Annotated in this window: 137 protein-coding genes, 2 pseudogenes and 2 riboswitches (1 of these 141 cut by a window edge); of the genes and pseudogenes, 56 read left to right on the forward strand and 83 right to left on the reverse strand. The window is 69.8% G+C overall.

What is annotated here, in order from left to right; all coding sequences use genetic code 11:
* Both ACWIHT_RS20305 and ACWIHT_RS20310 read left to right on the forward strand, forming a co-directional pair.
* Positions 1 to 17 carry the 3' portion of an NAD(P)/FAD-dependent oxidoreductase gene (locus ACWIHT_RS20305; protein ID WP_456169504.1) on the forward strand. Its footprint begins 1,177 nt before the window's first position, so 17 of the gene's 1,194 nt are visible here — the last part of the coding sequence; its start codon lies off the left edge, out of view; it ends in the stop codon at positions 15 to 17.
* Complete coding sequence (locus ACWIHT_RS20310; protein WP_456169506.1) at positions 14 to 931, forward strand: RNA polymerase sigma-70 factor; 918 nt, start codon at positions 14 to 16, stop codon at positions 929 to 931. Before ACWIHT_RS20305 ends, ACWIHT_RS20310 begins: the two co-directional genes overlap by 4 nt.
* A gap of 247 nt (positions 932 to 1,178) precedes the next feature.
* Here ACWIHT_RS20310 and ACWIHT_RS20315 read toward each other — a convergent pair whose 3' ends face one another.
* From ACWIHT_RS20315 to ACWIHT_RS20330, 4 genes are all read right to left on the reverse strand, one after another.
* Positions 1,179 to 1,373: a DUF6355 family natural product biosynthesis protein gene (locus ACWIHT_RS20315; RefSeq protein ID WP_456169507.1), complete on the reverse strand. Its 195-nt coding sequence runs from the start codon at positions 1,371 to 1,373 to the stop codon at positions 1,179 to 1,181.
* A 21-nt stretch (positions 1,374 to 1,394) separates the two neighbouring features.
* Positions 1,395 to 1,997, reverse strand: a complete 603-nt coding sequence (locus ACWIHT_RS20320) for a DUF4240 domain-containing protein (protein ID WP_456169508.1) — start codon at positions 1,995 to 1,997, stop codon at positions 1,395 to 1,397.
* Positions 1,998 to 2,098: 101 nt separating this feature from the next.
* Positions 2,099 to 2,308: a DUF397 domain-containing protein gene (locus tag ACWIHT_RS20325; RefSeq protein WP_456169509.1), complete on the reverse strand. Its 210-nt coding sequence runs from the start codon at positions 2,306 to 2,308 to the stop codon at positions 2,099 to 2,101.
* Positions 2,305 to 3,132 carry a helix-turn-helix domain-containing protein gene (locus ACWIHT_RS20330; protein WP_456169510.1) on the reverse strand — a complete coding sequence of 276 codons (828 nt, stop codon included), beginning with the start codon at positions 3,130 to 3,132 and terminating at the stop codon, positions 2,305 to 2,307. The genes ACWIHT_RS20325 and ACWIHT_RS20330 overlap by 4 nt, the downstream gene beginning before the upstream one ends.
* Positions 3,133 to 3,238: 106 nt before the next feature.
* Between ACWIHT_RS20330 and ACWIHT_RS20335 the strand changes: the two genes are divergently transcribed.
* The 3 genes from ACWIHT_RS20335 (at position 3,239) to ACWIHT_RS20345 (ending at position 5,175) form a co-directional block, all read left to right on the forward strand.
* Entirely contained in the window at positions 3,239 to 3,511 is a 273-nt protein-coding gene (locus ACWIHT_RS20335) for a hypothetical protein (RefSeq protein ID WP_456169512.1), read from the forward strand.
* Positions 3,508 to 3,783, forward strand: a complete 276-nt coding sequence (locus ACWIHT_RS20340) for a DUF7848 domain-containing protein (RefSeq protein ID WP_456169514.1) — start codon at positions 3,508 to 3,510, stop codon at positions 3,781 to 3,783. Before ACWIHT_RS20335 ends, ACWIHT_RS20340 begins: the two co-directional genes overlap by 4 nt.
* Positions 3,784 to 3,936: 153 nt before the next feature.
* Positions 3,937 to 5,175: an MFS transporter gene (locus ACWIHT_RS20345; protein WP_456169515.1), complete on the forward strand. Its 1,239-nt coding sequence runs from the start codon at positions 3,937 to 3,939 to the stop codon at positions 5,173 to 5,175.
* Positions 5,176 to 5,196: 21 nt separating this feature from the next.
* Here ACWIHT_RS20345 and ACWIHT_RS20350 read toward each other — a convergent pair whose 3' ends face one another.
* From ACWIHT_RS20350 to ACWIHT_RS20360, 3 genes are all read right to left on the reverse strand, one after another.
* Complete coding sequence (locus tag ACWIHT_RS20350) at positions 5,197 to 5,730, reverse strand: FAD-dependent monooxygenase (RefSeq protein ID WP_456169516.1); 534 nt, start codon at positions 5,728 to 5,730, stop codon at positions 5,197 to 5,199.
* Positions 5,682 to 5,864 (reverse strand): hypothetical protein, encoded by a 183-nt coding sequence (locus ACWIHT_RS20355; protein ID WP_456169517.1) that lies wholly within the window; start codon positions 5,862 to 5,864, stop codon positions 5,682 to 5,684. Before ACWIHT_RS20355 ends, ACWIHT_RS20350 begins: the two co-directional genes overlap by 49 nt.
* Before the next feature lie 670 nt (positions 5,865 to 6,534).
* Positions 6,535 to 7,110: a TetR/AcrR family transcriptional regulator gene (locus ACWIHT_RS20360; protein ID WP_456169518.1), complete on the reverse strand. Its 576-nt coding sequence runs from the start codon at positions 7,108 to 7,110 to the stop codon at positions 6,535 to 6,537.
* Positions 7,111 to 7,207: 97 nt separating this feature from the next.
* Here ACWIHT_RS20360 and ACWIHT_RS20365 point away from each other — a divergent pair, with 97 nt between their 5' ends.
* Positions 7,208 to 8,770 (forward strand): MFS transporter, encoded by a 1,563-nt coding sequence (locus tag ACWIHT_RS20365; protein WP_456169520.1) that lies wholly within the window; start codon positions 7,208 to 7,210, stop codon positions 8,768 to 8,770.
* 83 nt (positions 8,771 to 8,853) lie between these two features.
* Here the strand turns inward: ACWIHT_RS20365 and serA are convergent, their stop codons facing one another.
* The 6 genes from serA to ACWIHT_RS20395 form a co-directional block, all read right to left on the reverse strand.
* On the reverse strand, positions 8,854 to 10,443 hold the full coding sequence (gene serA, locus ACWIHT_RS20370; protein ID WP_456169521.1) for a phosphoglycerate dehydrogenase: 1,590 nt from the start codon (positions 10,441 to 10,443) through the stop codon (positions 8,854 to 8,856).
* 243 nt (positions 10,444 to 10,686) lie between these two features.
* Positions 10,687 to 11,685: a ketol-acid reductoisomerase gene (ilvC, locus tag ACWIHT_RS20375; protein ID WP_043680264.1), complete on the reverse strand. Its 999-nt coding sequence runs from the start codon at positions 11,683 to 11,685 to the stop codon at positions 10,687 to 10,689.
* Between the two features lie 111 nt (positions 11,686 to 11,796).
* Entirely contained in the window at positions 11,797 to 12,324 is a 528-nt protein-coding gene (gene ilvN / locus ACWIHT_RS20380; RefSeq protein ID WP_019068659.1) for an acetolactate synthase small subunit, read from the reverse strand.
* 20 nt (positions 12,325 to 12,344) lie between these two features.
* Positions 12,345 to 14,198, reverse strand: coding sequence for an acetolactate synthase large subunit (locus ACWIHT_RS20385; protein WP_456169522.1), 1,854 nt, complete (start codon positions 14,196 to 14,198; stop codon positions 12,345 to 12,347).
* Positions 14,199 to 14,435: 237 nt separating this feature from the next.
* A complete protein-coding gene (locus ACWIHT_RS20390; protein WP_456169523.1) occupies positions 14,436 to 17,414 on the reverse strand; it encodes a putative bifunctional diguanylate cyclase/phosphodiesterase in 2,979 nt (992 codons plus the stop codon).
* A 445-nt stretch (positions 17,415 to 17,859) separates the two neighbouring features.
* Positions 17,860 to 18,819, reverse strand: coding sequence for a 2-hydroxyacid dehydrogenase (locus ACWIHT_RS20395; RefSeq protein ID WP_456169524.1), 960 nt, complete (start codon positions 18,817 to 18,819; stop codon positions 17,860 to 17,862).
* Positions 18,820 to 18,895: 76 nt separating this feature from the next.
* Between ACWIHT_RS20395 and ACWIHT_RS20400 the strand changes: the two genes are divergently transcribed.
* Positions 18,896 to 19,894 carry an aldo/keto reductase gene (locus ACWIHT_RS20400; protein ID WP_456169654.1) on the forward strand — a complete coding sequence of 333 codons (999 nt, stop codon included), beginning with the start codon at positions 18,896 to 18,898 and terminating at the stop codon, positions 19,892 to 19,894.
* Between the two features lie 126 nt (positions 19,895 to 20,020).
* A complete protein-coding gene (locus ACWIHT_RS20405) occupies positions 20,021 to 21,175 on the forward strand; it encodes a PQQ-dependent sugar dehydrogenase (RefSeq protein ID WP_456169655.1) in 1,155 nt (384 codons plus the stop codon).
* Here the strand turns inward: ACWIHT_RS20405 and ACWIHT_RS20410 are convergent.
* From ACWIHT_RS20410 to ACWIHT_RS20490, 17 genes are all read right to left on the reverse strand, one after another.
* Positions 21,132 to 21,362 carry a DUF6191 domain-containing protein gene (locus ACWIHT_RS20410; protein ID WP_456169525.1) on the reverse strand — a complete coding sequence of 77 codons (231 nt, stop codon included), beginning with the start codon at positions 21,360 to 21,362 and terminating at the stop codon, positions 21,132 to 21,134. The two genes, ACWIHT_RS20405 and ACWIHT_RS20410, sit on opposite strands and share 44 nt — an antisense overlap.
* A 36-nt stretch (positions 21,363 to 21,398) precedes the next feature.
* Entirely contained in the window at positions 21,399 to 24,530 is a 3,132-nt protein-coding gene (locus ACWIHT_RS20415) for a helix-turn-helix transcriptional regulator (protein WP_456169656.1), read from the reverse strand.
* 113 nt (positions 24,531 to 24,643) lie between these two features.
* Positions 24,644 to 24,829: a hypothetical protein gene (locus ACWIHT_RS20420; protein WP_456169526.1), complete on the reverse strand. Its 186-nt coding sequence runs from the start codon at positions 24,827 to 24,829 to the stop codon at positions 24,644 to 24,646.
* 197 nt (positions 24,830 to 25,026) lie between these two features.
* The gene (locus ACWIHT_RS20425) at positions 25,027 to 25,677 is read right to left on the reverse strand and encodes a hypothetical protein (protein WP_456169527.1); all 651 of its coding nucleotides are present in this window, start codon (positions 25,675 to 25,677) and stop codon (positions 25,027 to 25,029) included.
* 35 nt (positions 25,678 to 25,712) lie between these two features.
* The gene (locus ACWIHT_RS20430; RefSeq protein WP_456169529.1) at positions 25,713 to 26,288 is read right to left on the reverse strand and encodes a GNAT family N-acetyltransferase; all 576 of its coding nucleotides are present in this window, start codon (positions 26,286 to 26,288) and stop codon (positions 25,713 to 25,715) included.
* On the reverse strand, positions 26,266 to 28,509 hold the full coding sequence (locus ACWIHT_RS20435; RefSeq protein ID WP_456169530.1) for an MMPL family transporter: 2,244 nt from the start codon (positions 28,507 to 28,509) through the stop codon (positions 26,266 to 26,268). Before ACWIHT_RS20435 ends, ACWIHT_RS20430 begins: the two co-directional genes overlap by 23 nt.
* 206 nt (positions 28,510 to 28,715) lie before the next feature.
* Positions 28,716 to 29,009, reverse strand: a complete 294-nt coding sequence (locus ACWIHT_RS20440) for a hypothetical protein (protein ID WP_456169531.1) — start codon at positions 29,007 to 29,009, stop codon at positions 28,716 to 28,718.
* 198 nt (positions 29,010 to 29,207) lie between these two features.
* The gene (gene gatB / locus ACWIHT_RS20445) at positions 29,208 to 30,722 is read right to left on the reverse strand and encodes an Asp-tRNA(Asn)/Glu-tRNA(Gln) amidotransferase subunit GatB (RefSeq protein ID WP_456169533.1); all 1,515 of its coding nucleotides are present in this window, start codon (positions 30,720 to 30,722) and stop codon (positions 29,208 to 29,210) included.
* Between the two features lie 15 nt (positions 30,723 to 30,737).
* Positions 30,738 to 30,980, reverse strand: a complete 243-nt coding sequence (locus ACWIHT_RS20450; RefSeq protein WP_262059030.1) for a hypothetical protein — start codon at positions 30,978 to 30,980, stop codon at positions 30,738 to 30,740.
* Positions 30,977 to 32,479, reverse strand: coding sequence for an Asp-tRNA(Asn)/Glu-tRNA(Gln) amidotransferase subunit GatA (gene gatA / locus ACWIHT_RS20455; protein ID WP_456169534.1), 1,503 nt, complete (start codon positions 32,477 to 32,479; stop codon positions 30,977 to 30,979). The genes ACWIHT_RS20450 and gatA overlap by 4 nt, the downstream gene beginning before the upstream one ends.
* 5 nt (positions 32,480 to 32,484) lie before the next feature.
* Positions 32,485 to 32,781: an Asp-tRNA(Asn)/Glu-tRNA(Gln) amidotransferase subunit GatC gene (gene gatC / locus ACWIHT_RS20460; protein WP_007384860.1), complete on the reverse strand. Its 297-nt coding sequence runs from the start codon at positions 32,779 to 32,781 to the stop codon at positions 32,485 to 32,487.
* A 196-nt stretch (positions 32,782 to 32,977) separates the two neighbouring features.
* Complete coding sequence (locus ACWIHT_RS20465; protein WP_456169535.1) at positions 32,978 to 35,239, reverse strand: putative bifunctional diguanylate cyclase/phosphodiesterase; 2,262 nt, start codon at positions 35,237 to 35,239, stop codon at positions 32,978 to 32,980.
* 270 nt (positions 35,240 to 35,509) lie between these two features.
* A complete protein-coding gene (ligA, locus tag ACWIHT_RS20470) occupies positions 35,510 to 37,702 on the reverse strand; it encodes an NAD-dependent DNA ligase LigA (protein ID WP_456169536.1) in 2,193 nt (730 codons plus the stop codon).
* 15 nt (positions 37,703 to 37,717) lie between these two features.
* Positions 37,718 to 38,725, reverse strand: a complete 1,008-nt coding sequence (locus tag ACWIHT_RS20475; RefSeq protein WP_456169537.1) for a methionine synthase — start codon at positions 38,723 to 38,725, stop codon at positions 37,718 to 37,720.
* Positions 38,726 to 38,790: 65 nt separating this feature from the next.
* Positions 38,791 to 39,204 carry a hypothetical protein gene (locus ACWIHT_RS20480; protein WP_456169538.1) on the reverse strand — a complete coding sequence of 138 codons (414 nt, stop codon included), beginning with the start codon at positions 39,202 to 39,204 and terminating at the stop codon, positions 38,791 to 38,793.
* Positions 39,201 to 39,899, reverse strand: coding sequence for an SDR family oxidoreductase (locus ACWIHT_RS20485; RefSeq protein ID WP_456169539.1), 699 nt, complete (start codon positions 39,897 to 39,899; stop codon positions 39,201 to 39,203). Before ACWIHT_RS20485 ends, ACWIHT_RS20480 begins: the two co-directional genes overlap by 4 nt.
* Before the next feature lie 7 nt (positions 39,900 to 39,906).
* Positions 39,907 to 40,446: an LOG family protein gene (locus ACWIHT_RS20490; protein ID WP_456169540.1), complete on the reverse strand. Its 540-nt coding sequence runs from the start codon at positions 40,444 to 40,446 to the stop codon at positions 39,907 to 39,909.
* Between the two features lie 51 nt (positions 40,447 to 40,497).
* On the opposite strand from ACWIHT_RS20490, the gene ACWIHT_RS20495 reads away from it, so the two are divergent.
* Both ACWIHT_RS20495 and ACWIHT_RS20500 read left to right on the forward strand, forming a co-directional pair.
* Positions 40,498 to 40,821, forward strand: coding sequence for a DUF427 domain-containing protein (locus tag ACWIHT_RS20495; RefSeq protein ID WP_456169541.1), 324 nt, complete (start codon positions 40,498 to 40,500; stop codon positions 40,819 to 40,821).
* A gap of 37 nt (positions 40,822 to 40,858) precedes the next feature.
* Positions 40,859 to 41,638, forward strand: coding sequence for an alpha/beta fold hydrolase (locus ACWIHT_RS20500; RefSeq protein ID WP_456169542.1), 780 nt, complete (start codon positions 40,859 to 40,861; stop codon positions 41,636 to 41,638).
* Between the two features lie 24 nt (positions 41,639 to 41,662).
* On the opposite strand, the gene mnmA is transcribed toward ACWIHT_RS20500, so the two are convergent.
* A complete protein-coding gene (mnmA, locus tag ACWIHT_RS20505; RefSeq protein ID WP_456169544.1) occupies positions 41,663 to 42,793 on the reverse strand; it encodes a tRNA 2-thiouridine(34) synthase MnmA in 1,131 nt (376 codons plus the stop codon).
* A gap of 60 nt (positions 42,794 to 42,853) precedes the next feature.
* Between mnmA and ACWIHT_RS20510 the strand changes: the two genes are divergently transcribed.
* Both ACWIHT_RS20510 and ACWIHT_RS20515 read left to right on the forward strand, forming a co-directional pair.
* Entirely contained in the window at positions 42,854 to 43,525 is a 672-nt protein-coding gene (locus tag ACWIHT_RS20510) for an N-acetylmuramoyl-L-alanine amidase (protein ID WP_456169545.1), read from the forward strand.
* Positions 43,526 to 43,739: 214 nt separating this feature from the next.
* Complete coding sequence (locus ACWIHT_RS20515; RefSeq protein WP_456169546.1) at positions 43,740 to 45,446, forward strand: multicopper oxidase family protein; 1,707 nt, start codon at positions 43,740 to 43,742, stop codon at positions 45,444 to 45,446.
* A 96-nt stretch (positions 45,447 to 45,542) separates the two neighbouring features.
* Here the strand turns inward: ACWIHT_RS20515 and ACWIHT_RS20520 are convergent, their stop codons facing one another.
* Genes ACWIHT_RS20520 through ACWIHT_RS20530 form a run of 3 tightly spaced genes read right to left on the reverse strand, consistent with a single transcriptional unit; the run spans position 45,543 to position 47,263 of the window.
* Positions 45,543 to 46,706 carry a cysteine desulfurase family protein gene (locus ACWIHT_RS20520; RefSeq protein WP_456169548.1) on the reverse strand — a complete coding sequence of 388 codons (1,164 nt, stop codon included), beginning with the start codon at positions 46,704 to 46,706 and terminating at the stop codon, positions 45,543 to 45,545.
* Between the two features lie 52 nt (positions 46,707 to 46,758).
* Positions 46,759 to 47,043, reverse strand: coding sequence for a DUF4190 domain-containing protein (locus ACWIHT_RS20525; protein ID WP_456169549.1), 285 nt, complete (start codon positions 47,041 to 47,043; stop codon positions 46,759 to 46,761).
* A 52-nt stretch (positions 47,044 to 47,095) separates the two neighbouring features.
* Positions 47,096 to 47,263, reverse strand: coding sequence for a hypothetical protein (locus ACWIHT_RS20530; protein ID WP_456169550.1), 168 nt, complete (start codon positions 47,261 to 47,263; stop codon positions 47,096 to 47,098).
* Positions 47,264 to 47,405: 142 nt separating this feature from the next.
* Between ACWIHT_RS20530 and ACWIHT_RS20535 the strand changes: the two genes are divergently transcribed.
* Complete coding sequence (locus tag ACWIHT_RS20535; protein WP_456169551.1) at positions 47,406 to 48,038, forward strand: TetR family transcriptional regulator; 633 nt, start codon at positions 47,406 to 47,408, stop codon at positions 48,036 to 48,038.
* An 87-nt stretch (positions 48,039 to 48,125) separates the two neighbouring features.
* Here the strand turns inward: ACWIHT_RS20535 and ACWIHT_RS20540 are convergent, their stop codons facing one another.
* Positions 48,126 to 48,497 (reverse strand): hypothetical protein, encoded by a 372-nt coding sequence (locus tag ACWIHT_RS20540; RefSeq protein ID WP_456169552.1) that lies wholly within the window; start codon positions 48,495 to 48,497, stop codon positions 48,126 to 48,128.
* 140 nt (positions 48,498 to 48,637) lie between these two features.
* Positions 48,638 to 49,615 (reverse strand): helix-turn-helix transcriptional regulator, encoded by a 978-nt coding sequence (locus ACWIHT_RS20545; protein WP_456169553.1) that lies wholly within the window; start codon positions 49,613 to 49,615, stop codon positions 48,638 to 48,640.
* 78 nt (positions 49,616 to 49,693) lie between these two features.
* Here ACWIHT_RS20545 and ACWIHT_RS20550 point away from each other — a divergent pair, with 78 nt between their 5' ends.
* Positions 49,694 to 50,281, forward strand: coding sequence for a TIGR03086 family metal-binding protein (locus ACWIHT_RS20550; protein ID WP_456169554.1), 588 nt, complete (start codon positions 49,694 to 49,696; stop codon positions 50,279 to 50,281).
* Positions 50,282 to 51,076: 795 nt separating this feature from the next.
* Here the strand turns inward: ACWIHT_RS20550 and ACWIHT_RS20555 are convergent.
* The gene (locus ACWIHT_RS20555) at positions 51,077 to 51,940 is read right to left on the reverse strand and encodes a thioesterase family protein (protein ID WP_456169555.1); all 864 of its coding nucleotides are present in this window, start codon (positions 51,938 to 51,940) and stop codon (positions 51,077 to 51,079) included.
* Between the two features lie 152 nt (positions 51,941 to 52,092).
* On the opposite strand from ACWIHT_RS20555, the gene ACWIHT_RS20560 reads away from it, so the two are divergent.
* Positions 52,093 to 53,331 (forward strand): alpha/beta hydrolase, encoded by a 1,239-nt coding sequence (locus tag ACWIHT_RS20560; RefSeq protein ID WP_456169657.1) that lies wholly within the window; start codon positions 52,093 to 52,095, stop codon positions 53,329 to 53,331.
* Here the strand turns inward: ACWIHT_RS20560 and ACWIHT_RS20565 are convergent.
* Positions 53,240 to 53,896, reverse strand: coding sequence for a trimeric intracellular cation channel family protein (locus ACWIHT_RS20565; RefSeq protein WP_200677955.1), 657 nt, complete (start codon positions 53,894 to 53,896; stop codon positions 53,240 to 53,242). The two genes, ACWIHT_RS20560 and ACWIHT_RS20565, sit on opposite strands and share 92 nt — an antisense overlap.
* A gap of 23 nt (positions 53,897 to 53,919) precedes the next feature.
* Positions 53,920 to 55,311, reverse strand: a complete 1,392-nt coding sequence (locus ACWIHT_RS20570) for a M1 family metallopeptidase (protein WP_456169557.1) — start codon at positions 55,309 to 55,311, stop codon at positions 53,920 to 53,922.
* Between the two features lie 353 nt (positions 55,312 to 55,664).
* Here ACWIHT_RS20570 and ACWIHT_RS20575 point away from each other — a divergent pair, with 353 nt between their 5' ends.
* Complete coding sequence (locus ACWIHT_RS20575; RefSeq protein ID WP_456169558.1) at positions 55,665 to 56,225, forward strand: hypothetical protein; 561 nt, start codon at positions 55,665 to 55,667, stop codon at positions 56,223 to 56,225.
* Between the two features lie 115 nt (positions 56,226 to 56,340).
* Here ACWIHT_RS20575 and ACWIHT_RS20580 read toward each other — a convergent pair whose 3' ends face one another.
* From ACWIHT_RS20580 to ACWIHT_RS20615, 8 genes are all read right to left on the reverse strand, one after another.
* Positions 56,341 to 57,627: an ABC transporter ATP-binding protein gene (locus ACWIHT_RS20580; RefSeq protein ID WP_456169559.1), complete on the reverse strand. Its 1,287-nt coding sequence runs from the start codon at positions 57,625 to 57,627 to the stop codon at positions 56,341 to 56,343.
* On the reverse strand, positions 57,624 to 58,721 hold the full coding sequence (locus tag ACWIHT_RS20585) for an ABC transporter ATP-binding protein (RefSeq protein WP_456169560.1): 1,098 nt from the start codon (positions 58,719 to 58,721) through the stop codon (positions 57,624 to 57,626). The genes ACWIHT_RS20580 and ACWIHT_RS20585 overlap by 4 nt, the downstream gene beginning before the upstream one ends.
* On the reverse strand, positions 58,718 to 59,716 hold the full coding sequence (locus ACWIHT_RS20590) for an ABC transporter permease (protein ID WP_456169561.1): 999 nt from the start codon (positions 59,714 to 59,716) through the stop codon (positions 58,718 to 58,720). Before ACWIHT_RS20590 ends, ACWIHT_RS20585 begins: the two co-directional genes overlap by 4 nt.
* A 111-nt stretch (positions 59,717 to 59,827) precedes the next feature.
* Positions 59,828 to 61,627 (reverse strand): ABC transporter substrate-binding protein, encoded by a 1,800-nt coding sequence (locus ACWIHT_RS20595; RefSeq protein WP_456169562.1) that lies wholly within the window; start codon positions 61,625 to 61,627, stop codon positions 59,828 to 59,830.
* Positions 61,628 to 61,696: 69 nt separating this feature from the next.
* Positions 61,697 to 62,704 carry an ABC transporter permease gene (locus ACWIHT_RS20600; protein ID WP_456169563.1) on the reverse strand — a complete coding sequence of 336 codons (1,008 nt, stop codon included), beginning with the start codon at positions 62,702 to 62,704 and terminating at the stop codon, positions 61,697 to 61,699.
* Between the two features lie 337 nt (positions 62,705 to 63,041).
* On the reverse strand, positions 63,042 to 63,830 hold the full coding sequence (locus ACWIHT_RS20605) for an enhanced serine sensitivity protein SseB C-terminal domain-containing protein (RefSeq protein WP_456169564.1): 789 nt from the start codon (positions 63,828 to 63,830) through the stop codon (positions 63,042 to 63,044).
* Positions 63,831 to 63,945: 115 nt separating this feature from the next.
* Positions 63,946 to 64,731 carry an enhanced serine sensitivity protein SseB gene (locus tag ACWIHT_RS20610; RefSeq protein ID WP_456169565.1) on the reverse strand — a complete coding sequence of 262 codons (786 nt, stop codon included), beginning with the start codon at positions 64,729 to 64,731 and terminating at the stop codon, positions 63,946 to 63,948.
* 64 nt (positions 64,732 to 64,795) lie between these two features.
* Positions 64,796 to 65,485: an AAA family ATPase gene (locus ACWIHT_RS20615; protein WP_456169659.1), complete on the reverse strand. Its 690-nt coding sequence runs from the start codon at positions 65,483 to 65,485 to the stop codon at positions 64,796 to 64,798.
* A gap of 149 nt (positions 65,486 to 65,634) precedes the next feature.
* A riboswitch (glycine riboswitch) is annotated at positions 65,635 to 65,733 on the forward strand.
* A riboswitch (glycine riboswitch) is annotated at positions 65,734 to 65,852 on the forward strand. It begins immediately after the preceding riboswitch.
* A gap of 34 nt (positions 65,853 to 65,886) precedes the next feature.
* Here ACWIHT_RS20615 and gcvT point away from each other — a divergent pair.
* The 6 genes from gcvT to ACWIHT_RS20645 all read left to right on the forward strand — a co-directional run bounded on the left by gcvT (position 65,887) and on the right by ACWIHT_RS20645 (position 72,037).
* Positions 65,887 to 67,008, forward strand: coding sequence for a glycine cleavage system aminomethyltransferase GcvT (gene gcvT / locus ACWIHT_RS20620; protein ID WP_456169566.1), 1,122 nt, complete (start codon positions 65,887 to 65,889; stop codon positions 67,006 to 67,008).
* 110 nt (positions 67,009 to 67,118) lie between these two features.
* Positions 67,119 to 67,505 carry a glycine cleavage system protein GcvH gene (gcvH, locus tag ACWIHT_RS20625; protein WP_456169568.1) on the forward strand — a complete coding sequence of 129 codons (387 nt, stop codon included), beginning with the start codon at positions 67,119 to 67,121 and terminating at the stop codon, positions 67,503 to 67,505.
* Between the two features lie 14 nt (positions 67,506 to 67,519).
* The gene (gene glyA / locus ACWIHT_RS20630) at positions 67,520 to 68,779 is read left to right on the forward strand and encodes a serine hydroxymethyltransferase (protein WP_456169569.1); all 1,260 of its coding nucleotides are present in this window, start codon (positions 67,520 to 67,522) and stop codon (positions 68,777 to 68,779) included.
* A gap of 115 nt (positions 68,780 to 68,894) precedes the next feature.
* Positions 68,895 to 70,262 carry an L-serine ammonia-lyase gene (locus ACWIHT_RS20635; protein ID WP_456169570.1) on the forward strand — a complete coding sequence of 456 codons (1,368 nt, stop codon included), beginning with the start codon at positions 68,895 to 68,897 and terminating at the stop codon, positions 70,260 to 70,262.
* A 261-nt stretch (positions 70,263 to 70,523) separates the two neighbouring features.
* Positions 70,524 to 71,138 carry a type IV toxin-antitoxin system AbiEi family antitoxin domain-containing protein gene (locus ACWIHT_RS20640; protein ID WP_456169571.1) on the forward strand — a complete coding sequence of 205 codons (615 nt, stop codon included), beginning with the start codon at positions 70,524 to 70,526 and terminating at the stop codon, positions 71,136 to 71,138.
* Positions 71,138 to 72,037 (forward strand): nucleotidyl transferase AbiEii/AbiGii toxin family protein, encoded by a 900-nt coding sequence (locus ACWIHT_RS20645; protein WP_456169572.1) that lies wholly within the window; start codon positions 71,138 to 71,140, stop codon positions 72,035 to 72,037. Before ACWIHT_RS20640 ends, ACWIHT_RS20645 begins: the two co-directional genes overlap by 1 nt.
* A gap of 1,359 nt (positions 72,038 to 73,396) precedes the next feature.
* Here ACWIHT_RS20645 and ACWIHT_RS20650 read toward each other — a convergent pair.
* Together ACWIHT_RS20650 and ACWIHT_RS20655 are read right to left on the reverse strand one after the other, a co-directional pair.
* Positions 73,397 to 74,089: a response regulator gene (locus ACWIHT_RS20650; RefSeq protein ID WP_456169573.1), complete on the reverse strand. Its 693-nt coding sequence runs from the start codon at positions 74,087 to 74,089 to the stop codon at positions 73,397 to 73,399.
* Positions 74,074 to 75,396 carry a sensor histidine kinase gene (locus tag ACWIHT_RS20655; RefSeq protein WP_456169574.1) on the reverse strand — a complete coding sequence of 441 codons (1,323 nt, stop codon included), beginning with the start codon at positions 75,394 to 75,396 and terminating at the stop codon, positions 74,074 to 74,076. The genes ACWIHT_RS20650 and ACWIHT_RS20655 overlap by 16 nt, the downstream gene beginning before the upstream one ends.
* Positions 75,397 to 75,653: 257 nt before the next feature.
* Here ACWIHT_RS20655 and ACWIHT_RS20660 point away from each other — a divergent pair, with 257 nt between their 5' ends.
* Entirely contained in the window at positions 75,654 to 76,346 is a 693-nt protein-coding gene (locus tag ACWIHT_RS20660; RefSeq protein WP_456169575.1) for an ABC transporter ATP-binding protein, read from the forward strand.
* Positions 76,343 to 78,733, forward strand: a complete 2,391-nt coding sequence (locus ACWIHT_RS20665; protein WP_456169576.1) for an FtsX-like permease family protein — start codon at positions 76,343 to 76,345, stop codon at positions 78,731 to 78,733. Before ACWIHT_RS20660 ends, ACWIHT_RS20665 begins: the two co-directional genes overlap by 4 nt.
* 67 nt (positions 78,734 to 78,800) lie before the next feature.
* On the opposite strand, the gene ACWIHT_RS20670 is transcribed toward ACWIHT_RS20665, so the two are convergent.
* From ACWIHT_RS20670 to ACWIHT_RS20700, 7 genes are all read right to left on the reverse strand, one after another.
* Positions 78,801 to 79,001, reverse strand: a complete 201-nt coding sequence (locus ACWIHT_RS20670) for an acyl-CoA carboxylase epsilon subunit (protein WP_456169577.1) — start codon at positions 78,999 to 79,001, stop codon at positions 78,801 to 78,803.
* A gap of 198 nt (positions 79,002 to 79,199) precedes the next feature.
* Entirely contained in the window at positions 79,200 to 79,754 is a 555-nt protein-coding gene (locus ACWIHT_RS20675) for an NAD(P)H-dependent oxidoreductase (protein ID WP_456169579.1), read from the reverse strand.
* A gap of 239 nt (positions 79,755 to 79,993) precedes the next feature.
* Positions 79,994 to 80,320: a hypothetical protein gene (locus tag ACWIHT_RS20680; protein ID WP_456169581.1), complete on the reverse strand. Its 327-nt coding sequence runs from the start codon at positions 80,318 to 80,320 to the stop codon at positions 79,994 to 79,996.
* Between the two features lie 128 nt (positions 80,321 to 80,448).
* On the reverse strand, positions 80,449 to 80,778 hold the full coding sequence (locus tag ACWIHT_RS20685) for an OB-fold protein (RefSeq protein ID WP_456169582.1): 330 nt from the start codon (positions 80,776 to 80,778) through the stop codon (positions 80,449 to 80,451).
* Positions 80,779 to 80,840: 62 nt separating this feature from the next.
* The gene (locus tag ACWIHT_RS20690; RefSeq protein WP_456169583.1) at positions 80,841 to 81,704 is read right to left on the reverse strand and encodes an oxidoreductase; all 864 of its coding nucleotides are present in this window, start codon (positions 81,702 to 81,704) and stop codon (positions 80,841 to 80,843) included.
* A gap of 192 nt (positions 81,705 to 81,896) precedes the next feature.
* Positions 81,897 to 83,006 carry a hypothetical protein gene (locus ACWIHT_RS20695; protein WP_456169585.1) on the reverse strand — a complete coding sequence of 370 codons (1,110 nt, stop codon included), beginning with the start codon at positions 83,004 to 83,006 and terminating at the stop codon, positions 81,897 to 81,899.
* A 13-nt stretch (positions 83,007 to 83,019) separates the two neighbouring features.
* Positions 83,020 to 84,378: an FAD-dependent oxidoreductase gene (locus tag ACWIHT_RS20700; RefSeq protein ID WP_456169586.1), complete on the reverse strand. Its 1,359-nt coding sequence runs from the start codon at positions 84,376 to 84,378 to the stop codon at positions 83,020 to 83,022.
* A 677-nt stretch (positions 84,379 to 85,055) separates the two neighbouring features.
* On the opposite strand from ACWIHT_RS20700, the gene ACWIHT_RS20705 reads away from it, so the two are divergent.
* From ACWIHT_RS20705 to ACWIHT_RS20750, 10 genes are all read left to right on the forward strand, one after another.
* Positions 85,056 to 85,658 (forward strand): PhzA/PhzB family protein, encoded by a 603-nt coding sequence (locus tag ACWIHT_RS20705; RefSeq protein WP_456169587.1) that lies wholly within the window; start codon positions 85,056 to 85,058, stop codon positions 85,656 to 85,658.
* 46 nt (positions 85,659 to 85,704) lie between these two features.
* Complete coding sequence (locus tag ACWIHT_RS20710; RefSeq protein WP_456169588.1) at positions 85,705 to 86,871, forward strand: 3-deoxy-7-phosphoheptulonate synthase; 1,167 nt, start codon at positions 85,705 to 85,707, stop codon at positions 86,869 to 86,871.
* A 23-nt stretch (positions 86,872 to 86,894) separates the two neighbouring features.
* Positions 86,895 to 87,518, forward strand: coding sequence for an isochorismatase family protein (locus ACWIHT_RS20715; protein WP_456169589.1), 624 nt, complete (start codon positions 86,895 to 86,897; stop codon positions 87,516 to 87,518).
* Positions 87,515 to 89,380: an anthranilate synthase family protein gene (locus tag ACWIHT_RS20720; protein WP_456169590.1), complete on the forward strand. Its 1,866-nt coding sequence runs from the start codon at positions 87,515 to 87,517 to the stop codon at positions 89,378 to 89,380. The genes ACWIHT_RS20715 and ACWIHT_RS20720 overlap by 4 nt, the downstream gene beginning before the upstream one ends.
* The gene (locus ACWIHT_RS20725; protein ID WP_456169591.1) at positions 89,377 to 89,730 is read left to right on the forward strand and encodes a hypothetical protein; all 354 of its coding nucleotides are present in this window, start codon (positions 89,377 to 89,379) and stop codon (positions 89,728 to 89,730) included. Before ACWIHT_RS20720 ends, ACWIHT_RS20725 begins: the two co-directional genes overlap by 4 nt.
* Positions 89,727 to 90,563: a PhzF family phenazine biosynthesis protein gene (locus ACWIHT_RS20730; protein WP_456169593.1), complete on the forward strand. Its 837-nt coding sequence runs from the start codon at positions 89,727 to 89,729 to the stop codon at positions 90,561 to 90,563. The genes ACWIHT_RS20725 and ACWIHT_RS20730 overlap by 4 nt, the downstream gene beginning before the upstream one ends.
* A gap of 14 nt (positions 90,564 to 90,577) precedes the next feature.
* Complete coding sequence (gene phzG, locus ACWIHT_RS20735; RefSeq protein ID WP_456169594.1) at positions 90,578 to 91,225, forward strand: phenazine biosynthesis FMN-dependent oxidase PhzG; 648 nt, start codon at positions 90,578 to 90,580, stop codon at positions 91,223 to 91,225.
* Between the two features lie 63 nt (positions 91,226 to 91,288).
* A complete protein-coding gene (locus ACWIHT_RS20740) occupies positions 91,289 to 92,389 on the forward strand; it encodes a phenazine antibiotic biosynthesis protein (protein WP_456169595.1) in 1,101 nt (366 codons plus the stop codon).
* Entirely contained in the window at positions 92,389 to 93,816 is a 1,428-nt protein-coding gene (locus ACWIHT_RS20745; RefSeq protein WP_456169597.1) for an aldehyde dehydrogenase family protein, read from the forward strand. The genes ACWIHT_RS20740 and ACWIHT_RS20745 overlap by 1 nt, the downstream gene beginning before the upstream one ends.
* A complete protein-coding gene (locus ACWIHT_RS20750; RefSeq protein ID WP_456169598.1) occupies positions 93,801 to 95,315 on the forward strand; it encodes a GMC family oxidoreductase in 1,515 nt (504 codons plus the stop codon). The genes ACWIHT_RS20745 and ACWIHT_RS20750 overlap by 16 nt, the downstream gene beginning before the upstream one ends.
* Positions 95,316 to 95,402: 87 nt before the next feature.
* On the opposite strand, the gene ACWIHT_RS20755 is transcribed toward ACWIHT_RS20750, so the two are convergent.
* Entirely contained in the window at positions 95,403 to 96,383 is a 981-nt protein-coding gene (locus ACWIHT_RS20755; protein WP_456169599.1) for an Lrp/AsnC family transcriptional regulator, read from the reverse strand.
* A gap of 628 nt (positions 96,384 to 97,011) precedes the next feature.
* Positions 97,012 to 97,914 (reverse strand): alpha/beta fold hydrolase, encoded by a 903-nt coding sequence (locus ACWIHT_RS20760; protein WP_456169660.1) that lies wholly within the window; start codon positions 97,912 to 97,914, stop codon positions 97,012 to 97,014.
* Positions 97,915 to 98,044: 130 nt separating this feature from the next.
* Here ACWIHT_RS20760 and ACWIHT_RS20765 point away from each other — a divergent pair, with 130 nt between their 5' ends.
* Both ACWIHT_RS20765 and ACWIHT_RS20770 read left to right on the forward strand, forming a co-directional pair.
* Positions 98,045 to 98,944, forward strand: coding sequence for a LysR family transcriptional regulator (locus tag ACWIHT_RS20765; protein WP_456169600.1), 900 nt, complete (start codon positions 98,045 to 98,047; stop codon positions 98,942 to 98,944).
* Positions 98,945 to 99,023: 79 nt separating this feature from the next.
* Positions 99,024 to 100,079 (forward strand): tartrate dehydrogenase, encoded by a 1,056-nt coding sequence (locus ACWIHT_RS20770; protein ID WP_456169661.1) that lies wholly within the window; start codon positions 99,024 to 99,026, stop codon positions 100,077 to 100,079.
* 217 nt (positions 100,080 to 100,296) lie between these two features.
* Here ACWIHT_RS20770 and ACWIHT_RS20775 read toward each other — a convergent pair whose 3' ends face one another.
* Positions 100,297 to 100,620 carry a hypothetical protein gene (locus ACWIHT_RS20775; RefSeq protein WP_456169601.1) on the reverse strand — a complete coding sequence of 108 codons (324 nt, stop codon included), beginning with the start codon at positions 100,618 to 100,620 and terminating at the stop codon, positions 100,297 to 100,299.
* A 145-nt stretch (positions 100,621 to 100,765) separates the two neighbouring features.
* Positions 100,766 to 100,903, reverse strand: a pseudogene (locus tag ACWIHT_RS20780) (beta-ketoacyl-ACP reductase); the annotation flags it as partial.
* A 262-nt stretch (positions 100,904 to 101,165) separates the two neighbouring features.
* Here ACWIHT_RS20780 and ACWIHT_RS20785 point away from each other — a divergent pair.
* On the forward strand, positions 101,166 to 102,344 hold the full coding sequence (locus tag ACWIHT_RS20785) for a cytochrome P450 family protein (RefSeq protein ID WP_456169602.1): 1,179 nt from the start codon (positions 101,166 to 101,168) through the stop codon (positions 102,342 to 102,344).
* A 15-nt stretch (positions 102,345 to 102,359) separates the two neighbouring features.
* Here the strand turns inward: ACWIHT_RS20785 and ACWIHT_RS20790 are convergent, their stop codons facing one another.
* A complete protein-coding gene (locus tag ACWIHT_RS20790) occupies positions 102,360 to 103,007 on the reverse strand; it encodes a LysE family translocator (RefSeq protein WP_456169603.1) in 648 nt (215 codons plus the stop codon).
* Positions 103,008 to 103,148: 141 nt separating this feature from the next.
* On the opposite strand from ACWIHT_RS20790, the gene ACWIHT_RS20795 reads away from it, so the two are divergent.
* The 4 genes from ACWIHT_RS20795 (at position 103,149) to ACWIHT_RS20810 (ending at position 109,150) form a co-directional block, all read left to right on the forward strand.
* Entirely contained in the window at positions 103,149 to 104,498 is a 1,350-nt protein-coding gene (locus ACWIHT_RS20795) for an aminotransferase-like domain-containing protein (protein ID WP_456169604.1), read from the forward strand.
* A 29-nt stretch (positions 104,499 to 104,527) separates the two neighbouring features.
* Entirely contained in the window at positions 104,528 to 105,466 is a 939-nt protein-coding gene (locus tag ACWIHT_RS20800; protein ID WP_456169605.1) for a LysR family transcriptional regulator, read from the forward strand.
* Positions 105,467 to 105,825: 359 nt separating this feature from the next.
* The gene (locus ACWIHT_RS20805; RefSeq protein ID WP_456169606.1) at positions 105,826 to 107,874 is read left to right on the forward strand and encodes an eCIS core domain-containing protein; all 2,049 of its coding nucleotides are present in this window, start codon (positions 105,826 to 105,828) and stop codon (positions 107,872 to 107,874) included.
* Between the two features lie 133 nt (positions 107,875 to 108,007).
* On the forward strand, positions 108,008 to 109,150 hold the full coding sequence (locus ACWIHT_RS20810) for a N(5)-(carboxyethyl)ornithine synthase (RefSeq protein ID WP_456169607.1): 1,143 nt from the start codon (positions 108,008 to 108,010) through the stop codon (positions 109,148 to 109,150).
* Here ACWIHT_RS20810 and ACWIHT_RS20815 read toward each other — a convergent pair.
* Both ACWIHT_RS20815 and ACWIHT_RS20820 read right to left on the reverse strand, forming a co-directional pair.
* The gene (locus ACWIHT_RS20815) at positions 109,147 to 109,434 is read right to left on the reverse strand and encodes a hypothetical protein (protein WP_456169608.1); all 288 of its coding nucleotides are present in this window, start codon (positions 109,432 to 109,434) and stop codon (positions 109,147 to 109,149) included. The two genes, ACWIHT_RS20810 and ACWIHT_RS20815, sit on opposite strands and share 4 nt — an antisense overlap.
* 53 nt (positions 109,435 to 109,487) lie before the next feature.
* Complete coding sequence (locus tag ACWIHT_RS20820) at positions 109,488 to 109,844, reverse strand: PRC-barrel domain-containing protein (RefSeq protein WP_456169609.1); 357 nt, start codon at positions 109,842 to 109,844, stop codon at positions 109,488 to 109,490.
* 132 nt (positions 109,845 to 109,976) lie between these two features.
* On the opposite strand from ACWIHT_RS20820, the gene ACWIHT_RS20825 reads away from it, so the two are divergent.
* Complete coding sequence (locus ACWIHT_RS20825; RefSeq protein WP_456169610.1) at positions 109,977 to 110,858, forward strand: aminoglycoside phosphotransferase family protein; 882 nt, start codon at positions 109,977 to 109,979, stop codon at positions 110,856 to 110,858.
* Between the two features lie 3 nt (positions 110,859 to 110,861).
* On the opposite strand, the gene ACWIHT_RS20830 is transcribed toward ACWIHT_RS20825, so the two are convergent.
* Positions 110,862 to 111,848 carry an LLM class flavin-dependent oxidoreductase gene (locus ACWIHT_RS20830; RefSeq protein ID WP_456169611.1) on the reverse strand — a complete coding sequence of 329 codons (987 nt, stop codon included), beginning with the start codon at positions 111,846 to 111,848 and terminating at the stop codon, positions 110,862 to 110,864.
* 176 nt (positions 111,849 to 112,024) lie between these two features.
* Here ACWIHT_RS20830 and ACWIHT_RS20835 point away from each other — a divergent pair, with 176 nt between their 5' ends.
* Positions 112,025 to 113,065, forward strand: coding sequence for a phosphatidylinositol-specific phospholipase C domain-containing protein (locus ACWIHT_RS20835; protein ID WP_456169612.1), 1,041 nt, complete (start codon positions 112,025 to 112,027; stop codon positions 113,063 to 113,065).
* Positions 113,066 to 113,101: 36 nt separating this feature from the next.
* On the forward strand, positions 113,102 to 113,659 hold the full coding sequence (locus tag ACWIHT_RS20840) for a GH25 family lysozyme (RefSeq protein ID WP_456169613.1): 558 nt from the start codon (positions 113,102 to 113,104) through the stop codon (positions 113,657 to 113,659).
* A gap of 35 nt (positions 113,660 to 113,694) precedes the next feature.
* Here the strand turns inward: ACWIHT_RS20840 and ACWIHT_RS20845 are convergent, their stop codons facing one another.
* A complete protein-coding gene (locus ACWIHT_RS20845; RefSeq protein ID WP_456169614.1) occupies positions 113,695 to 114,354 on the reverse strand; it encodes an NADPH-dependent F420 reductase in 660 nt (219 codons plus the stop codon).
* A gap of 234 nt (positions 114,355 to 114,588) precedes the next feature.
* On the opposite strand from ACWIHT_RS20845, the gene ACWIHT_RS20850 reads away from it, so the two are divergent.
* Complete coding sequence (locus ACWIHT_RS20850) at positions 114,589 to 115,149, forward strand: hypothetical protein (protein ID WP_456169616.1); 561 nt, start codon at positions 114,589 to 114,591, stop codon at positions 115,147 to 115,149.
* On the opposite strand, the gene ACWIHT_RS20855 is transcribed toward ACWIHT_RS20850, so the two are convergent.
* The 3 genes and pseudogenes from ACWIHT_RS20855 to ACWIHT_RS20865 all read right to left on the reverse strand — a co-directional run bounded on the left by ACWIHT_RS20855 (position 115,133) and on the right by ACWIHT_RS20865 (position 117,721).
* Positions 115,133 to 116,209 (reverse strand): acyltransferase family protein, encoded by a 1,077-nt coding sequence (locus ACWIHT_RS20855; protein ID WP_456169617.1) that lies wholly within the window; start codon positions 116,207 to 116,209, stop codon positions 115,133 to 115,135. The genes ACWIHT_RS20850 and ACWIHT_RS20855 overlap by 17 nt on opposite strands.
* A gap of 304 nt (positions 116,210 to 116,513) precedes the next feature.
* Positions 116,514 to 116,726 (reverse strand): EF-hand domain-containing protein, encoded by a 213-nt coding sequence (locus ACWIHT_RS20860; protein ID WP_019074489.1) that lies wholly within the window; start codon positions 116,724 to 116,726, stop codon positions 116,514 to 116,516.
* A gap of 48 nt (positions 116,727 to 116,774) precedes the next feature.
* Positions 116,775 to 117,721 (reverse strand): annotated as a pseudogene (locus ACWIHT_RS20865) (MerR family transcriptional regulator).
* Positions 117,722 to 117,779: 58 nt separating this feature from the next.
* Between ACWIHT_RS20865 and ACWIHT_RS20870 the strand changes: the two are divergent.
* Complete coding sequence (locus tag ACWIHT_RS20870) at positions 117,780 to 118,415, forward strand: GNAT family N-acetyltransferase (RefSeq protein ID WP_456169618.1); 636 nt, start codon at positions 117,780 to 117,782, stop codon at positions 118,413 to 118,415.
* A 3-nt stretch (positions 118,416 to 118,418) separates the two neighbouring features.
* Here the strand turns inward: ACWIHT_RS20870 and ACWIHT_RS20875 are convergent, their stop codons facing one another.
* The 7 genes from ACWIHT_RS20875 to ACWIHT_RS20905 form a co-directional block, all read right to left on the reverse strand.
* Positions 118,419 to 119,027 (reverse strand): ADP-ribosyltransferase, encoded by a 609-nt coding sequence (locus ACWIHT_RS20875; RefSeq protein WP_456169619.1) that lies wholly within the window; start codon positions 119,025 to 119,027, stop codon positions 118,419 to 118,421.
* Between the two features lie 88 nt (positions 119,028 to 119,115).
* On the reverse strand, positions 119,116 to 120,303 hold the full coding sequence (locus tag ACWIHT_RS20880; protein ID WP_456169620.1) for a YVTN family beta-propeller repeat protein: 1,188 nt from the start codon (positions 120,301 to 120,303) through the stop codon (positions 119,116 to 119,118).
* Positions 120,303 to 121,094 (reverse strand): polysaccharide deacetylase family protein, encoded by a 792-nt coding sequence (locus ACWIHT_RS20885; RefSeq protein WP_456169621.1) that lies wholly within the window; start codon positions 121,092 to 121,094, stop codon positions 120,303 to 120,305. Before ACWIHT_RS20885 ends, ACWIHT_RS20880 begins: the two co-directional genes overlap by 1 nt.
* 89 nt (positions 121,095 to 121,183) lie before the next feature.
* Positions 121,184 to 121,687, reverse strand: coding sequence for an ATP-binding protein (locus tag ACWIHT_RS20890; RefSeq protein WP_019074483.1), 504 nt, complete (start codon positions 121,685 to 121,687; stop codon positions 121,184 to 121,186).
* A 308-nt stretch (positions 121,688 to 121,995) separates the two neighbouring features.
* Positions 121,996 to 122,763, reverse strand: a complete 768-nt coding sequence (locus tag ACWIHT_RS20895; RefSeq protein ID WP_456169622.1) for an enoyl-CoA hydratase/isomerase family protein — start codon at positions 122,761 to 122,763, stop codon at positions 121,996 to 121,998.
* 106 nt (positions 122,764 to 122,869) lie between these two features.
* Positions 122,870 to 124,123 (reverse strand): L,D-transpeptidase, encoded by a 1,254-nt coding sequence (locus ACWIHT_RS20900; RefSeq protein ID WP_456169623.1) that lies wholly within the window; start codon positions 124,121 to 124,123, stop codon positions 122,870 to 122,872.
* A 167-nt stretch (positions 124,124 to 124,290) separates the two neighbouring features.
* Positions 124,291 to 125,523, reverse strand: coding sequence for an Ig-like domain-containing protein (locus ACWIHT_RS20905; protein ID WP_456169624.1), 1,233 nt, complete (start codon positions 125,521 to 125,523; stop codon positions 124,291 to 124,293).
* Between the two features lie 152 nt (positions 125,524 to 125,675).
* On the opposite strand from ACWIHT_RS20905, the gene glgX reads away from it, so the two are divergent.
* Entirely contained in the window at positions 125,676 to 127,967 is a 2,292-nt protein-coding gene (gene glgX, locus ACWIHT_RS20910; RefSeq protein WP_456169626.1) for a glycogen debranching protein GlgX, read from the forward strand.
* 9 nt (positions 127,968 to 127,976) lie between these two features.
* Here the strand turns inward: glgX and ACWIHT_RS20915 are convergent, their stop codons facing one another.
* From ACWIHT_RS20915 to ACWIHT_RS20930, 4 genes are read right to left on the reverse strand one after another with little or no spacing between them, the layout of a single operon-like run.
* A complete protein-coding gene (locus ACWIHT_RS20915) occupies positions 127,977 to 128,621 on the reverse strand; it encodes a response regulator (protein WP_262063796.1) in 645 nt (214 codons plus the stop codon).
* Positions 128,614 to 129,882 carry a sensor histidine kinase gene (locus ACWIHT_RS20920; protein WP_456169627.1) on the reverse strand — a complete coding sequence of 423 codons (1,269 nt, stop codon included), beginning with the start codon at positions 129,880 to 129,882 and terminating at the stop codon, positions 128,614 to 128,616. The genes ACWIHT_RS20915 and ACWIHT_RS20920 overlap by 8 nt, the downstream gene beginning before the upstream one ends.
* Positions 129,883 to 129,908: 26 nt before the next feature.
* Entirely contained in the window at positions 129,909 to 130,643 is a 735-nt protein-coding gene (locus ACWIHT_RS20925; protein WP_456169628.1) for an ABC transporter permease, read from the reverse strand.
* Positions 130,640 to 131,551 (reverse strand): ABC transporter ATP-binding protein, encoded by a 912-nt coding sequence (locus tag ACWIHT_RS20930; RefSeq protein WP_201055212.1) that lies wholly within the window; start codon positions 131,549 to 131,551, stop codon positions 130,640 to 130,642. Before ACWIHT_RS20930 ends, ACWIHT_RS20925 begins: the two co-directional genes overlap by 4 nt.
* A gap of 161 nt (positions 131,552 to 131,712) precedes the next feature.
* Here ACWIHT_RS20930 and ACWIHT_RS20935 point away from each other — a divergent pair, with 161 nt between their 5' ends.
* The 7 genes from ACWIHT_RS20935 to ACWIHT_RS20965 all read left to right on the forward strand — a co-directional run bounded on the left by ACWIHT_RS20935 (position 131,713) and on the right by ACWIHT_RS20965 (position 143,991).
* Positions 131,713 to 133,557, forward strand: a complete 1,845-nt coding sequence (locus ACWIHT_RS20935; RefSeq protein ID WP_456169630.1) for an ABC transporter ATP-binding protein — start codon at positions 131,713 to 131,715, stop codon at positions 133,555 to 133,557.
* Positions 133,554 to 135,413, forward strand: coding sequence for an ABC transporter ATP-binding protein (locus ACWIHT_RS20940; RefSeq protein WP_456169631.1), 1,860 nt, complete (start codon positions 133,554 to 133,556; stop codon positions 135,411 to 135,413). Before ACWIHT_RS20935 ends, ACWIHT_RS20940 begins: the two co-directional genes overlap by 4 nt.
* 25 nt (positions 135,414 to 135,438) lie before the next feature.
* Positions 135,439 to 137,163 carry an ABC transporter ATP-binding protein gene (locus ACWIHT_RS20945; protein ID WP_456169632.1) on the forward strand — a complete coding sequence of 575 codons (1,725 nt, stop codon included), beginning with the start codon at positions 135,439 to 135,441 and terminating at the stop codon, positions 137,161 to 137,163.
* The gene (locus ACWIHT_RS20950) at positions 137,160 to 138,932 is read left to right on the forward strand and encodes an ABC transporter ATP-binding protein (protein WP_456169633.1); all 1,773 of its coding nucleotides are present in this window, start codon (positions 137,160 to 137,162) and stop codon (positions 138,930 to 138,932) included. The genes ACWIHT_RS20945 and ACWIHT_RS20950 overlap by 4 nt, the downstream gene beginning before the upstream one ends.
* Positions 138,933 to 139,459: 527 nt before the next feature.
* A complete protein-coding gene (locus ACWIHT_RS20955; RefSeq protein WP_456169634.1) occupies positions 139,460 to 141,487 on the forward strand; it encodes a M4 family metallopeptidase in 2,028 nt (675 codons plus the stop codon).
* 256 nt (positions 141,488 to 141,743) lie between these two features.
* On the forward strand, positions 141,744 to 143,399 hold the full coding sequence (locus tag ACWIHT_RS20960; protein ID WP_456169635.1) for a M4 family metallopeptidase: 1,656 nt from the start codon (positions 141,744 to 141,746) through the stop codon (positions 143,397 to 143,399).
* Between the two features lie 82 nt (positions 143,400 to 143,481).
* On the forward strand, positions 143,482 to 143,991 hold the full coding sequence (locus ACWIHT_RS20965; protein ID WP_456169636.1) for a DUF1990 family protein: 510 nt from the start codon (positions 143,482 to 143,484) through the stop codon (positions 143,989 to 143,991).
* An 18-nt stretch (positions 143,992 to 144,009) separates the two neighbouring features.
* Here ACWIHT_RS20965 and ACWIHT_RS20970 read toward each other — a convergent pair whose 3' ends face one another.
* The 4 genes from ACWIHT_RS20970 to ACWIHT_RS20985 all read right to left on the reverse strand — a co-directional run bounded on the left by ACWIHT_RS20970 (position 144,010) and on the right by ACWIHT_RS20985 (position 157,894).
* Positions 144,010 to 144,807: a barstar family protein gene (locus ACWIHT_RS20970; protein ID WP_456169637.1), complete on the reverse strand. Its 798-nt coding sequence runs from the start codon at positions 144,805 to 144,807 to the stop codon at positions 144,010 to 144,012.
* A gap of 3 nt (positions 144,808 to 144,810) precedes the next feature.
* Complete coding sequence (locus ACWIHT_RS20975; protein ID WP_456169638.1) at positions 144,811 to 151,338, reverse strand: RHS repeat-associated core domain-containing protein; 6,528 nt, start codon at positions 151,336 to 151,338, stop codon at positions 144,811 to 144,813.
* A gap of 55 nt (positions 151,339 to 151,393) precedes the next feature.
* Entirely contained in the window at positions 151,394 to 155,047 is a 3,654-nt protein-coding gene (locus ACWIHT_RS20980) for a LamG-like jellyroll fold domain-containing protein (protein ID WP_456169639.1), read from the reverse strand.
* Between the two features lie 228 nt (positions 155,048 to 155,275).
* Entirely contained in the window at positions 155,276 to 157,894 is a 2,619-nt protein-coding gene (locus tag ACWIHT_RS20985) for a glycosyltransferase family 1 protein (protein ID WP_456169640.1), read from the reverse strand.
* A 234-nt stretch (positions 157,895 to 158,128) separates the two neighbouring features.
* On the opposite strand from ACWIHT_RS20985, the gene ACWIHT_RS20990 reads away from it, so the two are divergent.
* Together ACWIHT_RS20990 and ACWIHT_RS20995 are read left to right on the forward strand one after the other, a co-directional pair.
* Positions 158,129 to 159,340, forward strand: a complete 1,212-nt coding sequence (locus ACWIHT_RS20990) for a S8 family peptidase (RefSeq protein WP_456169641.1) — start codon at positions 158,129 to 158,131, stop codon at positions 159,338 to 159,340.
* Between the two features lie 218 nt (positions 159,341 to 159,558).
* The gene (locus ACWIHT_RS20995; protein WP_456169642.1) at positions 159,559 to 161,658 is read left to right on the forward strand and encodes an alpha-1,4-glucan--maltose-1-phosphate maltosyltransferase; all 2,100 of its coding nucleotides are present in this window, start codon (positions 159,559 to 159,561) and stop codon (positions 161,656 to 161,658) included.
* Positions 161,659 to 161,773 lie beyond the last annotated feature (115 nt).

A 161,773-nucleotide genomic window follows, 5' to 3' on the forward strand; every position in this document is an offset into this window, starting at 1 on the left:
TTCGGAGCGCCAAGTGACCCAGCCGCAGGAGACTGGCCGCGACCAGCTCGCCTTCCAGCAGTACCGCACCCTGCTCTTCTCCGTCGCCTACCGCATCCTCGGCTCGGCCGCCGACGCCGAGGACGTGGTCCAGGACGCCTGGCTCAAGTGGTCGGCGGCCGACCGTTCCCAGGTCGCCGACCCCAAGGCCTACCTGACCCGGATCGTCTCCAACCTGGCGATGGAGCGGCTGCGTTCGACCCGCCACCAGCGCGAGACCTACGTCGGGCCCTGGCTCCCCGAGCCGATCCTCACCGGCCCGGACACCGCCGACGGCGTCGCCACGGCGGACTCGGTCTCCATGGCCCTGCTGGTCGTCCTGGAGACGCTGAGCCCCCTGGAACGCGCGGTCTTCGTGTTGAAGGAGGTCTTCGCCTTCAGCTACGTGGAGATCGCGGACGCGGTGGAACGCTCGGAGCCGGCGGTCCGGCAGGCCGCGCACCGCGCCCGCGAACACGTGCAGGCCCGCCGGCCCCGTTTCACCGCGGACCGCGCCCGCCAACGCGACGTCACCGAGCGTTTCTTCGCGGCGGCGACGGGCGGCGACATCAACACCCTCATGGAGTTGCTCTCCCCGGACGTGACGCTGTGGACCGATGGCGGCGGCAAGGTCCGCCAAGCCCTCAAGCCGGTCATCGGCCTGGAGACCGTGGCCCGTTGGTTCGCCGCGCTCGGCACCGTGACCTACCAGGGCGTCGAGCCCGGGCAGATGCGGGCGGAGCTCACCTCGATCAACGGCGGCCCGGGCGTGGTCTTCCGCGGCCCGGACCGCGTGATCGCCACGCTGACCTTCGACTTCGACCCGGAGGGCCGCATCTCGACCATCCACAACGTGGCCAACCCCGACAAACTCCACGCCGTCGCCGACGGCACTCGGCACGAACTCCCCTGAGCCGCCCGATCGTTATCGACGCCCGCCGCAATCCCCGTGAGCGCACGGGCCCGCTGCCCCGGCACGGGCCCGGCCCAGGGGGAAGCGGATGCGGCGGGCTGTGTCCGTTCGCGATCGACTTCTACTGATCGGCTTGCCTGCCTTGCCCGTTGCCAGCCCGTTGCCACCGCACGCCCGACAGTCCTGACCGCCGCCGAGCGGCATCGGTTGAAGAAGGCGGCCTGGGGCCACAAGACCGAGCACCGGGTCAGCAGACGCGCCCGACGTAGTAGGCGCCCTGGATCTTGCGGGCGGAGCCCAGCCAGGTCGTGCCGGGCCTGACGCATGCCTCGTGGTCGCGTGCCCGGGCGACGCGGACCTTGAGCCCCACGATCGCCGCGCCGGCCGATGCGGTTGCTCGAACTCCGCGCCCTTCACCCGGGGAATCGATTTGTCGTTCCATCCATCGGGTGATCCTCATCCGTCACCGGTGTCCCGGGCTCGGGCTCCGGGCCCCGGACCCCGGGAACAGCCCGCTGAGCCGGGGAAGACGCCGCTTCGCCTGCTCGTCGTCGCTCGCGTCCCACCGCTCACCGGCCGGGTCCACCGACTCGGGATCCTCGCCGCCCAGCGCCTCGAAAACCGCGTAGAAATCTTCCTCGGTCCTCCCCGTCACCTGGACGAACGCCTGCCCGGCGACATAGTCGAGCTCCTCCCAGTCGAGCCACTCCTCCTCGTCCCAGTCCTCCTCGTCCCGGCCCACGAGCCGCCGTACGTCCGGCAGTTCGGCCAGGGAATCCGGGTCGCGAACCACTCGCTCGAACGACTCCCGGCCCAATCCGACCAGCCAGAGCCGGAAGTAGAAGAAGCTGTCGTCGGAGCACCAGCCCATGATCCGGTCCGCCGCGGCCCACAGGTCCCACGTCCCCGAAGGAAGCAACACGCGGTCCAGACATGTCTGGAACCCCAGGATCTCCGGTTCGGGCCCGCCCGCCACTCGCTCGCACAACCACGCCGCCCGCTCGTCCGGGTCCGGCGTCCGCTGCCGACAGTTCTCGATCAGGGTCCAGAAGGTGTCATCGTCCATGGCCCCACTGTGGCAGGCGACACTGACATCGCCCTCCGGGTGGGCAGGGGCGTAGAAGTGTGACACTCGGCGGCCCGAGTGTCACATTTCCACGGAGAGGGTCATGAGTGGGAGGCGTCCGCGGCCTTCACGTTCGCCACGAAGGAGGAGAAGGCCCCGGCCGGGAGAGCAAGAACCGGACCGCCAGGGTTCTTCGAGTCGCGGACGGGGACCACACCACGCGACGGGACGAGGTTCGTGGCGACCTCGACGCAGGCGCCGCCGTTGTCGCTGTAGGAGGACGTGAACCACTGCGGGGCTTCGGTCGTCACGGGGTGCCCTTTCTCAACTGACTGATCATGGCCACGGATTCGGCCTGCGAGCAGGCCTGGGCCTGTAGTTGATGGTAGGCCGTGAGGATGGGCAGTACGAACGCGCTTTCCCGTTCCAGATGACCCCGATGCGCGGACTCGGCGTACGACACGAGTGAACGGTCCGGCAGCGTCAGCACATAGACCGGCAGGTTGAACGGCCGCCGCTCCCCCATCGCGAACGGCGCGACCTGAAGCACGGTGTTCGGCAGCTCGGCGAACTCAAGCAGGCGCTCCAACTGGCCGTTCATGACGGCGGGTTCACCGACGGGCCGCCGCAGACAGCTCTCGTCCAGCACGACGAAGACCAACGGCGCGGGTGTCCTGACGAGCGTGGCCTGCCGTTCGGCGACGAGCGTGACGCGTTCCTCGGCCTGGTCGTCGTTGATGGCTCCGCGTTTGACGGCGCCCTGTGCGAGTACAGCCGCGTAGTCCGGGGTCTGGAGCAGACCGGGGACGACACCGACCTCGTACAGCCGGATCTCCGCCGCCTGCGCCTCGTGGTCGATGAACTGCGGGAATCCTTCGAGGAGTCCGGCGTGCCGCACCTTGCGCCAGGCGCGTTCGAACATGTCTCCGGTGCCCAGCACCGCGTCGGCGCTGCGCGCGAGACGCGAGGTAGGAAGTTTGCGCCCGACTTCGACCGACGAGATGTGCGTACTGGAGTACCCCATCTCCTCGGCCAACTTCTCCTGCGTCCAGCCGCGTTCCTCCCGTGCCCTGCGCAAACGTGCGCCGAACGCTGCCTGAGGTGAGCTGTCGGGATCCAATTCCCTTCGGTTCAAGGGACTTTCACCAACCTTTCGTTCCCGTCCGACAAGTTGAATGGTTCCCCGCCGACGGCCACGCTGAACTCCCTTAGTAGTGGAAGCACTACGGAGAGGAGCGACCGTGCCCGACGAGAACGTAACCGTGAGATCCGAGCCCCCTCCACCGTCTCCACCGATTCCCCCCATTCCGGCGGTCGGCACGCTGGTCGTGGACGCGCAGGGCCGGATCGGGGAGTTCCGCGGCGAGTGGTGCGGCGCGTGGTCCCTGCGTCGCGTCACCGGCGGGACGGAGTGGACCGTGGCCCCCGAGGACGTACGACCGCCCACCCCCGAACAACGCCTGCGCGCCGAGACCGCCCGCGCGAACGCCCGAAGCCGGGGTGAGGTCCTGTGACCGTCCCGATCCGCCGCACCTTCCGCTTCGTCCACTGGACGCTGCGACCCGACCACGACGCCGATGCCGATGCCCCACCACTGGCATACGCGTTCCGGTGCCTCGCGCTCAAGGACGACGACACGGAGTGCGCCGCGCGATCCTCCCCGAGCAACGACCCGACAGAACCCCAGACTTGGGCCTTCGCCCACCTCCGCGAACACCCCGGGCACACCAGCTACGCCGAGGTGATCGAACGCCCGTGGGTGATGTGGGAGGAGGGTCCAACATGACGCCGACTCCGGTGTCAGGAACGCGAGCATCCTGGCGGCGATGGTGTCGAGGTCGCGTCCGAGGGGAACTGGAGGCTGTTCGACGGAATGACCGGTCCAGTGCCCCGGAAATGGAGCTGACCGGCGCTCCGGCGAGACTCTAGTGTCGGTGTCATGACCACCGGCCCCGCCCCCGACTGCCCAACCCCCGCCACCCCCAACTCCCCTGCCCCCGAGGCCACTTCGGGCACGCACCCCCCGCTCCTCACCCGCCCCCTTCTCCTCCGCTTCGTCAGCGTGGTCGGGGCCAGTCTCAGTTTCTTCCTGTTGCTGTCGGTCGTGCCGGCGTACGCGGCCGAGCGGGGCGGCGGGGGCGCGGCGGGGCTCGCAACCGGTTCGTTGATGCTCGCGACGGTGCTCGGGGAGCTGGTCACGCCCCGGCTGGTCGCGCGCTTCGGGTATCGGCTGACCCTGATCGCCGGGCTGTTCCTGCTCGGGGCACCGGCGTTGGTGCTGACCGTCTCCGGGCAGACCGCGTGGATCGTCGCGGTGTGCTTCGTACGAGGGCTCGGTTTCGCGCTGACGATCGTCGCGGGCGGAGCCCTCACCGCGTCGCTGATCCCGGATCAACGCCGGGGCGAGGGGCTCGCGTTGGTGGGTGTGGTGTCCGGGGTGCCATCGCTGGTCGGGCTGCCGCTGGGGCTGTGGCTGGCCGACCGCGTGGGCTACGGTCCGGTCGCCGTCACCGGCGGCCTCGCCGCGCTGGCCGCGATCGTCTTCGTCCTCGGGCTGCCGGACCGGGTGGAGCGCGAAGAGCAACCACTCGGTGTCGTACGGGGGTTGCGCACGGGCGCGCTGCTCCGGCCGGTCCTGGTCTTCGCGGCCACCGCCACCGCCGCCGGCATCCTGGTGACCTTCCTGCCGCTGGCCGTGCCGTCGGCGTCGGCCGGAGTCGTCGCGGCGGCCCTGTTCGTGCAGACCGCGACCTCCACCCTGACGCGCTGGCTCGCGGGCCGCCACGGCGACCGGCACGGCAGCGCGCGGCTCGTCCTCCCGGGCCTGCTCCTGTCGGCGGCGGGCGTCCTGGTCATCGCCCCAACTGCCGATCCGGTGGCCGTCATTGCGGGCACCGCCGTGTTCGGCGCGGGCTTCGGCATCACCCAGAACGCCACGCTGGCCCTGATGTACACCCGCGTCTCCGCCGCCTCGTACGGCACGGTCAGCGCCCTGTGGAACCTGGCCTACGACGGCGGAATGGGCGTAGGCGCGGCGGGCTTCGGCATCGCGGCGGGCCTGACGGGCTACCCGTGGGCCTTCGCGCTGACCGCGCTGCTCATGCTGGGGGCGATGGCACCGGCGTTGCGGGACCGGCGGCGCGAGGACGGGGTCACGGCGCGGCGGTCGGCCCCGTGACCGACTTGCCGTAGAGCGGGATCAGGGCCTGCGCAGCAGTACGGCACACCCCGCGAAGGTCGCCGCCGTGCAGATGAAGCAGCCCCACAGGCCCGTGCCCGGGGACGCGGACTCCAGGGCGGTGACCTCGGCCACGCCCAGGGCGCCGCCGTGGCCGCGGGCCAGGTCCTCGGCGGCGTACCGGTCGCGCTCGGCGACGGGTCTGCCGCAGTCGATCAGTACGGTGGACACGCCGGTCCCGGACAGCCGGTGCGCGGCGGCGAGCCCGGCAGGTCCCGCGCCGATGACGGCGGCGTCCCGGACGCCGTCGTGGCCGCGCAACGCGGTCTCGACCTCGCCGAGTTCGATGCGGTAGCCGCGCAGCTTGATCTGCTGGTCGTCGCGGCCCAGGTAGGCGAAGGAGCCGTCGGGCAGCGGCTTCAGGTCCTGGTCGTGGATCTCCAGCCGCAGGTGCGGCAGGCCCGCGCCGATCGGCGAGCGCACCGTGCCGTCGAAGTCGGCGTCGGTCAGGACGCGGTGGGTGGCGTAGACGGTGGTCTCGGTCGGGCCGTACATGTTGACGGCGGTGGGCGCGCGTTGCCCGGGTACGACTTGAGGAAGGCGGCGACCACGTCCAGGTCGATGCTCTCGCCCGCGAACACCAGGTGGCGCAGGGCGAGTTCGGGCCGCCCGGTCTCCTCGTAGGCCATCGCGAGGGAGCGTGGAGGAACTCCGGCGCCTGAGCGACGAGTTGGCGCGCCCGGCGCTGAAGGTGCACGCCCTGATCCGGCTCGCCCGCTCCGCGCGCAACCTGGGCGAGCCCGAGACCGCGCGCCGCCTCGTCGGGGAGGCGCTGCGGCTGAGCGAACAGCACCGGCTGCACGTGCCCTCCGCCGACGTGTCCCGCAGCAAGCCGCTGCTCGCCTCCACCGAGGCCGAGTTGGGCAACCTCGCGGAGGCCGCCCGGCCGGCCGGAGAGGTGTGCCACACGCCGCCCCGGACCGAGGGCACACTCGCCGCGGAGTCCTTCTGGGTCGCCGCCACCATCCACACCCGGCTGGGCCGGTTGCAGACCACACCGCCACGCATCGACGAGGCCGCCTCATGGCTCGACGCGGTGCGGTCGGCCCTCGATCTGGTCGGCTCCCCGCCGCACCGCCACGAGTTCCATTTCCCGCACGCCCAACTCCATTACTACAGGGGCGACTTGACCGGGTCCGCCCGGATTCCCTGCGCGGTCTCCTCGACACCCGCGCGGGTACCCCGGGCGCCCTGGACCGGCTGCGGAAGCCGGCCGAAACGGTGCGGGAGGCCGGCATGCCGGACCTGGCCGTCGCGATCTGGCGGGCGGTGGCGGAGCCGTCGGCGCAGACCGGCGGGTCACGGCGCCTTCCGGGCGCCCTCCAGCAGTTGGCGGAGACCCTCGGTGAGCCGGTCGGCGTCGGGGGCGGTCTTCGGGTCGAAGGTCCACTGCATGATGAGCCCGGACATCACGACCATGTAGAACGAGCCGAGCGTGTCGGCGGTCTCGTCCGACACCTCCTCCTCCGGTACTCCCATGAGCAGCGAGACCAGTCCCCGGCCGCCCTCGCGCTGCGCGAGCGCCAACTGGTCGCGGGCCTCGGGCAGTTGGTCGCCCATCGCCATGATCTCCCCGCTGAGCCGCCACATCGAACCGGGCTGACGGAGGGAGGCGACGACGTTCGACCACACCTCCCTGAACCGCTCCAGCGAGCCCGGCGCCCCTTCGAGCCGGTCGCCCCACTCGAAGGACGTGTCCTCCACCAGCGAGACGTACGCCTGCGCGAGCAGCGCGTCCTTCGAGCCGTAGTGGTAGCCGATGGACGCGAGGTTCGTCCCCGACTCCTTCACGATGTCGCGCGCCGTCGTGCGCGCGAACCCCTTCTCCAGCAGGCAGCGCTTCGCGCCTTCGAGCAGATCCTCACGGTGTCCCATGCCCGCCACCCTATCGCCGATCCATACAACCGTCCCATACAGACGACTTACACACCCGTTCTAGACAAGCGTTTAAGACGCGCGTACATTCACTGCCATGACGAACTCACCGAGCTCGACGAACCCCTCCGGCACCCCCAACTCCCTTGCCGGGCGCCGCGAATGGACCGCCCTCGGCGTCCTGATGCTCCCGCTGCTCCTCGTCTCCATGGACGTCTCCGTCCTCTACTTCGCCATCCCGGCGATCAGCGCGGACCTGGAGCCCAGCGGCACCCAGCAACTGTGGATCTTCGACATCTACGCCTTCGTCCTGGCGGGCCTGCTGATGACGATGGGCTCGATCGGCGACCGCATCGGCCGCCGCAGGCTCCTCCTGATCGGCGCCGCCGCCTTCGGCACCGCGTCCGTCATCGCCGCCTACGCGAACAGCGCCGAGACCCTCATCGCCGCCCGCGCGGTCCTCGGCATCGGCGGCGCGACCCTGATGCCCTCGACGATGGCGTTGCTGCGCACGATGTTCACCGACCCAGGCCAGCGTGCGAAGGCGATCGGCCTGTGGTCGGGCGTGATGACCGCAGGTGTCGCGCTCGGCTCGGTCCTGAGCGGTGTGCTCGTCCAGTACTTCTGGTGGGGCTCGGTCTTCCTGATCAACCTGCCCGCGATGGCGCTCCTGCTGGTGATCGGCCCGTTCCTGCTCCCCGAGTCCAAGAACCCCGCCCCCGGCCGCTTCGACTGGCCGAGCGTCCCCCTGTCGATGGCCGGCGTCCTGCCCGTGATCTACGGCCTCAAGGAGATCCCGTCCGAGGGCTGGCACGTCCAGTACGTCGTCTCGATCACGGTAGGCCTGCTCTTCGCGGCCCTGTTCGTCCACCGCCAGCGCACGACCGCCTCCCCGATGATCGACCCCACCCTGTTCCGGGCCCGAGGCTTCGCCCCCTCGGTCGTCCTCAACCTCCTCTCCGCCTTCGGGATGATGGGCTCGGCTTTCTTCACCACGCAGTACCTCCAGTCGGTACTCGGCAAGAGCCCGATGGAGGCGGCCCTGTGGGCGCTGCTCCCCTCGGTGCCGATCGGCGCGGCGGCCCCGCTCGCAACGACCCTCGTACAGAAGGGAGTTGACCGCGCCTACGTCGTCGCGGCCGGCTTCGCCCTCGCCGCCTGCGGCTACGGCATGCTCGCCGTCACCGGCACCGACGCCCTCTGGCCGGCCCTGGCCGCCGCCGGTGTCCTCGCCTCCGGGATCGTCATGGTGATGTCCCAGATCATGGATCTCGCGATGGGCAGCGCACCGGTGGAGAAGGCGGGCGTCGCGTCCTCGCTGATGGAGACGGGCGCGGAGTTCGGCGGCGCGCTCGGCATGGCGGTCCTCGGCTCCATCGGTACGGCGATCTACCGCCACGGCATCCCGGCCTCGGCCCCCGCCCCGGCCCACGAGACCCTCGGCGGCGCGCTGGCCGTCGCCCGGCAGCTACCGGGGCACGCGGGAGATGCCCTGGCCGCGACCGCCCGGGAGGCCTTCACCGACGGCATGCACGGCGCGGCGATCGCGGGGGCGGTACTGCTCCTGGGCGCGGCCTTCGCGGCGACGCGGACCCTGCGGGGGCTGCGGGTACCGGCCCAGGAAACCCCGGCGGAGGACGCGGCGAAGACCCCGGCATGATCCCCAACTACACAGAAACGCCGGTCGGGTTGAGGATTCCCTCCTCAACCCGCCCGGCGTTCACATGTGACGCGGGTTGGGCCTCAGGCCAGGTTCACCGAGCGAGCCGACGTCGCGCCGATCTCCTCGGCGACCTCCGCCAGCACATTCGCCGCCACCGTGTCGTCGACCGTCAGGACCGCCAGCGCCTCGCCGCCCGCGACCGACCGGGACACCTGCATACCGGCGATGTTGATGCCCGCCTCGCCGAAGACACGACCCACCGTGCCGACGACACCGGGACGGTCCTCGTACCGCAGCACCACCATGTGGTCGGCGAGCGCGAGGTCGACGTCGTAGTCGCCGACCGCGACGATCTTCTGGAGGTTCTTGGGACCGGCCAGCGTGCCGGAGACCGCGACCTCCTCGCCGTTGCTCAGCGTGCCGCGCACGGTGACGACGTTGCGGTGGTCGGCGGACTCGGAGCTGGTCGTCAGCCGTACCTCGACGCCGCGCTCCTGCGCGAACAGCGGGGCGTTGACGTACGACACGGTCTCGTCGACGACGTCCTCGAACACGCCCTTGAGCGCGGAGAGTTCGAGCACCTTGACGTCGTGCTGGGTGATCTCGCCGTAGACCTCGACGTCGAGGCGGACCGCGACCTCGCCCGCGAGCGCGGTGAAGATGCGGCCGAGCTTCTCGGCGAGCGGGAGGCCGGGCTTGACGTCCTCGGCGATGACTCCGCCCTGGACGTTGACCGCGTCGGGGACGAGTTCACCGGCGAGCGCGAGGCGCACCGACTTGGCGACCGAGACACCGGCCTTCTCCTGCGCCTCGTCCGTGGAGGCGCCGAGGTGCGGGGTGGAAACGACCTGGTCGAACTCGAAGAGCGGGGAGTCCGTGCAGGGCTCCTTCGCGTACACGTCGAGGCCGGCGCCGGCGACGCGGCCCTCCTTGAGCGCGGAGTACAGCGCCTCCTCGTCGACGATCCCGCCACGCGCGGCGTTGACGATCCGCACGGTCGGCTTGACCTTGCGCAGCGCCTCGTCGCCGATCAGACCGACCGTCTCGGGGGTCTTGGGCAGGTGCACGGTGATGAAGTCGGAGACTTCGAGCAGCTCGTCCAACGACAGGATCTTGACGCCCATTTGGGCAGCGCGCGCGGGCTGGATGTAGGGGTCGTAGGCGACGACCTTCATCCCGAACGCGGACATGCGCTGCGCGACGAGCGCGCCGATGCGGCCGAGGCCGACGACGCCGAGGGTCTTCTCGGCCAGCTCGACGCCCGTGTACTTGCTGCGCTTCCACTCGCCGTTCTTCAGCGCGGCGTTGGCCTGCGGGATGTGGCGTGCGGTCGCCAGCAGCAGACCGCAGGCCAGCTCGGCGGCGGTGACGATGTTCGAGGTGGGGGCGTTGACGACCATCACGCCGGCCTTGGTGGCGGCGGAGACGTCGACGTTGTCCAGGCCGACGCCGGCTCGTGCGACGACCTTCAACTTCCGTGCGGCGGCGACCGCTTCGGCGTCGACCTTGGTGGCCGAACGGATCAGGATCGCGTCCACGTCGGCGATCGCGGGGAGCAGCTCGCCCCGGTCCGCGCCGTTGCAGTGCCGGATCTCGAAGTCCGGGCCAAGGGCGTCCACCGTCGCGGGCGACAGCTCTTCAGCGATGAGTACGACAGGTTTCGAGCTCACGTGAGTCCTCACAAGTCCATTGCGTGCGGACGGCCGTCCCGACGGCCGCAGGCGGTGGAGGTACGGGCCGCGTGGAGACGCACGACGCTGTGGGCCTGACGCGTATGTAGTACGGCAGTGTAGTGGCGCCCTGACAGTCGTCCTGCGCCTCTGCGGAAGGATCACCCGTCCGAGGCTGGACGGGTTGGACAATTGGGCAAAGGGGCCGGAGCAAGCGCTCCGGCCCCTCGGCCTCAGGCGGCCTTACGCCTCTTCGTCGACCCAGCTCATCAGCTTGCGGAGCTGCTTGCCGGTGGTCTCCAGCAGGGACTCGGCGTCCTTCTGCTTGTACTCGTTGTACTTCTTCAGGCCACCGTGGTACTCGGCCATCCACTCACGCGCGAACGTGCCGTCCTGGATCTCGGCGAGGACCTGCTTCATCGTGGCCTTGGTCTCGTCCGTGATGATCCGCGGGCCAGTGACGTAGTCGCCCCACTCGGCGGTCTCGGAGATCGACCAGCGCATCTTCTCCAGGCCGCCCTCGTACATGAGGTCGACGATGAGCTTCAGCTCGTGCAGGCACTCGAAGTACGCGATCTCGGGCTGGTAACCGGCCTCGGTCAGCGTCTCGAAACCGGCCTTGACCAGCGCGGCCGTACCACCGCAGAGAACGGCCTGCTCACCGAACAGGTCGGTCTCGGTCTCCTCGGTGAAGGTGGTCTTGATGACGCCGGCGCGGGTGCCGCCGATGCCCTTCGCGTACGACAGGGCGAGCGCGAAGCCGTTGCCGGTCGCGTCCTGCTCGACGGCCGCGATACACGGAACGCCGCGGCCCTCCTCGTACTGGCGGCGGACGAGGTGGCCCGGGCCCTTGGGGGCGACCATGCAGACGTCGACGCCGGCCGGGGGCTTGATGAAGTCGAAGCGGATGTTCAGGCCGTGGCCGAAGAACAGCGCGTCGCCGTCGTTGAGGTTGTCCTTGATGGACTCCTCGTAGACCTGGGCCTGGATCGGGTCCGGCACCAGGATCATGATGACGTCGGCCTCGGCGGCGGCCTCGGACGGCGTCACCACGCGCAGGCCCTGCTCCTCGGCCTTCGCCTTGGACTTGGAGCCCTCGTGCAGACCGACGCGCACGTCGACGCCGGAGTCACGGAGCGACAGCGCGTGGGCGTGGCCCTGGCTGCCGTAGCCGATGACCGCGACCTTGCGGCCCTGGATGATGGACAGGTCGGCGTCGGCGTCGTAGAACAGCTCGGCCACTTTGGGTTCTCTCCTTGGTGTGCAGGTGTTGCGTCCCACCGTATGACGGCGGGCGGAATCGAAGGTCGGGGGTCTCGGAATGCGGGCGGCCGGGGCCGCCCGCAGACGGGTCTACGCGGAGCGGTCGAGCGCGCGCAGCGAGCGGTCGGTGATGGAGCGGGCGCCGCGTCCGATGGCGATCGTGCCGGACTGGACCAGTTCCTTGATGCCGTACGGTTCCAGCATCTTGAGCATGGCGGTCAGCTTGTCGCTGGAGCCGGTGGCCTCGATGGTGACGGCCTCCGGGGAGACGTCGACGGTCTTGGCGCGGAACAGCTGGACGATCTCGACGATCTGGGAGCGCGTCTCGTTGTCGGCGCGCACCTTCACCAGAACGAGTTCGCGCTGAACCGCGGAACCCGGCTCCAGTTCGACGATCTTCAGCACGTTGACGAGCTTGTTGAGCTGCTTGGTGACCTGTTCGAGCGGGAGTGCCTCGATCACGTTCACCACGATCGTGATGCGGGAGATGTCGGGGTGCTCGGTGACGCCGACGGCGAGGGAGTCGATGTTGAAGCCGCGCCGGGAGAACAGGGCGGTGATCCGGGCGAGGACACCTGGCTTGTTCTCGACCAGGACGGAGAGCGTGTGCTTGGACATTTCTCTGTGGTCTCTCTCGCTCAGTCGTCTTCGTTGTCGCCGAAGTCGGGGCGGACGTCCCGGGCGAACATGACCTCGTCGTTGGAGGTGCCGGCGGCGACCATCGGCCACACCATGGCGTCCTCGTGGACGATGAAGTCGATCACGACGGGGCGGTCGTTGATCGAGTTCGCCTCCTCGATGACCTTGTCGAGGTCGTCGGGGGACTCGCAGCGGATCGCGTAACAGCCCATCGCCTCCGACAACTTGACGAAGTCGGGGATGCGCGTGCCGGCGCTCGGCTGCTTGCCGTCGGCCTCCGGGCCGCTGTGCAGCACGGTGTTGGAGTAGCGCTGGTTGTAGAACAGGGTCTGCCACTGGCGGACCATGCCGAGGGCGCCGTTGTTGATGATGGCGACCTTGATCGGGATGTTGTTCAGGGCGCAGGTGGTGAGTTCCTGGTTGGTCATCTGGAAGCAGCCGTCGCCGTCGACCGCCCAGACCGTACGGTCCGGGGCGCCGGCCTTGGCACCCATCGCGGCCGGGACCGCGTAGCCCATCGTCCCGGCGCCACCCGAGTTGAGCCAGGTCGCCGGCTTCTCGTACTGGATGTAGTGCGCGGCCCACATCTGGTGCTGGCCGACGCCCGCCGCGAAGATCGTTCCCTCCGGGGCGAGTTGGCCGATGCGCTCGATGACCTGCTGCGGGGAGAGCGAGCCGTTGTCGGGCTGCTCGTAGCCGAGCGGGTAGGTCTCGCGCCAGCGGTTGAGGTCCTTCCACCATGCGCTGTAGTCGCCGGTGTGGCCCTCGCTGTGCTCCTTCTGCACGGCCTGCACCAGATCGGCGATGACCTCGCGGGCGTCCCCGACGATCGGCACGTCGGCCGCGCGGTTCTTGCCGATCTCCGCGGGGTCGATGTCGGCGTGGACGATCTTCGCGAAGGGCGCGAAGCTGTCCAGCTTGCCGGTGACGCGGTCGTCGAAGCGGGCTCCGAGGGCGACGATCAGGTCGGCCTTCTGAAGCGCGGTGACGGCGGTGACCGCACCGTGCATGCCCGGCATTCCCACGTGCAGCTCGTGACTGTCGGGGAATGCGCCGAGCGCCATCAGGGTGGTGGTGACGGGCGCTCCGGTGAGTTCTGCGAGGACCTTCAGCTCGGCGGTGGCGTGGGCCTTGAGGACGCCGCCGCCGACGTAGAGGACGGGCCGCTTCGCGGCGGTGATCAGCTTGGCGGCCTCGCGGATCTGCTTGGCGTGCGGCTTGGTCACCGGGCGGTAGCCGGGCAGGTCCATGACCGGCGGCCAGGAGAAGGTGGTCTTCGCCTGGAGGGCGTCCTTCGCGATGTCGACCAGCACCGGGCCCGGGCGGCCGGTGGAGGCGATGTGGAAGGCCTGCGCGATGACGCGCGGGATGTCCTCGGCCTTGGTGACCAGGAAGTTGTGCTTGGTGACCGGCATCGTGATGCCGACGATGTCCGCCTCCTGGAAGGCGTCCGTACCGATCGCCTTGGACGCGACCTGCCCGGTGATCGCCACGAGCGCCACCGAGTCCATGTGCGCGTCGGCGATCGGGGTCACGAGGTTGGTGGCGCCGGGGCCCGAGGTCGCCATGCAGACGCCGACCTTGCCGGTGGCCTGTGCGTAGCCGGTGGCCGCGTGGCCCGCGCCCTGCTCGTGCCGGACCAGGACGTGACGCACCCGCGTCGAGTCCATCAGCGGGTCGTACGCCGGAAGGATCGCACCGCCGGGGATGCCGAACACCGTGTCGGCCCCGACTTCCTCAAGAGAGCGGATGAGGGACTGCGCGCCCGTGACGTGCTCGGGGGCGGACTGCTGTCCTCCGGATCGGGGCCGCGGCTGCGGATGGGCCCCGGTGGCCTGCTCGGTCATCGTCATTCTCTTCTCGATGCTGAGGGTTTTTGCGAGGTTTGTGCGGGGTTCTACTGCTGCACGACTGGATCCTGTGCAACAAAAAACCCCTCGTGCCGTGAGGCAAGCGAGGGGAGCGCGCCGGGTGCGGTCGCTGGGAGTTCCGGGTCCGTCCGGACGTCACCAGCTTCAGCCGACGCGCTTTCCAAGTACGAGAATTCGGGTGCGCATGGGACTGACCCTCCCCCCGGCACGCACCGACTGTCAAGTGGGTGGGACGGGAGTCTCATTATGTGAGCGGAGGGCCGTTCCGCCACCGAAAACCACCGGCACGTTACTGGTGTACACCCCCGCGCTGCCGCCCGCGAACGCGGGCTCCGCGGGCCCGTGCGGCACCGGATAGTGGCCGCAGGACAGGGCCCGGCGCAGCCGGTACTCGTCCAGCGGCCCGGAGAAGGCCATGCCCTGCCCGTGCGTACAGCCCATCGCGCGCAGGGCGACCACCTGTTCCGGCAGGTCGACGCCGTCGGCCACGGACTGGAGCCCGAGGTCCCCGGCGATCCGCAGCAGCCCGCTGGTGATCTTGTGCAGCCGCGCGGACTCCACGACTCCCTCGACCAGACTGCGGTCCAGTTTCAGTACGTCGACGGGGAGCCGCCGTAGCGTCGTGATGGTCGCGTAGCCGCTGCCGAAGCCGTCCAGGGCGATCCGGACGCCCAGCCGCCGCAGGGCGGTCAGCCGGCGCTCCAGCTCGTCCAGGGACACCCGGGGGTCGGTGTCGGACAGCTCGACCACCAGGGAGCCCGACGGCAGCCCGTGCCGGGTCAGCAGGGCCTCGATCGAGCCGAGCGGCATCGACTTGTCCAGCAGCCGCCGGGCGCTCATCCGTACGGCCACGGACACGGCGGGCCCGGCCGCGAGGCGCTCGGCGGCCTGCTCCACGGCCTCCTCCAGCATCCAGCGCCCCAGCTCGGCGGTCCGGTCGCTGTCCTCGGCCACCCGCAGGAACTCGGCCGGCGTGAACAGCACCCCCTGCGACGACCGCCAGCGCGCCTGCGTGGAGACCGAGGTGATCCGGCCGTCCGTCAGCGACACCACGGGCTGGTGCAGCAGCGCGAACTCGCCGTCGTGCAGCGCGGCCCGCAGCCGCGTCGCCAACTCCGCCTTCCGTACGACGTCCTGCTGCATCTGCGGGGCGTACAGCTCGACCCGGCCCTTGCCCGCCCCCTTCGCGCGGTACATCGCGAGGTCGGCGTTGCGCAGCAACTCCCCCGCGCCCAGGCCCGGTTCGGCGAAGGCGACGCCGATGGAGGCGGCGACACGGACATCGTTGCCGTCGATCACGTACGGCTGGGACAGGGTGATTCTCAGGCGGTCGGCGAGTTCCATGATGTGCCGCTCGCGGGCGGCCCGGTCCCGAGTGCCGTCGCCGACGATCAGGGCCGCGAACTCGTCGCCGCCGAGCCGGGAGGCGGTGTCGCCGTGCCGGACCGCCGCGTGCAGCCTGCGGGCGGCCTGCACGAGGAGTTCGTCACCGGCCTGGTGGCCGATGGTGTCGTTGACGGCCTTGAAGCCGTCGAGGTCGATGAAGAGGACGGCCGTGCCGCGGTCGGTGGAGCGGCGGCCGGACAGGGCCTGCTGGACGCGCTGGGTGAACAGGGCGCGGTTGGGCAGGTCGGTGAGCGGGTCGTGCTCGGCGTTGTGCTGCAACTGCGCCTGGAGGCGCACCCGTTCGGTCACGTCCCGGCTGTTGAAGATGAGGCCGCCGTGATGGCGGTTGACGGTCGACTCGACGTTGAGCCAGCCGCCGTCGCCGGAGCGGAAGCGGCACTCGATACGGGTGTTGGACTCCTCGAAGGGGCTGGCGGCGAGGAAGCGGCGCACCTCGTGGACCACACAGCCGAGGTCCTCGGGGTGGATGAGCGAGGCGAGTTCGTTGCCGACGAGTTCCTCCGCGGCCTTGCCGTAGACACCGGCGGCGGCCGGGGAGACGTAGCGCAGGATGCCGTTCGGGGCGGCGATCATGATGACGTCGCTGGAGCCCTGCACCAGGGAGCGGAAGTGGTTCTCCTTCTGGGCCAACTCCTGGGTGAGGGTGATGTTGTCGAGCAGCATGATGCCCTGGCGGACCACGAGGGCGAGCACCACGCAGCCCGCGGTGATCAGCACCACGCGGTCGGGGCTGCGGCCGTTGAGGACGTTGTAGAGGATCCCCAACGTGCAGACGGCGGCGGCGAGATACGGGGTGAGCGCGGCCAGCGAACCGGAGATGGGGCGGGTGGCCGGATACCGCCCGTGGTCGGCGCCCGGCGCGGCGGGCTGCGGCTGGACACCGGTGCGCTGTCCGGGCCGGTGTTCGTGCACCACGCGCGTGTGCCCGTCGTCCTCGGGCTGGGTGTGCCGGGGTGCGGCCCAGGGGGCGTAGGCGAGGAGCAGTGAGCCGGCGAACCAGCCCGCGTCGAGCAACTGGCCCGAGTGGTAGTTGTTGTGGAGCAGCGGCGAGGTGAACAGGGCGTCGCACATCACAGTCAGGGCCAGCGCGCCGATCGCGGTGTTCACGGCGGTCCGGTTGACCGAGGAACGCCGGAAGTGCAGTGCGAGCACCATGCTGACCAGGGCGATGTCGAGCAGCGGGTACGCCAGGGAGAGCGCGGTGTGGGCCACGCTCGGCCCGTCGAACTTGGCGGCCTGGGCGAGCGCGAGGCTCCACGACAGCGTGAGCAGCGAGCCGCCGATCAGCCAGGCGTCGAGCGCCAGACAGACCCAACCGGCTTTGGTGACGGGCCGTTTGGCCAGCACCAGGAGGCCGACGATGGCGGGCGGCGCGAAGCACAGGAAGAACAGGTCGGCGAAGCTGGGGCTGGGCACGGGCCGCTCCAGGACGACCTCGTACCACCCCCAGACCCCGTTGCCCAGTGCCGCCATCGCCGAGGAGAGCGAGAACAGCAGCCAGGCGGGTCGAAAGCGGATACGGCGGCTTCGCGCGTAGAGGAAGCAGGAGACGGCGGCGGTACCGGCCGCCGCGCTGAGCCCGAAGTCGCCCATGATCAGGGCGACTTGGGCGGAACCCCAGTCGAGCGCGGAACCGACGGCGTATCCCGCGCACACCAGGGCCAGGACGAGTTGCTGGACCAGGCTCCAGCCACCGCCGGAACCCGGCGGGCGTGGCTGCCGCGCTCCCGGTGAAGTCCGGTCCCGGAGCGCCCCGTTGAGGGTGGTCGTCGGAGACGGTGGCGAACTCACCGGGCCCTCCCGGTCCGCGTCGCTCCCGGGTCCCGCAGGCCCCGGTGTGCCGAATGGGCGTGCCTGCGGCGGCTGTTGTGCCTGCGGTGGTGATGGCTGGAGTGGCTGTGCTGTCCGCCCTGACCGCCGCGGCTGCCGTGACCGCTGTGATTGCCGTGGTGGCCGCGTCTGCGCGCGGTGGTACGCCAGGGTCGCCGTCGGCGGCCCCGCCGCGTCGGATCGCTCGTCCATAGGCCGTGCATCGCCCGTCGCCCCCCTCACAGTCTGAAATGTCCGTCCCGGCGCCGAACGGTGCGCGGCGCAGCCCCTGCGGGGACGATACACCAGTCTCGTCACTCAGGGACATAGTTCCTCTACGCTCCGTGACGACCAGCAGAGATGTGCGCACGCCCCGCTTCCGGAAGGTTGCGGAGGGTACCGGAAGCGGACCGCACGCCTGCTGCGACTACTCAGTTGGTCCTGTCGTAAGGATCACGTTGCGCAGCGGCTCATGGTTCACGAACCGTCCCAACTGGTCCACAACCAGACGCTTCGCACGCGGCAGGAACGCCGACGTGGGCCCGCCGACGTGCGGACTGATCAGCACGCCCGGCGCCTGCCACAACGGGTGCCCCTGGGGCAGCGGTTCGGGGTCGGTGACGTCCAACGCGGCGGTGATACGGCCGCTTTCCAGCTCCGCGAGCAGCGCCTTCGTGTCCACGACGGGACCGCGGGCCACGTTCACCAGCAGCGCCCCGTCCTTCATCCGGGCCAGGAACTCGGCGTCGACCAGGTGCCGGGTGGTCTCGGTGAGGGGCGTGGACAGGATGACGACGTCCGCTTCCGGGAGCAGGGCGGGCAGTTCGGTGAGCGGATGCACCGGCCCGCGCGCGGTGGTACGAGCGGAGCGCGCCACCCGCGCCACCCGCGCGAGCTCGAAGGGAGTGAGCCGGTCCTCGATGGCGGAACCGATGGAGCCGTAGCCGACGATGAGGACTGAACGGTCGGCGAGCGCCGGGTGGAAGTCGCCCTGCCAGTGCTCCTGTTGCTGCGCCCGCACGAACTGCGGGATACCGCGCAGCGAGGCGAGGGTCAGCGCGAGCGCGAGTTCGGCGGTGCTCGCCTCGTGCACCCCGCGGGCGTTGCACAGCCGCACCCCCGGGACGATCAGGGAGAGGTTCGCGGTCATGTCGTCGATCCCGGCCGTCAGCGTCTGAATGACCTGAAGATTCCGCATGTGTTCGAGCGGCCGCGTCTTCACGGGATGACGCTTCATGTACGGCACGACGTACAGAACGCAGTCCGCCGGGTCGCCGGGGAACTCCTGATCGCCCTCCTCACCTCCGTCCCAGAACAGGTAGTTGGGCCCCACGGGGAGCCCTTCGATCTCCTCCGGCGGGATGGGCAGCCACACGTCGACAGTCATGGTCAGGAGGCTATGGCAAGGCCACGCGCGCGTAGAGGTTAGGTTGGTGGGTCTGGAGAGGGAGGGTCACGAGCAGGTGGAGCGCAGGACGATCGGCGCGGGGGCGCTCTCGATGGGGGCCGTCGGGCTCGGCTGCATGCCGATGAACTGGGCCTACAGCGGGTCGCGGCAGCGGGGCGACGAGTCGGTCAGGGCCGTGCACCGGGCGCTCGACCTGGGCATGACGCTGCTGGACACCGCCGACATGTACGGCCCGTTCACCAACGAGCTTTTGTTGGGGCGGGTGTTGAAGGAACGGCGGCGGGACGCGTTCGTGTCGACCAAGGTCGGTCTGCTGGTCGGCGAGCAGCACATCGTGGCCAACGGCCGCCCCGGCTATGTGAGACGCGCCTGCGACGCCTCGCTGCGCCGCCTCCAGACCGAGGTGATCGACCTCTACCAACTGCACCGCGCCGACCCCGAGGTCCCGGTCGAGGAGACCTGGGGTGCGATGGCGGATCTCGTACGGGCCGGAAAAGTAAGGGCGTTGGGGGTGTGCGCGGTCGGGGCCCGCGCCGCACGCCGGCCCGGGGCGCGGCTGCATGACGGAACGATCCGCCAACTCCAGCGCGTGCAGCAGGTGTTCCCGGTGACGGCGGTGCAGGCCGAGCTGTCGGTGTGGTCGGCGGAGGCGTTGGACGCGCTGCTGCCGTGGTGCGCGGCGCGCGGGGTCGGATTCTTGGCCGCGATGCCGCTCGGCAACGGCTTCCTGACCGGCACCCTGACCCCGGGCGAGGGCTTCGAACCGGACGACGTGCGCGCCCGGCACCCCCGCTTCACCGCCGAGATGACCGCCGCGAACCAGCCGATCGTGGCAGGCCTGCGCCGCGTGGCCCGCCGGCACGGCCCGGAGGTCACCCCGGCGCAGGTGGCCCTGGCCTGGGCACTGGCGCAGGGCCCGCACGTGGTGCCTGTGCCGGGCACCAAGCAGGAGCGCTGGGTGACGGAGAACGCGGGGGCGGCGGAACTCCGCCTCACCCCGGAGGACCTCACGGAGGTGGCGGAACTTCCGGCCGCACTGGGCTCCTGGGACTGACCGCCGTAGGCACGACAGGGCTCGATCCCGCGTCGGTCGTCGGTGATCGGGAACCTGTGCGGCGCGAGCGGTGTATGACAAGGAGAACCCGCCCGTCGAAGGGACCTGATCGTGCAACGTCGAGTCGTGTCGGCCGCCCTGGCCGTGACCGCGCTCCTGCTGACGGCCGGCTGCTCCTCCGGAGACAGCACCCTGCCGGGCACCCGCACCACCGCGCCGTCCGGCGGCGCCGGTACGGCCACGGGGTCGTCGTCCTCCGGACAGCCCGCCGCGCAGCTCCCGCCCGCCAAGGGCACGGTGAAGGTACTGCGCACGGTCACCGAGGGCCTCAAGACCCCCTGGGGCCTGGCCCCGCTGCCCGACGGAAACCTGCTCGTCTCCTCCCGCGACGACGGCACGATCACCCGGATCACCGAGAAGACCGGCCGGAAGACCGAGCTGGGCAGTGTCTCCGGGGTCTCCGCGGCGGGCGAGGGCGGCCTCCTCGGCATCGCGCTCTCCCCGGACTACGCCTCGGACCACATGATCTACGCCTACTTCACCTCCGCCTCGGACAACCGCATCGTCCGCATGCTGTACGACGAGAAGAAGCCCGCCGGTGAGCAGCTGGGCGCACCGGACACGATCTTCAAGGGCATCCCCAAGGGCTATATCCACAACGGCGGCCGGATCGCCTTCGGCCCGGACGGCATGCTGTACGCGGGCACGGGCGAGACCGGTCAGCGGGGTCTCGCGCAGGACAAGAAGTTCCTGGGCGGCAAGATCCTGCGGCTGACGCCGGAGGGCGACCCGGCGCCGGGCAACCCGTTCGCGAACTCGCCGGTGTACACCTACGGCCACCGCAATGTGCAGGGTCTGGCCTGGGACTCCAAGCAGCGGCTGTTCGCCTCGGAGTTCGGCCAGGACACCTGGGACGAGCTGAACGCGATCACTCCGGGCGACGACTACGGCTGGCCGAACGCTGAGGGCAAGGGCAGCGACCCCAAGTACCACAACCCGATCGCCCAGTGGCACACCGACGACGCCTCCCCCAGCGGCATCGCCTATGCCGAGGGCTCCATATGGATGGCGGGCCTGAAGGGGCAGCGGCTGTGGCGCATCCCGCTGGACGGCACGAAGGCCTCGGCCGCCCCGCAGGCCTTCCTCACCGGCGAGTACGGCCGCCTGCGCACGGTGGTGTCGGCCGGCGACGACAAGCTGTGGCTGGTCACCAGCAACACGGACGGCCGGGGCACGCCTAAGTCGGGGGACGACCGGATTCTGGAGCTTCAGGTGTCGTAGCGGAGGCGTCGGTCTCCTCGCCGGAGGGGTCCGGCGCGCGGACGACGACCTTGCCGGACTCCAGGTCTATCGGGCCGCGTCCGGGGTCGCCGTCGGCGACGTCGACCCTGGTCAGCTCCAGCCGGTTGGCCTCGTCCTGGGTGTGCTTGCGGCCCGGTGAGAACAGTTCCTCGAACATGTTGAACACGGGGCCTCCCCTGGCCGGTCTCCTACAGCGTACGACTCATCCGGCCGAACGCACGGTGAGCGGGTCGGGCGGGAACAGCCCCAGCCGGTGGGCCACCGCCGCCGCCTCGCCCCGGCCGGAGACGCCCAGCTTGCCGAGGATGTTCGAGACGTGGACGCTCGCGGTCTTCGGGGAGATGAAGAGTTCCTCGGCGATCTGGCGGTTGGTGCGGCCGGCGGAGACCAGGCGCAGGACGTCGCGCTCCCGGCTGGTGAGGCCGAGCGCCTTCGAGGGGTCGGCGGGGACGGCTCTCGGCGCCGGGACCCTGGTGAGCGTCAGCCGGGCCCGCTGGGCGAGCAGGGCGACGGAGTCGGCGAGGGGGCGGGCGCCCAGGTGCTCGGCGACGGCGCCGGACAGCCGGAGGAGTTCGGTGGCGCGGTCGCGCCGGTCGTCACCGCTGCCGCCGTCGGTACCTGTGGCGCCGTCGGTCCCTGTGCCGCCGTCGGTGCCGGTGCCGGTGTCGTCCCCGCCGGTCTCGGACAGGAGCGCTTCGGCCAGGCGGTGGCGGACGCGGGCGAGGTCGTAGGGGCGGTCGAGGCGTTCGAAGATGGCGACCGCCTCGGACCAGTCGTCCGGGGTGCAGCGGCCCTCGGCGCGCAGCAGTTCGGCGCGGAGCCAGCGTTCGTGCGCCTGCCAGACGGGCACGTGGGTGGCGGCCCGCTTGGCGGTCTCCCTGATGCGTTCGACGGCCTCGGGGCGGCCGGGGTCGGCGCCGGGCAGGCCGACGGCCTGGCTCTCCGCGATGGCCGCGGTGAGCAGCAGGGGCCAGACGTCGAACTGCTCTCCGGGCCGGAAGCCGGAGTCCAGCGCCCGTCCGAGTGCGGCCCGGGCGTCCAGGGGGTGGCCTTCGGCGGCGGCGATCTGGATCGCGATCCGCTCCAGGGGCTGGTGGTGCTGGGGTACGAGGTCGAGGGTGCCGAAGTGTTCGCGGGCCGCGGCCAGTTGGCGGCGGGCCTCGGCCACATCGCCCTGGGCGAGGGCGAGTTCGGCGCGGACCGTGGCGTGGAAGCCGCGCGGTTTGGACCGCCGGCTCACGCGCTCCGCCTTGGTCACGGCCGCGGTGGCCTCGTCCCAACGGCCCAGGGTGAACAGGGATTCGGCGAGGTTTCCCCAGATCCACGCCTCTTTGTCGAACTGGCCGAACTCCTTGAGGTAGGCGAGCCCCGCCTCCAGGATCGGCACGGCCTCGCGGGAGCGGCCGACCGTTTCGAGGAAGGACGGGAGGTTGACGAAGCTACGGCCGGCGACGGTGGTGATGCCCTCGGCGACCGTCCGTTCGTTGACCTCGGTCAGTTCGGCGAGGCCCGCCTCGACGTCGCCGGACGCGACCATGAGGCCGGCCAGGGTGAGGCGGGCGTCCATCTCGATCTCGCGGGCGCCCACCATCCGCGCGTACTCGACCGCGCGCTCGGCGGCCACGTAGGCGTCCGGTCCCGGCACATGGACCATGGACCAGCCGGCGACCTGGGCCAGAACCTCCGCGTGCACCTCGGAGGGCGGCAGGCCGCGGACGAGTTCCTGGGCGGCGGCCAGTTCGGGCCAGCCGTCGCCGCGGTCCTGGTGCCGGACCAGGATGGAGCGCTGCACCCAGAACCAGGCGGCCCGCAGCGGGTCCTTCTCGTCCTCCAGGAGGTGCAGGGCCCGCTTGGTGATCTTCAGGGCGCGCTCGCGCTCCCCGCTGAGCCGCCCGGCGACGGCGGCCTCCGCCATCAGGTCGAGGTAGCGCAGGGGTGTGGTCTCCGGCTCGCAGCCGCAGGGAGGATAGACCTCGGTGTAGTCGACGGGGCGCAGGTCCGCGCGCACGGCGTCGGGGACGGTGTCCCACAGCTCCATCGCCCGCTCCAGGAGCCGCAGTTGCTCGGAGTGGGCGTGCCGGCCGCGGGCCGCGACGGAGGCGTCCAGGACGGCGGGGAGCGCCTTGGCGGGGTCGTGGGCGTGGTACCAGTAGCTCGCCAGCCGCATGACGCGCTGGTCGGCGGGGACCAGCGTCGGGTCGGCCTCCAGGGCTTCGGCGTAGCGGCGGTTGAGGCGGGAGCGCTCGCCGGGCAGCAGGTCGTCGCCGACCGCCTCGCGGACCAGGGAGTGCCGGAAGCGGTAGCCGTCGCCGCCGGGCGCGGCCTGGAGGATGTTGGCGCCGACGGCCGCCCGCAGGGCCTCGATGAGGTCGTCCTCGGCGAGCCGGGCGACGGCGGCGAGCAGTCGGTACTCGACGGTGGAGCCGCCCTCGGCGACGATCCGGGCGACCCGCTGGGCGCTCTCGGGCAGTGACTCGACGCGGACGAGGAGCAGGTCGCGCAGGGAGTCGGTGAGGCCGGTGCGGCAGCCGTCCTGGGCGGCGACGGCGAGTTCCTCGACGAAGAAGGCGTTGCCGTCGGAGCGTTCGAAGATCTCGTCGACCTGGACGGGGTCGGGTTCGGCGGCGCGGATGCCGGCGATCTGGCGGCCCACTTCCTGCCGGTTGAAGCGGCCGAGTTCGATCCGGCGGACCGTGCGGAGCCGGTCGAGTTCGGCGAGGAGGGGGCGCAGCGGGTGACGGCGGTGGATGTCGTCCGCGCGGTAGGTGGCGAGGACGAGGAGGCGGCCGGTGCGCAGGGTGCGGAAGAGGTAGGCGAGGAGGTGGCGGGTGGAGGCGTCGGCCCAGTGCAGGTCCTCCAGGGCGACGACGACCGTGCGGTCGGCGGCGACGCGCTCCAGGAGGCGCGCGGTGAGTTCGAAGAGGCGGGCCATGCCCTCCTCGTCGCTGCGGCGGGCCCGGTGCGCGGTGGGGGTCTCCGCCAACTCGGGGAGCAGCCGGGCGAGTTCCTCCTCCTGGCCGGCGGCGGCCGTGGCCAGTTCGGCGGGGAGTTCGCGGCGCAGGGCGCGCAGGGCGGTGGAGAACGGGGCGAAGGGCAGGCCGTCCGCGCCGATCTCGACGCAGCCGCCGAGCGCGACGACGGCGCCCCGGCGGCAGGCGGTGGTGGCGAACTCCTCGACGAGCCGGGTCTTGCCGACGCCGGCCTCGCCGCCCAGCAGCAACGCCTGCGGCTCGCCCGCGGCAGCGCGGGCGAGCGCGTCGTTCAGCGTGTCCAGTTCGTCGGCCCGGCCGACGAAGACCGGACTGACGGACCTGGTCTCCACGGTCCCGAGGATGTCACGCGGGTCTGACAACGCGGCACCCGTTTTCGGGAGGGCGAGCGCCGGCAGGAGCGTCCCGCCGGTCCCCCGGGCGGGCGCGGTACGGCCGCCCTCCCGCGCCCGGCCGGTCACGAGGCGCGGGCGAACAGGTGCCTGCGCGGGCGTTCGGTATGCACCTCGCTCTCGGCGGCCTGCCGGGCCTGCTCGCGGCGGGCGGCGCGGGCGCTGCGGACGGCCTCGCGGGCCAGCCGCTCGTTGGCGGCCTGTCGGCGGAGTTCGGCGGAACGGAGCTGGTGGATCTCGTACTCGTACATCTCAAGTCCCTTGGTGGAGGCGGTTTTCGGGCTTCGCTTTCCGCGATGCCTCAACCTTCGTCTCCAAGGGGGGTCCGCCACATCGGGAGAGTTCCGCATCTTGCGGGGCCGGGCGGGCCTTAGACGTGCGTAAGGGGCCTCAGGTCCTCCGTAAGGTGCTTACGGAGGACCTAAGACCCCTGATGAACTGCGGTGACTCAGGTCGCGGACGGCATGGCGAGCAGGGCGTCGGTGTACTTGAGGACGGCCAGGAGCAGGCCTACGACGCCGAGCACGACGCCCGCCCAGGCGACCGACTTGATCCAGGTGGCCTGCGGCTTGCCCGGGGTGCCGAAGGCGGGCCGGACGAGCGCGCCGACACCCACGAGGGCGGCCACGAGCGCGAAGAGCCCGGCCCACATCGCGGTGGCGTGCCAGGAGGTGCCGTAGACCTCCTTGATCTGGGTGGCCACGCTCGCGGTGGACGCGGTGTGGAGCTGGCCGTTGAGCTGCGCGCGGGCGCCGGCGAGGGTGCCGATCCAGCCGCCGGAGAGCGAGATGAAGCCGAGCGCGGCGGAGACCACGGCGGCGGCACCCTGGCCGACGCCGGAGGAGCTTTCCGGCTCCTCAAGCCCGAGCTTCGCGAGCTCGGCCGCGTACTCCTCCTCGGTGAGGTCGTCCTCGTCCTCGGAGGCCTCGGCCTCGGCCTCGGTGGCCTCCGCGCTCGCGGATTCCTGCTCGGTGACTTCCTCGTCGGTCTTGGTGACATCGGTCTTCGTCACATCGGTCTTGGTGACGTCGACGGTTTCCGCGTCGCTCTTCACCTCGGTGGCCTCGTTCGCGGCCTCGTCAACAGTCTTGGTACCCATGGTGCGCACGGTAGGGGTGGTTTCTGAGAAGTTCCTTAAAGATCGGCGTGCGCGGCACGCGCGCGTGCCTCGCGCCACTCGGGGGCGAGCACGGACCACACCTCGATGTCGTGCCGAACGCCCCCGTAGGGGTGTGACTCGCGCAGGACACCGTCCCTGGTCATGCCCATGCGGCGGGCAACATTCAGGCTCTTCTCATTGCCCGCGGCGGCATGCCACTCGACCCGGTGGACACCGCGCTGTTCGACGGCGAAGTCGATGAGAATCCGTATCGCGCGCGTGATCAGCCCGCGCCCGGCCGCGGCGGGTTCCAGCCAGCAGCCGACCTCACAGTTGCCCTGGTCGGCGTGGAAGTTGAGGAAGAGGACACCGCCGACGAGCTTGCCGTCCAGCCAGATGCCGTGCAGGGACGCGCTGTCGGCGGCGCGCAGGTCGGCGTAGCGCTGGAGTTCCCCCCGCGCCGACTCGACGTCCGTCGCCTTGGACCCGAACGAGATGTACTGGCCGATGAACTCCCGGCCGCGCTCCAGGTGGGCGAGGAACTCCTCGGCGTGCCACGGCTCCAGGGGACGCAGTTCGGCCCCGTCGTCACCCAGGGATATCGCGTACATCCTGCTCCCGCTCCTTCGCCAGTACGTCCGCCACCTCGGCGTCCGTCGCAGCGGCCAGCCTCTCATGGGCGGCGCGGCACTCGGGGGGCTCGATGCTGATGCGGGGCAGGACGCGGTCGAGGCGGCGGGGCAGCCACCAGTTGGCGCCGCCGAGCAGGTGCATGAGGGCGGGCACCAGCAGCGTACGGAGCACGAAGGCGTCCAGGGCGACGGCGGAGGCGAGCGCGATGCCGAACATGGCGATCACGCGGTCGCCGCTGAGCACGAAGGCGAGGAAGACCGAGATCATGATGACGGCGGCCGAGTTGATGACCCGGCTGGTCTCGGCGAGTCCGACGCGGACGGCCCGCCGGTTGTCGCCGGTTTCCAGCCATTCCTCGTACATCCGGCTGACCAGGAAGACCTGGTAGTCCATCGAGAGCCCGAAGAGGACGGACACCATGATCACGGGGAGGAAGGGTTCTATCGGTCCGGCGCGTCCCAGGCCGAGGTACTCACTCCCCCAGCCCCATTGGAAGATCGCGACGACGACTCCGAAGGCGGCGGCCACGGCGGCGACGTTCATCGCGGCGGCCTTGAGCGGGATGCCGACGGACCGGAACGCGAGCAGGAGCAGCACACACCCGAGCGAGATGACGACCCCGACGAACAGCGGGAGCTTGCCGACGATGACGTCCGCGAAGTCGTCGTAGCTCGCCGTCACCCCGCCGACGTGGATGTCCAGCGAGGTGCCCGTCTCGGCCCGGGGCAGTACCTCGGTGCGCAGCCGGTCGACGAGGTCGCTGGTCTTCTGGGACTGCGGGGCCGAGTCCGGTACGACGCTGAAGTACCCGGTGGAACCGCCGCTGTCGTAGGTCACCGGCGTCACGGAGGCGATGCCCTCGGTGGTGCGCAGGGTGGCGTCGAGGTTGTCGAGGATGAGCTTGTCCTCGGCGCCGTCGATCTTCGTGACGAGGGTGAGGGGACCGTTGACGCCAGGCCCGAAACCGTCCGCCAGGAGGTCGTAGGCCTGCCGACTGGTCGACGTCTTCGGGTCGTTGCCCTGGTCGGAGGTGCCGAGGTGGAGCGCGAGCGTCGGCAGGGCGAGGACGGTGATGACGACCAGGGCGAGGGCGCCGAGGAGTTTGGGGTGGCGCTCGACGAACGCGGACCAGCGGGCGGCGAGGCCGGTGGGCAGCTCCGGCTGGGGCCCGTGCTCGGCGAGCCGGCGCCGTTCGCGGCGGCTGAGGGCGCGGGGTCCGATGAAGGACAGCAGGGCCGGGAGGAGCGTGACGGAGGCGGCGACGGTGAGCATCACGGTCAACGAGGCGGCGATCGCGACCCCGTTGAGGAAGCCGAGGCGCAGGATCAGCATCCCCAGGAGGGCTATGCACACCGTGGCGCCCGCGAAGACGACCGCGCGCCCGGTGGTGACGACCGCGTTGGTGACCGCCTCGGTGACGGACAGTCCGCGTTTCAGTCCGCGCCGGTGCCGGGTCACGATGAACAGGGCGTAGTCGATGCCCACGCCGAGCCCGACCAGCATGCCGAGCATGGGCGCGAAGTCGGCGACGGTCATCGCGTGCCCGAGGAGCACGATCGCCGCGTACGCGGTACCGACGCTCAACAGGGCGGTGCCAATGGGCAGTAGGGAGGCCGCGAGGGACCCGAAGGCGAGGAACAGGACGAGGGCGGCGACGGCGACCCCGACGATCTCGGCGGTGTGCCCGCTCGACGACTCGGTGAGCGCGATGGCGCTGCCGCCCAGCTCGACCTGGAGCCCGTCGGTCTCGGCGGCCTTCGCGGCGCGGACGACCGCCTGGGCCTGGGACTTGTCGATGTCCTCGGCCTGGTGCGCGAAGGTGACGGTGGCGTAGGCGGTCCGCCCGTCAGCGCTGATCCGGCCGGTGCCCTGCCCGTCGTACGGGCTGACCACGGAGGCGACTCCGGGCAGACCGGAGATCTTGTCCAGGGCGTCGGTCATGGTCTGTTCGACGTCGGCGGCGCGGACGGAACCGGGCGAGGTGCGCCAGACGACGGTGTCGCTGTCGCCGCCGAGGCCCGGAAACGCCTCCTTGAGAAGCTGCGTCGCACGGCCCGACTCGGTGCCGGGGGCCTCGTAGTCGTTCGAGTACGCCGAGCCGGTGACGGCGGCGGCAGCGGTGACCCCGCCGAACGCGAGGAGCCACAGCAGGACGGCGGCGAGGCGGTGCCGAACACACCAGCGGGCAAGGGCTGCCACGAACGTGCTCCCGGGGATGGCGAATTGTGGATCTTTGACCGGGAAACATCGCCCGAAGGATGAACAGCCCGCAAAGAACGCATGAGCAATACGCGGCCCACTCTCGCAGCCGAAAGTGATCGTTCATGACGTTCGAGGGCTTCATCACCGGAGTGGGAGCCAGATCACAGGACAGTAACGGCGACTCTGTCACCCCAGCGGGTGCCTCAGTCGAACTGGTCCCCCAGTGCCATCACCATCGCGCCGACGACCAGCAGCCACAACGCCCGTCTGGTACGGCCCCGGGAGCCGAGCACCGACGCGAGCGCGCACAGCGCCGCGCCCACGGCATAGGCGGCCGGGACGAGCACCGGTTCGGAACCGGTGGCTCTCAGCGCCGCCGCGGCCACCCCGGCGAGGGCCAGCACGGCGCCGGTCAGGAGCGCCGTCCAGCGGGCCCGCCGCGCGTCCAGTGCGGGATCGTCGAAGTCCGGTGTCTCGGATTCTCCGCGTCCGTCCATGGCGGGCGAGAGTAGCGCGTCCTCCTGAGAGACCTCGTGCACGGCCAACCGACGTCCTCCACAATCTCGTTGCTCTCCCACAGAAAGCTACGCAGAACCGGAGGGGCCCGTTCACCGAACATCCCCGGGGGACGCATCTCACTCGATGCGTCCCCCGGGGATGTCGATTTCCTACGGCGGCTCAGCCCTCGCGGGGTCTCAGCCCTCGCTGACGCCCAGCTGCTCCAGGATCAGTTCCTTGACGCGGGCCGCGTCGGCCTGGCCTCGGGTCGCCTTCATGACCGCGCCGACCAGGGCACCGGCCGCGGCCACCTTGCCGCCGCGGATCTTGTCGGCGATGCCCGGGTTGCCGGCGATGGCCTCCTGGACGGCGGTGGTGAGAGCGCCGTCGTCGGAGACGACCTTCAGACCGCGCTTCTCGACGACCTCGTCCGGGGTGCCCTCGCCGGCGAGAACGCCCTCGATGACCTGGCGGGCCAGCTTGTCGTTCAGCTCACCGGCGGTCACCAGGGCGGTGACCCGGGCGACCTGCTCCGGCGTGATGGCCAGCTCGTCGATCGAGGTGCCCGACTCGTTGGCGCTGCGCGCCAGTTCGCCCATCCACCACTTGCGCGCGGAGGCCGAGTCGGCACCGGCGTCGATCGTGGCGACGATGGAGTCGATGGCACCGGCGTTGAGGATCGACTGCATGTCGAACGCGCTGATCCCCCACTCCTCGCGCAGCCGGTTGCGGCGGGCCAGCGGCTGCTCGGGCAGTCCGGTACGGATCTCCTCGACCCACTCGCGCGAGGGGGCCACCGGCACCAGGTCCGGCTCCGGGAAGTACCGGTAGTCCTCCGCCTCCTCCTTCACGCGGCCCGAGGTCGTCGACCCGGTGTCCTCGTGGAAGTGGCGGGTCTCCTGGATGATCGTGCCGCCGGAGTTCAGCACCGCGGCGTGGCGCTGGATCTCGTAACGGGCGGCACGCTCCACGGAGCGCAGCGAGTTGACGTTCTTGGTCTCGCTCCGCGTGCCGAACTTCTCGCGGCCGTGCGGGCGCAGCGACAGGTTGACGTCGCAGCGCATCTGCCCCTGCTCCATGCGCGCCTCGGACACACCGAGCGCGCGGATCAGCTCGCGCAGCTCCGCGACGTAGGCCTTGGCGACCTCGGGAGCGCGCTCACCCGCGCCTTCGATCGGCTTGGTGACGATCTCGATGAGGGGGATGCCGGCGCGGTTGTAGTCGAGCAGCGAGTGCGAGGCGCCGTGGATACGGCCCGTCGCGCCGCCGACGTGCAGCGACTTGCCGGTGTCCTCCTCCATGTGGGCGCGCTCGATCTGCACCCGGAAGGTCTCGCCGTCCTCCAACTGGACGTCCAGATAGCCGTTGAAGGCGATCGGCTCGTCGTACTGGGAGGTCTGGAAGTTCTTCGGCATGTCCGGATAGAAGTAGTTCTTCCGGGCGAAGCGGCACCACTCGGCGATCTCGCAGTTCAGCGCGAGGCCGATCTTGATCGCGGACTCGACGCCGATCGCGTTGACGACCGGGAGCGCGCCGGGCATGCCGAGGCAGGTCGGGCAGGTCTGTGAGTTGGGCTCGGCGCCCAGTTCGGTCGAACAGCCGCAGAACATCTTGGTCCTGGTGCCGAGTTCGACATGGACCTCAAGGCCCATGACGGGGTCGTACGACGCGAGAGCGTCCTCGTACGACTCCAGGTCGGTCGTGGTGGTCACGGTGAACTTTCCCTCTCAGCCCAGCAGGACGTCGTCGTCGCCCAGCCGCTTCAACTCGCGGTACAGGATGGCGAAGCCGGTGACGAGCGCGACGGCGGAGACCGAGGCGTCGATCAGACGGAGCGTGTCGTGCTCGGTGCGCGCCTTCTTGATCTGCTTGGCGACACTCAGCGCGCCGAACGCGGTGGTGACCATGGACACATACGTGCCGGACTTGGACTTCTTGAAGCCCTTGGCCTTCGACAGTGCGTTGCTCACAGCGACGGTGCCTCCTCAAGCAGCGGGTGCCCCCACTTTTCCACGAAGGCGGCCTCGACGGCGGCGCCGACCTTGTAAAGACGGTCGTCCTTCAGCGCCGGGGCAATGATCTGGAGCCCGACCGGCAGGCCGTCCTCCGGCGCGAGACCGCAGGGCAGAGACATGGCCGAGTTGCCCGCCAGGTTGGTCGGGATGGTGCACAGGTCCGCGAGGTACATCGCCATCGGGTCGTCGGCACGCTCGCCGATCGGGAAGGCGGTGGTCGGGGTCGTCGGCGACACGATCACGTCGACGCTCTCGAACGACTTCTCGAAGTCGCGGGTGATGAGCGTACGGACCTTCTGGGCGCTGCCGTAGTACGCGTCGTAGTAGCCACTCGACAGGGCGTACGTCCCGAGCATGATGCGACGCTTCACCTCGGGGCCGAAGCCCGCCTCACGGGTGATCGAGGTGACCTCTTCGGCCGAGTGGGTGCCGTCGTCGCCGGTACGGAGGCCGTAGCGCAGGCCGTCGAAACGGGCGAGGTTCGACGAACACTCGGAGGGCGCGATCAGGTAGTACGCCGACAGGGCCAGGTCGAAGGACGGGCAGTCCAACTCGACGATCTCCGCGCCCAGTTCCTTGAGCACCTCTACGGCCTCGTCGAAGCGCTGGATGACACCGGCCTGGTAGCCCTCGCCGCGGAACTGCTTGACGACGCCGACACGCATGCCGACGACGCTGCCGTTCCGGGCGGCCTCGACGACCGGCGGGACAGGCGCGTCGATCGAGGTCGAGTCCAGCGGGTCGTGCCCGGCGATGACCTCGTGCAGCAGCGCCGCGTCCAGGACCGTACGGGCGCACGGGCCACCCTGGTCGAGGGAGGACGAGAACGCGACCATGCCGTACCGCGAGACGGCCCCGTACGTCGGCTTGACGCCGACCGTGCCGGTGACGGCGGCCGGCTGGCGGATGGAGCCGCCGGTGTCGGTGCCGATGGCGAGGGGCGCCTGGAAGGAGGCGAGCGCGGCGGAGGAACCGCCACCGGAGCCGCCGGGGATCTTGGTCAGATCCCACGGGTTGCCGGTAGGCCCGTACGCACTGTTCTCCGTGCTCGACCCCATGGCGAACTCGTCCATGTTGGTCTTGCCGAGGATGACGACGTCGGCGGCCTTGAGCCGCTTGGTGACGGTCGCGTCGTACGGCGGGATCCAGCCTTCGAGGATCTTCGAACCGACGGTCGTCGGAATGCCCTCGGTGGTGAAGATGTCCTTGAGCGCGAGCGGAACGCCGGCGAGGGGCCCCAACTCCTCGCCCCTGGCCCGCTTCGCGTCGACGGCGCGGGCCTGCGCGAGGGCACCCTCGCGGTCGACGTGCAGGAAGGCGTGCACCTTCGCGTCGACCTCCTCGATCCGGGCGAGGTGGGCCTCGGTGACCTCGACGGCCGTGAGGACGCCGGACGCGATGTTCGCGGCGGTCTCGGCGGCGGTGAGCCGGATGATGCTGCTGTGGTCCGTCATGGTGATTAGTCCTCCCCCAGGATCTGCGGCACCTTGAAACGCTGCTGCTCCTGGGCCGGGGCGCCGGAGAGCGCCTGCTCGGGGGTGAGCGAGGGACGGACCTCGTCCGCGCGCATGACGTTCGTCAGCGGCAGCGGGTGGGAGGTCGGCGGTACGTCTTGGTCGGCGACCTCGCTGACGCGGGCGACCGCGCCGATGATGTCGTCCAGCTGTCCCGCGAAGTGTTCGAGCTCTTCGGGCTTCAGCTCCAGACGCGCCAGCCGGGCGAGGTGGGCGACCTCCTCGCGCGTGATGCCAGGCATGCGGCGTTCCTCTGGGGTGAGTGTGTGTGGTTTGGGACCAATCCTATGGGGCGGGGGGCCGTAGCCGTTAAACGGTTTCGATCGCCGACTTCTCAGCAGGCGGTTCCCGTAAGGGGCGCGGGGAACTGCGCGCCCAGCCACAACGGCCCCGCAGCCGCGAACGGACCGAAGCCCCCACCCCCGTAGGCGCAGCCTTTCAGCCGAGCCGCCCCGGATCATCCGCAGCGGCCGCAGGCAACGCGGCCCGAGGCCGCTGCCACCCCCGAGAACCCCGCGCCAGCAGCCACGCCGTCATGTCCTCCGGAGGCATCGCCGCGGCGACCAGCCACCCCTGTACGGCGTCGCAGCCCAGGTCCCGCAACCGCTCCCACGTCTCGTCGTCCTCGACGCCCTCCGCGACGACGAGAAGCCCGAGCGAGTGCGCGAGATCGACCGTGCACCGCACGATCTCCGCGTCCTCCGTGTCCACCGCCAGCCGCGCCACGAACGAGCGGTCGATCTTCAACTCGCTGACGGGGAGCCGCCGTAGATGCACCAGGGACGAGTACCCCGTGCCGAAGTCGTCGAGGGACATCTTCACGCCGTGGCCGGTCAGGCCGTTGAGGGTGTCGGCGGCGCGCTGCGGGTCCTCCAGGAGCACGTGTTCCGTGATCTCCAGCTGGAGCGACCCCGCAGGGACCCCGTGCCGGGCGAGGCGCGCGGCGACCGAGCCCGCGAAGCCGGGGGTGTGCACATCGCGTGGGGAGACGTTCACCGCGACCGGCACGAACAGGCCCTGGGCCCGCCACCTGGCGACCTGGGCGAGGGCCGTGTCGAGGACGTATTCCGTCAGATGGGGCATCAGTCCTGACGACTCGGCGATCGCTATGAACTCGTCCGGCGGCACCTTCCCGCGCTCCGGATGCACCCACCGCACCAGCGCCTCAAGGCCGGCGACCTGGCCGTCGAAGCGGACCTTGGGCTGGTAGTGGACCTGCACCTCGTGCGCGTCGAGCGCCCGCCGCAGATCCCCCAACAGGCCCAGCCGGTCAGGGGTGTTGGAGTCCCGCTTGGACTCGTAGACCTCCACGCCCGTGCGGTCCCGCTTCGCCTGGTACATCGCGACGTCGGCCCGGCGCAGCAGTCCCTCGGCGTCGAGGGCGTGGTCGGGGAAGACGGCGACGCCCGCACTGGCCTCCAGGACGAGGGTGAGCCCGTCGAGGTCGAGCGGGGAGCTGAGCGCGGCGACGAGGTTGCGGGCGACCCGGGTCGCGGACGTCGTGGAGTCGGCGACGGGCAGCAGTACGGCGAACTCGTCGCCGCCGAGCCGCGCGGCCTCCGCCCCGCGCGGCAGCGCGACCCGCAGCCGGTCGGCTATCTGCAACAGCAGCCGGTCACCGGCCAGATGACCGAGAGTGTCGTTGACCGACCGGAAGCGATCGAGGTCGATCAGCATGAGCGCGGCCTTGGCGCCGATGCGTTCGGCGTCGTCAAGGGCGGTCCAGATGCGCTCCAGGAGCCACTGCCGGTTGGGCAGCCCGGTCAGCGGGTCGCGCAGTTGCTCCTCGGCCCTGGCGCGGGCCATCCACAGGGTGGAGTCGAGGGCGATGAGCGGGATCGAGAAGAGGGGCAGCAGGACCGGCTGGGCGACCGCGACCACACAGATCAGGGGGGCGATGCCGAGCAGGGCGACCGCGACCAGTCCCTGTCTGAGCAGGGCGGTGCGGGCGACGGTGGGCAGTCCGCCGTGGCGCGGGGCGTGCAGATACCAGAGCAGGGTGCGGGTGACGGCGAGATAGGCGAGGGCGACCAGGATCACTTCGGGGGCGGTGTAGACCGTCCAGGTGTCCGGGTTCCAGGGCTTCTCGACGGACGGCACCCGGCCGAACGCGCCAAGGACGAGGGCTCCGGCGGCTATGCCCAATATGTCTACCGCGCCGTGCAGGACGCCCTGGCGCCAGCGGTTGCGGCGGGCTATGCCGACCAGGACGACCACGGTGAGGCTGACCATGCCGGCGGCGACCCAGCCGTAGAGCAGCAGGACGCCGAGGGTGAGGGCGGCGCCGGAGCCGGTGCCGCCCCACCAGCGGGCGCGGCCCAGCGCGACCAGGTGGCCGACGATGATGCCGGTGAGGACGGCCAGCGACCAGCCGACGGTGCCGGACGGGAAGAGCGCGTGATCGCCGGTGAACGCGCGGAAGAAACCGGCGCCCAGGACGAAGCCGGCCGCGACGACCACCGCCGTGGGGAGCGCGGGCCAGTTCAGATGCCGTCCGGTCTCACCGCCCGGCAGTGGGGAGGCGTGGGTGGCGGAGAGCGGTGCGTCGTGGCGCGCGTCCGGTGTGGAGTACTGTCCGGTGGCGCGCGGCTGGGTGCTGCCCGGACGCTCCACGGGGCGCGCTCCCCAACGGCTCTCCCGCCAGGCGCCGGTGAGCCGGCGCAGGAGTGAGTCCGGGGGGGCGCTCTCGGTCGGTTCCATTCCCGTCCCTCTCACAGCCGGCGGTGCCCACGCCACGCGGTCCGATGCCCGACTTCCATCAACGGAACCGCGTTTGGAAAACCCTTCCCCTTGCTCACCAAGAGCAGGGGGTTGCCCCAACCGCAGCTGGGCACGGCAGGTGCACACCTCAACAGTAGGCCGCAGAAGGCTTCCACGGGCAGCGGTCGTAGACGGTTGCCCGAATGCGACCCGGCCACCCGTATGCATCTGGTATGCGCCGATCGGGTGGCCTTCAACCGCTGCTCCTCGCTACTCCTCGACCGGAAGCGCGACTTCGGCGGCCGCCTCGGGACCCTGTTCCAGCAGAACGGTGAAGCCGTCCTCGTTCAGAACCGGCACCTTGACCTGCATCGCCTTGTCGTACTTGGAACCAGGATTGTCACCTACGACGACGAAAGACGTCTTCTTCGAAACAGAACCGGTCACTTTCGCTCCCCGGCTCTGGAGGGCGTCCTTCGCCCCGTCCCGCGTGAAGTGTTCGAGTGTGCCGGTCACGACGACCGTCAGCCCTTCGAGCGGACGCGGGCCCTCGTCCTCGGCGGAACCCTCCTCCTCCATACGGACCCCGGCGGCCCGCCACTTGCGGAGGATCTCCTGGTGCCACTCCTCGGCGAACCACTCCTTGAGGGAGGCGGCGATGATCGCGCCGACCCCGTCGGTGTTCGCCAACTCCTCCTCGGTGGCCTGCTCGATACGCTCGATCGAGCGGAACTCGCGGGCCAGCGCCTCGGCGGCGACCGGGCCGACATGACGGATCGACAGTCCGGTGAGGATCCGGGCGAGCGGACGGTCCTTGGCCGCGGCGATGGTCTCCAGCATCGCCAGCGCGTTCTTCTTCGGCTCGCCCTGCTGGTTGGCGAAGACCGTCGCGATCTTCTCCTCGCCGGTCTTCGGGTCGCGCTTGGGCAACCCGCTGTCCTGGTCGAGGACATACGCCTTGATGGGCAGCAACTGCTCGATGGTGAGGCCGAACAGGTCGCCCTCGTCCTTCAGCGGCGGGTCCTCCGGCTCCAGCGGCTTGGTGAGCGCGGCGGCCGACACATAGCCGAAGTGGTCGATGTCCAGCGCCTTGCGGCCCGCGAGGTAGAACAGCCGCTCCCTCAACTGGGCAGGGCAGGCACGGGCGTTCGGGCAGCGGAGGTCGATGTCGCCCTCCTTCATCGGCCGCAGCGGCGTACCGCACTCGGGGCACTCCGCCGGCATCACGAACTCCCGCTCGCTGCCGTCGCGCAGGTCGGCGACCGGGCCGAGGATCTCCGGGATCACGTCACCGGCCTTGCGCAGCACCACCGTGTCGCCGATGAGGACGCCCTTGGCCTTGACGACCTCCTGGTTGTGCAGCGTCGCGAACTCGACCTCCGAGCCCGCCACCGTGACCGGCTCGACCTGCGCGTACGGCGTGACCCGGCCCGTACGGCCCACGCCCACACGGATGTTGACGAGTTTGGTGTTGACCTCCTCGGGCGCGTACTTCCACGCGATCGCCCAGCGCGGGGCGCGGGAGGTGGAACCGAGCCGTCCCTGGAGGGGGATCTCGTCGAGCTTGACGACCACGCCGTCGATCTCGTGCGCGACGGAGTGCCGGTTCTCGCCGTAGTACCTGATGAACTCCCGTACGCCGTCGAGGTCGTCGACCACCCTGTTGTGCGTGGACGTGGGCAGGCCCCAGGTCTTCAGCAGGGCGTACGCCTCGGAGAGCCGGGTGAGGGGGTCGAAGCCCTCCAGGGCGCCGATGCCGTGCACGACCATGTGCAGGGGGCGGCCGGCGGTGACGCGCGGGTCCTTCTGGCGCAGTGAACCCGCCGCCGCGTTACGGGGGTTGGCGAAGGGCTTGTCGCCGGCCTCGACCAGGCGGGCGTTCAGCTCCTCGAACTTCTCCATCGGGAAGTAGACCTCGCCGCGGATCTCCACGAGGTCGGGCACGCGGTCGCCGGTCAGCCGGTCCGGGATCTCCGCGATCGTGCGGACGTTGGGCGTGATGTCCTCGCCCGTACGGCCGTCGCCGCGGGTCGCCGCGCGCGTGAGACGGCCGTGCTCATACGTGAGGTTGACGGCGAGGCCGTCGACCTTCAGCTCGCACAGGAAGTGGTGATCGGAGGCGCCGACGTCCTTGTGGACGCGCTCGGCCCAGGCCGCCAGCTCCAGGTCGTCGAACGCGTTGTCCAGGGAGAGCATGCGTGAGGGGTGGACGACGGAGGTGAACTCAGTCTCGTACGCCCCCGCAACCTTCTGGGTCGGCGAGTCGGGCGTGCGCAGCTCGGGATACTCCTCCTCCAACGCCTCCAGGGCGCGCAGGAGTTGGTCGAACTCCGCGTCGCTCACGACCGGGGCGTCGTTCACGTAGTACCGGAAGCGGTGCTCCTCGATCTGCTCAGCGAGCTGCGCGTGCTTCTCCCGTGCCTCTGCGGGCACCGCCGTCTCCGCTTGCCTGTCGCCGGCCACCGTGTTGTCCTTCCGTCACTCAGGGTTGTCCGCGAGGGATCTCGCCGCCCGGACGCAGTGGGCGAGAGCATGGCGCGCGTACTCGGGGGAAGCCCCCGCGAGTCCGCACGACGGGGTGATGGTGACCGACTCCGCGAGGAGTCCTGGTCGCAGCCCCAGCCTGCGCCACAGCGTCCTGACACCCATGACGCTACCGGCAGGGTCTGACAATGGGGTGTCCGTGCCCGGCACGACACCGGCGAAGAGCCGGGTACCGGCCTCCACCGCCTCGCCGATCACGTCGTCGTCACGCTCGGTGAGGAGCGAGAAGTCGAAGGAGACCCCGGTCGCGCCCGCCCGGCGCAGCAGCGCGAACGGCACGTCCGGTGCGCAGGAGTGCACGACGACCGGGCCGTCCGCGTGCACCCCGACGACGTCGCGGAGTGTGCTCTCGACGAGTTGGCGGTCCACGGCGCGGTAGGTGCGGTAGCCGCTGGCGGACCTGACCTGTCCGCGCAGTACGCCGATGAGGGACGGCTCGTCCAGTTGCAGCACGATCTGGGCGCCGGGGACGCGGCGTTGGACGTCGGCGAGATGGTTGCGCAGGCCCTCGGCGAGCGAGCCGGCGAGGTCGCGGCAGGCGCCGGGGTCGGAGAGCACGGCCTCGCCGTTCCTCAACTCCAGCCCGGCGGCAAGGGTCCAGGGCCCCACGGCCTGTACCTTGATCGGCCCCTCGTACCCCTGCGTGAACTCCTCGAACGCGTCGAGGTCCTCCCCCAGCCACGCCCACGCCCGCTTGGTGTCCCGCCCCGGCCGGTCCCCGATCCGCCAGCCGCTGGGCTCCACGCGCGCGTACACCTCGACGAGCAGCCCGGCGGTCCGCCCGATCATGTCCGCACCGGGTCCCCGCGCGGGCAGCTCGGGCAGAAACGGAAAGTCCTCGAAGGCCCCGGTCGCGGTCTTGGCGGCCTCCCGGGCGTCACCGCCGGGAAGGGAACCGACACCGGTGGCAGGACCGAAGCTGAACTGGCTGTTGTTGCTCACCCCGGAAGACTAAGCCGCCGACGGTGACACGGATTCTGGGGTGCCGCCGGTATCCGCGGGGCGGCTCAGCGCATCCGGACCCCGAGCCGCTCCAGGAACCCGACCAGCTTCTCCGGATCCGTCAACTCCAGGTTGTTCAGGAATCGGTCGTGCTCCCAGGAGACGTCCGTCAGTCCGTGCACGCTGCCGCTCCCGATGAACTCGCCCTCGGCGTCGAGCAGGGCGATGGTCACGCTCCCGAAGCAGCGGCAGATGTCGTCCATGAACGTGCCGGTCGTGGTGAGAGCGCGCAGTTCCGCGAGTCCCTCGGCGTCGAACACCTCACCGATGAGCCCGCGTTCGGCGAGCGGTCCGCCGTTGTCGCCGCCGTCGAGGACCACCGCGGCCTCCGTGCGCCCCCACACGTCGTCGAGCCAGCCCCGGATCTCCGCACCGCTGGCCCGGTGCGATCGCTCCGGCCCGGTCGCCTTCCTGGTCACCTTCCCGGCCGCACCGTCAGGTCGTTGACCTCCGCGTCCGCCGGGAGGTCGATGGCCATGAGGATCGTCGTCGCGACCGACTCGGGGTCGATCCACTGGGCGGGGTCGTACTCCTTGCCCTCCTGCTGGTGGACCTTGGCCTGCATGGGGCTGGCGGTGCGGCCGGGGTAGACCGACGTGACGCGGACGCCGTTGGCGTGTTCTTCGTGGCGCAGGGCGTCCGCCAGGGCCTTCAGGCCGTGCTTGGAGGCGGCGTACGCGGACCAGTCGGCGCTCGCGCGCAGTCCCGCGCCGGAGTTCACGAAGAGCACATGGCCGCCGGAGACCCGGAGTTGGGGCAGGAGGTGGCGGGTCAGTTCGGCGGGCGCGACGAGGTTGACGTTGAGCTGGTGGTGCCAGGTCTTCGGGGTCAGGTCGCCGACCGGGCCCAGGTCGACCACCCCGGCGATGTGCAGGAGTGTGTCCACCCGGTCGGGCAGGCTCTGGTGGGAGAACGCCCAGCTGAGCCGGTCGGGGTCCGCGAGGTCGCCCACCAGGGTGCTCGCTCCGGGATAGCGGGCCGCCAGTTCCTTCGCGCGGCCGGCATCGCGCGCGTGCAGCACGAGATCGTCCCCGCGCGCGTGCAGGCGGCGGGCGACGGCCGCGCCGATGCCGGAACCGGCCCCGGTGATCACATGTGTAGCCATGCCCGCCATGCTCGCATCAGCGGGTGCCCAGCGACTCCTCCAGGTGGGCCAGCGCCCCCACCGGCTCCGCCGCGAAGAACACCAGCTCGGTGAGCGGGCGGGTCAGGAAGCCCTCCGCCTCCATCCGCTGGAACTGCGTCTTGAGGCCGTCGTAGAAGCCCGCCGTGTTGAGCACCACCACCGGCTTGTCGGTGTGGCCGTGCTTCTTCAGCTCCAGGATCTCCGTGGCCTCGTCCAGCGTCCCGGTGCCGCCCACCATGACGACCACGGCGTCGGCCTTCTCCAGGAGCAACTTCTTGCGTTCGGCGAGGTCGGCCGCGATCACCATCTCGTCGGCGCCCGCCCGCGCCTTCGCCGCGAGGAAGGTCACCGAGACGCCCACCAGGCGCCCGCCGGCCTCGTGCACGCCGTCGGCGACCACCTTCATCAGCCCGGTGTCGGAGCCGCCCCACACGAGCGTGTGCCCGCCCTTGCCGAGCAGTTCGGCGAACTCCCGCGCGGGGCGCGTGTAGCGCTCGTCCAGGTCGGCGGCGGAGAGAAAGACACAGATCTTCATATCCGTCACCGTACGCGGGAAGAACCGGGGGCCCGCGAGTGCTTTTCCGGTATGGCTGACGGACACACGATCACGATCGAGCAGGGCGACCGGCGGGTACGCGTCGTCCACGGCGACCAGGTGCTGGCGGAGAGCGACCGGCCCCTCGTCCTGAAGGAGACCGGCTGTCCCGTGCGCTACTACCTCCCCCCGGAGGACGTGCGCCTGGATCTCCTGGCCCCCTCCGAGACCCACACCCACTGCCCCTTCAAGGGGGACGCGTCCTACTGGTCGCTCCCGGATGCGACCGACCTGGTGTGGGCGTACCCCGACCCCAAGCCGGACGTGGCGCAGATCAAGGACCACCTGTGCTTCTACGAAGTAGAAGTGTTGTGAGCGATTAGTCGCACCCCCTCCGGCGGTCTTCACCGGTATGGACAAGAAGACTGTTTCGCGCGACGGCACCGCCATCGCGTACGAACGCATCGGCGCGGGTCCGCCCGTCGTCCTGGTCGGTGGCGCGATGACGACGGGCGACGGTCTGCTGCCGCTCGCCGCACAGCTCGCGCACCGGTTCTCGGCCGTCCCGTACGACCGCCGGGGCCGGGGCGTGAGTGGCGACACGGCGCCCTTCGCCGTGGCCCGCGAGGTGGAGGACCTCGCGGCGCTGATCGACGCCGTGGGCGGCAGTGCGGCGCTCTACGGCCACTCGTCGGGCGGCGCGCTCGTCCTGCGCGCGGTGGCGAGCGGTCTGCCCGTCACCCAAGTCGCGCTCTACGAGCCGCCGTTCGCTCTCGACGCGTCCGGCGCCAAGGAACGCGCCGAGTACACCGAGCGGCTGACGGAACTGCTCGCCGAGGGCCGCCGCGGCGACGCCGTCGAGCTGTTCATGGCCCTCACCGGCGCACCTCCGGAGATGATCGCGGGCGCCCGCCGCTCCCCCATGTGGCCCGGCATGGAGGCCATCGCCCCGACCCTCGCCTACGACGACGCGGCCATGGGCGACGGCCTGGTCCCGGCGGAGCGGCTTGCGTCCCTGTCCGTCCCGGTGCTGACGATCGCGGGCGGCGCGAGCGCCGAGTGGATGCGGGAGGCCGCGCGGGCCGTGGCGGACGCGGCGCCGGACGGGACGTATCGCACCCTGGACGGCCAGACCCACATGGTGGACCCTGCCGTCCTGGCGCCGGTGCTCACGGAGTTCTTCACGCGCTGACCCACGGGACGACTCCCCGAAGGGTCACGCCATCGCCGTAGCCGCGCGCGCGGTCGTCGCGATCGTCGCCGACCCCACCACGCGCGTGTCGTCGTAGAGCACGATCGCCTGCCCGGGGGCCACGCCCCGTACCGGCTCCCTGAACGACACCTCCAGGGTGCCGTCGACGAGTTCGGCGGTGACCTCGGTCTCGCCGCCGTGGGCGCGGAGTTGGGCGGTGTAGGTGCCGGGGCCCGTGGGGGCCGTGCCGCACCAGCGGGGCTTGACGGCGGTGAGGCCGCTGACGTCCAGGGCGGCGGCCGGGCCGACCGTCACCGTGTTGTCGACCGGGGAGATGTCCAGGACGTAGCGCGGCTTGCCGTCGGCGGCCGGGGTGCCGATGCGCAGGCCCTTGCGCTGGCCGATGGTGAAGCCGTACGCGCCCTCGTGCGAGCCGACGACCGTGCCGGACTCGTCGACGATGTCGCCCTCCGCCTTGCCGAGGCGGTTGGCGAGGAAGCCCTGGGTGTCGCCGTCGGCGATGAAGCAGATGTCGTGCGAGTCGGGCTTCTTGGCGACGGCGAGGCCGCGGCGCTCGGCCTCCGCGCGGATCTCGCCCTTCGTGGTCACGGTGTCGCCGAGCGGGAAGAGGGCGTGCGCCAACTGCCGCTCGTCCAGGACTCCGAGGACGTACGACTGGTCCTTGGCCATGTCGGAGGCGCGGTGCAGTTCGCGGGTGCCGTCCTCGTTCACGATCACCTGGGCGTAGTGGCCGGTGCAGACCGCGTCGAAGCCGAGCGCGAGGGCCTTGTCCAGGAGCGCGGCGAACTTGATCTTCTCGTTGCAGCGCAGGCACGGGTTCGGGGTGCGGCCGGCCTCGTACTCGGCGACGAAGTCCTCGACGACGTCCTCGCGGAAGCGGTCGGCGAGGTCCCAGACGTAGAACGGGATGCCGATGACGTCGGCGGCGCGGCGGGCGTCCCGTGAGTCCTCGATGGTGCAACAGCCACGCGCGCCCGTGCGGAACGATTGCGGGTTCGCGGAGAGCGCGAGGTGGACGCCGGTCACGTCGTGGCCGGCTTCGGCGGCGCGGGCGGCGGCGACGGCGGAGTCCACGCCGCCGGACATGGCGGCGAGTACGCGGAGGGGGCGGGGGCGCGGCGAGGTCTCAGTCATAACCCTTCCAGGGTACGGGTCGCCGGGAACCGGGACCCGCGAGTATCCGTTGAAGATCGCATGGGGGAGACACAGGGCGGGCACACGGAGACCGCGCGAGGGCTCACGGGCCGGCGGGCGCTGCTGATCGGCGGTGCCGCGGCGGCCGTGGGGACGGCGGCGCTGGCGCGGGACGAGCTGGCGCGGCTGTGGTGGCGGCTGCCCGGGGTGGAGAAGCCGCGGGTGGCGGGCGCGGTGGACTTCCGGGGCGCGCAGTGGGTGTCGGCGTCCCCGGCGAACTACCGGCGGGCGGACCGGCCGGACGACTACGGCATAGACCGGGTGGTCATCCATGTCACCCAGGGCGGTTTCCGCAGCGCCGTGAAGGCCTTCCAGGATCCCGCTCACCAGGCCGCGGCGCACTACATCGTGCGCAAGGACGGGCACATCACGCAGATGATCCGCGAGTTGGACGTGGCCTTCCACGCGGGCAACCGGGAGTACAACGAACGCAGTGTCGGGATCGAGCACGAGGGCTTCGTGGAGGAGGCGTCGTCGTTCACCGACGCGATGTACGCGGCCTCCGCGCGGCTGACGGCCGCGATATGCCGGCGCTACGGAATCCCGGTCGACCGGAAGCACGTCATCGGGCACGTGGAGGTGCCGGGGACCGATCACACGGACCCCGGGCGGTACTGGGACTGGGACCGGTACATGGCGCTCGTAAGGCGGGCACACCGGACAGGTGTGTGACTCGGGTCACACCCGGCTTTGGCTATGAGTCGTTTCAGTCACGGCGGTGTCCGATGCGTCCCCTGCTCGGGATGTGACCTGGGGTACGCCAACTCGCCTTGCACGTCAGGTGAGTTGTGAAGGGTTCGTGCACGCTTACCTTTCACAGACTGCTCTGCTCATTGCTAACTACCCCCCAGTTTTTACACAGGCCTTAGGTCAAATCTCTGGCGCCATGACACACACCAGCGAGCCCGCGTCCGAAGCAAGCAGCGACAGCAAGGGCAACCACCGCAAATCCACGGCCGAGAAGCGCGAGCACAGCAAGGGTGGTGCGGCCCGGGGCAAGGGTGTGCACCGGCGCAAGTTCCTCGGCGGGATGGCCGGGGCCGGCATCGCGGCGGTGGCCGCCGCCGGCGGTGCCTTCTCCCTGCTGAACGACGCGGCGAAGAACAAGGCGTCCGCGGCGGACACCACCCTCACCATCCCGGACCTGCTGGAGGGCACCACCTCCGACGGCACCACCACCTTCACGCTGGAGGCCAAGACCGGCACCCACGAGGTGATCTCGGGCGTCACCAGCACCACGATGGGCTACAACCAGGACTTCCTGGGCCCGACCATGAAGTGGACCAACGGCGACGTGGTCCTCCTCAACATCACCAACGACATCGGCGAGGACACGACGGTCCACTTCCATGGCGCCCACGTGCCCGCGAAGATGGACGGCGGCCCGCAGGTCGCCTTCGCCGACGGCGAGACCTGGTCCCCCACGTTCACGGTCAAGGACCCGGCCACCACGCTCTGGTACCACCCGCACGCCCTGGGCACCACCGCCAAGCAGGCCGTGCACGGCCTGGCCGGGATGATCATCGTCGAGGACTCCACGGACGCCTCGGCCGCGCTGCCCAGCGACTACGGCGTCGACGACGTCCCGCTCATCTTCCAGTCCCTCGCCGTGGACACCGACGGGGACATCAAGTACGACGCGGCCGGCTACCGGCTCAGCACGACCACCTTCCCCCTCCTGGTCAACGGCACCAACGTGGACTCCACCACGCTCGGTTTCACCGCCACCAAGACCCGGACCCGCTTCCGCGCGCTGAACGCCTCGCCGTCCGACATCATCGTGATCCAGCGCAGCGACGGCGGCACCCTCACCCAGATCAGCACCGACCAGGGCTATCTGACCGAGGCCACCGAGGTGACCACGATCCGCCTGGTGGCCGGCGCCCGCGCCGAGTTCACGATGGACCTCACCGCGGACGCCACCCTCCAGGCCGTCATCACCACCGGCTGGATCCGCGGCGGCAGCGGCACGTACGACTTCCTCGCGATCACGGCCAGCGGCTCCGACACCCCGGACGACCTGCCCAGCACCCTCAACACCATCGACCGCTACGACACGAGCGACTTCACCGCGCGGACGATCACGCTGAGCCAGAACGGCGCCACCATGCTGATCAACGGCTCGGCGGGCACGACCATGGCCGCGATGGCGATGATCAGTACGACGGTCGGCTCGAAGGAGATCTGGACGATCCAGAACTCCACCCAGCTTGAGCACTCGTTCCACCTGCACGACGTGCCCTATCAGCTGATCGCCATCAACGGCGAGGATCCCACCGGGGTCCAGCTCGGCTGGTACGACACCTACGAGGTGGTCGGTGGCGGCTCGATCAAGATCGCCATGGAGTTCACCGACTTCTCCGACGACACCTACATGTACATGCTCCACTGCCATCTGCTCCAGCACGAGGACGAGGGCATGATGGCCTCCCTCATGGTGACGGGCGACAGCACGAGCACCAGTACCGACACCTCGGACGACTCCACCGCCACGGCCAGCGCGAGCGCCTCCGCGAGCGCCAGTGCCTCGGCCACCGCGACGGACGACTCGACCGCCACGGCGACCGCCAGCGCGAGCGCGACTGACGACTAGGACCTGTCCGGCGTCGGCCTCCCCTGTGGACGCCGGACATCTGTCACCGGGGAGAGTCGGCGGACTCTCCCCGGTTCTTCGCGTGTGCGGGGCGGGTCAGGTCAGCCCGGCGGCGCGGGCCCGTTGCACGGCCGGGGCGATCGCCTTCGCCACGGCTTCCACGTCGGCCTCCGTGGAGGTGTGGCCCAGCGAGAAGCGCAGGGTGCCGCGGGCCAGGTCCGGATCGGTGCCGGTGGCGAGCAGGACATGGCTGGGCTGGGCGACGCCCGCGGTGCAGGCCGAGCCGGTGGAGCACTCGATGCCCTGGGCGTCCAGCAGCAGGAGCAGCGAGTCGCCCTCGCAGCCGGGGAACGTGAAGTGGGCGTTGGCCGGCAGCCGGTCCACCGGGTCGCCGCCGAGGATCGCGTCCGGGACCGCCGTACGGACGGCTGTGACGAGGTCGTCGCGGAGGGCGCCGATCTCGCGGGCGAACCACTCGCGCTGTTCGGCGGCCAAGCGGCCGGCGACCGCGAAGGAGGCGATCGCGGGGACGTCGAGGGTGCCGGAGCGGACGTGGCGTTCCTGGCCGCCGCCGTGCAGGACGGGTACGGGGGTGTACTCGCGGCCCAGCAGCAGCGCGCCGATGCCGTACGGGCCGCCGATCTTGTGGCCGGAGACCGTCATCGCGGCGAGCCCGGAGGCGGCGAAGTCGACCGGGACCTGACCGAAGGCCTGCACCGCGTCGGCGTGCAGCGGTACGCCGAACTCCTGGGCCACGTGGGCGAGTTCGCGGACCGGCAGGACCGTACCGATCTCGTTGTTGGCCCACATCACGGTGGCCAGGGCGACGTCGTCGGGGTTGCGGGCGATGGCCTCGCGCAGCACCTCGGGGTGGACACGGCCGTAGGAGTCGACCGGGAGGTACTCGACGGTGGCGCCCTCGTGCTCGCCCAGCCAGTGGACGGCGTCCAGGACGGCGTGGTGTTCGACGGGGCTGGCCAGCACCCGGGTGCGGGCCGGGTCGGCGTCGCGGCGGGACCAGTACAGGCCCTTCACCGCGAGGTTGTCGGCCTCGGTGCCGCCGGAGGTGAACACCACCTCGCTGGGGCGGGCGCCGAGCGCTTCGGCGAGGGTCTCCCGGGACTCTTCGACCGTACGGCGGGCCCTGCGGCCGGAAGCGTGGAGGGAGGAGGCGTTGCCCGTGATGCTCAGGTGGGCCGTCATCGCCTCGACTGCCTCGGGAAGCATCGGGGTGGTCGCGGCGTGGTCGAGGTATGCCATGGTGCCGCCGATTCTACGGTCCCCGGCGGGTACCCCGGAGGGGTGGGCCCGGCTAGAAGTTCCAGGAGACCGTGCTGTCCAGCTGCATGAAGGCGACGAGGACCAGCAGATCGGCGATGCCGAGTCCGAGGCCGAGGAAGGCCCGGCCGCGACGGGCGGTGCCGCGCCACAGGGCCACTCCGGCCAGGGCGATGGCGATCGGGCCGAGGAAGACGTTCAGGACGAGCAGGCCGACGAGGCCGAGGATGAAGGACGCGACGGCCATGCCGTCGGCGTCACGGCGGCCGGTGGCCTTGAGCTCGGTGGTGGTGTTGGCTGCCGGTGCGGTGAGTTGCATGGTGGTTCGGCTCCCGAGGATCGGGTGGGCGGATGGGCAGATGGACGGGCGGTCAGTTGGCGGGCGTACGACCCCGGCGGCCGTGCCGCTCGCGGAGCGCGAAGATGCCCAGCCATACGGCGATGACGGTGGCGGCGACGGCGGTGAAGGCGAACGACGCGTGGGCCACGGTGCCCATCACGACGCCGAACAGCAGGAGCGCTGCGACGAGGACCAGCATGGGATGAATCCCCCTCCGAGACGACTTGCGAAGACTCTCGTTACGTTTCGGTGAACGGTTGTAGTAACACTTGTTCACTGACTTTGAGTCTAGCGTCTCCGGCGGCTTTTCAATTCCGGAGAACAGTTGTTAACTGGATGACATGAGTCACACCCTCGGCATCCGGCAGGTACAGAAGCAGAAGACCCGACAGGCGTTGCTGGACGCCGCGTTGGGGCTGCTGGAGGAGCAGAGCCTGAGCAGCCTGGGCCTGCGCGAGGTCACCCGCGCGGTCGGCGTCGCTCCGACCGCCTTCTACCGACACTTCCGCTCCACGGCCGACCTCGGGGTGGCGCTCGTCGAGGAGGCGCTCGGCAGTCTGCACCCGATGATCCGGCAGGCGGTGGCGACGGCGGAGGACAGCGACCAACGCATCGCGCGCGCCGTCCAGTTGATCGCCGACCACGTGGACACCCACCCGGCCCACGTCCGCTTCCTCGCGCGCGAGCGGCACGGCGGGGTGCAGCCGGTGCGGGAGGCCATCCGGGACCAACTCGCCCGGTTCGCCCAGGAGGTGAAGGCGGAACTCGCCAAGGACCCGGAGTCCGGCGGCTGGAACGACTCCGACCTGATGATGCTGGCCCACCTCTACGTCGACCAGATGCTGATCACGGCCTCACTCTTCATGGAGGCGCGGGAGACCTCCGCCGAGGAGCACGAGCGCGAGCGGGTGACCCAACTCGCCACCCGCCAGATGCGGTTGATCAGCGTCGGCCGCCGACACTGGCTGGGCTGAGTCGGTACCGGCCGCCGACAGCGGACATACGACAGGGGCGGCGCTCCCCGGTGTACGGGTGCGCCGCCCCTGTCGTGCGGAGCGCGGTCAGCCCTGCTGCGGGGCCCCGCTCATCTGGCCGCCGCCGCCCGGGCCTCCGCCGCACCCGCCGCCAGGGCCGCCGCCCTGGCCGCCACCACCGCCACCGGGACCGCCGGACGGCATGCCGGAGGCGTTGCCGGTCGGTGCGCCCGTCGGCCGGCCCGAGGCCGCGGCACCCGTGGGCGCACCGGAGGGGGCGCCTGACGGGGCACCGCTGGGTCGTGCCGTGGCATTGCCGGTGGGCGCGGAACAGGACTGTGTGGAGCCGGAGCTGGCGCTGCCGGAGGACGACGAGGAGTCGCTCGACCCGCAGGCCGCGAGGGCCAGGGGCGAGAGCGCCAGCAGGGCCACTGCGGGGAGGAGACGCGCACGCTTCATGAGAAACAGCTCCAAAAACGGTGAGGATGCCTTGTGGCGGGAACTCAATCAACGCCCCTTAGGGCTTCCTTGTCGGCGCCCTGTCCGCACCCTGTGCACCGAGTAAAGGGCAGCCCAAGTGAACGCTCTGACCTGCGAGTTCAGGAGGACGGCCCGCTTACTCGCTGGTACAGCTCCGTGACAGAAGCAGCCGCCGCGGCCACTTCCGCGCGCGCCTCCGGCGGTGCTACGACCTCCAACGCGTCGGCGAACTGGAGCAGTTGACGCGCCTCGCGGACGACGCCGTAGGTCAGCCGGACCGTCACCCAGTCCTCCTCCCCCTCGTCGTCGGGGAGTTCGGCCAGGGAGGAGGCGTTGAGGCGCAGGAACATGTCGAGGCGGGCGCGGCGGACCCGGACGGTGACGTCGAGGCCGCCGGGGCGTTCCTCGACCTGGCGGCGCAACTCCTCCCAGGCGTCGGCGAGTTCGACGCCCGGTCGGCGCTTGACCGGGTCGGGCAGGAGGGCGGCCGAGTGCACGCGGTCGGCGCGGAAGAGGCGGGGACGTGCGCGGCGGTCTGCGACGAGGTACCAGACACCGGCCTTGGAGACGAGACCGTACGGGTCGACGGTGTAGGTGCTCGGTTCCTTCGCGCCGCTGTGCCGGTAGCGCAGCCGCAGCCGACGGTCGGTGAAGACCGCGTCCTGCAACACGTCCAGATCCACGGCGGGTTGGGGCCCGCCCTTCCAGCGGGTGGCGTCGACGAGGATCCGCCGGGAGGTCACCTCGGCGGCCGGTCGGTACGGCGCGGGCAGTGCGGCCATCACCTTGCGCAGCGCGGAACCGAGCGCGGCGTCGAGGCCGAGCGCCGCGTGGGCGCCCTGCGCGGCCAGGATGAACAGGGCGCGCGATTCGTCGGCGGTCAGTCCCGTGACGTCGGTACGAAATCCGGCGAGCAGCTCGATCCCGCCGTGCCGCCCGCGCTCGGCGTAGACCGGCACCCCGGAGGCGGACAGCGCCTCTACGTCCCGGTAGATGGTCCGCACCGACACCTCAAGCCGCTCGGCGAGTTCGTGGGCGGGGACACGGCCACGGGTCTGTAGGAGCAGCAGGATCGAGAGCAGTCTGTCGGCCTTCACACGCTCAGGATCCGCCGCCCGAAAACCCGGCGCAAATGTTGACGGAATCTGTCAGGTTATGGGTCCAGCATCGAAGCCATGAACACAAACACCACGGACCCCCGCCCCGTTTACACCCGAGCCACCGAGCAGGCCGCCGCGCTGATCAGGACGGTACGGCCGGAGCAGCTGGCCGGTCCCACCCCGTGCGCGGAGTTCGACGTACGGACCCTGCTGAGCCACCTCGTCGGCGGTACCCTGCGCATCGCGACGGTCGGCGAGGGCGGCGACGGCATGGCCGTACACCCCTTCGTGGACGGAGTCGCCGACGAGGGCTGGCCGGCCGCGTACGACGAGGCCCGCGTCCGGGTCCGGGAGGCCTGGGCGGACGACACCCGGCTGGACGCGCTGGTGCGGGTCCCGTGGGGCGAGGCACCGGGCCGCGTCGCCCTCTCCGGCTACGTCATGGAGAACGTCACCCACACCTGGGACCTCTCCGAGGCCCTGGGCCACCCCCTCGAACTCGACCCGGAACTGGCCGAGTTCGCCCTCACGATCGCCCGCCGCGTCCTGCCGGACGAACAACGGGACGCGGACACCCCCTTCGACACGGCACAGCCCGCCCCCGAAAAGGCGGACGCCTACGGCCAGTTGGCAGCTTGGCTGGGCCGGAAACCGATCGGCTGAGCCGGGCACGGGCCGGGTCCGAAACCGGCCGAGTCCGCGCAGCGACCAGCGCAGGCCCCCGACACACCCGGCGCCCGAAGGAGCCAACCCCTACCGGCAATTGGGGCCCGGCTCGGGCGAAAGGCCGATCGGCCAAGCCCGGCGCGGGCCGGGTCCCGGCGAGTCATCGACCGCCCGTCCCGGCTCGCCCCGAAACCGGCCGACTCCGCCCGACTCCGCCCGACGACCAGCACAAGCCCGACACACCCCGGCACTCCGACACCCCGGCACTCCAGCACCCGAAGGCGCCACCGCACACCGGCAGTTGAAGCCGGGCTCGGACAAAGGCCGGTCGGCCGAGCCAGCCACGGACAAGGTGACGGGCCACCCGAAGGCGGCAACGAACCGCATACGACGTCACGCAGCACGCGACCCACGCCTGGGATCCCGGCGACTCATCGACCGCCCGTCCCGGCTCGACCCGAAACCGGCCGACTCCGCCCGACGACCAGCACAAGCCCGACACACCCCGGCACCCCGGCACTCCAGCACCCGAAGGCGCCACCGCAGAACGGCAGTTGGAACCGGGCGCGGGCAAAAGCCAGTCAGTCGAGCCCGGCGCGAGCCGGGCGAGCGGCCGTGGCGCATCGCCAACCGCCCTGCGCCAACCGCCCCGCAGCAATCGCCCTGCCCCAACCGCCCCACGGCAACCGCACCCCAGCCGTAGAGCCAGAACTCGTCGAGTTCACCCCCGTCACCCTGAAGCAGCGGAATTCTGCCCGGTGTTGGCGGTCGCCCGGACCGACCCGCGCTCCCTCAGCTCAGTCTCGCCCGCGCCAACTGCCGTGACTGGGCCACCAGTCGGTCCGTGCTGTCCCAGACCTCCGCGTCCTCCTCCAGGAAGCCGCCGGCCAGGTTGCGGGTGGTGATCGACACCCTCAGTGGTCCTGGTGCGGGGCGGGAGCGGACGTGGACCGTGAGTTCTACCGTCGGGACCCAGCCCTTGAGGCCGATCTCGAAGGCCGTTGGCGGGAGCGCGTCCACTGCCAGGAGGAGGGAGAGGGGGTCCGCGTCGCGGCCGTCCGCGAGGCCGAACCAGGAGCGCATCTCGCCCTTGCCGGAGGGAGCGCCGAGGGCCCAGCCCAGGGTGGACGGGTCGAGCTTCAGCATCAGGCGGTCGGTGATGGCCGAGCTGCCATCCACCGGTGCTGGGCCGTCCTCCGGGCCGAAGCACTGGTCCATGGGTGGGAACACCGGCGGGCGGGCCGTCGTGCGGACGTCGTCCGGGAGTGTGTCCAGGTCGCCGTAGGAGGCGAGGACGCGGATGCGTTCCACCTCGCGGCCCTCGTCGTCGTACTGGAGGAGGGACGCCTGGCCCGTCGAGAGGGTGCGGCCGGTGCGGACGACGTCCGCGCGGATGACCGCCGGGCCCGGCTGGGACGCCGTGAGGTAGTGCGCGGAGATCGTGAACGGGTCCGGGTGCGGGAGCGCGTCCGCCAGGGCCCGGCCCAGGACGGACAGGAGGTAGCCGCCGTTGACCGCGTTGATGATCGTCCAGCCGGCCGAGAGGTCGATGTCGTAGACGCCCGGGGCGCGACGGGTGACCGCCGTGTCGCGGTCGAACTCACTGTCACCGATCACGGCCCGCGTGGCCGCCGGTGCGGAAGCTGCTTCTGGCATACGTGAACCGTACAATAGGTAATTACTAAGCGGTAGCTTTGGTGTTGCGGGCATATGAAAACACCGGCCGGTCGGGTGAGGTTCCGGCAATTTCTTGGTAAGTGTCCGTACTCGTCCGTGACCCACGGCCCGTGATCCCCCTCTTTGGGGACATGAGCCTCACCGGGACTCCGTTCCTCTACACCGCCGTCGTGCTGACGATCGTCGCCCTCATACTGCCGCTCGTGCTGTGGTCGCGGATGCGCGGCCCCAAGGCCGTACGGGTGGCGGCCCGGGCCCTGATGCTGCTGTTCGCGCAGGCCACGGCCGTCACCCTGGTCTTCGTCATGGTCAACAACGAGAACAACCTGTACGACAACTGGGCCGACCTCCTCGGCACCGGCAACCACGTCCAGCAGGCCGCGAACCTCGGCAAGAACGGCACCGGCAACATCTCACTGAACCGGCTGCCCAAGGTCAAGCAGGACTTCTCCCCCGCCGAGGGGCCCGGCATGCGCGCGGCCGGCGGGGTGGAGGTCACCCAGCTCAAGGGCCAGGTCTCCGGCGTCAACGCCGAGGTGTACGTGTGGCTGCCGCCGCAGTACAAGGAGGCCGCCTACCGCAACCACAAGTTCCCGGTCGTCGAGCTGCTGCCCGGCTATCCCGGCTCGGCGAAGGCCTGGTTCGGGTCGCTGCACGCGACCGAGCAGCTGCTGCCGCTGATGAAGAGCGGCCGGGTCGCGCCGTTCATCCTGGTCGCGCCGCGCACCAATCTGCTGGCCGGCGTCGACACCGGCTGCGCCAACATCACCGGCACGGTCAACGCCGACACCTGGCTGAGCGTCGACGTACCGAAGATGGTCATGGACAACTTCCGTGCCCAGCCCGCCCCTTCGGGCTGGGCGGTGGCCGGCTACTCGGCCGGGGCGCACTGCGCGGTCAAGCTCGCGGTGGCCCATCCGGACCGCTACCGGGCGGCCGTGGGCATGTCCGGCTACAACGACCCGATCGCGGAACGCAATTCACTCGCGGCGGCGAGCCCGGCCCTGCGCGCCGCGAACAACCCGTATCTGCTGCTGAGGGCCAAGAGGACCCCGCCCGCGATCGCGCTGTACATCTCCGGCGAGTCCGGCGACGGCTACCAGGCGGGCACCGCCCTGGCCTCGGTCGCCAAGGCGCCGACGACCGTGCACGTGGTGTTCCTGCCGCGCAGCGACGGCGGTCACACGATGGCGCTGTGGCGGCCGCAGGTGACGACGGTGTTCCGCTGGCTGACCCTGGAGATGGGCAAGAACCATCCGCACGCGAAGACCAGTGGCACTACTCCTCACGGACGGTCGAACGCCGGTTCCACGCACGCGGAGCTCGCCAGTGGAACCGCATCGCGAGCAGGCGCAACACGAAAGCGGTGACGATCGCGAGCCCACTGGTGAGGGGGGTCAGCGCGTCGTAGTGGATGCAGAGCACGGAGATGGTGGCGCCGACGATCGCCGGGACCGCGTAGAGGTCGCGGTCCCAGCGGAGCAGGGACGGGGTCTCGTTGGCGAGGACGTCCCGCAGCACACCGCCACCGACGGCGGTGGCCAGACCCAGGGCGGCGGAGGAGGTGAGGCTGAGCCCGTAGTCGTACGCCTTCACCGTGCCCGAGACGCAGAACAGGCCGAGTCCGGCCGCGTCGAAGACGTTGACGCCGGCCTGGATGCGCTCCACGTGCGGATGGAGGAAGAAGACGAGGAGCGCGGCGAAGAGCGGGGTGATGAAGTACCCCAGGTCCGTGAAGGCGGCCGGGGGCACCGCCCCGATGATCACGTCCCGGAAGATCCCTCCGCCCAGCGCGGTGACCTCGGCGAGCACGGCGATGCCGAACACGTCGAAGTTCTTGCGGACGGCCAGCAGCGCGCCGGAGATGGCGAACACGAAGATGCCGACGAGGTCGAGCGTGTGCTGGACGGAGGGGCTGAACAGTTGCTGAAGCACCCCACATTGTTACCCGTGGGTCGTCAGAGGGTGGGCTTGCCCGTCGTGTAGAGCCAGGTCTGGAACAGGTCGTCGAGCTGCTGGCCGCTGATCTTCTCGGCGAGCGCGATGAACTGCTCGGTGCTCGCGTTGCCGTAGCGGTGCAGCTTCGTCCAGGCGGGCAGGAGCTTGAAGAACGCGGTGTCGCCGATGCGTTCGCGCAGCATCTGGAGGGTCATCGCGCCCCGCTGGTAGACGGCGGAGGCGAACATCGTGTCGCGCTGCGGGTCCGCCACGACTGTCCCCCAGAAGGAGCTGTCGGCGGGGCGGGCGTTGTAGCCGGCCAGGAACGAGTCGTGGGCGGTGCGGGTGCCCTGGTGCTCGGCCCACAGCCACTGGGCGTAGGTCGCGAAGCCCTCGTTGAGCCAGATGTCCTTCCAGTGCGCGACCGACACGGAGTCGCCGAACCACTGGTGGGCCAGCTCGTGCACGATCGTCGTCTCGCTGCGCACGGCGGAGTAGGCGGGCTTGGACTGCACCTCAAGCGAGAACCCGGCCTCCGGCATGTCGTCGACGATCGCGCCGGTCTCCTCGAAGGGGTACGGCCCGAAGACCTGCGACCAGTAGTCGGTGGCGGCGGCCGTCACGGCGTACACGTCGACGCTGTTGCTGTTGGCGAGGACCGGGTCGATCGCGACGTAGATCGGGGTGCCGCCGGGGGTCGTCCCCGTCTTGACGTCGAACTTCCCGATGGTGGCGGTGGCGAGATAGGTCGCCATGGGCTTCGACTCCCGCCAGTGGGTGTACGTCGAGTCGCCCTTGTCGTACGTCGAGACGAGGCGGCCGTTGGAGACTCCGGTGAGGCCCTTGGGGGCCTTGATGCGGATGTCGTAGGTGGCCTTGTCCGAGGGATGGTCGCTGGACGGGAACCAGGTGGAGGCGGCGTTCGGTTCGCAGGCGACGAAGACTCCGTCGGCGGTCTTCATCCAGCCGTAGTCGGAGCCGAACACGATGGGGCCGTTGAGGGGTTCGGGCACCCCGCCGTAGGTGACGGAGACCGTGAAGTCCTTGCCCTTGCGGAGGAAGTCCCGTGGTGTGATGCGCAGTTCGTCGCCGGTGCGGGTGAACTGGGCGCGTCTGCCGTTCACTTCGACCTTGGTGACCTCCAGCTTCTGGAGGTCCAGGTCGAAGGAGGAGAGGTTCTGGGTGGCGCGGGCGGTGAGGGTCGTACGGCCGTCGAGGCGGTCGGTGTCCGGGTTGTAGGCCACGTCGAGGGTGTAGTGGCGGGCGTCGAAGCCGCCGTTGCCGAGCTGGGGGAAGTAGGTGTCACCGATGCCGTCGGCGCCGGGGGTGGGGGCGGAGGAGGCGGCTATGACAAGAAAAGAGGCCGCCGCGGTCGCGAGGGCCCCTAAACGTGCCGAACGGGAGAGTGCCATGAGTCGTCCCTTCGGTATGTAGTCCGATTCAGACGGATACGGACGACTCTGCACTGCCCCAACTCGTCATGTTCATGACTTTGCCAAGTCGTCATACAGTGTGACCCAAGCCACACTTGAGAGTCGATATGCGCGATTACGTACAGAGAGTGCCACTTTCACCGGACCCACAGACAGGGAAAAACGGACATCCCGACAAACTTGCCGACGGCATCAAAGAAATAGTTGAGCTTTGCTTGAGATTCCATTGCAAGGGAATGGTAAATCAAACTTGTCGGCCTCAGCACCTGCCGATAACTTCGGACCCGCCAGAACAAGAAAGCGCATCAGCGCAAAGAAAACGGGGTAGAGAAATGCGGAAATTCGGAATCGCCGGGCGCGTTGTCGCGACGACCGTACTCCTGGCGGGCGCCTCGCTCGCCGCGCCGGCCGCCTACGCGTCGACGAACGCCCCGATGGGCTGCGACACCGATCCCTTCATCAGCATCAGCGCCTACGGCACGCACTACTACAAGCCGATCGGCTCGACCGCCGGCAAGTACAACGGCAGCAGCAGCAGCGAGACGCTCACCTACGCCCTGACCACCACCGTGAGCCGCTCGACCAGTTGGACGGTCGGCGGCAGCGCCAGCGTGGGCTGGGGCATCGGCAAGGTCGAGGCGAAGTTCGACCACAACGTCACCAAGACGACCACGAAGGGCGTCACGGTGACCGACACGCTGAATGTCCCCGGAAAGCGCTACGGCTATGTCACGCCCAAGGTCGAATTCCGTCGGTTCAATATCCGCAAGGAGCACTACGGTGCGAATTGCAAAGTGGTCGTCAACAAGGACTACGGCGTGATCGACGTGATCTGGACGTACCCCTTCTTTTCCGAGTGCACGGGGAAGCACGCCTGCACGCCGAAGCCGTAACGGCCAGCGGCCGGCCAGGCAGGCAGGCGAAGACCGGTAAATGAAAACGTCGGCCGGGCGGGAATCATCCCGCCCGGCCGACGTCTGTCCGGACCTTGTGACCAGAGGGTCGGTCCTACTGCCGCTGCTCCGGCGTCTCGCCCTCAGCCGCGGGAGCCTCGGGCTCGGCAACCGGCTCAGCCTCGGTACGTGCCTCTGCCGCCGCCTCAGCCGCGACCTCCGCCGCCACCGCGGCCGACGTCTCCGCCGACTCCTGAAGCGCCCTCTCGCCGAGCAGCTTCTCGGCCTCCTTCGCGACCGTCAGCAGGACCGTGTCCTGCGGGGCCTGGTCCGCGAAGTTCTCCGGGTGATGGCAGGCGACCTGCTGGCCGGGCATCAGCTCCAGGAGCGGCGGCTCCGTCGTCGTGCAGATCTGCGTCGCCTTCCAGCACCGGGTGTGGAAGCGGCAACCGCTCGGCGGCGAGATCGGCGAGGGCACATCACCCTGGAGCAGGATGCGGTCGCTCTTCGCGTTCTTCCGCCGCGGGTCCGGGATCGGCACCGCCGACATCAAGGCCTTGGTGTACGGGTGCATCGGCGCCTTGTACAGCAGCTCGCGGTCGGCCAACTCGACGATCTTGCCGAGGTACATGACCGCGATCCGGTCCGAGACGTGCCGGACGACCGAGAGGTCGTGCGCGATGATCACGTACGTGAGGCCGAGCTCCTGCTGAAGGTCGTCCAGCAGGTTCACCACCTGCGCCTGGATCGACACGTCGAGCGCGGACACCGGCTCGTCCGCCACGACCAGCCTCGGGTTGAGCGCGAGCGCGCGGGCGATGCCGATGCGCTGGCGCTGACCGCCGGAGAACTCGTGCGGATAGCGGTTGTAGTGCTCGGGGTTGAGGCCGACCACCTCAAGCAGCCGCTGCACTTCTCTCCTGACCCCGCCCTCGGGCTCGACGCCTTGGAGCTTGAAGGGGGCGCCGACGATCGTGCCGATAGTGTGGCGCGGGTTCAGCGACGAGTACGGGTCCTGGAAGATCATCTGCACATTGCGGCGCAGCGGGCGCATGCCGCTCACACCGAGGTGCGTGATGTCCCTACCCTCGAACTCGATCTTTCCGCCGGTCGGTTCGAGTAGCCGGGTGATCAGCCGCCCCATCGTCGACTTGCCGCAGCCCGACTCGCCGACGACACCCAGCGTCTCGCCGGACCTGACCTCGAAGTCGAGGCCGTCGACCGCGTGCACGGCGCCGACCTGCCGCTGCAGCAGGCCCTTCTTGATCGGGAAGTGCTTCTGCAGCCCGGTCACCTTCAGCAGGACCTCGCCGGGGGCAGTGCCCTTGGTGAGGGTCCCGCCCTGCTTCTGCGGCTCGTCGGCCTGCGCGGGAATCGTCACCGCTTTGTCGTCGTCACTCACAGCTTCGGCGCAATCTCTTCGGTCCAGATACGCTCCCGCTGTTCCTTGCCCAGGTGGCAGGCGGCCCAGTGCCGGGTGCCGACCTCGGCCAGCTCGGGGCGGACGGTGCGGGTGACGTTGTCCTTCGGGAGGTCCGCGTACGGGCAGCGCGGGTTGAAGGCGCAGCCGGACGGGACGTTGATCAGCGAGGGCGGGGAGCCCTTGACCGGGATCAGGCGGTCCTGCTGCTCACGGTCGAGCCGCGGCATCGAACCGAGCAGGCCCCAGGTGTAGGGGTGGCGGGGCTCGTAGAACACGTCCTCGGCCGGTCCCCGCTCGACGCAGCGGCCGCCGTACATCACCAGGATGTCGTCGGCCAGTTCGGCGACGACGCCCAGGTCGTGGGTGATGACGATGACCGCGGAGCCGAACTCCTTCTGCAGGTCCCGGATGAGGTCGAGGATCTGCGCCTGGACGGTCACGTCCAGGGCGGTCGTCGGCTCGTCCGCGATCAGCAGCTCGGGGTTGTTCACCAGCGACATCGCGATCATCGCGCGCTGGCGCATACCACCGGAGAACTCGTGCGGGTAGCTGTCCACCCGCTTGTCCGGCTGCGGGATGCCCACCCGGTCGAGCATCTCGACCGCGCGGCGCTTGGCGGTCTTCTTGTCGACGTTGTGGTGGATCCGGTACGCCTCCACGATCTGCGCGCCGATCGTGTAGTACGGGTGCAGCGCGGAGAGCGGGTCCTGGAAGATCATCGACATCTGCCGGCCGCGCAGCTTGCGCACGTGGTCGGGGTCGGCGGACAGCAGCTCGGTGCCGTCCAGCCAGATCTCGCCGGAGATCTGCGCCTTGCGCTTCCCGTACTGACCGGCGGTGTGCAGGCCCATGATGCCGAGCGAGGTCACCGACTTGCCGGAGCCGGACTCGCCCACGATGCCGAGGGTCTTGCCCTTCTCCAGCGAGAAGCTGAGGCCGTCGACGGACTTGACCAGGCCGTCGTCGGTGGGGAAGTGCACCTTCAGGTCGCGCACTTCGAGGAAGGAGGTCGGAGCCGGCGACGTGCTCGTGGGTTCGCCCACGGCCGCTCCGGTCTTGCTCAGTTCCGTCATGAGAGCCTCACTCGGGGGTCGATCACGGCGTACAGGATGTCCACCACGAGGTTGGCAAGCAGCACCGCGAGAGAAGTGATCAGGGTGACACCCAGAATGACGGGCAGGTCCTGGTTCTTGATGGCGCCGAGCACCGCCTGGCCGAGGCCGGGCAGGCTGAACGTCGTCTCGGTCAGGATGGCACCACCGATGAGCGCGCCGAGGTCCATGCCGAGCATCGTCAGGATCGGCGTCATCGTGGAGCGCATGGCGTGCTTGCCGATGACGACCTGTTCCTTGAGGCCCTTCGCGCGTGCCGTGCGGATGTAGTCCTCACCGAGGATCTCCAGCATGGTGGCGCGGGTGATGCGGGCGTACATGGCGGCGTAGAGGAAGGCGAGGGTGATCCAGGGCAGGATCATGCCGCCCAGCCAGCCGGAGAAGCTCTGGTCCAGCGGCACGTACTGGCCGTTGATCCAGTTCAGCCCGTAACTGAAGATCGCCAGCGAGAGCAGACCCGTGAAGTAGATGGGCAGGGACACACCACCGAGGGCGACGACCATGGCCGTCCGGTCCCAGACGCTGCCCCGCTTGAGCGCGGAGAGCACACCCGCCGCGACACCGAAGACCAGCCACAGCACGGCGGCACCGAGCGCGAGACCCAGGGTCACTGGGAAGCGGTCGGTCAGCTGCGGCCACACGGCCTGCTCACTACGGAACGAATAGCCGAAGCAGGGCGCGGCACAGTGGGTGACGTCACCGCCGGCCGAGTAGGTGCGGCCGACGAAGATGCCCTTGAAGAAGTGCCAGACCTGCACGAAGATCGGGTCGCTCAGACCCAGCTTCTCCCGCACCGCCTCGACGGCGTGCGGGTCGGCCTGCTTGCCCACGAAACTCGTGGCGATGTCGACGCCCGCCCACTTGGGGACGAGGAAGAAGATGCTGAAGACCACCAGGATGATGACGACCAGCATCACTGCGGCGGCGAACAGCCGCCTGATGAGGTAAGCGAGCACAGCTAACGGCCCGCCGCGGGACCGTGGGCCACCGGAGGTCTTCCGGTGGCCCACGGTCCCGCCGCGCCGGCCTTCACCTGCCTTTCGTGCCGTACGGCGGGTGTGCCGGAATTACTTCGTGGACTTCAGACCGATGTTGACGAAGTCGTAGTAGCCGCTGTACGCGTTCGTCGTGTACACGTTGGCGATACGCGAGGAGCGCCAGTTCAGGAGTCGCTCGAAGGTGAAGGGCAGGTAGTACGCGCCCTCGGTGACCTTGTGGTTGATCTCCGTGGCGATCTGTGTCTTCTTCGACTCGTCCAGCGCGGCGTTGTACTGGTCGAACAGCCCGTCGATCGTCTGGTCCTTGATCAGGGCGAAGTTGTTGTTACCGCTCTGCAGGATGTAGTTGCTGTCCCACAGCGGGGCGCCGTAACCCTGGACGGTCGGGAAGTCCGCGCCCCAGCCCATGATGATGATGCCGAGCTTCTTCTTCGCGACGTTCGAGGGGGAGCCGATGATGCCGGAGCTCTGCGAACCGTCGTACTGGTAGATGTCGGCCTGGATGCCGACCTTCTTCAGCGCCGCCTGCAGGGACGTGGCCGTGGCCACCTCCTGCTGCTTGTTGTTGCGGACGGCGATGGTGGTCTTGAAGCCGTTCGGCTGACCACAGGCCTTCAGCGCCTTCTTGGCCAGGTCGTCGTTGCCGGTCTTGTTGGCACCGGAGATCCCGTACGGGTCGTACTTCTGGCCCTCGCCACCGGCGATGGCGGGCGGGAGCATGTTGGTGCCGATGTCACCACCGGCGATCGGGCCACCGCGCGCGGTCTGCAGCGACACGTGGTCAGCCGCGTAGATGACCGCCTTGCGGCACTCGATGTTGTCGAACGGCTTGACGCTCTGCGGGAAGACCGCGTAGCGGATGAAGCCGGAGATCGGGTTGTCCAGGTTGGCCTTGTGCTGCTTCAGGGCGATGGTGCGGCCCTGCGGACCGAGACCCGTCTGGCTGGCGTCGATGTCGTAGTCGCCGTTGATCAGACGCTGGTCCATGTCGGACTGGTTCGAGGAGATGGTCAGCGAGATCGTGTCCGGGTACGCCTTGCGCACCGGGTCGGACGACGCCTTCCAGTTGGTGTTGCGCACCAGGACCAGCTTCTTGCCCGGGCTGTACGACTGGAACTTGTACGGGCCGGAGGAGAAGGGGTGCAGCGTGTACTTCGCCTTGGTGTCCTTGTCCTGGCGGACCGGGGACGCCGTGACCATGGCGAGGACCTGCTTGAAGTCCGAGTTCGCCGTGGGCAGGTGGAAGACGATCGTCTTGGCGTCGGGTGTGGAGATCGCCTTCAGACCGAGCTTGTCCGCCGAGGTGTCCTTGTACGGACCCTTGTAGGTGCCCTTGGGGTCAAGCATCTGCTGGAGGTAGATCGGACCGCCGGACAGCACGTCCTGCGCCCAGACGCGCTCGATGCCGTACTTGATGTCCTGGGAGGTGATGGCCTTGCCGTCCTCCCACGTGATCCCGTCACGCAGGTGGAAGGTGTAGGTCTTGCCGTCGGCCGAGACCTGACCCATGTCGGTGGAGAGGTCGGGCGTGAGCTCGGCGCCCGCGGCACCCGGCTCGGTCTTGAAGGTGAGCAGCTGACGGCTGTAGTACCGCGAGAAGTCCCACATGAAGCCGTAGTAACCGCGCGTGGTGTCCCAGAAGTCGGCGTCCTGGGCGGAGACGAACTTGAGCTCGCCGCCCTTCTTGACCAGCGAGGCCTGGGCGACCTTGTTGTTCGCCGCGTCGAAGCCGGCGGCGCCGGACTTCGAACCGCCGCCGCCGTCGTCGCTGCTGCCGCCGCCGCACGCTGCCAAGGCCAGCATGCCGGCGACCGCGGCAGCAGCGGCAAACGCCTGCTTACGCCGCCCTGTGGTGCGTTGGGTAGTCACGATCTCGGATCCTCCGGATTTGATGAGAGACCCCGTGTAGATGGCACGGGACGCTTGGGGTAAGGCGGTTCAGCGGGAGCCCTTCGGGTCCAGCGCGTCCCGCACGCCGTCGCCGAAGAGATTGAAGGCCAGAACGGTGATGAAGATCGCCACGCCGGGAACGACCATGTACATGGGGTCCGAGTCGTAGTAGTCGATCGCGGTGGAGAGCATCTGTCCCCAGGAGGACGTGGGCGGCTTGACGCCCACGCCCAGGAAGCTGAGTGCCGCCTCGGTGAGGATGTTGGTGGGGATCATCATCGTCGTGTACACGATGATCGGCGCGACCAGGTTGGGCAGCAGTTCCTTGAACAGGATGTAGAAGCGTCCGGCACCCAGCGATCGGGCGGCCTCGACGTACTCGCGCTCACGCATCGAGAGCGTCTGTCCGCGCACCACGCGTCCGATGTACGGCCAGCCGAAGAAGCCGATCACCAGGATCATCACGAACACACGCACGCTGGATCCGCTCAGGCCCAGCATCTCGTTCGGCATCACGGAGACCAGCGCGATGATGAAGAGCAGCTGCGGGAAGGCCAGCAGACCGTCCATGACGCGGCTGATCGCCGAGTCGACCCAGCCGCCGAAGAAGCCGGCCAGGATGCCGAGGACGGTGCCCAGCACGACGGCGACGATCGCGGACAGGAAGCCGACGAGGAGCGAGATCCGGGCGCCGTAGAGGATCCGCGCGAAGATGTCGCGGCCGTTGACGGGCTCGACGCCCAGCAGGTGGTCGCCGCTGATGCCGCCCAGCGACCCCGTGGGGGTGCCGTACAGCGGGTCGATCAGGCTCTCGTGGAAGGTGTCCGGATCCTGCCCGATCAGGTTGGCGATCACCGGGGCGAGAACTGCGACCAGAATGAGGACGAGCACGACAATGCCGCCCGCGAGGGCGAGTTTGTCGCGCTTGAGGCGCTCCCAGGCGATCCGGCCCAGGGAACGTCCCTGCACGGCCTTGTCACCGGCGGCAGCAGCCGCCGCTTCTTCGGCCGCGCTCGGGGCCGCTTCCGCGGTCGGCTCGTGCAATGGTGCCGTCATCTGGCAGGGACCCCTCTCAACCGGCGGTAGCCGGCCCACACTTGCCGCTGTGGCGGCCATGATCAGTCCGTCGTACATCGGGGCGAACGGCCCCTGGTGCGGGAGTCTTCAACGCTTTGGTGATCTGCTGCCAGACTTGGCGGTGAATGGATGCGCAAACGTGATGCGGTCAGGAGGGTTCCGTTATACGGACAACGGGTAACGCCCCCCGGACGCGGGGCAGTTGGGACAGATCACCGATTCGACGCCTTTCGGGGCATCGCACCGCCGTCTACGCGCGGAGAAATATGCCGTAGACGTAAATCCTGCGGAGAAGCTGGGAAGAGGACTCGCGGGCTCAGTATCCACCACGGGCGGGTGGGTACCCGTACCCGCCCGCCTGAGCGGGGGCGGCATGGGCCTCACGGTCGTAGAACGGGCGGGTGTTCGCCCGCAGCCACAGCGCCACCGGGTCGTAGTCGTCGGACATCGCCACGGTCGACACCGGCAGCCCGTCCGGGACCGCGCCGATGGACTGCTGCATCATCGCGCGCACCGAGTCCACGGCGGGCGGACTGGTGTCGTACACATCCAGACCGATCGCGAGATACGGCGCTCCGAGCGCGGGCTGCACCCAGGCGCGGCGGAGGGTGCGGACCGCCGGGGTACGGTGGGCGTTCTGTGTGAGCAGGCCGTAGAACTGCGGGACCTCGATCGCCGGTTCCGTCAGGCGCAGCGGCCCCGCGGGCTGGCGCTCCAGGCCGGTGGCGATGCGGCGCAGGTCCAGCCAGGGGATGCCGAGGCCGCCGCCGGGGGCGTGCGGGTTGAGCCAGAGGCCGAAGTGGTCCGGATAGAGGGTGCGGGCCACGTCCAGGCCGTCGACCACCTCGTACGAACGGTTCCAGCCGCTCGCCGACAGCTCCTGGGCGGAGGTGACGCAGGGGGCGTAGCCGTAGCCCTCGACGTGCATGTTTCCGTACTGGGCGTCCGGGGAGCCGGACTGGCCGTGCCACAGGAGCATCCAGATCTGGCCGGAGTGGGGGGTCGCGAGGGCGCGCAGGAGCGCCTCGTAGGCGTCGTAGCGCCCGGGCGTCACCTGGCGCAGCATGTGCTCGACCTGGCCGGTCGCGGTGCCGCTGGCGCTCACGTGTACCGCCCCTTCTGGTGGTTGGCCTGCGTTGGGGTCCAGCTTAAGCGCCCAATGGGTCGGGGCTCAGTGTCCGTTGGCGAGTGCGGGTCGTGTGCGGCTGGACGCGGAGTTTCTAGTGACCCTGTGTATAGAAGGGGCGCACTGTTTGCCGCATCCAGTCCGCCACCGGGTCCTGGGTCACATCCAGGAGGACCAGGTTTACCGGCCACTTGACCTCGGTCCTGGTGAGGGCCCGGGACAGGGCGTCCATCGGGACCGCCCTCAAGTCGCCCTCCCAGTTGGTCAGTTCGACGCCCACGAACATCACCGGGTCGGCGGTCTCGATCGCGGCCAGGCAGCGGCGGGCCGTGCCGACCACTCCGGTGCCCGCGAACTCGGCGGAGGCCGCGGCCAGGAAGTCGACCGGGTCGTCCTGCCAGTCGGGCTCGAAGAGGCGGACCCGGCCGCCGCTGGTCGGGCCGTCGAGGGCGGTGCGGCCGATGCGGCACAGCTCGGCCACGGCGGGGGGCGGGAGGGGGATGCCGACCACGCCGTCCGGGTTCACCGCGATGCCCACCTGCGGGGGCAGCCCGCGGGCGAACTCCACCGCGGGCGCGATCGTGAACGACAGATGCGAGCCGACGACCTGGCGGAACTGCTCCTCGGAGCTGAAGACCGGGACGAAGGCCTGGCCTTCGATGTCCAGGGTGGGCAGGTCCAGGGGTCCGCTGTGCGGGCCGCCGCCGCTGGGCAGCGGGACCCAGACGAAGCTGCGGGCCAGCACCTCGATGATCCGGCCGCCGGCCGAGGGCAGGCCGAGGGAGACCGAGAGCACCTCCTCCAGCTCGTTGCCGGGCCATCCGCCGTGCGGATGCGGGTGGGGGTACGCCTGACCGGGGAAGTCCGCCGGGAAGTCCATCTACCTACCGCCTGCTGGTGAAACCGCCTGCTGTAAACGTGCTGTGACGGAAAAGGCTAGCGGCTCAGCCCGCGAAGTCGATCCGGCGCAGCACGTCCGCCGCGTCCCGGTCCAGCAGCACCGCCGAGCCCACGCCGTGCGGCAGGTCGCCGCGCTCCACGGCGCGCAACAGGCGGGCGGCGGCCCGGCGGTGGCGCAGGAACGCGTACCGCGAGACACCCCGGCCGCGCTCGCGCTGGCCGTCCAGCGCGGTGTCCGGGCTGACGTCGAGGAACACCAGGTGCAGGGTGCCGCCGCGGCGGCGGGCGGCGCGGGCCAGCCAGCCGCGCACCCAGGTCTGGGTGCCGCAGTCGTGCACGACCGCTCCGGACGTGGAGCGCAGGGTGCGGTGCAGTCCCGTGTAGTGGGCGAGGCGGACCAGGGGGCGGTAGACCGCGTACGGGAGCAGATCCGATATGCGGGACATCCGGGTGTCCCAGCGGTCCCGGGCGTCCTGGCTGTCGACGCGGGCGCCGTCGCCCGGCACCGCGCGCCGCATCAGCGTGGACTTGCCGCTGCCGGGCAGGCCGGTGACCACGACGAGGTCACGGGGGCCGAAGCGGAGTCCGTGCGGGCTGCGGCCCGCGCGCTCGCGCAGGTCGCGGACGACCGGTGCCGGGCGGGCCGGGCATGCCTCTCCGGCCGGGGCCGCGGGCTGCTCGGGCACTGCTACGGCCGAGGTCGTGGCGTACACCGTGGTCCTTGTCACCGTGATCGTCCTCCCTGCGGGGTCAGGAAAGGTTCTCCCCAACGAACGTAAAGAGAAGGTAATGCACGGTGTCTCGCGGTTCCGTTCGCTTCCGGCCACAGGCCTGTTACAAAGCCTGTGCGATGATGTGCGCGCCTAACTGCATACCGGCCGCTTGAATCCGCGCGGGAGAGTCCCCAGGCATCTGTTGCTGGGGCGCCGAAGGAGCAAGTCCCTCCCTTGAATCTCTCAGGCCCAGTTACCGCGCGGGCGAGGCACATCTGAAAAGCGGACCGCCCGTCCCGGTGGTCCCACCCAAGGTGCAACCCATGGCCCGTGCGTGTCCCGCGCGGTCATGGCGAACCTCTCAGGTTCCGATGACAGATGGGGAGGAACGACCTCGCCGTCATGCCTTGGGAGACCGACCGATGAGCAGTACCGCCGCCCCCCGTCGTATCGCGCTCGACGCGCTGCACCGCTCGCTCGGTGCGACGATGACCGACTTCGCCGGCTGGGACATGCCGCTGCGCTACGGTTCCGAGCGCGACGAGCACCTCGCCGTCCGCACGAAGGCCGGCCTCTTCGACCTCTCCCACATGGGCGAGATCACGGTCACCGGACCGGAGGCGGCCCGACTCCTCAACTACGCGCTCGTCGGCGACATCGCCTCCGTGGGCGTCGGCCGCGCCCGCTACACCATGATCTGCCGTGCCGACGGCGGCATCCTCGACGACCTCATCGTCTACCGGCTGGCCGACACCGAATACATGGTTGTGGCCAACGCGTCCAACGCCCAGATTGTCCTGGACTCGTTGGTCGAGCGCGCCGAGGGCTTCGACGCGGTCGTCCGCGACGACCGTGACGCTTACGCGCTGCTCGCCGTCCAGGGCCCCGAGTCCCCCGGCATCCTCGCCTCGCTCACGGACGCCGACCTCGACGGCCTCAAGTACTACGCCGGTCTCCCCGGCACGGTCGCGGGCGTCCCCGCGCTGATCGCCCGCACCGGCTACACCGGCGAGGACGGCTTCGAGCTGTTCGTCTCCCCCGGCGACGCGGAGAAGCTGTGGCTGGCACTGACCGAGGCTGGGGCGCCGACCGGGCTGATCCCGTGCGGCCTGTCCTGCCGCGACACCCTCCGCCTGGAGGCCGGGATGCCGCTCTACGGCCACGAGTTGTCGACCTCCCTCACCCCCTTCGACGCCGGACTCGGCCGGGTCGTGAAGTTCGAGAAGGACGGCGACTTCGTCGGACGTACGGCCCTGGAGGCCGCCGCCGAACGCGCCGCCGCGCAGCCGCCGCGCGTCCTGGTCGGCCTGGTCGCCGAGGGCCGCCGGGTCCCGCGCGCCGGATACTCCGTGGTCGCCGACGGCCAGGTGATCGGCGAGATCACCTCCGGCGCCCCCTCCCCCACGCTGGGCAGGCCCATCGCGATGGCCTACGTCGACGCGGCGCACTCGGCGCCGGGTACGACCGGTGTCGGTGTGGACATCCGGGGCAGTCACGAGCCGTACGAGGTCGTGGCGCTGCCGTTCTACAAGCGCCAGAAGTGACAGTCGTCGTAGCGTCGGGTCCGTGACCGGGCGGATCACCGCTGCTCAACCACGCCCTCCGCGTCTCCCCCCTTCACCAGCACTCCACCGCGTACAGGAGAATTCACGCCATGAGCAACCACCCCGAGAATCTGCGGTACAGCAAGGAACACGAGTGGCTGACGGCCGCCGTCGACGGTGTCTCGACGGTCGGTATCACCGAGTTCGCGGCCAACGCGCTCGGCGATGTCGTCTACGCCCAGCTGCCCGAGGTCGGTACGACGGTGACGGCGGGCGAGTCCTGCGGCGAGCTGGAGTCGACCAAGTCGGTGTCAGACCTGTACGCACCGGTCACCGGTGAGGTCGTGGAGATCAACACGGCCGTCGTGGAGGAGCCCGCGCTGGTCAACTCCGAGCCCTTCGACGGCGGTTGGCTCTTCAAGGTACGGATCACGGACGAGCCCGGCGAGCTGCTCTCCGCGGACGAGTACACCGCCTTCACCACCGCCGCCGGCTGAGGAGTCGTAGAAACATGTCCGTCCTGAACACCCCGTTGCACGAGCTCGACCCGGACATCGCCGCCGCGGTCGACGCCGAGCTGCGCCGGCAGCAGTCCACGCTGGAGATGATCGCCTCGGAGAACTTCGCTCCGGTCGCGGTCATGGAGGCGCAGGGCTCGGTCCTCACCAACAAGTACGCCGAGGGATACCCGGGCCGTCGTTACTACGGCGGTTGCGAGTACGTCGACGTCGCCGAGCAGATCGCGATCGACCGGGTCAAGGAACTGTTCGGCGCCGAGTACGCCAACGTCCAGCCGCACTCGGGCGCCTCCGCGAACCAGGCCGCCCTGTTCGCGCTGGCCCAGCCCGGCGACACGATCCTCGGCCTCGACCTGGCGCACGGCGGCCACCTCACCCACGGGATGCGGCTGAACTTCTCCGGCAAGCAGTTCAACGTGGTCGCCTACCACGTGGACGCGGGGACCGGTCTGGTCGACATGGCCGAGCTGGAGAAGCTCGCCAAGGAGCACCGCCCGAAGGTCATCATCGCGGGCTGGTCGGCGTACCCGAGGCAGCTGGACTTCGCCGAGTTCCGCCGGATCGCGGACGAGGTCGAGGCGTATCTGTGGGTCGACATGGCGCACTTCGCGGGGTTGGTGGCGGCAGGCCTCCACCCGAACCCCGTCCCCTACGCGGACGTCGTCACCTCCACCACCCACAAGACGCTGGGCGGCCCGCGCGGCGGAATCATCCTCGCCAAGCAGTCCTTCGCGAAGAAGCTCAACTCCTCCGTCTTCCCCGGTTTCCAGGGCGGTCCGCTGGAGCACGTGATCGCCGCCAAGGCGGTCTCCTTCAAGGTCGCGGCGGGCGAGGAGTTCAAGGAGCGCCAGCGGCGTACGGTGGAAGGCGCGCGGCTGCTCGCCGAGCGACTGGTCCAGGACGACGTGAAGGCCGTAGGGGTCGACGTCCTGTCGGGCGGCACGGACGTGCACCTGGTCCTGGTCGACCTGCGCAACTCCGAACTCGACGGTCAGCAGGCCGAGGACCGGCTCCACGAGGTCGGCATCACGGTCAACCGCAACGCCGTCCCGAACGACCCGCGGCCCCCGATGGTCACGTCGGGCCTGCGCATCGGTACCCCGGCGCTGGCGACCCGCGGCTTCACGGCCGAGGACTTCGCCGAGGTCGCGGATGTCATCGCGGAGACGCTCAAGCCGTCGTACGACGTGGCGGGTCTGAAGGCCCGGGTCACGGCGCTGGCGGAGAAGTACCCGCTGTATCCGGGCCTGTAGTCGGCCCGTCCGGCTGTAGTCGGCCACCGGGGGCGCCGCGCACAATGAGAGGTGTGCGCGGTGCCCCACCCCCTCGCACCACCCCGCACGTCTTGCGTTCTTCTGAGGAGTCACCGTGGCCATCTCGGTCTTCGACCTGTTCTCGATCGGCATCGGCCCGTCCAGCTCCCACACGGTCGGCCCGATGCGGGCCGCCCGCATGTTCGCGCTCCGGCTGCGCAACGAGGAACTGCTCGACTCCGTCGCCTCCGTCCGCACCGAGCTGTACGGCTCGCTCGGCGCGACCGGGCACGGGCACGGCACCCCGAAGGCGGTGCTGCTCGGCCTGGAGGGCGAGTCGCCGCGCACGGTGGATGTGGAGGGGGCCGACGAACGGGTCGAGCAGATCAAGACGGCCGGACGCATCCGCCTGCTCGGCGAGCACGAGATCCCGTTCGACTTCGACGCCGACCTCAAGCTGCACCGCCGTAAAGCCCTGCCGTACCACGCGAACGGCATGACGCTGTGGGCGTACGACGCGGCGGGCGGCGAGCTGCTGTCCAAGACGTACTACTCGGTGGGCGGCGGATTCGTCGTCGACGAGGAGGCGGTGGGCGCCGACCGGATCAAGCTGGACGACACGGTCCTCAAGTACCCGTTCCGCACCGGCGACGAGTTGCTGCGCCTCACGCAGGAGACCGGGCTGTCGATCTCCGCGCTGATGCTGGAGAACGAGCGCGCCTGGCGCACGGAGGAGGAGATCCGGGCCGGGCTGCTGGAGATCTGGCGGGTGATGGGGGCGTGCGTGTCGCGGGGCATGTCGAGGGAGGGCATCCTGCCCGGCGGCCTGCGGGTCCGCCGCAGGGCCGCCATGTCGGCACGCCAACTCCGGGCGGAGGGCGACCCGTTGGCGCACGCGATGGAGTGGATCACGCTCTACGCGATGGCGGTGAACGAGGAGAACGCGGCGGGCGGACGGGTGGTGACCGCCCCCACGAACGGCGCGGCCGGCATCATCCCGGCGGTCCTCCACTACTACATCAACTTCGTGCCGGGCGCCGACGAGGAGGGTGTCGTCCGCTTCATGCTCGCGGCCGGCGCCATCGGCATGCTCTTCAAGGAGAACGCGTCCATCTCCGGCGCGGAGGTCGGCTGCCAGGGCGAGGTCGGCTCCGCCTGCTCGATGGCGGCGGGCGCACTGGCCGAGGTGCTCGGCGGCTCCCCCGAGCAGGTCGAGAACGCGGCCGAGATCGGCATGGAACACAACCTCGGCCTCACCTGCGACCCCGTCGGCGGCCTCGTCCAGATCCCCTGCATCGAACGCAACGGCATGGCCGCGGTGAAGGCGGTGACCGCCGCGCGGATGGCGATGCGGGGGGACGGCTCCCACAAGGTGTCCCTCGACAAGGTCATCAAGACGATGAAGGAGACGGGGGCGGACATGAGCGTCAAATACAAGGAGACGGCGCGGGGTGGGCTTGCGGTGAACATCATCGAGTGTTGACGGTATAGGCCCTGACCAGCGCGTTCTCATCTTTCAGCGCTGTCGGGGCCTTCCCTGCTTACGCGGCCGAAAGTCCCTGGAATCTCCCTGGGACAGGCCTGGAAGTCCCTGAAAAGTCCCTGGGATGTCCCCTAGGACAGGCGTCTGGCCTGGGGAATCGCAACACCGTCGATTGCTGCTCCGCTTCGCGCAGGCCGTCGACAACCGCGAGGATGTATCAAATCGATCCCCTAAGGCCACCACAGGGGTACTATTCGATACATGAGTGCTGCGGAGACCTCACGCCTGGAACAGCGACTGACCGGCCTCACCCCCACGTTCACGACGGCACAGGCACGTCAGGCCCTGCTCTCCCCCCGTGATCTGACGTCCTTGGTCGCAGCGGGAGAGATAGACGAACTGTCCCGGGGGGTCTACCGACGGGCAGACGCACCGGAGACAGCGCACGCCGATCTGCTGGCCGTGTGCGCGCGGGCTCCGCGCGCCATCGTGTGCGGCGAGTCCGCCTTGGCCCTGCATGAGCTCATCGACGACATCCCCACATCTGTACACATCGCCGTGCCACGCGGTACACGCCGCCCCACGATCTCCTACCCCCCGACCGTGGTGGCGCAGTACGCCCCGGCGACCTTCGCCCTCGGCGTCGAACGATTCGAAGCAGCCCCAGGAGAAACCATCCCCGTGTACAACGCCGCCCGCAGCGTCGTCGACGCCATGCGCCACCGCAGCCGCATCGGCGAGACCCTCGCCCTGTCCGCGCTCGGCCGCTATCTGCGCCAGGGCGGACGCCGTAACGTCGGCGAACTCCAGGACGTCGCACGCGAGTTGGGTGCTCTCTCCGTCATCCGCCCTGCCGTCGAGGCGGTGCTCGCCTGATGGCCAACCCCACGCGTGACACCACCGCCGGCCGCGTCTACAACGACCTGCGCAACCTGGCCCGCCGCACCAGCCGCTCAACAGACGAAATCATGGTCGAGTACGTCCTCGAACGCTTCCTCTACCGCCTGGCCGCATCGCCCCTCGGCCGCGAACACTTCGTCCTCAAGGGTGGCCTGCTCCTCGCCCAGTTCGGCGCACGCCGGATGACCCGCGACATCGACATCCTCGGCCGCTCATTCCCGGGCACCGAAACCGAGATCGTCCACAGGATCGGGGCCATCGCCACTAACGAGATCGACGACGGAGTCGTATTCGATCCCGCGACGCTCAAGACCGTACCTATCCGCGAGGAGGACGAGTACCACGGTCTACGCCTGTCCATGGCCGCCTCCATCGCCCGAGCACGACTCAAGCTCCAACTGGATGTCAGCTTCGGCGATCCAGTCACTCCCGGCCCCCGGATCATCGACTACCCACAGCAACTCACGACGGACAGTTTCCAACTCCTCGGCTACCCACTCGCCACCGTCATCGCCGAGAAGCTCTCCACCGCCGTCTCACTCGGCGACCTCAACACCCGCGACCGCGACTACGGCGACCTCTACCGCCTGCTCACCCTCAACGACCTTGACGGCCAGGAACTCACCACCGCGCTAACCGCCACAGCCGCACACCGCGGCATCACCCTGAAACCCCTCAGCACCGCCATCAGTGACCTCGGCGAGCGTCGCCAGACCTCGTACACCGCCTGGCGCCGGAGACAGGGCCCCGCCGCGACCGGCTACCCCGAACGCTTCACAGACGTCGTCCGACAAGTCACCGCGTTCGCCGACACACTTCTCAACGACGACGCCATCACCCTCGCTTGGAGTGCGGCGACCCTCACGTGGTCATGAACCAGACCCGGCCGACCGGCCAAACCTTCGGGGCGAACCCAGGACCTACGCATTGCGAGGGCCTGCGCGATCGTGACGGTCGCTGACCCGTGATCGCGCTCGATCCGCTTTTCCCTCGTCAGCGAATCAGCGCGCCGGGGGGCACGATAAATGCTGTGGCGCGCGCCGGAGGTGCTTCTGTCCGCCCTGACGTGGGTCGAGGCCGGTCCGGGACACTGAAGGTGTTCGTTCCGGTCGAAACCGACGCTTCTGTGATGCCGGTGAGCTCGCAGGTCAGCATGGTGCCGAGGGCTATCCACGGGAACCGTGAAGTGTTGCTGTGAGCACGCGCGTCCGAATCCTTGGTCCACCTTGGCCCTCCCGGAACATGGACGTTCTGGATGAATTCTGCGCCAGCCTGGACATCAGCTAGAAGGACGCCAAAGCGCCCGTCCGCACCCTGACCACGAAGCGGCGGGGAACGTTCACCACCCAGAGAACCAACAAAAAACCTACCTGCAGGCCCGCTACAAACGGATGACTGCCCGCCGCGACTCCTAACGCGCCGTACGCCGCGCGATCACCGTACTCAACCAGCTCGGATACACCGTCACCCTCAACCCGGTCCAAGACGCAGCCTGAACATCCACAGACCAAGTGCCCGGCGGCCACAACGACCACCGGGCACCCAGCCCTGCCCGAACAGCCCCCGATCTGGACCTACTTACGCGTCAGAGACTTACAGAACTCGATGGCATGATGCTTGATCCAATAGGTGCTGAACCGTCCGTTCACGCATTCGGCTTGCCTGGCCGGGACTCCGGAGGCGACTTCCGAGGCAGCGGCCCGCTCACCATGGGCGGCTGACCGCAGACTCGGTTGGGGACGAGAAACAGATCGAGTGTTGCCGCCCTGGGACCACCGACCGCCTGGCTATGAGGGCCGAGAATCAGTCGTCGTAGCACTCGGTGACGAGGAACCGCGTCCCATCGAGTACCCCTCCGACAGGCGCCTCGGCCCACTTGGCAAGCAGGTCCGGTTGGCCTTCAACCCGGCTCAACAGATCGGCGATCTCATCAGCGCCCGGCGACCTGGGGAGTACACAGCGAACTACCGCACTACCTGTCGCGCTGCCGCCCGAGCATCAACTACACAGTCCCGTATGCACCTCAGGCAGCATGAGATACGTTGCAAAAAGTTCTCGACAAGGAGTCCCCAAAAAAAAGTCCCTGACGCGGCTAAAGGCCAGCTTAAGCATGCCAAAACCGCAGTTCAAAGCCATGATCAATAGCCGTCCACATGTCCGTGAAGTACAAGGAGACGGCTCGGGGTGGGCTCGCGGTGAACATCATCGAGTGTTGAGGGGGTGGGGGGTGCCCCCTAGGAGCCCTCGCCTCTCGGCGAGACGAGTCCCGTCTCATACGCGAGGACGACGGCCTGGACGCGGTCGCGCAGGTTCAGCTTGGACAGGATGCGGCCGATGTGGGTCTTGATCGTGGTCGGGCTCAGGAGCAGGCGGTCCGCGAGTTCGGCGTTGCTCAGGCCCGTCGCGAGCAGGCGGAGCACCTCAAGTTCGCGCGGGGTGAGGCCGGAGAGGTCGCGGTGGAGACCGGCCGGCCGGTCCTCTTCGCGCTGGGCGAAGCGTTCGATCAGACGGCGGGTGATCGCCGGGGCGAGCAGGGCGTCGCCGGACTGCACCAGGCGTACGGCGGCGACGAGATGCTCGGGGCTGACGTCCTTGAGCAGGAAGCCGCTGGCGCCGGCGGTGAGCGCGGCGTAGACGTAGTGGTCGAGGTCGTAGGTGGTCAGGATGATGACCCTGGTGCCGTCCGGCCCGTCGGCGAGGATCCGTCTGGTCGCTTCGATGCCGTCCATCCGTGGCATCCGGATGTCCATGAGGACGACGTCGGGCCGGGTGCGCCGGACCGCCGCGAGCGCCTCCGCCCCGTCGGCCGCCTCGGCCGTCACCTCGATGCCGTCCGCGGCGAGGATCATTCCGAAGCCGGTGCGTACGAGGGCCTGGTCGTCGGCGATGACGGCGCGCAGCGCCGGCCGGTTCACGGCGTCCGCCACGGGACTCGGGCCTTGACCCGGTAGCCGCCGGCCAGGGTCGGACCGGCCGTGAGTTCGCCGCCGTAGACCGCCAGCCGTTCCCGCAGCCCGATCAGCCCGCGGCCGTTGCCGTCCGCCCGAGGGGCGTCGCGAGTGGCTCCGGTGTCGGTGATCTCGACCTCCAGTGCGTCTCCGGTGTATCCGACGGTGACGGAGGCATCGGCGCCGGGCGCGTGTTTGATGGTGTTGGTCAGTGCCTCCTGCACTACGCGGTAGGCCGCGAGGTCCACCCCCGGCGGCAGCGGGTCGGGCGGCAGCGACACCGCGATGCCGACCGGTGTCCCGGCGGCGCGTACCCGTTCGATCAGGGCGTCGAGCTGCCCGAGGCCGGGCTGCGGTTCGAGGCCGTCGGCGGGGCTGTCGGCGCGGCCGGTGTCCGGGGCGGCCAACAGGCCCATCACATGCCGCAGTTCGGCCATCGCGGCCCGGCCTCCGGCCTCGACCGCCAGCAGGGCCTGCTTCGACCGCTCCGGCGCCACGTCCATCACCTTGCGTGCCGCGCCCGCCTGGATGACCATCACGCTCACATTGTGGGTCACGACGTCGTGCAGTTCGGCGGCGATCCGGGCCCGCTCCTCCTCGACGGCCCGGCGCATGCTCTCCTCCTGGACCTGTTGCAGCCGGGTGTACCGGTCCCGGCTGGCCGCGAGCCGCCGCTGCCAGAAGCGGACGGTGCTGGCCAGCACCCCGGCGACCAGCAGCACGACCGCCGGGCTCGACCATCCCGGGAACACCGGGTCCGTGTCCCGGAACGCCAGCCCGGCCAGCACGGCGGCGACGACAAGACCGGCCGTCGCCCGCGCCCGGTGACGGCTGTACATCGTGGCGCTGTAGGCGCCGATGACGCAGGTCAGCACGTTGATCCAGGAGGCGTTGTCACCGATGACCACCGCAGCGCCCAGCACCACCCCGAACGTGGCCAGCGGATACCTGCGCCGGGCCGCCAGCGGCAGCGCGGAGAGGACGACCAACGGCCAGGCCGGCGCAGAGGGTTCGTGCTCCGCGACCCGCGGACCCGGTACGGGCGGCGTGGGCGGGCGCGGGACCTGCGAGCGGTCCCGGGCGTACCCGGACTCCACCTTCGAGCTGATCCGGACCGGCCCGTCGCCGGGATAGCGCGACGCCACGATCAGCGCGAGAACGGTCAGCACGACCGCCAGCACCACATCGGCGCGCACCGCCCGCCGCGACCGCGGGGCGTCCTCCGCCTCCGACCGCAGCGCGTCGCGCAGTTGCCGCGACCAGCCGTGCCGACCCTCCGTCTCCACCGGCTCATTGTGCGGTCCCCGCGCCCCCTCCCGCGTCCCCCTGCGCGACCAAGTCGCCGTCCCTCAGGCGTACTTCGCAGGGATGAGGCCGCGGCCACCTCCTTCGGAGGGAGGCCCGGATGTCGGTGCCGCGGCCGACGCGCCCCACCGGGCCACGGCCCTACCTTCGCCGACACAGACATCCCCGGCACAGACATCTCCGTCTCGACCATCTCTCCCGACCGTCTCCCTCCCGACCGCAAGGACGGACCACACCCATGACTCACGTGATCGAACTGGCGGGCGTGGCCAAGCGCTACGACAGCGCCGGCGCGCCCGCACTCGGACCGCTGGACGTCAGCGTCGCCCAGGGCGAGGCGCTCGCCGTGACCGGTCCCTCCGGCAGCGGCAAGTCCACGCTGCTGAACCTGGTCGCCGGCCTCGACAAGCCGACCGAAGGCGCGGTGACCGTGGCCGGGCAGCGGATCGACCGGCTGAGCGAACACGCGCTGGCCCGGTTCCGCCGCGACCGGATCGGCATGGTCTTCCAGTTCTTCAACCTGCTCGACGACCTCACCGTCGCCGACAACATCCAGCTCCCCGCCCAGCTGGCCGGGACCACGCGGCGCAAGGCGGCGGCCCGCGCCGACGAACTCATGGAACTGCTGGGCATGACCAGGCACGCCCACGCCTACCCGGGTCGGCTGTCCGGCGGCGAGCGCCAGCGGGTCGCGGTCGCCCGGGCGCTGGTCAACCGGCCGGCGCTGCTGCTCGCCGACGAACCGACCGGCGCGCTCGACACCGCCTCGGGCCACGACGTACGGGAGCTGCTGATGGAGCTGCACCGCGGCGGGCAGACCCTCGTGCTGGTCACCCATGACATGGCGCTGGCTCAGGCGTGTGCGAGCCGCACCATTCAGCTGGTCGACGGCCATGTCTCCCTCGACACGCGTGCGGAGGCCGTCCGATGAGTCCCCTCGGCACCGGCGCGCTCGGCCGGGTCGTACGCTCCGGAGTGGGACGGCGCCGGGTGCAGACGGTGGTGATCGCCGTGGCCACCATGATGGCCGTCGCCGCGGCCGTGATCGCCGGATCGCTCATCGTCGCCTCGAACGCCCCCTTCGACCACGCCTTCGCGAAGCAGCACGGTCCGCACATCACCGCGCAGTTCGATCCGGCCAAGGTGAGCGCGGCGCGACTGAAGGCGACGGAGCGGCTGGACGGCGTCACCGCGAGCGCGGGGCCGTACCCGACGACGACCATCAGCCCGGTCGATCCGGACGGCGGGCACCTGCCGAAGTTGAGTCTGGTCGGGCGGTCCGGTCCGCACGGCGACGTGGACGACCTGGACCTGAAGTCCGGCCGCTGGGCCGCGAAGCCGGGCGAGGTCGTTCTCTCCGCGTCGTTCAAGAACCCCTCCCTCGAAGTCGGTTCCACCCTGAGGGCCTCGGATGCCGCCGACAGCCCGACCCTGAAGGTCGTCGGCTTCGCGGTGTCGGCCGGTAGGACCGCCGATGCCTGGGCGACCCCGGCGCAGGTCGGCGCGCTGGCCTCGAAGGACACACCGGTCACGAGCCAGATGCTCTACCGCTTCGACTCCGCGGGAACCAAGGGTCAGATCTCCGCCGACCGCGAGAAGCTCACCGCCGCCGTACCGTCCGGGGCCCTGGTGGGCACCCAGTCCTACCTGGACACCAAGCGTGCCGCCGACACGGGCGCGGCGGCGACCATCCCGTTCATGGTGGCCTTCGGCGTGCTCGGCATCGTGATGTCCGTGATCATCATCAGCAGCGTGATCAGCGGCGCCGTCGGCACCGGCCTGCGCAGGATCGGCATCCTCAAGGCCATCGGCTTCACCCCGCGCGAGGTCGTGCGGGCCTATGTGGCCCAGGCACTGATCCCGGCCGGCGCCGGCATCGCCCTCGGGGTCGTGCTGGGCAATGTGCTGGCCGTTCCTCTGCTGAAGGACACCGAGCAGGTGTACGGCAGCGCCTCGCTGACGGTGGCCTGGTGGGTGGACGTCGTGGTGCCGGCCGTCGCGCTGCTGGTCGTCGGGATCGCGGCGCTGGTCCCCGCGCTGCGGGCCGGAAGGCTGCGCACGGTCGAGGCCATCGCGATCGGCCGGGCACCGCGCACCGGGCGCGGCCAGTGGGCGCACCGGGCGGCCGGGCGGCTGCCGCTGCCGCGGGCGGTGACCTACGGCCTCGCCGGCCCCTTCACCCATCCGGTCCGTACGGCCGCGATGCTGCTCGCAGTGGCCTTCGGCACGGTCGCGGCGACCTTCGCGGTGGGACTGACCTCGTCCCTGAACGCGGTCGGCAGCGCGTCGGATCCCGAGGACCGCGCGGCGGTCACCGCCATCGCCGGCGGGCCGACCGTTCCGGGTGCCCCCGGAGGCGCGGTTCGCCACCTGCACCCGCAGGAGGGGAGCGCGAGTCTTCCGTCCGCCGACCCGGCGAAGGTCCGCGCCGCCGTCGAAGCGCAGGCCGGCACCGCTTCGTACTACGGCATGTCCAAGAACGATGTCACCGTGGCGGGAATCTCCGGCTCGGTGCAGGCCACCCTCTACCAGGGCGATTCGCGTCCCGGCAGCTACGAGATGATCTCCGGGCACTGGCTCACCGGCGCGGGGCAGGCCGTCGTACCCACAGGTTTCCTGGAACGGACCGACACCAAGATCGGCGACACGGTCCGGGTGACCCTCGGGAAGGACACGCGGACCCTGAAGATCGTCGGCGAGGCCTTCGACACCTCGAACGACGGCCTGTCGATCCACGCGGACCTCGCCAGCTTCGCCGGGGCCGAGCCCCAGGTCTTCCAGATCGAGGTGAAGCCGGGCGTCTCCCCCGTCGCGTACGCCGACAAGCTCCGCGCGGCGCTGGAGCCACTGGGCGGCGACGCCCTGGCCAACTCCCCCTCGCAGCAGGACAACATGATCCTCGTCCTGGACACGATCGCGGTGCTGCTCACCCTGATGCTGGTCTCCGTGGCAGGCCTCGGTGTGCTCAACTCCGTCGTCCTCGACACCCGCGAACGAGTCCACGACCTCGGCGTCTGCAAGGCCCTCGGCATGTCACCGCGGCAGACCGTGAGCCTCGTACTCGCCTCGGTGACCGGGATCGGCGTGCTCGGCGGACTGATCGGGGTACCTCTCGGCTTCGCGCTGCACGGCTATGTGCTGCCCGTGATGGGCCACGCGGCGGGCACCGATCTGCCGCCCTCGATCATCGATGTGTACAACACTCCCCAACTGGTGCTGCTGGGGCTGGCCGGCCTCGCGACCGCCGTGCTGGGGGCGCTGCTCCCGGCCGGCTGGGCGGCCAGGGCCCGTACGGCGACGGCGCTTCGCACGGAGTAGGACGTCGGGATCGGGCTCACCTCCTACAACCTGCTGACGCCGTGCGGTCGAACCGCGGCGGGCGGCATCAGTGCCAGGAGACGGGACTGCGGTAGTCGGGCACGCGGTCGAGGCGGCGCCAGCGGGACTGCGGGCGGTGGTCGCCATGGGCGAACCGCGGAGTGGCGGCGCGCCGTGCCGCGGTGCGGGCCGCCAGAACCGCGATCACCGCGGCGAGTTCCTCGGGAGTGGGATCGCCTTGGACGATGCGGAGGTCCCCCTGGTCCATCTGCTGCCCCTTCGGTGCGCTCGCTGGGGAGGGTTGCCGTGCTTGCGGGCGGCGCGGCGGTTCGACCTCGTTGAACGAACCTCACCGCGATCCGGACGCCGACCCGAACTGCCGGTCGCGGGCAGGCCCCCGCTGCACGGCGTGCGCGGAGGCTCCGCCCGCGCCGTGCAGCCGCCCGAGGTTCACGGACAACCGAGGTCAGCCGACCGGCGTCGCACTGCTCGCGAGGAGCCTGCGGTATTCCTTGGCGTTCAGGACGAGGTCCTCGTCCAGCGGGTCGAAGATCATGCCGTAGACGGAGTGAAGACCCTGATAGTCGAGCTGGCAGAACTCCAGCGTCTGAGCGACCGGGGCGAGGTACTCATCAAGGGTCCGTCGGGCGAGGCCTTCCGCCGCGTACGTCTCCAGGGTGCTGCCGACCGTGACGGCCAGCCAGGCCTTCTTGCCCTGGAGCGCGGAGGCGGAACCGTCGAAGGTGAAGGCGAAACCGTGCACCAGCACCGCGTCGAACCAGGCCTTGAGCAGCGGGGTCACGCTGTACCAGTAGACCGGGAACTGGAGGACGATGGTGTCGTGCTCGCGCAGCAGCTGCTGCTCGCGCGCCGCATCGATCTTGAAATCGGGGTAGGTCTGGTAGAGGTCGTGGACGGTGACGTTGTCCAGGTCCTTGATCCCGGCGAGCCAGGTGGCGTTGCCACGGGATTCCGCGAGGTTCGGGTGGGCGACAATGACGAGGGTGCGATTGGTGGTCACTGACTATTCCATTTCTCGTTTAGGACGCGAACCCGCGTGCGTCCTCACTGTCAATGTTGGCGAGCGGGTCGGACGTCTCCGCGCGTCTCTTCAAGTAAAGGCAGTCGGTGATCCGAGCGATATTTATCACGCGATATTGACGGACTCGTTCCACCGACGACCGTCCGGATGGTGGATATTCACGCGCATCCCCGCCGCCCGCGGGGTTTTGGTGCGGCGGGGGCGTGCCCGGCCTGCGGTCATCCGGGGCCGTGGTCGCTGCGCCCGGGGCGGTGGTGGGCCTGGCGGGATGCCGGCGCCGGGTGTTGTGCGTGCAGGGCGTCGGTGGTCGCCACGGCTCCGGTGAGGTCGGCGACCGTGTCCGGCGGCGGCTGGGGGCGGGTGATCTCGCTGGTCTTGTCGGCGATGCGATGTCGGGCTGGGTCGGGAGCCGGTCGGTGGCGTGGGCCGGGGCGGCGGGCCGGCGGCTTCTTCGGACGTCTGCCTTCGCGGCGCACCGCGGGCTCGGAGGGCCGTTGCCGGGCGGGAAGTGCCGGATCGGGGCCGACGGCAGGCGGGGGGCGCACCCCGCGCGGATCACGCGGGGTGCGATGCCTCGGCGAGACGTTCCAGCGGGCCCGGGGTCTCGCCGGGCAGACCGTCACGAGCCGGACGTCGGCAGGCTTCAGGGACTCACGGGGTGATCATGGCGTGATCATGGCGTGAGGATTTCGCACTCCTTGATGACCAGCACCGTTCCGTCCTCGCTGAAGACCCGGCATTCCCCCTTGACGGTGACGGTGACGCCCAGGGGGACGTTTCGCACGAGCCGGAATGATTCCTTGATCCGGTGGTCGAACGGCAGCACGAAGATGGCGAGGTGGGGGCCGCCGGGGGCGTCTGACACCTCCACCACCGGCGTTCCGTATTGGCTTTCGCCCGTTCGGATCGAGATTCCCTCAAGAGTGAGGTATTTCCCGTAGTAGGCACGCTCGGCGGCGGCGCGGTCCGCGGTGAATTCGTCGTGGAGGTCTCGAATTTTCATTGGTTGCCGCCTTCTCTGGTGTGGTCCAGGTGAATGGGTGGGCGCGGTCGTGCCGGCTGCCGTCACTGCCCGATGGTGTCGAGTTCGGCGATCGCCTCGTCGGGCAGTCGCAGGTCTGCCGCGGCGATGTTCTCCCGCAGGTGGGCGACGGAGGAGGTGCCGGGGATCAGCACCGTCGACGGCGAGCGCCGCAACAGCCAGGCGAGCGCCACCTGTTGCTCGGAGGCGCCGAGGCGGCGGGCGACGGCGCGCAGGGTCCGTGACCGCAGTGGCTGGAATCCGCCGCCGAGGGGGAAGAACGCGGCGTAGGCGATGTTCTCCTCGGCACAGCGGTCGACGAGGTCGTCGTCGGCGCGGTCGGCCAGGTTGTACTGGTTCTGCACGGTGACCACGGGGGCGATGGCCTGGGCCTGGGTGAGCTGGGCGTCGGTGATCCCGCTGAGGCCGAGGTGCCGGATCAGGCCCTGCTCGCGCAGGTCGGCCAAGGTGGCGAAGGGCTCGGCGACGGAGGACCCGTCACCGCCGTACGCAGCGGTGCGCAGGTTGACCACGTCCAGGGTCTCCAGGCCGAGGTGCCGCAGGTTCTCGTGGACCTGGGCCTTGAGGTCGGCGGGGTCCAGGGAGGTGATCCAGCCGCCGTCGGCGGTGCGGCGGACGCCGACCTTGGTGACGATGTGCAGCCCGGCCGGGTAGGGGTGCAGGGCCTCTTTGATCAGTTCGTTGACGATGGTCGGGCCGTAGAAGTCGCTGGTGTCGATGTGGGTGACGCCGAGTTCGACCGCCGCGCGCAGCACGGCGATCGCCCGAGTGCGGTCCTGGGGCGGTCCGAAGACACCCGGACCGGTCAGCTGCATCGCGCCGTATCCCATCCGAGTGATGCTCAGGTCGTCGGCGAGGGTCAACTTCTGTAGGGCGGGCTTGCTCATCCGAAGGCCTCTCGGGTCTGTGCGCGGCATCGTTGCGGACCGCTCGGCGCGTCCGTTGGGCAGGCTTCCACATGTGCGGCGGAGGCGGAGGCGTGAACGCGGTCGGGTGGCCAGGAGTGCGCGCTCCTGGCCACCCGACCGCAAGAAAACGGGCGTGCCTCAGGCCCCTCGTTCCCGCACGTCACCGGCGGTTCACGCGACGGACGCCGCCGGATTCCTCCGGGTGGCCGCCTTGGCGGATTCACCCTGCGAGGACGCTCGGACCGTCGCGAAGTTGAACGCCTTGTCGCGAATGGTGATGGTCCACGAGAGCCCGGACCGCTCGCCCACGGTGAGTCCCAGCACGATGAGCGGCATGTGCCACTCGTACTTCACGAGCAGGCCTTGATCCGCATCGGCGTCCGAGCCGTCGTGCGCCGATACGTTGCCGTAGTTGTTGACGGCGAAGACGTCGGGCGTGGCGATCATCTTCCCGATCCTGGCCTGGCCGGCTTCGATGAAGTCCTCTCGCCGCTCGATACGGGACAGCGCGTCCATCTCGCGCTGCTCCTCGGCGCGGTAGTAGTCACGGATCTGGATTCCCGTGCTCTGCTCGATGACGCTTCGCGGCACCGTCAGAAACCGAAGTGTGTTGCCAAGGGGCAGCTTCGGCGAGTAAAGGCTGTTCTTGAGGACGAACATGTTCGCGCTGTCCCGGTCGAGGAAATCCACCCTCATCTTTTCCATGAAGGGGCCGATCTTGACCGGCGCCGCAGAGCCTTCGGTGAAGGTGACGGGGAGTTCTTTGCTCGCGCCGGAGGGCAGGGTCTGGGCGGGCGGCAGGAAGGCTGCCAGCTCATCGGCCCGGATCTCCAGTTCTGCGAGGCCTTCGGAGATCCGGAAGCCGTCCTGCCGAGTCTTCAGGGTCCTCATCAGAGCCTGGTGGAATCGGAAGACCTTGTATCCGTCCTGCAACGGAAACGGTATGCAGGTAAAGATGCCCTGCAACTGCGGGTCGGAGCGGTAGGTGACGGAGGCGAGCAGAAAGCTGTCGTAGAAGCTCTCGTACTTTTCCGCAAGGAGTGCCTGGAAGGACGAGAGGGGGAAATCCTCAGGGGTGTCGAAGGTCAGCTCCACCAGGTGACACTTGGAGAAGAGCGGATTCCCCCGGAAGAAGTGCGTCATGGCCTCCTCGAACTCGGCGAGCTCGAAGGCCCTGTCCACCTTGTACGTGGAGAGTGACGGGAAGAACTGTGACGCGTCTATGAACGGGAACGTGGTCAGGGAGAGCCGAAGGATCTTGTCGGCGATAGAGAGGGGCATGTGGTTACCTCCATTAACTGGTGTGTGCCGGGGAGCGCCGCCGGCGGTTTCCCGCCAGAACGCGCCACATGATGCCCGGGGTGCACACTGCTGTCGGCGGTTCGAGCAAGTACTGGACCTTCAGGAATTTCTCGGCCACGACCATGTCCGTTTCGGCCGCGGCGAGCACCTTGTCCATGTAGGAGTTGATGAGCCGCACGGGAAGTGGCCTCGGGCCTTCGATCTGAGGGAGGGCCAGGTCGCTTCCGGTCGCCATCTTCCAGGCGATGCCGATGGGCTTGGCGGCCTTGCGGAAGAACCGTCGCCCGACCTGATCCAGGTCACCGCTCAGCGAGTCGCGCAGCGCCATCGCCTGGAGCGAGGCCACCGTCATTCCCTGGGCGTAGATGGGGTTGAAGCTGGATATCGCGTCGCCCACCACCAGCAGCCTGCGCGGGAATCGGGTCAGTTTCTCGTAGCGACGGCGCACGCTCGCCGGGAACCTGTGCGCGGAGATCTCGCTGAGCGGTTCGGCGTCGCGGATCGCCTCGAAGACGTGGTCGGGAACCAACGGCCTGGCGAACTCCACCCACCCGGCCGGGTCGGTCGGCGGATGGTGGTCGCGGTATCCGATCAGCGTGAGGACCCAGCGGCCGTCCTCTTCCTCCAGGAATTCCGCGCCCTTGGGGCTCCCCGGTGCGTGCCCGATGATCACGACCTTCTCGCGGCCCATCGAGCCGGGGGCCGGCCGCAGATACCGGCTGGTGTACATGATGTCGACGTCGATACGTTCCTCAAGCGGCGGCTCGTATCCCATCTCGACCAGCCACTTGGTGGTCCGTCCGGAGCGGCCGGTCGCGTCCACCACCAGATCGGCGGGGATCACGTCCTCGGAGCCGCTGCCCACGTACCTGACCCGCACACCGGTGACAGCGCCATTGTCCGAGGTGGTTTCGAGGCCGGTGACCTGGCACTCGTCGATGAGTTTGATCTTCGCGAGATCCCCGATCCGAGCGCGGAGCCGACTCTCCAGATGCGGCCGGCTCGGCTGGTAGGTGCGGGAGAGATCGGCGTACTCGCCGTCCATGCACAACAGGTGCCCGCCCAACCTCATGCGCAGCTCGGCGGGTCCGTCGATGACGGGCGCGCCGCCGGCGACGAAGTCGTCGAGTATCCCGGGGAACAGCTCCTCGAAGATCTTCGCGCCCTTGGAGAGCAGGCCGTGAGCGTGGCGGCCCTGCGGCACGCCTCGCCGCTGGGTCCGCTGCCCCTCCGGCAGCTGGTCGCGCTCCACCACCGTCACCCGGTCGAATGCCTCGGAGAGCACCCGGGCGGCAAGCAGCCCCGAAATACTCGCTCCCAGCACCACCGCATGTTCACCGATACGCTTCACCGGAATTCCCCCTTCTGATTGGGCAAGTGTCTTGATGGTTTCCAGAATCCTTTGGATATGGAAATCAACAAGGTGTGCGGTGCGCATCGCGAACATAAGTGCCCCATAGGTTTGGCCACCGCACGTGGCGCGGTATTGACTTGTTCGTTCCATCGAGCGCGGCTCGCGTGGCCGAAATTCACGGCGGACGCGAGGGTCCGGCGCGTGGCGGCGGCCAGGGGACAGGAGTGCGGGCCGGCGGGTGGCGGGGCGCGCCGGGTCGGCTCGCATGGGACGTGCCGGCTCAGGTGGTGTTCGCCCGCACGTGGGAGGAGTCCGCGCAGGCACGCGTCCAGTCGATCCGCCGGGCCGCGTTCGACTCCGCGGACAGGATCGGGGGGACCCGGTCGAACACTCCGGGTTCCGTCCACCGGCACAGTCGGTGCACTCACACCGCCGCAGCGGACGAATCGTCACGCCGGACACGGCTCACCGGCCCGCAGCCGCAAGATCGTGTTGCGCGTGCTCGGGCGGATTCACGTCCGCCATGGAGCAGATTCGTCAGACGGTGATACCGGCTGGAATTTTTCGGTCAGACAGCGGTTACCGGCTTCCCCAAGCAGCCGGGGCATGAACAAGATTTCGTCTACCCGCCGAGCGCGGGACGGGGGCTCACCAGAAATCTCTTGAACCAGTGCATGACTGTGCTCTTTCGACGTCGTCATGCCTGGTTTTGGCTGCCCCTGTGCGCGCGGCGATCCCGCTTTGTTTCGGCACTGGAGGAAGAGCCAATGGTTGACATCACCGGATCCGCTGAAACCACCGATACGTTGTCACGGTCCCGCGGAGACGCGGAACTGCGGGCGAGCAACCGTGAGATCGTGCGGCAGTACATGAATACCCGCGGCGAGGATCGCCTGCGTCGGCACCTTCTGTTCACGGAGGACGGCACCGGTGGTCTCTGGACGACCGAAACCGGGCAGCCGATCGTCATCACGGGCCGGGACCGGCTGGGTGACCACGGCCAATGGTCGCTCAAGTGCTTCCCCGACTGGGTCTGGACGAACGTCGAGATCTTCGACACGCAGGACCCCAACCAGTTCTGGGTCGAATGCGACGGCGAGGGAACGATCCGCTTCCCCGACTATCCGGACGGCCACTACCGCAATCACTTCCTGCACTCCTTCCTGTTCGAGAACGGGAAGATCAAGCGCCAGCGCGAGTTCATGAACCCCTGCCAGCAGTTCAGGGCTCTGGGCATCGCCGTCCCTCAGGTCAAGCGGGCCGACATACCGACCTGACGCCTTTCACCGGGCGTCTTCTTCTCAATCAATGGAGCAGGTCGTTATGGGAAACATCCTTGCCGACATCGATAGGGCCCAGGCGCGCCATCAGCCCGAATGGGACAGTCCCGCACAGGTCGAGCTCGTACGGGCGATGCTGTCATCCGTCACACCGCTGGTGACCGCGACGCAGGTCGAGAGCCTCCGCTCCCAGCTGGCCCGCGTCGCCGCCGGCGAGATGCACGTGTTGCAGGCCGGGGATTGTGCGGAGGACCCGGCCGAGTGCACCGCCGGGCATATTCAGGGCAAGACCGGACTCATCGATCTGCTCGCCCAGAACCTGGAGACCGCCACCGGCAGGCGGACACTGCGGGTCGGGCGGATCGCGGGGCAGTTCTCCAAGCCCCGCTCCAGCCGGGTCGAGAAGATCGGCGACGACGAGCTGCCGTCCTTCTTCGGGCACATGATCAACGGGCCGGAGCCCACCCACGAGAGCAGGCGTCCCGATCCGCTGCGCATGCTCACGGGCTACATGGCGGCGCGGGAGATCACGACGCGGCTCGGGTGGGTCGGGTCGACACCTCGGCCTGCCGGGCCTGTTGTCTGGACCAGCCATGAAGCGCTGCTCCTGGACTACGAGTTGTCGATGCTCCGAGAGCTGGACGACGGCCGGCACCTGCTCGGCTCCACCCACTGGCCGTGGATCGGTGAGCGGACCCGGCAGATCGACGGCCCGCACGTCGCGCTGCTCGCCGAGGTGGCCAACCCGGTTGCCTGCAAGGTCGGTCCGTCCATGACGGTCGGCGAGATCGTCGAGCTGTGCGACCGGTTGGACCCGGAGCGGGAGGCGGGCCGGCTCTCACTCATCGTGCGCATGGGCGCCGACCTCGTCGCCGCCAGGCTGCCCCGGCTCGTCGGGGCGGTGCGGTCGGCCGGGCACCCGGTGGTCTGGCTCAGCGACCCGATGCACGGGAACACCGACTGCGCGGCCGACGGCACCAAGTACCGGCTCGTGGAAACCGTCGCCCGTGAGGTCCGCGGCTTCCGGCGGGTCCTGGACCTGGCGGGGGTTCCGGCCGGGGGGCTGCACCTTGAGGCGACCCCCGACGACGTGACCGAGTGCGTACTGGACCCGGCCGAGCTGGGTTCGGGCCCCGTCACCAGCTTGTGCGACCCGCGACTCAACACCCCCCAGGCCATCAAGGTGGTCTCGGCGTGGTCCGAGTACTGAGATTCCTAGAGAGGGAGCCTTTGATGACGGGAATACCGCCGATCGCGCCTTACGGACTGCCGCTGAGGGACGCGCTGCCGGAGAACACCGTGCGCTGGACCGTCGACCCGGATCGGGCGGTGCTCCTCGTCCACGACATGCAGAGCTATTTCCTCAGGCCCTTCGAGGAAGGCATGCGCGGCGAACTGGTGACCAACATCGCCGACCTCAAGAAGCGCTGCGGAGCGCTGGGGGTGCCGGTGGCGTACACCGCCCAGCCCGGCGGGATGACGGACCGGCAACGGGGGCTCCTGAAGGACTTCTGGGGCCCTGGCATGCGCACCGACGAGACCGAACGCGCGGTCGTTCCCGAACTCGCACCCGACGCGGACGACTGGGTGAGCACGAAATGGCGCTACAGCGCGTTCTTCGGGTCGGAACTGCTACACCGCATGCGCGCGCTGCGGCGCGACCAGTTGATCATTTGCGGCGTCTACGCGCATATCGGTGTGCTGTCGACCGCTTTGGACGCCTTCTCCCACGACGTCCAGCCCTTCCTGGTCGCCAACGCGCTCGGCGACTTCTCGGAAGCCCACCACGAAATGACCCTCGAATACGCGGCACGGTGCTGCGCCATGGTGGTCCGAACCGAGGACGTGCTGGCATGAGCGCCCTGCTGGAGCAGGTTCTCGCGCTGGAACTGCCCGCCTTCGCGATCATCCACCGTCCCGAGAGCGGCTCCCCCGGCACGCTGGACGTCCTGACCGGTCGGGTGACCGAGTACAAGTCGCTGGACGACATCCCGCTGGCCGACGACTCCGGGCCGGGGCCCGCGCTCGACACGCTGGTGCTCGTCCCCTACCGGCAGCTGGCCGACCGGGGCTTCGCCGCGCGGGACGACGCCACGCCCCTGCTCGCGATGAGCCTCACCGCTCGCGACACGGTGCCGGTCGCCGAGGCGCTGGCCCGCTTCCCGCAGGTCCCGACGGAATTGACCGGCGGTCACTTCGACGTGGACGACGCCGCCTATGCGCGGATGGTGCGTCGGATCGTGACCGAGGAGATCGGCACCGGTGAGGGTGCCAACTTCGTGATGAAGCGCTCGTTCGTCGCTGACATCGGCGACTACTCCCTGCACAGCGCCCTGTCGTTCTTCCGGCGGCTGTTGGAGCGCGAGGAGAGGGCCTACTGGACCTTCGTCATCCACACCGGCCGCAACACCCTGGTCGGTGCGACACCAGAACGCCATGTCTCGCTCACCGGCGGCACGGCCGTCATGAACCCGATCAGCGGCACGTACCGGTATCCGTCCGGCGGCCCCACCTTGCAGGGGGTCATGGAGTTCCTCGCCGACACCAAGGAGACCGACGAGCTCTACATGGTCCTCGACGAGGAACTGAAGATGATGGCCCGGCTGTGCGACGACGGGGGGCGCGTCCACGGGCCGTATCTGAAGGAGATGGCGCGGCTGGCGCACACCGAATACCTGATCGAGGGCAGGACGGGCCGCGATGTGCGTGAGGTCCTGCACGAGACGATGTTCGCCCCGACCGTCACCGGGAGCCCGCTGGAGAGCGCCGCCAAGGTCATCTCGCGCTACGAGCCGAAGGGACGCGCCTACTACAGCGGGGTCGCCGCGCTGATCGGACGGGACGCGGCCGGGCAGCAGACACTCGACTCGGCGATCCTGATCCGGACGGCCGACATCGATCCCGGCGGACGGATGAACATTTCCGTGGGGGCCACACTGGTGCGCCACTCCGACCCGATGGCCGAGGTCTCCGAGACCCGCATCAAGCTGGCGACCCTGCTCAACGCGCTCAAGTCCGAGCACGCGTCCGGCTACGCGGCCGACCCGGAGGTCCGCGCCGCGCTTGATCGCCGTAACGACGGGATCGCGGGTTTCTGGCTCCGGGACAAGGGCGACCGCCCGCCGGCCGGGGCCCCGCTGGACGGTATGACGGCACTGGTCGTGGACGCGGAGGACACCTTCACCGCGATGCTCGACCAGCAGTTGCGGTCACTGGGGTTGTGCGTGGAGGTCCGCCGCTTCGACGAGCCGTACGACGTGGCGGCCCACGACCTGACGGTGTTCGGTCCCGGTCCGGGAGATCCGCGGATGACCTCCCACCCCAAGATCGCCAAGCTGCGGCAGTCGATCGACACCGCGCTGGCGAGTCGCCGGCCGATGCTCGCCGTATGCCTGAGCCATCAGGTACTCAGCACGAGGCTCGGCCTCGACCTGCACCGCCGCGAGGTACCCAACCAGGGTGTGCAGCGGGAGATCGAACTGTTCGGCGTGCGCGAACGCGTGGGCTTCTACAACACGTTCGCCGCGCACAGCGCGGTGTGCAGGCGAACCGTCGAAGGGATCGGGGTGGTCGAGGTGAGCCGGGACCGGGAGACCGGCGAGGTGAACGCGCTGCGCGGGCCGGGCTTCGCGTCGGTTCAGTTCCACGCCGAGTCGGTGCTCACCGTCGACGGCCCGCGCATCATCCGAGAGGCGATACAGGGGGTGCTCGGCCGATGAGGGTGACTGTCGTCTGGTGGGACCTGGCCAGGTCCCACCAGACCGTCGAATCCCTGGAGCAGGATCTCCGTGACGGCTCGGTCGAGCCGTGGCGCGAGGTCGAGGGACTGCGCCTGAAGCTGTGGATCGCCGACCGTGAACGCGGCCGTTGGGGCGCGGTCATGTGGTGGGATCCGGACGTTCCGGCGGATCAGCCGCTGCCCCCCAACCGGGCGGCCGAGCTGATCGGTTACGCACCCGACCAGCGCGCGAGCTTCGACGTGGCGGCGGTGGCCGAGGGGATCGATCCGCTCGGCCTCGCCTTCTCCGCCGGGCCCTCGACATCAGCACAAGCCGTGGAGCGCCGATGATGCACCGATACACAGTCGTGGACGCTTTTGCCAGCGAGCCGCTGCTGGGCAACCCGGTCGCCGTCTTCTTCGACAGCGAGGACCTGACCGGCGGGACGATGCAACGCATCGCCAAGGAGATGAACCTCTCCGAGGTCACCTTCGTCCTGCCGGCCGAGCAGGGCGGCGACGCACGGATCAGGATCTTCACCCCGGTGAACGAACTGCCGTTCGCCGGGCACCCGATGCTCGGCACGGCCTTCGCGCTCGGCCGGGCCTGGAGCCGCGACAGGCTGCGGCTGGAGACCGCGATGGGTGTCATCCCGTGCGAGCTGGGCACCCGCGACGGCGCCGCGTGGGTCCGGATGGAACAGCCGGTCCCGAGTTGGAAGCCCTACGACCACGCCACGGACCTCCTGGCCGCACTCGGGGTCGGGTCGTCGACGGCCCCGGTCGAGATCTACCGCAACGGCCCGCGGCACGTGTTCGTGGGGTTGAGCGACGTCGAGGCGCTCTCCGCGCTCCACCCGGATCATCGCGCCCTCTCCCGCTTCCCCGACATGGCCGCCAACTGCTTCGCCGAGGCGGACGGGGGCTGGCGGACGCGGATGTTCTCCCCCGCCTACGGCGTGGTCGAGGACGCGGCGACCGGTTCCGCCGCCGGGCCGCTCGCGATTCACCTGGCCAGGCACGGATTCGCCGAGTACGGGCAGGAGATCCGAATCACCCAGGGCGTGGAAATGGGACGCCCGTCGGTCATGAGGGCGACCGCCGAGGGAGTCGGCGAATCAATTCACTCCGTTCACGTCGGCGGGCACGCCGTCGTGATCGCCGAGGGAACAATCAATGTCTGACGGGGGAGCCTTTCATGGACGCAAGTGAATTCGAGTCCCTCAGCGGAAAGGTCGACCTCCCTTTCCCCGAGTACGACGAGCCGCCGTCGGAACCTCTCCAGCTGGTGCGCGACTGGATTTCCGAGGCACGGGAAAGCGGGGTCCGCGAGCCCACCGCGCTGGCGCTGGCCACCGCGGACTCCAGCGGCCGCGCCTCCAACCGGGTCGTCGCCATCACCGAGGTCACCGACCTCGGTCTGGTGTTCACCAGCCACAGCTGTAGCCAGAAAGGACGCGAACTCGCCGCTACGGGCTGGGCGTCGGGCCTGCTGTACTGGAGGGAGACCGGTCAGCAGATCATTCTCTCCGGTCCCGTCGTACTCCTGCCCGACGCCGAGTCGGACGCCCTGTGGTCCGCGCGGGCGACTCCGTTGCACGCCATGTCGACGGTCACTCAGCAGAGTGAGCCACTGGAGGACCTGGCGGAGGTCGAGGCGCTGCGCGCCAGGGCACGCGGCCTGGAACTGACCGGGGAGCCCCAGCCCCGGCCGGAGTTCTTCGTCGGATACCGACTACAGCCCGCCGTCGTCGAATTCTGGAGCGCGAGCTCGGACCGGCTGCACCGCAGGCTCCGCTACGACCGCGACTCCCTTGAGTGGCGTACGAGCCGACTACAGCCGTAGTCCCCGCTCTCTCGATCGCCGCAATGCCCGAATACACCTGACCCTTTCCTTGGGGGAGAGACAATGCCTTTTACCGCAGAACAGATTCTGGATCTTCCATTCGACGTCCAGCCCGATCCGGACGAATTCATCCGCGCCGCAATGGAGTGGCACTTCAACCCCGAGACCGGCTGCACGTTCTGGCTGGACCGGGCCGCCACGCTCGGCTTCGATCCGCGAGCCGATGTCAAGACGTACGACGACCTCCGGCTGTTCCCGAACCTGGCCGCGGAGCTTCGTGACGTGCGGGGCGAGGACCTGATTCCCAGGGGATACGGACCTCGGCCCGACGTGATCGGGTTCTTCGAGAGCGGCGGCACCACCGGCGCCCCGAAGCGGGTCGTTCTGATGCGGGACTGGCTGGACCGCATGGTGAGCTGGAGCAACGCGAACCTGGACCGCCACGGTGTGCCGCGCGGAGGGAACTGGCTGGGAATCATCCCGACCGGGCCGCATGTCGTGGGCACCCTGTTCCGGCAGCACGCCGTGACGCACGGCCGCCACGGCTTCACGATCGACCTCGATCCGCGCTGGGTGAAGCGGCTCATCGCCGAGGGCCAGTTCGGGCAGGTCGACGCCTACGGCCAACACCTCATCGACCAGGCCGCCGACGTCCTGCGGACACAGGACATCGGCCTGCTCACCATCACTCCGCCGCTGCTGGAACGGCTGTCCAGGGACGAGAAGTTGGTCGCCCTGGTGAACGAGCGGGTGAAGTGCATCAGGTGGGGAGGCACTCAGATGGACGCCGACTCCCGGCACCTCTTCAAGACCGAGGTGTTCCCCGAGGTCGCGCTGTGCGGCGAGTACGGAAGCACGATGATCATCGGGGTCGCGGGCGAGCGGGCCGGGATCTCCGTCGACGGTCCGTGCGTCTTCGACTCGTTCTCCCCCTACGTGACCTTCACGGTCGTCGATCCGAAGGGCCTCGATCCGGTGCCCTACGGAGAGCGGGGCCGGGTGCTGGTCAACCACGTCAGCAAGTCCTTCCTGCTGCCCGGCAACCTGGAACGCGACCTCGCCACCCGGATACCGCAGGTGAACGGCCTGGTCGGGGACTCGGTCGCCGACATCTCCACGGTCGCGGTCTTCGAGGACGAGGACGTCATCGAAGGGGTCTACTGATGATCGACCTGCCCGCGTTCGGTGCGACGGGTGCCTACCGCGCCAGGAACATACAGACGGTCACCGATGTGGCGGGCACCGCCCTCGCGGAACTGAGCCTCGTACCGCCGTTGTACGTCAACCGCACCATGGCCGCACTGCGCCGGAGCGGCGTCATGCCGGCCGACGAACGGGCCGACGCGATGATCCATGCGGCCACGCTCTTCGCGACCGGGACGATCGACGGCCTGACCGTCGAGCAGTACCAACACGCCGTCAGCAGGGTCGGTGGCGTCCCGATCTCCTCCGTCGTCGCGGCGACCACGACGGTCGCCGAGCGGGTGGCGAAGGCCCATGAGAGCGTCCAGTACGCGCGCCCACGGGGAGCGGTCGACAACTGGCGTGATCCGCTGACGCGGACCGGGCGTTCGGTGTGGACTCGGCGCGGAGACGTGTTCGCCGTGCACTCCGCGGGCAACCACCCCGGCACCCACAGCATCTGGCCGGAGGCACTGGCGCTGGGCTACCGCGTCGCGGTCCGCCCGTCGAGCCGCGATCCCTTCACCCCGCACCGGCTGGTGGCGGCCCTGCGGAGTGCTGGATTCGCCGACGACCAGGTGGTGCTCCTGCCCACCGACCACGCCGGTGCCGACGCCATCCTGCGCGGCGCCGACCTGGGGATGGTGTACGGCGGCGAGGAGGTGACCCGCAAGTACGGCCAGGCCGCGACGGTGCTGCCGCAGGGGCCGGGCCGGTCGAAGATCCTCATCACGGCCGACGTGGACTGGCGCGACCACCTGGACGTGATCGTCGCCTCCGTGAGCGGCCACGGCGGGACCGGATGCGTGAACACGACGGCCGTCTTCGTGGAGGGCGACCCGGCTCCGCTCGCCGAGGCCGTCGCGGCACGGTTGTCCGGCGCGACCGCCTTGCCGCCCGAGGACGACAAGGCCGTACTCCCCGTACAGCCGGTCGCGGTCGCCAAGGCGATCGAGACGTACTTGCTCAAGAAGGCTGCGGGCGCCCGGCCTTGGCTCGGCGGCGACGGCGTCGTGGGCGAACTCGGGGACGGGAGCGCCGCGTTGCTGCCTGCCGTCTTCCAACTCGACGATCCGGCCGCCCCGCAAGCGGGTGTGGAACTGCCGTTCCCGTGCGTGTGGTTCGCGCCGTGGACACCCGAGGCCGGTACAGGCCCGTTGAGGAACACGCTCGTGCTCAACGCGCTGACGCACGACACCCGGCTCGTCGACCGCCTGCTCGACGAGCCGACCATCAGCAACCTGTACCTGGGAAGCCTGCACACCTACTGGATGGATCCCTCGGTACCGCACGACGGCTACCTCGCCGACTTCCTCATGCGGAACAAGGGCGTCGTCCGGAACGGACTCCCCGTGCCTGTCCCCAGCTCCGACGCGATCGAAAGGGTCCTACCGTGTCCCACTCCGTAGCACCGGCCGACGTCCTGATCGTCGGCGGCGGGTCGGCCGGCGCGGTGCTCGCCGCCCGTCTGAGCGAGAACCCGGCCCGGCGCGTCGTCCTGCTCGAAGCCGGGCCGGACTACGGCCCCACCCGGTTCCCCGCCGCGCTGCTCGACGCCAACCGCATAGCCGATCTCGATCACGACTGGGGATACATCTCACGGGGCGGGCGGCTGAGCCCCGAGGTCGCCGCTCTGCGCGGCAAGGTGATCGGCGGGAGTTCCGCCGTCAACGCCGGCGCGGCCCTCCGCGCCCGCCCCCGCGACTTCGCCCGCTGGGCCGAGAACGGGCTCGACGACTGGAGCTTCGCCGACGTCCTGCCGTACTTCCGCGCCCTGGAGAACACCCCCACCGGCCAGGACGAGTTCCACGGGCGCGGCGGGCCGATGCCCGTGCGCCAGCTGGTCGACTCCGAGCTGACGCCCACGCATCGCGCCTTCATCGACGCCGCGGTCGCCCGTGGCCACAAGCGGATCACCGACTTCAACGGCAGCGAGCAGGACGGCGTCGGACCCTTCGCGGTCAACGTCCTCGACGGGATCCGGCAGAACACCGCGCTGGTCTACCTCACCCCTGAGGTGCGCGCCCGCCCGAATCTCACCGTGCACGGTGACGTCACCGTCGACCGGGTCCTGTTCCGCGGGGGCGTTGCGACCGGAGTGGTCACCGCCGACGGGACCGTGCACGACGCCGACGAGGTGATCCTCTCCGCCGGGACCTACGCGAGCCCGGCGATCCTGCTGCGCTCCGGCATCGGCCCCGCCGCCGAACTGGCGGCACTCGGCATCGAGCCCCTCGCCGACCTGCCCGTCGGAGAACATCTCCAGGACCACGCCTTCTGCCCCGCGGTCCATGCCCTCGCCCCGGGGCGAGGGGAGATGTCTCCGGCCCTCGGCGCGCTGCTGTGGACCGCCTCCAGCGAGGCCGCGGACGGCGAACTCGACCTGAACGTCGTCGCCGTGCACCCCAACGGGGCTCCGTTCATGCCGCCCGGCGGCGTCATCGCCCTGGCCACGGCTCTCGTGCTCCCCGAGGCGCAGGGCTCGGTACGCCTCGCCGGCCGCGATCCGCTGGCCCAGCCGCTGATCGACCACAACTACCTCGGCACCGAGCGCGACCGCCGACGCATGCTCGAAGGCGTCCGAATCGCCCGCGACCTGGCCCGTGACCCGGCACTCGCGCCATCACTAGCCGGGCTTCTGATGCCAAGCGAACTGCCCGACGACGCCGAGGAGTTGACGCGGGTGATCGAATCCAGCCTCTCCATCTACGGCCACCCCACCTCCACCGCCCCCATGGGTGCCGCCGACTCGCCTCAGGCCGTCGTCGACTCCCGCGGAGCCGTGCACGGACTCGCCGCCCTGCGTGTCGTGGACGCCTCGATCATCCCGTACGTGCCCTCCAGCGTCACCAACCTCACCACGATCATGATCGCCGAACGCATCGCCGACCTCGTCTACGGCACGTGACAGCCATGGGCCGCCGAGAGGACGGCCACTCACGGCGATGAACCCTGGCTGAACTCGGCGGAGTTCAGCCAGGGTTCAGAACCCGCGTCAGGCCGAATCGCTGCGCCTGGGGCTGCTGTGCAGGAGAGGACTACAGGATTTGAGGGTCCGCTGGACAGGACTCGTCTCGATCATGCGGATGGAGTCCAGCGCGCTGAGACTGTCGGCCAGATAGTCGTGCAGTTCGCTGGGACTCTTGCACAGGACCAGGGCCACCAGGTTGGTCGGGCCGGTGGTGGAGGCCAGGAAGGCCATTTCCTTGTGCTGGATCAGGGTGTTCGCCACCTGGTTCAGGTGCGCGGGGGCGACGGACATCCACAACAGGGCTTGTGTGGTGATGCCGTACACCTCCGCACTGATCTCGACGTCGAAGGTGAGCATGCCGCTGGCCTGCAAAGCAGTGAGCCGGCGCGTGATGGTCGAGGAGGACTGGCCGGTCTCGGCGGCGAGATCCGTGTAGCTGATACGGCCGTTGTTCTGTAGCGCGGCCAGCAGGTGCCAGTCCGCCGCGGTCAGGGAGGAGCGGACCTTGGGCTCGTCGGCGTCGTCCGGCGGGTCGAGTGCCCGGCGCAGTTGTTCCTGCTGCTCCTTGGTGAGAGCGCTGGTGTGGCCCTGCCATGCGGTGGGACCGCCCAGATAGTTGTGCAGCAGGCGGTGCGCCGACACCTCGGCGATATTGGCCACCCGAGGAATTTCACGGAACAGCAGCGTATGGTGCGCCGCGGAATTCATGACGAAGCATATTTCGGTTCCCCCGGACACCAGCCGCACCCAGGTGGTGTCGTCCCGCCGAGCCAGGCTGTACGCGACGCTCTGGGCGGTGTTCGGGCTGGCCGTGAGCCTCAGAATCCACTTCCCGGCCGACGCCTGCCGCGGGTTCGCCACCCCGACGACGCGAAGCGACAGCTCACTGCTCAGCCGCCCGTAGCGGCGGGCGACTGTTTGCGTGGAGACGCCCAGAACCTCGGCGATCCGGCTGAATGGCGCCCGACCGTCGATACGCAGGGCGTGAATGATACAGTGGTCCAATTCATCTATTGTGGGGACCGTTGACTCGGAAAAGTCGCCCGCTGGCCGCCTAGGGCCATGGACGCTCAGCACGTTTTGCTCAGCAAGGTTTGCGGCACCAGTTTCCCCCGATAGCCTGGGACAGGACCTTGTCAATGGACTTGACTGTCGGCGACAGCGTTTTTCTTCACCAGAGACCCGGCGAATTCCGTTCCACGGTGGTGGTCAGCCAGTTCTCGTGATCGGTCATGCTTTGCCGGGTTTGGCGCGCGGGCATGGAGTCCGCAATCGCGGTCTGAGGAATGCGTGTTCGGTGTCACCGGCCTGCCGGCCTCGGACGCGAGAGCCAGCGGCCTGGCATTCCAAGCGGTCCAGGCCGAACGTTTCGGCAATCTCGCGCGCAGCCGCTGCCACTACACCAGCCCCCCGACCAGCTCCTGAACCACTACGGACCATGACCATCTCCACGATGTGGATATCAATAGATCAAGAGGAATATGCCGGGTTCCTGACATTTCGCCAGAGTTTGGTCGGCAGAATCCACTAGGTCCAGTCTTCGGACGAGTGTACACAGGTTCTCGCTCCTCGTGGGTCCGGCGCAAGCATCTGCCGACGACGGCAACCCACCGACCGCCCCGGCCCTCTGGAGTCAGGGCGTGTTGTGAGCCGCGAGGAAGGGCCGGAGGTGGTCGAGGGTCGCCTCCGGGGCCTCCTCGGGAACGTAGTGGTCGCAGGGCAGGGCCGCGCCGGTGATGTCGTCGGCGTACTCGGACCAGACGGCCGGGACGTCGTAGTGGCGGCCTACGAAACTGTGCTCGCCCCAGAGGGTGAGCAGCGGTTGGGTCAGGCGGTGGCCGGTCGTCGCGTCCTCCTCGTCGTGGACCAGGTCGATCGAGCCGGCCGCGCGGTAGTCCTCGCAGGAGGCGTGGATCGCGGCCGGGTCGGAGAAGCAGCGCACGTATGCGGCCTGGGCGTCCGGGTCGAAGGGGGTGCCGCCGTGGTGCCGGGCGCCCATGCGGGACCGGATCCAGAACTCCGGGTCGCCGCCGATCAGATGCTCGGGGATGCCGTTGCCCGCGGTCAGGAAGAACCAGTGGTAGTAGCCGCGCCCGAAGTCGGCGTCGGCGTGCTGATAGGCGTGCCGGGTCGGCACGATGTCCAGGACCGCGAGGGCGGAGACCGACCGGGGATGGTCGAGCGCGAGGCGGTGGGCGACCCGGCCGCCCCGGTCGTGGCCGACCACCGCGAACCGTTCGAAGCCCAACTCCCGCATGACGAGCAGTTGATCGCGGGCCATGGCCCGCTTGGCGTACGGGGTGTGCCCGGCGTCGGACGGCGGTTTGTCGCTGTCGCCGTAGCCGCGCAGGTCGGTGAGGACCACGGTGTGGGTGTCGGCCAGGCGCGGGGCGATGTGGTGCCAGATGGCGTGGGTCTGCGGGTAGCCGTGCAGCAGCAGGACCGGCGGCCCCTGCCCGGCCGTACGCACGTTGATACGGACGCCGTCCGCGTCGACGGTGTGCCGGGCGAACGAGGCGAGCAGCGGGCTCTTCATGGCCGCTTTCATGGTCCTCTTCATGGTCCGATCCCAGCAGGGCCCGGGCGGCCCGTCCAAGACCCGTGGCCGACAATGCATATAGGCGCGGCCTATCGGCGGACAGGAGCGGGCACGGGAAGGCGGCAGCATGGACGTCCGGCAGCTGGAGTACTTCCTCGCGGTGGTCGACCACGGCGGATTCAACCGTGCGGCGACCGCGCTGTACCTCTCCCAGCCCTCGCTCTCCCAGGCGATCCGGAGCCTGGAACGGGACCTGGGCAGCGAGTTGTTCCACCGGATCGGCCGCCGGGTCGTCCTCACCGAGGCCGGTACGGCGCTCATCGAACCGGCCCGGACCGCCGTCCGCGGCCTCGAACTCGCGCGGGCCAGCGTGGAGTCGGTGCACGGGCTGCGCACCGGCCGGGTGGAGATCGCGGCCATGCCGTCCCAGGCCGTCGCCCCGCTCACCGGGATGATCAGCCGCTTCCACCGGGCCCATCCGGAGGTGTCGGTGACCGTACGGGCCGCGTTCACGCCCCGGGACGTGACCGAGATGGTGCGCACGGGCGTGACCGAGCTGGGACTGCTCGCCTCCCCTGCCACACCCCCGGACACGGAGGTCCGCACCCACCCCCTCGCCGAGCAGCGGTTCGTGCTGCTCGCGCCCCCGGACGGGCCGTTCGCCCCGGGCACGACCGTCGTGGACCGCAGAGACCTGGCCGGGCAGCGGCTGATCGTCGGGCAGCAGGGCACCGGGATGCGCCGGTACGTCGACGACCTGATCGCCGAGGGGGTCGAGGTGACCCTCGCGGTCGAGACCGAGCATCGGGTGGCGATCCTGCCGCTGGTCCTGGCGGGCGCGGGCCTCGCCGTAGTCACCGACGCCTGGCGGGAGTTGGCCCGGCGGGCGGGCGTCCGGGTGCTGGACCTGGAGCCGCGTACCGGCCTGCGGGTGACGCTGGTCGCCCGGCACGGCGCGACGACCCCGGCGGCGGAGGCGTTCCTGCGTACGGCACTGGCGGAGGACGCGGATCCGCCCCCGTTATAAGCGCCCCCTATAAGCCACATGGGCAGCCGGTCTTGGACGCACCCGACGAACCGTTGCTGCAATCGCTCCCATGTCTCCCCTGAACAAGCACCGCATCGCCCTGATCCCCGGCGACGGCATCGGCACCGAGGTGGTCCCCGCGGCCCGCCGCGTGCTGGACGCCGTCACCGCCCGCCACGGCATCGCGCTCTCCTACGACACCTTCGACTGGTCCTGCGAGCGCTATCTCGCCGAGGGCTCGATGATGCCGTCCGACGGCCTGGACCTGATCCGCGGGCACGACGCGATCCTGCTCGGGGCGGTCGGTTACCCCGGGGTCCCGGACCATGTCTCGCTGTGGGGGCTGCTGATCCCCATTCGGCGCGGCTTCCAGCAGTACGTGAACCTGCGCCCGATCCGCGTCTTCGACGGCGTGCCCAGCCCGTTGCGCGAGGCCCGGCCGGGCGAGGTGGACTTCGTCGTCGTACGGGAGAACGTCGAGGGCGAGTACGGCGAGATCGGCGGGCGGCTGTACCGGGGGCTGCCGGAGGAGACGGCCGTGCAGGAGGCGGTGTTCACGCGCAAGGGCGTGACCCGGATCGTCGATTACGCCTTCGAGTTGGCCGCCGGGCGGTCCGGGCGGCTGACCTCGGCGACGAAGTCCAACGGGATCGTGCACACGATGCCCTTCTGGGACGAGCTGGTCGCCGAACGCGCCGCCCTGCACCCGGGGGTGGCGTGGGACCAGGAGCACATCGACGCGCTGGCCGCGAAGTTCGTGCTGGACCCGGGCCGCTTCGACGTCGTCGTCGCCTCGAACCTGTTCGGCGACATCCTCAGCGACCTGGCGGCGGCGATCGCGGGCAGCATCGGGATCGCGCCCGCGGCCAACCTCAACCCCGAGCGGGACTTCCCCTCCATGTTCGAGCCGGTGCACGGCTCGGCCCCCGACATCGCCGGACGCGGCACGGCCAACCCGCTCGGCGCGATCTGGTCCGCCGCGATGATGCTGGACCACCTCGGCCACCCCGAGGCGGCCGGAACCGTCACCGACGCGATCGCCGTCCTGCTGTCCACGACCCGGCTGCGCACCCCGGACCTCGGGGGCACGGCGACCACGGCCGAGTTCACGGCGGGGCTGATCGACCTGCTGTGACGGCGACGGACTACGCGCCCCGCTCTTCGTCGCCCAGGGGCTGCGCGCGTCCACGTACAAGGGGCTGCCCCCCTTGGGGACGGGACGGTGAATCGGGCGGTGGCCGGTAGGCTCCCCTGTTGCCGGCCGACCCCCGCCCGAGTCTCTCGCTCTCGGTGGCGTCCGCGCTTCGTGTGAGAAAAGCCGGAGCACTTCCGAAAGTGGTCTGTGATGCCACTCAGGCCAGTTCGGCGGGGCCCTCGTGAATGCTGCTGGCCCGCTCGTACAGCCGCTGGCGCGCCCTGCCGCCGACCCGGCGGATACCGGATCGTGTGTCGTTGAGCGCGCGCGAGACCTCGGAGACCACCTGCATGGACTCGGCCATCTGCTCGAAAAGACCGGCAGTGGACGGAGCCCATGTTCCTTCCGGTGCGTGCCGTTGTCCTACCGACGCGCACTTGGTGAGCAACTCGCTCATCAGGCGGTGGAATTCAACAACGTCCTCGTCGGTGAAGTCGTCAATGGTTAATTGATACATATTCGGCGCAGTCGGACCGCGCATACGCAAAACTCCTTGGCGGTGGGTGAGGAAAGACAGACGGAGAGCGCCAGTTCCCCATCCCGGCTCCCCCGTCGACCGGCACGACGGCGCCGGTGATGTGAGCGGCGTCGTCGGAGGCCAGGAACGCGACGCGGCCCTTCCTGGCGCGAACCGCGAGCAGACCCTCGGGCGGCCCTCCCGTCCGACAGGTCACCGCGACACGGTCACCGGCGACTGCCGTACGACGAGCGACATCCAGGCCGATACCGCGATTACCCCCGGCGATCAGGACTGAACGGGACACAGAACGCCTTTCCGGTTTGTTTGCGACGAACTCCGTTTGTTGTCGCTCGAACAACCATGCTCGACATGAGCGCGCGCAGGAAGCCTCAGCATGTGCGACTGCCTAATGCTGAGGGGGATAAAGAGTGCACAACGCCGACAACCGTGCGACTCACCGGGGGCACGAGCACCAGTTCCTGGAACCGACGCCTCAGAAATCGCGAGCGGCGGATCGCGGGTAGCGTCGCCGACGAACTGTCGCCCGCAGGAACGGATCCGCCAGCGTGACCGACCCGTTGCAGGACTCCCGGTTCTTCGCCGACCCCTATCCGACCTACGCCCGGCTGCGGAATGCGGCGCCGGTGCAGCGGGTGCCCACCGGTTCGGCGGGGCGCGTCAGCTATCTGGTCACGGGATACGCGGAGGCCCGGGAGGCGTTCGCCGATCCCCGGCTCTCCAAGAACACCGCGCGATTCTTCGCGGGCCGACTGTCCGACCGCGATCTCCATCCGGCGGTCGCGCGGAACATGCTGGCCACCGATCCCCCGGAACACGCGCGGCTACGGGCCCTGGTGACAAAGGCGTTCAGCACCAAAGCCGTCGCACGGCTGCGCCCCCGCATCGCGGGTCTCGTCGACGAACTGCTCGACGCCTGGCCGGAACACGGACCGGCGGACCTCGTCGCCGACCTCGCGGTACCGCTGCCGGTCACCGTCATCTGCGAGCTGCTGGCGGTGCCCGAGGCCGACCGCGAGCTGGTGCACACGTGGTCCGGTGAGCTGTTCGCCGCGGGAGATCCGCGGCGGATCGACGTCGCCTCGCACGCCGTCGGCACGTACATGACGGACCTGGTCGCCGCCCGGCGCGCCTCCCCCGGCGAGAGTCTGCTCGACGATCTCATCGCGGTACGCGACGGCCAGGACCGGCTGACCGAGGACGAACTCGTCGCGCTCGCCGTGCTGTTGCTCGTGGCCGGTCACGAGACCACCACCAACTTCATCGGCAACGCGGCCCTGGCACTGCTCCAACACCCGGAATCCCTGGCCCGGTTGAAGGCCGAGCCGGAGCTGTTCGGCACCGCGCTCGACGAGTTGCTGCGCTTCGACTCGCCGGTCGGCATCGCCACGTTCCGCTACAGCACCGAGGCACTCACGCTCGGCGGGACCGACATCCCCGCCGGTGTTCCCGTGCTCATCGCGCCCGGCGCCGCCAACCGCGACCCCGCGCGCTTCCCCGACCCGGACCGGCTCGACCTCGACCGCGGTGCCACCGGGCACCTCGCCTTCGGCCACGGCATCCACCGCTGCCTGGGCGCACCGCTCGCGCGGGCCGAGGGTGAACTGGCGCTCCGGGCCGTCTTCGCCCGCTTCCCCGACGTACGACTGGCACGTCCCGTGGAGGAACTGGAATGGCGGCACACGCGGTTGACGCGCGGGCTCACGTCCCTGCCGGTCGTCGTATGACGTGGTGACGTGGTGTCAACTCGCCCTGGCTGGGCCGGAGTTGTCGACGGCCAGGGTGACAGCGAGTGCGCCCAGCACCGTACCCATCGCGTAGCGCTGCACCTTCAGCCAGGAGGGGCGGCGGGCGAGGAAGACGGCAATCGCGCCGGCCGCCAGGACGATGGCGAGGTTGACCGCGATGCTGACCACGATCTGGACCGAGCCGAGGACGAGGCCCTGGAGGAGGACGTGCCCCTTGTCCAGGTCGATGAACTGGGGGATGAGCGAGAGATACATGATGGCGATCTTCGGGTTGAGCAGGTTCGTCATCAGGCCCATGGTGAACAGCTTGCGCGGTGAGTCGTGCGGTACGTCCTGCGGAGCGAAGACGGAGATCCCGCCCGGCTTCAGGGCGTTCCAGGCCAGGTGGGCGAGGTATCCGGCACCCGCGAGCTTCACCGCGAAGTACAGCTCGGGCACGGCGACGAAGAGGACCGACAGGCCCAGGTTCGCGGCGAGCAGATAGACCATGAAGCCGAGTGCCACCCCGCCGAGGGAGACCATTCCGGCGCGTCTGCCCTGGGTGATGCTGCGGGAGACGAGATAGATCATGTTCGGGCCGGGGGTGAGCACCATGCCCAGAGCCACCACCGACACGCCGAGTATGCCGCTCAGTTCGACCATGTCCGGAGGGTATTCCAGACCAATACCTCAATGCAATGCCCATATTGCACTCGGTGCAATTCAATGATTGAATTGACGCCCGATCCAGAAGGCCGGAAGAAAGCCAGAAGAAGGCCAGAAGTCGAGAAGGGCGGGAGAGCAGTGCGGGACTATCAGAGCGTCGCCGACACCGTGGCCGGGGAGATCAGGTCCGGTGCCCTCCGGCCCGGCGACCGGCTTCCCCCGCAGCGCGAGTTCGCCCGGCGGCACGGCATCGCCAACTCCACCGCCACGCGCGTGTACCGGGAACTGGCCCGGCGTGGCCTGACGGTGGGCGAGGTGGGCCGCGGCACCTTCGTCCGCGCGCTGTCCGCCGACCCCGCCGACTCCGCCCCCGCGCTCACCGAACCCGCCGACGGCCGCCGCGTCGACCTGGAGCTGAACTACCCGGTCGTACCCGAGCAGAGCGCGCTCCTCGCCGAGGGTCTCGCCGGTCTGCTGCGGCCCGACGCCCTCGGGTCCGCCCTGCGGCCGGTCGGCACGTCCGGTTTCCCGGCCGCACGGGAGTCCGCCGCCGACACGCTCGCCCGCGGCGGCTGGCGCCCGGACCCGGCGCGGATCCTCTTCGCGGGCAACGGACGGCAGGCGATCTCTGCCGCCGTCACGGCGCTCGTACCACCGGGTGCCCGGCTCGGCGTGGAGGAGCTGACGTACCCGGTCGTCAAGGCCGTCGCCGCCCGGCTCGGCATCACCCTCGTCCCGCTGGCCATGGACGACGCGGGGCTCGTCCCGGAGGCCGTGGAAGAGGCGCACGCCACTTCCCCACTGCACGCCGTCTACGTCCAGCCGAGGCTGCACAACCCGCTGTCGCTCACCATGCCCGCCGAGCGCGTCGAGCGGCTGGCCGAGACGATTCTCCGCCTGGGCGTCCCCGCGATCGAGGACACCATCTGGGCCTTCCTGCGTGACGAACTGCCGCCCCTCGCCGCGTACGCCCCCGAGCGGACCGTCCTGATCGACAGCCTGTCCAAGCGCGTCGCCCCCGGTCTGACCCTCGGGTTCGCGGTGGCGCCCGGCGCCCTGACGGGCGGGATCGTCGCCGCCCTGCGGTCCGGCGGCTGCACCCCGGGCCGGTTCGCCCTGGAGGTGGCCCACCGCTGGCAGCAGGACGGCACGGTGAAGACGCTGGTGGCGGCCAAACAGAAGGAAGCGACCGTACGGCAGGGGATCGCGGCCCGGCAGCTCGCCGGGTTCGCCGTGCGGAGCGATCCGCGCTCCTTCCACTGCTGGTGGCGACTGCCCCGCCCGTGGCGCGCGGACACCTTCGTCGCGGCGGCCGCGCGGCACGGCATCGGGGTCGTACCGGCCGCCGCGTTCACCGTCGGCCCCCACCACTCCCCCAACGCCGTCCGCCTCGGCCTCGCCACCCCCGACCCGGACACCCTCTCCCGGGCCCTCGGCACCCTCGCCGAACTCGCCCGCTCGACACCGGAGGACCTCGTCACCGACTGACGTGGGCGTGTTCCCTAAGGTGGGTCGCCGTGGATCTCGAAGCAGTACGCACCTTCGTCGCCGTCGCGGAAGCGGGCCAGTTCCAGAAGGCCGCCGCCGACCTGTCGATCACCCAGCAGGCCGTCTCCAAACGCGTCGCCGCGCTCGAACGCGCCCTCGGTGTGCGGCTGTTCACGCGTGCGCCGCGCGGCGCCGAGCTGACCATCGACGGGCAGGCGTTCCTGCCCCACGCGCGCGAACTGCTGCGCGTCGCCGAGCGCGCGAGCGCGTCCGTGCGCCCCGGCCGCCGTCCGCTGCGCGTCGACGTGATCGCCTCGCGCGTCGCACCGTCGGCCCTGATGCGCGACTTCCACCGGGCGCACCCCGAGACCGAACTCGACGTGGTGATGCTGTCCGACGTCGAGACGGCCGTCGCCGCCATCCGGTCCGGCGCGATCGACGCGTCCTTCCGCGCCGTCGCGATGCCGGGCCGCCCGCTGCCCGAGGACATCGAGTCCGTCCGGGTGCTCGACGAACCGCACCAGCTCCTCACCGGCCCCGCCCACGCGCTGGCGGGCGCCCGCTCGGTGACCCTCGCCGAACTCACCGGGCACCGGATCTGGATGCCCGGCCTCGTCCCCGGAACCGAGTGGACGGCCTACTACGACGACCTCGTCGCCGAGTTCGGCCTCACCATCGAGGCGACCGGCCCCAACTTCGGCTCCGACGCACTCCTCGACACCGTCGCCGACACCCCGGCCCTGGCGACCCTCACGACCGCGCGAACCCGCCTCGTCTGGCCCACCGGCCACGACCTGCGCCGCATCCCGGTGACCGACCCGACCCCCGTCTACCCCCACTCACTCCTCTGGCACCGCGACAACCCCCACCCCGCACTACCCGCCCTCCGCACCCACCTCGCCACCACGACGACGAACGACCAGGACACCAACGGGACTTGGACACCGGGCTGGGTGATTCCACGCTGACCGGGGCACGCCCCGCCGCACCCACCTCGCCACTACCACGAACGGCCGGAACGCCACCGGGACTTGAACACCGAGCTGGGTGACTCCACGCTGACCGGGCCCGCCCCGCCGAAGATCACCCAGCCCTACGCCGTCGCGAAGGCGAGTCTGCCCCGGCGCACTCCGCTCCACCCCGCATCCGTCCGACAGGACCAGGACACCCCCCAACCGGCACCGGCCGCCCACCTCACCCCCACCTCACCCGCGCTCGCCCACCGCGCCCCCAAGTCTGCCCCCGGTTCTGCCCCCGCGGACTCCCCGCCACCCGGCCCCCGTCCGGTAAGAGGGAAGGGCACCCGTCCAGCGAAGGGGAACCGCGCATGCGTATCCAGGGAGAGCATCACTCGGGCGCCGACCGGGCAGGTGGACGTCCCGTGCCCCGGGCGGCCACCGCCCTGCCTCCGCTCGCCGCTCTCCAACGGGCCGCCGGGAACGCCGCGGTGACCCTCGCGATCCAGCGGGCGCGGGACGAGGAGCACGCCGTAGGGCCGGAAGGTGCGGGGGCCGGAGCGGCCGTGCCGGTGCAGCGGCGGTCGTCCGTCACCGACGCCGTCGGTTCGCCCGGCCGCCCACTGGAACCCCGCATCCTCCAACGTGCCGAGCAGGCCTACCGCATGGACTTCGGTCATGTACGGGTGCACAGCGGGCCGGTCGCCCAGCGCTCGGCCGAGGAACTGAGCGCCCTCGCCTACACCACCGGTTCCCACATCGTGCTCGGCGGCGGCCGGGTCGACGACGAGGTGATGTACGAGGAGGTCGACCACGTCAGACAACAGGCCCTGGGGCCCGTGCCCGGCGCCCTGAACGGCACGGGCGAGAAGGTCTCCCACCCCGACGACCCGTTCGAGCGGAGCGCCGGCGCCAACGGCCGCAAGCTGGCCCGGGGCGCCGCCCCCGATCTCGCCCTGCCCGGAGCCGCCGTACCGGCCGGGGCGGTGCAGCGCAGCGCGGACGGCGAGGTCCCCGTGCAGCGGGCGGACCGCCCAGGCCCGTCGACCGCAACCGCTCCCTCCCCCAGCCCCTCTCCCCCGGCCATCGCCCGGCTCGCGCGGCTGATCGTCGGGGAGGACGGGGCGATCCGGAACAAGGACGTACGGGACGTCATCCACAAGCGGGTCCGCAGTGGGCCGAGTTTCTCGGAGGAGGAGCTTCAGGCGATCCAGGCGGCGGAGGCCGAGGACCCCAAGTGGCTGAAGACCGTGGGGATTTGCACGCACGCCGAGGCGCTGGCCTACATCACGGCGGGTGACTTCCACAGCTGGCTACAGCAGCCGGAGGGCAAGCGGCTGCTCGTGGCCACCCTGCGCTGGCAGCAGAACATCGAGGAGCGCGGCCAGGGGAAGGCCCCGGACAAGCCCACCCGCTCGGACTACCAGCTCGGCCGCCACATGGCCATGCACGCCGAGGGCACCCCGCAGGAGGAGAAGGACCAGCTCACCGGGGAGCGCGACGAGCAGATCTTCCAGACCTTCGTCAGCACCATGCTCCCGCCCGGTATCAGCGACACCGTGCCGGACGCCGACAAGCACCGCGAGCGGGTCGCGCGCGGTACCGACGTGCTGACCAGGATCTTCCTGATCCTGAAGGAGGGGCTGAAGGTCTTCAACCCCAAGGCGAACGTCCACGAGGACTTCGAGGACGACGTCGCCCACGCCCTGGCCTACGGCGGACGCGTCAACATCCGCATTCCGCAGCTCGCCGACGGCCAGCACGGCTACGAGCTGCCCCAGTGGCTGCACATCACCAAGGAGAACCCGAAGCCCTGGGAGCCGAACTCGAAGCCCGCGGACCCGCTGTACCGGCGCGGGTTCGCCACGCATCACATGAAGATCGGCGACAACAGCGCGGACGGGACGAAGCGGGGCGAGTTCGTCGAGAAGGGCGAGATCGGCGCCACCCTGCGGAACTGGGTCGACCCCCACAGCCACCTCTACGGCCTGCCGATGGCCATCGGCGGCTTGGGGAACACCGACTACCACGGCGACACCATCCTGCCGAACGAGTCGTACGGGCACATGTTCATGGGGTACAAGCCGCCGACCCGCAAGCGCGACGGGGCGTTCCAGCTCGGTATCGAGACCGCCGGGCCGAACGGCAGGACGCCCGACGGCTACGAGCACAAGATCACGAGCAGCGAGAAGAACAACAACCCCGTGAGCCAGCTCGGCGGGCACAAGGACGACAAGCTCGGCGCCAAGGCTCCCCTCGAAGCGAGCCAACGCCTGGTCGATCTCAAGGAGTTCGGCGACTGGGTGCAGAAGCTGAAGGACCTGGAGAAGGCCTGGAAGACCGAACTGGCCAAGGCGAAGACCAACGAGGAGAAGGCGGCCCTGTACCGGGACCTGATCGGCAGGCGGGGCGGCGCGTAAATCCGGTCCCGGCTCGGGCGGAGTACGGTTGCGGTACCGAGCGCACCTCGCACGCCGTCACCGTTTCGGCGTCGCCCTCGGGGAACGGCAAGGCCGGAACATCACGTGTCCGGCCGGAAACGAGCCGCCCCACATGAGTCTGATGAGCCTCGGAGTACTCGCCTCCTCCCGCAAGGAGAACGAGTTCCGTCTGCCGCTGCACCCCAGCCACCTCGAACGCATCGCCCCGGACCTCCGGGAGCGGATCTACCTCGAAGAGGGCTACGGCGAACGGTTCGGCGTCGCCGACGACGCGCTGCGACCACTCGTGGCGGGACTGCGCTCCCGTGAGCGACTGGTCGCCGAGTGCGACGTCATGCTGCTGCCCAAGCCCATGCACGACGACCTCGCCGAGCTGCGCGAGGGCCAGGTGCTGTGGGGCTGGCCGCACTGTGTGCAGGACGAGAAGACGACACAGATCGGCATCGACCGACGGCTGACCCTGATCGCCTGGGAGGCCATGAACCACTGGACGTCGACGGGCGCCTTCAGCGTCCATGTGTTCCACAAGAACAACGAGCTGGCCGGCTACTGCTCGGTGCTGCACGCCCTCCAGCTCGGCGGGCTGACCGGCAGCTACGGCCGCCGGCTGCGGGCCTGCGTGATCAGCTTCGGCGCCACGGCGCGCGGCGCGGTCACCGGCCTGGGCGCGATGGGCGTCTCCGACGTCACGGTCCTCACCCAGCGGGCCGCCGCCGCGGTGGCCTCGCCGATGCCGTCGGTCGTGATGGGCCACTTCCAGGAGCGGGCGGACGATCCCTCACGCCTGGAGGCCGTCACCGGGCTCGGTCCTGTGCCGCTCGCGCGGTACCTCGCCGGGTTCGACATCATCGTCAACTGCGTGCTCCAGGACACCGACGCGCCGCTGATGTTCGTCGACGAGGAGGAACTCGCCCTGTTCCGGCCGGGGACCTTCTTCATCGACGTGGCCTGCGACGAGGGCATGGGCTTCGCGTGGGCCCGCCCGAGCGGCTTCGGCGACCCGATGGCCACGGTCGGGAACGGCTGCCACTACTACGCGGTGGACCACAGCCCCTCCCACCTCTGGAACTCCGCCACTTGGGAGATCAGCGAGGCGCTGCTGCCGTATCTCCGCAAGGTCATGAGCGGTCCCACGGCGTGGGACGACGACGTCACGGTCCGCAAGGCCATCGAGATCCGGGACGGAGTCGTCCAGAACCCGAAGATCCTCTCCTTCCAGCACCGTTCCGCCGCCTACCCGCACGCGGGGGTCTAGCCCCGGTTGACGCCGGTGGCCACCGCGTGGCCGATGAAGAGGTAGACCAGCGCGGGGAGGCCGTAGTTGACCACGGTGCGCCAGTCGGCCGAGTGGATGGTGAACAGGTTGTGCGACCAGCCGGAGAGCCAGTCGGCCGCGTGGTGGACCCAGTCGACCGTGCTGTTCGCGGTGTTGGCGTCGAACAGGTAGAGGCCGATCCACAGGACCAGGATCAGTGCCGCGATATCCGCGATGACGGAGATGACCGTCCCCGCGGGGCTTCCGCCGTAGCGTGTGGACATGTTCAACGGGTGGCCGGGAAAGGCGGGTTGAAACCTTCCGGCGCCGAGCGGCGTCAGCGGCGGGCCAGTTGGCGTTCGCCGCCGGCGCCGGGGCTGTAGGGCAGGCCGTAGTGCTTGAAGATCGCTTCCTCCTGGTCGGCGGGCAGCACGTCGTCCGTACCGATCGAAGGGGCCTGTTTCACCAGGGCCTTGGGGTAGTCGACCTTGACGTAGTCCGGCCCCAGGATCGCCTCGTCCAGCGGGACGAAGACGAGCCGGTGCCGTGTGGGCAGCCCGGTGCGGACCGTGGCCATGGCCGGCTCGTCGGTGGTGGTGTTCACGTACACGGCCTCCAGCACACCGATCTTGTGGGACTCCGCGTCCACGACATTCCGCTCACGCCACTCCCGGACATCCGCTGCGTGCAGCATGCTTCCCACTCCTTCTGTACGTTTCCCGTGGTCCGGGTACCCGCGATGGGACCCGTCATGGCTCCCGATCGCAACCGCCGAGTCGATCGGTAACGTGAGGCGATCGACCGGCACTTGGCACTCGGGGGAAAGATGACCATCGATTCCGCACTCGTCGGCCGGCTGCTCGCCGCGCAGTTCCCGCAGTGGGCCGAACTGCCGCTGACCCTGGTGGAGCAGCCCAGTTCGGACCACGTCATCCACCGGCTCGGCGACACGATGTCCGTACGGCTGCCGCGCAGCGACTGGGCGGACGGGGAGGCCACGAAACAGCACACCTGGCTGCCGCACCTGGCCCCGCGACTGCCACTGCCCGTACCGGAACCGCTGGGGCTCGGCACCCCCGGCTGCGACTACCCATGGCACTGGTCCGTCACCCGCTGGCTGGCGGGGACCACGGCGACCGTCGAGGGCATCGCCGAGCCCGATGCGGCCGCACGTCAACTGGGCGCGTTCCTACGGACGTTGCGCGAGATCCCGCCCGCCGACGCGCTGATCCCCGGTGTCCACCCCGAGTTGGTCCGCGCCCCGTTGGCCGACCGCGACGAGGCGACCCGTGCCGCGATCGACGCGGTGGCCGGGGTGTTCGACGCCGGCGCCCTGACCGAGGTCTGGGACAACGCGCTGCGCGCCCCCGCGTGGGAGCGCCAACCGGTCTGGTTCCACGGGGACTTCCACACGGGCAACCTGCTCGCCGTCGACGGCCGCGTCTCCGCCGTCATCGACTTCGGCGGCGTGGGCATGGGTGATCCTGCCTGTGATCTGGTCATCGCCTACACCCTGTTGTCGGCCACCACCCGGCCGGTCTTCCGTTCCGTCCTCGGCCTGGACGACGCCACCTGGACGCGCGGCATGGGCTGGGCCCTGGCTGCCGGGCTGAACGCGTACACGCGTCACTCGGCCATCGAACCCCGTGTGGCCCGGTCGGCCGCCCGCCAGTTGACCGAGGTCCTCACCGAACACATGGCGTCCTAGCCGCTATCCGAAGGCGGGCAGCACCTCCCGCTCGAACAGCCGCAGACTCGACCACGCCGACTCCATCGGCATGCCCCCGCACAGCGGATGGAACTGGGTGAACGGCCTTGGCGCGGCCTTCAGTTCACGTACGAACGCCTCGGGCGTCAGCACCCGGTACTGCTCGCCGCGCCGCAACTCCGCCAGCCCCTCGGCCGTACGGAAGGGTGCCGCCACGTCGTCCTGGGCCTGCCAGACGCCGTAGGCGTTGGTCTCGTGCAGGAAGTACGGCGCCATCCGGGCCCACCCCTCGTCCGGGTCCTCGGCCAGGGCCACCACCCGGTTCGGCCCGATCGGGCTGGGCCCGGGGTCGGGGCGGCCCAACTTCCCTACCTCGTCCCGGTAGTGGTCCCACACCTCGGGCACGGAGGGCACGAACCCGTCGGCGATCCGGGCCGCCCGCCGCGCCGCCGGTTCGCTGCTGCCGCCGAGCAGTACGGCGGGACCGCCCGGCCGGTACGGCGCGGGCGTGACGCGCACGGTACGGCCCCGGTAGGTGAACGGCTCCCCGGTGAACGCCGACTTGAGGGTGGTCACCACCTCGGTGACCCGCTTGGCGCGCTCGTTCATCGGCACGCCGAACATCGCGAACTCCTCGCGCACATAGCCGCCCGCCACGATCAGGTCGACGCGCCCGCGGCTGATGTTGTCGAGGACCGCCAACTCCTCGGCCAGGCGCAGCGGATCGTGGAAGGGCGCGATCAACGCGGCGACCAGGAACCGGACTTGCTCCGTGCGGGCGGCCATCGCCGCGAGCATCTGGACCGGGCTGGGCAGATAGCCGTCCGTCGAACCGTGGTGCTCGGAGACGGTGATCCGCGTACAGCCGAGCCCGTCGGCCCACTCGGCCATGTCGAGGGCCGCCGCGTACCGGTCCGCCATGGACGTACCGGCCGATGCGGGGTTGCGGAAGTCGAAGCGAAGCGCGAACTCCAGGCCAGGACGATTCATCGTGCGAGAATATGATTCTCGCTGAAAAGAATGCAATATCCGTGACGCGACAATCATCTTCGCCGCCCCGGCGGAAGCCGATGTTCCTCCAGGGGCTACCCGGGAGTAACCGCTTCGCCCTACGCTGCTGCCGCCACCCAGGCTCCAACTAGGCCACGGCGAAGGGGACTTGACCCATGAAGGCGATAAGACGGCTGGCGGCGCTGCTGGGCGCGGCCGGGTTGCTCATGACCGGGGCCGCGGGCAACGCCCACGCGGCGGCGCCGAAGTTCTCGGAGACGACGATGATCGGCACGCACAACGCGTACGAGAAGGACAAGTACACGTACTGGGCGCAGGCGTTGGACTCCGGGGCCTCGCTGCTCGAACTGGACGTCTACGTCGACAGTTTGAGCAAGCGGTGGCGGGTCAGCCACAGCGACCTGTTCTCCAACGACAACAACTGCGAGTACGCGAGCACGCCCGCCGACCTGTACAGCAAGGACCGCAACCAGGATCTCGGCAGCTGCCTGGACAACATGGCCGCCTGGAACACCCTGCACCCGGACCACGCGCCCATCATCGTCAAGGTGGAGATGAAGGTGGGCTTCAACCAGACGATCGGTCTGGGCCCGACCGCGTTCGACACCCTGGTCTCGCAGAAGCTCGGCAGCAGCGTCTACAAGCCGTCCGACCTGCTCGGCTCCTCGTACTCCACGCTCGACGCGGCGGCCAAGGCGAACGCGTGGCCCTCCCGCGACGACCTCAAGGGCAAGTTCATCTTCGAACTGATCCCGGGCACGGTCGAGCAGGCCAACCCGTTCGACCACTACTGGACCGACCAGGAGTACGGCGACCATCTGCGGGACCTGTACGCGGCCGGCACGATCTCCCAGGCGCAGGCCTTCCCCGCCGTACTCGGCGCGGCGAACGGCGATCCCCGGTCGACCCGTTGGACCTCGGACACCTCGATCCGCCCCTGGTTCGTGTTCTTCGACGGAGACGCGGCGACGTACGTGAACAACGCCTACGACACGTCGTTCTACTCCACGAACCACTACATCCTGATCATGACGGACGCGTACGCGGTGGCTCCGGCGATCTCCTCGACGACCCCCACGGACGCGGAAGTCGCCGCCAAATTGGCACTGTTGGCCGCCGATCACGCAAGTGTGATCACCTCTGACTGGTCGTCGAAGTCGGCATCGGTCCTGTCGTCGGTGGCCACCAGAAGCTGAGGTTCCGGATGCCGGGGACAGGGCACAAGTCCCCCTATGCTGCATGGAATCGACGTAAGCGCCTACCAGTCCACCGCGTACGGCACGGACGGCTCCTCCTTCGTCTTCATCAAGGCGACGGAGGGCCGTTCGTACGTCAACCCGAGACTCACCGCCCAGACGAAGACGGGGCGTGACGCGGGACTGGTCGTCGGCTTCTACCACTTCCTCTGGCCCGGCGACATCACGGCCCAGGCGGAGTACTTCGTGAGCAAGGCCCCTGAAAAAGCAGGGGACTTGCTGGCCGTGGACTGGGAGACGACCGGCGACGGCACCCACGCCTCCAACGCGGAGAAGGACAGCTTCATCCGCAAGGTGAAGGCGTTGCGGCCGGACAACCGGGTGGTCCTCTACTGCAACCGCACCTTCTGGTTGACCCTGGACAGGACCTCCTACGCGGGCGACGGCCTGTGGATCGCCGACTACACGACGGCGGGCAAGCCCCGCATCGAGGCCGACTGGAAGTTCCACCAGTACACGTCCGACCCGCACGACAAGGACGTGGCCGACTTCGCGAGCAAGGCGGCGCTGCGCACCTGGGCCGCGGACGCCTGACTCACGGGCGACCGCGACCCGGCACCAGGATCGTCTCAGCCCGCGAAGTCCCCGGTCCGCTCCGGTGAAGCCTCCGCCAGGCCCTTCGTGATGCCGTCCACGCCCTCGCGCAGTCCGTACACCGGTGTCCCCGGCTGCTGGTGCCAGGAGTCGTCCAGGCTGCCCGCGTCGACCGTGTCGAAGCCGAGGTCGTCGATCAGGGCCCGGACCACGCGCTTCGCCGCCTCGTCGTCGCCGGCGACCGGGAGCGCGAGGCGGTCGGGGGCGCCGGCGGGGCGGTGCCGGTCCAGGATGTCCTGGGCGTAGGTGCCGTTGAAGGCCTTGATGACGGTGTGGCCGATCTGCTCCGCCGTCCAGCGGCTCTCGGTGAGGCCCTCGTCGAGGATCGCGGCGATCCTGCCGTCACGGCCGGGGTAGTAGTTGCCGGTGTCGATGACCGCGACGCCGTCCGCCGCGTCGTCCAGGAATCCCTTGGGCAGGTTCGGTACGGCCTTCAGCGGGACGGTGACGACGACGACCTCGGCCCCGCGCGCCGCCTCCGCGACCGGTACGGGGGTCGCGCCGGTCTCCTCGGCCAGTGCGGTGAGTGTCTGCGGGCCGCGCGAGTTGGCGACGGAGACGTCGTGGCCGAGTGCGGTGAGCCGCCGGGTGAGGTTGCCGCCGATGTTGCCCGCGCCGATGATGCCGATCTTCATGACAGACCCTTCGCCGATCCAGAATCGATGCACACGCATGCTTCTGGGTGCGTGAACCCCGCCCGATCGCCGGCTATTCCGGACCACCGCCATACAGGTGACCGGAGGGGACGACCCTGACCCCGGCGATGGTCAAGACTCCGTCATGGGACACCCGTGACTGAGAGGACCGGAGCCCGCCGCCGTACTGGAAAGCGCAAGTAGACGCGACTCCCGACGAAGGGCTGTTTCTTGATGCCGCGACGCACCGTCCCGAACCTGGTGGCAGGGATCGCCGCCGTGTTCCTGCTGGGAGCATGCGGCTCCTCGAACGACACAGGCACCGCCCCCGCCGCCGTGGCCCCGGCGGCGCCGACCTCGTCCGCCCCCGCGCCCTCCGCGTCCGCCTCCGCTCCGGGCGACACCGGCGGCTCCCCGGGCACGACCACATCCGTCACCGCCACGTCGGTGAACGGCGCGGGCATCGTGGTCACCGACGACAAGGGGCTCGCCCTCTACCGCTACGACAAGGACGAGCCGAGCCCGTCGAAGTGGACGTGCAAGGGTGCGTGCGTCAAGACGTGGATCCCTGTCATCGTGCAGGATTCCGTGGGGACCTCAGGTGTCGCGCAGAGCCTTCTCGGTACGGTCCACCGGAGCGGTCTGAAGCAACTGACCCTGGCCGGCTGGCCGCTCTACCGGTACGTCGGCGACACGGCGGCCGGGCAGCTGAACGGGCAGGGGAAGGACGGCGAGTGGTACGCCGTCACTCCCTCCGGAGCGAAGTCCACCGCGACCGTCACGCCGACCGGCTGACCAAGGACTTCCAGGACCGGTTCCGCTTGAACGGGATCTCGAAGATCTTGGAGAACAGCCAGGCCCCGCATATCGAGACGGGAAGGCCCACGGCGAGCGTGAACGCGAACGTGGGCAGCCCGGGTGACACGAAGTGCGGGGCCATACGGCGAATCACGGTCAGCACGATCGGAAGATGGATCAGGTAGAGGCTGTAGGAGAAGTCGCCGAGCCTGCGCACCGGGCGTGTGGTCAACAGCCATACCAGGAAGGCGGGTTGGCCGGTGGCGACCGCGGCGATCAGCATCGTCATCGCCGGTGCGACGGCGAGGTCGATCCAGAAGTAGTGGTTCACCGTCCAGACGGAACCCTGGACGAGGCCGAGAGCCAGGACGGGCAGGGCGGCCAGGACCGCGAGCCATCCCCAGGGCAGGCGCCGGACCCGGTCCGACGCGCTGATGATGCCCGCGCCCACCACTCCGGCGGCGAACACCGGGGCGAGATGGGGAGCCAGCCAGTTGTCGCCCTCCACGGGAGACGCGCCCGCCGCCATCAGCCCGCCGGCGACCACCGGAAGCGTCACGCACAGAGCCAGGATCGCGGCGCCCCACCGCCGACGGACGAACAGCAGGAGCGGGAAGAGGAGATACAGCTCCGACTCCACTCCGATCGACCAGAACGCGCCGTTCGGCGTCGGTGCCGTGACCACGTCCTGGGCGACGAAGCCGTAGACCCATACCGTCGCGCCGGTCGGCGGGCCGAAGTGCGAGGCCGGTACCACGTACCAGGAGACGAGCAGGCTCAGGATCAGCGCCGCCCAGTACGGGGGCAGGATGCGCCACGCGCGCCGGCGCAGGAACTCGCCGACACCGCCGGACCGCCAGCCGTGGCGCGCCGGGGAGATCGCCAGGGAGAACCCGGAGAGCACCAGGAAGAAGACGACGGCGAGCCGCCCGAACATCAGGCCGTCGAGCCAGCGGGGCGCCGAACTGTGCGGGTAGCCCGGGAAGGTGTACAGCCAGCAGTGGAACAGCACCACATACAGCGCCGCCAGCCCGCGGAGCCCGTCCAGCCCCAGCACTTGCCGACGTTCGCCCGGTGCTCCGCTCCCCTTCCCCGCCCCCTCCCGCTCAGGCTCCGGCGGAGCGGTCAGGTCGAGAACGCTGCCGGCCGGACGGCTCGAATCCACTGAAATGTCCAGTCCTTCCCCCGGTCACCGATCACCGCACACCGCGCATCACGCACTGCCCACCGGCAACTCTTCCTGACGGCCCGATCGCCGCCCCGGCACGTGGTACGTCACATCGGGCCGAGCCGTTCAACGGACGGAAGGGGCGCCCGTCCACCGAAGGACGGGCGCCCCTTCCGCTCGGGTCGTTCCCGGGTCACTTGTTCAGGTGGGCCCAGAACTCGTCGAACGACAGGACCTTGTCCCCGTTGAGGTCCCGCGTCTTGATGATGGCCTCGGCGACCGCCTCGGTCACGTTCCAGTCGCCTCCCTGTGCCAGGGCGGTCTTGAACTCGGCCGCGGTGATGAAGCCGTCACCGTCCGTGTCGATCCGCTGGAAATGCTTGCGTGCTTCCTCGATGTCCGCCACCGGATCCGCCCCTTCGTAACGCTTTACCGCCTGTTGACGGAGGCCAGATTAACCGGCCGCCCGAGCCCGCAGTGCGGCGACCACCCACGCGAACTCCTCACGGTGCGCTCCGGCGGGCCCCGAGCCCTTCACCGTGGACAGCAACTCCCGGTACCGGGCGAGCCTGTTGTTGGACGCGGCCTCCATCCGCTCCAGCACGACGGCCGGGTCGCCGCCGTCCCCCAGCACCTCGCGTACGATCGCCGCCGCCTCCGGCGACTCGGGGGCGATGCCCCGCTCCCTGGCCTCCGCGCCCAGCTGCACCAGCCGCATGGGGAACCAGGTGGACCGGCCGCGGACGGCGGCGCGCTCCTGGTCCGAGGCGTTGAACTCTACGGTCGCCCGCATCTGCGCCCGGAACTCCGGGTCCTGCACCATTTCCGCCAACTCCACCCAGGCGTCGACCTGTTCGGGCGTCGGGTCGTCCGGCAGGTCCACCGCGACGGTGCGCATCCGCTCCTCGATGGCGGGGTCCACGGTGTCGAGGCCGTGGAACAGCTCCTCCACGAACTCCTCCATGATCCGCCTGCGTTCGGCTGCCGACAGCCGTGCGAGCTCGGGGGTCTGGGGGTATCCCCCAGAAAACACAGCATGAGCGTCATCTCCTCCGCGGTCGAACCGCGTCGCGCCACGGTCGACAGCACCGCCCTGGTCACCCGCAGCGAACCGATCTGCGCGTCCAGCGCCACCACATGGGCGGCGGCCACCTCCGCGACCGTCGTCTCGCCCGCCAGCACCTTGCGTACGTCGTCCAGGCCGAGGCCCAACTCCCGCAGGGTGCGGATCAGTTCGAGACGGGCGGCGGACTCGGCGTCGTAGAGCCGGTAGCCGCCGACGGAGCGGGTCACCGGGGTGAGGACGCCCTCGTCCGACCAGTAGCGGATGGTGCGCACGGTCAGTCCGGTGGCCCTGGCCAGCTCCCCGATGGTGAGCAGTGCGGTGCCGTCGTCGATCATGTCGTGAGTGTGGGCCTTCCAGTGGGTGGAGACTCAAGGAGTGCGAGGAGCAAGGCGGATGGAAACTCTCCGGGACATTCTCGACGCGGTGGCGCGGGGTGTTTTCCCACCGCCGGACGGCGGTACGACCGTCGTGCCGCAGGCGTCCGAGCGGGACGCGGGGGTGCTCGCCTTCACCGCGCACGCGGTGGTCTTCGTCGACGAGGACCCGCAGTGGGTGTACGACACCCTGGCCGCCGTGCCCTGCGACGCGCTCGCGGCGCCGATGAACCCGCGGTTCCTGACGGCCCTGCTCGACCGGACGGGCCGTACGGCGGAGAACGTCGACGCGATGCTCGTGGGCGCCCCGCTCCCGGGCGAACCGCCGCTCCCGCTGGCGGAGATCACGGACGGCGGCCATCCGAGGATCGTGTACGCCCGCGGCCGCCGCGACGACGTGCGCGCGTGGACGACGGAGGGCGGAGTGCTGGTGATGGGCCGCGGGATCGGGGGGCGCCTGGAGGTCTCGGTCGAGATCGAGGAGGGCGTGCGGCAGCGGGGGCTGGGGCGCGCGCTGGTGACCGCCGCGCGCCACCTGGCGACCGAGCCGCTGTGGGCGCAGGTGGCGCCGGGGAACGCCCGCTCGATGCGGGCGTTCCTGGCGGCGGGCTACCGTCCGGTGGGTGCGGAGGCGCTGCTGCTCAGCGCGCCCTGAGCGTCAGTGCCAGGGCTGGTAGTACGGGTTGCTCTCGCAGTCGCTCATGATCTCGACCTTGGTCTTCTTGTCGACCGGGCAGACGCCGATGATGTACTGCCGCTTGATGCCGCCGGGGAAGGCGACCTCGACCTGGTCGGCCCACTTGTGGGTGTCGCCGATGGTCTTGTTGACGTCCACACCGCCCGGGGCGTCGATGTAGTAGTTGTAGCCCGACTTGTACCAGGTCTTGTACAGGTCGTGGTCGTAGGTCGTCGAGACGTACGGCGAGGGCTGGTTGACGAGAACGTACTTCTCGATGTCGTACTGCCCGTTGACGACGTCCTTGGGGGCGAAGCCCTGGTCGAAGACGATCGCCGGGCCGCGGCTGTCGCTGCGGTAGAGGGTGCCGCAGGTGGTGCGCCAGACCGGGTCGGGGGTGATGCGGGAGATGTCCACGCGGTCGTCGACGGCGGCCATCGCCGGGTCGGCGACCACGGGGCAGGCGGGCGCGGCGGCCCGGACCGGCGTGCGGGTGGTGTCGGTGGGGGCGGTCGCGGCGGTGGTGGCGAGGACGGCCGCGAGGGACAGGACGGCGGCGGCGGTCCGCCGTCGCAGATGCAGGGTGATCATGCGGGGCACGATCCCGGTTCCACGGCGGCGGACTGTGGATCATCACCCGTACGGGGGCGTGTCCAACTGACCGGCGGTCAAGGCTATTTCAGCGGAAGATGCCGGTGTGGCCGAGCGAGTAGCGGCCGGGTTGCGGGTAGACCGCGAGGCCGTGCGGGCCGCCGCCGACCTTGATGCGGGCGAGCTGGGTGCCGGTGCGGGTGTCGATGGCGTAGACCTCGGAGTTGTAGCGGCCGGACAGCCACAGGACCTTGCCGTCGGCCGAGACGCCGCCCATGTCGGGGCTGCCGCCGTGCGGCAGATGCCACTTCTTGGTCAGCTTGTTCTTCGTGAAGTCGAAGATGGAGATGGAGCCTTCGCCCCGGTTGGAGATGTACATCTCGCGCGAGTCCCGGCTGATGTACAGGCCGTGGCAGCCCTTGCCGGTGGGCAGGAAGTCCGGCTTGGCGAAGGTGTCGCCGTTCAGGACCCACATGCCGTTGGCCATCATGTCGGCGATGTAGAACCGCTTGCCGTCGGGCGAGATCTTGACGTCCTGCGGCATCGAGCCGTGGAACGGCAGTTTCTGCTGCCCGATGACCTTCATCTTCTCGGTGTCGACCTTGAGCAGTTCGCCGCTGAACTCGCAGGAGACGATGAAGTAGCGGCCGTCCGTGGAGAAGTCGGCGTGGTTGACGCCGTAGCAGCTGACCGGGACCGCCTTCACCGTCTTCATGGTGTGCGCGTCCCGGAACACCAACTGCCGGTCGAGGGAGGCCATCACGATCGCGTACTTGCCGTTGGGCGTGAAATACAGGTTGTACGGGTCGTGCACGCCAACGGGCTTGCCCGCCTTGCCCGTTCGCGGGTCGATGGGCGTCAGGGTGTTGCCGCGGTCGTTGTTGACCCACAGGGTCTTCAAGTCCCAGGAGGGGACGACGTGTTGGGGCTGGACGCCGACCGGGATGGTCTCGATGACCTTGTACGTCTTCGGGTCGATCACCGAGACCGTGTTGGAGCCGGTGTTGGGGACGTAGACCCGGGACGGGAAGTCCCTTACCACCGAGGAAAGTTGGTTGGGCCGGTCGGCCGCGTACACGTCGGCGGGGTCGAGCACCGGCGGCATTCCGGGCAACCCCTGTGCCACCTGCGGCTGTTGCTTCCTCTGCTGCTGGAGTGCGGGCTTGGTGCCGAGGGCCTCGTCGGCGTGGTCCTGCGAGCCGCAGCCGGCGAGGGCGGCCAGTGCGGCGAGGGCGGCGCCGGTGACCAGGGCTCGGGTGAGGGGGGTGTGTCGCATCAGCTCAGCAGCTCCGTGGTCGTCACCGCGCGCAGTCCGCGGCGGTCGAGTTCTTGCAGTACGGCGGGGAGCGCGGCGACCGTGCCGGCGTACCCGAAGTGCATGCTCACGACGGAGCCGTCGCGGACCTCGGCGAGCACCTTGCGGGTGACGGCGGGGGCGCCGGGCTCGGTGAAGTCGAGGGAGTCGACGTCGTAGGAGAGCACGTGCGGGTAGCCCACGCGGTGGGCCAGGCGCTGGACGAGAGGGGACGCGGCGGGGGCGCGCGAGGGTCTGAACCAGGTGCCGATCGAGCCGGTGAGCCGCTTGAGGCGGTCGGCGCAGCCGGTGATCTCGGCCAGCGCGTCGGCCTCGGACAGGGTGTTGACGGCGATGTGCCGCTGGGTGTGGTTGCCGAGGTCGTGGCCGCCGTCGAGGATGCGGCGGGCCATCTCGGGGTGGGTGTCGAGCCAGGTGCCGACGGCGAGGACGGTGACGCGGGCGCCGTGTTTCTCCGCCTCGGTGAGGAGCGCGGTGGCGATCTTGGGGTCGCCCTGGCCGTGGAAGGTGAGCGCGATCCGGGGGCGGTCGCGGGGTCCGTGGGTGATCTGCGCGGGCTGCCTGGGGAAGGCGCGCGGGGCGGGGGCGGTGAGCGGGGTCGCCTTGGCGGCGGGGGCGGGGGCGCGGGCGGGCGCGGCGGGGGCTGCGGCGGGGCCGGTCGTGGCACATCCGGCGGCGAGTGCGCCCCCGGCGACGAGCCCGGCACCCGCACGCAACGCCGTACGGCGGTCGGTCGTGGTCACCCGGTCCATTTAAGGGGCGCCGAGCAAGAAACCGGGGCATTAACCCGATCGAGGGACCCTCACGGGTCGCACCCCGAACGGAAGTTCCATAATGGTGCTCAGCGGTCGGCGACCCGCATCTCGAACCACGTGGTCTTGCCGCGTGGCAGCAGATCGACTCCCCAGCGGTCGGAGAGTTTGTCGACGAGGAACAGGCCGCGACCGCTGAGGTCCATCTCCTGGACCGGCATCAGACAGGGCAGCCCGCGGGAGGGGTCGCGGACCTCGACGCGGATCCAGCCGCGGCGGCGCTTCATCCGCAGTCCGAACACCCGGGCGCCCGTGTGCCGTACGGCGTTTCCGACCAGTTCCGAAACCAGTAGGACGGCGTCCTCGGTCATTTTCGGGCTGAGTCCCCAGTGCCGTAGGACGACGATCTGGGTGAGGCGGCGGGCCGCGGCGGCGGACTCGGGGCGGGACGGGAGCGGAACTTCCGCCTCCGTCGGATCGCCGAACAACTCGATCGCTTTGAGTGCCCGCTCGTCCTCGACCGCAGGCGACCAGCGCGCCGCGGTCGCACGGCCTTGTCCCCGCGGCTGTCCGATACCTTCCAGCCCCGCCATGCGTCCATCATGGCCGCCCCGGACGGCCTCCGGGGCGGTTCCGGAGGAATACGCCCCCCGGAAGCACCCGTTCCGCGACATCCAGTTGACATATGCCATGGGCATTTCGGTGTCGGCCGCAACCCCTCCGACCTGCGGTGAAGGCTCTGTTGGAGGCAATCGACAGGCTCCCTCGACAAGGCAGGCTTAAGGTCACCTTAAGGTTCCCATAAACCATCCCGCCGAGGGACCTGTATGAGACATCGCGTCAATTGCAAGCGGCTGAGCGGTATTTGACCGTCCGGTTCACCAGACTTCGACGGTCCGGTTCACTGGAACTTCGCCTTGCCGGGACCCTCTTCGACGAAACTGCGCATCCCGGTCTCACGGTCCTCGGTCGCGAACAGCCCCGCGAACCACGTCCGTTCGACCGCGAGCCCGGTCTCGATGTCCGTCTCCAGACCGGTGTCGATCGCTTCCTTCGCCGCGCGGAGCGCGATCGCCGGCCCCTGCGCGAGCTTCGCCGCCCACGCGTGCGCCTCCGTGTACACCTCGGCGGCGGGCACCAGCCGGTCCACCAGGCCCAGTTGGAGCGCCTCGTCCGCCTTGACCATCCGGCCGGTGAAGATGAGGTCCTTCGCCTTCGACGGTCCGATCAGCCGGGCCAGCCGCTGGGTGCCGCCCGCACCGGGGATGAGGCCGAGCAGGATCTCCGGCTGCCCCAGCTTCGCGTTGTCGGCCGCGATGCGGAAGTCCGCGCACAACGCCAACTCGCAGCCCCCGCCCAGCGCATAGCCCGTGATGGCCGCGACGACCGGCTTGGGGATGCGGGCCACCGCCGTGAAGGAGTCCTGCAAATCACGCGACCGCGCGACCATCGCCGCGTGGTCCATGCGCTGCATCTCCTTGATGTCCGCGCCGGCCGCGAACACCTTCTCCCCGCCGTAGACGACCACGGCCCGCACGTCCTCGCGGCGCGTGGCCTCCTCGGCGAGTTCCTTGAGGCGGTCCTGGGTGGCGGTGTCCAGCGCGTTCATCGGCGGGCGGTCGAGGCGGATGGTGCCGACGCCCTCGGCGACTTCGAGATTCACGGTCATGCCGGAAGGTTAACGTGCGCTAACGACAACGGGCCCGGTGCTGTCGGTCACAGCACCGGGCCCGCAGTACGTCTCTAGAAAAGTGTCACGCGGTTCCAGGAAAGTGTCACGCGGTCCACTTGGCCCATGACATGTTCCAGCCGTTGAGCCCGTTGTCGGGCGCCACGGTCGCGTCGTTCGAGTTCTTGACGACCACGACGTCACCGAGGATCGAGTGGTTGAAGAACCACGCGGCAGGAACGGTCTTGCTGTAACCGCCCTTGACGTCCCGCAGGCCTATGCAGCCGTGGCTGGCGTTGTAGTTGCCGAAGGCGTCGCCGCCCCAGTAGTTGCCGTGGACGAAGGTGCCGGAGTCGGTCAGGCGGGTGGCGTGCGGGACGTCCTTGATGTCGTACTCGCCGCCGTAGCCGACCGTTTCACCGTTCATCCGGGTCACGGTGAGCTTCTCGCTCATGACCATCTGGCCGTTCCAGGTGTCGTAGCCGGGCTTGCCGGTGGTGACCGGGATGGTCTTGATGGTTTTGCCGTCCTGGGTGACCTTCATCGTGTGCTTCTTGGCGTCGACGATGGAGACCTGGTTGCGGCCGATGGTGAACTTGACCGTCTTGGTCTGCTTGCCGTAGACGCCCGAACGGCCTTCGACGCCGTCGAGGTTGAGCTTGATGGTGACCTTGGTGCCGGACTTCCAGTAGTTCTCGGGGCGGAAGTCGAGGCGGTCGTTGCCGAACCAGTGGCCCTGGACGTCGACGGCCGGCGAGGTCGTGATGCTGATGGCCTTCTTCACGTCCGCGGGGTGCGTGATGCCCCGGGTGAAGCGGATGGAGAACGGCATGCCGACGCCGACCGTGGAGCCGTCCTCGGGGGTGAAGTAGCCGACGAAGGTGTTCGCCGGGGTCAGCGTGGTGAAGCTGGAGTCCTCGGCGGCGACCCGGCCCGCGGAGTCCTTGGCGACCGCGTGCACGGTGTACTTGGTGGAGGCGGCGAGGTGGGTCGCGGGAGTCCAGGTCGCGCCGCCGCCGGTGATCGCGCCGTCGACCTTGTCGCCACCGGCGTCCTTCACGGTGACCTCGGTCAACTTGCCCTTCGCGGCACTGATCTTGAGGGCGCCGCTGGTGTCGACGGACTTCGAGCCGTCCTTGGGGGCGATGGTGACGACCGCCTGCGACTGCTTGGGCTGGGCCGTGTCCGAGGCCGCCTTGTCCTTGGCATCACCGGACCCGGAGCCGGACTTGGAGCCACCACCGCCGCCTCCGCACGCGGTGACGGCGAGCAGCAGCACGCCGAGGATCAGCGCCAGCAAGCCCTTGTTTCTCCGGCCGCGCGCGTCAACCGACGCCCCCGATATCGGTCGCACGTTCAAGACTTTCTCCCCTCGCCGGGCCTGGTCCGGCCCGCGCCCCTTTGCGCATCTGACGTGCGCGTCCGCGCATATTAACCGCCAGGATTTGAGCTTCGTGTCAGGTGATTGTCACCGTTCGGTCGCAACTTCAACTGCCGCCTGACAGCGGACGTCCGCCCCAACTCCGGTCACTTGACCGCACTGCCCGCCTTCCACTCCTTCCAACCCATGTTCCACCCGCCGAGGCCATTGTCGGGAGCGACCTGTTTGTCGTTGCTGTGCACGACCTCGACCACGTCCCCGACGATGCTCCGGTCGAAGAACCACCCGGCCGGGGTGTCCGAGCCGCCGCCCTTCACGTCCCGCAGCCCCACGCACCCGTGGCTGACGTTGACGTGTCCGGGGGCGCCCGGCGCCCAGTAGTTGCCGTGCAGGAAGGTGCCGGAGTCGGTGAGCTTCATGGCGTGCGGGACGTCGGGGATGTCGTACTCGCCGCCGAAGCCGACCGTGCGGCTGTTCATCCGGGTCACCTCCAGCATCTCCATGACCACCATTTTCCCGTTGTACGTCGTCCGCCCGGGGGCACCGGCGGTGATCGGCACGGTGGCCAGGAGGTCGCCGTCGCGTCGTACCTCCATGGTGTGTTTGACCGCGTCGACCAGGGAGACCTGGCTGCGGCCGACGGTGAAGGAGAACGTCCTGTACTGGAGGCCGTAGACGCCGGGTGCGCCCTCGACGTCACGGAGGCGGAGGGAGACGGTGACCTGGGTGCCGGGCTTCCAGTAGGACTCGGGGCGGAAGTCGAGGCGGGCCTTGCCGAACCAGTGCGGGCGGACCTCGACGGCCGGCTTCGCGGTGATGTGGATCGCGCGCTCCACGGCGGCCCGGTTCTCGATCTCCCGGTTGAAGCCGAGGGAGACGATCATCCCGGTGCCGACGGTGGCGCGGTTCTCGGGGGTGACGTAGCCGATGAACCGTTCGTCGGGAACGTAGGTCGTGAACGTGGTGTGCCGGGCGGAGCGGCGGCCGTCGCCGTCGAGGGCGACCGCGTCGACGGTGTAGCGGGCGGCCAGGGCGAGTTTCGGGTCCTCGGGTTCCCAGCGCAGTCCGTCGTCGGAGATACGGCCCGGGACGGGGGTGTCCTGGGCGTCCTGCTCCTTGACGACCTGTACGGACTCCAGGCGCCCGCTGGGCACCTTGACCAGCAGTCTCTGGTCGGGTTTGACGCCCTTGGCGGTGTCGTCGGGCGAGATCCGGATCACATCCTCGGGCGCCGGAGCCTTGCCGAAGAGCTCGTCGATACCGCCCCCGCCCGCGCCGTCGGAAGTACAGCCGGTGGCTCCGGCCAGCAGTCCTGCCCATGTCAGTACGGCGGCCAGTGCGACCCCCGCGCGCCGCGCGCGCCCTTGTGCATGCCTCACGGGGTGCTCAACGAGCGGGCCTGCCTCAGGGAAACGTGAGTGCGACCCAAGCTCTGGGCAGAACAGTGGGGAGGATGACAGGACAGGGGCTCGCGACCGGGACGTCGCGCGCTCTTCACCTCGTCGTTCCATGAGCCGCGGGAGGCCGGACGGTGTCGAGCGCAGCCGAGCAGGAGGCCGTGCAGGAGGGGCGCGTCGACGGCGACGTGCCGATGGAGCACGCGGTGGAGGCCGTGCCTGCGCCACGTGCCGCCCCCGTGCTGAACGGCGCCCCGCACCGGGCGGCGGCCGTGCCCGTGTGGCCGGGGACGCCGATGCCGTTGGGCGCCCGCTTCCGGGTCGGCCCGGACGGGGTGGCGGGCACCAACTTCGCGCTGTGGGCGGGGGGCGCGGAGGCGGTCGAGCTGTGCCTCTTCGACGAGCGGGGGGCGGAGACCCGCGCCCCGCTGACCGAGCTGACGCACGAGATCTGGCACGGCTTCCTACCCGGGGTCCTGCCCGGGCAGCGCTACGGCTTCCGGGTGCACGGCCGCTGGGACCCGTGGACCGGCGCCCGCTGGAACCCGGCGAAGCTGCTCCTCGACCCGTACGCGCGGGCGGTGGACGGTGAGTTCGGGCTGCCGCCCGAGGTGTACGCGCATGTGCGGGACTGGCCGCAGCAGCAGGTCGCGGACACCGTGCGCGACGACCGCGACTCAGCACCCCACGTCCCCAAGGGAGTTGTGGTCCACGACGACACCACCGACGACGAGTGGATGGACGACCGCCGCCCGAAGACCCCGTGGGCGGACTCCGTCATCTACGAACTCCACGTGGGCGGCTTCACCCGACTGCACCCCGGGATACCCGAGGAACTCCGGGGCACCTACGCCGGGTTGGCGCACCCGGCGGCGATCGAGCACCTGGTGAAACTGGGCGTGACGGCCGTGGAACTGCTCCCCGTCCACCAGTTCGCGCACGAGGACCATCTGCTGCGCAAGGGCCTGAAGAACTACTGGGGTTACAACTCGATCGGCTACTTCGCCCCGCACGCGGGCTACGCGGCGACCGGCACGGCGGGTCAACAGGTCGGCGAGTTCAAGCGGATGGTGCGCGCGCTGCACGAGGCCGGGATCGAGGTCATCCTCGACGTGGTCTACAACCACACTGCGGAAGCGGGCGAGTTGGGACCGATGCTGTCGTTGAAGGGCATCGACAACCGCGGCTACTACCGCCTCCAGAGCGACGCCCGCCGCTACGCCGACTACACGGGCTGCGGCAACACCCTGCACGTCGTACAGCCGCACGTGCTCCGGCTCATCACCGACTCCCTGCGTTACTGGGTCACCGAGATGGGCGTCGACGGTTTCCGCTTCGACCTCGCGGCGGCGCTGGCCCGCTCGATGCACGACGTCGACATGCTGTCCCCGTTCCTCGCGGTCATCGCTCAAGACCCGGTGCTACGGCGGGTGAAGCTGATCGCCGAGCCCTGGGACGTCGGCTCCGGCGGCTACCAGGTGGGCGCGTTCCCGCCCCTGTGGACGGAGTGGAACGACCGCTACCGCAACGCCGTCCGGGACTTCTGGCGCGGCGCGCTGCCGGACGTACGGGACCTCGGGTACCGCCTGTCGGGGTCGAGCGACCTGTACGCGTGGGGCGGGCGGCGCCCCTACGCCTCGGTCAACTTCATCACCGCGCACGACGGTTACACCCTCCGCGACCTCGTGTCGTACGAACGAAAGCACAACGAGGCCAACGGCGAGGGGAATCGGGACGGCACCGACGACAACCGGTCCTGGAACTGCGGGGTCGAGGGCGAGACCGACGACGAGCGCGTACAGGCGCTGCGGCGGCGGCAGTTGAGGAACCTCCTCACCACGCTGCTCCTCTCCACGGGTGTGCCGATGCTGGTCGCGGGTGACGAGCTGGGGCGGACGCAGCGGGGCAACAACAACGCCTACTGCCAAGACAACGAGATCAGTTGGGTGGACTGGGAGCTGCGGGAGGACCCGGGCTGGCAAGCGCTGACCGACCTCACCGCCCGGCTGATCGACCTGCGCCACCGGCATCCGGTGCTGCGCCGCCGGGCGTTCTTCTCCGGGCGGGCCCGATCGGCGGACGGCATAAGGGACTTGGCCTGGTTCACCGCGCGCGGCACTGAGATGACCGAACGGGACTGGTACGCGCCCGCCGCCACCCTCGGCATGTATCTCTCGGGGCGGGACATCCCCGGCCGCGACGAACGCGGTGAGGCGATCCTCGACGACAGTTTCCTCGCCGTCCTGCACGCGGGCGACCGGCCGGTGAGCTTCGCGCTGCCGGGGCCGCCGTGGGCGGAGCGGTACGAGGTGGTCGTCGACACCTCGCGGGAGGAGCAGGGGGAGGCGCCGGGGGTGGTGCACCGGGCGGGGTCGGCGATCACCGTTCCGGCGCGGGCGGTGCTGCTGCTGAAGGTGCTGGGCTGAGCACCGCCCTCAGCCGAGGATCCCCCGGTCGTACGCCGTCGCCACCGCCGCCGCGCGGTCCTTGACGCCCAACTTGCCGTACAGGTGGGTGAGATGGGTCTTGACGGTCGCCTCGCTGATGAAGAGTTCGCGGGCGATCTCGCGGTTGGAGGTGCCCTTGGCGACGAGGGCCAGCACTTCGCGTTCGCGGGCGGAGAGCGGTTCGTTGCCGGGAGTCTGGGGGCCGCGCACGGCGGAGACCAGGCGGGAGGCGACGGCGGGCGAGAGGACCGTACGGCCCTCCGCCGCCGCGCGGACGGCGGTGAACAGCTCGTCGCGGGGCGCGTCTTTGAGGAGATAGCCGGTCGCGCCCGCCTCGATCGCGGGCAGGGTGTCGGAGTCGGTGTCGTACGTCGTCAGGACGAGCACCTTCGCGCGGGCGGCGCGGCGGGTCAGCTCTCGGATGGCGTCGACTCCCCCGCCGGCCGGCATCCGCAGGTCCATCAGGATCACGTCCGGGTCGAGGGCGGCGGCCCGCTCCACGGCCTCGACGCCGTTCGCCGCCTCGCCCAGGACGCGGAATCCGGGCGCGGACTCGAACATGCCGCGCAGACCGTCCCGTACGACGGGATGGTCGTCGACGATCAGCAGGGAGATCAACAACTCGTCACTCATGGCGCACCAACGGTACGCGAGCCGACAGGGCCGTGCCGCACCCCGGCTCGGACTCGACCGCGAGGGTGCCCGCGATGCGCTCGGCGCGGACGCGCATGCCGTCGAGGCCGAAGCCGCCGGTGCGGGTGCGTTCGGGCAGCGCGAGGGGGTCGAAGCCCTGGCCGTCGTCGCGGATGTCGAGGATGACGTCCTCGCCGAGGAAGGAGAGGGTGACGCCGACGCGGGTGGCGCGGGCGTGCCGGGCCGCGTTCGACAGGGCCTCCTGGGCGATGCGCAGCAGGGTCGCCGAGACCTCGTCGTGGAGCTGTTCGGTGGTACCGGTGACGGTGAACTCGGCGCGGACACCGGTGCGTTCGCCCCACTCGGCGACCGTGTTCTTCAGCGCCTCGGGCAGTCCGTCGTGCTCCAGGGCGACCGGGGCGAGGTTCTGCACGGAGCGGCGGGCCTCGCCGAGGCTGTGCCGGGCGAGGGTGGCGGCACGGTCGAGGTGGGTGCGAGCGGTCGTCAAGTCGGGTGCGTTGGCTACGACTTGGAGCTGGGCGATGATGCCGGTCAGTCCCTGGGCGATGGTGTCGTGGATCTCGGCGGCCAGCCGACGGCGTTCGTCGGCGACCCCGGCTTCCCTTGCCTGGACGAGGAGTTGGGCGTGCAGGGCGGCGTTCTCGTCGAGGGCCTGTTGCAACGCCGTATTGGTGCGTTCGAGTGCGGTGATGGTCTCGGTGCGCTCGCGGGAGCGCCGGGTCTCCTGGTCGGTCATATGGGCGATCGCCATCTGGAGAACGGAGTTGGCGAGCACGAGCGCCCCGAAGAGAACCCATTGCAGCCCGCTTCCGAACGGCATCCCGCCGGCCTGCGCTCCGGCCACGGTGACCGCGCTCGCGAACAGCCCGACCCGCTGCCCCACGGTGCCCGGGATCAGTTCGTCGGCGTCCATGAAGCCGGAGGCCGCGTAGAACGCGAAGAACGGGTCGATCCAGGTGAGGACGAAGGCGAGGGCCCAGCGGACGACGTAGTACGCCGTCCCCGTCCGCGACGGGGTGCGGCCGCGGCCGGGGCGGCGGACACGGGTGGCGTGCCACCACAGCTGGAGGACGAGCGCGGCACCGGCCAGGGACCAGCCGGTCCACCACTGGGCGGCGCTGTAGTCGAACAGACCGGACGAGGCGACCGCGAGGACCACACTGATACCGAGCAGCCCGTACGGCCCCCACGTGTGCAGCTGCTCCCAGCGCCGGTCGATCTGGCGGTCCCTGGTGGTCATCTCCCCAGTCTGCACGGCCGCCGCCCCTACTCCCAGCGGAACCAGCGGGAGGCGCCCGCCGTCAGCAGGACCGTCCAGGCCACGAGCACGCCCAGGTGCGTCCAGCCCGGCCAGTGCCCGGCCGCCGCCCGGTTCAGGGCCTCGGCGGCGGCGCCGAACGGCGTGTAGCCGACGATCCGGGCCATGACGTCCGGCATGGAGTTCACCGGGATCCAGACGCCCGCGCAGAACATCATCGGGAAGAACACGGCCGACCCGATGGCGCCCGCGATCTTCGTCGTCCGCGACAGCGCGGAGACCACCGCGCCCAGTGCGAGCGCGGCCAGGATCGCGAGGAGCAGGGCGAGGAGATAGCCGAACGGCTGCTGCGGGAGGCGTACGTCGAAGGCGAGGCGGCCGACGATCAGCGCGCACAGGGCGGAGGCCAGGGCCGCCGTGCCGTAGACCACCATCTGGGCGGAGAGCAGGGCGGAGGGGCGGACCGGGGTGGCGGACATGCGGCGCAGGATGCCGCGTTCGCGGTAGCCGGTGAGGTTCTGCGGCATCGACTGGAGCGCGCCGACGATCATGCCGAGGAGGACGGTGACCGGGACGTACACGTCGATCGTGCGCAGGCCGCCGAGGTCGGCCTCGTGGTGGCGGAAGCCCGGGATGGAGCCCAGGATCACCAGCAGGACCGTGGGGAAGGCCAAAATCCAGAAGAGGGCGCCGGGTTCGCGGCGGAAGAGGCGCAACTCGGTGCGCAGGACTGCGGTGTTCATCGGGTGACCTCCGTCAGGTCCAGGAAGGCGTCGTCCAACGTGGCGTCGGAGACCCGGAGTTGGTGGGCGGTGATGTGACCGCGGGCGAGCAGGGTGATGACCGCGTTGACGGTCTCGTCGGTGCCGGAGAGCGTGATCCGGTCGTCCTTGCGGGCCACGGAGGTGAGCGCGGGCAGCGCGTTCAGGTCACCGTCGTCCAGGGGCGCGGAGGGCGTGAAGCTGATGACGGTGGAACCGGCCGAGCGGCGGATCAGCCCGTCCGGAGTGTCCAGTGCGGCGACCCGGCCCTTGTCGATCACGGCGATCCGGTCGCACAGCCGCTGCGCCTCCTCCATGAAGTGGGTGACGAGCAGCACGGTGACCCCGCTCGCCCGCACGTCCTCGATGAGCTGCCAGGTGTCGCGCCGGGCGCGCGGGTCGAGTCCGGTGGTGAGTTCGTCGAGGACGACGACCCGGGGGTTGCCGATCAGCGCGAGCGCGATGAACAGACGCTGCTTCTGGCCGCCGGACAGCTTCGCGAAGCGGGTGGTCAACTTGGCGGTCAGGCCCAGGCGTTCGGCCAGCGGGCGCCAGTCGGCGGGGTGCGGATAGAGGGCCGCGTACAGCTCCAGGGCCTCGCGGACGGTGAGTTTGGCCTGGAGTTCGCTCTCCTGGAGCTGGGCGCCGAGGACGCGGGCGACCTGCTCGTGGTCGGCGACGGGGTCGAGGCCGGTGACCCGGACCCGGCCCGCGTCCGGGACGCGCAGGCCCTCGACGCACTCGACGGTGGTGGTCTTGCCTGCGCCGTTCGGGCCGAGGATCCCGAAGATCTCGCCCTCCTCGACGGCGAACGAGACACCGTCGACGACGGCCCGGCCGCCGTAGGACTTGCGCAGTGCGGTGACTTCGATGACAGGTGTGGCTGACATGTTCCCAGAATCCCGGGAAGGCGGGGCCGGGCACATCGCCCATCGCGCTCGACCGGGCATCAACCGATCGGTTGATGCCCTGGTACGACCCCCTGGTACGACCCCTTGGTCGGCCAAAACTCGGTGGGCACTGTCAGTGCCGGTCCGTAGGCTCGCCGGTGATGTCGACGACACGTGCAACCCCCATGGACCACACCGATCGTTCCGCCGTACGCACCCTGCTGCGGCTGTGGCCGTACGTCCGCCCCGTGCGGGTACGGCTGTTCACCGCGGCCGGGGTGGCCGTCGTCGCGTCCTGTACGGGGCTGGTGTTCCCGCTCGTCCTGAAGTGGATGGTGGACGGACCGGTCGCCGACCGGGACACGGCGGGCGTGTGGCTCGGGGCGCTGTATCTGCTGCTGCTCGGCATCGCAGAGGCGGGCCTGTTCGGGCTGCGGCGCTGGCTCGTGGCCCGGCCGTTGTCACGGGTCGAGGCGGAGATGCGCGCGGATCTCTACCGGCATCTGCAACGGCTCCCGGTGTCCTTCCACGACAGATGGCCATCAGGCCAACTCCTCTCCCGGGGCACCACCGACCTCATGCTGCTGCGCATGTTCCTGGCCTTCCCTCTCACATTCCTGCTGGTCAACGCCGTGACGATCCTGGTCGGCGTGATCATCATGCTGCTCCAGGACTGGACGCTGGGACTGGTGATCCTGGGGCCCGCCGTGCCGGTGGTCGTCACCTGCGTGATCTTCGAGCGGCGGTACGCGCATGTGGCGCGGCTCGCACAGGACCAGGTCGGCGATCTGACGACGGTCGTCGAGGAGAGCGTGCTCGGCATCCGCATCATCAAGGGCTTCGGCCGCCACCGCAGCCAGGCACGGGCCTTCCGCGACCTCTCCCGTACCCTGCGCGGCACCGAACTCCACAAGGCCCGCCTGCTCGCCGCGATCTGGGGCGTCATCGTCACCCTCCCCGAACTGGCCCTCGGCGCGACCCTGGTCCTGGGCACGATCCAGGTAGCGGACGGCAACCTGTCCGCAGGCACGCTGGTCGCCTTCCTCTCCACGGCCCTGGCCCTCCGCTGGCCGGTGGAGTCGATCGGCTTCCTCCTGGCGATGAGCCAGGAGGCGGCAACGGCGACGGAGCGCTATTTCGAGGTGATGAGTGAAACCCCGGAGACAGCTTTGACGCCGGAAGAGGAGGCGCCCCATAGGGGCGCGGGGAACTGCGCGACCAGCCCCCACCGGCCCGCACCCGAAAACGACGGCATCCGTTTTTCGAAAGTCTCCTTCCGCTACCCAGACGCCCCATCGGATTCCCCACCCACCCTCGACCGCATAGACCTGCACATCAAACCCGGCGAATCCATGGCCCTCGTAGGCGCCACCGGCACAGGCAAAACCACCCTCACCGCACTCGTCCCCCGCCTACACGAGGTGACCTCGGGCCACATCACACTGGACGGCGAGGACATCACCGCGATGCCCCGAGAAACGCTGCGCGAACTCGTAGCCGTAGCCTTCGAGGAACCCACCCTCTTCTCGACCAGCGTCAGCGAAAACGTACTGATGGGCGCCGAAAAGAGCGCGGGACAACCGGAGTTGGACCGCGCACTGGCCGTAGCGCAGGCGGACTTCGCCCACGCGCTCCCCCAGGGCACGGACACCCGCGTCGGCGAACAGGGCCTGAGCCTCTCCGGCGGCCAGCGCCAACGCCTCGCGCTGGCAAGGGCCGTGGTGGGCAGACCCCGCTTCCTCGTCCTGGACGACCCGCTGTCCGCGCTGGACGTCCACACGGAGGCCGCCGTAGAAGCCGCGCTGCGCCAAGTCCTCGCGGACACAACGGCGTTGATCGTGGCCCACCGCCCGTCCACGGTCCTGCTCGCCGACCGGGTCGCGCTGCTGTCGGACGGCCGTATCACGGCGGTCGGCACCCACCAGGAACTGCTGCGCACGAACGCGGAGTACGCGTATCTCATGTCGGGATCCGAACCGCACGACCGGCCGGAGGACGAACGATGACCGCCCCCACCACATCGGCGCCCACCACAGACGACGACCACGAACCCCCGCACCGGCCCGCCGCGGACGACCCCTTCGACCACGACGACCTGCCCACTCCCCCCGGCGCGACCGCCGCCCTCCTGCGCTCCCTGCTCGCGCCCATGAAGGCCCGCGTCACCCTCACCACCCTCCTCCTGCTGCTCCAGCAGGCCGCGGTGCAGGTGGGCCCGCTGCTGGTGGCGTACGCGATCGACCGGGCGGTGCCCGCGTTCCGGCACCACGACCGCGGGCCGCTGATCGCCGTGGCCGTGGGCTATCTGCTGTGCGCGCTGCTCTCCGGCGGACTCCAGTACGCGTTCATCGGCGCCTCCGCCCGCGTCAACCAGGACGTGCTGCTCGATCTGCGCGGCCGGATCTTCCGGCACGCGCAGGCGCTCAGCATCGACTTCCACGAGCGCTACACGTCCGGCCGGCTCATCTCCCGTTCCACCACGGACGTCGAGGCGCTGCGCGAACTGCTCAGCGAGGGCCTCCAGGAGCTGATCACGGTCATCCTGTCGTTCGTCTACATCTCGGCGATGCTGCTCTGGCTGGACCTGGGGCTCGGCGCGGTCTCGGTGGCGTCCTTCGTGCCGCTGTATCTGCTGGTGCGGGTCTACCAGCGGCGCGCGGTGCGGGTGTACGGGGCGCGGTCCACGGCGATCGCGCGGGTGATCGTGAAGTTCGTGGAGACGATGAACGGCATCCGCCCGGTGCGCGCGTTCCGCCGCGAGGCGGTGAACGACGCCGACTTCCGGGTCCTCAACCAGCGGCACGAACGGTCCAACGGCGACGCCCTGTTGGAGATGGCCCGCTATGTCACCGGCTCCCGCCTGGTCGCCAACACGGCGGTCGCGGTGATCGTGCTGTGGGGCGCGAACCGGGTCGCGGACGGCTCACTGGAACTGGGCGTCCTGGCCGCCGCGGTGCTGTATCTACGACGGCTCTACGACCCGATCGACCGGCTCGGCATGTTCCTCAACTCCTACCAGTCGGCCGCCGCGTCCCTGGAGAAGATCGCGGGGCTGCTGGCCCAGACACCGTCCGTACCCGAGCCGTCAACACCCGTGCAACTGCCCGCACTTGAGTCGGAACAGCCCGGCCGCGAGGTCGTCTTCGACGGGGTCCGCTTCGCCTACCGCACCGGCGGCGAGGTACTGCCCACCTTCGACCTCACCCTCCCCGCCGGACAGACGGTCGCCGTGGTCGGCTCCACCGGCGCCGGCAAGTCCACCCTGGCCAAGCTGCTGGCCCGCTTCTACGACCCCTCGGACGGGCGGGTGCTGCTCGACGGCGTCGACCTGCGCGAGCTGTCCGGGCCCGAACTGCGGCGCGGGGTGGTGATGGTGACGCAGGAGGCGTTCCTGTTCTCCGGCACGGTCGCCGAGAACATCGCGATCGGCCGTCCGGACGCGCCGCGTGAGGAGATCGAGCGGGCCGCGAAGGCGATCGGCGCGCACGACTTCATCAGCGCGCTGCCCGACGGCTATGACACGGACGTACGCAAACGGGGTGGCCGTATCTCGGCCGGTCAGCGTCAACTCGTGGCGTTCGCGCGGGCGTTGCTCGCCGACCCGGCGGTGCTGATCCTGGACGAGGCGACGAGTTCGCTCGACGTCCCGGGCGAACAGGCCGTGCAGCGCGCCATGTCGACGGTCCTGCGGGGCCGCACGGCGGTGGTGATCGCGCACCGGCTGTCCACCGTCGAGATCGCGGACCGGGTGCTGGTCATGGAGCACGGCCGGATCGTCGAGGACGGCCCTCCGGCCGAACTCGTCGCGGGGACAGGGCGGTTCTCGGATCTGCACCGGGCGTGGCGGGACAGCCTGGCGTGAACCAGCGGCGACGACGGGGGCAGTAGTGATCGACGCGTACGAGGATCCCGGGACACCCGACTGTCGGGGTGGCTGGCGCTTCCTGTGGTGGCTGGTGATGCGGCAGCGGTGGCGGGCGGTGGCCGGGGCGTTGCTGTCGAGCGTGTGGATGGTGCTGCTGGCGGCGGCGCCGTATCTGATGGCGCGGGCGGTCGACGACGGTCTGGTGCCGGGGCATCTGGGCACGCTGGCCTGGTGGAGCGGGGCGCTGTTCGCGGTCGGGGCGGTCAACTCGTGGCTGAGCATCATGCGGCACCGGACCATGACCCGGGTGCGCATGGACGCCAACTTCCGCACGGTGAAGCTGATCGTGGGCCAGGCGGTCCGGCTGGGTGCCGTGCTGTCGCGCCGGGCGCGGGCGGGCGAGGTCATCACGATCGGCGTCGGTGACGTGTGGACGATCGCCCAGTCCCTGACCGTCGTCGGACCCGGCTTCGGCGCCCTGGTCGTCTACGGCGTGGTGGCCGGGGTGCTGCTGTCGATCTCGGCGCCGCTGGCCGCCGTGGTGCTGCTGGGGGTGCCGGTGCTCGCGCTGCTCGCGGGGCCGTTGACCCGGCGGTTGCAGAGCGTGGAGACGGAGTACCGGGAGCGGCAGAGCGTGCTGACCGCGCGCATCGCCGATCTGTCGGGCGGGCTGCGGGTCCTCAACGGGCTTGGTGGCAAAGGGCTGTTCGCGGACGCGTTCCGGCGTGACTCGCAGCGGCTGCGGGCGCAGGGCTACCGGGTGGGCGCGGTGGCCAGCTGGGTGCAGGCGATCGGGGTCGGGCTGCCGACCCTGTTCCTCGCCGTGGTGACCTGGCTCGCGGCCCGGCTGGCGGCCCAAGGGCAGCTCAGCGTGGGCGAGTTGGTCGCCGTGTACGGCTATGTCGCGGTCCTGGTGGGCCCGGTGGCCTTCTTCGTGCAGATGGTCTACGAGCTGAGCCGGGGCGTGGTGGCCGCACGGAGGGTCGTACGGCTGCTGGCGCTCGAACCCGAGACGGACACGGGCACGTCGGCCGCGCCCGCCGAACCGGCCGCCCTGTACGACCCCGACTCGGGGGTGCGGGTGGCGCCGGGGCGGCTGACCGCGCTGGTAGGGGCTCGGCCCGGGGAGACGCTGGCCGTGGTCGACCGGCTCGGCCGGTACGCGCCGTCCCGGGTCACCTGGGGCGGGGTCGCGCTCGACGCGGTTCCGCTGGACCAGGTCAGGTCCCGGATCCTGGTCGCGGACAACGAGGCCGACCTGTTCGCCGGGCCGCTGCGGGAGGTGGTGTCCGGGCGGCGGGAGCGGTCGGCGGAGGCGGTGGCCGAGGCCGTGTTCGCGGGTGCCGCCGACGACATCGTGCAGGGGTTGCCGGAGGGGCTCGACTCACTCGTGGCCGCGCAGGGCCGCAGCCTCTCCGGCGGGCAGCGCCAACGGGTGCGGCTGGTAAGGGCGTTGCTCGCCGAGCCCGAGGTGCTGCTCGCGGTGGAGCCGACCTCGGCGCTGGACGCGCACACGGAGGCGGCGGTCGCCCGGCGGCTGCGCGAGGCGCGCTCGGGCCGTACGACGGTGGTGACCACGACGTCGCCGCTGGTCCTGGACCAGGCGGACACGGTCCTCTACCTGGTCGACGGCAAGGTGGCGGCCGACGGCGACCATCGCCGGCTGCTGGCCCAGGAGCCCGGCTACCGCGCGCTGGTGGCCAGGGACGCGGGTGCGGACGCGGACGCGGAGGAGGTCGCGCGGTGACGGCGGACAAGGGTCAACTCCCGGTCGCGGGACGGGCCGAGGTGCGGCGGGCCGCGGTCCGGCTGGTCCGGTTGGACCGGCGGGCGTTCGCCGTCGTGCTGGTGGTGAACGCGCTGGCGGCCGGGGCCGGTCTGGTCGGGCCGTGGCTGCTCGGGCGGATCGTGGACGAGGTGCGGGCCGGGGCCGGAGTGGGGGTGGTGGACCGGCTGGCCCTGGTCATCGTGGTGTGCTCGCTGGCCCAGTTGCTGCTGTCGCGCTGGGCGCGGTACGTGGGGTACCGGTTCGGGGAGCGCACGCTGGCCCGGGTCCGGGAGGACTTCGTGGACCGGGCGCTGGCGCTGCCCGCGTCGGTGGTGGAGCGGGCCGGGACGGGCGATCTGACGGCGCGCGGCACCTCCGACGTGGCGACCGTGGGCACGACCCTGCGGGATGTCGCGCCCGAACTGCTGGTCTGCTCGGTGGAGGCGCTGTTCGTGATGGGCGCGGTGTTCGCGCTGGACCCGCTGCTCGGTCTCTTCGGGGTGTTGGGTCTGACACCGATCTGGTTCGCGCTGCGCTGGTATCTGCGCCGGGCCCGGGACGGCTATCTCGCGGAGGGCGCGGCGACGTCGGAGGTCGCCGAGATCCTCACGGCGACGGCGTCCGGGGCGCGCACGGTGGAGGCGTTCCGGCTCCGGGAGCGGCGGGTCACCGCGAGCCGGGACACCCTGGAGACCGCCAAGCGGGCCCGGTTGTACACGCTGTTCCTGCGGACCGTGTTCTTCCCCGCGGTCGAGGTGTCGTACACGATCCCGGTGGCGGGCGTGCTGCTGGTCGGCGGGTGGCTGCACGCGCGCGGGGCGGTGGGCGTGGGCGCGGTGGTGACGGCCGCGCTGTATCTGCGGCAGTTCACCGACCCCTTGGACCAGATCCTGGTGCGGGTCGAGCAACTCCAGAGCAGCGGCGCCTCGTTCGCCCGGGTCGAGGGGCTGGCCCGCGCGCCGCGCGCGGAGGGCGACGGGGACGCGCCGGTTCCGGCGGACGACCGGATCGATGTGACCGGGGTGCGGTACGCCTACGAGCGCGGTGGTGAGGTGCTGCACGGCGTGGACCTGTCGGTGCGGCCGGGCGAACGGCTGGCGGTGGTCGGCCCGTCCGGCGCCGGGAAGACGACACTCAGCCGACTGCTGGCGGGCGTCGACGCGCCGACCGAGGGCACGGTGACCGTGGGCGGGGTGCCGGTCTCCGGACTCTCGCCGGAGACGCTGCGCCGCCAGGTGGTGCTGGTCACCCAGGAGCACCACGTGTTCCTGGGCTCGGTCCGCGAGAACCTCCTGATCGCCGAACCGACCGCCACGGACGAGGAGTTGTGGGCGGCACTGGCGGCGGTCGGCGCGGAGGAATGGGTACGGGAGCTGCCCGACGGCCTCAACACCCCGCTGGGCGCGGACGGTCGGGCGACGGACGGCTCCCAGGCCCAGCAACTCGCCCTGGCCCGCGTGGTGTTGGCCGACCCGCACACGCTGATCCTGGACGAGGCGACGGCCCTCCTCGACCCGGCCACCGCCCGCCACACCGAACGCGCCCTGGCCGCCGTCCTGGAGGGCCGCACGGTCATCGCCATCGCCCACCGGCTGCACACGGCCCACGACGCGGACCGGGTGGCGGTGATGGAGAACGGCCTGCTGACCGAACTCGGCCCGCACGAGGAGCTGGTGGCGGCGCGGGGGGCTTATGCGGCGCTGTGGCGTTCGTGGCACGGGAACGGGCGGGCGGCGTCGAACGACTGACGCCGGGCGGGCGGTCCTCGCCCGCTCCGCCAAGCCGCGTCCCGCCCCGCCCCGACCCTCCCCGTCCGCCTGCAACCCGATGTGTCCTGACCACCGCGCAGGCCGACCGTCCGGCTGCCGTGTACGCGCTGCGGGATGCCGCCGCCCCCGCTGTGGCCGCGTTCGGTGCCGCCGTGCGGGCGCGCCTTCCCGCACAGGCACCTGACAACAGGCCGCGGGCAGACGGCAGGGACCTGGCATCACCGTGCTGGCCGAACTCGACCAATACGCCCACAGCACCAAGGCGTATCGGTACACGGACCTTCTGTTCACGGTCGAGGAAGCGTCAAGTGGCGCTCCGCATAACGGACATGAACACCCGGACAACGAACGAATTCCGGCCAAGTTCCTGACGCGCTCCTGACAGAAAGCGCGAGCTGGTGCCACTCTTCCCACTGGCGCTTCACAGCAACCCCACAGCTTCACTCCTGTGATCCCTGTGATCTCCCCTGGTCGCGCGATCCGCGACCGTCCTGAAGGAGTCAGTGTTGAGAAGCAATTCCTCGCGCAGACGCACCTCCCACATAGTCGCCGTCGCCGGCGTCACCGCTCTGCTCGCCGCGGCCGTCCAGGCGGGCGCGACCTCCTCCGCCGCTCCGGCCAAACCCCTTGCCAGCAAGGGGAATCCGGCGCACATGGCCCTGTCCCTCTCCGCCTCGCAGCGTGCCGAGCTGCTCCGCGACGCCGCGTCGGCGCGGACCACCACCGCCAAGGACATCGGCCTCGGCGCCAAGGAGACGCTCGTCGCCCGTGACGTCATCAAGGACGCCGACGGCACGGTCCACACCCGCTACGAGCGCACCTACGCCGGACTCCCGGTCCTCGGCGGCGACTTGGTCGTCGACACCGCCAAGTCGGGTGCCACCGAGCGCGTCATCAAGGCGACCGACGCCACCATCGCGGTCGCCGACCTCACCCCGGGCGTCGCCACCGCGACCGCCGAGAAGCAGGCCGTCTCCCGCGCCAAGGCCCTCGGCTCCACCAAGTCGGCCGCGGACTCGGCCCGCAAGGTGATCTGGGCGGCGAGCGGCAAGCCCGTCCTCGCCTACGAGACGGTCGTCGGCGGTCTCCAGGACGACGGCACCCCGAACCAGCTCCACGTCATCACCGACGCGGCCACCGGCAAGAAGCTGTACGAGTACCAGGGCATCGAGAACGCCACCGGTACGGGCAACACCCAGTACAGCGGCGCCGTTTCGCTGACCACGACCCAGTCGGGCACGTCGTACAACCTCACCGACGGCGACCGCGGCGGCCACAAGACGTACAACCTCAACCACGGCACCTCCGGCACCGGCACGCTGTTCTCGCAGACCAGCAACACCTGGGGCAACGGCACCACGTCGAACGCGGCGACGGCCGGCGCCGACGCGCACTACGGCGCGGCGGAGACCTGGGACTTCTACAAGAACACCTTCGGCCGCAGCGGCATCAAGAACAACGGTGTCGGCGCCTACTCCCGTGTCCACTACGGGAATTCGTACGTCAACGCGTTCTGGGACGACAGCTGCTTCTGCATGACCTACGGCGACGGCTCCGGCAACGCGGACCCGCTGACGGCGCTGGACGTGGCGGGGCATGAGATGAGCCACGGCGTCACCTCCAACACCGCCGGGCTCAACTACTCCGGTGAATCAGGGGGGTTGAACGAGGCGACCTCCGACATCTTCGGCACCGGCGTCGAGTTCTACGCCAACAACTCCACCGATGTGGGCGACTACCTCATCGGCGAGAAGATCGACATCAACGGCGACGGCACGCCGCTGCGTTACATGGACAAGCCGAGCAAGGACGGCGGCAGCGCGGACAGTTGGTACTCCGGCGTCGGCAACCTCGACGTGCACTACTCGTCGGGCGTCGCCAACCACTTCTTCTATCTGCTGAGCGAGGGCAGCGGCGCCAAGGTCATCAACGGCGTCAGCTACAACTCGCCCACCTCGGACGGGCTTCCGGTCACCGGGATCGGCCGGGACAAGGCGCTCCAGATCTGGTACCGCGCGCTCACCACGAAGTTCACGTCCACCACCAACTACGCGGCGGCCCGCACCGGGACGCTCGCGGCGGCCGGTGAGCTGTACGGCACGACGGGCGCCGAGTACAAGGCGGTGCAGGACGCGTGGGCGGCCGTCGCGGTCGGTGCGCGCTCCGGCGGTGGCGGCGGGACCGGCACGTCGTTCGAGAACACGGCCGACGTATCGATTCCGGACAACGGGGCGGCGGTCACGTCGTCGGTCACGGTGTCCGGTCGGACCGGCAACGCGCCCTCGAACCTCTCGGTCACGGTCGACATCGTGCACACCTGGCGCGGCGACCTGGTGATCGACCTGGTGGCCCCGGACGGGTCGACGTACCGCCTGAAGAACTCCAGCTCGTCCGACTCGGCGGACAACGTGCAGGCCACCTACACGGTCAACGCGTCCTCCGAAGTCGCCAACGGCGTCTGGAAGTTGAAGGTCCAGGACGTGGCGGCACAGGACACCGGCTACATCAACAGCTGGAAGCTTACGTTCCCGTAAAAACCAGCCGTCCACTTCAGGCCGCACAAACAAGGCGCCGTCTCGGGGTTTCAACTCCGGGGCGGCTCCCTGTTGTGGACGTTTACATTGCGGAAACGTTCACCGGACAGTCGATTTTGAGCCAACATCACTTCGGGGTCCTGACATGTACGCGCCCCTGATGCGAGTCTTCCCTCACGCCGCTTCAGCACAGCAATTTCACAACCGCTCCGGTCAGTAACCCCACACTGCCGGACTCCCCCACAGAGGAGCTCGCGTGACCCCCCTCTACGCGCGTCACAAGCGCACCACCCTGGCCATCGCCACCGCGGTGGCCGCAGGCGCCCTGCTCGCCACCGGTGTCACCACCGGTGCCTCCGCCCAGCCCGCCACGGGCAAGGCGGCCCCTCTCGCCGCCGCCCCGCAGCTGCTCTCCAACGCCGCGCGCACCGCGCTCGTCCAGGAGAAGCAGGCCGACGCGGCCGAGACGGCGACGCAGATAGGCCTCGGCACCAAGGAGAAGCTGGTCGTCAAGGACGTCGTCAAGGACGTCGACGGCACGGTGCACACCCGCTACGAGCGCACCTACGCGGGCCTCCCGGTCCTCGGTGGCGACCTGGTCGTCCACACCTCGCCGGCCGGCAAGACCGAGGGTGTCACCAAGGCGCACTCGGCGACCATCAAGGTCGCCACCGTCACGCCGAAGATCACCGTCGCCAAGGCGGAGAAGCAGGCGCTGACCGCCGCCAAGGCCGCCGGTTCGGACAAGACCGCCGCCGACGGTGCCCGCAAGGTCATCTGGGCCGGCTCCGGCACCCCCGTCCTCGCCTACGAGACGATCGTCGGCGGCCTCCAGGACGACGGCACCCCGAACCAGCTGCACGTCATCACCGACGCGGCCACCGGCAAGAAGCTCTTCGAGTACCAGGGCATCGAGAACGCCACCGGCACCGGCAAGACCCTGTACTCGGGCTCGGTCAGCCTCACCACCTCGCTGTCGGGCACGACGTACTCGCTGACCGACGCCTCGCGCGGCAGCCACAAGACGTACAACCTGAAGCACGGGACGTCCGGCACCGGCACCCTGTTCACCAACACCACGAACACGTGGGGCACCGGCGCCGCCTCCAGCTCCACCACCGACGTGACCGCCGCCGCGGACGCCGCCTACGGCGCCCAGGAGACGTGGGACTTCTACAAGGACACCTTCGGCCGCAGCGGCATCAAGAACAACGGTGTCGGCGCCTACTCCCGCGTGCACTACGGCAGTTCGTACGTCAACGCGTTCTGGGACGACAGCTGCTTCTGCATGACCTACGGCGACGGCGCCAGCAACACCCACCCGCTGACCTCGCTGGACGTGGCCGGCCACGAGATGAGCCACGGCGTCACCGCCAACACCGCGGGCCTCAACTACTCCGGTGAGTCCGGCGGGTTGAACGAGGCGACCTCCGACATCTTCGGCACGGGTGTCGAGTTCTACGCCAACAACTCGTCCGACGTCGGCGACTACCTCATCGGCGAGAAGATCAACATCAACGGCGACGGCACCCCGCTGCGCTACATGGACCAGCCCAGCAAGGACGGCGGCTCCGCCAACTACTGGTCGTCCTCGGTCGGCAACCTCGACGTGCACTACTCGTCGGGCGTCGCGAACCACTTCTTCTACCTGCTGTCCGAGGGCAGCGGTTCGAAGACCATCAACGGGGTGGCCTACAACTCCCCGACGTACAACGGCGCCACCCTCGCCGGCATCGGCCGCGCCAAGGCGCTCCAGATCTGGTACAAGGCGCTGACGACGTACTTCACGTCGACCACCAACTACAAGGCGGCCCGCACCGGCACCCTGAGCGCGGCAGCGGCGCTCTACGGTTCCAGCTCCGCCGAGTACGCGGCGGTCGCGGCGACCTGGACGGCCGTCAACGTCACCTGACAGCCGCTGAGTTGACAGGCTGGACCCCAGGGCGGTACCCGGAGCGAAGGCATCTCCGGGTACCGCCCTACTCTTGGGTCCCATGTCCTTCACGTACGACGACGTCGGCGCGACCCGCGAACGCGGCTTCTGCCCCCCGGGATTCCACCCCCTGTATGTGCGCACCCGGATCGGCGAGGGCGAGAAGGTCTTCCGCCGGGCGTCCGAAGCGGTCCTGACCTGGGAGTTGCACCGGGAGTTGGGCGTCGGCATCGAGGCGAGCGCCGACAAGGCCGCCCCCGGCGTGGACGTGACGGTCACCCTCGTCGGCCTGATCAAGGCGCCCTGCCGCATAGTCTGGACGGTCGAGGAACACCGCAGATCGGGCTGGGCCTACGGCACCCTCCCCGGCCATCCCGAGTGCGGCGAGGAGGCCTTCGTGGTCGACCGCACGGGCGACGGCACGGTCTGGCTGACGGTGTCCGCCTTCAGCCGCGGCGCGAAGTGGTACGCGCGCTTGGGCGGCCCGGCGACACGCGGGTTGCAGCACGCGTACGCACGCCGGATGGGCAGCACGCTGCGGCAGCTGTGCGCGCCGTATTCGGAGGTGTGAGGCGGCCGAGTCGACCGGTCAGAGGAGATTTATTTCAATTCCTCGCCGGTCGAAGATCTCGTCCAGATATTCGATGAATCTTCCTTGGTAGTCGTCTCCCAACTTCTCATCACCCTCCATACGCCTCCTGGATTCATCAGCTCCCAGCCAGTTCAGCGTAAACGGTGGCGTGGCGCCCCAACCACCCGTGAGGCAGTCTTCGATCGCGGAGAGATTCCAGCCGAAGTACCCTCCCGGCCCGTTGACCGCTTCCCCCAGAGCGCAATAGAAGCTCAGTCCGTCCGAAATGAAACGGCCATCCATTTCATAAACGGCGCCGGGATTCCCCGTGGGGCTTTTCCGATATCCGTGGTGATTCAGGGCGACCGCAAGCCAGGCATGCCGGGCGGCCGCATCCAGTGAATGCCACAACCCGGGGCGATCGAGCGTGCCCGTGCGCACCAGGTCCCAGGGCCGTTCGGCCTCCGGCAGCAGATTCTCGCAGTCCAGCGTCACCGTCAGATCCATCAACACCTCGGTGTCCGCGGAACCGTCGGCGCGCTCCGCGCTTTCCACGGTGACATCGGCGACGAAATAGCTTCCGACTTCGTGTCCTGCCGTATCCAGCAGCACAAGGTCAGCGTTTCCGGCGAGCGCCCGCTTGGAGCCAATGCGTTCGATGCACTGCTGAAGCCTGCCCTCCGGGGCGATACCCGAGAGTCGCACTCGCCGCAGCCCCGCACTCACGGGGGTGAACAATCCCGTGACCCCACGCGATTTGCCCCAGAACTCACCCTCGCCTTCTTCACCCGTCAGATAACAGCCGGCATGCACCATGGCCTACTTCCACCCGTCGTCCGGAAAGTGCGGAGCAGTAAATTTGTGGATCGTATCATAATGATCGACGGTCCAGCCCATTACTGTTCTGCCACCAGGGATTTCGAGTTCCAGAATACGGGCCTCATCGTGTTTGGTGATACCTGGCACGCGCCATTCCTTCGCACCGGCCCACGGCTTCTCGTGGGTTTTCCGGCCCTCGAATATCTTCTGGTTTCTGTTGTTGTCCAGGACTGGCGTCCCGTTGCCCATCCTGATGTTCTCGTACGCCTCTACGAAATGTTTCGAGAAGCCCTTGTTCGTCATGGGCAGCGGGTCGGAGAGCAGGCCGGGGCTTCGAGCGCCCTTGATCGAACCCGGGGAGCCTCCCTCTCGCATTCCGAAGACTGCCGCAAGAGCACTCGGTGCCCGATAGGCATCACTCGAAGTGTCGTATCCGTAGCCCGAGACCCAGGTGTCGAACTGATCCCCGTAGTCGCAGCCGGGTGCTCCAGGTCCCCCGTCTCCGCGGCAGTCGGAATCGAATATCCAGCCACCGTATTCCGCCATGCGGGGAACATTGCTGACCAGACCGTAGACCGTTTCGCCGACGCCTGAACAAACGCTGGCCAAGACGCCCCAGGACGAGCAGTTCCCGGAGGCCTTCTTCGCCGCCTTGTCCCCGCTGACGGTGTCGCCGTCACTGGTGGTGGACGCCGTGCCGCCCGAGAAGGCGACCCCACCGGTGGGGTCGGCCGTACCGTCCGGCTTGGAGGCACTGCAATAGATGTCGGGGTCGCTGCACTTGTCCCCCTCGTGGCCGCACTTGAGTCCACCGCACGGGTCGGTGCCGGCCGGGTCGGCGTAGGTGGCGGGATTGTTGTTGCCGTAGGTGTAGCCGTTGAGGGATTGCTGCTCGGCCACGTTGAGCAGCGGATCGACGCTCATGAACCGGCCCGTGGACGGGTCGTACTCACGGGCACCGAGGTGCGTGAGACTCGTCGAGGAGTCCGCGGAGGCTCCGAGGAACGCCTTGTCGTCCGGCCAGGTTCCGGTGCCACCGGCGCGTGGGGCGCCGAACGGGGTCGTGTAGCGCTTGGTCACCGCCTGGGTCGAGGCGTCCACGGCGACCGTGCTGGTGCCGTGCCGGTCGGCGGCGAGCCACGTCAGCGTCGAGGTGCCGGACTTGTTGCCGCGAACGGCCACGGTGGAGCCCGCGCCCGCGTAGTAGCGCTGGGCCCAGTACTTGGCCGTCGCCGTCGACGTGTCCAGGTGCACCTCCGTGGCACCGAGGTACAGCACCGACTCTCCGCCCGTGTTACGACGGATCAGGAGGCCGCCGTCGGCGTCGTAGACGTAACCGGTGGTGCTCGCGCCTTCCTTGACCGTGTCGAGGCGGCTCTCGGCCGACCAGGTCAGGCTCTGGCTCGTGGTGCCGTCCAGCCGGGTGGTGGTGTTGCCGGTGGCGTCGTAGCCGTAGGTCGCCGTGGCCCCGGTGCAGGTGGACGTCGCCGCGACGGTGGCGACGAGGCGGTGGACCTTCGTGCTGTCGTAGCAGTAGGTCCTGTCCGCCGTCGCGGCGGCCGTGCGGGTGGTCTCCGTCGCGCGCAGGCCGGAGTCCTTGTAGGAATACGACGTCCAGTACGGTGCCGCGCCACCGAGGTTCGCCGTCGTACGGCCGGGGTCAGCGCAGTCCGCCGTCAGGGGCGTCCATGCCTCGGTCAGGCGTTGGTGCCCGTCGTACGTGAAGCACTGGTAGTCGGCCTTGCCCGTGCCACCCAGTGTGGCCGGGTCGTTGATCGCGGTGACGTTGCCCGCGACGTCGTAGGCGTAGTCGAGTTCCTGGAGTTTGTAGGCGTGCGTGTCGTCGGTGAGCGATGAACGCGTCAGGCGGTCGGTGCCCTCCTCGTACAGGTTGCCGATGTACGCCTTCTTGACGCCCTCCGCGTCCGAGGTGCCCAGGGTGAGGACCTCGGGTTGGCCCAGGGCGGAGTAGCTGGTGGCGAGCAGATAGTCACTGGCGCCGCTGGTCCGGGTGTTGAGCCCCAGGCCGCTGTACTCGTAGTCGACCGTCTCGGCCGCCAGACCGCCCGCGGCGGGTTCCGACGTGTACTGCTGGGAGCCGTCGATGTTGTAGTACGTCGAGGAGGTGAGCGTCTGCGTGACGGCCTTGGAGGTGACGAGCGGGTCGTTCGCCGGGAGGACGAGTTGGGTCGTGGTGGCCCGGTACATGTCGTCGTAGGCCGTCACCTTGCTGGTGTAGGCGCTTCCGGAGACACCTCCGACGTAGCGGGTCGTGGAGTCCACCTGGCCCTTGGCGAGCGAGTCGTACGCGCGGGCGGTCAGCTTGTTCGCGTCGACCTGTTCCTCCGTGGTGGAGGTCAGGTCGGCCGTCGCCGCCGCGGACCATGTTCCGGTGGGGCGGCCCAGGACGTCGTAGGCGTCGACGACGACCCGTCCCGCCGCGTCCTTCGTCCACGAGACCTGGTCCAGGTTCGTGTAGCCGGTGGTGGCCGTGCCCCTGTCGGGATCGGTGGCGGAGACCTGGCGGCCGTACAGGTCGTAGAGGTAGGACCACGCGCTGTCCGGCCCCGTGATGGTGGACTGCTTGCCGTCCCGCGTGTAGGTGAACCTCGTCGAGGTGTAGGGCGAGCCCACCGTGGCGCCGAAGCCCTGGTCGGCCGGGCTGGTCCCGGCGTACTCGCGGGTTTCGACGGTGCGGCCCTGGGCGTCCACGACGGTGCGGGTGGCCGAGCCGCCGTCGAGTGCGGTGGTGGCGGTGGAGTCACCCGTGTACGTGGAGCTGGTGCTCCACTTCTGCACGCCGTAGACGTAGAAGGTGCTGGTCACGGGGCGCTCTACGCCGTCGAAGACGGTATTGGTCTGCTTGGGTGTGCGGCCGTATTCGGCTCTGGCGTACGTGCCGTTCGGGGCCGCCGTCGAGTCGAACATGTCCGCGTACGTCTCGTAGGCGAGACCGCGGCTGTCGTATCGGGTGTCGGTGAGCAGACGTCCGCCCTGCGGCGTCGGCGCCTGTGTCTGCAACGGGCGCAGCAGCGAGTCGTACAGGCTGTAACTCGTGTTGTACGTCGTGCCGTCGGCCTTGATCGACGAAGTCGACGACCAGGACGGCGCGTTGTTGGTGACGGAGTAGGCGTAGGTGTAGCTGGCGCTGTAGTCGCCGGAGCGCAGGCGGTTGGGGAGCCAGGTGGCGGTGGCGCGGCCGAGGGCGTCGTACGTCGTCTCGGTGATCTTGTTGTTGACGTCGTAGACCTTGAGCGGAAGGCCCCGGGCGTAGTCCGCGTAGGTGTAGCTGTTCTGCGACTTGGCGTTGGTGACCTTGGTCCTGGTGAGGGGGCCGGAGGCCACGGGGACGTAGGACGTGCTGCTGCTGTTGCCGGCCGTGTCGGTGCTGGTGGCCACCCGGCCCAGGGTGTCGTACGTGATCCGGCTGAGGGTCTGCCAACTGGACGGGGCGCGTTCACCACTCGTCGCGGACGCCGGGTAGGCGGAGGCCCGACCGGTCCAGGTGGGCTGACCGCGGGTCGGGGTCTGGGCGGCGGACCAGGCCGTGGTGGTGGTCGGTCCGTCGTAGACGACGGCGCTGTCCGACAGGATGTCGCCGCGGCTCGCCGCCGAGGTGGGCAGGGACAGGTCCGTCTCGATGGTCGAGCAGGCGCGGCCGACCACGCGGGTGCGGGACACCAGGGAGTTGATGCCGAGATCGGCGTTGGCCGCGTACCAGGTGCGCGTGCAGGTCTCGTCGCCGGTGATGGCCGTGTCGCCCGCGTCGTACACCTTCAGCGGCTGGCCGTTGTCGTCCCACTCCGTCGTGGCCGTGGTCCGGGTGCGCCAACTCTGCTTCGCCGTCAGATAGGTGTGGGTGTACGCCTTCTCCGTACGGACGAAGTACGCCTCGGTGTCCGCGTACGACTTGTGCTGGGTAGCCGTACGACGTGACCAGGGGTCGTTGACCGTCACGGCGGACGGGGTCGGGCCGTTGTAGGTGATCTGCTCACGCAGGAAGCCCGCGAAGGGGTCGCTGTCCGTCTGGTCGGCGACGTCCAGACCGGTGAAGTCGATGCCGGCGACGGAGACGGACCGGGTCGCGGTGGTGTTCTTGCGTTTGTCGCCGTGCATCCCCTGGAGATAGAGGGACACGGTCTTCGACTGGGTCTTGCCCGCTGTGCCCTTGGTGACGGTGACCTTGCCGTAGCCACGCCAGACCGACCAGGTGCGCTCGTCCTCGGGGGTGAACGGATCGTCGTTGTAGTGCCAGGCGGGGTCCGCGTAGCTGTACGCGTTCTCGGTGTTCACGTTCGTACCCGTGGGATCGGCGGTGTTGACCGCCGTGACCCGGTATTTGTGGAACCAGTCGAGGGACGCGTCCTTCGCGCCGTTGATGTTCCAGTACTGCGGATAGCAGGACTTGCTGTTGTCGTCCTCGGCGGCCGGCATGCTGGAGCCGCGCACGCACTCCGGCCCGGAGAGGGTGACCGTGGTGATCGCGCCGGTCTCGGAGGTGACGGTTCTGATCCGGGGCCGGGTGAGCGGCAGGATGTCGTCCGTGGCGTCGACCCGGTTGGGCCGCATCTCGTAGGTGAACGTCACCGGGGCGAGCGCGACGGCCGTGCCGTTCCTCCCGGTGTGCCGCACGGACTTCAGGGTCAGGGTCTGGTCGGAGGTGTCGCCGATGTCGCCGCCGTCCAGGTACTCCTGGGCCAGATCCCAGCTGTCGACGGGGGTGAACTTGCTCTCCGTGGCCGACCATGCCGAGGTGACGACGCCGGTCAGCCGCTTGCGGGTGAAGAAGGACGGGCTGGCGGCGTCGCAGTCCGCACCGGAGGCACAGATCGAGTCGAAGGGAACGTCCGGCCAGTTGTCGGCGGTGGAGTCCTTCAGGTCGGAACAGTCGGACGCGGTGCAGCGCTCGTCGTAGGAGAAGGTGACCTCGTCGGAGGTCACTCCGGAGAACAGGGTGTCCTTGTTCTGCCCGTAGCGGATCTTGGTGAGGTAGCCACCGCGCGTGTACTTCGCCGTGGCCGTGGTGGCGCCGTTCTTGGCGTAGTAGTTGGTCTCCGGCGTGTACCAGTAGGTCATCGCGTTGCCGCGCGCGTCCACGACGTAGTCCAGGTTCCAGCGCCAGGCCTGGGTGACCGACCGGTCGGCGAAGGCGGAGCCCTGGTCGTAGCCGGGTTCGCCGGAGTCGTCGCCGTAGACCGGGACCGTCCAGACGGAGTTGGTCGCGTCGTTCGTGCCGGCGCCGGGAAGTTTGTTCTGGCCGAAGACGTACTGAGTGCCGTCGCCGGTGGTCACCGTCCAGTACTCGCCGTTGCCGTCGCCGTTGTCGGCGCCGGTGGAGTGGGTGACGGTGGAGGCGTCGTCGGAGCTCAGTCGCCAGTGGCCGGAGGTGTCGTCCTTCACCAGCTCGTTGGACTTGCCGTTGAGCACGATGGAGGCGTTGTCGTACTTCCAGCACAGGTCGTGCTTGTCGTCCTGACCGTCCTTGTCGCAGGGGCCGTAGGAACGCTCGATGTACGACGAGGACGAGAGGTCGAAGCCTTCGCCGACCTGGCTGCCCTGGTTGTTCGTGGAGGCGGTGCGGCCGTCGATGCCGCCGGAGTTGTACGACAGCGACATGCTGGGCGACGGTCCGGCCGCGGCGGGCGGTGCGGCCATGTCGTACGACCAGGTGAAGGCGCCCGACGAACCGCCCGCCGACCAGGTGGAGGAGGACGAGAGCGGGCTCGCGGTGTAGTCGCCCGAACCGGAGGCGGAGGCACCGGCGGTCGCGGCGGCCAGGGCCAGCACGGTCGTGGCCGAGGAGGTGGTCGCGGCGCCCGCGGTCGACACCTGTTCCTTGGCGGCCGTGGCCAGCGGGACGTCGGCCGAGACCGTACGTCCGGAGATGTCGTTGTGGGAGTCGAGCGGTGTCTCCGTCCGGCAGGTCGGCTGCTCCGGGGTGGTGAGCGCGCAGGCGGGCAGCCGCACCAACCGGAGGCGACCGGACCAGCCGCCACCGTAGGCGGAGGCGAAGGCGGAGTAGTCGACGCTGATCCTCGCGGTGCCCTGCTCGTCGGCGGACGCGGTCAGCAGGACGCCTCGCACACCTGCGGCTTCGGTCTTCCGGCGGCTCTGCACCGCGATGCGGACGTCGCCGTCGGCATCGTCGGATGTGCTCTTCAGCGTCACGGGGAGACCGCCGGGGGCCAGCCGGGCGGCCTTCCCTCGTCCGGTCAGGCCCGCGACCGCCGTACCGGTCCTCGGCCAGGCCGCGGTCTGCTGGTCCTCGGCCCGCTGTGCCTGCGCGGCATTCGCCCTGCGGGCTTCCGCCACCTGGTTCCGGGCCGCCCCGGCGCCCGGACCGGTGACGGCGTGGACCTTGGTGACCTCCTGCTTCGGGGTGTCCGGCCGGCCCAACCCGCCGTCTCCATCGGCGGCTTGGGCCGGACCGGTCAGGCCGGTGGGCGCGATCAGCGCCAGGACGAGTATCGGCAGTACCCTCCGCGCGATGGCGCGTCTGCCCCGGCGGGCCCGTATTCCGGCACTCATGACACGACTCCCCAGGTGATCACGACGGACGGAGAACGAACGGTGGAGCGAGCGGTCAGGCACCGGAGGCGCCCATCACTGTTTCGCTGATCTGCTGCTGGCCCGACATGGCACCCACCCAGATCCGCACATCCTTGATGCGGCCGGCCAGGTAGTTCCATGAGGAGTTCACGAATGCCTCGCCGAGCGTGAAGTCGCCGGATCCCGCCACGGCCGTATAGGCGAGGTCGGAGCCGTTCTGGTTGAGGCCGATGTACAGACCGATGGTGTCGGTGTAGGCGTCGAACACGCCGGTCAGCTGGGTCACGCTGTTGGCGGAGACGACCTTGGCCGCGTCCGAGACCACCGCCGTCCACGAGCCGTCGGCGTTCAGCCGGCCGAAGTACCACTTACCGACCGGCAGGTTCTTCTCGGAGTCGGGATCGAACTCGGTACCGGTCTTCTCGAACCACACACCCCATGAGGCTCCGGTGCCATGGCGCTGGCCGATGACCTGGGCGATGTAGCCGTCGCTCTTCGCGGCCATCGCCTCGGTGTCCAACTCCACCCCGACGGTGGCGGTGAAGGAGCCGGTCTCGTCGATGACCGGTCCGGCCGTGGCGGCCGTGCCGTTCGCGCCGTCGAGCACGATCCCCTCGCCGTCGAGCGACGCCCCGCCGCTGAGCGTGAGCGTCCGTCCGTAACCGCTGACGGTGTCGGGGAGGGCGGTACCGCTCACGCCGGCCGGATCCCAGTCGGCCGTCAACTCGACGGCGGCGGTCCCGTCCGCGTTGTGCGACCGGGCCTCGTTGGCGATGAGTTCGGCCAACGCCTCCTCGCTCATCTGGCTCTGCCAGACCACGGCCTCGTCCAGTCGACCGCGCCAGTAGTTCTGGAAAACGCTGCCCGTCTTGTCGAAGGCGGCCCGGCCGAACTGAAGGGTGCCGTCCGCCTTCGTCGCGTCCGATGTGACGGGCAGAGGCACCGACGCGCCCTGCGGCCGCCCGTTCACGTAGAGGCGGATGGACCGGTTCTCGGCGTCGTAGGAACCTGCCAGGTGGGTCCATGTCTTCAACGGAACGCCGGCGGCGGCCGCGTTGACGCCTTGGTACTTGCGGACACCGCCCTCGTACCAGTTCCACAGGAACACCCAGCGCTGGACACCGGGCGAGTAGTAGAGGGAGAAGCCGGAGCCGTCACTGCCGGTCTCCGCCAGGACGGTCCGGTATTCGGTCGACTCCGTGAGGTACGCCCACGCGGAAACGGTGAACGAGGACTTGGTGTTGACGGCCGAATCGGCGGTGGCCGCGTACCCGGAATGGCGCGAGGTGTCGGCGGTGTCGTTCAACCACAGCGAATAGTCGCCCTCGCCTCGCCGGGCAAGGGACGACCAGCCCGAACCCGCGGTGTACAGCGTCGCGTTGTGCCGGGTCCCCTCGGTGGCCGTGTCGGTCGCCGTCGTCGCGCCCGGGCCGTCGCCGAAGTGCCAGCGGCCGACCGCCCCCTTCGCCTCGGCGACCTTGAACTCCACGACCGACGTGTCACCCGGGCCGTTGGCGTCCTTGGCCTGAACCCGCAGTTGCTGCGTGCCCGCCAGCCGGGGCGTGATCGACACCTTCAGCGACCCGTCCGCCTTCGCCGCGATCCACGCCGACGGCTTCGCCTCGGTGGAGAGCTTGTACTGGTACGCGGAGTTGGTGGTGTCACCGGCCGCGGGGGTGAACGTGAAGTCGGCCTTGACGCCCGGCCCGCCGGTCGGTGCGCAAGAGTCCGCGGCGCACTCGACGTAGGGGCTCCCCAGGGTGATCTTCGGCGCCTTGGGGCCCGTCGTGTCGATCTTGAAGTAGCACCAGTCCTGGGTGGTGACCGTACTGTGCGACTCCAGGAAACTGTCGTCGTTGTTGTAGAGCGATCTGCTGAACACGGCCAGTCGGTACAGCACTCCATCGGCGAGTGTGATCGGCGACACGTCCTGCACAAGGCCGTTGTCGCCCACCGAACCGCTGGTCGGCCGGACCGGCTCGGTGGCCACGACCCAGGTGCCGGTGCTCAGTTTCTTCTGGATGTAGAAGTGCGCCCGCAGGTGTGCACCACCCTCGCCGCCCGCCGCGGTCTGTGGACGTGCGGTCAGCGTCGGCTGCGGGGAAGCGATGACGGCCGGGTCGGCGGCGTCGTTCTCGCAGCTGATGCTCTTCGCTCCCACCAGGATTCCGGCGCTGGTCGGGACCGCGGGCAGGCCGACGTACTTCACGGACAGCACGGCGTCGTCGTCGAACCGCTTCCAGCCGTTGGGATCGGACTCGTCGTGCGCCTTGAGCATCAGCGTCAGACGTGAGAAGTCGCCTTCCGCGAAGTTCCTGACCGTCGCGGTCAGGTTCTCGTAGCTCTGGGTCGGGTCGTCGTTGAACTCGATCGGGGCGTCCGGCTGATCCGGATCGCACAACGAACCCCGTCCCGCCGCCACCGTCCGGTCGCCCATGACGTCCCAGTTCGACGTGGGGCCCGGCCAGCGCGTCGCGGCGGAGATGTTGCCGGTGCGCACCAGGTCGACGACCGTCTTCGTGCACGACATCGACCAGCGTTCGGTGGCCCGGAAGGTGGCGTCCAGCACCCGCTTGCCCGCCAGTTTGGTCGGCGCGAACTCGAAGTACATGCGCTGCTTGTAGCCCGAACCGCAGTAGTAGGCGTAGCCGCCGGTCACATACGTGCCGCAGTAGCCGATGCCCTCGCCTTCGTCGCCGCCGGAGAAGTTGTAGAAGGTGTCGCCGTCCGAGGACAGGACGGTTCGCTCGGACTCCTCCAGTGCGACATCCGGATCGATGTACAGCGGGTAGACCGTGTTCGCACCGCTCAGCAGGCCCGCGTCCGGTTCGACCGCGACCGAGTCCGCTGTCAGCGTGACAGGCAGTACGGCCGACGCGTCGCCGTCGCCCGGTCCCTTGGCCGGGTCGGACGAGGCCTCGCCGTCGCCGTCCTGGACGGGGTCGTCGGCGGCGCCGGACGCGAAGGACATCGTGGTCGTTCCCCCGGTGCCGGCGTCACCGGCCGAGTCCCACATCTGCGCGGCCGGCGAGCGGAACACCGCGTTGCCGTCCTCGTCCACCGCCGCCAGACCGCCGCCGGTACGGCCGCTGACGGTGAGGCCCCGGCTCTTGAGCGAGAACTCGATCCTCTTGAGTTCCGGATTGGCCGCCGCCCGGGCGGACTTGACGATCAGTACCTGCTTCACGCCTTCGACCGTGGCCGTCATCCGCAGGTCCACACCGGGCAACACGTCCGCGTACGTGGCGGAAGCCCCGGTCAGGGTGGGCTCGGGCAACGTGCCGGGCCAGCCCAGGCTCAACGACCGTCCGTCCTCGGCCAGTGTCACCAGGTTCGCGCCGTCGCCTCCGGCGGAGAAGGAGATGTCGGCCACGGCGGCCCTGGGACCGATCGAGCCGTCGGCCCGGCGCTCCAGCGTCGCGTCCGGTACCGCCCACGACCCGCCCGGCCGCGCCACCCGGACCGGAACAGCGGACTGGTCGAGGGTGAACGAGTAGCCGTCCGGGTTGGCGTAGGTCGTGGAGTACTCCTGACGCTCACCTACGACTTCCACCTGGTCCCCGGCTGCCGCCGCCCGCTCCAGCGCGGCCGATGCCTCGGAGGTCGTGGCCTCCGAGGCATCGGCATGTGCGACCGGCGCGGCCACGCCCAGCACGGGCAGCGCCGCCAGCAGCGCCGAAACCGTCAAACCGGAGATGAACCGTCTTGCCCCGAAAGCGCGCCCGTGTTCCACGCAGCGCGAAATGCCCCCGCCCATTCCCCAACCCCACCCCGTTGCGCGATCTTCAAGAGTTCCCAAAGATCTCACCAAATTTGATTGAACATGGTCAACCAAACTTCAGGTGAACTCGACAAGATCGCGCGGACAACCGACGCGCGGAGACCAGGAACAAGGCGGCGAAATGCGGGCAGACGGCTACCGCATCAACACCCCGGCCCCCTCCACCCCGTCCTCAGAAGGCACCGCCACCAGCCCCAACTCCGCGCTGGACGCGAGCAGTCGGTGCGCGGGCAGAATCCGGACCGTGTAGCCATAGGGCCCGGTGCGATCAAGGGCGAGCGGCCCCTCGAACAACCAGTGCCCCTCCGCGTCCGGACCGCCGACCGGCTTGAGCGGCACAGCCACCCCGTCCCCGATCCGGTCCTCCGGGTCCACCCGCCCCGACACCGCCTGCACTTCGACGTCGTCCGGGGCCAGGCCGCCCAGGCCCACCCGCACCCGCAGATTCAGCGTCGTACCGAGTTCCGCGGTGGCCGTGGCCGCAGACGTCTCCACGTGGTCGACCGTCACCCCGTGCCAAGCCGCCCGCACCCGCCCCTTCCACGCGGCGAGTTCACGCGCCGCGTCCGGGGTCATCGCGCGGTGCGCGTGCGCGGCCGGGGCGTACAACCGCTCCACGTACTCACGGACCATCCGGCCGGCCAGCACCTTCGGGCCCAGCAACGTCAGTGTCTGGCGGACCATTTCGATCCAGCGGTCGGGCAGCCCGTCCTGGCCGCGCTCGTAGAAGCGCGGGGTCACGCGCTGCTCCAGGAGGTCGTAGAGGGCCGCGGCCTCCACGTCGTCGCGGTGGTCGGGGTCCGTGCCGGTGCCGTCGGCCGTGGGGATGGCCCAGCCGAAGTCGGGCTGGAACCACTCGTCCCACCAGCCGTCCAGGACCGAGAGGTTGAGGCAGCCGTTGAGCGCGGCCTTCATCCCGCTCGTGCCGCAGGCCTCCAGCGGGCGCAGCGGGTTGTTGAGCCAGATGTCGCAGCCGGGGTACAGCTTCTGCGCCATCGCCATGCCGTAGTCGGGGAGGAACACGATGCGGTGGCGGACGCGCGGGTCGTCCGCGAACTTCACCAGCTCCTGGACGAGCCGCTTGCCGCCGTCGTCCGCCGGGTGCGCCTTGCCCGCCACCACGATCTGGATCGGGTGGTCCGGGTGCAGGAGGAGATCCATCAGCCGGTCCCGGTCGCGCAGCATCAGCGTCAGGCGTTTGTACGACGGGACGCGGCGCGCGAATCCGATGGTGAGGACGTCGGGGTCGAGCACGCCGTCGATCCAGCCCAACTCGGCTGATCCCGCGCCGCGTTGACGCCAGGAGGCACGCAGCCGCTCCCGTACCTCCACGACCAGTTGCTCGCGCAGATCGCGGCGCAGCTCCCAGATGTCCTGGTCCGGGATCTCCGCGACCGCGTCCCAGCGGTCCGAACCGCCCACCGACAGCGCGTCCTCGGTGCGCTGGGCGCCGATCTGCCGGGCGCCGAGCCGGAACACCTCGGGGGCGACCCAGGTCGGGGCGTGCACGCCGTTGGTGACGGAGGTGATCGGCACCTCCTCCGGGTCGAAGCCCGGCCACAGTCCGGAGAACATCTCGCGGCTGACCGAGCCGTGCAACAGCGAGACGCCGTTGGCGCGTTGGCCCAGCCGCAGGCCCATCACGGCCATGTTGAAGAGGTTGGGTTCGCCGCCCGGGTAGGTCTCCATGCCGAGCCGGAGGATGTTTCCGACGTCCAGGCGCGGGAGTTCGGCGTCCGGCCCGAAGTGGGTGGCGACCAACTCCCGGTCGAATCGGTCGATTCCGGCCGGGACGGGGGTGTGCGTGGTGAACACGGTGCCCGCCCGCACCGCTTCCAGGCCCGCGTCGAAGTCCAGCCCGGCGTCGCAGAGTTCGGCGATCCGCTCCAGGCCGAGGAAGCCCGCGTGGCCCTCGTTGGTGTGGAACACCTCGGGCTCGGGGTGACCGGTGAGGCGACAGTACGTGCGTACCGCCCGCACACCCCCTATGCCGAGCAACATCTCCTGGAGCAGCCGGTGTTCGCTGCCGCCGCCGTAGAGGACGTCGGTCACGCCCCGCGCGGCGATGTCGTTCTCCTCGACGTCCGAGTCGAGCATCAGCAGCGGCACCCGGCCGACCTGGGCGAGCCAGATCCGGGCGCGCAGCGAGCGGCCGCCGGGCAGGGCGATGGCGACCTGGGCCGGGGAGCCGTCGTCCTCCCGCAGCAGCGCCACCGGGAGTTCGTTGGGGTCGAGGACCGGATAGGTCTCCTGCTGCCAGCCGTCCCGGGACAGCGACTGGCGGAAGTAGCCGTGCCGGTAGAGGAGTCCGACGCCGATGAGCGGTACGCCGAGGTCGCTGGCCGACTTGAGATGGTCGCCGGCGAGGATGCCGAGGCCGCCGGAGTACTGCGGCAGGGCGGCCGTGACACCGAACTCGGGTGAGAAGTAGGCGATGGCGGCGGGCAGTTCACCGGACTGGGCCTGGTACCAGCGGTCGCCGCCCACGTAGTCGGCGAGATCGCCGGCGACCTCGGTGAGCCGGCGCAGGAAACGGCTGTCCCCGGCCAGCTCCGCGAGCCGCTCGGCGGACACGCTGCCGAGCAGCCGTACCGGATCGCCTTCCGAGGCGGTCCAGCGCTCGGGATCGACGGACTGGAAGAGATCGCGGGTTTCCGCGTGCCAGGACCAGCGCAGATTGCGCGCGAGATCGCTGAGTGGCCGGAGGGGTTCGGGGAGAACGGGACGGACGGTGAATCGACGGATCGCCTTCACAGCTCCACCTTGCGCGTTCGCTGGATGACACACGGCTATGTGCGTCGTCGTCTCTGAAGACGGTACCGGTGACCGTGCGGACGTCGTCCGCAAACGGCGGACGGGCCGGATGACGCCGGCCTGTACTGCCAGATGAACCGACCTGGGCCGAAAAGGCCCCCTCATGCGCCCTTGTGGTGCTTCGCACCGCACGAGAGGCTGCCCAGTGGAGAGTTGAAGGAGGGGAACTCGACCATGGCACGGACGCGTACGCGGCGTCTGCGCCGGGCGGGGGGACTGACTGCGGTCGCCACAGCCGTGGTGTTTTCGGCCATCACCCTGCCCGCGCACGCCGCACCGGAGGGGACCATACTCGGCGCCGGGGCACCCGGCTCCGTCAGCGGCAGTTACCTGGTGACACTCAAGGGGGGAACGAAGGCTCCGTCGGCCGCCGGAAAGGGGCTCGCCGAGAAGTACGGGGCGAAAATAAGCCACACCTACGGCACGGCCCTGAACGGCTACGCCGTCGAGGCGAACGAGAGACAGGCGAGACTCCTCGCGGCGGACCCGCGGGTCGCCTCGGTCGCCCAGGACACCCGGGTGACCCTGGAGAGCAGCGGCCGCATCGAGCGCGACCCGCCGTCCTGGGGCCTGGACCGCCTCGACCAGCCGGGCCTGCCGCTCGACAAGAGCTACACCTCGCCGGACTCCGGGGGCAGCGGGGTGACGGTGTACGTGATCGACACCGGCATCCGGATCACCCACAAGGACTTCGGCGGCCGGGCGAGCTACGGCTGGGACTTCGTCGACAACGACACCACCGCCCAGGACGGCAACGGCCACGGCACCCATGTGGCCGGCACGATCGTCGGCTCCACGTACGGCGTCGCCAAGAAGGCCAAGGTGGTCGCCGTCCGCGTCCTGGACAACGCGGGAGCCGGTACGACCTCGCAGGTCATCGCCGGTATCGACTGGGTCACCCGGCACGCGCACAAACCGGCGGTGGCCAATCTCAGCCTCGGCGGCTACCACAACGCCCAGCTCGACGCCGCCGTACGCAACTCGATCGCCTCCGGAGTCACCTACACGGTGGCGGCGGGCAACGACGGCCTGTCGGCCGGTCTGTACTCCCCCGCCGACGTGAAGGAGGCGATCACGGTCGGCGCCACCGACCGCACCGACGCCCGGGCGGCCTTCTCGAACTTCGGCCCGGCCGTCGACCTGTTCGCCCCGGGCGTCTCGATCACCTCGGCGACGTACACGAGCGACACGGCGAAGGCGACCTTCTCCGGTACGTCGATGGCGTCGCCGCACGCGGCCGGCGCGGCGGCGGTCTATCTCGGCACTCACCCGCGCGCCACACCCGCACAGGTGTCCAAGGCGCTCGTCGCGGGAGCGGTTTCCGGCAAGGTGTCCGGTGAAGGACTCGGTTCGCCGGACAAACTTCTGCAAGTACCGCGGTCGTAGCGCGGGAGTGACGGCTCCGGCCCCGTTCGTCCAGGACGGGGCCGGATCTTCTGTGGAGACCTGCGTGTAAGTAGTTGGCAACCTGCCGGATTGCTAACCCGAATAGGGTGGGAAGGCTCCACCGGTACACCCCCAGACGCAGTACGGGATCTCCTTCGCAGGACCCACCTCCCCACATCCATCCGCCCACACCCACGTTGACGCGGACAGGAGCGGTCATGCCCGCCACGCACCACTCGTCAGCACCCCCGACAACCGGCACGGCCACGCCCCCCGTGCGCCCCGCCGGCACGGCACCACCCGTCCCGGAGCCACCCTCCGCGGTCGGCCCACCTCCCGGCATCGGACGCATCCCCGTCCTCGATGTCCGGCCGGTCGTCCAGCACGGCCACCGGGCCGCCAAAGCGGTCACCGGTGAGACGTTCGAGGTCTCGGCCACCGTCTTCCGCGAAGGCCATGACGCGGTCGCCGCCAATGTCGTCCTCCGCGATCCGGACGGCCGTCCCGGACCCTGGACCCCGATGCGGGAGCTCGCCCCGGGCACCGACCGCTGGGGCGCCGAGGTCACTCCGGACGCGCCGGGCCACTGGTCGTACGTCGTGGAGGCCTGGAGCGATCCGGTCTCCACCTGGCGCCACCACGCGGGGATCAAGATCCCGGCCGGGATGGACACGGACCTGGTCCTGGAGGAGGGCGCGCGCCTCCACGAACGCGCCATCGCCGGGGTACCGAAGGGCAGAGGCCTCCGGCCCGTCCTCCGCACCGCCGTCACCGCCCTCCGCGACGAGACCCGCCCGGTCGCCGCCCGCCTCGCCGCCGCGCTGACGCCGGAGGTGGACCAGGTCCTCGCCCGGTATCCGCTGCGGGAGTTGATCACGGTCTCCGAGCCGCGCGCGTTGCTGGTGGAGCGGGAGCGTGCGCTCTACGGCTCCTGGTACGAGTTCTTCCCCCGCTCCGAGGGCACGGCGGCCGAACCCCACGGCACGTTCCGTACGGCGGCGAAACGGCTCGCGGGTATCGCCGCGATGGGCTTCGACGTCGTCTATCTGCCGCCGATCCATCCGATCGGGACGACCTTCCGCAAGGGTCCGAACAACACGCTGTCCGCCGGGCCCGAGGACGTCGGTGTGCCGTGGGCGATCGGGTCCCCGGAGGGCGGTCACGACGCGATCCATCCCCGGCTCGGGACGCTGGAGGACTTCGACGCGTTCGTCGCGCGGGCCGGTGAGCTGGGCCTGGAGATCGCGCTCGACTTCGCGCTCCAGTGCTCCCCCGACCACCCGTGGGTGGACAAGCACCCGGAGTGGTTCCACCACCGCCCCGACGGGACGATCGCGTACGCGGAGAACCCTCCGAAGAAGTACCAGGACATCTACCCGATCGCCTTCGACCGGGACCTGGACGGCCTGGTCGCGGAGACCGTGCGGGTGCTGCGGCACTGGATGGACCACGGGGTGCGGATCTTCCGCGTGGACAACCCGCACACCAAGCCGGTCGTGTTCTGGGAGCGGGTCATCGGCGACATCAACGCCACAGACCCCGACGTGATCTTCCTGGCCGAGGCGTTCACCCGCCCCGCGATGATGGCCACCCTCGCCCAGGTCGGCTTCCAGCAGTCGTACACCTACTTCACCTGGCGGAACACGAAAGCGGAACTCACCGCATACCTGAGTGAGTTGGCGGGCGAAGCCGCCGCCTACATGCGGCCCAACTTCTTCGTCAACACCCCCGACATCCTGCACGAGTTCCTCCAGCACGGCGGCCGACCCGCCTTCGAGCTACGGGCGGTGCTGGCGGCGACGCTCGCGCCGACTTGGGGGGTGTACAGCGGGTATGAGTTGTGCGAGAACACACCGTTGCGGTCGGGCAGCGAGGAGTATCTGAACTCCGAGAAGTACCAACTCCGGCCGCGCGACTGGGCGTCGGCCGAGCGGGAAGGACGTAGCATCGCGCCATTGCTGGGCAAGCTGAACGACGTCCGGCGCCGCAGCCCGGCGTTGCGGCAGTTGCGCGACCTCCACTTCCATCACACGGACCAGGAGGCGGTGATCGCCTACTCGAAGCGGAGTGGTTCGAACACGGTTCTGGTGGTTGTGAACCTGGACCCCCACCACACCCAGGAAGCCACGGTCTCGTTGGACATGCCGCAACTCGGCCTGGAATGGCACGAGTCGGTGCCGGTGCGCGACGAGCTCACCGGTGAGACCTATCACTGGGGCAGGGCCAACTATGTGCGCCTGGAACCGGGCAACCGGCCCGCACACATCCTCACCGTCCTGCGACCGTCCCCGCAGATCGGAGGGTCACCCACAATATGATCGTCAACGAGCCCGTCCCGGACACCTTCGAGGACACTCCCGCCAAGGACCGGGACCCCGAGTGGTTCAAACGCGCCGTCTTCTACGAGGTCCTGGTCCGCTCCTTCCAGGACAG

It is taken from the genome of Streptomyces sp. NPDC002276 (genome assembly GCF_053891435.1).

Coding starts and splice junctions, on each gene's coding strand:
- ACWIHT_RS20315 (WP_456169507.1), bottom strand. CDS start 1,373: ATGGAACGACAAATCGATTCCCCGGGTGAAGGGCGCGGAGTTCGAGCA.
- ACWIHT_RS20320 (WP_456169508.1), bottom strand. CDS start 1,997: ATGGACGATGACACCTTCTGGACCCTGATCGAGAACTGTCGGCAGCGG.
- ACWIHT_RS20345 (WP_456169515.1), top strand. CDS start 3,937: ATGACCACCGGCCCCGCCCCCGACTGCCCAACCCCCGCCACCCCCAAC.
- ACWIHT_RS20350 (WP_456169516.1), bottom strand. CDS start 5,730: ATGTACGGCCCGACCGAGACCACCGTCTACGCCACCCACCGCGTCCTG.
- ACWIHT_RS20355 (WP_456169517.1), bottom strand. CDS start 5,864: ATGGCCTACGAGGAGACCGGGCGGCCCGAACTCGCCCTGCGCCACCTG.
- ACWIHT_RS20360 (WP_456169518.1), bottom strand. CDS start 7,110: ATGGGACACCGTGAGGATCTGCTCGAAGGCGCGAAGCGCTGCCTGCTG.
- ACWIHT_RS20365 (WP_456169520.1), top strand. CDS start 7,208: ATGACGAACTCACCGAGCTCGACGAACCCCTCCGGCACCCCCAACTCC.
- ilvN (WP_019068659.1), bottom strand. CDS start 12,324: ATGTCCAAGCACACGCTCTCCGTCCTGGTCGAGAACAAGCCAGGTGTC.
- ACWIHT_RS20385 (WP_456169522.1), bottom strand. CDS start 14,198: ATGACGATGACCGAGCAGGCCACCGGGGCCCATCCGCAGCCGCGGCCC.
- ACWIHT_RS20395 (WP_456169524.1), bottom strand. CDS start 18,819: ATGACTGTCGACGTGTGGCTGCCCATCCCGCCGGAGGAGATCGAAGGG.
- ACWIHT_RS20420 (WP_456169526.1), bottom strand. CDS start 24,829: ATGTACGAGTACGAGATCCACCAGCTCCGTTCCGCCGAACTCCGCCGA.
- ACWIHT_RS20425 (WP_456169527.1), bottom strand. CDS start 25,677: ATGGGTACCAAGACTGTTGACGAGGCCGCGAACGAGGCCACCGAGGTG.
- ACWIHT_RS20430 (WP_456169529.1), bottom strand. CDS start 26,288: ATGTACGCGATATCCCTGGGTGACGACGGGGCCGAACTGCGTCCCCTG.
- ACWIHT_RS20440 (WP_456169531.1), bottom strand. CDS start 29,009: ATGGACGGACGCGGAGAATCCGAGACACCGGACTTCGACGATCCCGCA.
- gatA (WP_456169534.1), bottom strand. CDS start 32,479: ATGACGGACCACAGCAGCATCATCCGGCTCACCGCCGCCGAGACCGCC.
- gatC (WP_007384860.1), bottom strand. CDS start 32,781: ATGCCTGGCATCACGCGCGAGGAGGTCGCCCACCTCGCCCGGCTGGCG.
- ACWIHT_RS20465 (WP_456169535.1), bottom strand. CDS start 35,239: ATGGAACCGACCGAGAGCGCCCCCCCGGACTCACTCCTGCGCCGGCTC.
- ACWIHT_RS20485 (WP_456169539.1), bottom strand. CDS start 39,899: ATGGCGGGCATGGCTACACATGTGATCACCGGGGCCGGTTCCGGCATC.
- ACWIHT_RS20490 (WP_456169540.1), bottom strand. CDS start 40,446: ATGAAGATCTGTGTCTTTCTCTCCGCCGCCGACCTGGACGAGCGCTAC.
- ACWIHT_RS20495 (WP_456169541.1), top strand. CDS start 40,498: ATGGCTGACGGACACACGATCACGATCGAGCAGGGCGACCGGCGGGTA.
- ACWIHT_RS20500 (WP_456169542.1), top strand. CDS start 40,859: ATGGACAAGAAGACTGTTTCGCGCGACGGCACCGCCATCGCGTACGAA.
- mnmA (WP_456169544.1), bottom strand. CDS start 42,793: ATGACTGAGACCTCGCCGCGCCCCCGCCCCCTCCGCGTACTCGCCGCC.
- ACWIHT_RS20510 (WP_456169545.1), top strand. CDS start 42,854: ATGGGGGAGACACAGGGCGGGCACACGGAGACCGCGCGAGGGCTCACG.
- ACWIHT_RS20515 (WP_456169546.1), top strand. CDS start 43,740: ATGACACACACCAGCGAGCCCGCGTCCGAAGCAAGCAGCGACAGCAAG.
- ACWIHT_RS20520 (WP_456169548.1), bottom strand. CDS start 46,706: ATGGCATACCTCGACCACGCCGCGACCACCCCGATGCTTCCCGAGGCA.
- ACWIHT_RS20525 (WP_456169549.1), bottom strand. CDS start 47,043: ATGCAACTCACCGCACCGGCAGCCAACACCACCACCGAGCTCAAGGCC.
- ACWIHT_RS20530 (WP_456169550.1), bottom strand. CDS start 47,263: ATGCTGGTCCTCGTCGCAGCGCTCCTGCTGTTCGGCGTCGTGATGGGC.
- ACWIHT_RS20535 (WP_456169551.1), top strand. CDS start 47,406: ATGAGTCACACCCTCGGCATCCGGCAGGTACAGAAGCAGAAGACCCGA.
- ACWIHT_RS20540 (WP_456169552.1), bottom strand. CDS start 48,497: ATGAAGCGTGCGCGTCTCCTCCCCGCAGTGGCCCTGCTGGCGCTCTCG.
- ACWIHT_RS20550 (WP_456169554.1), top strand. CDS start 49,694: ATGAACACAAACACCACGGACCCCCGCCCCGTTTACACCCGAGCCACC.
- ACWIHT_RS20555 (WP_456169555.1), bottom strand. CDS start 51,940: ATGCCAGAAGCAGCTTCCGCACCGGCGGCCACGCGGGCCGTGATCGGT.
- ACWIHT_RS20560 (WP_456169657.1), top strand. CDS start 52,093: ATGAGCCTCACCGGGACTCCGTTCCTCTACACCGCCGTCGTGCTGACG.
- ACWIHT_RS20570 (WP_456169557.1), bottom strand. CDS start 55,311: ATGGCACTCTCCCGTTCGGCACGTTTAGGGGCCCTCGCGACCGCGGCG.
- ACWIHT_RS20575 (WP_456169558.1), top strand. CDS start 55,665: ATGCGGAAATTCGGAATCGCCGGGCGCGTTGTCGCGACGACCGTACTC.
- ACWIHT_RS20585 (WP_456169560.1), bottom strand. CDS start 58,721: ATGACGGAACTGAGCAAGACCGGAGCGGCCGTGGGCGAACCCACGAGC.
- ACWIHT_RS20600 (WP_456169563.1), bottom strand. CDS start 62,704: ATGACGGCACCATTGCACGAGCCGACCGCGGAAGCGGCCCCGAGCGCG.
- ACWIHT_RS20610 (WP_456169565.1), bottom strand. CDS start 64,731: ATGGACTTCCCGGCGGACTTCCCCGGTCAGGCGTACCCCCACCCGCAT.
- gcvT (WP_456169566.1), top strand. CDS start 65,887: ATGAGCAGTACCGCCGCCCCCCGTCGTATCGCGCTCGACGCGCTGCAC.
- gcvH (WP_456169568.1), top strand. CDS start 67,119: ATGAGCAACCACCCCGAGAATCTGCGGTACAGCAAGGAACACGAGTGG.
- glyA (WP_456169569.1), top strand. CDS start 67,520: ATGTCCGTCCTGAACACCCCGTTGCACGAGCTCGACCCGGACATCGCC.
- ACWIHT_RS20640 (WP_456169571.1), top strand. CDS start 70,524: ATGAGTGCTGCGGAGACCTCACGCCTGGAACAGCGACTGACCGGCCTC.
- ACWIHT_RS20645 (WP_456169572.1), top strand. CDS start 71,138: ATGGCCAACCCCACGCGTGACACCACCGCCGGCCGCGTCTACAACGAC.
- ACWIHT_RS20660 (WP_456169575.1), top strand. CDS start 75,654: ATGACTCACGTGATCGAACTGGCGGGCGTGGCCAAGCGCTACGACAGC.
- ACWIHT_RS20665 (WP_456169576.1), top strand. CDS start 76,343: ATGAGTCCCCTCGGCACCGGCGCGCTCGGCCGGGTCGTACGCTCCGGA.
- ACWIHT_RS20670 (WP_456169577.1), bottom strand. CDS start 79,001: ATGGACCAGGGGGACCTCCGCATCGTCCAAGGCGATCCCACTCCCGAG.
- ACWIHT_RS20685 (WP_456169582.1), bottom strand. CDS start 80,778: ATGAAAATTCGAGACCTCCACGACGAATTCACCGCGGACCGCGCCGCC.
- ACWIHT_RS20690 (WP_456169583.1), bottom strand. CDS start 81,704: ATGAGCAAGCCCGCCCTACAGAAGTTGACCCTCGCCGACGACCTGAGC.
- ACWIHT_RS20695 (WP_456169585.1), bottom strand. CDS start 83,006: ATGCCCCTCTCTATCGCCGACAAGATCCTTCGGCTCTCCCTGACCACG.
- ACWIHT_RS20705 (WP_456169587.1), top strand. CDS start 85,056: ATGACTGTGCTCTTTCGACGTCGTCATGCCTGGTTTTGGCTGCCCCTG.
- ACWIHT_RS20710 (WP_456169588.1), top strand. CDS start 85,705: ATGGGAAACATCCTTGCCGACATCGATAGGGCCCAGGCGCGCCATCAG.
- ACWIHT_RS20715 (WP_456169589.1), top strand. CDS start 86,895: ATGACGGGAATACCGCCGATCGCGCCTTACGGACTGCCGCTGAGGGAC.
- ACWIHT_RS20720 (WP_456169590.1), top strand. CDS start 87,515: ATGAGCGCCCTGCTGGAGCAGGTTCTCGCGCTGGAACTGCCCGCCTTC.
- ACWIHT_RS20725 (WP_456169591.1), top strand. CDS start 89,377: ATGAGGGTGACTGTCGTCTGGTGGGACCTGGCCAGGTCCCACCAGACC.
- ACWIHT_RS20730 (WP_456169593.1), top strand. CDS start 89,727: ATGATGCACCGATACACAGTCGTGGACGCTTTTGCCAGCGAGCCGCTG.
- phzG (WP_456169594.1), top strand. CDS start 90,578: ATGGACGCAAGTGAATTCGAGTCCCTCAGCGGAAAGGTCGACCTCCCT.
- ACWIHT_RS20740 (WP_456169595.1), top strand. CDS start 91,289: ATGCCTTTTACCGCAGAACAGATTCTGGATCTTCCATTCGACGTCCAG.
- ACWIHT_RS20745 (WP_456169597.1), top strand. CDS start 92,389: ATGATCGACCTGCCCGCGTTCGGTGCGACGGGTGCCTACCGCGCCAGG.
- ACWIHT_RS20760 (WP_456169660.1), bottom strand. CDS start 97,914: ATGAAGAGCCCGCTGCTCGCCTCGTTCGCCCGGCACACCGTCGACGCG.
- ACWIHT_RS20765 (WP_456169600.1), top strand. CDS start 98,045: ATGGACGTCCGGCAGCTGGAGTACTTCCTCGCGGTGGTCGACCACGGC.
- ACWIHT_RS20775 (WP_456169601.1), bottom strand. CDS start 100,620: ATGCGCGGTCCGACTGCGCCGAATATGTATCAATTAACCATTGACGAC.
- ACWIHT_RS20790 (WP_456169603.1), bottom strand. CDS start 103,007: ATGGTCGAACTGAGCGGCATACTCGGCGTGTCGGTGGTGGCTCTGGGC.
- ACWIHT_RS20805 (WP_456169606.1), top strand. CDS start 105,826: ATGCGTATCCAGGGAGAGCATCACTCGGGCGCCGACCGGGCAGGTGGA.
- ACWIHT_RS20810 (WP_456169607.1), top strand. CDS start 108,008: ATGAGTCTGATGAGCCTCGGAGTACTCGCCTCCTCCCGCAAGGAGAAC.
- ACWIHT_RS20815 (WP_456169608.1), bottom strand. CDS start 109,434: ATGTCCACACGCTACGGCGGAAGCCCCGCGGGGACGGTCATCTCCGTC.
- ACWIHT_RS20820 (WP_456169609.1), bottom strand. CDS start 109,844: ATGCTGCACGCAGCGGATGTCCGGGAGTGGCGTGAGCGGAATGTCGTG.
- ACWIHT_RS20825 (WP_456169610.1), top strand. CDS start 109,977: ATGACCATCGATTCCGCACTCGTCGGCCGGCTGCTCGCCGCGCAGTTC.
- ACWIHT_RS20830 (WP_456169611.1), bottom strand. CDS start 111,848: ATGAATCGTCCTGGCCTGGAGTTCGCGCTTCGCTTCGACTTCCGCAAC.
- ACWIHT_RS20835 (WP_456169612.1), top strand. CDS start 112,025: ATGAAGGCGATAAGACGGCTGGCGGCGCTGCTGGGCGCGGCCGGGTTG.
- ACWIHT_RS20840 (WP_456169613.1), top strand. CDS start 113,102: ATGCTGCATGGAATCGACGTAAGCGCCTACCAGTCCACCGCGTACGGC.
- ACWIHT_RS20845 (WP_456169614.1), bottom strand. CDS start 114,354: ATGAAGATCGGCATCATCGGCGCGGGCAACATCGGCGGCAACCTCACC.
- ACWIHT_RS20850 (WP_456169616.1), top strand. CDS start 114,589: ATGCCGCGACGCACCGTCCCGAACCTGGTGGCAGGGATCGCCGCCGTG.
- ACWIHT_RS20870 (WP_456169618.1), top strand. CDS start 117,780: ATGGAAACTCTCCGGGACATTCTCGACGCGGTGGCGCGGGGTGTTTTC.
- ACWIHT_RS20875 (WP_456169619.1), bottom strand. CDS start 119,027: ATGATCACCCTGCATCTGCGACGGCGGACCGCCGCCGCCGTCCTGTCC.
- ACWIHT_RS20880 (WP_456169620.1), bottom strand. CDS start 120,303: ATGCGACACACCCCCCTCACCCGAGCCCTGGTCACCGGCGCCGCCCTC.
- ACWIHT_RS20885 (WP_456169621.1), bottom strand. CDS start 121,094: ATGGACCGGGTGACCACGACCGACCGCCGTACGGCGTTGCGTGCGGGT.
- ACWIHT_RS20890 (WP_019074483.1), bottom strand. CDS start 121,687: ATGGCGGGGCTGGAAGGTATCGGACAGCCGCGGGGACAAGGCCGTGCG.
- ACWIHT_RS20895 (WP_456169622.1), bottom strand. CDS start 122,763: ATGACCGTGAATCTCGAAGTCGCCGAGGGCGTCGGCACCATCCGCCTC.
- ACWIHT_RS20915 (WP_262063796.1), bottom strand. CDS start 128,621: ATGAGTGACGAGTTGTTGATCTCCCTGCTGATCGTCGACGACCATCCC.
- ACWIHT_RS20920 (WP_456169627.1), bottom strand. CDS start 129,882: ATGACCACCAGGGACCGCCAGATCGACCGGCGCTGGGAGCAGCTGCAC.
- ACWIHT_RS20925 (WP_456169628.1), bottom strand. CDS start 130,643: ATGAACACCGCAGTCCTGCGCACCGAGTTGCGCCTCTTCCGCCGCGAA.
- ACWIHT_RS20930 (WP_201055212.1), bottom strand. CDS start 131,551: ATGTCAGCCACACCTGTCATCGAAGTCACCGCACTGCGCAAGTCCTAC.
- ACWIHT_RS20935 (WP_456169630.1), top strand. CDS start 131,713: ATGTCGACGACACGTGCAACCCCCATGGACCACACCGATCGTTCCGCC.
- ACWIHT_RS20940 (WP_456169631.1), top strand. CDS start 133,554: ATGACCGCCCCCACCACATCGGCGCCCACCACAGACGACGACCACGAA.
- ACWIHT_RS20965 (WP_456169636.1), top strand. CDS start 143,482: ATGTCCTTCACGTACGACGACGTCGGCGCGACCCGCGAACGCGGCTTC.
- ACWIHT_RS20970 (WP_456169637.1), bottom strand. CDS start 144,807: ATGGTGCATGCCGGCTGTTATCTGACGGGTGAAGAAGGCGAGGGTGAG.
- ACWIHT_RS20975 (WP_456169638.1), bottom strand. CDS start 151,338: ATGAGTGCCGGAATACGGGCCCGCCGGGGCAGACGCGCCATCGCGCGG.
- ACWIHT_RS20990 (WP_456169641.1), top strand. CDS start 158,129: ATGGCACGGACGCGTACGCGGCGTCTGCGCCGGGCGGGGGGACTGACT.
- ACWIHT_RS20995 (WP_456169642.1), top strand. CDS start 159,559: ATGCCCGCCACGCACCACTCGTCAGCACCCCCGACAACCGGCACGGCC.